Origin of the sequence: Agrobacterium tumefaciens (genome assembly GCF_017726655.1) — a bacterium.
Taxonomy (GTDB): Bacteria; Pseudomonadota; Alphaproteobacteria; order Rhizobiales; family Rhizobiaceae; genus Agrobacterium; species Agrobacterium tumefaciens_B.
In genome coordinates this window covers 896,580-1,123,089 of sequence record NZ_CP072308.1, presented here as the reverse complement: position 1 = coordinate 1,123,089, position 226,510 = coordinate 896,580, and the positions used below count along the sequence as shown (strand labels likewise).

At 59.6% G+C, this 226,510-nt stretch carries 216 protein-coding genes, 2 tRNA genes, 2 pseudogenes and 1 other annotated feature (1 of these 221 running past the window's edge); of the genes and pseudogenes, 113 read left to right on the top strand and 107 right to left on the bottom strand.

Features of this window, described 5'->3' with window-relative positions:
- Nucleotides 1-74: 74 nt before the first annotated feature.
- Entirely contained in the window at nt 75-932 is an 858-nt protein-coding gene (locus AT6N2_RS05605; protein WP_209089155.1) for a MipA/OmpV family protein, read from the bottom strand.
- 218 nt (nt 933-1,150) lie between these two features.
- On the opposite strand from AT6N2_RS05605, the gene AT6N2_RS05600 reads away from it, so the two are divergent.
- On the top strand, nt 1,151-4,120 hold the full coding sequence (locus tag AT6N2_RS05600; RefSeq protein ID WP_209089152.1) for a bifunctional [glutamine synthetase] adenylyltransferase/[glutamine synthetase]-adenylyl-L-tyrosine phosphorylase: 2,970 nt from the start codon (nt 1,151-1,153) through the stop codon (nt 4,118-4,120).
- Nucleotides 4,121-4,309: 189 nt separating this feature from the next.
- On the opposite strand, the gene AT6N2_RS05595 is transcribed toward AT6N2_RS05600, so the two are convergent.
- The 3 genes from AT6N2_RS05595 to pepN all read right to left on the bottom strand — a co-directional run bounded on the left by AT6N2_RS05595 (nt 4,310) and on the right by pepN (nt 9,984).
- Nucleotides 4,310-6,646: a PAS domain-containing sensor histidine kinase gene (locus AT6N2_RS05595; RefSeq protein WP_209089149.1), complete on the bottom strand. Its 2,337-nt coding sequence runs from the start codon at nt 6,644-6,646 to the stop codon at nt 4,310-4,312.
- A gap of 236 nt (nt 6,647-6,882) precedes the next feature.
- Entirely contained in the window at nt 6,883-7,203 is a 321-nt protein-coding gene (locus AT6N2_RS05590; RefSeq protein ID WP_063950980.1) for a carboxymuconolactone decarboxylase family protein, read from the bottom strand.
- A 132-nt stretch (nt 7,204-7,335) separates the two neighbouring features.
- Entirely contained in the window at nt 7,336-9,984 is a 2,649-nt protein-coding gene (pepN, locus tag AT6N2_RS05585; RefSeq protein WP_209089146.1) for an aminopeptidase N, read from the bottom strand.
- Between the two features lie 440 nt (nt 9,985-10,424).
- Between pepN and AT6N2_RS05580 the strand changes: the two genes are divergently transcribed.
- Nucleotides 10,425-11,360, top strand: coding sequence for a DMT family transporter (locus AT6N2_RS05580; RefSeq protein ID WP_063950982.1), 936 nt, complete (start codon nt 10,425-10,427; stop codon nt 11,358-11,360).
- A 375-nt stretch (nt 11,361-11,735) separates the two neighbouring features.
- Here the strand turns inward: AT6N2_RS05580 and AT6N2_RS05575 are convergent, their stop codons facing one another.
- The 3 genes from AT6N2_RS05575 to AT6N2_RS05565 form a co-directional block, all read right to left on the bottom strand.
- Nucleotides 11,736-11,927, bottom strand: a complete 192-nt coding sequence (locus tag AT6N2_RS05575) for a hypothetical protein (RefSeq protein ID WP_063950983.1) — start codon at nt 11,925-11,927, stop codon at nt 11,736-11,738.
- A 152-nt stretch (nt 11,928-12,079) separates the two neighbouring features.
- On the bottom strand, nt 12,080-12,979 hold the full coding sequence (locus AT6N2_RS05570; protein WP_209089144.1) for a uracil-DNA glycosylase: 900 nt from the start codon (nt 12,977-12,979) through the stop codon (nt 12,080-12,082).
- Between the two features lie 43 nt (nt 12,980-13,022).
- Entirely contained in the window at nt 13,023-14,321 is a 1,299-nt protein-coding gene (locus tag AT6N2_RS05565) for an Hsp70 family protein (protein WP_209089141.1), read from the bottom strand.
- Nucleotides 14,322-14,734: 413 nt separating this feature from the next.
- Here AT6N2_RS05565 and AT6N2_RS05560 point away from each other — a divergent pair, with 413 nt between their 5' ends.
- Nucleotides 14,735-15,712 carry a GGDEF domain-containing protein gene (locus AT6N2_RS05560; protein WP_209089138.1) on the top strand — a complete coding sequence of 326 codons (978 nt, stop codon included), beginning with the start codon at nt 14,735-14,737 and terminating at the stop codon, nt 15,710-15,712.
- Nucleotides 15,713-15,726: 14 nt separating this feature from the next.
- Here AT6N2_RS05560 and AT6N2_RS05555 read toward each other — a convergent pair whose 3' ends face one another.
- Both AT6N2_RS05555 and AT6N2_RS05550 read right to left on the bottom strand, forming a co-directional pair.
- Nucleotides 15,727-16,521, bottom strand: a complete 795-nt coding sequence (locus AT6N2_RS05555) for an SDR family oxidoreductase (RefSeq protein WP_209089135.1) — start codon at nt 16,519-16,521, stop codon at nt 15,727-15,729.
- 198 nt (nt 16,522-16,719) lie between these two features.
- Nucleotides 16,720-17,607, bottom strand: a complete 888-nt coding sequence (locus AT6N2_RS05550) for a DMT family transporter (RefSeq protein ID WP_209089133.1) — start codon at nt 17,605-17,607, stop codon at nt 16,720-16,722.
- 85 nt (nt 17,608-17,692) lie between these two features.
- On the opposite strand from AT6N2_RS05550, the gene AT6N2_RS05545 reads away from it, so the two are divergent.
- Nucleotides 17,693-18,262, top strand: coding sequence for a TetR/AcrR family transcriptional regulator (locus AT6N2_RS05545; RefSeq protein ID WP_233282479.1), 570 nt, complete (start codon nt 17,693-17,695; stop codon nt 18,260-18,262).
- 75 nt (nt 18,263-18,337) lie between these two features.
- On the opposite strand, the gene AT6N2_RS05540 is transcribed toward AT6N2_RS05545, so the two are convergent.
- Nucleotides 18,338-18,946: a histidine phosphatase family protein gene (locus AT6N2_RS05540; protein ID WP_233282478.1), complete on the bottom strand. Its 609-nt coding sequence runs from the start codon at nt 18,944-18,946 to the stop codon at nt 18,338-18,340.
- Nucleotides 18,947-19,342: 396 nt separating this feature from the next.
- Here AT6N2_RS05540 and AT6N2_RS05535 point away from each other — a divergent pair, with 396 nt between their 5' ends.
- Nucleotides 19,343-21,007, top strand: coding sequence for an electron transfer flavoprotein-ubiquinone oxidoreductase (locus AT6N2_RS05535; protein ID WP_209089125.1), 1,665 nt, complete (start codon nt 19,343-19,345; stop codon nt 21,005-21,007).
- 485 nt (nt 21,008-21,492) lie between these two features.
- The gene (locus AT6N2_RS05530) at nt 21,493-22,233 is read left to right on the top strand and encodes a pentapeptide repeat-containing protein (RefSeq protein WP_209089122.1); all 741 of its coding nucleotides are present in this window, start codon (nt 21,493-21,495) and stop codon (nt 22,231-22,233) included.
- A 178-nt stretch (nt 22,234-22,411) separates the two neighbouring features.
- On the opposite strand, the gene AT6N2_RS05525 is transcribed toward AT6N2_RS05530, so the two are convergent.
- Nucleotides 22,412-23,428 carry a zinc-binding alcohol dehydrogenase family protein gene (locus AT6N2_RS05525; RefSeq protein ID WP_209089119.1) on the bottom strand — a complete coding sequence of 339 codons (1,017 nt, stop codon included), beginning with the start codon at nt 23,426-23,428 and terminating at the stop codon, nt 22,412-22,414.
- A gap of 104 nt (nt 23,429-23,532) precedes the next feature.
- Here AT6N2_RS05525 and AT6N2_RS05520 point away from each other — a divergent pair, with 104 nt between their 5' ends.
- On the top strand, nt 23,533-23,922 hold the full coding sequence (locus AT6N2_RS05520; protein WP_004440851.1) for a winged helix-turn-helix transcriptional regulator: 390 nt from the start codon (nt 23,533-23,535) through the stop codon (nt 23,920-23,922).
- Nucleotides 23,923-24,044: 122 nt separating this feature from the next.
- Nucleotides 24,045-24,881, top strand: a complete 837-nt coding sequence (locus AT6N2_RS05515; RefSeq protein ID WP_209089117.1) for an undecaprenyl-diphosphate phosphatase — start codon at nt 24,045-24,047, stop codon at nt 24,879-24,881.
- 227 nt (nt 24,882-25,108) lie between these two features.
- Here the strand turns inward: AT6N2_RS05515 and mgtE are convergent, their stop codons facing one another.
- Together mgtE and AT6N2_RS05505 are read right to left on the bottom strand one after the other, a co-directional pair.
- Nucleotides 25,109-26,482, bottom strand: coding sequence for a magnesium transporter (gene mgtE, locus AT6N2_RS05510; RefSeq protein WP_209089114.1), 1,374 nt, complete (start codon nt 26,480-26,482; stop codon nt 25,109-25,111).
- 286 nt (nt 26,483-26,768) lie between these two features.
- Nucleotides 26,769-28,013: an MFS transporter gene (locus tag AT6N2_RS05505; protein ID WP_209089112.1), complete on the bottom strand. Its 1,245-nt coding sequence runs from the start codon at nt 28,011-28,013 to the stop codon at nt 26,769-26,771.
- Nucleotides 28,014-28,246: 233 nt separating this feature from the next.
- On the opposite strand from AT6N2_RS05505, the gene AT6N2_RS05500 reads away from it, so the two are divergent.
- The 3 genes from AT6N2_RS05500 to AT6N2_RS05490 all read left to right on the top strand — a co-directional run bounded on the left by AT6N2_RS05500 (nt 28,247) and on the right by AT6N2_RS05490 (nt 31,252).
- Nucleotides 28,247-29,155, top strand: coding sequence for a diacylglycerol/lipid kinase family protein (locus AT6N2_RS05500; protein WP_144575135.1), 909 nt, complete (start codon nt 28,247-28,249; stop codon nt 29,153-29,155).
- A gap of 191 nt (nt 29,156-29,346) precedes the next feature.
- The gene (locus tag AT6N2_RS05495) at nt 29,347-30,720 is read left to right on the top strand and encodes an aspartate aminotransferase family protein (protein ID WP_209089109.1); all 1,374 of its coding nucleotides are present in this window, start codon (nt 29,347-29,349) and stop codon (nt 30,718-30,720) included.
- 61 nt (nt 30,721-30,781) lie between these two features.
- Nucleotides 30,782-31,252: an OsmC family protein gene (locus AT6N2_RS05490; protein WP_209089107.1), complete on the top strand. Its 471-nt coding sequence runs from the start codon at nt 30,782-30,784 to the stop codon at nt 31,250-31,252.
- A 3-nt stretch (nt 31,253-31,255) separates the two neighbouring features.
- Here AT6N2_RS05490 and vapC (AT6N2_RS05485) read toward each other — a convergent pair whose 3' ends face one another.
- The 7 genes from vapC (AT6N2_RS05485) to AT6N2_RS05455 form a co-directional block, all read right to left on the bottom strand.
- Entirely contained in the window at nt 31,256-31,645 is a 390-nt protein-coding gene (gene vapC / locus AT6N2_RS05485) for a type II toxin-antitoxin system VapC family toxin (RefSeq protein ID WP_209089104.1), read from the bottom strand.
- Complete coding sequence (locus AT6N2_RS05480; protein WP_209089101.1) at nt 31,642-31,872, bottom strand: type II toxin-antitoxin system VapB family antitoxin; 231 nt, start codon at nt 31,870-31,872, stop codon at nt 31,642-31,644. Before AT6N2_RS05480 ends, vapC (AT6N2_RS05485) begins: the two co-directional genes overlap by 4 nt.
- Before the next feature lie 65 nt (nt 31,873-31,937).
- On the bottom strand, nt 31,938-33,443 hold the full coding sequence (gene amn / locus AT6N2_RS05475) for an AMP nucleosidase (protein WP_209089099.1): 1,506 nt from the start codon (nt 33,441-33,443) through the stop codon (nt 31,938-31,940).
- Between the two features lie 100 nt (nt 33,444-33,543).
- Nucleotides 33,544-33,717, bottom strand: coding sequence for a hypothetical protein (locus tag AT6N2_RS05470; protein WP_172801649.1), 174 nt, complete (start codon nt 33,715-33,717; stop codon nt 33,544-33,546).
- Between the two features lie 10 nt (nt 33,718-33,727).
- Nucleotides 33,728-33,910, bottom strand: a complete 183-nt coding sequence (locus AT6N2_RS05465; protein WP_209089096.1) for a hypothetical protein — start codon at nt 33,908-33,910, stop codon at nt 33,728-33,730.
- Nucleotides 33,911-34,063: 153 nt separating this feature from the next.
- Nucleotides 34,064-34,654 carry an AAA family ATPase gene (locus tag AT6N2_RS05460; RefSeq protein WP_209089093.1) on the bottom strand — a complete coding sequence of 197 codons (591 nt, stop codon included), beginning with the start codon at nt 34,652-34,654 and terminating at the stop codon, nt 34,064-34,066.
- 155 nt (nt 34,655-34,809) lie between these two features.
- Nucleotides 34,810-35,148 (bottom strand): DUF2147 domain-containing protein, encoded by a 339-nt coding sequence (locus AT6N2_RS05455; RefSeq protein WP_209089089.1) that lies wholly within the window; start codon nt 35,146-35,148, stop codon nt 34,810-34,812.
- Nucleotides 35,149-35,628: 480 nt separating this feature from the next.
- Between AT6N2_RS05455 and AT6N2_RS05450 the strand changes: the two genes are divergently transcribed.
- The gene (locus tag AT6N2_RS05450) at nt 35,629-35,892 is read left to right on the top strand and encodes a sel1 repeat family protein (RefSeq protein WP_063951004.1); all 264 of its coding nucleotides are present in this window, start codon (nt 35,629-35,631) and stop codon (nt 35,890-35,892) included.
- Between the two features lie 437 nt (nt 35,893-36,329).
- Here AT6N2_RS05450 and AT6N2_RS05445 read toward each other — a convergent pair whose 3' ends face one another.
- Entirely contained in the window at nt 36,330-37,442 is a 1,113-nt protein-coding gene (locus AT6N2_RS05445) for a pyridoxal phosphate-dependent aminotransferase (RefSeq protein WP_209089086.1), read from the bottom strand.
- A gap of 155 nt (nt 37,443-37,597) precedes the next feature.
- Nucleotides 37,598-37,945, bottom strand: coding sequence for a hypothetical protein (locus AT6N2_RS05440; RefSeq protein ID WP_063951007.1), 348 nt, complete (start codon nt 37,943-37,945; stop codon nt 37,598-37,600).
- A 318-nt stretch (nt 37,946-38,263) separates the two neighbouring features.
- On the opposite strand from AT6N2_RS05440, the gene AT6N2_RS05435 reads away from it, so the two are divergent.
- Together AT6N2_RS05435 and AT6N2_RS05430 are read left to right on the top strand one after the other, a co-directional pair.
- Nucleotides 38,264-39,481, top strand: coding sequence for an NAD(P)/FAD-dependent oxidoreductase (locus tag AT6N2_RS05435; RefSeq protein ID WP_209089083.1), 1,218 nt, complete (start codon nt 38,264-38,266; stop codon nt 39,479-39,481).
- Between the two features lie 7 nt (nt 39,482-39,488).
- Complete coding sequence (locus AT6N2_RS05430; protein ID WP_209089080.1) at nt 39,489-40,289, top strand: aldolase/citrate lyase family protein; 801 nt, start codon at nt 39,489-39,491, stop codon at nt 40,287-40,289.
- A gap of 1 nt (nt 40,290) precedes the next feature.
- Here the strand turns inward: AT6N2_RS05430 and AT6N2_RS05425 are convergent, their stop codons facing one another.
- Both AT6N2_RS05425 and AT6N2_RS05420 read right to left on the bottom strand, forming a co-directional pair.
- Nucleotides 40,291-40,467: a hypothetical protein gene (locus AT6N2_RS05425; protein WP_172801650.1), complete on the bottom strand. Its 177-nt coding sequence runs from the start codon at nt 40,465-40,467 to the stop codon at nt 40,291-40,293.
- A 90-nt stretch (nt 40,468-40,557) separates the two neighbouring features.
- Nucleotides 40,558-40,896: a hypothetical protein gene (locus tag AT6N2_RS05420; RefSeq protein WP_144575109.1), complete on the bottom strand. Its 339-nt coding sequence runs from the start codon at nt 40,894-40,896 to the stop codon at nt 40,558-40,560.
- 163 nt (nt 40,897-41,059) lie between these two features.
- On the opposite strand from AT6N2_RS05420, the gene AT6N2_RS05415 reads away from it, so the two are divergent.
- The 4 genes from AT6N2_RS05415 to AT6N2_RS05405 all read left to right on the top strand — a co-directional run bounded on the left by AT6N2_RS05415 (nt 41,060) and on the right by AT6N2_RS05405 (nt 44,544).
- A tRNA-Ser gene (locus AT6N2_RS05415) sits at nt 41,060-41,150 on the top strand.
- Nucleotides 41,151-41,249: 99 nt separating this feature from the next.
- Entirely contained in the window at nt 41,250-41,372 is a 123-nt protein-coding gene (locus AT6N2_RS24320; RefSeq protein ID WP_256366750.1) for a hypothetical protein, read from the top strand.
- Nucleotides 41,373-41,909: 537 nt separating this feature from the next.
- Entirely contained in the window at nt 41,910-43,001 is a 1,092-nt protein-coding gene (locus AT6N2_RS05410; RefSeq protein WP_063951011.1) for a porin, read from the top strand.
- Between the two features lie 490 nt (nt 43,002-43,491).
- Nucleotides 43,492-44,544: a porin gene (locus AT6N2_RS05405; protein ID WP_063951012.1), complete on the top strand. Its 1,053-nt coding sequence runs from the start codon at nt 43,492-43,494 to the stop codon at nt 44,542-44,544.
- A gap of 258 nt (nt 44,545-44,802) precedes the next feature.
- On the opposite strand, the gene AT6N2_RS05400 is transcribed toward AT6N2_RS05405, so the two are convergent.
- Nucleotides 44,803-46,875, bottom strand: a complete 2,073-nt coding sequence (locus AT6N2_RS05400) for a lytic transglycosylase domain-containing protein (protein WP_209089078.1) — start codon at nt 46,873-46,875, stop codon at nt 44,803-44,805.
- A 361-nt stretch (nt 46,876-47,236) separates the two neighbouring features.
- On the opposite strand from AT6N2_RS05400, the gene dapA reads away from it, so the two are divergent.
- Together dapA and smpB are read left to right on the top strand one after the other, a co-directional pair.
- On the top strand, nt 47,237-48,121 hold the full coding sequence (gene dapA, locus AT6N2_RS05395; protein ID WP_144575099.1) for a 4-hydroxy-tetrahydrodipicolinate synthase: 885 nt from the start codon (nt 47,237-47,239) through the stop codon (nt 48,119-48,121).
- 246 nt (nt 48,122-48,367) lie between these two features.
- Nucleotides 48,368-48,826 carry an SsrA-binding protein SmpB gene (smpB, locus tag AT6N2_RS05390; RefSeq protein ID WP_209089075.1) on the top strand — a complete coding sequence of 153 codons (459 nt, stop codon included), beginning with the start codon at nt 48,368-48,370 and terminating at the stop codon, nt 48,824-48,826.
- Nucleotides 48,827-49,010: 184 nt separating this feature from the next.
- Here smpB and AT6N2_RS05385 read toward each other — a convergent pair whose 3' ends face one another.
- Both AT6N2_RS05385 and AT6N2_RS05380 read right to left on the bottom strand, forming a co-directional pair.
- On the bottom strand, nt 49,011-50,510 hold the full coding sequence (locus tag AT6N2_RS05385) for a methyl-accepting chemotaxis protein (RefSeq protein WP_209089072.1): 1,500 nt from the start codon (nt 50,508-50,510) through the stop codon (nt 49,011-49,013).
- Between the two features lie 216 nt (nt 50,511-50,726).
- Complete coding sequence (locus AT6N2_RS05380; protein WP_063951016.1) at nt 50,727-51,296, bottom strand: NYN domain-containing protein; 570 nt, start codon at nt 51,294-51,296, stop codon at nt 50,727-50,729.
- 393 nt (nt 51,297-51,689) lie between these two features.
- On the opposite strand from AT6N2_RS05380, the gene rpoZ reads away from it, so the two are divergent.
- From rpoZ to recO, 11 genes are all read left to right on the top strand, one after another.
- Nucleotides 51,690-52,079: a DNA-directed RNA polymerase subunit omega gene (rpoZ, locus tag AT6N2_RS05375; RefSeq protein WP_063951017.1), complete on the top strand. Its 390-nt coding sequence runs from the start codon at nt 51,690-51,692 to the stop codon at nt 52,077-52,079.
- A gap of 132 nt (nt 52,080-52,211) precedes the next feature.
- Complete coding sequence (locus AT6N2_RS05370) at nt 52,212-54,446, top strand: RelA/SpoT family protein (RefSeq protein WP_063951018.1); 2,235 nt, start codon at nt 52,212-52,214, stop codon at nt 54,444-54,446.
- A gap of 197 nt (nt 54,447-54,643) precedes the next feature.
- Entirely contained in the window at nt 54,644-54,790 is a 147-nt protein-coding gene (locus AT6N2_RS05365; RefSeq protein WP_162180472.1) for a DUF3563 domain-containing protein, read from the top strand.
- Nucleotides 54,791-55,231: 441 nt separating this feature from the next.
- Nucleotides 55,232-55,810, top strand: coding sequence for a DUF2062 domain-containing protein (locus AT6N2_RS05360; protein ID WP_063951020.1), 579 nt, complete (start codon nt 55,232-55,234; stop codon nt 55,808-55,810).
- Complete coding sequence (gene acpS / locus AT6N2_RS05355; protein WP_144575087.1) at nt 55,807-56,211, top strand: holo-ACP synthase; 405 nt, start codon at nt 55,807-55,809, stop codon at nt 56,209-56,211. The genes AT6N2_RS05360 and acpS overlap by 4 nt, the downstream gene beginning before the upstream one ends.
- 206 nt (nt 56,212-56,417) lie before the next feature.
- Nucleotides 56,418-57,164 carry a signal peptidase I gene (lepB, locus tag AT6N2_RS05350; protein ID WP_006311536.1) on the top strand — a complete coding sequence of 249 codons (747 nt, stop codon included), beginning with the start codon at nt 56,418-56,420 and terminating at the stop codon, nt 57,162-57,164.
- On the top strand, nt 57,161-57,874 hold the full coding sequence (rnc, locus tag AT6N2_RS05345) for a ribonuclease III (RefSeq protein ID WP_209089070.1): 714 nt from the start codon (nt 57,161-57,163) through the stop codon (nt 57,872-57,874). The genes lepB and rnc overlap by 4 nt, the downstream gene beginning before the upstream one ends.
- An 82-nt stretch (nt 57,875-57,956) precedes the next feature.
- Nucleotides 57,957-58,907 (top strand): GTPase Era, encoded by a 951-nt coding sequence (era, locus tag AT6N2_RS05340; protein ID WP_209089067.1) that lies wholly within the window; start codon nt 57,957-57,959, stop codon nt 58,905-58,907.
- A gap of 147 nt (nt 58,908-59,054) precedes the next feature.
- Entirely contained in the window at nt 59,055-59,807 is a 753-nt protein-coding gene (locus AT6N2_RS05335; protein WP_209089066.1) for a Crp/Fnr family transcriptional regulator, read from the top strand.
- A gap of 135 nt (nt 59,808-59,942) precedes the next feature.
- On the top strand, nt 59,943-60,320 hold the full coding sequence (locus AT6N2_RS05330) for a response regulator (protein WP_209089063.1): 378 nt from the start codon (nt 59,943-59,945) through the stop codon (nt 60,318-60,320).
- A gap of 67 nt (nt 60,321-60,387) precedes the next feature.
- Nucleotides 60,388-61,182 (top strand): DNA repair protein RecO, encoded by a 795-nt coding sequence (gene recO, locus AT6N2_RS05325; RefSeq protein WP_209089060.1) that lies wholly within the window; start codon nt 60,388-60,390, stop codon nt 61,180-61,182.
- Nucleotides 61,183-61,281: 99 nt separating this feature from the next.
- On the opposite strand, the gene AT6N2_RS05320 is transcribed toward recO, so the two are convergent.
- Nucleotides 61,282-62,496 carry an MFS transporter gene (locus tag AT6N2_RS05320; RefSeq protein ID WP_209089057.1) on the bottom strand — a complete coding sequence of 405 codons (1,215 nt, stop codon included), beginning with the start codon at nt 62,494-62,496 and terminating at the stop codon, nt 61,282-61,284.
- Nucleotides 62,497-62,661: 165 nt separating this feature from the next.
- On the opposite strand from AT6N2_RS05320, the gene AT6N2_RS05315 reads away from it, so the two are divergent.
- Nucleotides 62,662-63,396, top strand: coding sequence for a class I SAM-dependent methyltransferase (locus AT6N2_RS05315; protein ID WP_209089055.1), 735 nt, complete (start codon nt 62,662-62,664; stop codon nt 63,394-63,396).
- Between the two features lie 19 nt (nt 63,397-63,415).
- Here the strand turns inward: AT6N2_RS05315 and AT6N2_RS05310 are convergent, their stop codons facing one another.
- From AT6N2_RS05310 to AT6N2_RS05295, 4 genes are all read right to left on the bottom strand, one after another.
- Nucleotides 63,416-64,258, bottom strand: coding sequence for an MOSC domain-containing protein (locus AT6N2_RS05310; RefSeq protein ID WP_209089052.1), 843 nt, complete (start codon nt 64,256-64,258; stop codon nt 63,416-63,418).
- A gap of 11 nt (nt 64,259-64,269) precedes the next feature.
- The gene (locus AT6N2_RS05305) at nt 64,270-64,914 is read right to left on the bottom strand and encodes an HD domain-containing protein (RefSeq protein ID WP_209089049.1); all 645 of its coding nucleotides are present in this window, start codon (nt 64,912-64,914) and stop codon (nt 64,270-64,272) included.
- Nucleotides 64,911-67,706, bottom strand: a complete 2,796-nt coding sequence (locus tag AT6N2_RS05300; protein WP_209089046.1) for a DUF2339 domain-containing protein — start codon at nt 67,704-67,706, stop codon at nt 64,911-64,913. Before AT6N2_RS05300 ends, AT6N2_RS05305 begins: the two co-directional genes overlap by 4 nt.
- A 247-nt stretch (nt 67,707-67,953) precedes the next feature.
- A complete protein-coding gene (locus AT6N2_RS05295) occupies nt 67,954-69,513 on the bottom strand; it encodes a VOC family protein (RefSeq protein WP_209089043.1) in 1,560 nt (519 codons plus the stop codon).
- A gap of 290 nt (nt 69,514-69,803) precedes the next feature.
- Here AT6N2_RS05295 and AT6N2_RS05290 point away from each other — a divergent pair, with 290 nt between their 5' ends.
- The 3 genes from AT6N2_RS05290 (at nt 69,804) to AT6N2_RS05280 (ending at nt 72,659) form a co-directional block, all read left to right on the top strand.
- A complete protein-coding gene (locus AT6N2_RS05290) occupies nt 69,804-70,847 on the top strand; it encodes an ABC transporter substrate-binding protein (RefSeq protein ID WP_209089041.1) in 1,044 nt (347 codons plus the stop codon).
- 208 nt (nt 70,848-71,055) lie between these two features.
- Entirely contained in the window at nt 71,056-71,844 is a 789-nt protein-coding gene (locus AT6N2_RS05285; RefSeq protein WP_186376651.1) for an ABC transporter ATP-binding protein, read from the top strand.
- The gene (locus AT6N2_RS05280; protein WP_209089038.1) at nt 71,841-72,659 is read left to right on the top strand and encodes an ABC transporter permease; all 819 of its coding nucleotides are present in this window, start codon (nt 71,841-71,843) and stop codon (nt 72,657-72,659) included. The genes AT6N2_RS05285 and AT6N2_RS05280 overlap by 4 nt, the downstream gene beginning before the upstream one ends.
- A gap of 183 nt (nt 72,660-72,842) precedes the next feature.
- On the opposite strand, the gene AT6N2_RS05275 is transcribed toward AT6N2_RS05280, so the two are convergent.
- The 9 genes from AT6N2_RS05275 to AT6N2_RS05235 form a co-directional block, all read right to left on the bottom strand.
- A complete protein-coding gene (locus AT6N2_RS05275) occupies nt 72,843-73,517 on the bottom strand; it encodes a ZinT family metal-binding protein (protein ID WP_209089035.1) in 675 nt (224 codons plus the stop codon).
- A 191-nt stretch (nt 73,518-73,708) separates the two neighbouring features.
- On the bottom strand, nt 73,709-74,530 hold the full coding sequence (locus AT6N2_RS05270) for a mechanosensitive ion channel family protein (protein WP_144575059.1): 822 nt from the start codon (nt 74,528-74,530) through the stop codon (nt 73,709-73,711).
- Nucleotides 74,531-74,644: 114 nt separating this feature from the next.
- Nucleotides 74,645-75,160 carry a tyrosine phosphatase family protein gene (locus AT6N2_RS05265; protein ID WP_209089032.1) on the bottom strand — a complete coding sequence of 172 codons (516 nt, stop codon included), beginning with the start codon at nt 75,158-75,160 and terminating at the stop codon, nt 74,645-74,647.
- Entirely contained in the window at nt 75,157-75,780 is a 624-nt protein-coding gene (locus AT6N2_RS05260) for an HD family hydrolase (RefSeq protein ID WP_063951038.1), read from the bottom strand. Before AT6N2_RS05260 ends, AT6N2_RS05265 begins: the two co-directional genes overlap by 4 nt.
- A gap of 2 nt (nt 75,781-75,782) precedes the next feature.
- Nucleotides 75,783-76,631: a YgfZ/GcvT domain-containing protein gene (locus AT6N2_RS05255; protein WP_209089030.1), complete on the bottom strand. Its 849-nt coding sequence runs from the start codon at nt 76,629-76,631 to the stop codon at nt 75,783-75,785.
- A gap of 134 nt (nt 76,632-76,765) precedes the next feature.
- The gene (locus AT6N2_RS05250; protein WP_209089027.1) at nt 76,766-77,536 is read right to left on the bottom strand and encodes a hypothetical protein; all 771 of its coding nucleotides are present in this window, start codon (nt 77,534-77,536) and stop codon (nt 76,766-76,768) included.
- Between the two features lie 14 nt (nt 77,537-77,550).
- Complete coding sequence (locus AT6N2_RS05245) at nt 77,551-77,808, bottom strand: hypothetical protein (protein ID WP_006314521.1); 258 nt, start codon at nt 77,806-77,808, stop codon at nt 77,551-77,553.
- A gap of 105 nt (nt 77,809-77,913) precedes the next feature.
- Entirely contained in the window at nt 77,914-78,348 is a 435-nt protein-coding gene (locus AT6N2_RS05240) for a TIGR02301 family protein (RefSeq protein ID WP_209089024.1), read from the bottom strand.
- Nucleotides 78,349-78,445: 97 nt separating this feature from the next.
- Nucleotides 78,446-78,862 carry an NUDIX hydrolase gene (locus AT6N2_RS05235; RefSeq protein ID WP_209089022.1) on the bottom strand — a complete coding sequence of 139 codons (417 nt, stop codon included), beginning with the start codon at nt 78,860-78,862 and terminating at the stop codon, nt 78,446-78,448.
- 117 nt (nt 78,863-78,979) lie between these two features.
- Here AT6N2_RS05235 and AT6N2_RS05230 point away from each other — a divergent pair, with 117 nt between their 5' ends.
- Together AT6N2_RS05230 and AT6N2_RS05225 are read left to right on the top strand one after the other, a co-directional pair.
- Nucleotides 78,980-79,303 carry a YnfA family protein gene (locus AT6N2_RS05230; RefSeq protein WP_209089019.1) on the top strand — a complete coding sequence of 108 codons (324 nt, stop codon included), beginning with the start codon at nt 78,980-78,982 and terminating at the stop codon, nt 79,301-79,303.
- A 10-nt stretch (nt 79,304-79,313) separates the two neighbouring features.
- The gene (locus AT6N2_RS05225; protein WP_209089015.1) at nt 79,314-80,075 is read left to right on the top strand and encodes an SOS response-associated peptidase; all 762 of its coding nucleotides are present in this window, start codon (nt 79,314-79,316) and stop codon (nt 80,073-80,075) included.
- A gap of 208 nt (nt 80,076-80,283) precedes the next feature.
- On the opposite strand, the gene AT6N2_RS05220 is transcribed toward AT6N2_RS05225, so the two are convergent.
- From AT6N2_RS05220 to AT6N2_RS05200, 6 genes are all read right to left on the bottom strand, one after another.
- Complete coding sequence (locus AT6N2_RS05220) at nt 80,284-81,576, bottom strand: GGDEF domain-containing response regulator (RefSeq protein ID WP_209089013.1); 1,293 nt, start codon at nt 81,574-81,576, stop codon at nt 80,284-80,286.
- 373 nt (nt 81,577-81,949) lie between these two features.
- Nucleotides 81,950-82,081 (bottom strand): hypothetical protein, encoded by a 132-nt coding sequence (locus AT6N2_RS24315; RefSeq protein WP_256366749.1) that lies wholly within the window; start codon nt 82,079-82,081, stop codon nt 81,950-81,952.
- A 170-nt stretch (nt 82,082-82,251) separates the two neighbouring features.
- Nucleotides 82,252-83,121, bottom strand: coding sequence for a CDP-diacylglycerol--serine O-phosphatidyltransferase (pssA, locus tag AT6N2_RS05215; protein ID WP_063951120.1), 870 nt, complete (start codon nt 83,119-83,121; stop codon nt 82,252-82,254).
- A 23-nt stretch (nt 83,122-83,144) separates the two neighbouring features.
- Nucleotides 83,145-83,843, bottom strand: coding sequence for a phosphatidylserine decarboxylase (locus tag AT6N2_RS05210; protein WP_209089010.1), 699 nt, complete (start codon nt 83,841-83,843; stop codon nt 83,145-83,147).
- Between the two features lie 162 nt (nt 83,844-84,005).
- Nucleotides 84,006-85,892 carry an ABCB family ABC transporter ATP-binding protein/permease gene (locus AT6N2_RS05205; RefSeq protein WP_209089007.1) on the bottom strand — a complete coding sequence of 629 codons (1,887 nt, stop codon included), beginning with the start codon at nt 85,890-85,892 and terminating at the stop codon, nt 84,006-84,008.
- 109 nt (nt 85,893-86,001) lie between these two features.
- Nucleotides 86,002-88,047 (bottom strand): LysM peptidoglycan-binding domain-containing protein, encoded by a 2,046-nt coding sequence (locus AT6N2_RS05200; protein ID WP_209089004.1) that lies wholly within the window; start codon nt 88,045-88,047, stop codon nt 86,002-86,004.
- Between the two features lie 156 nt (nt 88,048-88,203).
- Between AT6N2_RS05200 and AT6N2_RS05195 the strand changes: the two genes are divergently transcribed.
- Nucleotides 88,204-88,824, top strand: a complete 621-nt coding sequence (locus AT6N2_RS05195) for a TIGR00730 family Rossman fold protein (RefSeq protein WP_063951048.1) — start codon at nt 88,204-88,206, stop codon at nt 88,822-88,824.
- 187 nt (nt 88,825-89,011) lie between these two features.
- Nucleotides 89,012-90,772: a peptidoglycan D,D-transpeptidase FtsI family protein gene (locus tag AT6N2_RS05190; protein WP_209089001.1), complete on the top strand. Its 1,761-nt coding sequence runs from the start codon at nt 89,012-89,014 to the stop codon at nt 90,770-90,772.
- Between the two features lie 41 nt (nt 90,773-90,813).
- Here AT6N2_RS05190 and rarD read toward each other — a convergent pair whose 3' ends face one another.
- From rarD to alr, 13 genes are all read right to left on the bottom strand, one after another.
- The gene (gene rarD, locus AT6N2_RS05185) at nt 90,814-91,722 is read right to left on the bottom strand and encodes an EamA family transporter RarD (RefSeq protein WP_209088999.1); all 909 of its coding nucleotides are present in this window, start codon (nt 91,720-91,722) and stop codon (nt 90,814-90,816) included.
- Nucleotides 91,723-91,894: 172 nt separating this feature from the next.
- Complete coding sequence (pip, locus tag AT6N2_RS05180; protein ID WP_209088996.1) at nt 91,895-92,893, bottom strand: prolyl aminopeptidase; 999 nt, start codon at nt 92,891-92,893, stop codon at nt 91,895-91,897.
- A 3-nt stretch (nt 92,894-92,896) separates the two neighbouring features.
- Nucleotides 92,897-93,355: a GFA family protein gene (locus tag AT6N2_RS05175; protein ID WP_209088993.1), complete on the bottom strand. Its 459-nt coding sequence runs from the start codon at nt 93,353-93,355 to the stop codon at nt 92,897-92,899.
- Nucleotides 93,352-93,828: a GFA family protein gene (locus tag AT6N2_RS05170; RefSeq protein ID WP_144575020.1), complete on the bottom strand. Its 477-nt coding sequence runs from the start codon at nt 93,826-93,828 to the stop codon at nt 93,352-93,354. Before AT6N2_RS05170 ends, AT6N2_RS05175 begins: the two co-directional genes overlap by 4 nt.
- Nucleotides 93,825-94,193: an endonuclease domain-containing protein gene (locus AT6N2_RS05165; RefSeq protein WP_209088990.1), complete on the bottom strand. Its 369-nt coding sequence runs from the start codon at nt 94,191-94,193 to the stop codon at nt 93,825-93,827. Before AT6N2_RS05165 ends, AT6N2_RS05170 begins: the two co-directional genes overlap by 4 nt.
- 259 nt (nt 94,194-94,452) lie before the next feature.
- Nucleotides 94,453-95,838: a cysteine--tRNA ligase gene (gene cysS, locus AT6N2_RS05160; RefSeq protein ID WP_209088987.1), complete on the bottom strand. Its 1,386-nt coding sequence runs from the start codon at nt 95,836-95,838 to the stop codon at nt 94,453-94,455.
- Between the two features lie 211 nt (nt 95,839-96,049).
- A complete protein-coding gene (locus tag AT6N2_RS05155) occupies nt 96,050-96,790 on the bottom strand; it encodes an SDR family NAD(P)-dependent oxidoreductase (RefSeq protein WP_209088985.1) in 741 nt (246 codons plus the stop codon).
- A 146-nt stretch (nt 96,791-96,936) separates the two neighbouring features.
- Nucleotides 96,937-98,445 (bottom strand): amidophosphoribosyltransferase, encoded by a 1,509-nt coding sequence (purF, locus tag AT6N2_RS05150; protein WP_209088982.1) that lies wholly within the window; start codon nt 98,443-98,445, stop codon nt 96,937-96,939.
- A 138-nt stretch (nt 98,446-98,583) separates the two neighbouring features.
- Nucleotides 98,584-99,171, bottom strand: a complete 588-nt coding sequence (locus tag AT6N2_RS05145) for a CvpA family protein (protein WP_063951056.1) — start codon at nt 99,169-99,171, stop codon at nt 98,584-98,586.
- Nucleotides 99,172-99,260: 89 nt separating this feature from the next.
- Complete coding sequence (radA, locus tag AT6N2_RS05140) at nt 99,261-100,667, bottom strand: DNA repair protein RadA (RefSeq protein ID WP_063951057.1); 1,407 nt, start codon at nt 100,665-100,667, stop codon at nt 99,261-99,263.
- A 6-nt stretch (nt 100,668-100,673) separates the two neighbouring features.
- A complete protein-coding gene (locus AT6N2_RS05135; RefSeq protein ID WP_233282476.1) occupies nt 100,674-100,982 on the bottom strand; it encodes a type II toxin-antitoxin system RelE/ParE family toxin in 309 nt (102 codons plus the stop codon).
- A complete protein-coding gene (locus tag AT6N2_RS05130) occupies nt 100,921-101,232 on the bottom strand; it encodes a type II toxin-antitoxin system ParD family antitoxin (protein ID WP_209088975.1) in 312 nt (103 codons plus the stop codon). The genes AT6N2_RS05135 and AT6N2_RS05130 overlap by 62 nt, the downstream gene beginning before the upstream one ends.
- A 65-nt stretch (nt 101,233-101,297) precedes the next feature.
- The gene (gene alr / locus AT6N2_RS05125; protein WP_209088972.1) at nt 101,298-102,473 is read right to left on the bottom strand and encodes an alanine racemase; all 1,176 of its coding nucleotides are present in this window, start codon (nt 102,471-102,473) and stop codon (nt 101,298-101,300) included.
- 158 nt (nt 102,474-102,631) lie between these two features.
- Between alr and AT6N2_RS05120 the strand changes: the two genes are divergently transcribed.
- From AT6N2_RS05120 to AT6N2_RS05105, 4 genes are all read left to right on the top strand, one after another.
- Nucleotides 102,632-103,489, top strand: coding sequence for an AraC family transcriptional regulator (locus AT6N2_RS05120; RefSeq protein ID WP_209088969.1), 858 nt, complete (start codon nt 102,632-102,634; stop codon nt 103,487-103,489).
- A 95-nt stretch (nt 103,490-103,584) separates the two neighbouring features.
- The gene (locus tag AT6N2_RS05115; protein WP_209088966.1) at nt 103,585-104,289 is read left to right on the top strand and encodes an AzlC family ABC transporter permease; all 705 of its coding nucleotides are present in this window, start codon (nt 103,585-103,587) and stop codon (nt 104,287-104,289) included.
- A complete protein-coding gene (locus AT6N2_RS05110; RefSeq protein ID WP_209088963.1) occupies nt 104,286-104,588 on the top strand; it encodes an AzlD family protein in 303 nt (100 codons plus the stop codon). Before AT6N2_RS05115 ends, AT6N2_RS05110 begins: the two co-directional genes overlap by 4 nt.
- Before the next feature lie 303 nt (nt 104,589-104,891).
- Nucleotides 104,892-106,466 carry an ABC transporter ATP-binding protein gene (locus AT6N2_RS05105; RefSeq protein WP_233282475.1) on the top strand — a complete coding sequence of 525 codons (1,575 nt, stop codon included), beginning with the start codon at nt 104,892-104,894 and terminating at the stop codon, nt 106,464-106,466.
- Between the two features lie 177 nt (nt 106,467-106,643).
- Here AT6N2_RS05105 and AT6N2_RS05100 read toward each other — a convergent pair whose 3' ends face one another.
- On the bottom strand, nt 106,644-108,140 hold the full coding sequence (locus tag AT6N2_RS05100; RefSeq protein WP_063951065.1) for a replicative DNA helicase: 1,497 nt from the start codon (nt 108,138-108,140) through the stop codon (nt 106,644-106,646).
- A 311-nt stretch (nt 108,141-108,451) separates the two neighbouring features.
- On the opposite strand from AT6N2_RS05100, the gene AT6N2_RS05095 reads away from it, so the two are divergent.
- From AT6N2_RS05095 to AT6N2_RS05085, 3 genes are read left to right on the top strand one after another with little or no spacing between them, the layout of a single operon-like run.
- Nucleotides 108,452-108,907 (top strand): MarR family winged helix-turn-helix transcriptional regulator, encoded by a 456-nt coding sequence (locus AT6N2_RS05095; protein ID WP_063951066.1) that lies wholly within the window; start codon nt 108,452-108,454, stop codon nt 108,905-108,907.
- On the top strand, nt 108,904-110,637 hold the full coding sequence (locus AT6N2_RS05090; RefSeq protein WP_209088959.1) for an MFS transporter: 1,734 nt from the start codon (nt 108,904-108,906) through the stop codon (nt 110,635-110,637). Before AT6N2_RS05095 ends, AT6N2_RS05090 begins: the two co-directional genes overlap by 4 nt.
- Nucleotides 110,638-110,655: 18 nt before the next feature.
- Complete coding sequence (locus AT6N2_RS05085) at nt 110,656-111,723, top strand: HlyD family secretion protein (RefSeq protein ID WP_063951068.1); 1,068 nt, start codon at nt 110,656-110,658, stop codon at nt 111,721-111,723.
- 101 nt (nt 111,724-111,824) lie between these two features.
- Here the strand turns inward: AT6N2_RS05085 and rplI are convergent, their stop codons facing one another.
- The 5 genes from rplI to AT6N2_RS05060 all read right to left on the bottom strand — a co-directional run bounded on the left by rplI (nt 111,825) and on the right by AT6N2_RS05060 (nt 115,561).
- The gene (gene rplI / locus AT6N2_RS05080) at nt 111,825-112,400 is read right to left on the bottom strand and encodes a 50S ribosomal protein L9 (RefSeq protein WP_063951069.1); all 576 of its coding nucleotides are present in this window, start codon (nt 112,398-112,400) and stop codon (nt 111,825-111,827) included.
- A gap of 14 nt (nt 112,401-112,414) precedes the next feature.
- Nucleotides 112,415-113,389, bottom strand: coding sequence for a DUF2232 domain-containing protein (locus AT6N2_RS05075; RefSeq protein WP_209088956.1), 975 nt, complete (start codon nt 113,387-113,389; stop codon nt 112,415-112,417).
- A gap of 146 nt (nt 113,390-113,535) precedes the next feature.
- On the bottom strand, nt 113,536-113,784 hold the full coding sequence (gene rpsR, locus AT6N2_RS05070; RefSeq protein ID WP_003502063.1) for a 30S ribosomal protein S18: 249 nt from the start codon (nt 113,782-113,784) through the stop codon (nt 113,536-113,538).
- Nucleotides 113,785-113,797: 13 nt separating this feature from the next.
- Entirely contained in the window at nt 113,798-114,229 is a 432-nt protein-coding gene (gene rpsF / locus AT6N2_RS05065) for a 30S ribosomal protein S6 (RefSeq protein WP_004441041.1), read from the bottom strand.
- Nucleotides 114,230-114,517: 288 nt separating this feature from the next.
- Nucleotides 114,518-115,561, bottom strand: coding sequence for an aldo/keto reductase (locus tag AT6N2_RS05060; RefSeq protein WP_209088953.1), 1,044 nt, complete (start codon nt 115,559-115,561; stop codon nt 114,518-114,520).
- Between the two features lie 224 nt (nt 115,562-115,785).
- Between AT6N2_RS05060 and fabD the strand changes: the two genes are divergently transcribed.
- The 9 genes from fabD (at nt 115,786) to vapC (AT6N2_RS05015) (ending at nt 123,546) form a co-directional block, all read left to right on the top strand.
- Nucleotides 115,786-116,730, top strand: coding sequence for an ACP S-malonyltransferase (gene fabD / locus AT6N2_RS05055; protein WP_144574983.1), 945 nt, complete (start codon nt 115,786-115,788; stop codon nt 116,728-116,730).
- 84 nt (nt 116,731-116,814) lie between these two features.
- Nucleotides 116,815-117,552, top strand: coding sequence for a 3-oxoacyl-[acyl-carrier-protein] reductase (gene fabG, locus AT6N2_RS05050; protein ID WP_063951072.1), 738 nt, complete (start codon nt 116,815-116,817; stop codon nt 117,550-117,552).
- Nucleotides 117,553-117,899: 347 nt separating this feature from the next.
- Nucleotides 117,900-118,136, top strand: coding sequence for an acyl carrier protein (locus AT6N2_RS05045; protein WP_003502080.1), 237 nt, complete (start codon nt 117,900-117,902; stop codon nt 118,134-118,136).
- 223 nt (nt 118,137-118,359) lie between these two features.
- Nucleotides 118,360-119,622 (top strand): beta-ketoacyl-ACP synthase II, encoded by a 1,263-nt coding sequence (gene fabF / locus AT6N2_RS05040; protein ID WP_144574980.1) that lies wholly within the window; start codon nt 118,360-118,362, stop codon nt 119,620-119,622.
- 323 nt (nt 119,623-119,945) lie between these two features.
- Complete coding sequence (mltG, locus tag AT6N2_RS05035) at nt 119,946-121,166, top strand: endolytic transglycosylase MltG (RefSeq protein ID WP_063951074.1); 1,221 nt, start codon at nt 119,946-119,948, stop codon at nt 121,164-121,166.
- A gap of 67 nt (nt 121,167-121,233) precedes the next feature.
- Complete coding sequence (locus AT6N2_RS05030) at nt 121,234-122,121, top strand: YicC/YloC family endoribonuclease (RefSeq protein WP_063951075.1); 888 nt, start codon at nt 121,234-121,236, stop codon at nt 122,119-122,121.
- A gap of 4 nt (nt 122,122-122,125) precedes the next feature.
- The gene (gene gmk, locus AT6N2_RS05025; protein ID WP_063951076.1) at nt 122,126-122,788 is read left to right on the top strand and encodes a guanylate kinase; all 663 of its coding nucleotides are present in this window, start codon (nt 122,126-122,128) and stop codon (nt 122,786-122,788) included.
- Between the two features lie 126 nt (nt 122,789-122,914).
- A complete protein-coding gene (gene vapB, locus AT6N2_RS05020; protein ID WP_209088950.1) occupies nt 122,915-123,148 on the top strand; it encodes a type II toxin-antitoxin system VapB family antitoxin in 234 nt (77 codons plus the stop codon).
- Nucleotides 123,148-123,546, top strand: a complete 399-nt coding sequence (gene vapC, locus AT6N2_RS05015; protein ID WP_209088947.1) for a type II toxin-antitoxin system tRNA(fMet)-specific endonuclease VapC — start codon at nt 123,148-123,150, stop codon at nt 123,544-123,546. The genes vapB and vapC (AT6N2_RS05015) overlap by 1 nt, the downstream gene beginning before the upstream one ends.
- 14 nt (nt 123,547-123,560) lie before the next feature.
- Here the strand turns inward: vapC (AT6N2_RS05015) and rsmA are convergent, their stop codons facing one another.
- From rsmA to AT6N2_RS04985, 6 genes are all read right to left on the bottom strand, one after another.
- On the bottom strand, nt 123,561-124,391 hold the full coding sequence (gene rsmA, locus AT6N2_RS05010; protein ID WP_209088944.1) for a 16S rRNA (adenine(1518)-N(6)/adenine(1519)-N(6))-dimethyltransferase RsmA: 831 nt from the start codon (nt 124,389-124,391) through the stop codon (nt 123,561-123,563).
- Nucleotides 124,391-125,413: a 4-hydroxythreonine-4-phosphate dehydrogenase PdxA gene (gene pdxA, locus AT6N2_RS05005; RefSeq protein WP_209088941.1), complete on the bottom strand. Its 1,023-nt coding sequence runs from the start codon at nt 125,411-125,413 to the stop codon at nt 124,391-124,393. Before pdxA ends, rsmA begins: the two co-directional genes overlap by 1 nt.
- Before the next feature lie 26 nt (nt 125,414-125,439).
- Nucleotides 125,440-126,387: a SurA N-terminal domain-containing protein gene (locus AT6N2_RS05000; RefSeq protein ID WP_063951080.1), complete on the bottom strand. Its 948-nt coding sequence runs from the start codon at nt 126,385-126,387 to the stop codon at nt 125,440-125,442.
- Between the two features lie 292 nt (nt 126,388-126,679).
- The gene (locus tag AT6N2_RS04995) at nt 126,680-129,061 is read right to left on the bottom strand and encodes an LPS-assembly protein LptD (protein ID WP_063951081.1); all 2,382 of its coding nucleotides are present in this window, start codon (nt 129,059-129,061) and stop codon (nt 126,680-126,682) included.
- Nucleotides 129,061-130,149 (bottom strand): LPS export ABC transporter permease LptG, encoded by a 1,089-nt coding sequence (gene lptG / locus AT6N2_RS04990; RefSeq protein ID WP_063951082.1) that lies wholly within the window; start codon nt 130,147-130,149, stop codon nt 129,061-129,063. Before lptG ends, AT6N2_RS04995 begins: the two co-directional genes overlap by 1 nt.
- Nucleotides 130,146-131,315, bottom strand: coding sequence for an LptF/LptG family permease (locus AT6N2_RS04985; protein ID WP_063951083.1), 1,170 nt, complete (start codon nt 131,313-131,315; stop codon nt 130,146-130,148). Before AT6N2_RS04985 ends, lptG begins: the two co-directional genes overlap by 4 nt.
- Nucleotides 131,316-131,613: 298 nt before the next feature.
- Between AT6N2_RS04985 and AT6N2_RS04980 the strand changes: the two genes are divergently transcribed.
- The 3 genes from AT6N2_RS04980 (at nt 131,614) to AT6N2_RS04970 (ending at nt 134,807) form a co-directional block, all read left to right on the top strand.
- A complete protein-coding gene (locus AT6N2_RS04980; protein ID WP_063951124.1) occupies nt 131,614-133,107 on the top strand; it encodes a leucyl aminopeptidase in 1,494 nt (497 codons plus the stop codon).
- A gap of 25 nt (nt 133,108-133,132) precedes the next feature.
- Nucleotides 133,133-133,582, top strand: coding sequence for a DNA polymerase III subunit chi (locus AT6N2_RS04975; protein ID WP_063951084.1), 450 nt, complete (start codon nt 133,133-133,135; stop codon nt 133,580-133,582).
- Nucleotides 133,583-133,778: 196 nt separating this feature from the next.
- Complete coding sequence (locus AT6N2_RS04970; protein WP_063951125.1) at nt 133,779-134,807, top strand: sensor domain-containing diguanylate cyclase; 1,029 nt, start codon at nt 133,779-133,781, stop codon at nt 134,805-134,807.
- A gap of 31 nt (nt 134,808-134,838) precedes the next feature.
- On the opposite strand, the gene AT6N2_RS04965 is transcribed toward AT6N2_RS04970, so the two are convergent.
- Nucleotides 134,839-135,765, bottom strand: coding sequence for a Gfo/Idh/MocA family protein (locus AT6N2_RS04965; protein WP_209088938.1), 927 nt, complete (start codon nt 135,763-135,765; stop codon nt 134,839-134,841).
- Between the two features lie 298 nt (nt 135,766-136,063).
- Here AT6N2_RS04965 and AT6N2_RS04960 point away from each other — a divergent pair, with 298 nt between their 5' ends.
- From AT6N2_RS04960 to AT6N2_RS04950, 3 genes are read left to right on the top strand one after another with little or no spacing between them, the layout of a single operon-like run.
- Nucleotides 136,064-137,329: a GGDEF domain-containing protein gene (locus tag AT6N2_RS04960; RefSeq protein ID WP_233282474.1), complete on the top strand. Its 1,266-nt coding sequence runs from the start codon at nt 136,064-136,066 to the stop codon at nt 137,327-137,329.
- Between the two features lie 52 nt (nt 137,330-137,381).
- Nucleotides 137,382-139,322 carry an EAL domain-containing protein gene (locus AT6N2_RS04955; protein ID WP_209088935.1) on the top strand — a complete coding sequence of 647 codons (1,941 nt, stop codon included), beginning with the start codon at nt 137,382-137,384 and terminating at the stop codon, nt 139,320-139,322.
- A 14-nt stretch (nt 139,323-139,336) separates the two neighbouring features.
- A complete protein-coding gene (locus AT6N2_RS04950) occupies nt 139,337-139,591 on the top strand; it encodes a heme-binding protein (RefSeq protein WP_063951086.1) in 255 nt (84 codons plus the stop codon).
- A 271-nt stretch (nt 139,592-139,862) separates the two neighbouring features.
- Here AT6N2_RS04950 and AT6N2_RS04945 read toward each other — a convergent pair whose 3' ends face one another.
- Both AT6N2_RS04945 and AT6N2_RS04940 read right to left on the bottom strand, forming a co-directional pair.
- Nucleotides 139,863-141,746: an ABC-F family ATP-binding cassette domain-containing protein gene (locus AT6N2_RS04945; protein WP_209088932.1), complete on the bottom strand. Its 1,884-nt coding sequence runs from the start codon at nt 141,744-141,746 to the stop codon at nt 139,863-139,865.
- 69 nt (nt 141,747-141,815) lie between these two features.
- Nucleotides 141,816-142,859, bottom strand: coding sequence for a GGDEF domain-containing protein (locus AT6N2_RS04940; protein WP_209088929.1), 1,044 nt, complete (start codon nt 142,857-142,859; stop codon nt 141,816-141,818).
- A 258-nt stretch (nt 142,860-143,117) separates the two neighbouring features.
- Between AT6N2_RS04940 and AT6N2_RS04935 the strand changes: the two genes are divergently transcribed.
- Nucleotides 143,118-143,813, top strand: coding sequence for a glutathione S-transferase family protein (locus AT6N2_RS04935; RefSeq protein WP_063951088.1), 696 nt, complete (start codon nt 143,118-143,120; stop codon nt 143,811-143,813).
- A gap of 103 nt (nt 143,814-143,916) precedes the next feature.
- A complete protein-coding gene (gene ndk / locus AT6N2_RS04930) occupies nt 143,917-144,339 on the top strand; it encodes a nucleoside-diphosphate kinase (RefSeq protein ID WP_003496769.1) in 423 nt (140 codons plus the stop codon).
- Between the two features lie 121 nt (nt 144,340-144,460).
- On the opposite strand, the gene AT6N2_RS04925 is transcribed toward ndk, so the two are convergent.
- Both AT6N2_RS04925 and AT6N2_RS04920 read right to left on the bottom strand, forming a co-directional pair.
- Nucleotides 144,461-144,970: a hypothetical protein gene (locus tag AT6N2_RS04925; RefSeq protein ID WP_063951089.1), complete on the bottom strand. Its 510-nt coding sequence runs from the start codon at nt 144,968-144,970 to the stop codon at nt 144,461-144,463.
- Nucleotides 144,967-145,515, bottom strand: a complete 549-nt coding sequence (locus AT6N2_RS04920; RefSeq protein WP_063951128.1) for a CGNR zinc finger domain-containing protein — start codon at nt 145,513-145,515, stop codon at nt 144,967-144,969. The genes AT6N2_RS04925 and AT6N2_RS04920 overlap by 4 nt, the downstream gene beginning before the upstream one ends.
- Before the next feature lie 62 nt (nt 145,516-145,577).
- Here AT6N2_RS04920 and AT6N2_RS04915 point away from each other — a divergent pair.
- Nucleotides 145,578-146,473 (top strand): annotated as a pseudogene (locus tag AT6N2_RS04915) (branched-chain amino acid ABC transporter permease).
- Between the two features lie 9 nt (nt 146,474-146,482).
- Here AT6N2_RS04915 and AT6N2_RS04910 read toward each other — a convergent pair.
- The 5 genes from AT6N2_RS04910 to AT6N2_RS04890 form a co-directional block, all read right to left on the bottom strand.
- On the bottom strand, nt 146,483-146,938 hold the full coding sequence (locus AT6N2_RS04910) for a molybdenum cofactor biosynthesis protein MoaE (protein WP_063951385.1): 456 nt from the start codon (nt 146,936-146,938) through the stop codon (nt 146,483-146,485).
- A gap of 4 nt (nt 146,939-146,942) precedes the next feature.
- A complete protein-coding gene (gene moaD, locus AT6N2_RS04905) occupies nt 146,943-147,197 on the bottom strand; it encodes a molybdopterin converting factor subunit 1 (RefSeq protein WP_063951384.1) in 255 nt (84 codons plus the stop codon).
- The gene (gene pgsA / locus AT6N2_RS04900; protein ID WP_063951399.1) at nt 147,197-147,784 is read right to left on the bottom strand and encodes a CDP-diacylglycerol--glycerol-3-phosphate 3-phosphatidyltransferase; all 588 of its coding nucleotides are present in this window, start codon (nt 147,782-147,784) and stop codon (nt 147,197-147,199) included. The genes moaD and pgsA overlap by 1 nt, the downstream gene beginning before the upstream one ends.
- A gap of 104 nt (nt 147,785-147,888) precedes the next feature.
- The gene (gene uvrC / locus AT6N2_RS04895) at nt 147,889-149,934 is read right to left on the bottom strand and encodes an excinuclease ABC subunit UvrC (protein ID WP_209088926.1); all 2,046 of its coding nucleotides are present in this window, start codon (nt 149,932-149,934) and stop codon (nt 147,889-147,891) included.
- Nucleotides 149,931-150,719 carry an SDR family oxidoreductase gene (locus tag AT6N2_RS04890; RefSeq protein WP_209088923.1) on the bottom strand — a complete coding sequence of 263 codons (789 nt, stop codon included), beginning with the start codon at nt 150,717-150,719 and terminating at the stop codon, nt 149,931-149,933. The genes uvrC and AT6N2_RS04890 overlap by 4 nt, the downstream gene beginning before the upstream one ends.
- A 348-nt stretch (nt 150,720-151,067) precedes the next feature.
- Here AT6N2_RS04890 and AT6N2_RS04885 point away from each other — a divergent pair, with 348 nt between their 5' ends.
- Nucleotides 151,068-151,724 carry an outer membrane protein gene (locus tag AT6N2_RS04885; protein ID WP_063951381.1) on the top strand — a complete coding sequence of 219 codons (657 nt, stop codon included), beginning with the start codon at nt 151,068-151,070 and terminating at the stop codon, nt 151,722-151,724.
- Nucleotides 151,725-151,844: 120 nt separating this feature from the next.
- Here the strand turns inward: AT6N2_RS04885 and AT6N2_RS04880 are convergent, their stop codons facing one another.
- Together AT6N2_RS04880 and AT6N2_RS04875 are read right to left on the bottom strand one after the other, a co-directional pair.
- The gene (locus tag AT6N2_RS04880) at nt 151,845-152,441 is read right to left on the bottom strand and encodes a glutathione S-transferase (RefSeq protein WP_209088921.1); all 597 of its coding nucleotides are present in this window, start codon (nt 152,439-152,441) and stop codon (nt 151,845-151,847) included.
- A gap of 29 nt (nt 152,442-152,470) precedes the next feature.
- Complete coding sequence (locus AT6N2_RS04875) at nt 152,471-153,229, bottom strand: ribonuclease T2 family protein (protein ID WP_209088920.1); 759 nt, start codon at nt 153,227-153,229, stop codon at nt 152,471-152,473.
- A gap of 198 nt (nt 153,230-153,427) precedes the next feature.
- Between AT6N2_RS04875 and AT6N2_RS04870 the strand changes: the two genes are divergently transcribed.
- Nucleotides 153,428-154,375: a lysylphosphatidylglycerol synthase domain-containing protein gene (locus AT6N2_RS04870; protein WP_063951379.1), complete on the top strand. Its 948-nt coding sequence runs from the start codon at nt 153,428-153,430 to the stop codon at nt 154,373-154,375.
- A gap of 4 nt (nt 154,376-154,379) precedes the next feature.
- On the opposite strand, the gene AT6N2_RS04865 is transcribed toward AT6N2_RS04870, so the two are convergent.
- A complete protein-coding gene (locus AT6N2_RS04865) occupies nt 154,380-155,243 on the bottom strand; it encodes a 23S rRNA (adenine(2030)-N(6))-methyltransferase RlmJ (protein WP_063951378.1) in 864 nt (287 codons plus the stop codon).
- A 41-nt stretch (nt 155,244-155,284) separates the two neighbouring features.
- On the opposite strand from AT6N2_RS04865, the gene AT6N2_RS04860 reads away from it, so the two are divergent.
- From AT6N2_RS04860 to AT6N2_RS04850, 3 genes are read left to right on the top strand one after another with little or no spacing between them, the layout of a single operon-like run.
- A complete protein-coding gene (locus AT6N2_RS04860) occupies nt 155,285-157,489 on the top strand; it encodes a molybdopterin-containing oxidoreductase family protein (RefSeq protein ID WP_209088917.1) in 2,205 nt (734 codons plus the stop codon).
- A 13-nt stretch (nt 157,490-157,502) separates the two neighbouring features.
- Nucleotides 157,503-158,099, top strand: coding sequence for an NUDIX domain-containing protein (locus AT6N2_RS04855; protein WP_209088914.1), 597 nt, complete (start codon nt 157,503-157,505; stop codon nt 158,097-158,099).
- A 26-nt stretch (nt 158,100-158,125) separates the two neighbouring features.
- Complete coding sequence (locus tag AT6N2_RS04850) at nt 158,126-158,746, top strand: NUDIX domain-containing protein (protein WP_144574921.1); 621 nt, start codon at nt 158,126-158,128, stop codon at nt 158,744-158,746.
- Here the strand turns inward: AT6N2_RS04850 and AT6N2_RS24105 are convergent.
- From AT6N2_RS24105 to purM, 4 genes are all read right to left on the bottom strand, one after another.
- Complete coding sequence (locus tag AT6N2_RS24105) at nt 158,743-158,883, bottom strand: hypothetical protein (protein ID WP_233282473.1); 141 nt, start codon at nt 158,881-158,883, stop codon at nt 158,743-158,745. The two genes, AT6N2_RS04850 and AT6N2_RS24105, sit on opposite strands and share 4 nt — an antisense overlap.
- 33 nt (nt 158,884-158,916) lie before the next feature.
- Nucleotides 158,917-159,852: an omptin family outer membrane protease gene (locus AT6N2_RS04840; protein ID WP_144574920.1), complete on the bottom strand. Its 936-nt coding sequence runs from the start codon at nt 159,850-159,852 to the stop codon at nt 158,917-158,919.
- Between the two features lie 121 nt (nt 159,853-159,973).
- Nucleotides 159,974-160,648, bottom strand: coding sequence for a phosphoribosylglycinamide formyltransferase (purN, locus tag AT6N2_RS04835; protein WP_209088911.1), 675 nt, complete (start codon nt 160,646-160,648; stop codon nt 159,974-159,976).
- On the bottom strand, nt 160,645-161,718 hold the full coding sequence (gene purM / locus AT6N2_RS04830; protein WP_063951372.1) for a phosphoribosylformylglycinamidine cyclo-ligase: 1,074 nt from the start codon (nt 161,716-161,718) through the stop codon (nt 160,645-160,647). Before purM ends, purN begins: the two co-directional genes overlap by 4 nt.
- 284 nt (nt 161,719-162,002) lie before the next feature.
- On the opposite strand from purM, the gene AT6N2_RS04825 reads away from it, so the two are divergent.
- The 5 genes from AT6N2_RS04825 to AT6N2_RS04805 all read left to right on the top strand — a co-directional run bounded on the left by AT6N2_RS04825 (nt 162,003) and on the right by AT6N2_RS04805 (nt 168,299).
- On the top strand, nt 162,003-163,160 hold the full coding sequence (locus AT6N2_RS04825) for an AI-2E family transporter (RefSeq protein WP_063951371.1): 1,158 nt from the start codon (nt 162,003-162,005) through the stop codon (nt 163,158-163,160).
- A gap of 2 nt (nt 163,161-163,162) precedes the next feature.
- Nucleotides 163,163-163,888: a DnaA regulatory inactivator HdaA gene (hdaA, locus tag AT6N2_RS04820; RefSeq protein WP_209088908.1), complete on the top strand. Its 726-nt coding sequence runs from the start codon at nt 163,163-163,165 to the stop codon at nt 163,886-163,888.
- A gap of 101 nt (nt 163,889-163,989) precedes the next feature.
- Entirely contained in the window at nt 163,990-166,185 is a 2,196-nt protein-coding gene (locus AT6N2_RS04815; RefSeq protein WP_063951369.1) for an RNA degradosome polyphosphate kinase, read from the top strand.
- A complete protein-coding gene (ppx, locus tag AT6N2_RS04810) occupies nt 166,182-167,705 on the top strand; it encodes an exopolyphosphatase (RefSeq protein ID WP_209088905.1) in 1,524 nt (507 codons plus the stop codon). Before AT6N2_RS04815 ends, ppx begins: the two co-directional genes overlap by 4 nt.
- Before the next feature lie 69 nt (nt 167,706-167,774).
- Nucleotides 167,775-168,299 carry a hypothetical protein gene (locus AT6N2_RS04805; protein WP_209088902.1) on the top strand — a complete coding sequence of 175 codons (525 nt, stop codon included), beginning with the start codon at nt 167,775-167,777 and terminating at the stop codon, nt 168,297-168,299.
- 43 nt (nt 168,300-168,342) lie between these two features.
- Here the strand turns inward: AT6N2_RS04805 and AT6N2_RS04800 are convergent, their stop codons facing one another.
- The 4 genes from AT6N2_RS04800 to AT6N2_RS04785 form a co-directional block, all read right to left on the bottom strand.
- Entirely contained in the window at nt 168,343-169,701 is a 1,359-nt protein-coding gene (locus AT6N2_RS04800; RefSeq protein WP_209088899.1) for an esterase-like activity of phytase family protein, read from the bottom strand.
- Between the two features lie 95 nt (nt 169,702-169,796).
- A complete protein-coding gene (locus AT6N2_RS04795; RefSeq protein WP_209088896.1) occupies nt 169,797-170,825 on the bottom strand; it encodes an adenylate/guanylate cyclase domain-containing protein in 1,029 nt (342 codons plus the stop codon).
- 292 nt (nt 170,826-171,117) lie between these two features.
- Nucleotides 171,118-172,278 carry a ribonuclease D gene (gene rnd, locus AT6N2_RS04790; protein WP_209088893.1) on the bottom strand — a complete coding sequence of 387 codons (1,161 nt, stop codon included), beginning with the start codon at nt 172,276-172,278 and terminating at the stop codon, nt 171,118-171,120.
- A gap of 82 nt (nt 172,279-172,360) precedes the next feature.
- Entirely contained in the window at nt 172,361-173,632 is a 1,272-nt protein-coding gene (locus AT6N2_RS04785) for an MFS transporter (protein WP_209088890.1), read from the bottom strand.
- A gap of 191 nt (nt 173,633-173,823) precedes the next feature.
- Between AT6N2_RS04785 and aspS the strand changes: the two genes are divergently transcribed.
- The 3 genes from aspS to AT6N2_RS04770 all read left to right on the top strand — a co-directional run bounded on the left by aspS (nt 173,824) and on the right by AT6N2_RS04770 (nt 177,803).
- Nucleotides 173,824-175,611, top strand: a complete 1,788-nt coding sequence (aspS, locus tag AT6N2_RS04780) for an aspartate--tRNA ligase (RefSeq protein WP_209088887.1) — start codon at nt 173,824-173,826, stop codon at nt 175,609-175,611.
- Between the two features lie 2 nt (nt 175,612-175,613).
- Nucleotides 175,614-176,090: an FUSC family protein gene (locus AT6N2_RS04775; RefSeq protein ID WP_063951363.1), complete on the top strand. Its 477-nt coding sequence runs from the start codon at nt 175,614-175,616 to the stop codon at nt 176,088-176,090.
- A 101-nt stretch (nt 176,091-176,191) separates the two neighbouring features.
- Nucleotides 176,192-176,247: a sequence feature (sul1 is cis-regulatory element that is thought to sense ions involved in sulfur or methionine metabolism; They are found in Alphaproteobacteria), on the top strand.
- A 74-nt stretch (nt 176,248-176,321) separates the two neighbouring features.
- A complete protein-coding gene (locus AT6N2_RS04770) occupies nt 176,322-177,803 on the top strand; it encodes a SulP family inorganic anion transporter (RefSeq protein WP_209088885.1) in 1,482 nt (493 codons plus the stop codon).
- Between the two features lie 44 nt (nt 177,804-177,847).
- On the opposite strand, the gene AT6N2_RS04765 is transcribed toward AT6N2_RS04770, so the two are convergent.
- Nucleotides 177,848-179,038: a hypothetical protein gene (locus tag AT6N2_RS04765; RefSeq protein WP_063951362.1), complete on the bottom strand. Its 1,191-nt coding sequence runs from the start codon at nt 179,036-179,038 to the stop codon at nt 177,848-177,850.
- A gap of 229 nt (nt 179,039-179,267) precedes the next feature.
- Between AT6N2_RS04765 and parC the strand changes: the two genes are divergently transcribed.
- A complete protein-coding gene (gene parC, locus AT6N2_RS04760; RefSeq protein WP_063951361.1) occupies nt 179,268-181,520 on the top strand; it encodes a DNA topoisomerase IV subunit A in 2,253 nt (750 codons plus the stop codon).
- Nucleotides 181,521-181,595: 75 nt separating this feature from the next.
- On the opposite strand, the gene AT6N2_RS04755 is transcribed toward parC, so the two are convergent.
- The 4 genes from AT6N2_RS04755 to hemB all read right to left on the bottom strand — a co-directional run bounded on the left by AT6N2_RS04755 (nt 181,596) and on the right by hemB (nt 184,404).
- Nucleotides 181,596-181,838: an AbrB/MazE/SpoVT family DNA-binding domain-containing protein gene (locus tag AT6N2_RS04755; RefSeq protein WP_209088882.1), complete on the bottom strand. Its 243-nt coding sequence runs from the start codon at nt 181,836-181,838 to the stop codon at nt 181,596-181,598.
- A gap of 59 nt (nt 181,839-181,897) precedes the next feature.
- Entirely contained in the window at nt 181,898-182,656 is a 759-nt protein-coding gene (locus AT6N2_RS04750) for an arginyltransferase (RefSeq protein WP_209088880.1), read from the bottom strand.
- Nucleotides 182,657-182,833: 177 nt separating this feature from the next.
- The gene (locus AT6N2_RS04745; protein WP_063951357.1) at nt 182,834-183,292 is read right to left on the bottom strand and encodes an RDD family protein; all 459 of its coding nucleotides are present in this window, start codon (nt 183,290-183,292) and stop codon (nt 182,834-182,836) included.
- A gap of 98 nt (nt 183,293-183,390) precedes the next feature.
- Nucleotides 183,391-184,404, bottom strand: a complete 1,014-nt coding sequence (gene hemB / locus AT6N2_RS04740; RefSeq protein WP_209088877.1) for a porphobilinogen synthase — start codon at nt 184,402-184,404, stop codon at nt 183,391-183,393.
- Nucleotides 184,405-184,578: 174 nt separating this feature from the next.
- Here hemB and AT6N2_RS04735 point away from each other — a divergent pair, with 174 nt between their 5' ends.
- The 13 genes from AT6N2_RS04735 to AT6N2_RS04675 all read left to right on the top strand — a co-directional run bounded on the left by AT6N2_RS04735 (nt 184,579) and on the right by AT6N2_RS04675 (nt 197,515).
- Nucleotides 184,579-185,016, top strand: coding sequence for a DUF6163 family protein (locus AT6N2_RS04735; RefSeq protein ID WP_063951355.1), 438 nt, complete (start codon nt 184,579-184,581; stop codon nt 185,014-185,016).
- Nucleotides 185,017-185,250: 234 nt separating this feature from the next.
- A complete protein-coding gene (gene ldtR / locus AT6N2_RS04730; protein ID WP_026363448.1) occupies nt 185,251-185,760 on the top strand; it encodes a transcriptional regulator LdtR in 510 nt (169 codons plus the stop codon).
- Between the two features lie 376 nt (nt 185,761-186,136).
- A complete protein-coding gene (locus AT6N2_RS04725) occupies nt 186,137-187,468 on the top strand; it encodes a L,D-transpeptidase family protein (RefSeq protein ID WP_063951299.1) in 1,332 nt (443 codons plus the stop codon).
- A 390-nt stretch (nt 187,469-187,858) separates the two neighbouring features.
- Entirely contained in the window at nt 187,859-189,148 is a 1,290-nt protein-coding gene (glyA, locus tag AT6N2_RS04720) for a serine hydroxymethyltransferase (protein WP_063951298.1), read from the top strand.
- A gap of 12 nt (nt 189,149-189,160) precedes the next feature.
- Entirely contained in the window at nt 189,161-189,640 is a 480-nt protein-coding gene (gene nrdR / locus AT6N2_RS04715; protein WP_063951297.1) for a transcriptional regulator NrdR, read from the top strand.
- Between the two features lie 2 nt (nt 189,641-189,642).
- Nucleotides 189,643-190,887, top strand: coding sequence for a bifunctional diaminohydroxyphosphoribosylaminopyrimidine deaminase/5-amino-6-(5-phosphoribosylamino)uracil reductase RibD (gene ribD, locus AT6N2_RS04710; RefSeq protein ID WP_209088874.1), 1,245 nt, complete (start codon nt 189,643-189,645; stop codon nt 190,885-190,887).
- A complete protein-coding gene (locus AT6N2_RS04705; protein WP_209088872.1) occupies nt 190,887-191,522 on the top strand; it encodes a riboflavin synthase in 636 nt (211 codons plus the stop codon). Before ribD ends, AT6N2_RS04705 begins: the two co-directional genes overlap by 1 nt.
- A gap of 1 nt (nt 191,523) precedes the next feature.
- Nucleotides 191,524-192,114, top strand: a complete 591-nt coding sequence (locus tag AT6N2_RS04700) for an NAD(P)H-dependent oxidoreductase (RefSeq protein ID WP_209088869.1) — start codon at nt 191,524-191,526, stop codon at nt 192,112-192,114.
- Between the two features lie 53 nt (nt 192,115-192,167).
- Nucleotides 192,168-192,800 (top strand): LysE family translocator, encoded by a 633-nt coding sequence (locus AT6N2_RS04695; RefSeq protein ID WP_209088866.1) that lies wholly within the window; start codon nt 192,168-192,170, stop codon nt 192,798-192,800.
- A 163-nt stretch (nt 192,801-192,963) separates the two neighbouring features.
- Entirely contained in the window at nt 192,964-193,410 is a 447-nt protein-coding gene (ribH, locus tag AT6N2_RS04690) for a 6,7-dimethyl-8-ribityllumazine synthase (RefSeq protein ID WP_063951394.1), read from the top strand.
- Between the two features lie 4 nt (nt 193,411-193,414).
- Nucleotides 193,415-193,912 (top strand): transcription antitermination factor NusB, encoded by a 498-nt coding sequence (nusB, locus tag AT6N2_RS04685; protein ID WP_013635887.1) that lies wholly within the window; start codon nt 193,415-193,417, stop codon nt 193,910-193,912.
- Between the two features lie 21 nt (nt 193,913-193,933).
- A complete protein-coding gene (locus AT6N2_RS04680; protein WP_209088863.1) occupies nt 193,934-195,157 on the top strand; it encodes an MFS transporter in 1,224 nt (407 codons plus the stop codon).
- 219 nt (nt 195,158-195,376) lie between these two features.
- Entirely contained in the window at nt 195,377-197,515 is a 2,139-nt protein-coding gene (locus tag AT6N2_RS04675) for a sodium-translocating pyrophosphatase (protein WP_209088861.1), read from the top strand.
- A gap of 74 nt (nt 197,516-197,589) precedes the next feature.
- Here the strand turns inward: AT6N2_RS04675 and AT6N2_RS04670 are convergent, their stop codons facing one another.
- Nucleotides 197,590-198,120: an outer membrane protein assembly factor BamE gene (locus AT6N2_RS04670; protein ID WP_063951289.1), complete on the bottom strand. Its 531-nt coding sequence runs from the start codon at nt 198,118-198,120 to the stop codon at nt 197,590-197,592.
- 271 nt (nt 198,121-198,391) lie between these two features.
- Here AT6N2_RS04670 and AT6N2_RS04665 point away from each other — a divergent pair, with 271 nt between their 5' ends.
- The 8 genes from AT6N2_RS04665 (at nt 198,392) to AT6N2_RS04630 (ending at nt 204,134) form a co-directional block, all read left to right on the top strand.
- Nucleotides 198,392-198,931 (top strand): ubiquinol-cytochrome C chaperone family protein, encoded by a 540-nt coding sequence (locus AT6N2_RS04665; protein ID WP_209088858.1) that lies wholly within the window; start codon nt 198,392-198,394, stop codon nt 198,929-198,931.
- Between the two features lie 8 nt (nt 198,932-198,939).
- Nucleotides 198,940-199,503 (top strand): YceD family protein, encoded by a 564-nt coding sequence (locus AT6N2_RS04660; RefSeq protein WP_209088855.1) that lies wholly within the window; start codon nt 198,940-198,942, stop codon nt 199,501-199,503.
- 101 nt (nt 199,504-199,604) lie between these two features.
- Nucleotides 199,605-200,666 (top strand): phosphate acyltransferase PlsX, encoded by a 1,062-nt coding sequence (gene plsX / locus AT6N2_RS04655; RefSeq protein WP_144574863.1) that lies wholly within the window; start codon nt 199,605-199,607, stop codon nt 200,664-200,666.
- A gap of 4 nt (nt 200,667-200,670) precedes the next feature.
- Complete coding sequence (locus AT6N2_RS04650) at nt 200,671-201,642, top strand: beta-ketoacyl-ACP synthase III (RefSeq protein WP_063951286.1); 972 nt, start codon at nt 200,671-200,673, stop codon at nt 201,640-201,642.
- 240 nt (nt 201,643-201,882) lie between these two features.
- Nucleotides 201,883-202,221 carry an integration host factor subunit alpha gene (locus AT6N2_RS04645; protein ID WP_063951285.1) on the top strand — a complete coding sequence of 113 codons (339 nt, stop codon included), beginning with the start codon at nt 201,883-201,885 and terminating at the stop codon, nt 202,219-202,221.
- Between the two features lie 265 nt (nt 202,222-202,486).
- On the top strand, nt 202,487-203,020 hold the full coding sequence (locus tag AT6N2_RS04640; protein WP_003502237.1) for a MerR family transcriptional regulator: 534 nt from the start codon (nt 202,487-202,489) through the stop codon (nt 203,018-203,020).
- A gap of 163 nt (nt 203,021-203,183) precedes the next feature.
- A complete protein-coding gene (locus AT6N2_RS04635) occupies nt 203,184-203,915 on the top strand; it encodes a nuclease (RefSeq protein WP_209088852.1) in 732 nt (243 codons plus the stop codon).
- 133 nt (nt 203,916-204,048) lie between these two features.
- Nucleotides 204,049-204,134 (top strand) — tRNA-Leu (locus AT6N2_RS04630).
- A gap of 71 nt (nt 204,135-204,205) precedes the next feature.
- Here the strand turns inward: AT6N2_RS04630 and AT6N2_RS04625 are convergent.
- Nucleotides 204,206-204,736 carry a DUF4142 domain-containing protein gene (locus AT6N2_RS04625; protein WP_209088849.1) on the bottom strand — a complete coding sequence of 177 codons (531 nt, stop codon included), beginning with the start codon at nt 204,734-204,736 and terminating at the stop codon, nt 204,206-204,208.
- Between the two features lie 254 nt (nt 204,737-204,990).
- Here AT6N2_RS04625 and AT6N2_RS04620 point away from each other — a divergent pair, with 254 nt between their 5' ends.
- The 8 genes and pseudogenes from AT6N2_RS04620 (at nt 204,991) to AT6N2_RS04585 (ending at nt 214,211) form a co-directional block, all read left to right on the top strand.
- Nucleotides 204,991-207,495, top strand: a complete 2,505-nt coding sequence (locus tag AT6N2_RS04620) for a heavy metal translocating P-type ATPase (protein WP_209088847.1) — start codon at nt 204,991-204,993, stop codon at nt 207,493-207,495.
- 11 nt (nt 207,496-207,506) lie between these two features.
- Nucleotides 207,507-207,806, top strand: a pseudogene (locus AT6N2_RS04615) (2Fe-2S iron-sulfur cluster-binding protein); the annotation flags it as partial.
- 47 nt (nt 207,807-207,853) lie between these two features.
- Complete coding sequence (gene cueR, locus AT6N2_RS04610; protein ID WP_063951280.1) at nt 207,854-208,342, top strand: Cu(I)-responsive transcriptional regulator; 489 nt, start codon at nt 207,854-207,856, stop codon at nt 208,340-208,342.
- A gap of 73 nt (nt 208,343-208,415) precedes the next feature.
- Nucleotides 208,416-209,360 (top strand): ABC transporter permease, encoded by a 945-nt coding sequence (locus AT6N2_RS04605; RefSeq protein ID WP_063951279.1) that lies wholly within the window; start codon nt 208,416-208,418, stop codon nt 209,358-209,360.
- Nucleotides 209,350-210,255, top strand: a complete 906-nt coding sequence (locus tag AT6N2_RS04600; RefSeq protein ID WP_209088844.1) for an ABC transporter permease — start codon at nt 209,350-209,352, stop codon at nt 210,253-210,255. Before AT6N2_RS04605 ends, AT6N2_RS04600 begins: the two co-directional genes overlap by 11 nt.
- A gap of 139 nt (nt 210,256-210,394) precedes the next feature.
- Nucleotides 210,395-211,477 (top strand): ABC transporter ATP-binding protein, encoded by a 1,083-nt coding sequence (locus AT6N2_RS04595; protein ID WP_209088841.1) that lies wholly within the window; start codon nt 210,395-210,397, stop codon nt 211,475-211,477.
- 14 nt (nt 211,478-211,491) lie between these two features.
- The gene (locus AT6N2_RS04590) at nt 211,492-212,502 is read left to right on the top strand and encodes an ABC transporter ATP-binding protein (protein WP_209088838.1); all 1,011 of its coding nucleotides are present in this window, start codon (nt 211,492-211,494) and stop codon (nt 212,500-212,502) included.
- Nucleotides 212,503-212,717: 215 nt separating this feature from the next.
- Entirely contained in the window at nt 212,718-214,211 is a 1,494-nt protein-coding gene (locus tag AT6N2_RS04585; protein ID WP_209088835.1) for an ABC transporter substrate-binding protein, read from the top strand.
- A 436-nt stretch (nt 214,212-214,647) separates the two neighbouring features.
- On the opposite strand, the gene AT6N2_RS04580 is transcribed toward AT6N2_RS04585, so the two are convergent.
- Entirely contained in the window at nt 214,648-214,902 is a 255-nt protein-coding gene (locus tag AT6N2_RS04580; RefSeq protein ID WP_063951274.1) for a heavy-metal-associated domain-containing protein, read from the bottom strand.
- Nucleotides 214,903-215,008: 106 nt separating this feature from the next.
- Nucleotides 215,009-216,466 (bottom strand): TrkH family potassium uptake protein, encoded by a 1,458-nt coding sequence (locus AT6N2_RS04575; protein WP_186376645.1) that lies wholly within the window; start codon nt 216,464-216,466, stop codon nt 215,009-215,011.
- Between the two features lie 80 nt (nt 216,467-216,546).
- On the opposite strand from AT6N2_RS04575, the gene ilvA reads away from it, so the two are divergent.
- The 3 genes from ilvA (at nt 216,547) to AT6N2_RS04560 (ending at nt 219,587) form a co-directional block, all read left to right on the top strand.
- Nucleotides 216,547-217,821, top strand: coding sequence for a threonine ammonia-lyase (ilvA, locus tag AT6N2_RS04570; RefSeq protein ID WP_209088832.1), 1,275 nt, complete (start codon nt 216,547-216,549; stop codon nt 217,819-217,821).
- Nucleotides 217,822-217,895: 74 nt separating this feature from the next.
- The gene (locus AT6N2_RS04565) at nt 217,896-218,201 is read left to right on the top strand and encodes an HlyU family transcriptional regulator (RefSeq protein WP_063951272.1); all 306 of its coding nucleotides are present in this window, start codon (nt 217,896-217,898) and stop codon (nt 218,199-218,201) included.
- 120 nt (nt 218,202-218,321) lie between these two features.
- Nucleotides 218,322-219,587 (top strand): GGDEF domain-containing protein, encoded by a 1,266-nt coding sequence (locus AT6N2_RS04560; RefSeq protein WP_144574837.1) that lies wholly within the window; start codon nt 218,322-218,324, stop codon nt 219,585-219,587.
- A 27-nt stretch (nt 219,588-219,614) separates the two neighbouring features.
- Here AT6N2_RS04560 and AT6N2_RS04555 read toward each other — a convergent pair whose 3' ends face one another.
- On the bottom strand, nt 219,615-220,232 hold the full coding sequence (locus AT6N2_RS04555) for an FMN-dependent NADH-azoreductase (RefSeq protein WP_063951270.1): 618 nt from the start codon (nt 220,230-220,232) through the stop codon (nt 219,615-219,617).
- A gap of 150 nt (nt 220,233-220,382) precedes the next feature.
- On the opposite strand from AT6N2_RS04555, the gene AT6N2_RS04550 reads away from it, so the two are divergent.
- A complete protein-coding gene (locus AT6N2_RS04550; RefSeq protein WP_209088829.1) occupies nt 220,383-221,351 on the top strand; it encodes a LysR family transcriptional regulator in 969 nt (322 codons plus the stop codon).
- Between the two features lie 134 nt (nt 221,352-221,485).
- Here AT6N2_RS04550 and AT6N2_RS04545 read toward each other — a convergent pair whose 3' ends face one another.
- The 3 genes from AT6N2_RS04545 to AT6N2_RS04535 form a co-directional block, all read right to left on the bottom strand.
- On the bottom strand, nt 221,486-223,474 hold the full coding sequence (locus AT6N2_RS04545; protein ID WP_209088826.1) for a bifunctional 2',3'-cyclic-nucleotide 2'-phosphodiesterase/3'-nucleotidase: 1,989 nt from the start codon (nt 223,472-223,474) through the stop codon (nt 221,486-221,488).
- 215 nt (nt 223,475-223,689) lie between these two features.
- A complete protein-coding gene (locus AT6N2_RS04540) occupies nt 223,690-224,025 on the bottom strand; it encodes a PilZ domain-containing protein (protein WP_063951267.1) in 336 nt (111 codons plus the stop codon).
- A gap of 99 nt (nt 224,026-224,124) precedes the next feature.
- Nucleotides 224,125-224,592, bottom strand: a complete 468-nt coding sequence (locus tag AT6N2_RS04535) for a DUF1203 domain-containing protein (protein ID WP_209088823.1) — start codon at nt 224,590-224,592, stop codon at nt 224,125-224,127.
- Nucleotides 224,593-224,755: 163 nt separating this feature from the next.
- On the opposite strand from AT6N2_RS04535, the gene AT6N2_RS04530 reads away from it, so the two are divergent.
- Together AT6N2_RS04530 and AT6N2_RS04525 are read left to right on the top strand one after the other, a co-directional pair.
- On the top strand, nt 224,756-225,634 hold the full coding sequence (locus AT6N2_RS04530; RefSeq protein WP_209088820.1) for a DUF4344 domain-containing metallopeptidase: 879 nt from the start codon (nt 224,756-224,758) through the stop codon (nt 225,632-225,634).
- Between the two features lie 51 nt (nt 225,635-225,685).
- Nucleotides 225,686-226,330 carry a dihydrofolate reductase family protein gene (locus tag AT6N2_RS04525; RefSeq protein ID WP_209088817.1) on the top strand — a complete coding sequence of 215 codons (645 nt, stop codon included), beginning with the start codon at nt 225,686-225,688 and terminating at the stop codon, nt 226,328-226,330.
- Nucleotides 226,331-226,391: 61 nt separating this feature from the next.
- Here the strand turns inward: AT6N2_RS04525 and sseA are convergent, their stop codons facing one another.
- A protein-coding gene (sseA, locus tag AT6N2_RS04520) for a 3-mercaptopyruvate sulfurtransferase (protein ID WP_209088814.1) crosses the window boundary here: on the bottom strand, nt 226,392-226,510 show its end. 1,303 nt of this gene lie beyond the right edge of the window; the window shows 119 of its 1,422 coding nt (coding positions 1,304-1,422); the start codon falls outside the window, past its right edge; the stop codon is at nt 226,392-226,394.

Sequence of the window (226,510 nt, the reverse complement as noted above, 5' to 3'; positions counted from 1 at the left end):
GGTGCGCGGGGGCAGAACATGTGCCTGAAGCTCTGAAAACCCGCCCCCGCTCATGCGTGGCCTGATTTCCCCGCTCAGAAAGTATAGGACATGCCGATCATGGCAAATGGCTGGATATCCTTCTTCGACAGCGGACTGTCCTTGGCGTCGCCAATCAGGAAACCAACGCCACCCATTCCCGTGATCGCCCAATTTTCCGTCAGCAAATAGGAAACGGAAGCGCTGGCATCGATGCGCTTAAATCCCGCCTTGGCGTCATAGCGCCGCAGGCCGGAGCGGGCGGATTGTGCCGAGGTCACGCCAAAATAGGATTTCATGTGTTTGTCGTCGGCCCAGGTGGCGGAGAGGTCGGCACTGAGGATGAACTGGTCGACCTTGTGCGACACGCTTGCGCCGATGGTCGCGGTCAGGCCTTCGCTGCCGCCAATGGTCTTGTCGACCTTGGTATAGATTTCGAAGGGCTCGACGTCATAGGCGATGATGCCCCCGATCACGCCGCCGGCCTTGACGTCGCCGAGACCACGCAGGTTCTTCCGGTCGTCCTTTTCCTTTCGGCCCGCTTCCCAGCCACCTTTGATCCCAAGCCTGAAACCGCTCTGGTTGAGGAGGTTGACTGTCACGCCGCTGAAATTGATGTTTAGGAAATCTCCGTAATCGACGAAAACCATCGGCACGGCCCCCATTTCCAGCTTGTCGGAACCCTCGTATTTCGGCGCATAGGCCGCACCGACCCCGAGCGTGATTTTCCATTCGCTGGAATTGCTGTAGCGGGCATCGTCGAAACCCGTGCCCGGATCCGCAACGCGGTCCGACTTGCCGATATCGGCAGCGAAAGCAGGCGCGTTGACCGCCTCGGCTATCGGCAGCGCGGCAAGGCAAAGCGCCGCAGTCAGCAGGTTCTTCTGTAATTTCATCTTAAAAATCTTCGTCATGATCCAATCCGTTCGGCACCACACCTCGGAAACCTGGGAACCGGGTTTCGTTGAGGATGACGCTACGCGGGCACAATTGCGGAGACATTACGTGGTGCCGGGCCTGATAAAACATCGCCGTCGGCGGTTTTCTGATCGCAAAGCGTCCGGCATTTGTTACAACGCCAGAGAGGCGCGTCGGCTTGCTTTGCTGGTCGGGCGGAAGAGGGAGAGAGACAGTGACGAAACGGGAAACCGTCGAAAGACGGCTGAGCGAGGTTCTGCCGGGCGCGATCCGCCCCTATACGCAGACGGAACTGAAATCCGTTCTTTCGACGCTGAAGGATATCGGCAAGGCAGAGCCGGCGGTCGCCGCGCTGATGGCCGAAGAAGGCCCGTTGAAGGACTTCATTGCCAATGCCTTTACTCTTTCTCCCTACTTGCGCGACATGGCAGCGGCGGATGAAGGCCTGCTGTCGCTGGCAATGTCGAAACCGCTTGAGCCGCTGCTGACCGATCTGGTTCGTGAGGCGCGCGACTGCTGGAAGCCGCGGGAAGACGGTGGCACACCGAGCGAAGCCGAGGTGATGTCGCGGTTACGGATCGCCAAGAGGCGCCTGTCTTTTATCGCCGCCCTTGCCGATCTCGCCCGCATCTTCACCGCCCGCGATACGACACGCTGGCTGAGCGACATGGCGGATGCCTCGCTCTCGGCGACCATCGACCACCTGCTGCTGTCGGCTCATGAGAGCGGCAAGCTCAAGCTGAAAAATGTCGCAGCGCCCAGCGAGGGTTCCGGCCTGATCGTGCTCGGCATGGGCAAGCTCGGCGCGCGCGAACTCAACTATTCCTCCGATATTGATGCCGTCGTGTTCTTTGAGCCTTCGGCCGGCATCATGGACGATCCCTATGATGCCACGGAGATTTTCGGCCGCATGATGCGCCGGCTCGTGCGCATCATGCAGGAACGCACGGCCGATGGTTACGTCTTCCGCACCGATCTGCGGCTGCGGCCAGACCCCGGCTCGACGCCGCTCGCCATTCCCGTGGAAGCGGCGCTGCTTTATTACGAGGGCAGGGGCCAGAACTGGGAACGGGCAGCCTATATCAAGGCACGGCCGGTGGCAGGCGATATCAAGGCGGGCGAAAACTTCCTGCGCGAGTTAACGCCCTTCATCTTCCGCAAATATCTCGATTATGCGGCAATTGCCGATATCCACTCCATCAAGCGCCAGATCCACGCCCATAAGGGCCATGGCGCGATTGCGGTGAAGGGCCATAATGTCAAACTCGGGCGCGGCGGCATCCGTGAGATCGAGTTTTTCGCCCAGACCCAGCAGCTGATCGCCGGCGGGCGCATGCCGCCGCTACGCGTACGCGCGACCGAAGAGGCGCTGGCGGCACTGACCGAGGCAAAATGGATTGACGCCGAAACCCGCGACAGCCTGACGGAAGCCTATTGGTTCCTGCGCGAGGTGGAACACCGCATCCAGATGGTGCGCGACGAGCAGACCCATGTGCTGCCGGACACGGAAGCCGAATTGAAGCGCATCGCCTTCATGCTGGGTTTCGAGGACACAAAGGCTTTCTCGGACAAGCTGGAAGAGGTGCTGCGGCTGGTGGAGCGGCGCTATTCGGCGCTGTTCGAGCAGGAGGTGAAGCTGTCTGGCGAGGCCGGCAATCTCGTTTTCACCGGCCAGAAGGACGATCCAGACACGCTGAAGACGCTCTCCACGCTTGGCTTTCAGCGGCCGGAGGATATCTCCCGTGTCATCCGCACCTGGCACAATGGGCGTTACCGGGCGACGCAATCGGTCGAGGCGCGCGAGCGGCTGACGGAACTGACGCCTGACCTGCTGCGCGCCTTCGGCGAAAGCAAGCGGGCCGACGAGGCGCTGCTGCGCTTCGATAACTTCCTCTCAGGCCTGCCGGCGGGCATTCAGCTCTTCTCGTTGCTCGGCAACAATCCCGCACTCCTGTCGCTGCTGGTGACGATCATGTCGTCGGCCCCGCGTCTGGCCGAAATCATCGCCGCCCGCCCGCATGTCTTCGACGGCATGCTCGACCCGGCTTTGATGAGCGACGTGCCGACACGCGATTATCTCGCCCACCGCATGGGCAATTTCCTCTCCAACGCCCGTCATTACGAGGATATTCTCGACCGGCTGCGCATTTTCGCCGCCGAACAGCGGTTCCTCATCGGTGTCAGGCTGCTGACGGGCGCGATCCGCGGCGAGGTCGCCGCCCGCGCCTTCACCCACCTTGCCGATCTGGTGATCGAGGCGGCGCTGAATGCGGTGCTTTCGGAGATGGAGGCGGCGCACGGCACCTATCCCGGCGGGCGCGTTGCCGTCATGGGCATGGGCAAGCTCGGCTCCTTCGAGCTGACGGCCGGTTCGGACGTCGATCTCATCCTGCTCTATGATTATGACGACACCGCTCATGAATCCACCGGCGCAAAGCCGCTGGATGTGGTGCGTTATTTCACCCGCGTCACCCAGCGGCTGATTGCCGCCCTGTCAGCGCCGACGGCGGAAGGCGTGCTCTATGAGGTGGACATGCGGCTTCGACCCTCCGGCAACAAGGGGCCGGTGGCGACCCGCATTTCCGCCTTCGAGAAATACCAGCGTGAGGAGGCCTGGACCTGGGAGCATATGGCGCTGTCGCGCGCCCGCCTCGTCTGCGGCGAAGACACACTGATGGAGGATGCACGCCGCATCATTGCCTCCATCCTTTCGCAGAAGCGCGATCTGGCGAAGGTTTCCGCCGATGTGCTGGAGATGCGCAACCTCATCGAGCAGGAGAAACCGCCGGAGAACATCTGGGACTTTAAACTCATCAATGGCGGGTTGATCGACCTCGAATTCGTCGCCCAATATCTGACGCTTGTGGGCCCGGTGAAGGGCCTTGCCGCGCACGAACCCGGCCGCAACACGGCCGAGGCGCTTCAGATGCTGGCCGCGCCCGTCATGGAACCGCAGGCCTTCGATGACTGCATGGCGGCGATTTCGCTCTACACCGAAATTTCGCAGATCGTGCGGCTGTGTATCGATGGTGCCTTCAACCCGAAGGATGCACCGGCTGGATTGATCGATCTTGTGTGCCGGGCGGGGGATTGCCCTGACATTGCGACGCTTGAGGGCGAGGTGAAGCGGCTGTCGAAGGCGGTGCGGAAGGCGTTTGTGGCGGCGGTGAAGAATGGCGGGTAGGGTTGGTGGGTGCTACACCCCCTCTGCCCTGCCGGGCATCTCGCCCACAAGGGGGAGATCGACCAGCGGCAATCGCTCGATAATCTCAAACGTTGTGAATTTCTCGGGGAGCATCCTTCTAGCTGATCTCCCCACCTGTGGGGGAGATGCCCGGCAGGGCAGAGGGGGGTAAACCACACCCACCAAGCTTCAATGCACCGTCCCGCACCGCCCCGCCGAATGCGGAATAATGATCGTCACCACCGTACCCCGCCCCTCACACGAGCGTATCTTCATCGTCCCGCCATGCAGCTTCACCAGCGAACGGGAAATCGCAAGACCAAGCCCCGAGCCTCCCTGGCTCTTGGCATATTGGCTCTGCACCTGTTCAAAGGGCTGGCCGATCTTTTCCAGCGCCTGTGTGGGAATGCCGATGCCGGTATCGGCGATGGTGAGGATCATTGCGGCCTCATGCACGTGGGTGCGCAGCGCAATGCTGCCGCCATTGCCCGTAAATTTCACGGCGTTGGAAAGCAGGTTGAGCATGATCTGCTTCATGGCGCGGCGGTCGCCCTGCATGGTGAGGCCAGCGCAGACCTTCTGCTGCACGGTGATGTTCTTCTGTTCGGCCTGGATGGCCGTCAGCCGCAGGGTTTCCTCGATCAGCGGCGCGAGATCGATTGTCTCGCGGTTGATGCGCATGTGGCCCGCCTCGATCTTCGACATGTCGAGAATATCGTTGATGACATTGAGCAGATGCTTGCCGCTGTCATGGATATCGCGCGCATATTCAGAATATTTCGGTGAGCCGACAGGGCCGAACATCTCGTTCAGCAGGATTTCGGAGAAACCGAGGATGGCGTTGAGCGGCGTGCGCAACTCGTGGCTCATATTGGCCAGGAATTCCGATTTCGCCCGGTTTGCTGCCTGGGCGCGCTCTTTTTCGGCAAGGTAATTGGCGTTGGCGTCGGAAAGCTCGGTTTTCTGGCGCTCCAATTTGTGCTGCGAGGCCGAGAGATCGCCAATGGTAGCCATCAGCCGGCGCTCGGAATCGCGCAGTCGTTCCTGATGGCGCTTGAGAAGCGTGATATCGGTGCCGACAGAGACGAGGCCACCGTCGCGGGTGCGGCGTTCGTTGATCTGCAGCCAGCGATTATCGGCGAGCTGCACTTCCGTTGTGCGGGACAGGCCGGACTGGTCCGCATCGGCAACGCGGCGTTCGACGACAGGGCGGGCGGCGGCGGCATGGACCGTGCTTTTTTCGGTCCCGGCCACAAGCACGCTGTCCGGCAGGCCATAGGCCTTCTGGTAGTGGGTGTTGCACATCACGAGGCGATCGTTCTTGTCCCACAGCACGAAGGCTTCCGAGGTGGATTCGATCGCGTCTGCGAGGCGCTGGTCGGCCTCTGCATAACGCTGGGCAAGACGGTGCTGCTCGGTGACGTCCATGGCGATGCCGATGACACGCGGACCGTTATTCGTGCGGATGACCTGCGCACGGGCCCGCAGCCAGACATAATGCCCCTTGGAATGGCGCATGCGGAAAATCTGGTCGATCTGGCGCAGGTTGCCGCAGCCGACGGCGCGGGCAAGTTCATAGAGATTACCGTCTTCGGAATGCATCATGCGGGCTGCGTCTGAAAAGGAGAGCGGCGCTGCCTTTGGCGGCATACCCAGAATTTCATAAAGCGAACCGGACCAGAACATGCGGCGGCTGGAAAGATCGAAATCCCACAGGCCGCAGCGGCCGCGCGACAGCGCCGTTTCCACCCGCAAGTTGGATTCCGCAAAGATATCGTCCGCGTCGCGGGCGCGCTTCACCTGCATGTAATAGGCATAAAGCACGACAAGCAGGATGGAGGAGATGCCGGCAAACAGCGTCACGTTCATGGCGATTTCGCTGCGCCAGAAGGAGCGGATCGGCTGCAGCGAACGCGCCGCGATCACCATCGCGCCGTCATCGCCAAACGGGATCATCGTCGCATAATGCTGCTGGCCATCGATATTGGTCTCGATGGTGCCGGGCGCACCGGGAAAACGCTGTACGATGGCGATCTCCGGCAGGAGGGCAGGCAGCGAGGTGCCGACATACAGCATCGCTTCCTCGCCCGCACCGGCGAAGATGCGGCCGTTGCTGCCCGAAAGCAGCACCATCGTGCCATCAGCGAGGCTGCCGGACGGAAGGGCAGCGACAAGGCTTGCTTCGGCACCGGCGCGATCCTGTGCGGCAAAGACCGCGCCCTTGTTGAGAAGCGCGGCCTTGGCGGTGAGTGCCGTCAGCGCCGTGGAGTGGCGAGCGGCCTCTTCCATACGGCCGTATTCTGCCGCAATGCCGAGCATGCGCGAGGCCGCAACGACCACGAGGAAGGCGAGGATGAGAATAGGAATGAGACGCTTCAACAGGGTCTCGACCTGCGGCGCCGGACGGTCGGCGCCATTCATCAAACCCATGAGGTCGCTGGAAAGCCTTTCGCCCCAGGCCGCAAGATCAGAAAATTTGGCATACGGCCGCTCATCGCCCGCAGTCGCCCGCCGCACGTTCGTCATTGTCCCGCCTTTAGATATCCCCACTGATTCGAAGCGCCGCCGCTCGAATATGCCTAATGAATCAAATGCGATTCGCCCTGTCCAGAGGCAAAAGTTAAAAGAATTTTAACCCCTTGAACCGACTCCGTATTTTTTCGGGACAATTGGATACCGTTTCTCGCAAGCCGGGTTTCGCGAAGAAAATCAGTGGGCCGGCACCCTGCTATCTGCTGTTGAGGGACAGGATTTGGGCACCGTCAGATCCCATCGAAGGCATCGAGGGCAGGGCCGAGTGCTGCGATGACGCCGTTTCCCGCGGCGGGAAGGCCGGTCAATATGGCGCTGACAATGTCGTCGCGCGTCGCACCGTGGGCCTTGGCCTCCATCACATGAAAACCAATGCCGCTTTCCAGTCGGAGCGCTGCCAGAATGCCAATGTAGATCAGGCTTTGCGTTTTCTCGTCCAGCGTCGATGCAGCGCCCAGAGCCTGCACTGCCTGAAACCAAGCCGCCTTGTGGGCTGGCGCATCTGTCATGAAGCGCTGAAACGAAGCGCTGGTTCTGGACATGTCGGTCATCTTTTCCTCTTCGTTCAAAGGGCCGGCTGCAGCCCCACTGCCTCTGATGATGTCGCTGAACGCAGGACGCCGCCTTGATGGAAATCAAGACGGCGTCATGGAGAAGGTCGCAATAGTGGCTGTCCGCGGCAATCAGCCTTGCAGGATACGCCCGACGATGTCGCTTACATCGGTCGAGAGGCCTTTTGCCGCAGCGATGCTCGAAAGTGCGGCTTTCGCATGCTCTGCACGGCCGGGTTCCAGCGAGCGCCAGGAGCGCATGGAGGTGAGGATGCGGGCGGCGAGCTGCGGGTTGCGCTTGTCGATCGCGATGATCTGCTCGGCGAGGAACCGATAGGCTGCGCCATCGGCACGGTGGAAGCCGGTCGGGTTCGAGAAGGCGAGCGTGCCCACCAGCGAACGTACCCGGTTCGGATTGGTCGCAATGAAATGTTTCGACTTCATCAGCGTCTTGATCCGTTCCAGCGCGCCTTCCCCGGGAATGGCCGCCTGCAGCGAGAACCATTTGTCGAGCACCAGCGCATTGTCGGCAAAACGTTTCTCGAAAGCGGCAAGAGCTTCCTGCGTTTCGGCGCTGTCGGGGAAGCGCTGCGTCAGGACACTCAGCGCATAGGCGAGATCGGTCATGTTGCCGGCGCTTGCATAGGCCTTGGCGGCCCGCTCCGGCGTTGCCTCGGCGAAGGCGAGGAAGCTCAAGGCGCCGTTGCGCAGCGACCGGCGGCCCGCGCTCTCGGCGTCTGGGCTGTAGGCTGCATTATCGGCATCACCCTCAGCAAGTCGACGAAGCGTTTCAAGTCCGGCGGTCGCGATCGCTTTTATCGTTTCGTTGCGCGCCTTGTGGATCGCGTCTGGATCGGTGTTGCCACCAAGTTCGCGGGCAATATCGGTTTCACTTGGCAAGGCAAGCGCCTGTGCCCGGAAGGCGGGTTCCAGCGTGTCGTCGCCGATGATTTCGATGAGCGTCGCCGAGAGAGCGGAATCCGCGCGGACCTCTTCGCCTTTTTGCACGGCCTTCGTGGCAGCCGTGAGCGCCGGCAGGGCAAGGTCGGTCAGCGCCTGGAAACGAGCGAACATGTCCGTCTCATGCCGGGCGATCTGCACCAGATCAGCCGCATTCTGCTCGAAATGCAGATTGACCGGCGCGGAGAAGCTGCGGTTGATCGACAGCACCGGGCGCGAGGAAATACCGGAGAAGGAGAAGGTCTGGTTGCGCTCGGTCAGGTGCAGCACGCCATCTCGATACTCACCGCCTTCCACGGCCTGCGGTTCGGCGATCTGGCCATTATCGAGGATCAGCGCCAGAGACAGCGGAATGTGGCGCGGCTGTTTCACCGGCTGGCCGGGTGTCGGCGCGGTGGTTTGCTCGAGCGTGAGTTTGAACGTCGATTTGCCAGCGTCATAAGCCGAGGAAACCGAGACAAGCGGCGTTCCGGCTTGCGTGTACCACAGCGAAAACTGCGACAGATCGCGGCCGCTGGCGTCAGAAAAGCTCCTGACGAAATCCTCGACCGTGGCCGCTTCACCGTCATGACGCTCGAAATAGAGGTCCATGCCCTTCTTGAAGTCGTCAGCGCCGAGGATCGTGGCGATCATGCGGGTGACTTCGGCACCTTTTTCATACACGGTCGTCGTGTAGAAGTTGTTGATTTCGCGGTATGTATCCGGGCGTGGCGGGTGCGCCAGCGGGCCGGAATCCTCCGGGAACTGCTCGGATTTCAGGTGGCGCACATCGGCGATGCGTTTGACCGGACGCGAGCGCATGTCGGCGGAAAACTCCTGGTCGCGATAGACCGTCAGGCCCTCCTTCAGGCACAGCTGGAACCAGTCGCGGCAGGTGATGCGGTTGCCCGTCCAGTTGTGGAAATATTCATGCGCGATGATACGCTCGATATTGGCGTAATCCGCGTCGGAGGCGGTTTCCGGGTCGGCCAGAACGAATTTGTCGTTGAAGACGTTGAGACCCTTGTTCTCCATCGCGCCCATGTTGAAATCCGACACGGCGACGATCATGAAGATATCGAGGTCATATTCGCGGCCGAAGCGCTCTTCGTCCCATTTCATCGAACGCTTCAGCGCGTCCATGGCATAGGCCGCGCGCGGCTCCTTGCCATGCTCGACGTAAATCTTCAGCGCCACATCGCGGCCGGACATGGTGGTGAATGTGTCTTCGACCACGCCGAGATCGCCGGCGACGAGTGCGAAAAGATAGCTGGGCTTCGGATGCGGATCGAACCAGGCCGCGAAGTGACGGCCTTCATCGTAATTGCCGCCGCCGAGGAAATTGCCGTTCGAAAGCAGCAGAGGGTTGCCTTCCTTCGCCGCGATGATCGTCACAGTGTAGGGCGCAAGCACATCGGGACGGTCGGGGAAATAGGTGATACGGCGGAAACCTTCCGCCTCGCACTGCGTGCAATAAACGCCATTGGTGCGGTAAAGCCCCATCAGCTGCGTATTGACCTGCGGATTGATGTAATTGGTGACGCAAATCTCGAAGGGGGATTCGGCCGGGAGGTCGCGGATGGTCAGGCTGTCGGGCGTGGCGTCATATTGATCGGCGGGAAGCTCCACCTGATCGAGCAGCAGGCCGGAAAGCGTCAACTCGTCGCCATCGAGAACCAGGGGCGCCTGCCGGTCAGCGCCTTCGCGGCGGTGGAAAATCAGACGGGCTTCGACCTTCGTGTTCTTGGGGTCGAGTTCGAAGGTGAGATCCACCCGCTCCAGAACGAAATCGGTGGGGCGGTAATCTGCCAGGTGAACGATCTGGCCCGTGTCTGTTCGCATGACTATCCCTGAATAACTTGGCGTGGTCTTCCCGGCATCATGTCGTCATAAAGCCCGGATGTAAAATCGGTAGAGTATTCGTCACGTTCATGTGCGCGTCGGAGGACATTCTGTCCCGCCCTGGAAGGCTTTGCCGGCCATGCAGACGATCCTCCCGCCGCCGGACCATGGGACCATCGCAGCAAATGTTGAACGATTGCTGAAATTGTATTTTATTTTCTTCAAATTTTAGCGCCCGTGACTTTTGGTCTGTGGCCATCCCGTCAGCCGGGCAAACGAAGCCTCCCCAGATCAACCGAATTCATGGGTAAATAACATTTTTTGCTGTAAAGCCTCGGAAGAATGCTCTAGCCTTGGCGCATCCACTTCTCCTGCGTCGTCCTTTCCCGCATGAAAATTCCCCGATGGCGTGTCTGTGCAGCCGATATGAGTAACTGCCAATGAACGCCGAACCGATGAATCCCTTTCGTGGGATTAGCATGAAGCTGATTTCGGTCGGCTTCTTTCTCGTCATGCAGACCTGTATCAAGGCCGCAGGCGATGTGCCGGCCGGCCAGATCACCTTCTTCCGCTCCGCCTTCGCCATTCTGCCCATCGTCGTTTATCTCGCATGGCTGCACGCGCTGGCAAGCGCGCTGCACACCAACAATCTTCTCGGCCATTTCAAGCGCGGTTTTCTCGGCATTCTTTCCATGGTCTGCGGCTTTTACGGGCTGACCATGTTGCCGCTGCCGGAATTCATCGCCATTGGTTATGCCTCGCCGCTGCTCGCGGTCGTTTTTGCCGCCTTCATCCTGCGCGAAAAAGTGCGCGTTTATCGCTGGAGCGCGGTCTTCGTTGGCATGATGGGCGTGCTGGTCATTCTGTGGCCGAAGATGACGCTTTTGAAGGAAGGCGGTTTTGCCGCGGGCGAGGGGCTGGGCGCCATCGCCGTGCTATGCGGTGCGGCGCTGGGCGGACTGGCGATGATCCAGGTGCGACAGTTGGTGGAAACGGAGAAAACGCCGACCATCGTGCTCTATTTCTCGCTGACTGCCACCCTGCTGTCACTGCTGAGCGTGCCCCTTGGCTGGAGCGCGCTGACGATGACACAGGCCGTGCTGTTGATCACCAGCGGCATCTGCGGCGGCGTTGCGCAAATCTTCCTGACGGAAAGTTACCGCCACGCGGAAGTCTCCGTCATCGCGCCCTTCGAATATAGCTCCATCGTCTTCGGGATCGCCGTCTCCTACATCCTGTTCGGCGACATCCCCACGGCGACCATGCTGATCGGCACCGCGATCGTGATCCTCGCTGGCATCTTCATCATTTTCCGCGAGCATCAACTGGGCTTGGCAAGACGCGCGGCCCGCAAGGCCTCGACGCCGCAGGGGTGAGGAGCGCTATTGTCGGTGTTTCAGTGCAACCGCTTCCGTCATCCCGGCCTTGAGCCGGGATCCAGCCGACGCGCGTCCGCGCGGCGACAAGAGTTCTTTCAGCCCAAGGACTTGGGCTGGCTGGATGCCGGATCAGGTCCGGCATGACGGATTGGATGACGCGTGGTCGAAGACAAGATCGAGAGTGCCGTTTTTCGTCTCAACCGGCGTTAACGGAGCAAGGACGGCTGGGCGCGCACTACAGCCTTGTGACTCGGTTCAAGACTTCGTCGCAGCCTTTCGAAAAAACCACAAAAGCAAAAGGCGCCTTCCCGAAGAAAGACGCCAGCGCGCAATCATATCTATCGACCGAGCCTAAGCTGGCCTGAGTGCTTCTCAGCGCTCGCGGAAATCCGCAAAGACGGCCGAGGGACGCGTCACGCGGACCTGCTGCATGGCAGCGCGTGCGGTCATCTGTTCGTTTGCGGCAGCGCCGAAACGGTGGTAGCCCTGACTGGAGCGGGCGCCGAGGCCTGCCAGACGGAGCGTTTCAAAGCCGGAATGTACCGGACGGAAGCGAGTGGTCATTGCCTTGGTTCCTTTAACCGAATTCCTCCCAAGACATGGTTGGTATATCGCAGCGCAGCATGGATTCGGCAAGCTGGCCAAATGCGCCGCTGTTATGCGTAATCCGCATGGCTTTCTTCATAAATCATTTACATTGAACAGTAATGAGGCAGTCAGCCTCTGGCCACTTTCGCTTGAAAGGCCAATAAATCCTGCCATGCCAATGACTTGCTGGCTGGCGCGTTCAGCAGTTCCTGCGGATGCAGGCTGGCGAGCGCCGGCAGAATCAGGTGGCCGGCTGCGACATCACGCCACTGTCCGCGCATGGTATGGATGGTGCCGGTGCCGCCGAAGAAGAAACGTGCGGTGAAGTTGCCGAGAAGCAACAGGTGTTTCGGCTCCGCAAGCGCAATCTGACGCTCGATGAAGGGGCGGCAGATATCCATTTCGGCCTGGGTCGGCGGTCGGTTGCCAGGCGGCCGCCAGGGAACGACGTTGCCGAGCATGATGCTGCTGCGCTCGAGACCGATGGCCGCGAGCATGCGATCCAGCAGCAGGCCGGCCTTGCCGGCGAAAGGCAGGCCCTCGCGGTCGTCATCGGCGTCAGGCATCGGGCCGAGCACCATGATACCGGAGGCGGGATCGCCTTGACTGAAAGTCGTATTGCGCGCGCTGTTCTTGAGATTGCAGCCGCTGAAACCCTCGAGCGCGGTTTTTAGCTCCCCAAGTGATCGAGCGCTTTCCGCCGCAAAACGTGCGGCCGCCACGGCCTGCTCGTCCGGCATGGCGACATTCTGCTGAATGGCGGGGGCTGCCGGTGCGCCGCGCGCAGGAGCGCTCCGGCCTGGCGCCTGGCGGTTAGGCGCATCAGCACGGCGATCGGCCGGGCTTTCCACTTGCCGGGCCGATGCGGCCGTATCCTGCCCCGGCATCGACCGGGCAGGGCGGGCGGCGGCAAATTCGGCGAAACGGTCGACCGGGGTCTCTTCCAGCAACCAGTCGACGCCTGCATCCGCATGGAAATGCAGAAGGGCGGCAAGTTCGGCCGGGGAGAGGTCTTGGGCGGCGATCATGGGCGGAAACTACCGCATGTTCCCCGCCCGGGGAACCCGCAAATCACGCTGTCCAGCGCTGAATATCGCCGCTTTCGCCGATCATGGCGAGACCATGGGCAATCGAAAGCAACTCGCCGCCGCTTTCGATGCGGTCGGCATCGAAACGACGGGTGAAGAGGTCCCGCACCGCCGGCACGAAAGAGGTGCCGCCAGTCAGGAAAACCTTGTCGATCGCATCAGGCGCAACCTGCGTCTTTTTCAGAACCTCGTCGAGCGCTTCTTCGATCTTGCCGAGATCCTCGGCGATCCAGCTGTTGAAATCGCTGCGTTTCACCGTTTTGCGTCCGGCCTTTCCGAGTGGTGCAAAGTTGAATTCCGCTTCTTCCGCTGACGACAGCGCCATCTTGGTGGCGGAAATAGCCTGATAGAGCGGGTAGCCCTCGTCATGTTCGACGAGATCGATGAACATTTCCAGCTTTTCCGGCTCCAGCGCCGAGCGCACCAGCGATTTCAGGTCGGTGAACTCCTTCGAGGTCTTGAAGATCGACAGCTGGTTCCAGCGGCCGAAATTCACGTAATAGCCGGAGGGCACGTCCAGCACCTTGTCGAAGCTCTTGAACTTGCTGCCCTTGCCGATCTCAGGCGAGACCAGATTGTCGATCATGCGGAAGTCGAAATGATCGCCCGCCACACCGACGCCGGAATGGCCGATGGGGGTGGCGGAAAGCTTGCCGGCATGGGTTTCGAAACGGATCAGCGAATAGTCCGTCGTGCCGCCGCCAAAATCCGCCACCAGCACGTTGGCGTCTTTCTTCAGGCTTTGGGCGAAATAATAGGCGGCCGCCACCGGCTCGTAGACATAGTGGATTTCCGGGAAGCCGGCGCGGGTGAGCGCTTCGTTGTAACGGGCAAGAGCGAGCGTCTCGTCGGGATTGCTGCCGGCGAACCGCACCGGGCGGCCGGCGATGACGGTCGACACATTTTCGGGCCATTCGGCCCCGGCATAGGTCTTCAACTTGCGCAGGAAAACCTCCATCAGATCTTCGAAGCTCTGGCGCTTGGCGAAAATCAGCGTTCCCTGAAACAGCGGCGAGGCCGCGAATGTCTTGATCGACTGCAGGAAACGACAGTCGCCGGCGTTGTCGATGAACTGGCGGATGGCGGCATGGCCCGCCTCCACATGCAGGGCGGCCGCACCGAGGCCGGCATCCTTCATGAAGGACAGCGCGGTGCGCATGCTGTCATCCGTGCCCGCGCTGCTGGTGAAGCGCATGGAGTGGCTTGCGCCGCCGTGGTCGGAAAGAGCCATGACCGTGTTGGTCGTGCCGAAATCGAGGCCGAGAGCCCGCTTTTGCGTCATCGCCATATCCTTGTGTCGATAGAAGAACCCGCCCGGCCCTTGGGCGGCCCGGCGTGAAAATAAGGGATGCTCTTGGCATCCCGATGTCAGAGGAGGGCGGTTGATTGCACAGGGCGAACGGAATGACAAGCGTCGCCGGACTTTTTTCGATCTACACCGCCTCTGTGCGCGGCGGCCGCAAAGTTACGGCAACCCAAGGGTCATATGGTAAATGGGTTCACAACTCTATTGTGAAAGTGCAAAGTAGTTGCTTGCTATTGCATTAGGGAAGTTCTGTTATAGCGAGTTCTGTAAAAAGAACAGACAGCGGGATGAAGCCGCTCTCTATTGGATAGAATATTAATTTACCTTTGGCATGTCCCGCCGGGCATGCTGTCTTTGATTGTCAGTTGTTCGTAGTTTTTGGAAGTTTGATGCCCCACAGGATCGGTCAAAACACCGCGGAGGACGAAGCGGCGGACCATGCCCCTGCCGTTCAGGGCGACATGGGGGTTTTCTTCCGGCAGTTCATGGCCCTCATGGAGGCCTCCCAGCAGGGTTATGCGCTGTTTGACGGCAGTGATGCGTTGCGGTTCGCCAACAGCGCGTTTCGCGTTGCGCTCGGTATCGGGCCGCAGGATTTTCCCAGTTGGGTTGAGCTTATGCGCGCCGGGTTTCGAAACGCGACCGGCACAACCATCGAAACATCGGATTTCGAGCTCTGGCTGCGCTCCGCCAAGACGCGGCGCGGCAAGTTGCCGTTTCGCACCATCGAGACCAGTCTCAAGGATGGGCGCTGGACCTTGACGACCGAAACCACGCTGCCGGGCGGCTGGATGCTGTGCGTGGTCACCGATGTGTCCGAACTCGGCGTCGAGTTGCGCGACCTGCGTCAGGAGCGGGACCGGGCCCTGAAATCCGCCTTGAGTGATGAGCTGACCGGCCTCGGCAACCGCCGTTACGCCATGGACACTCTCAACCACCTGCTTGGCCCAAACAAGGCCCAGGCGCTTGCCGTCATCATCATGGACATCGATCACTTCAAGAGTGTCAACGACCGCTTCGGCCATGCCTACGGCGACATGGTGCTGCAAGATTTCGCGGCCCGGCTGTCTTCCACCGTCGGCCGGGACGACCTTCTCGGGAGAATCGGTGGCGAAGAGTTTTTGCTGGTACTCAGCGGCTCACGCATGCACAGCGCCGAAACACTGATGCGCCAGCTTCAACTGTCTCTGGCCGATGCCGCGCCGCTGCGCGACATGCCCGATTTTCGCTATAGCTGTTCAGCCGGCATTGCCTATGCCAATCCCGGTGAGCGCGCCAGCGACGTTTTGCGACACGCCGATACGGCACTTTATGAAGCGAAGAACACCGGGCGGAACCGCTACGTGATCTACGGAGCGGCCCGGTGACCGGCCATTGCGGCTCAGCCCCAGTTCGATTTCGCCGCGCCGCCATCCACCCGCAGCATCGTGCCGGTAATGTAGCTCGCGGGAACAGAGCAAAGGAAAGCGCCGGCAGCAGCGAATTCGTCCACCGTGCCCAGACGGCCGGCCGGAATGCTCTTGACGGATGCTTCGCGAATGTCCTCCACGGTCTTGCCCAAGCGCTTGGCGTTGGCGCCATCCAGCTCATCAATGCGGTCGGTGTGGATGCGGCCGGGCAGCAGGAGGTTGGAGGTGATGCCGAAGCCCGCCACTTCGGAGGACAGCGTCTTGCTCCAGCCGACGAGCGCGCCGCGCAGCGTGTTGGAAAGGGCCAGATTCGGGATCGGCTCGAACACGCCTGAGGAGGCGACGGTGAGGATGCGGCCGAACCCCTGTTCCTTCATCTGCGGCAGCAGCGCGTTGGTGAGCGTGATGACGCGCAGCACCATCGACTGGAAGAAGGTATCGAGCTTGTCCGCCGTCATCTCCTGGGCAAGGCCCGGTGTCGGTCCGCCGGTATTATTGACGAGAATATCGATGCCGCCGAGCTTGTCCTTAACGGCTTGCACCATGGCCTCGACAAAATTGTCATCGCCAAGGTCGCCCCACACCCAGTCGGCTTTGCCCTTGCCGAGCGCATTGATCGCCTTGCAATTCGCCGCCAGTTTCTCGCCGCTTCTGCCAACCAGAAGAACGTTGACGCCTTCTTTCGCTAACGCGGTGGCAATGCCAAGCCCAAGGCCGCGAGAGGAAGCGAGAACGAGGGCCCGTTTGCCGGAAATGCCGAGATCCATGGATTTTGTCCTGTCTTGAGAGTGCTGTATCCGCTGGTTATAGAGCATTTCGGCGAAATGTGGACCATCGTCGCCACCTTACTCAGCTTCGCCGTTTCGCTTTCCATGGCATGGTTCGTCAGGCGGCAGAACCGCCGGCTGACGATCGTGTTCACCACGGATGAGGAGTGGGCGGTTCGAGTGTCCTCACCCGTCAGGCTAAGCGGGAGGGAATTTCAAAGGAGCTGTGGCGGTTCTACGACCTTCTGCCAAATACCAAAAGACAGACATGATCACGATGCCGCCGCCCGTCAGAACCAGCGGCGATATGGCTTCGTTGTAAAAGAGCCAGACCCAAACCGGTCCGAGGATGACGTCCAGCATGGAAATTAATCCGGCTTCGCCGGCGTTTATGCGCCGGGACCCTTGCAGCAGAAGTATATAGCCGAGGGCCGTGGTGAAAACGCCGTAAAGCGCACACGCAACGACCTGCGTCGGAGCGGGAAGCTCGAACCGCATCAGCGGCAGCGCGACGCAAAGGCAGATCAGCGCGGCGAGAGCGGTCATCAGAGCGGTATCCATGTCGGGGAAGCGCTTCGCGATGACGATTTGGGTGGCGCATCCTGTGGTCATTACGAAGGCAGCAAAGATGCCTAGCATATCCTGCTGAGATACCGCCGCGCCGACCGAAATCAATACGCCGACGAAAGCGGCGCAGCCGGCAATGGCGAAACGGTAGCTTACCCGATCCCGCAAGGACATAAATGCGATGACGGCCACAATAAAAGGAAGCGTGGCATAGATCGTCATCACGTTGGCGACGGTCGTCCAGCGCAACGACGCGACATAGGTGATCGCAGCGATCGCAGACACCATGCATCCGGCAAGGCCGGGCAAGCCGAATGACGTCAGCGACCGCTGTCTGGTAAGTCTATTCCTGAGCAGAAGAAACGCCCCGAGAGCCAAAAAGGTGAAAGCTGAGCGCCACGCCACCATCGACCACACATCCATATCGGCCATGCGCACGAAAAGCCCTGCTGTGCTCCATAAAACTGCGGAGGCTGCAACAAGATATATGCCACTGGAACGCTCATGTGATAGACTCATGTCGGCACCACCCCGAGGAGGTAAGTATGTATAATCAGTATTGTAGACGATCGGTCTAGTGATGGGTGTTCAATCTGCGACACGCATGCGTCTCATTTCGGAGGGAATGCGCCAGCTGCTTGCTCATGGTTATGAGGGCGTCGGGATCGGCCCGATCCTGAAGGAAGTGGATGTGCCAAAAGGGTCCTTCTACTACTTCTTTGCAAGCAAGGACGACTTCGTGGTGGCGGTCATCGAGGCCTACGAGCGAAAATACGCGCAGATCAGGGAAAGCCTTTTTGCGGATGCCTCGTTGCGCGCCTTGCAGCGACTAGCGGTATATTTCGAGACGCTGGAACTCGAGCTAAAACAGGACGGACCTTATGCAGGCTGCCTTTACGGCGTGATTGCCCAGACGGCTGCCGGCCGCAGCGCTCTGGTCCGGGACGCGCTCGCTATTTCATTCAGGCGGTGGGAGACGAGCATCCGCGAACTGCTTACGCATGCTCAATATGAAGGCGATATTGCCGACGATGAGGATGTTTCGGACCTCTGCGCTTGTATCATCGAGGCCTACGAAGGCGCGCTCATCCGTGTGAAGGCCACGGGCGATACAGCCGCTTTCACCCGGTTCCGCACTAAGGGCTTACAAAGGCTGATGGCAAACATGCATTAGAGTGGCGGCATCTTGTCTTGAAATAGATGACCGGCCCGCTCTAGCTGAATTCGTGGCAAACTGCACGGCGCTGTCTCACATCTCGTTCGGCACGGCGTCCTGGCATATGCCGTCGATGAAGCGAATGGCGCCATCGCCGAGACGATAAATTCCGTCTTGCGGAACGGGGAGCTCCAGCATTTCCCGTTGCGACAGCCCCGCATAGACCCCGCGGATGAGTCGGCCGAACAAACCGTGCGATATGGCTATCGTGGGCCGGTCGATATCGGCAAGCCATGTTCTTGCGCGCCGGCAGGCGTCATCGAAACTCTCGCCGTCAGGCGATCTAAAATACCAATCGAAAGCATCCGAGCCCTCGAGATGGCCGGGATATTCTGCGTCTATTTCGAATTTTGTCATCCCGTCCCAGCAGCCGGTGGTCACCTCCATCAGCCGTGAGTCCTCGATGCCATGGAGCGGCAGCAACCGCTGAACCCTGCTTGCCGTTTCGCGCGTTCTGCCTAGCGGACTTAGCCGCAGCTCGAACAAGCGAGTGCCGCTGGAAAGCTCGTCACGAAGAATGCAAGCCACCCGGTCAGCCTGTTCAATCCCATGCCGCGTCAGGGGCGAGTCTTTTTGACCCTGGAATCGACCCAGTGTATTCCAGACGGTCTCGCCATGCCGCAACAGGTAAATAGTCGACACGCGATTCCCCTTTGCGTTGCCACCCGGCGGTGGACAGTCACATGTTTGTTTGCACGGCGCAATCGGCATATCAAGGAGGTGAGCGGCTCCGTTGGCAATTGCGGTGGTTGAATGCTCGCCGAATTTCCCAACCCTTGACGATGCAGCGTCTCGTTAATATGCTGGAATGACGTGAACGTAAAAGTAAAATTTATTCGTCAGGTTGTCTGACAATATGGTGGCGCGTGTCCTGATTCGCCGTTATAGACGCTCGACAAAGGCATTTTGCTTTGCGAAGACAGGTGCTGGCTGGTGCAGCGTCGCAGATGGGCTTTCAGTCTGGCGCAGGCGGTGCGATGCGGCAACGGAAAAGACGATAACAACAGCCGGATGGGACCGGCGATCTGAGAGGACACGATGACGGACGCGATGGAACTGCCCGAACGCGAAGCGATGGAATTCGACGTAGTGATCGTCGGTGCGGGTCCGGCCGGTCTTGCCGCGGCCATCCGGCTGAAGCAGGTGGAGCCGGAGCTTTCGGTCGTCGTGCTGGAAAAGGGCGCGGAAGTCGGCGCGCACATCCTTTCCGGCGCCGTGGTCGATCCCATCGGCATCGACAGGCTGCTGCCAGGCTGGCGCGAAGAGGAGGGGCACCCCTTCAAGACCGAGGTCAAGGACGACCAGTTCCTGTTTCTCGGACCCGCAGGCTCCATCCGCCTGCCGAACTTCATGATGCCGCCGCTTATGAACAATCACGGCAATTACATCGTCTCGCTCGGCCTCGTCTGTCGATGGCTGGCGGAAAAGGCGGAAGGACTCGGCGTCGAGATCTATCCGGGCTTTGCCGCCACTGAAGTGCTTTATAATGACGAAGGTGCCGTCATCGGCGTCGCCACCGGCGACATGGGCATCGAGAAGAATGGCGAGCCGGGCCCGAACTTCACCCGCGGCATGGAACTGCACGGCAAATATGTGTTGATCGGCGAGGGCGTGCGGGGATCGCTTGCCAAGCAGCTGATCTCCAAATTCGATTTGTCCAGGGACCGCGAGCCGCAAAAGTTCGGCATCGGCATCAAGGAACTCTGGCAGGTCAAGCCGGAGAAACACAAACAGGGCCTCGTGCAGCACTCCTTCGGCTGGCCGCTCGGCTTCAAGACCGGTGGCGGCTCGTTCCTCTATCATCTGGAAGATAACCTCGTCGCCGTCGGCTTCGTGGTGCATCTCAATTACAAGAACCCCTATCTTTATCCTTTCGAGGAATTCCAGCGCTTCAAGACGCATCCGGCGATCCGCGATACGTTCGAGGGCGGCAAGCGCATCTCCTATGGCGCGCGCGCCATCACCGAGGGCGGCTATCAGTCGGTGCCCAAGCTCACCTTCCCGGGTGGCGCGCTGATCGGCTGTTCCGCCGGTTTCGTCAACGTTCCGCGCATCAAGGGCAGCCATAATGCGGTTCTGTCGGGCATGCTGGCGGCGGAAAAGATCGCCGCAGCGATTTCCGCCGGCCGCGCCCACGACGAGGTTGCCGAGATCGAGGCCGAATGGCGCGACGGCGATATCGGCAAGGACCTGAAGCGGGTGAGGAACGTCAAGCCGCTCTGGTCGAAGTTCGGCACGGCCATTGGCGTGGCGCTCGGCGGTCTCGATATGTGGACGAACCAGCTTCTCGGCTTCTCCTTCTTCGGCACGCTGAAGCACGGCAAGACGGATGCCCAGAGCCTTGAGCCCGCCTCCAAGCACAAGCCGATCGCCTATCCGAAGCCGGATGGCGTTCTGACCTTCGACCGCCTGTCCTCCGTCTTCCTCTCCTCCACCAACCATGAGGAAGACCAGCCGGTGCATCTTCAGGTGAAGGACATGGAGTTGCAGAAGCGTTCCGAACACGACGTTTTTGCCGGCCCCTCGACGCGCTACTGTCCCGCCGGCGTCTATGAGTGGGTGGAGAAGGATGGCGAGGAAGTTTACGTCATCAACGCCCAGAACTGCGTGCACTGCAAGACCTGCGATATCAAGGATCCCAACCAGAACATCAACTGGGTGCCGCCGCAGGGCGGCGAGGGGCCGGTTTACGCCAATATGTGATGGTGTGAACGAGCGAAAAATCGCGCAACGACTGTTTCGGCGATGTCGTTGCGAGGGTGCAGTCGTCATCGAACCGGGCTGTCGCGTCGGCGCTGGACGCTTATCTGACTTAGGTCGTTTCCGTCATGCCGGCCTTGAGCCGGTATCCAGCCGAAGCGCGTCTGCGCGGCGAGATTTGTCTTTTCAGCCCAAGGACTTGGGCTGGCTGGATGCCGGCTCGAGGCCGGCATGACGGAGGTGGTGGAGCGCGCCACGACTATCGAGACATCGATGTCACCCGTGACGCAGCAGCAGCCTCCGCAGCCCGTATCCCCGTCAGTATTTGTGGATTGCTCTTCGATTTCTTACATATAGGATGTTGGGGTGTTGTAGCATCGCCTTGCCCGCGGGTTGCGGGTGGTGAATGCAGGAACGCCTGGAATCTGCGTTTGGTCCTTGGGCAGGCTCGGAAGTGTCTGCGCCGCCCGACGACGGGGAGTGAGAGAATGTCTGGCTTTCAAAGGCTGAAGATCGTGCGAAAGACAGGTTTGGTTGGCAGCGTGGCGGTGCTTGCGCTGGTTGCCATCACCTTCAGTGGCAGCCCGCTGGCGGCGGCAAGCTGCCGCTCCGATGCGATGGCGGGCATAGACTGGCGTGAGTGCAACAAGCGCCTGCTGATGCTGGGCGGCAGCAATCTCGACTCCGCGATGCTCTACGGCACGGACTTTACCTATACCGATCTGCGCGGTTCATCGCTTAAAGGCACCAATCTGGAAAAGGCCAAGCTGATCCGCACATCCCTTGCCGAAGCGAACCTTCAGGGCGCCAATCTGACCAAGGTTGAAGCCTATCGCAGCGACTTTTCCGCCGCCGATGCCACCAACGCCAAATTCATCAACGCCGAGATGCAGCGTACCAAGTTCGAGAATACCAAGCTCGATGGCACGGATTTCACCAAGGCCGAACTTGGCCGCGCGGATTTCGAAGGGGCCTCACTGAACGGCTCGAAATTTTCCCTGACCAACCTCTCGCGTGCCCGTTTCGAGGGTGCGAAAGTGGGCGGGCCGGTCGATTTTACCAACGCATTCCTGCTGCTGACCCGGATCGAAGGCGTCGATCTCTCCACGGCAACGGGTCTCGAACAAAAGCAGATTGATATCGCCTGCGGTGACGCGAAGACAAAATTGCCGAGCGGGCTGACTGCGCCTGCCTCCTGGCCCTGCGCGGAAGACCCTGACGACGATTGACGCAGTCCGTCTTATCGATTGCAGTTGAACTGCGCCGGCGGTACGGATGTGATGCCCTTAGCCCGGCCGGGAGGGCATGACCTGGCAAGGGAATCGGCTGGGGCTTTAAAAGAAGCAGAAGGGTTTCTCCCGCCCTCCCAGCACCGAGCCGATCCGCCCTGATAGGTGCACGGAAAGCCTAAAAGCCCGACAAAACGATCTTGCCCTTGGCCTTGTTGCTTTCGATCAGCGCATGCGCCCTGATCAGATTTTCCGCATTGATGGTTCCGAAAACCTCGGTCAGCGTCGTCTTGATCTTGCCGGCATCGACCAGTTCGGCAACGTGGTTGAGCAGCTTGTGCTGTTCGATCATGTCGGGCGTTTCAAATACAGCGCGGGCGAACATCATTTCCCAGTGGATCGAGATGCATTTGCGCTTGAAGGCCATCACGTCGAAGCCGCCGGCCGGATCGTCGATCAGGGCAAAGCGGCCCTGCGGCGCAATGGTGGCCACGCTGTCGGCCGCGTGGATGTCGCTATGCGTCGTGGAGAAAACGAAGCCCGGCGCGCCGAGGCCCAGCGCCTCCACCTGCGGCGCTATCGGTTTGCTGTGGTCGACGACGTGATGCGCGCCTAGCTCCTTGACCCACGTGATCGTTTCCGGCCGCGATGCCGTGGCGATGACAGTGAGATCCGTCAGGGCACGCAGAAGCTGGATGGCGATAGAACCGACGCCGCCAGCACCGCCGATGACAAGAACGGCATTGGCAGCACCCGGAACCGGCTCCTTCACCCGCAGCCGGTCGAACAGCGTCTCGTAAGCGGTGATCGCTGTCAGCGGCAGGGCGGCGGCCTCCTCGAAATTGAGTGATTTCGGCTTTGTGCCGACGATGCGCTCATCGACCAGATGGAATTCGCTGTTGGAGCCGGGACGGTTGATGACACCGGCGTAAAACACTTCGTCACCCGGTTTGAACAGCGAGACCTTGTCGCCAACGGCCTTCACCACGCCGGCCGCATCGAAGCCAAGCACGCGGGTGGCGCCGTTTTCCGGCGACTGGTTGCGACGGACCTTGGTATCGACGGGGTTCACCGAAACCGCTTTCACTTCAACCAGAATATCGTGCCCTTTCGCGTCCGGCTGGGGCAGCTCGATGTCGATCAGAGCATCGCTGGCGGTGATAGGCTGGCTCGTCTTGTAACCGATGGCGCGCATGAACAGTCTCCTTTGCTTGTTTGCGTGCCTCTTACTTGATACATATGAACATCGATCGCAAGAATGCACATTTTGTGATGATACACACAAAAAGGATACTGTAGATGTCGCGACCGCGCGCCAAACTGACGGGCAATTTTCCCGGCTGCCCGGTGGAATCGGCCTTGAGTTTTCTCGATGGCAAATGGAAAGGCGTGATCCTCTATCACCTCATCAATGAGGGCACCCTGCGTTTCAACGAGCTGCGCCGCCATATTCCGAGCGTCACCCAGCGCATGCTGACCAAGCAGCTGCGCGAGCTGGAAGAGGCCGGCCTGATTTCCCGCACCGTTTTCCCCGTCGTGCCGCCGCGCGTGGATTACGCGCTCACACCGCTGGGCGAGACGATGCGGCCGGTGATTTCGGCCCTGAAAAGCTGGGGCGATGCGCACGTCGTCTGTAAAAACGGCGCGAAATACACCCAGCTTCCGCAGGTGGCGGAGAAGGCGGCCTGAAAGAAATCACGGGTAAAAGCAAGTGCCGTGGACGTCATTTTTCATGGTGCGATGCAACACGGATTTGCCCCGATTGATGCATAATGCTGCGATCTCGATTCGCAGCAGGGACATCAAAGCACATGAGCATGGGTTGGATGGAGGCCGGATTTCTCGGTCTTTTGCAAGGACTTACGGAATTTCTTCCGATTTCTTCAAGCGCGCATCTGAGGATCGCCGGGGAGTTCTTGCCCTCCGGCGCAGATCCCGGAGCCGCCTTCACCGCCATTACCCAGATCGGCACGGAAATGGCCGTGCTGGTTTATTTCTGGTCAGACATCATGCGGATCGCCGCCGCCTGGCTGCGGCAGAACCTGCGCCTCGGTCCTTATGACAAGGCTGATGCCCGGCTAGGCTGGCTGATCATCGTCGGTTCTGTACCGATCGTGTTTCTGGGGCTGTTCTTCAAGGATGCGATCGAACATTCGCTGCGCAACCTTTATATCACCGCGGTGATGCTGATCGTCTTCGGTATCGTCCTTGGCGTGGCCGACAGGATCGGGGAGAAGCGTTATAAATTGAACCAGCTGATCTGGCGCGATGGCATCCTCTTCGGATTCGCGCAGGCCATGGCACTTATCCCGGGCGTCTCGCGTTCCGGCGGCACCATCAGCGCCGGCCTGCTTCTGGGCTACACCCGCGAGGCGGCAGCCCGATATTCCTTCCTGCTTGCCGTTCCCGCCGTCTTCGGCTCCGGCTTCTACCAGCTATTCAAGAGCATCGGCGAGGACAATCCGGTCGGCTGGGGCCAGACCGGGCTTGCGACCCTCATCGCCTTCATCGTCGGTTACGCCGTGATCGTCGTGTTCCTCAAGCTGGTCTCGACCAAGAGCTACATGCCCTTCGTCTGGTACCGCGTGGTCATCGGCTTGATTTTGCTTGGGCTCTTGGGAACGGGTGTGATTAGCGCAGGTGGCTAAAGGGCTTTGCCGATTGAACGGATACTTTAGGGCCGGGTGTACCATCCGCGCTCCGTCGCCCCGGACTTGGTCCGGGGTCCAGCGCGATCAAGTCTTTGATCGCAAGAGTTCCTTCATGACGAATACGCGCCATGGCTGAATGCCGGATCAAGTCCGGCATGACGGTTGAGAGGTTATGACCTGCCTTGAAAATCCGAAGGCCCGCTCTCGCAAGCGGGCCTTTGTCGTTAGAGCAACGTACCGCTGAGGATAACCAGCGCCACCGAGAAGTAGATGACCAGCCCGCTGACATCCACCAGCGTGGCGACGAACGGGGCCGAGGCGCTGGCCGGATCGAGCCGCAGCCGCTGCAGCACGAAAGGCAGCATGGAACCGGCGAGCGAACCGAAGGTGACGATGCCCACAAGCGCCGCAAAGACAGTGGCGCCGACGAGCAGCCAGTGTTCGCCGTAATCGTAGAAACCGGCCTGCTGCCAGATCGTCAGTCGCAGGAAGCCGATGGCGCCGAGGATGCAACCGAGCGTGAGGCCGGTCGGTATTTCCCGCAGCAGCACCCGCCACCAGTCGGAAAGCTTCAGTTCACCGAGCGCCAGCGCCCGGATGATGAGCGAGGTGGCCTGCGAACCGGAGTTGCCGCCCGACGACATGATGAGCGGAATGAACAGCGTCAGCACCACGGCCTTTTCCAGCTCGCCCTCGAAATGCTGCATGGCGCTCGCCGTCAGCATTTCCCCGAGGAACAGGGCCGCAAGCCAGCCGGCGCGCTTGCGGATCATGTCCGGAAAGCCGATCGTCATATAGGGCTTGCCGAGCGCTTCCATACCGCCAAACTTGTGAGCATCTTCCGTGGTATCGGCGATCATGGTGTCGATCACGTCGTCAACGGTGACGATGCCGAGGATATGCGAGTGGTCGTCAACGACGGGGAGCGCCAGAAGGTCGTGCTTGCGGATAAGCCGGGCCACATCCTCCTGCGACATCAGGGGGCTTGCATAGGCAATGCCTTCCTTCGATGCGACGGAGAGGATGGAAGCGCCGGGCTCGCCGGTCAGCAGGCGGCGCAGCGTCACGACCGTGGAAAGCGTTCCGTCTTCAGCCAGCACATAGATGGCATAGACCGTTTCACGCGACCGCTCGACGACGCGGATGTGCGAAAGGGTCTGTTCCACCGTCCAGCTGTCGGGAACGCTGACGAATTCCGTGGTCATGATCGAGCCTGCCGTGCGCGGCGGGTAGCCCATCAGGTGCTGGATGGAGAGCGCGGTCGTGCGATCCAGCCGGGCAAAAAGCTTGGCGCGGGGCTCGTCTTCCATGTCCGCCATCACGTCGGCGACGCGGTCGTCGGACATCAGGTTTACGAAACGGGCAGCCTGTTCAAGGGGGATGCCGGCAATGATGGCGGCTGCGTCATGCAGCTCCGGCCGGTCGAGAATGGCGACGGCCTTTGCCTGCGGCATGGCAAGCAGTGCTGCTACGGCTGCATCGGTATCAAGCGTGTTGAGGTGCTCGACACGTTCTGCAATGGTGGTGGAACCGGCATTTCCGCTGCGGAGAAGACGTGCGGCCTTGCTGGCTCTCTGGGAGAGAGTGTGGAAGTTCATGATTGCTCACCTTTCCGTCGATTCGCCGATTACGGCGAACGCGGTGGTGAGCCGACAGGGGTCGGATCAGTTCCCGTTCGCCGCTTTCGGCAAAGGCAATCGACTACTACTGTCGCTAGACATCCAATGATGCTCCGTTAAAATCCGCACGGTTCCGGCTTGCGGTCTGTGCGTAACGCCGTGTTGCGCCTGAAACGAAAAAGAGTCAAGCGAGCCGATTGTGAAATTTCCGTAAGGTTTCGAGCGGGCGTCGGAAAGGGGATTTCGACCGGTGAAGAACCGGCCTTCAGCCGGCTTTCGCGCGTCGTTCGACGGTGACCGAAACAAGGAAAACGCCAAGCCCGAGAAGGGAGAGGACCGCACCGACATAACCGGTCGAGGCGTAACCGAAACCCATGGCGATGACGAGGCCGCCGAGCCAGGCGCCGAGCGCATTGGCAATGTTGAAGGCGGAATGGTTGGAAGCGGCAGCCAGTGTCTGCGCATCCTGCGCAACATCCATCAGTCGCGTCTGCACGGCCGGGCAGGCGGCAAAACCACAGCCGATCAGGAAGACGCAGAGGCAGAGCATGAATGGATTATCCGCCGTCATGCCGAACACGGTCATGACGAGCACGTTGAAGGCCAGCATGCCGCCGATCGTGCCATTGAGCGAGATATCGGCCAGCCGCGAGCCGACCACATTGCCGACATTCATGCCGATGCCGAACAGCGCCAGCACCATGGAGACGGTGGACACCGGCATCATCGCGACGTCGGTGGTGGTCTTGGCGATATAGCTGAAGACCGAGAACATGCCGCCGAACCCGACGGCAGCGATGGCGAGTGTCAGCCACACCTGAACGCGACGGAAAGCGCCGAGTTCGCGCCAGACGCTTGCGCCTTCCTCCACTTTGTCGCGCGGCTGGAACAGCCAGAGAAGGGCGACTGTCAGCAGCCCGATGCCGCCGACCAGCATGAAGGCTGCGCGCCAGGACAGGAGCTGGCCAAAGAAGGTTGCAAGCGGGGTGCCCAGCAGCGTGGCAATGGTCAGCCCAAGCATGACGCGGCCAACGGCACGGGCGCGTTTGTGGATCGGCGCCATGGAGGCTGCCACCAGCGCCGCAACGCCGAAATAAGCGCCGTGTGGCAGGCCGGTGATGAAGCGCAGTACGGTGAAGCTCAGGAAATCCGGTGCGACGGCGCTGAGAATATTGCCCGCCGCAAACAGCCCCATCAGACCCAGCAGCAATGCCCGACGCGTCATGCGGGCGGCCAGAACCGCAATGATGGGCGCGCCGATGACGACGCCCAGCGCATAGGCGGTGATAACGTAACCCGCCTGCGGCACCGTCACGCCATAGGTGGTGGCGACGTCAGGAAGTAAGCCCATGATGGCGAATTCGCCGGTGCCGATGCCGAAACCGCCGGCGGCAAGTGCCAGTTCGATGAGCGCGATGGCGAGAGGCGAAAGCGCGACAGCCGGCTCGGTCGGGTAAACGGCTTCGGTTTCCGCGCCAGGGCGGGCTTCGGACATTGTCGACTGGCTCATGCTGACCTGAGATGGGAGGACCCAACAGAAAAAAGGGCAAGACCGCATGGGAACGGTCTGCCCTGACTGGAGATGTGCGGTCATGAAAATGACCTTAAGTGACCCCTAACATGAAATGATGCGTTGCGGTAGAGCGATTCTCGGCAAAAGAACATCTTCACGCGATGGTGTTTGGAACCCTATATGATGAGAGACATTTACGCGCGGCTGCATTCCTCAATCGGATTGGAAACATGAAGCTCATTGCAATTTTCAATCGTGACGGCGGCACCTTTCGAACCACTGACATGGATGCCTATTGCAACGACGCGCGCGAGGTCTTCACCCGCGCCGGCCACGAGATCGATTGCCGGCTGGTTTCCGGAAAGGATATCGTCGAGGAGATGGAGCGCGCTGCCGAGGAGCCGGGCATAGAGGGCATCATTGCCGGCGGTGGCGACGGCACGATTTCCGCCGCCGCGGCCATCGCCTGGAAAAACGGCATCGCGCTGGGCATCGTGCCCGCCGGCACCATGAACCTCTTCGCCCGCTCGCTGAAGCTGCCGCTCGACATTCGCCAGGTGCTGGACACGCTGGCGCATGGCGAAATTGCCAATGTCGACATCGCCAGCGCCAATGGCCGGCTCTTCGTCCACCAGTTTTCAGCGGGCCTGCACTCACGCATGGTGCGGTATCGCAACAACCTCGCCTTCGCCTCCCGTCTCGGCAAGATCAAGGCAAGCATCCGTGCGGCCGTCAACGTCATCCTCAATCCACCCGTCTTTGAGGTGCAATATACGGTGAACGGCGAAACGCAGCATCGCAAGGTCTCGGCTATTTCGGTTTCCAACAACGAGTTCGGTCAGAATTCGCTCTTGGTGGCGGATAATGTCTCTGGCGGTCACCTCGGTTTCTATCTCACCGACCCGCTTCGCCCCTCCGGCGTTGCAAAACTCGCCTTCGATATCCTGCGCGGCAAGCTCAAGGATAACGCAGCGGTGACCGCCATGACCGTGACGGACGTGGAGCTTCATTTCCCTAAAAAACGCCACGACGTGCGTTGCGTGATCGATGGCGAATTATTGCCGATGGAACGGGATGTGGCGCTGGAGGTCCATGCGGGTGAGCTGAAGGTGCTGGTGGGACGGGCGTTTTTCGCATAACGCAACCGCCTGTGAATTGGGCGATCACCGCATGTTTCTTCGCCCCGCCGGGGAGAAGAAGTTCGCCGCAACGTCCAGCCAGGCAACTTGCCCCCTAAAAACCTCCGGCCTTGCCAAATCGGAGCCGCCCGGCCATGTTCGGCGGGCGTGACGGCGCAAGCGCCGTTGCCTTTATGGGAGTGCGATCTGTCATGAATGAAATCTCCACGTCTCTCTCCAACCTCGCCGCCATCGATGCCGCCCATCATCTTCATCCCTTCTCCGACATGGGCAAGCTGAATGCGGCCGGCACACGCATCATCGAGCGGGCCGAAGGGGTCTTCATCTATGACAGCACCGGCAAGAAATATCTCGACGCTTTTGCCGGCCTGTGGTGTGTGAATATCGGTTACGGACGCCGCGAAATCGCCGATGTCGTGCAGCGGCAGATGAACGAGCTGCCCTATTACAACGCCTTTTTCGGCACCACCACGCAGCCCGCGACCCTTCTGGCCCAAAAAATCGCCTCTCGCGCCGGGCCGGGCATGAACCATGTGTTCTTTACCAACTCCGGTTCGGAAGCCACCGACACCTGGTTCCGCATGGCGCGGGTCTACTGGAAGGCGCTTGGCCATCCCGCGAAAACGAAGGTTATCGCAAGACGCAACGGCTATCACGGCTCGACGGTGGCGGGCGCGTCTCTCGGCGGCATGACATGGATGCATGAGCAGGGCAACCTGCCGATCGAAGGCATTGCCCATATCGGCCAGCCCTACTGGTATGCCGAGGGTGGGGATCTCTCCCCGGCCGAATTCGGCCTGAAGGTCGCGCGCGAACTGAACGCAAAAATCGATGAGCTGGGCGAGGAGAATGTTGCGGCTTTTGTGGCTGAGCCCATTCAGGGTGCCGGCGGTGTGATCGTGCCGCCGGAGACCTACTGGCCTGAAATCGCCCGCATCTGCAAGGCACGCAACATCCTCCTCGTCTCCGACGAGGTGATATGCGGCTTCGGGCGTCTCGGCTCATGGTTCGGTTATCAGCATTTTGGCGTCGAGCCGGATCTCGCTCCGGTCGCCAAGGGCCTGTCATCAGGTTATCTGCCGATCGGGGGCGTGATCGTGTCGGACCGGGTAGCGCAGGTGATGTTATCAGAGGTCGGTGACTTCAACCACGGCTTCACCTATTCCGGCCATCCCGTCTGCGCCGCCGCGGCGCTCGAAAATCTCCGCATCATCGAGGCTGAGGGACTGGTGGAGCGGGTGCGTGACGATATCGGCCCCTATTTCTCGCAGGGCTGGAAAAGCCTTGAAGACCACGAAGTGGTGGGCGAGGCTGTCAACGTCGGCCTGATGGGCGGCTTGCAGCTAACGACCAACAAGACGACGCGCACGCGTTTCGCCAAGCCGGACGATATTGGAACCGCCGTGCGCAATCATTGTCTGGCAAACGGCCTCGTCATGCGCGCGACCGGTGACCGCATGCTGGCCTCGCCAGCGCTGACGATCAGCCGTTCAGAAGTCGATCAAATCATCGAGACGCTGCGCAAGGCGCTCGACCATCTGCGCGATACGCGAGAGCATTTCTAGGAAAAATGGGCAACGGTTTTCCGTTAAAGAATGCGAAAAACGAATCCAAGGGAGGACTAAAATGGCAGGACAGGAACATCATTACACCGTCCAGTTGAAGTGGACCGGCAATCGTGGCAAGGGCACGTCCGGCTACCGCGATTATGAACGCGACTACACCATTTCCGCGTCGGGAAAAGCCGATATTGCGGGCTCCTCCGACCCGGCCTTCCGCGGGGATGCCGCCCGCTGGAACCCCGAAGACCTGCTCGTCGCCTCGCTCTCGGCCTGCCACAAGCTCTGGTACCTGCATTTCTGCTCTGTCAACGGCATCATCGTTGAAGACTATGTCGACAATGCCGAAGGCACGCTGATCATGGAAAAGGATGGCGCCGGGCAGTTCAGCGAAGTGGTGCTGAAACCGGTCATCACCATTTCGAAGGGCGATCCCGCCCGGGCGGATGAGTTGCACCATGATGCGCATGACAAATGCTTCATCGCGCGCTCTGTGAATTTCCCGGTGCGGGTGGAGGGCAGGGTGAAGGTGGTTTGAGGCTCAGGCCAGCTGCAGACCGAGATGATCGGCCATCGGCTGAAAGTCTCGGTCGTTTTGCAGCAATTTATGTCCGTGCTCGATACAATAGGTGCCGATGATGAGGTCAGCCGTTTTACGCACGGTTTTCCCAAGGCCGCGAAGTTTTCGGTAATTGGCCGCAGCTTTAACGGCAAGTTCGGGTGTCAGCATCGGCACGAATCCGAAGCGCTTCAGCCGACTATGTATAGCCGCCGCCAGCTTGTCATTCCGCTCTCCCTGCAAGATTTCGAGAAGAATAATGTCGCCGATGATTACGTCGGTAAGATCGCCCATATCGTCGAGCGTTGCGACTTGAGGCGTGGATTTATTCTGAAACCAGTCGATCCAGACCGATGTATCGACAACGATCATTCTGCGACATCTTGCGATTTGATATCTTCTGCGCTCCAGCCATTGCGCACGTCTTCCAGATCGCCACTCCAGCCGATGCCTCTCAGTTCCTGCAACGCTTTACGCCGCCCGAGATTTTCCACAAGATCGCGCAGAGCCTTCTCAACCGTCGCCTTTTTCGTCGAAAGACCTGTGATTTCCATCGCCTCGGCGATCAAGGCGTCATCAAGTTCGATGTTGGTACGCATGTTGAAACCTTTGGTGTATCGTTTTTCGAAACAATACACCAAAGGCGCTGCGTTCGATACAGATTTTACTGGAACGCCGTTTCGTAAAAGCTTCTGAGCTTCCGCGAATGCAGCGTTTCCGTCGGCATGGCGGCGAGCTTTTGCACGGCGCGGATGCCGATCTGGAGATGCTGGGCGACCTGCGTGCGGTAAAATTCCGTCGCCATGCCGGGCAGCTTCAATTCGCCATGCAGCGGCTTGTCGGAGACGCAGAGCAGGGTGCCGTAGGGCACGCGGAAGCGGAAGCCGTTGGCGGCGATCGTGGCGGATTCCATATCGAGCGCAATGGCGCGCGACTGCGACAGGCGCTTGACCGGGCCTGCCTGATCGCGAAGCTCCCAGTTGCGGTTGTCGATGGTGGCGACGGTGCCGGTGCGCATGATGCGCTTCAGCTCGAAACCCTCGTAACCCGTCACTTCCGCGACGGCGCCTTCCAGCGCCAGCTGCACTTCGGCGAGAGCCGGGATGGGCACCCAGACCGGCAGGTCGTCGTCCAGTACGTGATCCTCGCGCACATAGGCATGCGCCAGTACATAATCGCCCAACCGCTGGCTGTTGCGAAGGCCGGCGCAATGACCGACCATCAGCCAGGCATGCGGACGCAGCACGGCGATGTGGTCGGTGATCGTCTTGGCGTTGGAGGGGCCGACCCCGATATTGACGAGCGTAATGCCGGCATGGCCCTTTTTCTTTAGGTGATAGGCGGGCATCTGCGGCAGGCGGGCGAGCACCGCACCCGTCTCCGGCTTGTCGGAACCTGCATGGGTAATGATGTTGCCCGGCTCCACAAAGGCGGTGTAACCCTCGCCACCGTTCTTCATCATCTGCCGGGCCCAGGCGGCGAATTCGTCGATATAGAACTGGTAGTTGGTGAACAGCACGAAGTTCTGGAAATGGCTGGCGCTGGTGGCCGTATAATGGCTGAGGCGGGCGAGTGAATAATCGATGCGCTGCGCGGTGAAGGGCGCGAGCGGCGCGGGTTCGCCCGGCACCTGATCATACTCGCCATTGGCAATGAGATCGTCGGTATTGTTGAGGTCGGGCGTATCGAAGAGATCGCGCAGCGGCACATCCGACAACGACGATGCCGCCGCCGCCTCGACATAGGCGCCTTCGCCAAACGCGAAATGCAACGGAATGGGCGTGGCCGATTCCGACACCGTGACCGGAACGCCGTGGTTCTTGATCAAAAGCCCCAGCTGCTCCTTGAGATAGTGGCGGAACAGTTCCGGTCGGGTGACGGTCGTCGTGTAGACGCCCGGCGCTGTCACGTGACCGTAGGACAGGCGAGAATCGACATGCCCAAATGTCGCGGTTTCGATGCTGACTTGTGGATAGCAGGCGCGATATCGGCCGGTGATCGGCGCACCCTTGGCAAGCGCCGTGAATGAATCGATCAGAAACTTCGTATTGCGCTCATAAAGCGCTGCCAAAGCAGCGACGGCCTCTTTCGGGTCCGTGAATGTCTGCGGCGCGAAAGGCTCGGGGCTGATGAAGGTGAGGGGCGGAATCGTGGGTTTTTCTATTGTCATGGCCCATTATAGGAGGCCATTTTCGACAGGCAAGCGACAGAAATACGAAGAAACCGAAAAGAAACGGAATATGCTGGCGGTGCAGGCGCCGGCGGAAAATTCAGCCGAGCGCGCCGCGCTGCAGGCTCATCAGCAGAACGAAACCGGCGCCTTTTGAAGCGGGACGGGGATCGGCCTTGTAAGCGGCAAGTCCAGCCACGGGACCCAGAAAGAGCGAGGCCACCAGCGCCAGTCTCAGCGCGGAAAAAAGGCCGTTGGAAAAGTTCTTTGTCATTGGCCGTTCCTCACAGGACGACGGGGCAATTTGCCCCCTGAACCGGGTTGTGCTGGCAAGCAATGGCGGCACCGGCATTGACCCGCTGGAAACTGCGGTTCGGATTGACGACGAGCGAGGCGAAGGACATGGCGAAGATCGCCATGAGAAACGCAAAGATTGCCAGTCGGCTGATAAGCTTTGTCATGTCCATTCCCCTTCATTCGAGTTCATGGACAAAGTTTTGCCATATCGGGACTGAACGAACCCTGAGGCCGCGGTTCATATGGGGTTCAGGGATGTTAACGGCCGATGGCTGGACAAATTGGTGCCATAATCGAGCGCTGAGCGCGGGAAGCTGCGTCTCTCAGCCCGGAAAAACCAGCGCGGCAAGATGAGCCACGAGGGTCTCGATGCCCTGAGGTTTGCTGACATCGAAAACCGGTACATGATGGTCCAGCGCCGAGGAAAGCATTTCGGTGTTTTCCCTGAGCGATCGCTCCATGAACGCTTTCATGATCTGCCGGTCTCTGGGAGCGGCCTCATCGTATCGCGCCTCAGCACGCATCCGCTGAAGGAGAAAGTCATTGCCGGCATGAAGGAAAACGCCGGTAACCGGGGCCCCGAGCAGGGGCGCGATGAACTCAGGGCGAAGTGCCGCACCTTCGAGGATCGTCGGTGTGCCCGCGTCTAACCTGCTGTCGATCAACGTGCGAATCCTCGGCCAGATGTTCTGGTGATGAACCTTGAGAAACCAGTGGATCGAGTCTGCCGATAGCTGACGGTAAAACTCGTCAACCGCGCTCGGAATGCCGGGCCACGGTCTCCCCGGATGGCGCGCCAGGCTGTCCGTGGAGATTGCCTCCCAACCCAGCCTCTCGCTCAATTGTCCGGCGAGCGTGCTTTTCCCGACATGGGAAGTGCCGGCGATCAGAATGGTCGAAAGTGCAGGGGGCATGCGTCGCTCTCATTGGTGGGGGGCGCCACTATGAAAGAGCACATATATGGCTTCGATGCGGCCGAATGCGGGGGCCTGGGGATCGTTCACCGCATGTCGCCGGCGGGTGACGCGGTCCGCGGCGGGAGGACATGAGCCCGCCCGCCGCCGTGTTATTACAGCCGCGTCCAAGTCTGCGATTTGCAAAGAACCTTCAGCACGCAGCCCTTCATGCTCAGCGAGCTGCCGGAAACGGTGGCGGAGCCGCTATAAGTCTTGTCGTTGGCGGGATCGGTGATTTCACCCGAATAGCTGTTCCCCTTGCCGGAAAGCTTGCCGATCTGCTTGCCGGCATGTTTGCCGGTCTTCACCGTCACGCAAAAGGCGCTGCCGCATGGCCCTATCGCCGCCGTCTCACCGCTGGCCGTTTTCCAGTTTCCTTCGATGGCTTCTGCAGCCGAGGCAAGATTGCTTCCCATCAGCAGGGTAGCGGCAATGATCATCACACGCTTCATAAAGACTCCTCCCGTCACGTCGCGCTGTTCCTTGCCCGCCTCATCCTCCGCGGGCTGGGCGGATAGTATTTGACGTTCACGTAAAAGGAAACAGGAATCTGTCGCTTCGTCCCGGCGTTCGCAGCGGTTTTCGGCAAATGGAAGAGGGCAATTGGATTTCGTTGTTTTGATCGTGGTGAAGAAAAGGTTTAAATCCAATCGTAAATCTTTCGTAAAAATCGCCTCAAAGTCCTTAATTTCCGCAGCCTGTGATATTTAACAAAACCCCAATTTTACCAATCGTTTGCAGTTTGTTTGCGGCCCATTAATCATGCCTTTTAAGCGGCCGTTGAAGGGCTGGTGGCATAGTGAACTCATCAAAAGCGCAGGGAAAACCTGCCGGCCGCAACGACCGGAAAACCGCAAAAGACGGAAGGTCGAAACGGCAGCCTCAACAAGAAGGCATTTGGCGAAACAGGCGAGAAGACAGGGACTAAAACAATGGCACGCTTTGACATCAGCGATATCGAAATGGCTGCCGGTGGCGAAACCCGCGCCGACACTCTTTGCAATCTTGGCCTGGTCTATGCGACCGGCCGAGGCTGCAAGGTCGATCTGGTCGCAGCACATAAGTGGCTCAACATCGCCGCGATCCGCGGATCGGAAAGAGCCGCTTCCCTGCGTGCGGACCTTGCCCGCAACATGACGAAAGCGGAACTGGCCGAAGCGCTGCGCGCCGCCCGCGACTGGATGACGATGCACTGACTTATCCCTGACACGATTTTCAGATTTCCGGCCGGGTTCCCTCCAGTCCCTGCGGCCGGTGCAAACGAAAGTAAACCCGAAGGGGAACGCGGCGAGGGCTTTGAAAAGAGGCTTTTGCGCTGACACATCAAACCGCGACCGGCAGGAACAAGGCCGGCGCGGTTTTCTTATGTCCGGCTGTGTCCGATGCCGAAAAATGATTCGCGGGCAGGGATTTGCGGGAGGATGTTGAATCGCATTCGCATCCCCCTGTGATGAGGATAAAACCGCTACGGCAGGCATGACGGGTGCGGTTTTCGAATCGCTTCCTTTTTCCCTCATGCCGGACCTGATCCGGCCTCCAGCCACGCCGCGTCTGCGGCGTAAAAGGGTCTTTCGCGATCAAGGATTTGATCGCGATGGATTCCGGATCAAGGCCGGAATGACGGCACTCAATATCACCCCAGCGCCTTCAGAACCTTCGGTAGCGCCTGTTCGAACAGGTCGAGCTTGTCGTCCGGGCCGACGCTGACGCGGATGCAGCGGTTGAGCGGGGCGACGCCCGGCATGCGGATGAAGACGCCGTGGTCCATCAGTCCGTCCACGATGGCGCGGGCAAAGGTGCCGTCGCGGTGGCAATCGATCGTGACGAAATTGGTGGCCGATGGAAGCGGGGAGAGGCCATTATGACGAGCGATCGCGGAAATGCGCTCACGAGCCGCGGCGATTCTGCCAACCACCTCGTGCAGATAGGCCTGATCCTTCAAGGCGGCGAGTGCCCCGGCGACCGAGATGCGGGCCATGCCGAAGTGATTGCGGATCTTGTCGAAGGCTTCCACATTGCCGAGCGTACCGATAGCGTAACCGACGCGCGCGCCGGCAAGACCGTAGGCTTTCGAGAAAGTCCGCATGCGCAAAATGTTCGGCTGGCCGATCAGCGCATCGATGGCGGGCACCGCGCTCGCGGGCGCCGTCTCGCAATAGGCCTCATCCAGAATGAGAAGGCAGGTTTCCGGCAGCGCTCGCGCAAAAGCAATCACGTCGCTCGCATCCCACCAGCTGCCCATCGGGTTGTCGGGATTGGCGAAATAGACGAGCGGGGCATCTTCCTTGTGAACCAGATCGAGAAGCCCGTCGAGGTTCTCGTGATTATCCACGTAGGGCGTGGTGACGAGCTTTCCGCCAAAGCCGTTCACGTGATAATTGAAAGTCGGATAGCCCCCAAGTGAGGTTACAACAGGCGTGCCCGGACCGACGATCAAACGGGCGATTTCCCCAAGCAAGCCATCGACCCCGCCGCCAATGGCAATGTTGCCGCGGGCAACGCCGTGGTGAATGGCAAGCGCTTCCTTCAACTCAAAATTTTCAGGATCGCTGTACATCCAGGTGTCGGCTGCGGCATCCCGCATGGCCAACAGCACGGAAGGGGCAGGACCAAAGCCGCTTTCATTGGCGCCGATCCGCGCCTCCACCTTCAACCCCCGGTTCCGCTCGATGGCCTCGGGACCAACGAAAGGAACGGTAGAGGGAAGCGAGGTGGCAAGTGGCGTGAGGCGAGAAAAGGCTGACATTGGCTTCAGAGTTCCGGTACCTGTGTTAAAACCCGGCTCACAATAGGTGCAAAAAAACCGGACGCAAGGCGCGGCCGGTTCTTGAATGGCTGTTTTGGAACAGTTTTTCCCTCCCTGACCGGTGTGAGAAAAATCATTGGAGGCGCATCAGGCGCTCACACGCTGGTCTCGAAGCTGAGCCGGCGGACATGGTGCAGGAACTCGGCATCGATCAGCATGTTGAAGCCGATCGTGACCTTTTCCTCCTCACGCCGGATCAATGTGCAGCCGATCTCGTCGCGGATACCGAGGATTTCCAGATAAAAGTTGGTCGGCATCTCCAGATGCGGGCTGACTTCGATTTCCGCGCCGTAGAGGGAAATGGTCCGCACCAGGCAGCGAAGCGTTTCGCTGGCGCTGAGGTGATGCCCGATGAAGGTAATCTTGCCGGGACGGTCAATCTGAAATTTCTCGTACATCTCGTCCTGAGGGACGTTCTGACTGATATCCATATGCAAAGCCATGACAACCTCCCGGATTGCCTCTCTCGTGACAATTTTAACGCCGCTTCCTTGCCAGGGCATGAAGAAAAAAGGCGCAATTCTCTTCAGTCTGTCCCGAACTCGACCAGCCTCATATAGCAAGCCAACCTGGAGATATTAAAAATGCGCCGGGGCCCATCCGGTTGCAGGAGGTGTTGATAATGCGCCACGCTTGCACCGGGCTGATCTCGGTCGTGCGCGGTTGACTGTAGCCGTACTTGGCGTTACGCCTCATCCTGCAATATGGCTTCGCGACGGCTCCTTGAAGCGGGTGGTTCGTGATTGTTCGAGGAGTGGACTGTGACGGGAAGGCTGGTAATCGTCGGGGCGGGGCAGGCCGCTTTCGCGCTGGCGTCGAAGCTTCGGGCGCTGAAGGATGAGCGACCGATCACCATCATCGGCTCCGAGGACGCCTATCCCTATCAGCGGCCGCCGCTTTCCAAAAAATACCTTCTGGGCGAGATGAGCTTTGACCGGCTGATGTTCCGGCCGGAAGGATGGTATTCCGAAAATAACGTCGAAATCCGGCTGTCCACCTGGGTGGAAGAGATCGACCGCGCCAGCAGGACAGTGCGCATGCAGGATGGCAGCACGCTCTCCTACGACAGGTTGGTGCTGGCAACCGGCGCATCGCCCCGTCTCTTGCCTGCCAGCATTGGTGGTGATCTGGAAGGCGTCTTGACCGTCCGCGACAAGCGCGATGCCGACCGGCTGATGGAAGAGATGAAGCCGGGCCGCCGGCTGCTGGTGATCGGCGGCGGTTATATCGGTCTCGAAGCGGCCGCCGTCGCCCGCAAACTCGGCCTAGAGGTAACGCTGATCGAGATGGCTGACCGTATTCTCCAGCGCGTCGCGGCGAAGGATACCGCCGATATCATGCGTGGGATTCATCAAGCGCAGGGCGTATCGATCCGCGAAAAGACCGGCCTCGTGCGCCTTGTCGGCATGGATGGCCGCGTGGCAGCTGCCGAGCTTTCAGACGGTTCGGTGCTTGATGTGGATTTCGTCATCGTCGGCATCGGTGTGACGCCGAACGATCGCCTTGCCCGCGAATCGGGCCTGGATGTCGGCAATGGCATTGTCGTGGACGATTACACCCGCACCTCCGATAGCGCCATCCACGCGGTCGGCGATTGCGCTCTGCTGCCCTGGCGTGGCCAGAACGTGCGTCTCGAATCGGTGCAGAATGCCGTCGACCAGGCCGAGGCCGCCGCCGCTGTTCTGGCCGGCACTGATGCGGCCTATGATCCCAAGCCTTGGTTCTGGTCCGATCAATATGACACGAAGCTGCAAATTGCCGGCTTCAATCTCGGTTACGACGAAACGGTGCTGAGGCAGGGTGCCCGCGAGGGCAGCTGGTCCGTCTGGTACTTCCGCGATGGCCGGTTCGTCGCTGTCGATGCCGTCAACGACGCCAAGGCCTATGTTGCCGGCAAAAAGCTTCTCGATACCGGTGCGGAGCCGGATCGTGCCATCCTGGCGGATCCGTCCGCCGATCTGAAATTGCTGCTCTCCTGAGGAAATCATGCCCGCTGCCGAAAACCGTTTCAAAACCGCGATCCATGCGGGCAAGCCGCAAATCGGCCTCTGGCTCGACATGGGCGAGGCTATTACGGCGGAAATCGCTGGAACCGCGGGGTTCGACTGGCTGGTGATCGATGGTGAACATGGACCGAATGACCTGCGCAGCATCATCGAGCAGTTGCGGGCGCTTGCGACGTCTGCTGCCGAGCCTGTCGTGCGGGTGCCTGTAGGCGAAAGCTGGATGATCAAACAGTTGCTGGATGCCGGCGCCCGCACGCTGCTCGTGCCGATGGTCGATTCGGCGGAGCAGGCGAGGGGGCTTGTCAGCGCCATGCATTACCCGCCGCGGGGCATTCGCGGCATGGGTGCTGCTGTCGCCCGCGCCTCGGCGTTCAACACCATCACCGATTACGCCGACACCGCTTCAGACAGCGTGTGCCTGCTGGTGCAGGCCGAAACGCGGGCTGCGATCGACGATCTCGATCATATTCTGGCTGTAGAGGGTGTGGACGGCGTCTTCATCGGTCCGGCTGATCTGGCGGCCGATATGGGCTATCTTGGCCGCTTTGACGAGCCGGAAGTGCAGAAGGTTATCGAGGCGGCGATCACCAAGATCGTCAAGGCAGGCAAGGCCGCCGGCATCCTCACCTTCAATGAGGCCTATAATCGCCGTTACCTCGAGCTTGGCGCGTCCTTCGTGGCGGTCGGCGCCGATGTGACGGCGTTTTCAAACACTCTTCGGGCTCTATCGGCCCGCTACAAGGGCGGAGCGACGCCCGCACCCTCCCGATCCGGTTACTGATCTAGTCGTCGTTGCTGGCGTTCAGCTTTTCCGGCGGGATGCCCTGCTCGCCGGAAGCGAGGTAACCACCATTGATCAGAGCGGCGCGAATGATGCGCTGGATTGCCTCGTCCCTGTCGATGCCGTGATCCCTGGCATAATCAGACAAGGCCGATTCAATATCGTTGCTGAAATGCATGTCTGCCCCCTAGTTCTCAATCGTTTCTGTCTGAAATGACAAAGGCAAGGCGGGTGGGCCGCCTTGCCTTGTCTTTTATCTTATCAACAATCAGCGCCAGCGATAAAGGCTGCTGGACGTATTCTGCTGCGTGCTTGTGCCGACGGCATAACCGATGGCAAAACCGAGTGCGCCGACGATCGTCAGCAGCGAGGTCGCCGTGCCGGGGTTTTCCTTGACGGCTTCCACGACGTTCTGGCCTTGGGCTTTCACGTTGGATGCGGCCTTGCGAACGCGACCGCGGGCTTCATCCAGAAATTCCGACGCGTCTTCGCTCACGCCTTCGGCGCGGGCGGAAACGGATTTGGAGAGTGAAGCGATCTGCGAGCGAAGCTCGGCAATCTGGTTTTCGATCGTGTCTTCGACAACATTCAGTTTGGTCTGAGCCATTTGAACACCTCTTTTGTTACCGTGGCGAAAACGTATCGGCCTTAAAGAAGTTCCCGAATTGTGCGCAAAGTTTCGCACACGTCGCGGCCGGCTCAAAGGTTTTTCGGGTTCTTGGCGAAAAAGCCTTGCAATCATTTTTTTTACGCAATAATCAGGCCGCACCGGAGAGGTGGCCGAGTGGTCGAAGGCGCTCCCCTGCTAAGGGAGTATACGTCAAAAGCGTATCGTGGGTTCGAATCCCATCCTCTCCGCCATCCTGCATCGCGACCGTTCCGTTTTATCCCATTATATACTGCCGCGAACTTTAGACCGCGAGCTTTGTTTGGCTGCCTTCCAGCGGAAGGAATTACGCCATGCGCATCGTCTTATCCCTGCTCGCCGCCGCCATCCTCATAGCTGTCATTGCCTATACCATGACCGGTAATGGCACAGTCGAGCAGCAGCCCTCGCCGCACGCGATCGATCAGGGCGGATAACCCCGTTCATGCCTCTCCGGTGCGGGCGCGCGATTCGGACCGAAAGGCTTTTCAAGGCAGACCTGCGGGAATCGCTGCTCAAAATAATCATACGAATCATCGCGCTGAGATTCGTGCCGCGCTTGAGCGCCCGACGCGGGCCCATCAGATCGCGCCCCTCCTGAGGAGAAAAACGGTACAGGATCCTTGCCTAACCCCGACGCCGCCGGGTGTCTGCTGTTGCCCCGGATATCCGTCAACTTGCCGTTAACCTCGCTAACTAACGGATTCTCAAGCAATTTCTTAACGTATCGTAAACGTAATGACCGCCCTGGTGGCCGTTGTGTGTTGTTTCCGCAACAAGCCGAAATGAAGCATATACGTAAATGCGCTTTATCGGATGTTGGCGATTGCAAGCGGCGAAACGTTTTGTATTTTCACCACCAGAAGCGAGGCGGTGGATCGTTTGGCTTCTAAGAACACGGGAATGGGGCAGGGAATGCTGTCCTTCGGCGAAAGTACCCAGACCCATTTAAAAACTTTGACTGGAGGTCAACCATGAACATCAAGAGCCTTCTCATCGGCTCCGCTGCGGCTCTCGCAGCAGTTTCCGGCGCTCACGCTGCCGACGCTATCGTCGCTGCTGAGCCTGAGCCCCTGGAATACGTTCGCGTTTGCGACGCTTTCGGCACCGGCTTCTTCTACATCCCCGGCACCGAAACCTGCCTGAAGTTCCAGGGCTACGTTCGTTTCCAGACCGACTTCGGCCGTGACAAGAAGGGCACTTCCGACTGGAACACCTTCACGCGCGCTCAGTTCGAAGTTGACACCCGCACCGACACCGAGCTCGGCGCTCTGCGTGGCTTCATCGGCTTCCGTGGCAATGCTGACAACGGCACCGCTGCTGGTTCCAGCGTTTTCGTTGACCAGGCTTTCATCGAACTCGGCGGCCTGAAGGTCGGTAAGTTCTACAACTGGTGGGACGATGGTCTCTCTGGCGAAACCGACGTTCTCGCGAACAACACCCTGTTCAACTCCATTCGTTACACCTACGACGCCGGTTCGTTCTGGGTTGGCGTTTCGGTTGACGAACTCGAAGGCTCCAACGCTGGTATCTTCCGCGTAGACGAATTCGGTTTTGCTACCCAGGAGCCTGACAACAACGTTGGCGTTTCTGCTGGTATCGGTGCAAAGCTCGGCGGCGCTTCGCTGCAGTTCATCGGTGGTTATGACACCGACCAGGAAGAAGGCGCTCTGCGTCTGATCGCAACTGCCGACCTCGGCCCGGGCACGCTCGGCCTGGCTGGTGTTTGGGCTTCCGGCGGCAACGCTTACTACAACCAGTCTGAATGGGCTGTTGCAGCTGAGTACGCCATCAAGGCTACCGATCGTCTGACGATCACCCCCGGCGCTCAGTGGTTCGGCAACGTTGCTGACGGCGTAAACGCTTCCGGTCTCGGCACTGCAATCTCCGGCGGCACGATCCGTCGCGGCGACGACTTCTCGAACCGCGATGCATGGCAGGCTGGTCTGACGGTTGACTACAAGATCACCGAAGGCCTCTCCGCTAAGATCGCTGCTAACTACTTTGACGAAGACGAGCGTGACGACTCCTGGAACGGTTTCGTTCGCCTGCAGCGTTCGTTCTAATCTGATCTGACTTTGTCAGTGACGGAAACCCCGGCAGAAATGCCGGGGTTTTTTGTTGTCGAGAATAGTGGTTGCAGAGGGATCGTCGTTCCGATGGACGAAGCGGCGATTCGTCTGTTGCCGTAGAGCGCTACCGAATCACCGCACACCTGCCTTCAAGAGGCGTTCTCGCGGCGCACAATGTGGCGAGCTGGACAAGCGGGTGAAAATCCGAACGACGTTGGTCGGTGGAGCCGCGACCGCAGCCTGCGCGCTAAGTTATTGAAGGAAAATGATAATTAACGATCTATTAAGAATTGCGGTCGTTCGTTAGATTTGTAGCTATTTCGCAACAATGCAAAACTAAGGACACCTTAGTGTCTTCCTTTCGTCACGATTGAGATTGCCGATTCAGCGGGTTTTCGCTCTAATCAGCTCCATAAGCGGCACACACTAATTTGTGTCTCCCACCCGCTGCTTAGCTCATTAAGCGTTTGACTGGAGGTCAATCATGAACATCAAGAGCCTTCTCATCGGCTCCGCTGCAGCTCTCGCAGCAGTATCTGGCGCTCACGCTGCCGACGCGATCGTCGCTGCTGAGCCTGAGCCCCTGGAATACGTTCGCGTTTGCGACGCTTTCGGCACCGGCTTCTTCTACATCCCCGGCACCGAAACCTGCCTGAAGTTCGGGGGTTACATCCGTTTCCAAACCGACTTCGGCCGTGATGCCAAGGGTACGTCTGACTGGAACTCCTTCACGCGCGCTCAGTTTGAAGTTGACACCCGCACCGACACCGAGCTCGGCGCTCTGCGTGGCTTCATCGGCTTCCGTGGCAACGCTGACAACGGCTCTGCTTCTGGTTCCAGCGTTTTCGTTGACCAGGCTTTCATCGAACTCGGCGGCCTGAAGGTCGGTAACATGTACACCTGGTGGGATGACGATCTCTCCGGCGAAACGGACGTCCTGTCTTCGAACACGACCCGCGGTAACGCTATCCGTTACACCTACGACGCTGGTTCCTTCTATGCAGGCCTGAGCGTTGAAGAGCTTGACTCCACCCGCGACGTGACCTCGAACATCGGCGTTGTCAAGGGCGGCGTTTATGAAGGTCCGAACAATGTTGGCGTCAGCGGCATCATCGGTGCCAAGTTCGGCGCGGTTACTGCCAACCTGCTCGGCTCCTACGATACGGACCAGGAAAATGGCGCGATCCGTGCAATCGTCACGGCTGAAATCGGTCCTGGCACCTTCGGTCTCGCAGGCGTTTGGGCATCCGGCGCGAACTTCTACTACGAAGAGTCTGAATGGGCAGTTGCTGCCGAGTACGCCATCAAGGCTACCGATCGTCTGACGATCACTCCCGGCGCTCAGTATCTCGGCACGATCGATATCGCTCCCGATGGTGATTTCACCGGCAACAACGACGCATGGCGCGCTGGTCTGACGGTTGACTACAAGATCACCGACGGCTTCGCTGCCAAGGTTGCTGCGAACTACCAGGACGTCGACGGTCCGACCGGCGACAGCTGGACCGGTTTCGTTCGCCTTCAGCGTTCGTTCTAATCTGATCTGACTTTGTCAGTGATGGAAACCCCGGCAGAAATGCCGGGGTTTTTCGTTTGATGCCCTCGGCGATGAGAAGCGCTTTGCACGCAAAAGCCCAAAGCTGCGTCGAGCCGATGCTTGACCGTCTCCGGGGATGAGCGTTAGGCGACTGAAGAGCGCTTTCCGATAGAAGTGCGTCGTGTTTATTGTGGCTTGAGACCGTGTCAACACAGGGAGATTCAGCGGGTCTGCTGATCCGTCTAAATGGGACGTGCTTTATCCCGCCCGCCCATGGCGCAGGTCATCGACGATGTCGGATTGCTGGCCAAGCCTTGTCTTATAGACCTGGTAATTCTCCATCACACGCTGCACATAGTTGCGCGTTTCGGGGAAGGGGATGCGCTCGATCCAGTCGACCACGTCGTCGATCGGCTTGCCGCGCGGGTCGCCGTAGCGGGCGATCCATTCCGGCACGCGCTTCGGACCTGCATTATAGGCGATGAAGGTGAGGATGTAGGATCCGCCGAAGCTGTCGATCTGTTCGCCGAGATAATGCGCGCCGAGCGTGGCGTTGTAGCCGGCATCGCTCGTCAACATGGCGGGGGTGTAGGGCAAGCCGTGGCGGCCTGCCACGCCCTTGGCGGTGCCGGGCAGCAGTTGCAGCAGGCCGCGCGCATTTGCGGGGGAGACGGCAGCAGGGTTGAAGGCGCTTTCCTGGCGCGCAATGGCATAGGCAAGCGCCTTGCCGGAGGCGGCAATATTGGCGCTGGCGGGAATGACGCCAAGCGGATAGGCAAGGGCGGCCGCATCGATGCCGCGGCTGAAGGCGGTCTTGCCGATTTGCAGCGAAACCTGATGATTGCCGTTACCTTCCGCCCGCGCTGCCAGAATGGCAAGTTCGCCGGGGCTGTCGAGCTGCTCGGCAAGCGAGCGATACAGGCTGTCGGCCCGCCAAGCGTAGCCGGCGGCCTCAAGGCGGTCGATGGCGCGCACGGCTTCGCGGCCGGCAAAGCGTTCCCGGTCGCCGTTGCTTGGGCTTGGATAGGTGACGTTGAGCGTCTTCGTGCCTATCCGCGCCGCAGCCAGCTGGCCATAAAATGTGCCGGGATGAGCCGCCGCTTTGGTGAAGAAGTCCTTCGCATTGCCCGGTCCACCGGCTTCCGCCGTGCGTCCGAGCCAATAGTAGGCGCGTGATGCCGAGAGCGGCCGGTTCGAGGTCTGCAGCAGCGCATTGAAGTGGCGCGAGGCCGCCGCCGGATCGCGCAACGCTCTGAGCGCATACCAACCGGCATGGAACTCCGCATCGGCAATATCGACGGGGGAGGTGGCGGAATGGTTGGCGACAATGCGGTACGCTTCAGCAAAATCACCGAGATCGGCGACGCCACGCGCAATGATACGTCGCTCGTTCCACCATTCACCGGGATTGACGAGTTTTGCCGTGTCCTTCGGTGCCTGGCGCAAAAGCACGGCAGCTTCAGGGTATTTCTGCTGGTTGCGCAGGTTCTCGATGCGCGCGAAGAGATAGGTAGGGTCATTGCGCCAGGAGGTGTCGACTTTGCCCAGCAAGACCGTGGCATTCGCGGATCGCTGCAGGACGGCGGCCCAGGCGTTGTAGAGCGACTGCGCCTTGCCGAGGTCGCCGAAACGCTTCGCCTGGCTGATCCGGCTGCGATACATCAGATAGTCCATGCGCGCCTTGTGGTCGGCGGGCGTCAGATAGGTGGGAAACGTGGCAAGCACACGGTCTTCCATGTCCTTGTCCATGCCCTCGGTCACCCAAAGCTGGCGGATGAGGGCCTGAGATTCGGAGATTTTGCCAGTCGCAGCAAGCGCCTTGGCAAGCGCCACGCTCCCCTCGGCAGTTTCCGGCCGGCTGTTGCCGAAGGCCGCAAGCACCTGAGAGGCGGGCGGGTCTTCACGGTAGAGCGCTTTTTCGGAATTGGCGCGCAGGGTCGCCGCACCGGGCCAGCCAATAAGGTCTCGCTGGGCCGTGGCAATCTCGGCGGAGGATACATCCCGCTGGCCAGAAACGGCAATTGCCCAGGTCAGGATATGGCGATCAAGACTGCCCGTCGGCATGGCGTTCCGGAGCGCAATCGCGCGCGCAGCATCCCGGCTGGAAAGCGCGTCGAGCCCGGCCTTCAACTGGCTGGTGTCATCCGGGCGGTTCAGCCGGGGTATCGCGCCGGTGACCTCGGGGGAGGCGGGCATGAAGGCCGGCACGGTCGGCGCATTCGGCTTGACATAGGGAAGCGGGGCCGTACCTTCCGGCAGCGGTCCGGCCAGTGCGTTCCACACGGTTGCGGCAAGCCCCGCCGCCATCAATCCCCAGACTGTCTTCTTCATGCCGCTCTTCATCGTGTGACGGATCTGTCGACTTTCCTGTGATACTGCCTCATTGCAGCGGAATTGCCGGATACGGCTGATGTCCCGCATGGGAATCTTGGGATTTCAGGCTTAATGAAATCTTAATTTCCGCCTTGCAATTCAATCAACTTTTATTCACCGGCCCGCGAGCGGCGTCCCTTTTTAGCCGCAGCTATTTCCATGCGCCGGTCGGGGTCGTAAGCCTGTCACACTTCCGACATTTTAGGGCAAAATACGCTGCCTTAGCGCTTGTCGGCGTCAAGGGCTGGCTCTAATGTGAGCCGGTTTTAACCATCGAATGCGGCCGAAGCATGAACCGGCTCGGCGCCAGGAGCTTTGCATGTTCAAGGGATCAATTCCCGCCCTCATTACCCCGTTCACGGACAATGGCGCTGTGGACGAACAGGCATTCGCCGCCCATGTGGAATGGCAGATCGCCGAAGGCAGCAACGGACTTGTGCCTGTTGGCACAACGGGGGAATCTCCAACCCTCTCCCATGACGAGCACAAACGTGTCGTTGAGCTGTGCATTGAGGTAGCGGCGAAACGGGTTCCGGTTATTGCGGGCGCTGGCTCCAACAATACGGATGAGGCAATCGAGCTTGCCCTGCATGCGCAGGAAGCTGGCGCGGATGCGCTGCTGGTGGTGACGCCCTATTACAACAAGCCGACCCAGAAGGGCCTGTTTGCACATTTCTCGGCCGTCGCCGAAGCGGTGAAGCTGCCGATCGTGATTTACAACATCCCGCCGCGTTCCGTGGTCGATATGTCGCCGGAAACGATGGGCGCGCTGGTCAAGGCGCATAAGAACATCGTCGGCGTGAAGGACGCGACCGGCAAGCTCGACCGCGTCTCCGAGCAGCGCATTTCCTGCGGCAAGGAATTCATCCAGCTTTCTGGCGAGGATGGCACTGCGCTCGGATTTAACGCCCACGGCGGCGTCGGTTGCATTTCGGTCACGGCCAATGTCGCGCCGCGTCTGTGTTCGGAATTCCAGGCGGCGATGCTGGCAGGGGACTATGCCAAGGCGCTTGATTACCAGGATCGCCTGATGCCCCTGCACAAGGCCATCTTCATGGAACCGGGCGTCTGCGGCACGAAATACGCGCTTTCGAAGACCCGCGGCGGCAATCGCCGGGTGCGTTCGCCTCTGATGAGCACGCTGGAACCGGTGACGGAAGCGGCGATCGACGCGGCGCTGAAGCATGCCGGCCTGATGAACTGAGCCGGGTCTGAAAAGCCTGAGGGTGCGCCATGGTCCGCTTCGCAGCAGAAGCCGTCCGGCGCGCCTTTTCTTTTTGCGGCAGGGATATTAGATAGTGCATGTCTCCGAAACGTGGCCACCGGTTTTGGGACAAAGATAGGCTCGAAAACAACAACGACATCTCGAGAACCGCGCCCGGCATTCCGCCCCGGGCGCAATAAGAAAAACAAGGGATTAAAACATCATGGCCCCAGAGGCAGCCAGCGCGTGGTGAACAAGATCGTTGCGGAAAACCGCAAGGCCCGGTTCAACTACGAAATCGTCGACACCTATGAGGCAGGACTGGTGCTGACCGGCACCGAGGTCAAGTCGCTGCGCGAAGGCAAGGCGAATATTGCCGAATCCTATGCCTCGGACGAGGGCGATGAAATCTGGCTCATCAATTCCCATCTGCCGGAATATCTGCAGGCCAACCGCTTCAACCATGAGCCGCGCCGCCGCCGGAAATTGCTGCTGAACAAGCGCGAGATCAACCGCCTGCGCGCCGGCATCAATCGCGAAGGCATGACGCTGGTGCCCTTGAAGATCTACTTCAACGACAAGGGCCGCGCAAAGCTGGAACTGGCGCTCGCCAAGGGCAAGAAGTTGCACGACAAGCGCGAGACCGAGAAGGAACGCGACTGGAACCGGCAGAAATCGCGGTTGCTGAAGGGTGGGGCGGCCTAAGTCTCGGCCAGTTTGGCAAGGCGTGCCGCCTCTCGCAGCATGCTCCTGCGTCACGCCGGACTTGATCCGGCGTCCAGTTACAGCGCGTCAGCGCTGTGAGAAGAGCCCCTTCAGCCCAAGGACTTGGGCTGGATGGATCCCGGCTCAGGCCGGGATGACCGGGTGAATCCAGTCTTGCACTCGCTCAAGCGGCCCGATAGGCCCGCTCCACATGTGCGCGCGTTGCCGAAACGCTGAACCGGCTGACGAGCGCCGCCAGATTGGCGCTGACATCGCTGAGATTATGCGTCGCCGCATTAGTCTCTTCCACCATGGCGGCATTTTTCTGGGTCAGATTGTCCATGCTGTTGATGGCGGCGTTGATTTCCTGGATGCCGACGGACTGTTCCTGCGCCGCTTTTGTCAGCGACACGATATGTTCCTGAATATGGTCAACCTTGTTGCCGATCGTGTTGAGCGACTCGCCTGTCTTGTTGACGAGCGACACGCCCTGCATCACATCGTCGGAGGATTTGGCGATGAGGGTCTTGATTTCCTTGGCGGCGGTGGCTGAGCGTTGCGCGAGTTCGCGCACCTCCTGTGCAACCACGGCAAATCCCTTGCCGGCCTCACCTGCGCGGGCCGCTTCCACGCCTGCGTTCAACGCCAGAAGGTTGGTCTGGAACGAGATTTCGTCGATCACCGAAATGATCTGGGTAATCTTCTGCGAGGATTCCTCGATCGCGCCCATGGCCTTGACGGCATCGGTTACCACATCTCGCGAGCGTGCAGCCTCAATGGCCGAGCTTTCGACGATGGCCCTTGCTTCTTCGGAGCGCTGCGCGGAAAGCTTGGAGATGGTGGTGATCTGCTCAACGGCTGCGGCGGTTTCCTCCAATGCGGCCGCCTGCTGCTCCGTGCGCCGCGCCATGTCGTCGGTGGCAGAGGTCAACTCGCGGGTATTGCCGGAAATCTTGTTGGCCTCGTCGACGATCTGCGAAAACGCCTCGGAGAGATTGCCGGCTGCCGCGTTGAAATTGGCGATCAGCCCTTCAAATTGCGGGGCTGTATTTTCGCTGATATTCGCGGTGAGATCGCCATTGGCCAGCTTGTCGAGGGCGTTGTTCAGCAGTGCCAGAACATGCTCCTGCTCCTTCTTCATCTGCGCCTGCTCAGCCTCGACCTTCTGGCGTTCGGCCGCCAGCACGTCAAGGTAAACGGAGATGGAGTAATCCATGTCGAGCAATGCGGCCTTGATGGTGGCGGACAGGGCATCCTTGACCTTTCGGGCCTTCTTCTCCACGAAAAAGCCTTTGAGCTCGGAGTCGATCACTGCCTTGACGATGCCGTCGAGCATCAGCGCATAACCGCCGATATACCAGCGCGGCTCCAGTCCCAGTCTCGCATGGGTGCGACCAATGGCGGTAACGGCATTGGTGTAATCGTCGTTGAAGGTGCCGGATGCAATTCTTTCCCAGTGCTTCAGCTGCATGCCCTTGGCGTGCTGTACATGCGCGTCGCTGGAAAAGAACTTCGCCGTGTCAGGGACGGAACGAGCTTTCACATAAAAGCGATCGAGAGAGGCATCAAGCGAGCCGGTGATGACGGCCTTCATGTCGGAGAGGTTTTGCCGCTCGACATGGCCAAGCCCCAGGAAATTCAGTCTTTCATCAAGTTGTCTGTCAACTTTTGCTTGGCCTGTCATGTCTCGTCATCCTGCTGTGGCACCCCAAATCATGTGTTTGGTGCCTTTGCGTGATTTAGACACGTCTAAAATTAACCAAGATATAATTTCAACTGTCGGTAATTGATCTTTGTTAATTCTAAAGGGACTTTTTTACCTTGCCGGTCGCGGCTCAAACAAAAACGCGCCCGTTTCTCAACGGACGCGTTTTTATGAAAAGCAGCTTTCAAGCCGGCGTCAGACCGTTTCCGGGCCTTCGGCGTGACGGACCGGGCGCTCGGCCGGGTCGCGGCCGATTTCTGCCTTCAGCGTCATCAGATCGATAAAGTGGTCAGCCTGGCGACGCAGATCGTCGGCTATCATGGCTGGCTGCGTGGCCATGGTCGAAACCACGGATACCTTTCGGCCCTTGCGCTGCAGCGCGTCCACCAGCGTGGTGAAATCGCCGTCGCCCGAGAACAGCACCAGATGGTCGACGGTTTCGGACTGTTCCATCGCATCGACTGCCAATTCGATGTCCATGTTGCCCTTGATCTTGCGGCGACCCAGCGCGTCGGTGAATTCCTTCGCCGGCTTCGTCACAACCTTGTAACCATTATAGTCTAGCCAGTCGATCAGCGGGCGGATCGAGGAATACTCCTGATCCTCGATCAAGGCAGTGTAATAATAGGCGCGCAGAAGATATCCACGCTTTTGAAACGCCTTCAGAAGCTTGCGGTAGTCGATATCGAATCCCAGGCTTTTCGATGCAGCATAAAGATTGGCTCCATCTATAAAGAGCGCAATTTTTTCCCGTGGATCGAACATTCCATTCAATTCCTTTTTTTGGAAAGGCCATTATCTGGCTTTTATATCCGGTCGGTAACGCCAAAAAACATGTCGCATCAACGCGCTTTGCGTGCCGCCGTTGCGTTTTAAGTAAGCTACCTTCCCCCTTATTCCAAGACAATTCTTCTGGACATTCTGTCCAACAGGCGCCAAACATGGGGGATAAGGTGCCAGCAGACGCCAAATACAGGAAAAACTTGAATTCCGCGGCCAATGGCTGTATCGGAGGCTGGAAAGCGTCGTCACAAAAAACCATCGGTGTTTTTTGAACAGGCACGAGGCGCAGATTCAATAGGTTAGGGCATAGCCGGTGCATCGCTCCATCTGCACGGCGCTCTGATCCACGACATTACGACCCATAAAGGACAGGCAATGGCCCGCGTCACAGTTGAAGATTGCATTGATAAAGTAGACAACCGTTTCGAACTGGTGCTTCTGGCCAGCCACCGTGCACGCCAGATTTCGCAGGGCTCCTCGATCACGATCGACCGCGACAACGACAAGAACCCCGTCGTCGCCCTGCGCGAAATCGCTGACGAGACTTTGTCTCCTGACGATCTGAAGGAAGATCTCATCCACTCGCTGCAGAAGCATGTGGAAGTGGACGAGCCCGAGCCCGATCCGGTCACGCTTGCAGCCGCATCTGCCGACAGCGAAGACGACGACCAGCCGGAAACCGTTACGTTCGACCAGATGTCGGAAGAAGAACTGCTGGCCGGTATCGAAGGCCTTGTGCCGCCGGAAAAAAATGACGATTATTGATCCGGTTTTATGATGCCTTTGGCAGGCGGTGGTTACCGTCTGTCAATAGTTGCCGTCATAATCTGATCCCTATTGATGCAGCATTGTGCGCCGACCCCTAGGTTGGCGCGCTTTCTTTTTGTGGAATATTGCATGATGCGGCAATACGAACTCGTTGAACGGGTTCAAAAATATAAACCGGATGCGAATGAGGCCCTGCTGAACAAGGCCTATGTTTACGCGATGCAGAAACATGGTCAGCAAAAGCGGGCCAATGGCGACCCCTACATCTCGCATCCGCTGGAAGTTGCCGCGATCCTCACTGAGATGCACCTTGACGAGTCCACGATTGCAGTTGCCCTGCTGCACGACACGATCGAGGATACGACCGCCACCCGCGCCGAAATCGACGAGCTTTTCGGTGAGGATATTGGGAGGCTGGTCGAAGGCCTGACCAAGCTCAAGAAGCTCGATCTCGTCACCCGCAAGGCCAAGCAGGCAGAGAACCTGCGCAAGCTGCTGCTTGCCATTTCCGATGACGTTCGTGTTCTCCTGGTCAAGCTGGCCGACCGCCTGCACAATATGCGCACCATGGAATACATGCCGGCGGACAAGCGCAGCCGCATTTCCGAAGAGACGATGGAAATCTATGCGCCGCTCGCCGGCCGCATGGGCATGCAGGACATGCGCGACGAGCTTGAGGACCTGTCCTTTCGCTATCTGAACCCGGAAGCCTACGGGACGGTGACGAAACGGCTGCAGGAACTGGAAACGCGCAACGAAGGCCTGATTAAGAAAATCGAGGACGAGCTGCGCGAACTTCTTGTAGCCAATGGCCTGATCGGTGCTGGCGTCAAGGGCCGGCAGAAGAAGCCGTACTCGGTGTTTCGAAAGATGCAGTCGAAGTCGCTTTCCTTCGAGCAACTGTCCGATGTTTACGGGTTCCGCATCCTCGTTGACGATATACCGTCGTGTTACCGGGCGCTGGGCGTCGTTCATACCCGCTGGCGCGTGGTGCCCGGCCGGTTCAAGGACTACATCTCGACACCGAAGCAGAACGACTATCGCTCTATCCACACCACGATCGTTGGTCCCTCGCGTCAGCGTATCGAGCTGCAGATCCGCACCAAGCGCATGCATGAGATTGCCGAATTCGGCATCGCCGCCCATGCGCTTTACAAGGATGGCGAGAGCGGAGAGGGCGATCTTCTCTCCAAGGAATCGAACGCCTATTCCTGGCTGCGCCACACCATCGAATCGCTCGCAGAGGGCGATAGCCCGGAAGAATTCCTGGAGCACACCAAGCTCGAACTTTTCCAGGATCAGGTCTTCTGCTTTACGCCCAAGGGCAAGCTGATCGCGCTGCCGCGCGGCGCGACCCCGATCGATTTCGCCTATGCGGTTCACACCAATATCGGCGACACCACTGTCGGCGCCAAGATCAACGGCCGGATCATGCCGCTTGTCACGCGGCTCAACAACGGTGACGAAGTCGAAATCATCCGCTCGGGCGTGCAGGTGCCGCCCGCGGCTTGGGAAGAGGTGGTGGTGACGGGCAAGGCGCGTTCGGCCATCCGCCGCGCCACCCGCATGGCGATCCGCAAGCAGTACTCCGGCCTCGGCTATCGTATTCTGGAGCGCACCTTCGAGCGTGCCGGCAAGACCTTCTCGCGCGACGCCCTGAAGCCGGTGCTGCATCGTCTGGCGCAGAAGGATGTCGAAGACGCCATCGCAGCCGTCGGCCGCGGCGAAGTCTCCTCGCTCGATGTGCTGCGTGCGGTCTTCCCGGATTATCAGGATGAGCGCGTGACCGTGAAGATGACCGGCGACGACGGCTGGTTCAACATGCGCAGCGCCTCCGGCATGGTCTTCAAGATTCCCGGCAAGTCGCGCTCGGTGCTGGAAGATGACGGTGCGGCTGAAATGCTGGATGGACCCGATCCTTTGCCGATCCGCGGCCTCTCCGGCAATCTCGACGTGCACTTCAGTGCTGCCGGCGCCGTTCCGGGGGACCGCATCGTGGGTATCATGGAAAAAGGCAAGGGCATCACCATCTATCCGATCCAGGCGCCGGCGCTGCAACGCTTCGATGACGAGCCGGAACGTTGGATCGATGTGCGCTGGGACCTTGATGAGGCGAACAAGTCGCGCTTCATGGCGCGGGTGATGATCAATGCGCTCAACGAACCAGGCACGCTCGCCTCGGTCGCGCAGTCGATCGCGACGCTCGACGTCAACATCCGCGGCCTCAACATGGTCCGCATCGGTACTGACTTCTCCGAGCTGGCGCTGGATGTGGAGGTCTGGGATCTCCGGCAGCTGAACCAGCTTCTGTCGCAGTTGAAAGATCTAGACTGCGTGTCAACAGTGACGCGTGCCTTCGATTGAGGCATTTTTGATCCTTCGCAAGAGGCAAAGGGCCGTTGCTATGCGTTAAATGCATGGCAGCGGCCTTTTCCTGTCTCTGGTGGTTAACGCGGGTTTCAACTATCTTCTCCTCAGAAATTGAAGAGACGGAAACGCGGCGAGCCGGTGGATTTACACCGATGAGAAACGCCAGTTCCAAACCGAAAGGACCGAAAATCATGTTTACTCCGCTTCGCAAGATCGCCCGCGCCGTTCGCGGCAAGACCACGCAGGAACGCGAATTCGAATATCTCAGCGCCTCGGTATCGAATGTCGACCTCGAGTTCCGCCAGCGCGAAATCGACCGCGGCCTGTTCCGCCGGTAATGCACTCAGCGCATGGCAGCTACTTGCCATGCGTATGAGACTAGGAGGGGCATGGCCGTTGGCACGCTCGCCCCTGTAATCCTGCAAAACTGTGTGAATGCGCGCTACAGGCGGTTGTCCCAAACTGGTTGACCAATACGCCGCAAAAAATCCCGGTTCAGTTCCCCGTCGCAATAGACGACATCAAATGGGGACTGATATCGAAGGCTCGATATTCACGGTATTCGTGACATTCCGCGTCCCGTCATGCCAGACTTGATCCGGCATCCAGCCAGCCCAAGTCCTTGGGCTGGAAAGAGTCTTCTCGCCGCGCAGACGCACGTCGGCTGGATACCGGCTCAAGGCCGGAATGACGGACGCGGAGAATATACCTGCAAAAGAAATCCCTGCGTCGTCTACGATGCTCTTGGCGCGGCCGGGGCGATGAAATAGACTGCCCTCATGCCGTTTCGCCGCCGTGAACCCGTTGGTTTTTCAGAGAAGATTCGCGACCTGTTCTGGCCGCGAACGGGCTTTTCCCGTTCCCTGCGCTATATGAAGCTGCGCCTGCTGAGGCTTTCCGCTTCACCGCATTCGATTGCCGCCGGCGTCGCCATCGGCATTGCCGTTGCCTGGACACCGTTTCTCGGCGTACACATCATCATCGCCATGGCGCTCGGCTTCCTCCTGCGCGTCAACCTCGTGGCCGCCGCGCTCGGCACGACGTTCGCCAATCCACTGACATTTCCGTTCATCTGGGCATCCACCTGGGAGCTCGGTCATGTCATTCTCGGGCGAAAGTCGGCAGAGAGCGCCGGGCATGTAGATTTTGTCGCGCTGTTCAGCCACCTCGAATTCCGGCAGATCTGGACGCCGGTGCTGGAACCCATGACAGTCGGCGCGATACTTCCCGCCGCCATCAGCGCCGTTGTGGCTTACGTCGCCGTCCATGGCCTCGTCAGCGGTTTCCAGCGGCGCAAAGTGGAAAACCTCGCGCTGCGCGCCGCCAATAAAAACGCTTCCCTGGAGATGTTGAAATGATCATTGGATTAGGCAGCGACCTGATCGACATCCGCCGCGTCGAAAAATCGATCGAGCGCTTTGGCGAGCGTTTCACCCATCGCTGTTTCACTGATATCGAGCGTGCAAAATCCGATGGCCGGAAGAACCGCGCGGCCTCCTACGCCAAGCGTTTTGCCGCCAAGGAAGCCTGCTCCAAGGCGCTCGGGACCGGGCTTGCCAACGGCGTCTTCTGGAGGGACATGGGCGTTGTCAACCTGCCGGGCGGCAAGCCGACGATGATCCTGACCAACGGGGCAGGGGAAAGGCTGGCGGCGATGCTGCCTGCCGGCCACCGCGCCAGCATCCATCTGACCATCACGGACGACTTTCCTTACGCTCAGGCTTTCGTGATTATCGAGGCGCTTCCCGTGAACGACTGAGGCGCTCCCCCGCCATAATGGCGCTCTATTTGCGGGCGTGTGACAGAAGCGCTTCCCTTCGGGCTGGAAAGGTTCTAGAGAAGTCGCAGAAATATGAAAGCGTTGGCGGCCGCGTGACACAGCATCACCCGCCCAAGGCGCGATAAGCAACGGCCCGGGAGCTTCTGAGATCGAAGGAGCCGGGAAACAATCAGGCAGGTCTATAAGTGTCGGAAAAAGCTGAAAAGAAGCAGAACGCCCTCTGGGAGAACGTCAAGGTCATCATTCAGGCGCTGCTGCTGGCCATGGTCATCCGCACCGTGCTTTTTCAGCCCTTCACGATCCCCTCGGGTTCGATGATGCCGACGCTGCTGGTGGGGGACTATCTGTTCGTCAACAAGTTCTCCTACGGCTATTCGAAATATTCGCTGCCATTTTCGCCCAATCTTTTCTCCGGCCGCATCCTCGAATTCAGCAAGCCGAAGCGCGGCGATGTCGTGGTCTTCCGCCTGCCACCCAATCCTGAAGTGGACTACATCAAGCGCCTGGTCGGCTTACCCGGTGACCGCGTGCAGGTGACGAACGGCGTGCTGTTCATCAATGGCCAGCCGGTGCCGAAGCAGCCCGATGGCACCTTCACGTCCGATTACCGCGCCGATCCCGGCACCAACGTCCCTGTGTTCCGCGAAACGCTCGACAACGGCGTCACCTACGACACGCTTGACCAGTCTCCCGATTCCCGCGGTGACAACACCCGCGAATTCGTGGTCCCTGAAGGCCATTATTTCATGATGGGCGACAACCGCGACAATTCGCTCGACAGCCGTTTCGACGTCGGTTTCGTACCGGAAGAAAACCTGATCGGCCGCGCCAGTGTCATCTTCTTCTCGCTGGGCAACGACACGCCATTCAGCCGCATTTGGGAATGGCCGGCCAACATGCGTTGGGACCGCCTGTTCAAGGTTGTGGGATGAGCAAGACCAAGCCGCTTTCCACGGACGAGATTTCCCGTCTGGAAGCGTTGATCGGATATGAATTTAAGGAAAAGGCCCGGCTGGACCGGGCCCTGACCCATGCCAGTGCCCGCTCTGCCTCTGCCGGGAATTATGAGCGGCTGGAGTTTCTGGGCGATCGCGTTCTCGGTCTCTGTGTTGCCGAACTGCTGTTCTCTCTTTTCCGCAACGCCACCGAGGGCGAATTGTCGGTGCGGCTGAACCAGCTGGTCAGTGCCGAATCCTGCGCGTCGATCGCGGACGAGATGGGCCTTCATAATTTCATCCGCACCGGATCCGATGTCAAAAAACTCACCGGCAAGGCAATGCTCAACGTCCGTGCCGATGTCGTGGAAAGCCTGATTGCGACCATCTATCTGGATGGCGGGCTGGATGCGTCGCGCAAGTTTATCCTGAAATACTGGCAGGGCCGCGCCACAAGCGCGGATGCCGGGCGGCGTGATGCCAAGACCGAACTGCAGGAATGGGCGCACGCAAAGTTTGCGGTCACACCCTCCTACCGGGTTGACGATCGCTCCGGACCGGATCACGATCCCCGCTTTACGGTGACTGTTGAAATTCCCGGCGTGAAGCCGGAAACTGGCGTCGAGCGCTCCAAGCGCGCGGCCGAGCAGGTGGCGGCAACCAGATTGCTGGAACGCGAAGGCGTCTGGCAGAAAAGCCTCACCTGAAACTGGGCGGGCCGGCGACGGCAGCTGACTATCAAGCGCATGGCGAGCCCTCTGGCCGCATGTTGAATACCTCTGACCTTGAATGGATACCATGACCGATCACGAAAACCACGCCCCGACGGGCGAAGACAATGCCCTTCCGACCCGCTCCGGCTTCGTTGCCCTCATTGGTCCAACCAATGCCGGCAAGTCGACGCTGGTCAACCGGCTGGTGGGCGCCAAGGTCTCGATCGTTAGCCACAAGGTGCAGACGACGCGTGCGGTCATGCGCGGCATCGCCATTCACGACAACGCCCAGATCGTGTTCATGGACACCCCCGGTATCTTCAAACCGCGCCGCCGGCTGGACCGCGCCATGGTCACCTCCGCCTGGGGCGGCGCGAAGGATGCCGATCTCATCCTGCTGCTGATCGACAGCGAACGCGGGCTGAAGGGCGATGCGGAGACCATTCTCGAAGGTCTGAAGGATGTCCCGCAGAAAAAAATCCTCTGTCTCAACAAGATCGACCAGGTGAAGCGCGAAGATCTCCTCAAGCTTGCTGCCGCGGCCAACGAGACGGTTGCCTTCGACCGCACCTTCATGATCTCGGCGACCAACGGTTCGGGCTGTGAAGACCTGATGAACTATCTCGCCACCAAGTTGCCGGAAGGGCCATGGTATTATCCGGAAGATCAGATTTCCGACCTGCCGATGCGCCAGCTCGCCGCCGAAATCACCCGCGAGAAGCTCTTTCTGCGCCTGCATCAGGAACTGCCCTACGCTTCGCATGTCGAGACGGAGAAGTGGGAAGAGCGCAAGGACGGCTCGGTGCGCATCGAGCAGGTGATCTATGTCGAGCGCGACAGCCAGAAGAAGATCGCGCTTGGCAAGAACGGCGATGCGATCAAGGCCATCTCCACCGCCTCGCGCAAGGAGCTGTCTGAAATTCTCGAGCAGCCGGTTCACCTCTTCCTGTTCGTGAAAGTGCGCGAGAACTGGGGCGATGATCCCGAGCGTTTCCGCGAGATGGGCCTGGAATTCCCGCGCGGCTGATCCGCGTTGCTGCCTCGTTTCGGTCATTGGTGCCGAAGCGGGGCGGAAAGCTATGAGAATATCTTCATTCCCTGGTGGGAACTGAATATCCCTGGAACGGGTTGTTCCAAAAACAATTGGGCGCAACCTTTTTCATGATGGATATTCATGTCGCCAAAGAGACCGAACGGCATTTCGACCACGCCCTGTCAGCAATGTCCGCTGCGCGACTTGCCGCATTTCCGGGATTTCTCCCCGCCGGAGCTGGATTTCGTCTCCCGTTTCAAGACCGGGGAGCTCGCCGTGGAAAGCGGCTCCGTCATCCTGATGGAAGGCTCCCACAGCGCCCATCTTTATACGGTCCTTGAAGGCTGGGCCTTCCGTTACAAGACCCTGGAAGACGGGCGCAGGCAGATCCTCAATTACGTCATGCCGGGTGATCTCGTCGGTCTGCAGGGAACGGTGATGGGCGAGATGGAGCATTCCGTCGAAGCGCTGTCGCCGGTCACGCTCTGCGTCTTCGAGCGTTCGCGGCTCAACAATCTCTTCACCGATCACCCGACACTTGCCTTTGACCTCACATGGATTGCGGCGAGCGAAGAACGCATGCTCGACAACCACCTGCTGAGCATCGGGCGTCGCACCGCCATTGAGCGCGCCGCCTATCTCATCGCCTTCCTGTATCGAAAGGCAAAGGCCGCAAACCTGCTTCCGGGTCAGACCCCCATTCCCGTCACGCAGCAGCATGTCGCCGATACGCTCGGCCTTTCGATCGTGCACACCAACAAGACGCTGAGAAAGCTGGTTGATCGCGATCTCATCCGCTGGACGGACAAAGGCTGCTTGGTGCTGGACGATGCGGGTTTGAGCCACGTTGCCGGCTGGGAAAACGACGAAAAGCGGCCACGCCCGTTCATCTGATTGTTGTACGACATGTCTTTTTTAAATGACGGTCAGGTCGCAATTTGCGACTGCTGAGGCGATATCTCACGGGAGAATCATTGTTGGAGACCGCGGCGCACGGCTAGGCGGTCTCGTCATTAGGATGAAGAAACTATGGTGCCACAACGGGTTATCATCGTTGAGGATGAATATCTGGTGGCGCTCGATGTTGAAGCGGTTCTCCAGTCCATGGGCGTGGAAACCGTCGTCATCGCGACCACGCTTGCTCAGGCCAAACAGGCAGTCGAAGACAATGGCGCCGATTGCGTGTTGCTCGACGTCAGCCTTTCAGACGGCAAGAGCTATGATTTCGCCCGCAGGCTTGGCAGTCAGGGCATTCCCTTCGGTTTTGTCAGCGGTTACGGCGACACGACCGGTTTTCCGGATGATCTCGTTGAGGCCCCCTTGCTCGGCAAGCCGTTTGGGGAAAACGACGTGATCGATTTTGTCCTTGACCTCGTCGGTGCGCGCGAGAGGGCCGTAAAAGAATAACGTTTCGACGCCAGATCGGGTATGATTGGCTTGAATCAAACCCTTGATCGAAATTCGGACGCGTTTCATGCAGTGGCAGGAAGAGGCAATCATTCTCGGCGTCAAGCGCCATGGCGAGACGAGTGTCATCGCCGAGGTGATGACACCCTCGCGCGGCCGCCATCTGGGCCTCGTCCGCTCCGGCCGCTCCCGTAGCATGCAGCCGGTGCTCCAGGCCGGCAACAGGGTTGATGTGCTCTGGCGCGCCCGCCTTCACGACCATCTGGGTGAATTCCGCATCGAGCCGCTGCAATTGCGCGCAGCACAGCTGATGGAGACGGCAACCGCTGTGTATGGCGTGCAGGCCATGGGGGCGCTCCTGCGGCTTCTGCCCGAGCGCGATCCTCATCCGCATCTTTATCAGGCGCTCGATATCATCCTCGACAATCTGCACGACCCCGTCGATGCCGGCGAACTCTTCGTGCGTTTCGAACTGGCGGTATTGAACGAACTGGGTTTCGGACTTGATCTGACGGAATGTGCGGCAACGGGCCTGCGCACCGACCTCATCTATGTATCGCCGAAAACCGGCCGGGCCGTTTGCCGCACGGCGGGTGCTCCCTATGCGGAGCGGATGTTGTCGCTTCCGGCTTTCCTGAGCGAAGGCCAGTCAAAGGCTGCCGATCCTCAAAGCCTGGCAGCGGCTTTCCGATTGACGGCGCATTTCCTCAATCGCCATGTCTACGATCCGCGTGGTCTCAACGAAAACGCCGCCCGCGACGGTTTCGTGCAGGCGGCGTTGAAGGCCCTGGAGGGCCGGGCGACGCCAGGTAACGGCGCTGAGGGCAGGGGTATTGAGAGCGCGCTCGATAAGGCTCTCTGACGAGAGCATTTCCAGCGATCCCGTGGTCATCGGAATTCTATCTCTTTGTCTGACGCCCTCCCGATGCAAAACCGTTGACACAGTTTTGCTTGAGGTGCTTCAAGCGATTGCTGGCCGGGGGGCCGGGCGCTCCTGGATGGGCCAGTGAACGATGGCGGCAAACACACCCATGCCAACGCCCAGCCACCAGACGATATCGTAGCTTCCGAACCGGTCGTAAAGAAAGCCGCCCAGCCAGACGCCGAGGAATGAGCCGAGTTGATGGGTCAGGAAAACGACGCCGCCCAGCATACCGAGATGACGGGTGCCGAACATGATTGCGACCAGCGCATTCGTCGGCGGCACGGTGGAAAGCCAAAGAATACCCATGATGGATGCGAACAGAATGACCGAAAGCGGCGATTGCGGCAGCAACAGGAACGCCGTGACCACGACGGAGCGCGCAATATAGATATAGGCCAGCAGATAGGGTTTCGAATATCGCTGGGCGATGACGCCAGCGGCGAGCGAGCCGATGATGTTGAAGAAACCGATCAGCGCCATCGCGATGACGGCATAGCGCGGTTCGATACCGATATCGCCGAGATAGGCTGGGAAATGGGCGGTGATGAAAGCCACCTGGAAACCGCAGACGAAGAAACCTGTGGTAAGCAGCAGATAGCTCTTATGGCCCAGGGCCTCCTTCAGCGCTTCGCCCGCCGTCTGTTGGAACTGCGCCTGCGACTGGCTGCCCGAGGAGGAATTGCCGCGCATGAAAAAGGCGAGCAACGGCACGAGCATCATCATGGCTGCGAGCCAGACGAGACTGTCCGACCAGCCATAGGTGGAAATCAGCCCCTGGCTGATGGGCGCGAACAGAAACATGCCGGCGGATCCGGCTGCCGTGCCGATACCAAAGGCGAAGGAACGTTGCTGCGGCGTGACGTGACGCGCAAACGCGGAAAGAATGACGCTGAAAGAGCCAGCGGCAATGCCGAGCCCGACCAGCACGCCGCCGCCGAAATGCAGCCAGAAGGGTGAGGTGCCGAAGGACATGCAGATGAGGCCCGCCGCATAAAGCACGCCGGAAAGCACGAGCACGCGACCGGTGCCGTATTTGTCGGCGATCGCGCCGAAAAAGGGCTGGCCAAGGCCCCAGAAGAGGTTCTGCAGCGCCATGGCGAGACCGAAGGTGGAGCGATCCCAACCTGTATCGGCAAGCATCGGGAGTTGGAAGAAACCCATGGCCGAACGCGGTCCGAAGGTCATGACGGCGATCAGCGATCCGGCAGTGATAATGAGCCAGGGCATGGTCTGGCGTGTGGCTGGCGACATGAATATTCCCCCAATCGCAGCGCCTCACCTCAAGAAGGTGCATGGCTTGCCGCGGATTCCCTTATGATGGGCCGAATATTATCCTCTGTCAGCCTGCCTCACTAGCAACTTTTCTTGACGGCCATTATTCAGGATATTGATGGGCACGCGGCAGGAGAGGTGACGATGAAGCAGAATATCTATGACGATCCCGTGTTTTTCGAGCGCTACAGCGCCATGCCGCGTTCCGTCGAAGGCCTGCGTCAGGCGGGCGAATGGCACGAACTTCGCGCCATGCTGCCTGAGCTGAAAGGCAAATCCATCCTCGATCTCGGTTGCGGTTTCGGCTGGCATTGCCGCTTTGCCGCAGAGCAGGGCGCCCGACACGTCGTGGGCGTCGATCTCTCCGAAAACATGCTGCGCCGCGCCGCCGAGATCAATGGCGGCCCCGGTATCGAATACCGCCGCACCGCGATTGAAGACATCGATTTTCCGCGAGACAGTTTCGATGTCGTGTTGAGCTCGCTCGCCCTCCATTACGTTCGCGATCTCGACCTTGTATTCGCGAAGGTGTTTGCGGTTCTGAAATCCGGCGGGAGTTTCATATTTTCCATCGAACATCCCGTCTTTACGGCGCTGGAAAAGCAAGACTGGTTCTATGACGACAATGGCGAAATCCTGCACTGGCCGCTCGACCACTATCAGGACGTAGGCGTGCGCCACTCCAACTGGATGGCAGATGGCGTCGTCAAATATCATCGCACGGTGTCAGGGATATTGAACGAGCTTTTGGCCGCCGGTTTCGCTTTGAAGCGGCTGGCTGAACCAAAACCTGATCCGGCGCTGATCGCGCAGCGAGAGGAACTGAAGCACGAAGACCGTCGTCCGATCTTTTTGGTCGCCAGCGCGCAGAAGCCTTAGGGCCTCGGCGCGTTTCCGCCTAACGCCGCTTGAGCGCCCAACCTTCGGGGCGCTCTTCGATGACCCTGGCGCCATCGCCAACAGATAGCCGACCTTCGCCGCGTGGCGTCACGTTCCAGCCGAAGAGGGGGCCGGGCACCCGCCGGTCGGCGGACATGCGGATGCGGCCCATAGCCTTCATGGGCGAGGGCACATCGCGGGAGCCGGTCATCTGGTCCTGCGTGGTCATGATGCAGCGGGCGCAGGGTTTGACGAGATCGAAACGAATGCCGCCGATCTCGATGGCCGCCCAGCGATCCTCAGCCCATGCTTCCTCCGTCTCCAGCACGATATTGGGCCGGAACCGCTCCATGCCGACTGCGTCTTCGCCATTGGCGCGCATATTGTCGTTCAGCGCGGCAAGCGAGGCGGTGGTGGTCACGAGGATCTGGTAACCATCCGCAAAGGTGACGGGCGTTTCATTGCCCGTCCATTCCAGGCTCGCTATGCGTTTCGAAGTATCATCGAAGAACGCCAGCTTCACCTCGCGCCCAAGCCAGGCTGAGAGCATGTCATTGGTCTCGTCATCGGCAATATTGGCGCTGACGATCGATTTCCACACCGCCACATCCATGCGCTGGCCGGACGGCCTTGCGACGATCTCGCCGTGCTGGTCACGCTCAAGGACCATACCGTCGTCCTCATGCCGCGCCACAACCGTGGCGATGGCGGGCAATTCACGCTGGGTAATGAAATGGCCCGATGGGTCCACAAGCATGGCCCGACGGTCGCCTGGCAGGCCCTCGGCCGACACGGTGCTGTCCGAGAGGGAAATGGCGCGCGCGCTTTTCAGCGGATAGATGTTGAGTTCGGTCACACGCATCTCGGGTCTCCTCAAATCTCGTCTAGAAACAGGTCCAGCACCTGCTTCAGCCGCTCGTGACGGGCCTTGGCCATTTCGCGGCCGGTCTCTGTGCGAAAACCATCCACCAGCTTGAATAGCTTGGTCTCGAAGTGGTCGATGGCAAAGGCGCGGTCGTCAAGCGGCCGTTCCTTCGCCAGCGGATCAACTGGATCGTACAGCGCCGATCCCATGCGCCCGGCAATGTAAAAGCAGCGCGCGGCACCGATCATGCCAATGGCATCCAGCCGGTCGGCATCCTGAAGGATTTTTGCCTCCAGTGTCTGCGGCTCGATATTGGCGGAAAAGCTGTGGGTGATGATGGCGTGCGCGGCGGCGTCGATATCTTTCTGCTGCCAGCCGAGGCCGGCCAGAATGCCTGCCGCTTTTTCGGCCGCCAGCCGCGATGCCTGCGCCCGCAACGGCGAGTTCTTCTCCACCGCCACGCAATCATGCAGCAGCACGCTTGCCGCCAGCACGGTGCCGTCCCCGCCTTCACCGGCATGAATGCGCATGGCGTTGCGGAAGACGCGGTGAATATGGGCAAGATCATGCGAGCCGTCGCCCGCATCGGCGGCATGCGGTATCAGGTCCTGCGCGAGCGCCGCATGGGGCGCGAAAGCCTCCGCCGCGATCATGCCTGCGGCTTCCGGGTGAGGATTTTCTGGTAGAACAGACCGATGCCGATGAGCACCGCGCCGAGCCCGATGAAGGAGAGCGCCCGCAGCACACCTTCGAGGTTGCTCATATCGATCAGGAACGCCTTCGCGACCGAGATCAGCACGAAGGCAGCCGATGCCAGGCGCAGGCTGCGCGCATTAAAGCGTGAGCCGAGCACCAGCAGCAGCACCCCGATCAGCAGCCAAACCACCGAATAGCTGTAGGTCTCGCCCTGCATAAAACCCTTCCAGTCGGCAATGTTCTCGCCCTGCCAGAAGCGGCGAACCGAAAGCGTTGCCCAGGCGAAGCCGAGCGCTGCGCCAGCCACCGCCAGCATGCTGACATAGGGCGGCGGACGTTTTCCGCGCGCATAATAGGCAAGGCCGCCATAGGCGAGCGCCGGCAGAAGGTAACCGATCAACAGCAGGTTGAGGAACGGGATGCGGCCGGTATTCTCGCCGGTGAAATAGGGGTTGAGCGTGAAGAAGTGCATGGTCAGCACATTGATGACGGCAATCACGCCGGCAATCATCGAGCCGTAACGGAAGACCGGGCTGGGGCTTTTCAGATCCAGCGTCATCAGCACGCCCGAGAAGCCGATGGTCAGCAGCGTGTAGATCGACTGTTCGCCGAGCGTCGGCACGCTGTTATCGAGCGTGCCGCCATTCATGGCGTGGCGGATAAGGATGGCGACGGCCAGAAGTCCCATGACGCTCGCAATTGCCTGCAGGAAATTCTTGGCACGAACGCCCGGCCAGTCGCGCAGCAGCCATGCCGAGGCGACGGCGAGCAGGGCGGGAATACCGTAACCCGGCAGCAATGCGTTGAAGACCGGCGTGGTGCCGAGGTTCTGCGGCCCGACGATGGTTGGTTCCCAGGCAATGCGGCCGAGAACGGCAACACTTGCGACAGCCATGACCCAGGGCAGCACATCCCAGTTGCGGTAACGTGTCGCGAGCACATAAACGAAACCGATGACGGAGAGCATCACGGTCGTCGCAAGCCCCTCCGTCAACGTGTGCAGGCAAAGCGTAAAGGCGGCGAAGGAGCCGAGCACGAGGATGTTCAGCGGCTTGCGATAGGCCTCGTTGTTCTGCCGGTGCAGCCACTCGGCGCCCGCAAGCAACACCAGTCCAAGGCCGAGGCCATAGGCGGCGTGCAGCCAGTCACGGCCGAGATTGCCATATTCGACGAAGCTCGTCGTGGCGAGCCAGACGGGGAAAAGGGCTGCGATACCGGCCCACAGCTGGGCGAAGTCCGAATCTTCTGCGCCCTTGCGCTTCAGGAAAGAGAAGGCGCACAGGACCAGGACGGCGCCGAGGCCGAGTGCCATGGCGATGTTGGCCGTGTAGGCCACCGACACGGGCGGAAGCGAGATCGCCGTGCCGTTGACGAGACCGATAAAATCAAGGCCCTGTCGCGACATCAGCGATACTGCCGTCTGCGCGCCGAGTGCGGCGACGAGTGCAGGCCAGACCGCATAGTGGCGGGCCGCCCCTAGGGCGGCAAGGGCTGCAATGAGGGCGGAAACGACGAAGGCCGGATGGGTGTCGAGGCTTCCCCCGGCAAAGATGAAACTGACAGCCGGCAGGATCACGGCCATGGATATTGTGAGATTGAGGGCGAGCGACGGGCGCAGCAAAAGCCTGATGATACGAACCGCACGCCGTTCGGGAACTGCCGTTTCGGATGTTTGCACGGGCGGGGTGTCGAGCAACCTTCCGGGCCAGAGGAAGATCGTCCCGGCCAGCATGGCCAACAGGGCAAGCGTCGGTGGTTCGGCATTTATCGTGCTGGAAAAGCCGATATAGCCGAGCGCCCAGAGGCCAAGGCCGGCATTGGCAAGCGAGGGAACCACGGTCCAGCGCTGCCGGCGTGCGGCCGCGGCGGTTGCCAGCCATGAGATCGTCAGGAACACGAACAGCGCCCAGATATTGGGTGTTTCGCTGGAGACCAGCGCAGGCGTCAGCATTGAGCCGAGAAGGCCGAGGCCTGCCAATGCCTGCCCATGTAGCAGCGAAAGGCCGATGGTGGCGAACGCGACGAGCCCGAGCAGGATGAAGGCCGTTCCCGACCCGATGTAGCCATAAATGCCATAGGCCGCGTAAACCACGCCGAACAGCGTCAAGGCTCCCGCTGCGGTAAGAACGCCGGGAATCATGGCGTTGGAATAGGTGGTGGCAATGCCCGGCATCGCCTTGCGGCGGATCGCCTCACCGGCAAGGCCGAGGAAGAGGCCGAAGATGGCGGCAAGACTCAGCCGCACGGCGGGGCTGAGCAGCCCTGCCTCGATGGAATATTTCACAAGGAAGATACCGCCGAGCGCCAGCGCCAGCCCGCCGGCCCAGACCGCCCAGCGTGCACCGAGCAGGCTTTCGAAGCTTTCCTTCGCCGCAGGGGTTGAGGCATCTTCCGCAACCGGCAGGGAAACGGTATTGGCGATTGGCTCAGCCTGAGCATCATCGCGCGCCACCTCCTGATCCGCCGCAGCCGCGCTGGCGTCTGAGCGCTCGAAAGTGTCTTCGTCCCGGATGGCTGTCGCTTCCGGCGGCATTTCGCCTTCCGACTGCGCCGTTGGCGCGGCGTTTTCGGTGATTTCCGCGGTCTTCGCCTGCGCCACATCAGGGGCCGCCACGCCCGCAGCCATCATCCTCTTGAGGCTGTGAACCTCGCGCTCCAGTGACTTGATGCGGCTTGAATTGCGGATACTCGCGACCAGCGTGTAGACGAAGGCCGCGATGAGGGCGAGGATAAACAGCGGGATTTCCAAACGGACTCTCCAATTACGAAGCTGTTTTTAAAGCCGTTTTGGGAAATTTATGCAAGGCCCGGTTGATTGCGGCACAAGCGAGCCGCTTGTTTCTTCTCCCCACCGGGGAGAAGATCTCCCGAAGGGGCAGATGAGGGGGTAAGCTCTCGGTCCATCGCTGACCTCACCCCCTCCCGCTGCCGCGACCTTCTCCCCCGCGGGGAGAAGAACGCAAGGCACAGCCGCTCGGTCCTATGCGCCGCTCAAATCAGGAAGCATCCACCAGCCAGCGCCGCGCCACTTCGATATCGGTGAGCCCGAGTTCGTGCCCGTCCTCGAGCGTCTTCACCTCAACCGTTGCGCCACTTGCCGCAAGCCTGCCCTGCAGCACGTTCGCCCCGTCGCGGTATTTGTCGCGTTCTCCCGCTACAAGCAGGAAGCTGCGACCGGAAAGATCGCTCTGTGGCCATGTTTCGAGAACCGGCATCGGGCGGAAGAGCAGGGCGTCGCCGGCAAATTCGGGATAAAGCGCCGCAAAGGCCGCGTAAAAATTGGCGCCGTTGGAGTGGCCGATAAAGCGCAGTTTGGAGCGGTCGAGTCCGTAGGATTGGATAGCACCCTCGACGAAGGCCGCAAAGGCCTCCGCTTCCGATACGATGTCTTTCTGGTCGAAGCTGAAATCCGGGAAGCGTCGGAACCAGCGGGCGATGTCTTCCTCCGTGCTGCGGCCGCGGACGCCTAGAAGTGTCGCCCCCGGTGCCGCGCGGTGCGCAAGCGGCATCAGGCTTGTTTCGCTGCCGCCCGAGCCGTGGAGCAGGATGATCGTGCTGCCGTCGGCCTCGTCGGGTGTGTAGAACCGATGGACAAAGGGCAGGTCGCGATAGATGACACGCTCTTCGCCCGGCATTGCGAATTGCGGCAGGGCAACGCGCACATCCGCCTCGTCTTTCATGAAGAGCGGCGGGATGAACAGCTTTTCACCCAGCGTTTCCAGCGGTTCATCCACCGTCATGCCGGGGCCGTCCGTCGCCATCTCAATGAGCGCGCCACCGGGCTCACGGACATAAAGCGAGTGAAAATACTTCCGGTCATGGGCATTGGTGGTGCTGGAATTCAGCGATTTCAGGCCGGTAAGAACCGTATTGAGGTCATCCATGTCTTTCGCGCGGAAAGCAATGTGATCGACCGTGCCGGTGCCCGGTGCGCTGGACCAGAAGCCGGTCGCATCCCGCACATCGATGATGTCGCCGCTGTCGGAGACGAGCCGCCGGATTGCGCCTGCCTGACCCTGCTGCCGGTAGCCGAAGTGTTTCTCGAGGAAGGCGACGGTCTCCTCGGGTACTTCGCTAAGCACTGTCGCACCATAAATGCGACGAATGGCGTCCTCGGCGGCGATCTCTTTCGTCACATGCGGCGTTGCGTCGGCGAAGGCATGGGTGCCGACCAGCTTGACGATAATCCCGTCCGGGTCTTTCAGCCGGATGACGGGCGCGCCAAACTCGTCCGCAGGACCTTCCGTGCGAATGCCGAATTTCAGCGCCCGGGTCAGCCAGAACCCGATTGCAGCCGGATCGATCGCCACGGAAATTTCCAGTGTCTGGCCATAACCGACACGTCCCTGGCCGCCATCTTCCCAGACGAGGAATGTCAGGAGGGAGCCCGGCGAGGCAATCTCGTCGCCATAAAGCAGATGAAGCTGCATGGCATCTTCAAAGCCTGCCGTGCGCTTGGCGAGCCGAAGACCGAGGAAGCCTGCGTAAAAGTCCACATTTGCCTGCACTTTGCGGGTAATCATGGTGATGTGGTGTATGCCCAGTGCCGAAGTCATATTGCGGTCCCGCCGTTTCGCCTGCTGTTTCTGGCCCTATTTGTCGCAACCTGCCCCTGATCCGCAACCCCGGCAAATGAGAACGCTGTGTTCGCGGTGTGAACGATGTTGTTCTTCCTTCGTTGCATGCGCGATGGGCAGGGTGCTGCGTTTTTAGGTCTGGCCTGCCTGTTTATGCATATAAAATAAGCAGAATAAATTGTGTCTATTTTATATGCAATTTTGTCTTGCCTTGCCCGTTGGAATTGGGTCTTATGCAACCAACTCAACAAAACCATCAGGGGGAACAAATGAGTTTAACGCGCAGGTTGCTGACCAAGGCGTTGGCCATGACCGCGATCGGTGTCACCGCCGGTCTTGCGTTGCCGGTTGCCAAGGCGCGCGCGGAAACACCGGTCAAATTCACGCTCGACTGGAAATTCGAGGGCCCGGCCGCCGGTTTTCTGCTCGCGCTCGACAAGGGCTACTTCAAGGCCGAAGGCCTCGATGTCACCATCGACAGCGGCAATGGCTCGGTAGAGGCCATTCCGCGTGTTGCGACCGGCGCTTATCAGATGGGTTTTGGGGATATCAACTCGGTGATCAAGTTCCTCGATGAGGACCCGAGCCAAAAGGTCAAGGCCGTTTATATGGTCTATGAGCGGCCCACTTTCGCCGTTGTCGGCCGCAAGTCGCTCGGCGTCACCGGTGATCCGAAATCGCTGGAAGGCAAGAAGCTCGGCGCGCCGCCGCCCGATGGCGCCTTTGCGCAATGGCCGGCTTTTAAGCAGGTCGCCGGTCTCGATGACAGCAAGATCAAGATCGAATCGATTGGGTTTCCCGTGCGTGAGCCGATGCTCGCCAAAGGCGACGTCGATGCCGTCTTTGGTTTCGCCTTTTCCGTTATCCTCAATCTCAAGAAGCAGGGCATCGGTGACGATGATATCTCGACCATACTGATGGCCGAGCACGGCTTGAATCTTTATGGCAATGCGGTGCTAATAAACACTGATTTCGCTGAGAAAAACCCTGAGGCCGTCAAGGGGTTCCTGAAGGCGCTGGCCAAAGGTTTCGCCGATTCCGTCAAGACCCCGGAAGAGGGCGTGGCGGCGGTGTTGAAGCGCAACGAAACGCTCGACAGCGCCATCGAACTCGAACGCCTGAACATGGCCAACAGCATGAACATCAAGACGCCCTACGTTGTGGAAAATGGCATGGGTGGTGTCGATCCGGCGCGCCTTGCCGCCTCGCTGGAGACGCTGAAGGTCTCGATGGGCCTGAAGGGCAACGTCAAGGCGGAACAGGTGTTTGACGCGACCTATCTGCCGGCCAAGGAAGCACGCATGCTGCCCTGATGGGTAAAATGAGCGGGTGCCGCAGGTTTCGTCTCCCCGCCGGGGAGAAGTCCGCGGCAGGGGATGAGGGGGCAAGTTCTCCGTATATCTCTGCGTTTGCCCCCTCATCCGACCCTTCGGGCCACCTTCTCCCCGGCGGGGAGAAGAAACAAACGGCGACGCTTCGGGCGGCCATGGCCCATCATCTAAACTGAAAACGGGAACAGCAATGTCACATCTCGTGGAAATAGACGGCGTTGACATGCGCTATGGCGGGTCGGGCGGAACGCTTGCCGTCTCCGGCTTGAACCTGAAGGTCGCCAAGGGGGAATTTGCCGCCGTGGTTGGCCCGTCCGGGTGCGGCAAGTCGACCCTGATGAAACTAGTAACGGGGCTGCATATTCCGCAGAAGGGCAATGTCGTCGTCGCCGGGCGGCAAGTCACGGAGCCGGTGTCGATCGTCGGCATGGCGTTCCAGAACCCGACCATGCTGCCCTGGCGCACGACGCTTGAGAATATCCTGCTGCCGCTGGAGATCGTGGAAAAACATCGCCATCGCCTGCGCGCCCATAAAGCGGACTATGTCGCGAAGGCCGAGCGCCTGCTCGAAATCGTCGGCCTGAAAGGCTTCGGATCAAAATATCCTTGGCAGCTTTCCGGCGGTATGCAACAGCGCGCCAACCTCTGCCGTGCGCTGATCCACGAACCTGAACTGCTGATGCTGGATGAACCTTTCGGGGCGCTCGATGCCTTCACCCGTGAAGAGCTGTGGTGCGTGATCCGCGATCTGCACGCCGCGCAGCGGGTCACGATCATCCTGGTGACCCATGATCTTCGAGAGGCGACCTTCCTGGCGGACAAGATTTTCGTGATGAGCGCAAGACCCGGTCGCGTGCTTGCCGAACACCGCGTGCCGTTTGCCCGGCCGCGCCAGCTCGATATCATGTACGACAAGGGTTTTAACGACATGGTGCAGGAACTGCATGGTGAAATCGCGCAGGCGAGGGTGGCGGCATGAGCGTGATCGTGGAAAGCCCCGTCGCGGCCGAGCCGCCAAAGCCGCTGATCGCCCGGGTCAACTGGGTGAAGGCGGCGCCCTGGCTTTATACGCTGGCGCTTTTCGTCGTATGGGAACTGCTCGTGCATGCGCTGAAGATGCCGCCCACCATTCTGCCCTCGCCGGTAAGGGTGGGGCAGGCGATCGTGCAATATTGGTCGCCGATCTGGAAGAACTCGCTTCAGACGCTCTATACGACCACGCTGGGCTTTGCCATTGCGGTTGCCGCCGGTCTTGCCATCGGCCTGTTCATCGGCTGGTCAAAAACCATCTATGCCGGGCTTTATCCGCTGATGATCGGCTTCAATGCCATCCCCAAGGTGGCACTGGTTCCCATCCTCGTCATCTGGTTCGGCATCGGCACCGTGCCAGCGGTTCTGACCGCTTTCCTGATCTCCTTCTTCCCGATCGTCGTCAACGTCGCGACCGGCCTTGCCACCATCGAACCCGAAACGGAAGACGTGCTGCGCGCGCTTGGCGCAAAGAAGATGGACATCATGCTGAAGGTCGGCATTCCCCGGTCGATGCCTTACTTTTTCGGCTCGCTGAAAATCGCGATTACGCTTGCCTTCGTTGGGTCGGTCGTATCGGAAACCGTCGCTTCGAATTACGGCCTCGGCAACATGATGAGTTCGGCGCAAAGCCAGTTCAACGTGCCGCTCGTCTTCGCCGGCCTGCTTATGCTCGCGGTCGAAGGCATCGCCATGTATGCGGTCATGGCCTGGCTGGAGAAGCACATGACCGGCTGGGCCCATCGCTCGACCATGGGGCAGTGAGCCCTTCTTTTCTCCGCCCGGGAGCAGAGGCCCCGAAGGACTAGATGGGGTTAAAGCCCGCGACAGGGCGAGAGCTCGCACCCCTCAACCCGCTGCCGCGACCTTCTCCCCGTCGGGGAGAAGGCGACAAGCCATAACCGTTTGCGCCATCCACCGCGCTGCGGAAACGGAATTTCGCGACGCTTAATGCGCCGCCATTTCTTTGACGATATCCGCACCATCCATCATGAACGGGTAGTAAGTTGGCCAATTGGTGACTTCGTCCAGAAGCGCCTTGCGGTCGTTGCCCCAATAGAGATGGTAATGGCCAGCCTTCGTCGGTTCGATCGTGTGGTCGCTAAACTGAATAAACTGTGGTGCGGCCTCATCGCCGGCGGTTTTCGTGAAAATATAACGAACACCGCGATTACCCTTCTTGTAGGTCAAGATCTCCTGGCCATCGCTGACATACGTGCCCTTGGTCGGTTTTCCTTCCTTATAGAAAGTAACGCTATCGGGCGTGATGACGATGCGGTTCACATCGGTCTTGTAGCCGATTTCGTAATAGGCGCGGTATTCTGCGGCGGTTTTGTCGCCGTGAGCAGCCTTTTCGGCCATGACGCCGTCCAGCGAGCCGTTGAGCAGATAAGGATAAACCGACTGCCAGTCACCTTCCCAGTCCGTCAGTGGACGGGGCTTGACCTGTGCATCCTCGAAATAGCCCTGGTAAATCTTTTTTTCCGCTTCTGTCATCTGGTGCCCGTGGTCGTGTCCATGGTTGTGGGCTGCGGATTTGTCGCCACCGGCGGCCATCGTGGTTGCTGCCATCAACATGGAAGCCAGTGCGGCGGCGCTGACGCGGGTGAGTGTTTTCTGCATTGTTTGCGGCCCTCTCTATCGGTCATGCAAGTTACGTAATAACATTACATATCGGTCTATAAAGGCGGCGCGAAAGGGATGCAAGCCCGAGTTGGTGATGACGGGCGTGAAAAAGCGCGGTGGCCATTTTCGGCTACCGCGCTTTTTGATGTCGAAGGTGCTGTGTCAACCCGACCTTTACAGGAGGTGCTTTAGGCGGGCTGGGCGCTCACCTCGGCCTTGCGTTCGTCAAATGCCAGCTTCATCGCCTTCGTCACATCGCGCGTCGTTGCGAAGTAGCTGTCACTGCGAACCCAGTAGCGCAATTTCACAGTGGCGCTGTCGGCGCTTACCGAATCAACGAAGGTGACGGGGGCAGGGTCCAGCAGGACGCGGCTTTCCGACCGCACGACATTCATCAGCATATCCTGTGCTTCCGCCAGATCCTGATCGTTCTTGACCGTCAGGCTCAGTTCGTGTCGGCGCGAGGGGAAGCGGCTGTAATTGGTGATCGGCACGTTCCAGAGCGTGGAGTTCGGCGCGAGGCGATAGAGCCCGTCGCTTGTCTTGAGCTCTGTCGCAAACAGTCCGATTTCAATGATTGTGCCCGTTACGGTGCTGGTCTCGATATATTCGCCCACCCGAAAGGGGCGTAGCACGAGCAGCATGATGCCAGCCGCGATGTTTTGCAGCGTGCCCTGAAGCGCCAGACCGATCGCCAGACCGGCAGCACCAAGAGCGGCGAGGATGGACGCCGTCTGCACGCCAAATTGGCCGAGCACCATGACGATGACCAGAATGAGCACGACGTAACGAATGGCACCCGCAAAAAAGCCGGCAAGCGTGGCATCGAAACCGCGAATGCGCGACAGACCCTGAAACGCCCAGCGCTGAAGGAAGGTGGCGGCCAGCCAACCGATGATCAAAAGCAGCAACGCGCCGATGACCGAGAAGGAATATTGCACCGCCAGTGCGCTCGCCTGTCGAACGGCCGCCTGCGACGCGACGAAAATATCCGTTGCCTGTTGTTCCATAAATTATCCCGTTATTTTCCGCTGTTCATGTTTGGTAACGACTGGCTGGCGGGTGGGTTCCGCCATAAATGTCTGGATCCCGCCGAAGCGTGGCCTCTTGATTGCCAGAAAACTCTAGCGGAGCGGCAGCACGAAGGGCACGTTACCATCGGCATCCGCCCCACGGCCGATTTTCTTGATGGCCGCAACCAGCCGACCTTCTCGCTGAAGCAGCCGGTCGCCGATGGCGATGATGCGGGCGTTCGGCGTCGCATAAGGCGAGACGGCGCGCAAACGTAGCGCAAGGTCCGTGTCGTCCTGATCGGGGTAAAGACTGAGGGCGGCGACAACGGCAGCGGCGGGCGAGCGCGAAACGCCCATCCAGCAATGAATAAGCAGCGGTGCCGACTGGTCCCATTGACGGGCAAAATCGATCAGTTGCAGGACATGAGCGTCATCAGGCGCGATCAGATCAGCAGTACCCTTGAAGGCGATGTCGTTCATGGCAAGTGTCAGGTGCCGTTCTGCCGCAATGACGGCCGGCCGGTGAAAGCTTTGCTCCTTGGCAATCAGCGTCACCATTTCGCGCGCTCTATGCCTGACCGCCATTTCGGCAATACGTCCGAGTGGGGATACGATTATGGCTGTCATTTGGAACCGTTTGTCTTTGCCGATCGCAGCGCCTCGATCGCTTCGAACCGTTCGACGAACAGCCTTTGCGCTTCGGTCGAGGGAAGTGGCGTGATGTCGAACATATCGCGGGTGATGCCGCGCGGCAGGCCGAAGAATTTTTGCGCCTCGGCGACGGAAAAACCGGCAAGCTCGGTCGCCTCGAAGAAAGCTGCGACTGTATCGGCCTTCTTGATGCGGTCCTTCAGTTCGCGCGGAGCATGCGGCGGCAGGCCGAAACGCAGATGCACCGCCGCTTCCAGCCGTTTTTCCACAGTCTTGTATCCGCCGCCGACCACGGATTTGAACGGCGAGATCATATCTCCGATGACGTATTCCGGCGCGTCATGGAGGAGGGCCATCTGCATCTCATCGGGTGTCGCGCCGATGCACATCTTGCAGAAAATCGTCTCGACGATAAGGCAATGCTGGGCGACGGAAAAAGCATGGTCACCACGCGTCTGGCCGTTCCAGCGGGCAACGCGCGCCAGGCCATGGGCGATATCGGTGATTTCGACATCGAGCGGCGAGGGATCGAGCAGATCGAGCCGGCGACCGGACAGCATCCGCTGCCAGGCGCGTGGGCTTTTGATGGGCGGCACGCTCAGTCCTCCGCCCGCGCCGCCGGATCGACCGCTGGAAAGGAGAGGCCGCTCCACGCCGGCAGCGCCACGTTGACCGGCGTTGTCTCTGCCAGAAGCGGGGTTCCGGATGCTTGCGCATCGGCCACGCGGTCAATCCGCACGATGGCCAGCGCCTTGTTGCCACAGACGGTCCCAAGCGCGCCGACCGGCTTTCCGTCCGCGATAATTTCCGTTCCTGTGGCGGGAAGCGCGTCGGCGGCGGAAACGGTGACGACGCGGCGTCGTGCCGTGCCCCGGTGCTTCATGCGGGAGACGACCTCCTGGCCGACAAAGCAGCCCTTCTTGAAGGAAACGCCGTCGTTTACATCCATCAGCACATCATGAGGGAAAGCATCCTGCAGGCTGTAGTCAGCACCGGATTCGGCGATGCCATGGTCAACGCGCAATGCATCGTAAGCCGCAACGTCGCCGGATACCGATGCACCCGGTACGCGGTGAAGATTGATACCCGCCTTGGCAAAACGACCATCCGCGACACCGGCCTCCGCGGTGGGCTCACCCCAGAAAACGCTCACGCCTTCGGTTGTCTCAGCCTTCAGATCGACCGCTGCGCGCAACTTGTACATGGTGAGGCGGCGCAGCAATGCGTCCTGCTGGGCAGATTCCGTTTCGAGCAGAAAATCGGGTCCGTCGCGCCAGATCAGGAAATCGAACAGGATCTTGCCCTGCGGTGTCAGAAGCGCTGCTGCACGGGCCTCGCCTTTTGGCAGCGATTCGACATCGGCCGTGATGAGGTTATTCAAAAATTCCTCGGAGCCAGTGCCGGAAACCCGGATCAGGCGGCGGTCGGCAAGAAAGGCGGAAGGCATGGCGTCACCCTGGTTCGTCGAGACAATGCGTCCTTTGCAAGAGCACATGTGCCCAAGAGCACAGATGCCGATGCCGGACGCTCATTCCGCACAGTTAGGATTTTTGGCCGATAACGGCAAGCACTGCGATGCGATCAATCACCCGCGGTGAAAAACTTCCACTTGCCGTCAGGCGAAATGCCGATGCGATAGAAGCTGTAATTGCCATATTCCTGCATGTCAGCGAGATCGCCAGCCGTGATGATGCGCAGAAGCTCGACTTTCTCAGGCGCCGTCAGCGTATTCAGCGCTTTCCCGGCAAAATAAGGGAAAACATAGGCTTCGTCGGGCGTACCCGCATCCACATGCGCATAACCGGTCGACAACAGGTCGATGATGATCGCCAGCACCTCCAGGCCATCGGGATCGCCGGAATAGCTCTTCAACGCCGCAATCGGGTCTTCAGCGTCATTGCCGTCGATGCGGAATTCCTTCTGACCGGCGGCGATAAAGGGCCTAAGCTTTTCGATGTCGCCCGAAGACGCCGCATCGATAATCTGCTGGCGCAGCTTGCGAACCGCCTCGGGCGCCTTGGAAATGTCGTGCTCGATCACAACGGACATTTCAGGGCCGTTATCGGCGGGCTTGGAGGTTTGCGGGTTTGTTTGCCCGGCGGAACGGTCGACCAACGGGTCGGGCAGGGGAATGCCGTCCGAATCGCCCTCAACTTCGTCAGGCTCGGCAGGCTGTGCCTGCTGCGGCTGTTCACCACCCTGCTTTTGAGGTTCGCTTTCGTTCTTCTGCGCCGGTTTCAGCTCCGAGAGGGCGTAGGCACTGCGCGGCAGGCCAAGTGGCCCGGCGGTCAGGGCAAGCACGATGGACAGCAGGGCGGAAGAGCGCAACAGGCTCCTGCTCAGGCAAGACATGATAGACCCCGGCTTTACTGTATGATCCGCTGCGGCGAAAATTCGCCCTGGAGCATGCGCTGGCGCAGCGATTCCAGCATTGCCTCAGCGCCCGCCTCACCGTGAATCCGGATGGTTTCACGCATGGCCAGAGCAATCGCGGCATCGGCGATAATCTCCGGCTCGATGCCGTCAGCCATGCCGTCGGCCCATGCCTCGTTCTGGTGTTCCAGAGCGACCTGCATCTTTTCATGCACGATCATATCGTCGATTTCGTTACGGCTTGTCTGCATTTTTCATCCTCGACAGGGCGGGCAAGTCCTTACCACCCTGTTAACAACACTAGCAGCCTTTTATCAAAACGGCACGGGCTGCGGCGAAAAGAGGTTAATAAACCTTTAATTTCCGAACCTGGACGCGATTTCCTGCGCGAGTGTTGCCCCTTCGTTACGGTAGCTCTCTTCTGCCATGATGGCGGCGCGGGTGCAACTGGTGTGGATGGCCGCAAAAGAGCGATATCCACGGTTGAATGCGGCCGTCATACGTTGGCGTCGTTCGGGTTCGCTGGCGGTGTCCGCAGCCAGCAGGTCGCTCATCGACTTGCGCCAGTCCTCCGGTCCTGAGGAAGGGCACAGGGTTCGCAAATATTGCACCGCCCCCAATATTTCAGACAGCCGTGCCAGCTTGTCGTCATAGGGTGCGGGCTTGGGCGGCGCTGCCTCCACCGCGGGTGGCGGAGAAACGGCCTTGGAGGGCTGCGCCTGCGCAACCTTTCCTTGCCCGATAACAAGAATGGTCAAGAAAAGGGACAGGAAAATGGTTGGCCGCATCAAAATTCTATTCTGCCCCACACATACTCGTGAACTGTTGGCTCGCGACCATCCGGCGTGCCGATACGCCTAGATAATCGCGATTCTGGTTGGCTGGCAATCACGCAAGCAGCCGCTCCGCACATTCGACAACGCTTTCCGGCGCCGGCAGGAGGCGGATTTCGGCGAGCGTATACCATCCGGCATCAGCCGCGTCATCGCCGACCGTGACCAGCGGATCGGCATCCGTTTCCACGGTAAAGACGGACAGAAAAAAATGGCTCGTCAGCCTGCCTTCACCATCACGCGATGGAAGGTCATAAGTCGCGAAAAGCTGCGGCCGGCGCGCCACGATGCCGGTCTCCTCGTGCAGTTCGCGCAGGGCCGTCTCGGCCGGGGTTTCCCCCTCTTCGGCCCGCCCACCCGGAAAGGCGAACATGTCTTTCGAGGGCGGGTTGATGCGCCGCACCAGAAGCAGCCGGTCTCCATTCCTGACGATGGCGGAGGAGGCGGCGCGGGGCTTGATACGAAAGGTCATGAATGGTTTCGCTTGTTTCGGCCGTTTCCGGCCTGTCTATAGTGGTATCATGGCTCAAAAATCGATTCAGGTATTCGCGCCAATCGTTATAGTCTTGTGCATGCAAAAGACGGTGGAATGAAGGTCTATCTTATCTACGTTCTGGCGGCTCTTGCCGAAATCGCCGGCTGCTTTTCCTTCTGGGCATGGCTGAAACTCGGCAAAACCGGTTGGATAGTGTTGCCCGGCATGGTGGCGCTGGCCGCTTTCGCGTGGCTTCTGACGCTGGTGCCGACCGAGGCGGCCGGCAGGGCCTATGCCGCCTATGGCGGGATCTACATTGCTGCCTCGCTGTTCTGGCTGTGGGGCGTGGAAGGGCATGCGCCGGACAGGTGGGATATTGCCGGCGGGGCTGTCTGCCTTGCTGGCACCGCCATCATCCTGTTTGGACCAAGAGGCTGAGGACAAAACCATGTGCGGACGTTTTGTACTGGAAGCAACGCCTGAGGAGATCGCCGACTTTCTCGATCTCGTCAGCGTCGAAGAATTTCCCGCCCGTTACAACATCGCGCCGACGCAGCCTATCCTGATCGTCATGGAGGGCGAGCGGCAGGAGCGCGGCAGCAACCTGCCCAACCGCCGCGCCGTGCTGGTGCGCTGGGGTTTTTTGCCGGGCTGGGTCAAGGACCCCAAGGATTTTCCGCTGCTGATCAACGCCCGTTCGGAAACGGCGATCGGCAAGGCGTCTTTTCGTGCCGCCATGCGCCATCGCCGCGTGCTCGTGCCGGCCACAGGCTTTTACGAATGGCGACGCCCGCCGAAGGAGGAGGGCGGCAAACCGCAGCCCTATTTTATTCGCCCGAAGAAAGGCGGCATCGTCGCCTTCGCCGGCCTCATGGAAACCTGGTCCTCCGCCGATGGTTCGGAGGTCGATACAGGCGCCATCCTAACCACCGCCGCCAATGCGACGATCGGCCGTATTCACGATCGTATGCCCGTGGTCATAGCGCCCGAGGATTTCAGCCGCTGGCTGGACTGCAAGACCCAGGAGCCACGTGACGTCGCGGACCTGATGCGGCCGGTGCAGGAGGATTTTTTCGAGATGATTCCCGTGTCGGACAAGGTCAACAAGGTCGCGAATATCGGGGCGGACCTCCTGCTGCCGGTGCCGGAAAGCGTGCCGCTGCCAAAGATCAAGCCGGCAAAGGACGAGGGCCAGATGTCGCTGTTTTGAGGTGTCTCGCGAGGCCGATGACGAGGGCTGAGCGAGCCGCCTCTTTCTTCTCCCACCGGGGAGAAGATGGCCCGAAGGGTCAGATGAGGGGTCTACGGTAGAGATATGCGGAGAGCTTGCCCCCTGATCCCGCTGCCGAGGACTTCTCCCCGGCGGGGAGAAGAAACAAGTGGCACTTGCTCGGTCCCATAGAAGACTTCAGAGACAATCAGCCGTTCCGCCCGATCTTCTGCAGTCCCTCGGTGATCATCATGTCGGAATAGACGCGGTTGCGGCCATTTGCCTTGGCGAGGTAGAGCAACTGGTCGGCGGCGTTGAGCTGGTTGTCGAAGGGTTCGCCCTTTTCGATCTCCACCACGCCGAGGGAGATGGTCAGCGCCAGGCTGCTGCCGCTCAGTTGCCGGCCGTTCTTTTCCACCTGTTCCCGCAGCTCCTCGCAGAACTGATAGGCGGCATGCGCATCCAGCCCGCGCAGGAATACGGCAAATTCCTCGCCGCCAAGCCGGGCGGGGATGTGCTGTTGCTCGTCGCACATGGTATGCAGAAGTTCGGCCAGCTTTTTCAGCGCCCTGTCGCCGGCATCGTGTCCCAGCGTGTCGTTGATCTTCTTGAAGTGGTCGATATCGAGAATGGCGACGGCGCCACATTCGTGAGTTTCATTGATGACCTCCATCAGCGCCCGCGTCCGTTCAAAGAAGGAGCGACGGTTTGGCAGGCCGGTGAGGTGGTCGCGTTCTGCCAGCTCGCGCAGCCGCTTCAACTGCTTCAAGGTCTCGATATTGTTATCGATGCGACATTGCAGTTCTTCGGGCACGAAGGGGCGGTAGACGAAATCAGATGCGCCCGCCTTGAGGAAGCTCGCCGAAAGCAGCCGGTCCGTGGAGGAAGAGATACCGATCACCCGCAAATCCTCGGACGAGCGGCTGTCGCAGATGCGGCGCGTCAGTTCGTAGCCGTCCATGTCGGGCATATGATAATCGGTGATGACGAGCTGGATCGTCGGATCCTGCGACAGTATTTCCAGCGCCTGCTTGCCCGAATGGGCCTCGCTGACCCTGAAATTCTGCCGCTCGAGAATTTCGACGAGACCGGAGCGTGCCGCACGCACATCATCGACGACAAGAACCGAAAAGAGCTTGTTGTTCAAAATACGCTGGACGGTTCGCACGACAGCATCGACGGTGCGATGACCGTCCTTGACAATATAATCGATGATTTTCTTTTCGGCGTAGCGCTTGCGCGCCTCGTCGTCCACGGTGGCGGTGAAAACGATCGCCGGCACCCTGCGCTCGGATAGAAGGGCCAGAATTTCCCCCTTGGGCGCGTCGGGCAGATTGAGACCCGTCAGAGCCAGCGTGAAATCATGGGCCTGCATCAGCGCATCGGCCGCCGCCATGCTGTCGCAATGGAAAATCGCGGCTTCCGTTTCCTCCGAAAGCCGCGTCTTCAGCAGCATGGAAAGAGCAACGGAATCTTCAATCAGAAGGATTTTGTCCTGCATGGCCGTCCCCAAGCCCCCCTGGCCTGTCCCCCGGCTTTCCCATCGCCGAATTTCCCTCATCCGCGTCTCCGCAAATTCGGGGCTCGACTTATGTTTATTTGGGAAAATTCGGAATGGAAAAGTTTTTGTATCCCTAATCTACACGCCTATGCGCGTATAGCCTTCTTGTCGAAGGCGGGTTTTGTACTGCATTTTCCTTGCGTCTTCGTTACAAAATCTGGCCAATTCTATGAATGGCGTTTATCTTCACTACTTTGGAGCGCGAAAAATAAAACGGCGCCCTAAAGGCGCCGCGTCACTGCTGATTATGCGTCAGGATTTATTCTCCGCTGAAAAATCCCGATGCCTGCCGGCTTCAAAAAAGCAGGTTTTTTCAGGCGGTTTTAGCGGCAGGCTTGCGCTTCAGCATCAGGGCGGCGGCCGCAACGGCCTTCAGCCCGAGCGGGCGGTAGTGGCTTTTGAGGTCCGGCTTCACCTGCGGCTGTGCCTTCGTCTCGTTCGTCATGTCTCTCTCCACGGTTCACGCCAAACGCCTCTGCGATGCGTGTGAGCCATTTCTTTCGCGGCTAATCTTGACGGATTCGAGGCGAAGAAAAACGAAGCCGGCTTTCCCGGCTGCGACATTTTGCGTCACACCCTCCGCCGGCTTGGCGGGAGAGAAATCAACCTTCGGTTTTAAATGCTGCGGTCGAGGCCGTTACCACCGTTGGAATCATCATGGCCGTCTTCCTCGATCGTCAGAGTACCGTAGCGGCGGTGCCAGAGGCGGGCACTGATGGGAATGAAGACCAGGTAGGCAGCAACCGTCAGCACCAGAACTTCCCATGTGAAGCTCATGAGCATCGCGACATAGAGAACGACGACGAGGATCATCGGCAGCACCAGGTCGCGACGGATGCGGCTGGTGCCGGATTTGCCAGACCAGACCGGAAGTCGGCTGATGAGAAGGTAGCCGATCAGCACCGTATAGGCGGCGGCGACGTAAGCGAAAGGCTTGTCCGGCTCGACGCCGAGAAAGCCAAGATAGACCGGGAGAAGCACCAGCATTGCGCCCATAGGCGCCGGCACGCCGACAAAGAACTCGTTTTGCCAGGGGGCTTTCACCGGGCGCTCGATCATGACGTTGAAACGTGCCAGACGCAGGCCGGCGGCAATGACATAGATGAGCGCGGCGATCCAGCCGATGGAACGCGCCTGATCAAGCAGATAAGCGTAGACGACGAGGGCAGGGGCGACGCCGAAATTCACGATATCGGCAAGCGAATCCATCTGCTCGCCGAATTTGGATGTCGCCTTCATCATGCGGGCGACACGGCCGTCGACGCCATCGAGGAAAGCCGCGAGCAGCACCATGCCGACGGCGAGTTCGAAACGCCCCTCGAAAGCAAGGCGCACACCGCTCAGGCCCGCACAGATCGCCAGAACGGTGATGAGATTGGGGACCAGAAGACGAAAGGGAATTTCGCGCAGTCGCGGGCCACGGCCGCTGTCGCTGCGGCCATCGGCTTTTCCGTTCTGCTGCGTCTCCGAAATCGACGTTTCCATGCGCATGCCCTTCCTGTTTACCCTCAGCCGCGGCGGCTGAGGACCGGACCCTTGGCCGAGCCGAATTCGGCAAGCACGGTTTCACCGGCAATTGCCGTCTGGCCGACCGATACGCGCGGCTCGAAACCAGCGGGAAGGAAGATGTCGAGGCGCGAACCGAAGCGGATAAGGCCGAAACGCTCTCCGGCATCAACTGGTTCATTCGGCTTCACCCAGCACACGATACGGCGGGCGACCATGCCGGCAATCTGCACCACGCCGACCTTGCCATGCGAGGTCTCGATGACCAGACCGTTGCGCTCATTGTCCTCGGACGCCTTGTCGACTTCAGCGTTGAGGAAAAGGCCAGGACGGTAAGCAATATTGACGATGCGACCGCGCACAGGCGAACGGTTCACATGGCAGTTGAACACGTTCATGAACACCGAGATGCGCACCAGCGGTTCCTTGCCGAGTTCCAGTTCAAGCGGCGGAACAACGCTCTGCACGGCAGATACCCGGCCATCGGCAGGGCTGATGATGAGATCGTCATCCTGCGGCGTCACGCGCTCGGGGTCACGGAAGAAGTACGCGCACCAGGCCGTCAGCACGAGGCCGACCCAGAAAAGCGGTTCGGCGATCCAGCCGAGCACCAGCGAAGCGACGAAGAAGGCCGCCACGAAGACATAACCTTCCTTGTGGATCGGTACGATGGTGTTGCGAATGGTGTCGAACAGATTCATGAGATTCCTTGCTCCGGTTTTCCTCTGTCGCCTTTATATGTGATCGTGATACGACACGATCCACACGGCATTGCGACAAATTTGCCTAGCTGGTTACAGCCAAAAGGGCCGCCCGGCAATGGGCCGGGGGCCATGAGCCCCGGTTACCAGGGGTTATGCGCCTCAATGCGCGGGCTCGCCACGATCGATGACGCCGAGATCGTCGGTTTCCCGCACATGGCGCAGCATCTCCTCCGCCCGGATTGCCTCGCGCTGGCGGCTCCACATCGAGGCATAGAGACCGTTCTGCGCCATCAGTGAGGCGTGGGTGCCCCGTTCGGCGATCAGACCGTCCTTCAGCACGATGATTTCGTCTGCGTGGATGACCGTGGAAAGGCGGTGGGCGATGACGAGCGTCGTCCGGTTCTTCGAGACGATGTCGAGGGCGCTCTGGATTTCCTGCTCGGTATGCGTATCGAGGGCCGACGTCGCCTCATCGAGAATGAGGATGGGCGGCGCTTTGAGGATCGTTCGTGCAATTGCCACCCGCTGCTTTTCGCCGCCGGATAGCTTCAGGCCGCGTTCGCCGACCATCGTCGCGTAACCCTCCGGCAGCTTGCCGATGAAGGCGCTGATCTGCGCCGCATCCGCTGCCGCTTTCAGATCTTCGTCGGTGGCGGAGGGGCGGCCATAGCGGATATTGTAGGCCAGCGTGTCGTTGAACAGCACCGTGTCCTGCGGCACCATGCCGATAACCGAGCGAAGGCTCTTTTGCGTCACGTCGCGAATGTCCTGCCCGTCGACGGTAATGGAGCCTTCCTGAATGTCGTAGAACCGATAGAGCAGCCGCGAGATCGTGGATTTTCCCGCACCCGAAGGGCCGACGATCGCCACCGTCTTGCCCGCTGGCACGTCGAAAGAGATGCCCTTCAGGATCGGACGCTCCGGGTCATAGGCGAAATGCACGTCACGGAAGGAGATGGCGCCCGGGCCAGCCGCAAGCGGTTTTGCATCCGGACTGTCGGTCACTTCCGCTTCCACCTCCAGGAGATCGAACATCTGCTCGATATCGGTCAGCCCCTGGCGGATTTCGCGGTAGACGAAGCCGATGAAATTGAGCGGCACCGAAAGCTGCAGAAGCAACGCATTGACGAAGACGAAATCGCCGATGGTCTGTTCGCCCCGCTGGACGGCCAGCGCCGACATGACCATCATGATCGTGGAGCCGATGCCGAAGATCACGCCCTGGCCGAAGTTCAGCCAGCCGAGCGACGTCCAGATGGAGATCGCTGATTTTTCGTATCGCTCCATGGCGACATCGAAACGTCGCGCCTCCATCTCCTCATTGCCGAAATATTTGACCGTTTCGAAATTCAGAAGCGAGTCGATCGCCTTGGTATTGGCGTCGGTATCGCTGTCGTTCATGGCGCGGCGGATGCCGATACGCCAGTTGCTGGCCCGCACGGTGAACCAGATATAGGCCCACACCGTAACGACGGTGACGAGCACATAGGAGAAGCCGTAGGAGGCCCAGAAAATGATGGCCGTCAGCAGGAATTCGATGAAGGTTGGCGCGGTGTTGAGGATGGTGAAACGGACGATGGTCTCGATGCCCTTGGTGCCACGCTCGATAATCCGCGACAGCCCGCCGGTCTTGCGTTCCAGATGGAAACGCAGTGAAAGCCGGTGCATGTGAACGAACGTTCTGTAGGCGAGTTGACGCACGGCATGCTGGCCGACGCTGGCAAAAAGCGAATCGCGCAGCTGGTTCAGGCCAATCTGGATCAGCCGCGTCAGATTATAGGCAATGACGAGCGCCACAGCGCCGAGCAGGAAGGCCGGAACCAGTCCCGCCATATCGAGCTTGCCATTCAGTGCATCGGTCGCCCATTTGAAAAAATAGGGAACGGCGATCAGCACCAGCTTGGCAACGACCAGAAATATCGTTGCCCAGATGACCCGCATCTTCAGGTCCCACCGACCCTCGGGCCACATATAGGGCCAAAGATTGATAAGGGTCTGGGTCGGATTGCTGGAATCCGCTGAAATCGTTTTTTTGGTCTTGGCCATCATTCTCTCCGGTCACTGCCGGAAGCCGACAGCAGGACGGCGGCTTTGCTCAAGCCGCCGCGCGTGTCACAGATAGGGTCGTTGCGGGCTTACTGCAACGCGTCAACGGTCAGGAGCCGCTCTTCAGCCGCTTGCGGTGGAGTTCTTCCGCATTCGGCAGCGCTTTTTTCGGCACGCCGAAAATCTGGCCGGGCTCGATCAGGTCAGGGTTTTTGATCTGGTCCTCGTTAGCGAGGTAGATCGTCGTGTAACGCACGCCCTGTCCGTAAACGCGACGGGAAATCTGCCACAACGTGTCGCCCCGGCGGATGATGACACTGTTCTGGCTTTCGGCGAGGGGTGCCTGTTCGAAGGTCTGCGGGCCGGCAGGTGCCTGCGGAGCAGGAGCAGCGGGCGCGGTAATGTGCAGTTCGGCAAGGCGGCTTGCGAGCGCGGCGATGCCCTTGCCGATGGCTGCGACATCGTTCGGCCATGCCTCGACCGTCGCTTGCACCTGACGCGCCTTGGCCGCGATATCGCCAACGAAGGCCGTGAAGGCAGGCTCGGTTGCAGCGGCCGTGCGGAACTCGGAGAGCGATTTCAGCGCGATCACGACTGCCGAGCGGCCTGCGATCGCCTGATCAAGCGCGGGCGTCGCCTGATCCCGGTATAGATTGGAGAGAATGCCAAAAGCCTTGGCAACATCGTCGCGCAGCTTTTCGAAAGCGGCGCGGTCGCTCGCCGTGCTCTGGTTTTCCGATGGTGCCGCTGATGTCGTGGCCGCTGGCGAGGCGGAGGGAGCCTGCATCGCAACGGTTGCCTGATCGGTCTGCGGCCGCTCGAAGGGAACGCGCACACGCACCTTGGCGGTGCCATCCGCATTCAGCTCTTCGACGGTGACGATATGGCTGCCGACAGCCAGCTCCACATTGCCTTCGATGACGAAATGCCCCGACGCTTCTGTCGCGGTCTTGCCGATTTCCGTCTCATCGACGAGCGCGCGAACCGTCGAACCGGCGGGCGCGGAGCCGGCCACGAAAATCTTCGATCCTTCGAATTCGACGGCGGTGACCTGGACGCTCGAGGTCAGCGGCGCAGCAGCAGAAGGTGCACTGCCCGCGACCGGGGCGGTGGCGGCATTTGCGCTGTTCCCGGTCGTCGCTGCCGGCTGCTGTGCGGCCGTCGCCTGTGGCTGGAGTGCCGCCGGGGCCGCATCCGGCATGGCCAGCACCCGGCTTGCCTCGCCGGGTTTTGAAACCATGGCCAGCAGTTCGCCGGATTTGTTCTGCGGCACGGAGACTGTCGCCACTTCTTCGGACTGCGTGGCCTTGCCGTTTGCGTCCGTGGAGCGGAGCACCAGCTCGTGGTCGCCGGGCGGCAGGGGATTGTCGAAGACGGCAGCGAAATCGCCGCTTCCATCGATCTTCGTCTCGGCGATGACCTTGCCGTTGCTCAAAATCTCGAGTTTACCGCCGGGCTGTGCCTTGCCTGCAATCACAGCCGAGCCATCAGGCTCCACACGCAAGACGTCGAACGTCGGCGCGCCGGTGGTCGCCTGCGCGGCGCTGCCGCCAGCCGGGGTCTGCGCCGGAGCCTGTGTTTGCGTCGGTGCTGAAGGAGCAACCGGCTGAACGGGCCTTGGCGCACCATCGTCTGTGCCCGCGAACACACCGGCCAGGCGGCGCACCTGTGCCGCCGCCGCTGCTGCACTGTCGGGCAGGCCGCGCAGGAACGCCGTTGTGCGTTCGGCCGCAGCGCGGGCGGTGGTAATGAGCCGCGATGTCGTTTCATCCAGCGACTCGGGGATGTCGATATTCGTGAGTTCCTTCAGAGAGGCCTCGACCTTCTTGCGGGCAGCTGCGAAATCAGCATCGGAAGGAACCTTGTTGTCGGCGAAAAGGCCCGAGAGATCCTTGATGGACTGCGTAGCGGAGGCGGCGCGACGACCGACCTTGTCGGCGATGTTGGCCGTTTCCTCTGCTGCGTCGGAGAGGATGTCGCCCGCTTTGTCAGCGCCCATTTCAACGCTGTTCTTTACGGCGTTGCCGGCCTCGTTGATGGCGTCACCGATCGGTTTGCCGTCGTTCGAAATCCGCGGCAGGACGAAAAAGATCATGAGCAGGGAGGCAATTCCCAGCACGATCAGCGCCAGCAAACCGGCTTTGTTATTTTTCATCCTGTGCGCTCCGGGTATTCCAAGCTTTGAACATGAGTTGAGATTGCTAGCGTCTTACCTTGCGACAGACAAGCGGCGTGTGGCCAAAAGGCCATATTTGCAAGGGATTTCCCAAATTTTCTTGACGTGCCGCAGCGCGCATAGTTCCTTCCCTGCATGACGGACAAAAATACAACGATTCGATCCATCTGCGTTTATTGCGGCTCCCAGCCCGGACGTGATCCCGCCCATATGGAAGCAGGCCGCGCGCTTGGGAAAGCCATCGCCGAAAACGGCATTCGCCTCGTCTATGGCGGCGGTACCAAGGGGATCATGGGCGCGGTTGCCAGCGGCGTCCTTTCCAATGGCGGCGAAGTGACCGGCATCATACCGGAATTTCTGGTCGACATGGAGGCAACACGCCATTCTCTCGGACAATTGAACGAGCTTGTCATCACCAAGGACATGCATGAGCGCAAACATATGATGTTCGAGCGCTCGGATGCTTTCGTAACCCTGCCGGGCGGCGTCGGCACGCTGGAAGAGATCGTGGAGATCATGACCTGGGCACAGCTCGGCCGTCACGCCAAGCCAATGGTCTTTGCCAATATCAACGGTTTCTGGAACCCGATGCTGGAACTCGTGCAGCATATGCGCGACCAGGGCTTCATCCATCGCGCGCACCTTCTCAACCCGCTCATCGTCGATGAGGTGAAGGACATCGTGCCCGCCATCATCGACAGGGCGCTGGCGCAGCAGAACCCCGATGGCGATCCTTCGGTGATTTCCCGCCTCTAGAGCGAGCAATCGTTAACGGCCATTTGGGCGGAACGTTACAACTTTAAATGTATATTAATATAGATTTAACGGCGGCCTTTTGCCGCCGGTCGTTTTCGTGGCCCAGCGACTGATCCTGTGTCACCGTCTCCGAGGCGTTGGTTTTCGCGGAATTTTGCTCCGCCGCCTCGGGTGGGTGTCATCGGCAATGATTGCTTTTGTAATGCGGCTGAAGAGCCGGACGCATTTCATTATCAAGAGAAACCCGCTGCGGGGTAGGGAGGTCGTGTTCGGTTCGGTCGCCCGCCGCCGGGCGGAGGCTAAGACGCGGCTTGCGCTCGTGATCGCTGTCTTCGTTGCGATTTACGCCGTCGCCGCGGCGCGCCTCGTTCAATATGGGCTGGCCGAACCCGTTTCCACCGCGTGGATCAATACCGGCGTCAACGCCATCGCCTCGCGGCCAGACATCGTCGATCGCAATGGCACGCTGCTTGCGACCGATCTCAACATGGTGTCGCTCTACGCCGATCCGCGCCGGATCGTCGATCCGGACGAGGTGGTGGAGAAGCTGGCAACCGTCATCCCCAATCTCGACTGGCGTGAAACGCACCGCCGTTTGCGCACGGACACCGGGTTCCAGTGGCTACGGCGGCAGCTGACGCCGCGGCAACAGGCCGATATCCTGAACCTCGGTTTACCCGGTATCGGATTTCGGCCGGAAAAGCGGCGCTTTTATCCCGGTGGGCCGACAGCGTCCCATATTGTCGGCCACGTCAATGTCGATAATCAGGGGCTTGCCGGTATGGAACGTTACCTCGACCAGCAGGGGCTCGCCGATCTGCGCGCCGTGGGTCTCGCCAGTGGCGCGCCGCTGGAGCCGGTCCGGCTTTCCATCGATCTGAGGGTCCAGAACATTGTCCGCGACGTGGTCGCGAAGGCGAAAACCGCTTATCAGGCCGAAGCTGCGGGGTCGGTGATCCTGGATGTGGAAACGGGCGAAGTGCTGGCCATGGCCTCGGTGCCTGACTACGATCCGAACGAACCGTCCCGCACCCTCGCCGATGGCAGCATTGACAGGGAGTATGAGAAAGGCTGGTTCAACCGGATGAGCAACGCCACCTTCGAGATGGGCTCGACCTTCAAGAGCTTCACGCTGGCCATGGGTCTGGATGCCGGGGCGATTACGCTCGGTTCGGTGGTGGATGCCTCACGGCCGATCCGTATGGGCGGTTTCACCATCAAGGATTTCAAGGGCCGGAACCGGCCGCTTTCCATACCTGAAGTGTTTCAATATTCGTCGAATATCGGCACGGCGGCGGTGGCGGACAGGGTCGGTGTCGAGGGCCATCAGCAGTTCCTGACGAAGCTCGGGCTGCTGACCAGAATGGACACGGAAATGCCAGGCGTTGCTACGCCCACGCAGCCGAGAAACTGGAAGAAGATCAATTCCGTCACCATCTCCTTCGGCCATGGCGTTGCCACCACCCCGTTGCAGACGGCGGTGGCCGCTGCCGCGCTGATCAATGGCGGAAACCTGATCGCGCCGACCTTCCTGCCGCGTTCGAAAGAGGCGGCGTCATCGCTCGCGCGCAGCGTCATCAACGGCAAGACGAGCGCCGACATGCGTTACCTGTTCAATTGGAACGGCATCAAGGGTTCCGGCCGCGGCGCGCAGGTGGACGGGTTTCATGTCGGCGGCAAGACCGGGACGGCAGACAAGGTGATCAATGGCCGTTACGCCAAGGACATCAACTTCAACGCCTTCGTGGCCGGTTTTCCCATGCACAAGCCGAAATATGTCGTGCTGACCATGATCGATGCGCCGAGGACTGGGGTGAACGGTGGACGCACGGCGGCATCGACAGCCGCCCCGATGACGCGTGAGATCATCGCTCAGACAGCCGGCCTGCTTGGTGTCAAACCCCACTTTGGAGAAGTGGGCGCGCAGCAGCTGCTGGTGGATTACTGAATTAGTCCCCCCGTTATGACGGGGGAAGAGGTCTGAACAGCTTACTTCTTGAGCCGCATCAGGCTTGAGGCGGTGTAGATCGCAAGCGCTGCCCAGATCATCGCAAAGGCGGCCATGCGCACCGTATCAAAGGGTTCCTTGAAGATGAAAATTGCGATGAGGAAGATCATCGTCGGCGCGATATATTGCATGATGCCGATGGTCGATAGCCGCAGCAATTTTGCGCCGTTGCCATAGAGGATAAGCGGGACAGCGGTGATCACGCCGCTCGCCGCCAGAAGCCATGTATCGGCGGAATTGCCGCCCATAAAATGGGCTTGTCCGCTAAAGGCAAGCCAGATCATGACCAGCACGGCCGGGATGGACAGCAGCATGACTTCCAGCAGGAAGCCCTGCGTGGCGCCGATCGGCAAGGTCTTGCGAAAGAAGGCGTAAAAGCCCCATGAGACGGTGAGCGCGATGGAGACCCAGGGCAGGCTGCCCGCATGCCAGGTGAGGATGGCCACGGCTACGGAGACGAGGCCGATGGCGGCGATCTGCGCCGGATAGAGCTTCTCCTTCAGCAGCACTGCGCCGAGGAAGATACTGAACAGCGGATTGATGAAATACCCAAGTGCGGCATCGAGCGCCCGTCCTGCGCCGATTGCCCAGATATAAATGCCCCAGTTCACGCTGATGAGGGCGGCCGTCAGGCTCGCCATGGCCAGCATTTTCGGGTTTCTCAGCGCACTCCTGATCTCCGATGTACGCCCGATTGCGATAAGCACCGCTGCGGCGATCGGCACCGACCAGACGACACGATGAACGATCACCTCGATCGGCGAGATATGCGCAACCGCCTTCATATAGATGGGCAGGAAGCCCCATAGGAGATAGGCTGAAAGCGCGAAAGCAAAACCGCGCGCGCTATCGCCGCCCTCTTGGGCCGGGAGCGTTTTGTCGAGTGCCATGGGAGTACCACCACTTGTTGGGATGCTCCGTTATATCGGATCAAATTGGCGTGAGCCAATTCATTTCCGTGAAGCATTCATGAGAATAACTGCACGAATAAAGGGCGCCTTGCCACGGAAATGAGCTGGATAATGGCTGAGGTCGTGATTCCCGCAGCAGATCCCGCGTGAATCATTCTCTAACCTTTTCGCGCCAAGGCGCTGAAAGGACTGCCTGTTTTCCGGCGAACCGGTCATTGGCGCGGATCAGCTGGTCAAGAATGCCCGGCTCGGTCATGGCGTGTCCGGCGGCTTCGATGATATGGAAGTCCGCTTTCGGCCATGCCTTGGCGAGCTGCCAGGCATATTTCAGCGGGCAGGGCATGTCGTAACGCCCATGCACGATGACGCCGGGAATATCCCTGAGCTTGCCGGCATTGCGCAGCAATTGTTCGTCCTCCAGCCAGCCGCCATTGACGAAGAAGTGGTTCTCGATTCGCGCGAAAGCAATCGCATATTTGTCCTCACCGAAATCCGCGACGCGGTCTGGATCGGTGACAAGCGCAATGGTCGCACCCTCCCACTGGCTCCAGGCCTTGGCGCATTCGAGCTTCTTTGCCTCGTCGGTGCCGGTAAGATAACGGTTATAGGCCTGCATCATCTGGCCGCGTTCGGACTCTGGGATAGGCGCGATGAATTTTTCCCATTGATCCGGGTACATCTCGGAAACGCCGAACTGGTAGTACCAGTCGAGTTCCGACCGGGTGACGGTGTAGATGCCGCGCAGAACGAGTTCGCTGACGCGGTCGGGATGGGTTTCCGCATAGGCAAGAGCCAGCGTCGAACCCCAGGAGCCGCCGAACACCAGCCATTTCTCGAACCCGCAGAGTTCACGCAGCCGTTCAATATCGGCAACCAGATGCCATGTGGTGTTGGCTTCAAGTTCCGCATGCGGCGTGGAGCGGCCGCAACCGCGCTGGTCGAACAGGATAACATCGTAAAGATCTGGATCGAACACCCGGCGATGCGTCGGGTTCACGCCGCCGCCGGGGCCGCCATGCAGAAAAACCGCTGGTTTCGCACCTCGCGTCCCCACTCTTTCCCAATAGATGGTATGGCCGTCTCCGACATCGAGCATGCCGGTTTCGAAAGGTTCGATCTGGGGATAGAGGCCGCGCAGTTCTTCAGTCATGTTTTATCGTTCCTCAGGCGGCCATTCGGCCGTGTCATGATCCGGGTGTTGGTAGGAGGTGATTTCGGCCTCGTCAACGCCCTGTTCGACTGCCGGTTTGGAGAAGAGCTGCTCGATCCACGGCATCCGCTTGTGGATGTTGACCTGCACCTGCGGCTCGATTTTTTCGGGATGATCGAAAGCGCCGATGGCGATCTCGACACCGCCAGGATAGTGATAGGTCAGAGGTGTGCCACACTTGTTGCAGAAACCGCGATGGATTTTCTGCGACGAGCGAAAAAGGGACGGCTGGCCGCGTGTCCATGTCAGATGTGCCTGATCGGCAGTCACAAGTGCGCCAAAGAAATTTCCGAAATGTTTCTGGCACATGCGGCAATGGCAGATGGAGGGCCTGCTGAGCTTGCCCGCATGGAACCGCACGGCGCCGCACTGGCAGCCCCCGGCAAAACCCGTTTCGCTCATTGTCTGTTCTCCGGTGGCCAGTTTTCGGTGTCGTGGTCGGGGTGCTGATAGGAGACGAGGTTGGCAAGGTAGTCGACTGAGGTCAGGTCGTCTTCTGTCGGAACGGCGGGCAGGGTGTGGATGTCATCCACGAAGGCGACCTTCCGCTCCACGCCCCACTGGATGGTGGGCGGAAATGCCGACGGATCGTCAAAGGCACCGGCCGCAATCGCCATGCCATCCGGCGCTTCATAGGTGAGGGGCGTTCCGCATTCGGAGCAAAATCCGCGCTTGATGACGCTCGAAGACTGAAACCGCTTCGGCTCTCCCCGCGTCCACTCGAATTCCACCTCGCGAACGGAAACCAGCGGCGCATAATAGGCTCCGAACGCCTTCTGGCACATGCGGCAATGGCAGACGGAGCTGTCTTTGAGATCGCCCACGGCACGAAATCGAACCGCGCCGCACTGGCATCCACCCGTATATGTCGTCATACTCGGTCCTCCCTGATTGTCCTGATAATGTGCAGACAGACATTATCTAAGTCGGTGAGGACTTCGTGGTTCCAGAAGCGGAAGATGTTCCAGCCGTCTTTTTCAAGCCGCGCAGTTCTTTCCTGATCGTAGCGTAGTGCTGCATCAGATGTACGTTGAGAACCGTCCACTTCGACGACGAGGCGATGATCCGAACAGGCGAAATCGACGATAAAACCGGCAATCGGCATTTGCCTGCGGAAACTCAAGCCTTCAAGGCGATGGACTCGAATAGCATTCCAGAGCTTTAGCTCGGCATCCGTCATTACTTTACGCATTTGCTTCGCATATTTGCGATGCACCGGGTCTACGTCTGCATGCGGCATGATTTGGCTCGCCGTTTAGCTGCTTTGCCTCAGATTGGTTGAGGTAATTCAAAACCGCAAGCGGATTGTGGTGACCGTCTGGCCCCCCTCTGCCCTGCCGGGCATCTCCCCCACAGGTGGGGAGATCGGCAAGAAGCACGTTCCTTGACTCATCCGCAACGTTAAATTTGGGCGTGCGATAACCGCGATTGATCTCCCCACCTGTGGGGGAGATGCCCGGCAGGGCAGAGGGGGGTAAACCCCAGCCACCAATGCAAGCCTAGCGCTTCAACTCCCACGTCGTCGTCCGCTCACCGGTTTCCTTATCCTTGCCGTCCTTCAGCTGAACACCCTTTTCCGCAAGCTCATCGCGAACGCGATCAGCCTCCGCAAAGTTCTTCGCTTTCAGCATTTCCAGACGCAATTCCACCAGAGCATTGACCGCCGATACAATGGCCTCATCCATTTCCGCCTTCTTCGGGAGGACGCCGAGCAGAGCGGCGCTGGCCGCGAAGGCGGGCAGTCTGGATGCATCGGTGTTGGCGGCGTGAGCGAGAGCATGGAGCGCCTGAACAGCGGCGACCGTGTTGAGATCGTCTGCGAGTGCCTCCAGCACGGTTTCATCCGGCGCGGCATTGGAGGCTTCTACCACCGGCCATTTGGCGAGCAGGCGTTCGGCCTCTTCCAGACGCTTCACCGAGAAATCGATCGGCTCGCGATAATGGGTCATCAGCATCGCAAGGCGCAGAACCTCGCCCGGCCATTGTCGTCCGCCAAATTTGTCCGTGTGGAGCAATTCATAGATTGTCACGAAGTTGCCTTCGGACTTCGACATCTTGCGGCCTTCCACCTGCACAAAGCCGTTATGCATCCAAACATTGGCCATGACATGCGTGCCGTGCGCGCAGCGGGACTGGGCGATTTCGTTCTCGTGATGCGGAAAGATGAGGTCGAGCCCGCCGCCGTGAATGTCGAAAACTTCACCGAGGTAGCGGCCGGACATGGCCGAGCATTCGATGTGCCAGCCCGGGCGGCCGCGGCCCCAGGGGCTTTCCCAGCCGGGTTCGTTGTCGGAGGAAAGCTTCCACAGCACGAAATCGCCGGGGTTCTTCTTGTGGGCGTCCACCGCCACGCGCGCGCCCGCCTGCTGCTCGTCCAGCGGACGCTTCGAAAGCTGCCCGTAATCCGCCATGGAGCGAGTGTCGAACAGGACCTCGCCACCGGCCGCATAGGCATGGCCGCGTGCGATCAGCTTCTCGATGATATCGATCATCTGTGCGATATTGTCGGTCGCGCGCGGCTCGACACTTGGTTGAAGGCAGCCCAGCGCCGCGACGTCCTGATGGAACTGGTCGGCCGTCTTTTCCGTCACGGCGTGGATGGCATCGTTGAGCGGCAGATGCGGATAGTCCCGCAGCGCCCGCGCATTGATCTTGTCATCGACGTCGGTGATGTTGCGGGCGTAGGTAACGTGGTTTTCGCCGTAGGCATGCCGCAGCAGCCGGAAGAGAACATCGAACACGATGACGGGGCGCGCATTGCCGATATGGGCGAAGTCATAAACGGTCGGCCCGCAGACATACATGCGCACATTTTCAGGATCGATGGGCGCAAATTCCGCCTTTTCGCGGGTCAGCGTGTTGTGAAGTTTCAGGCGCAAGGACATGCGGCGATTCCCTAAAGGCAGTCAGTTGTGCGGACCGGGCCGTTTGTCTGTAAGACCTTGCGGGAGACGAAAACGAGCCGGCCGGTGGCGAACCAGCAAAATTATTTCAGCAGCAGGTGCAGATCGTCGTTTTCATGACTTGCGTTATGGCGCGGCGGTCATGCGCGGTCAAGCGTTTCTCTCGTCACTTTGGCTGATCCGCTGACCGGCATCACTCCGGCAGACGGTAATCCACGAACCGGTTTTCCCGGACCAGGAAGAGCTTGCCAGTCTCTTTGAGATCGGGCGAAGCAAGCGGCAGGATGGCCGCTGCCACCTCGGAAGGATGCGGCACGGTGGCGGGATCTTCGCCGGGCATGGCCTGGGCGCGCATCGCCGTGCGCGTCGCGCCCGGATTGATGCTGTTGACGCGCAACGCACTCTTTTCCGTTTCCGCGGCCCAGGTGCGGGCGAGCGCTTCAACGGCGGCCTTCGACGTGGAATAGACACCCCAGAAGGGACGACAGCTATGGGCCACTCCTGAAGACAGGATCAATGCCCTGCCGGCATCCGATTTCATCAGCAGCGGCTCGACCGAGCGGATCAGCCGCCAGGTGGCCGTGACGTTGATGTTCATCACTCTTTCGAAGACCTTCGCCTCGATATGACCAACCGGCGAGATGACGCCGAGGACACCGGCATTGGCAACGAGGATATCCAGCTTGCCCCAGCGCTCGTAGATATTCGCGCCCAGCGCGTCGATGGCTTTCATGTCGGAGAGATCGAAGGGAACCAGCGTCGCGGTGCCGCCGGCAGCCTTGATGGCGTCGTCCAGCTCCTCAAGGCCGCCCACCGTGCGGGCGCAGGCGATGACATGGGCGCCGGCCTTGGCCAGCTCCAGCGCCGTGAAATAGCCGATGCCGCGTGACGCGCCGGTGACAAGAGCGATGCGCCCCTTGAGATCGATAGTCATGGTCTCCCCCGAAATGATTGCGCCTTCTTCTACGAAGCCGCAGCCGCCCGCTGCAAGCAATTAAATTGTCGCAGCTGGCCTGCCAAATGAAAGGCAAGAAAAAAGCGGCCGCCGGAGACCGGTGGCCGCTTCTTGTATCGCGCTTATCAGCCGTTGCTGGCCAGCATGGAAATCTTGCTGCCCATCGCCTCGCCGTTCTTGTCCAGGAGGCGGGTCGGATAATCGCCGGTGAAATAGTGGTCGGTGAACTGCGGTCGCGCCGGATTGCGGTTCTCACCGCCAACGGCGCGGTAAAGTCCGTCGATCGAGAGGAACGCCAGCGAATCGGCGCCGATATATTTCGCCATCGCCTCGACGTCGGCATACTGGTTGGCGAGCAGCTTGTCGGCATCAGGCGTGTCGATGCCGTAAAAATCGGGGTGGAAGATCATCGGGCTGGCGACGCGGATATGAACTTCCTTCGCGCCAGCCTCGCGGATCATCTGGACGATCTTGACCGAGGTCGTGCCACGGACGATAGAATCATCCACTAGCACCACGCGCTTGCCTTCGATCATCGCCCGGTTGGCAGAATGCTTGAGCTTGACGCCGAAAGCACGGATCTGCTGGGTGGGCTCGATGAAGGTGCGGCCGACATAATGGTTGCGAATGATGCCGTATTCGAAGGGAATACCGCTTTCCTGCGCAAAACCAAGCGCTGCCGGCGTGCCGCCATCGGGAACCGGGACAACGACGTCGGCTTCGAGCGGGGCTTCCTTGGCAAGGTTTATGCCCATGTTCTTGCGCGTCGTGTAGACGTTGCGTCCGCCAACGACGGAATCGGGGCGGGCGAAATAGACATATTCGAACAGGCAGAGACGCTCCGGCTGCGGCTTCGACGGCTTGCGCGCATCGATGGTGATCGAACCGTCAGGCTGGATCTCGCAGATGATGACTTCGCCGTTTTCAACGTCGCGGACGAATTTCGCGCCGATAATATCGAGAGCGCAGGTCTCCGAGCAGAAGATCGGCTTGCCGTCCAGCTCGCCCATGACCAGCGGGCGGATACCGATCGGGTCACGCGCGGCAATGAGCTTGGTGCGGGTCATCGCCAGCATCGAATAACCGCCTTCCATCTGGCGGATGGCGTCAATGAAACGATCGGCGGTGGATGAGTGGCGGGAGCGCGCGATGAGGTGCAGCACGACTTCGGTATCGGACGTCGACTGACAGATCGCGCCGGTGGCGATGATCTGGCGGCGAAGCGTCAGGCCGTTGGTGAAGTTGCCGTTATGGGCAATGGAAATGCCGCCTTCTTCCAGCTCGGCAAACAGCGGCTGCACGTTGCGCATCGCCACTTCGCCGGTCGTGGAATAACGCGTGTGGCCAATCGCGATGGAGCCGGGCAGACGGGCAAGGGTTGCGGGATCGGTATAATGATCGCCGACGAGGCCCATATGGCGTTCCTGGTGGAAACGCTTGCCGTCGAACGAGACGATGCCGGCTGCTTCCTGGCCACGATGCTGCAGCGCATGCAGGCCAAGCGCGGTCAGCGCCGAAGCATCGGCATGGCCGAGAATGCCGAAAACGCCGCATTCTTCATGCAGCGTATCGCCGTCGATCTCTTCCTTGAAAGTGGCCTCAGGAAACTTGGAATGCGAAAGCGGCTCAATCATGCGGCTTGCCCTTGCTCTCTACCGAGAAAAAAGAAAGACCTCGCCGGCGAGTATCTCTCCCGGTCAGTCCGTCTGTGTCGTGCTTGATATTTAGCACAAATAGCGCGCCTTGCATGCATTGCAAGACGCGACACTGTGTCAATTATTCGTTGCCGGTTGATTTGTTGCCGGCACATCTTCCGCAGGCGTCTGCGCTGTCGTCGGCTCCGGCGGCTTGCCAAGGATTCGCGAGCGGATCTGCGGTTCGATATCGTCAGGCAGAACCGCTTCCAGCTTGCCCACCAGCCCGTCGAGGAAAGGCTTGGACTTGGCCTGGGTCACCCATTCCGGCTGCGTCTTCACATCCACCAGCCAGTTCCAGAAAGCGACCGCGACGACCAGCAGCAAAATCCCGCGTGCTGCGCCGAACAGGAAACCGAGCGTACGGTCCAGTGCGCCGATGCGGCTGTCGATGATGAAATCCGCAATACGCGAGGTAATGAAGGAAATGACGATCAGCGAGACGAGGAAGACCACACCGGCGGAGCCGGCAATGGCGATCTTGTCGTCATCGGTATAGTTGCGCGCATAAGGCAGCAGGACCGGATAAAGATAATAGGCAGCGGCGACCGAGCCGCCCCAGCTCGCAATCGACAGGATTTCGCGTGAAAAACCGCGCACCATCGCAAGAAGGGCGGAGAAAAGAACAACGGCGATGACGATGCCGTCGAAAATTGTAATGGGCATATACCAACTCCGGAGGTGCGACGCCTTGTCAGACGCTGCCTTGCCAATTTTGCGATCCTCTTACACCACTGTTTCCCTTGGCGAAAGGATCAATATTCGTCGTCCTCAACCTGTTTGAACCGGTTGCCGGAGCCGGCGATGCGGGCCACGAGGTCCGGAAGGCTTTCAATTTCCGTCCAGCGCCCTTTGCCGCCTTTCGGCAATTCAGCCGAAGCAGAAGGCAGAAGTGCGGCGGAGAAGCCGAGTTTTTCCGCTTCTTTCAAACGCTGGCCGGTATGCGAGACCGGGCGCACCGCACCCGACAGGCTGATTTCGCCGAAATAGACGCAATCGGCGGGCAGGGCAAGACCGGCAAGCGAGGAAACCAGCGCAGACGCAATCGCCATATCGGCGGCCGGTTCGGAAATACGGTAGCCACCCGCGACGTTGAGATAGACATCGTGCTGGCCAAGCTTCACCCCGCAATGCGCCTCCAGTACGGCAAGAATCATCGCGAGGCGGGAACTGTCCCAGCCGACGACCGCGCGGCGCGGCGTGCCGAGCGATGTCGCCGCGACAAGTGCCTGAACCTCGACCAGTATGGGGCGGGTGCCTTCGATGCCGGCAAAAACCGCAGCGCCTGGTGATTTTTCGTTGCGTTCCCCTAGAAACAGTTCCGATGGATTGGACACTTCCCTGAGGCCGCGATCCGACATTTCGAAGACGCCGATCTCATCGGTCGGTCCGAAGCGGTTTTTGACGGTGCGAAGGATACGGTAATGGTGGCCGCGATCTCCCTCGAAATAGAGCACGGCATCGACCATATGCTCCACCACGCGCGGCCCGGCGATCTGCCCTTCCTTGGTAACATGGCCGACAAGCACCATGGTCGCACCCGTCTGCTTGGCGAAGCGGATCATCGCCTGCACGCCGGTGCGCACCTGCGTCACCGTGCCGGGAGCGGAATCGGCCGTATCGCTCCACAGGGTCTGGATTGAATCGATGATGACGAGATCGGGCCGCTTGCCCTCGGAGATCGTGGCCAGAATGTCCTCGACATTCGTTTCCGCCGCCAGCAGCACATCGGTGTCAGCAGCGCCGAGACGTTGCGCCCGCAAGCGCACCTGCGCCACCGCCTCTTCGCCCGAGACATAGATGATGCGATGGCCGCGCCGCGAAAGGGCGGCCGCCGCCTGCATGAGGAGCGTCGATTTGCCGATGCCCGGGTCGCCGCCGATCAGGACGGCTGAGCCACGCACGAAACCGCCGCCGGTCGCCCGGTCGAGTTCGCTGATGCCGGTCGGGATGCGCGGCGCCTCCTCGATTTCACCTGAAAGTGAGGTGAGCGTGACAGGCCGGCCCTTCTTGGGCGCCTTGCCCGGCCCGGAGCCGATGCCGCCCATCGGGTCCTCTTCGACGATGGTATTCCATTCGCCGCAGCCTTCGCATTTTCCCGCCCAGCGGTTATGCACCGTACCACAGTTCTGGCACACGAATTGAGTCTTGGCTTTGGCCATGTTTTGTCAGTTTTCTTCTTGTTTGAAATCGTCGGCGGAAATGTTTTGATGGCCGTGCAGCACGCGCAGCACACACATCTTCTTGTCGTCGACGATGAAATAGATGCATCGATCACGATAGGGGAAAGCCCGCAAATTCGGCGCGAAGCTCCGAGGCACACCTGTTATCCCGTATCGCGCCAGCGAGATCATTTTGACGTTGATGTCTTCCAGAAAGCGCCTAGCAGCAACGGGATTGAATCGCGCGATATAATTATGATCGGCGAGAAGATCGTCCAGTGCCCGTGCGGTGACCACCAGACGCCTTCGCTTCATTCTGTTCCCCCGCGAGCTTTATGATATGTGCGGTTAAATCATCCGCCGTGGAAAATTCCATCACCCGGCCGGCTTCCACATCGTCCAGCCCTTCCTGGATCAGCCGCTGAAGCTCTACGAGCTTACCTTCATTACTGCCGAGCAGGCGCAAACCGGCGGATACCACCGCGTCCGCATCCTTGAAGATACCAGCCGCCACCTGCTCTTCGATGAACTTCTCGTCCTGCTCGCTCAAATGGATGTCGGGCATTTCGATCTCCTTTTGTTCTCTTTTAGCACAGGTCGCGTCGGCTTTCCAAGCGCTAAAGGCGGCTCTCAGTCGTCGGCCATCAGATATTGCCGCTCATACCGAAGGCCGAGCCCTGTCAGCATCTCGTAGCCGATCGTTCCCGCCGCGCGAGCGACCTCGTCTACGGGCACGTTTGGACCGAAAAGCTCGATGTAATCGCCGGCGCGAATGGCATTGCGGGGCACATCGGTGACGTCGAAAATGGTGAGATCCATGGTCACGCGGCCGGCCACCGGCACCCTGTGGCCGTTGACCACGCCGTAAGCGCCGCCATGGCCCATGTCGCGTAGCGGGATGCCCGAACCGGACAGCGAGCGCTGATAACCATCCGCATAACCGACGGAAGCAATGGCAAGCCTGCTTGCGCGTTTCAGCAGGAAAGTCCCGCCATAACTGACGGTCTGGCCTTCGCCCGCCTCACGAATCTGGATGATGCGTGCCTCGGCCTTGGCGACGGCACGCATGGGATTGGCGACGTCGTTCACCGCTTCGCCGCCATAAAGTGCGATGCCGGGGCGGGTGAGGTCAAAATGATAATCGGGACCGAGAAAGATACCAGCGGAAGCCGAAAGGCTTGATTCAATACCTTCGAAAGCGGCGCTAACCTTTCGGAATGATTCAAGCTGTGCCCTGTTCATCGGCGCCGATGGCGTATCGCCGCAGGCGAGGTGGGACAGCACGAGAACCGGATCGAAGCTTGCCGGACGTGTCACGTCGTCGGCAAGGAAAAGTGCGTCCTCAAGCGGCAGGCCGAGCCGGTTGAAACCGGTGTCCACATGCAGCGCGCAGGGGTGATCGCCACGCTCGGCGACCGTTGCCATCCAGAAGGAGAGCTGCTCCTCGGAGGCGAGGACCGGCACCAGATCATTGTCGAAGACCTGCCGTTCCTGCCCCTGCCAGACGCCCGACAGCACGAAGATGCGTGCCTCCGGCGCATAGGAGCGCAGGGTCGCGCCCTCGGCGACCGTCGCCACGAAGAAATCGCGCGCGCCCGCATGATAAAGGGTCGCACCGCAATCCTCGATGCCAAGGCCGTAAGCATCGGCCTTGACGACAGCCGCGGTCCGCGCCCTGCCGGAGCGCCTTTTCATGTCCCGCCAATTATCGGCGAGAGCACCGAGATCGACGGTGAGCCGCAGTGGCGCGTGCTCGAAGGCGTCTGTTTCGTGTTCGGGGAAGCTGTCTTCGAAGTCGTCTGTCATGCCATGCGTCCGGTTGATCTTGAACGGGTCGGGACCCTACAGCATCGGCGGACAAACCGTTACCGATTTTTGCAAGGCGCCAGGCTTTGACCCAAGCTGTGATAAGGTCGATCACTTTTGTTCAAGACGGTCAGCGCGGAATGTTCTAAAATTTTCTCATGCATCATGTTTCGCAGGAACAGGCCCTTGATTTCATGCCCGTCGCCACGACAGAGACCACCCGGTTCTGGCGTGACCGACGTTTTGGCGGCATGGAATGCCTGAGCGCTACGTTTCTAACACATGAATATTCGCCGCACGCGCACGACACGTTTTCGATCGGCGCGATCGAAAGCGGCTCGCAGATTTCCACGATTCAGGGAACCACCGAACAGACGGGGCCGGGAAACCTCTACCTCATCAACCCGGATGAGATTCACGACGGTGCCCCGGGTGGGGGCGGTTATCGCTACCGGATGATCTACCCGGATATAGAACTCTTGCGCGACATCATCGAGGATGTGACCGGGAGGACCTTTCACGGTACGCCCTCCTTCCCGAAATTTCTTCCCTATGACCCGCATATGGCAGCGGCCTTTCAGATGGCGCATCGTCGACTGGAAGCCATAACCGGGGCGCTGGAGGCGGACGAGGGCATGTTCTCCGTCCTTGCCGCCGTTTTCGGCAGGCATGGCAGCGCCATTATCCTGCCGGTCAAGACGCGCGAGAAAACGGCAGTTTACGCCGCGCGCGACTATCTTTCCGACAATTACGAAACCGATATCGGCCTGGAGGAACTTGCTGCCATTGCGGGCCTTAGTCGCGCTCATCTCATCCGCGCCTTTCGCAAGGAGTTCCATATCACCCCGCACGCTTTTCTGACGGATGTCCGCATCCGACGTGCGCGCCGGCTTCTACGCGCAGGCGAGATGCCAGCGGAGGTGGCAGCAATGTGTGGTTTTGCCGATCAGGCGCACTTCACCCGCCATTTCAAGGCTCGCACCGGCGTCACGCCGGGGCAGTTCAGGATGGGATGATATTTTTTCGGGACCCTTCCTCTTGCGACATCACTTTTGTTCAAGACCGAACACCAGCCTCGGCGTTATCCCCTTCGCCTGAAAGGGAGAATGCCATGTCGAAACCGCAAAAACGCGCCGAATTTATCGAAGGGTTGAGGGCCGCCGCACCATTGCTGGTCGCCATGGTGCCGATCGGCGTGGTTTTTGGCGCCGCCGCCATCGGCAAGGGCCTGTCGCCTCTTGAGGCGTCCCTGATGTCGCTGCTTGTCTTTGCCGGCGGCTCACAGTTCGTCGCCATGGATCTGTGGACACATCCGGCAAGCTGGAGTGGGCTCGGATTCGCAGCATTGCTGGTCAATCTTCGCCACGTGCTGATGAGTGCTTCGGTTGCGGGCAAGCTGGATGACTTCAAAGGCTGGAGAAAATACGCGGCCATGCTGGTGCTGACGGATGAATCCTGGGCTCTTGCAGAATTCCGCGTTATCACTGGCAAACTGAGCGCTGCCTTTTTTGCCGGCGCCGCCTTGTCCATCTATCTCGTGTGGAACCTCGCGACAGTGACGGGTGCGTTGCTCGGCTCCGTTGTCGGCGACATGTCGGCTACAGGCCTGGACTTTGCTTTTCCAGCAGTCTTCATCGTGTTGCTGATGGGCTTCTGGAAGGGCAGGGAGACCGGCCTTGTTCTGCTGGCCAGCGCCTCAGCCGCCTATCTCACCCATGCGTTGCTGCCCGGCGCCTGGTATATCGCGGCTGGTGCCGTCGCCGGGCTCGCCGTGGCCGCCTTTGCCCATGGGCAAGAGATGGAACAGCCCGCATGACGCTCGATCCAAACACGTTCTTCACCATCCTTGCAATGACGGCGGCAACCGTCGCGACACGCCTCGGCGGTCTGCTGCTGGTTAACCATTTCAACCTGACACCGCGCCTGAAAATGGCGCTTGGCGTAGTGCCCCCAGCGGTCCTGATGGCCGTCGTTACGCCCACCGCATTCGCCAGCGGTCCTGCCGAAACCATGGCCTGCGCCATCACCGCTGTCGCCGCTCTACGCCTAAGCCTGCTGCCGGCAGCAGGATTGGGCATCCTCTCGGTGGCGCTGCTGCGCGGAATCGGTTTGTGAGGGAAATGGCGAAAGATGTTGAAAAGATTTGGGGTCCTCAATCGCAAAGACTTCGCGACGACCGCAAGATCTATTATGCCTGAAATACAATCTACAAATCGACCGCCTCAAAGCCCTTGAGGTGTCGATTTTGTATCGCTATGCACCTGCTTGATAGCTTTCAGTCGGCTCAGGCAGGGGAGAGTGACAGTGGGCAAGCAGCATATTGTGATTGGTCCGCTCTCCAGCATTTATGCTGAGGACCTTAGAACCTCGTGGCCATCGATATGTTTGCTGCTTGTTTCGATTCTCATCGGCGCGTCATTGAGTGCAGCTGCGCCCTATCTCTTTTCACGCCTCATCGATGATCTGCCTGACGATCCGAAGCAATGGATGCTGGGCTTTGCGCTTTACGCCATTTTGACAGCGCTGGCTTCGGGCCTCGAGCGCTCGACACAATATCTCACTGTCATCCACGCGGAACGTCTTGAGCTTGTTGCTTCAACCAGCTTCTTTGATCGCATCGTCCACAAACACCCGTCTTTTTTCAACGATCATAATCCGGTGGAGATACAATCCGCACAGGCGCGCGGCGCTTCGTCAGCCTCCACGCTCATGCAGATCGGTTTGATTTCTTTCATTCCCGGCATGGCGACATTTTTGCTGAGTATCCTACTCATGGGGGCCGTGCTGAGCGCCGATCTGGTGCTGATCGTCGTCGCCTATGGGGTCATTTTCGTTGCCCTGACACTCGCATCCAATCGCCTGACAACGCCTTATCTCGAGCAAGCCATGGACGCCGGACAGGATAATGCCGGCTTTGTCGGCAACGCCATTTCCATGATCGAGCCTTTGCGACACACCGGCAGCAACGTCTGGATGAAACGTCGTTTTGCCGAGAGCGCCGGGCTGATCTACCGGAACTGGCGGCTTTATTCGCTCCGTCGGATCGGGTTCGTCTTGACTATTTCCCTGGCGCTGGGAATCCAGATTATCATCGGTTTCTATCTTCTGCTGCCGCGATACCAGGCGGGCGCGCTGTCGATCGGCGACATCGTTCTTTTCAACACTCTGTTGTTGCAGCTCAACGTACCATTCGAACTCATCGGACATTCGATCTCCGAGACCGCCCGGGCGCTCGCTCAATTTGGGCCTTATGCGCAGATGTGGCACGCGCCCGACGAAGAGGTGTCGTCCGGGTCAAGCGCGCCTAGGGGTACGATGCGCACACTCAGGCTTGAAGGGGTCGGTTTTCGTTACGCCAACGGTCGTGGTGTTGATGGCGTCTCTTTTACCGCCGCACCCGGTCGCTTGACCTTCATCACCGGTGAAACCGGATCGGGCAAATCGACCCTGTTCAAACTGCTGCAGAAGACGATGGCACCGCAGCAAGGCCGCATCACCGTCGACGACGCAGATCTTTCCACCATTTCTCGCGAAGACTGGTTCGCCGCCGCCGGCATCGTGCCTCAGGAGGTTCAGTTACTCAACGATACGCTGCGCAGTAATATTATTCTGGGTCGGGTGCCGGACGAAGAGAGATTGCGCCGCGCGGCCCAGCGCGCTGCCATTCTCACCCGCATCGAAGAAATGCCGGATGGATTCGACACCATCGTTGGTGAGAGAGGCTTGAAACTATCGGGCGGCGAACGCCAGCGTGTGGCGATTGCGCGCGCGCTTTATGCGGAGCCGACGATCCTGCTTCTCGATGAGGCCAGTTCCGCGCTTGACGAGGAGACCGAACGCGAGATCATGAATCAGCTGCGCGTCGTCGACAGCGACGTGACGATAATTGCCATTACGCATCGCCAAAGCAGTATCCGCGAGGCGGATCAGGTGATCGTGTTGCCGGCCGGCCGCGATCCATCTACACCCGAGCCCCGCGCCGCAGGCGTTTGAAAAGATTCCAAGCCGCTGCGGCGCGGTTGCCTGGCGGTAAATGCTTGGCGCACATCCGGATTGCAAGGGCGCGTCGCACACCCTCAATCTGTCTGTTTTATCGAATGCCGCCCGCAAGTCGCCTGGCGACTTCAGTACAAAGACTTACGGCCGGGTCAACCTGAGCCCCATCCCCGTTCAATGCTCTTCATACTGGCTGAAGCTCGGATCGGCGAGGTCGGTGAAGCGGGTGAACTCGGACTGGAAGGCGAGTTTCACCGTGCCGGTCGGTCCGTGGCGCTGCTTGGCGATGATGACGTCGGCTGTGCCTTTGACCTTGTCGAACAGGGCTTCCCATTCGGCATATTTCGGGTCGGAGACATCGCGCGGCTCCATGTTCTTGACGTAATATTCCTCGCGGAACACAAAGAGCACCACGTCGGCGTCTTGCTCGATCGAGCCCGATTCACGCAGGTCGGAGAGCTGCGGGCGCTTGTCTTCGCGGCTTTCCACCGCACGGGAGAGCTGTGAGAGCGCGATGATCGGAACGTTGAGTTCTTTGCCCAGCGCCTTCAGGCCGGTGGTGATCTGGGTGATTTCCTGCACGCGGTTTTCACCGCTCTTGCCGGAGCCGGTCATCAGCTGAACGTAGTCGACCACGAGAACATCGAGGCCGCGCTGGCGCTTCAGGCGGCGGGCACGGGCGGAAAGCTGGGCAATCGAGATACCACCGGTCTGGTCGATGTAAAGCGGCACCTTCTGCATCATCTGGGAGCAGGCGACGAGCTTTTCGAAATCAGCCTCGGTAATGTCACCGCGGCGGATTTTCGAGGATGACACTTCCGTCTGCTCGGAAATGATACGGGTCGCCAGCTGTTCGGACGACATTTCGAGCGAGTAGAAGCCGACAACGCCGCCATTCTTGGCCTTGTACGAGCCGTCGGGCTGCACTTCCTGCTCGTAAGATGCAGCAATGTTATAGGCGATGTTGGTCGCGAGCGAGGTCTTGCCCATACCGGGACGACCCGCAAGAACGATAAGGTCGGAACGCTGCAACCCGCCCATCCGGGCATCGAGCGAGTGGATGCCGGTGGAGATGCCGGAGAGATTGCCGTCGCGTTCAAAGGCGGCACCCGCCATATCGATCGCCAGGGCAACGGCGTCGTTGAAGGACTGGAAGCCGCCGTCGTAACGGCCGGTTTCCGCCAGCTCGAACAGGCGGCGCTCCGTGTCTTCGATCTGCGCCTGCGGTGGCATGTCGAGCGGCGCGTCATAGGCGATGTTGACGACGTCTTCGCCGATCTGGATCAACGCACGGCGCAGCGCGAGATCGTAGATAGCCCGGCCGTAATCTTCCGCGTTGATGATGGAAACGGCTTCCGCTGCAAGACGGGCGAGGTACTGCGCCACCGTCAGGTCGCCGATCTTATCGTCGGCGGGAAGGAAAGTCTTGATGGTTACCGGATTGGCGGTCTTGCCCATGCGGATGATGTCGCCGGCCACCTCGAAGATCTTGCGATGCAGCGGCTCATAGAGGTGCACGGGCTTCAGGAAGTCCGACACGCGGTAATAGGCGTCGTTGTTGACGAGGATGGCGCCCAGCAGCGCCTGCTCCGCTTCAATGTTGTTGGGCGCTTCGCGGTAATGCGGTTCCGCCGGTTGCGCGGGGGTGATCTTTCTCACAGCGTCGTTCATGGTTTGCGCGATCTCCCTTTGCCTTTTCTTACACCTCAGGCTTTGGCTTCCTGGGGCACGGCAGTCAATGATATTGTTGCAACACTCTATGGCAGGCTGACGTCTGCCCCATGGCGCTCGATCACATCTTCACTTGTCCCCAGCAATCCACAGGGGGAGGGGACAGGGGGCGGGAAAAATTCCCGGCAACGTGATTCGCTGCCATGAGTTTACCGCATGGCAGACCCGGCATGAAAGAAACTTGAAATTCATCAGGCATACGAATAAATAGGCAGAAAATAAGTAGTGTGCTAATTATAAGGCTTGCTGAAATGTCCCGCGAGACCGACAAGGAACAGCTTCTGGATGAAGTCTCCGCTTTCACCCGCAAACTGCGTGCGTTCTTCGACGCGCGGGTGGCGGAGAGCGGGCTGACGCTGGCACGGGCGCGCGCGCTCTTTGCGCTCTCGCGGCGCGGACCGCTGACACAGACGGAATTGGCCGAAGAAATGGAAATCGAAACACCGACGCTGGTGCGGGTGCTTGATGGAATGGAGAAGCAGAATCTGATCGAGCGTCGCTCGGACGAAAATGACCGCCGGGCAAAACGCATTCATATGACGGCCGAAGGTGAGAAGACCTCCGAGACTGTACAGGCGATGGCGAAATCGCTGCGTTCGGAAATCGCTGCCGACATTTCATCGCAGGATCTGGCGATGGCACTGGATGTCATGCGCCGCCTGTCGGCAAACCTGCACCAGCTTGCAACGGGGAGGGCGCAGCCATGAGCACCATCGTGTCCCAGAATGATGATGATGCGAGGCTCGAAAAAGCGCCCGATCCCGTGATCACGCAGGCTGACCCTGCCGCTGCGCGGCAGGACGACGTTGCGGCTGCGCAGGCCCCACAGCCCGCCCCGGCAGCGCCTGTCCAGCCGGAGCGGCCGCTGTGGCTGCGTCTCTGCTTCATCTTCGCCGGCCTGTGCTTTTTCATCACGCAGGGCCTCGGCATGAACCTCGTCATGGCCAATATCTATCAGCTGCAGGGAGAGTTTTCCGCTACAGTTGCAGAGGTTGCCTGGCTCTCCGCCGCCTATATGGCGCCCTATGCGACCTTTTCCATCGCGCTGTTCAAGGTCAGGGCGCAATATGGCCTGCGGCCCTTTGCGGAACTGTCGATCGTCGCCTTTGTGATCGCCAACTGCCTCAACCTTTTCGTCACGGATTTGCATTCGGCAATCGTCATCCGCTTCATCAGCGGCATGGCCGCGGCACCGATTTCCTCGCTCGGCTTCCTTTATATTCTGGAGGCTTTTCCGCCCGCCCGGAAATTCTCGCTCGGTTTCAGCATCGCGCTGACGGGCACGCTGTTGTCGGCGCCGATTGCGCGCATGGTGTCGCCATCGCTTCTGGCCATCGACGGCTGGAATGCCCTTTATTCGATGGAAGTTGGTTTTGCGCTGATATCGCTTGCGATGATCTATGTCCTCAAGGTCACCCCGCCGCCCCGCGCGAAGGTTATCGAGCGCATGGATATTCTGAGCTACCTGCTGTTCGCCGGCGGTCTCGGTTGCCTCGCGGTCATGCTGACGCTCGGCCGGTTTTATTGGTGGTTCGAAACCTGGTGGCTTGGCGCATTGCTTGCGACCTCGATTGCGCTTTTGACGCTGATGGCTTTCATCGAACTCCCGCGCAAGAACCCGCTGCTCGACCTGCGCTGGATATTCTCCAGAACCAATCTGCATGCCATTGCAGTTCTGCTGGTTTACAGGGGAATATCGTCGGAACAGTCGTCAACAGCTGTCAGCTTTTACCAGCAGCTCGGCCTTCTCAATGACCAGACGATCACGCTCTACGCGCTGGTGCTGCTGGCCACTGTCCTGGGCGGTGCGGCCTGCGCCTGGCTGATGTTGACGAAATATGTCGATACCGCGCACGTCATCGCGCTGACGTTGATCGCGGCAGGCTCCTTCATGGACAGCCAGTCGAGCAATCTGACCCGCCCGGAGCAGATGTATCTCAGCCAGATGATGATTGCGTTCGGCGCTGCCATGTTCCTGCCGCCCGTCATGGCCAAGGGCTTTGGTGCGGCCCTCGCCAGGGGCGCACCCTATCTGGTGAACTTCATCACCATCTTTCTGTTCACGCAAATCACCGGCTCGATGCTGATGACGGGTCTGCTTGGCAGCTTCGTGACGCTGCGGGAGAAATTCCACTCCAACGTCCTGGTAGAGAATATTCTTCTGACCAACCCACTCGTTGCCCAGCGTGTCTCGCAGCTGTCTGGGGCTTACAGCCATGTGATCACCGATCCCGCCCTGCTGAGGGCGGAAGGTCTGGCGCTGCTTGGTCAACAGGTCAGCAGGGAAGCCTATGTGCTTGCCTACAACGATACATTCCTGCTGATATCGGTTGTCTCAGCGCTGGCGCTTGCCTTCCTTTTAATCCATCTTGCCTGGCGACGCATCTGGCCTCTTCTTTCTGGAAATGCCGATGCCGCACCAGCGGCCCAGTCTTGAACATCCAAGAGTGACATCATGCTGAAGAAGTTTTTTACCCCCGTTTCCATCCTTGTGTTGCTCGGCGGCATCGCCGGCGTGGCGCTTGTGCTCTATGCCTGGCGGCTGCCGCCGTTCCTCTCCACCGTCGAAATGACCGACAACGCCTTCGTGCGTGGTTATGTCACCACCATGAGCCCGCAGGTCAGCGGTTATGTCGTGGATGTGCCGGTCAAGGATTATCAGGAAGTCAAGCAGGGCGCGTTGCTCGCCAAGATCGATGACCGCATCTACCGCCAGAAGCAGGCGCAGGCGGAAGCAACGCTCGATACGCACAAGGCGGCGCTCGATAATTCCCGTCAGCAGGAAAATGCCGCCAACGCCAATATCCGCTCCAGTGAAGCGGCCGTCGACAGTGCCGAGGCGTCGCTGAAACAGGCGCAGCTTGCTTCCGACCGGCAGGACAACTTGATCAAGAGCGGTGTCGGAACCTCCAGCCTCCAGGAAGAGGCTCATGCCGCGCTGGAAAAGGCGAGGGCCTCGCTATCGCAGGCAAAGGCGGCGCTGGAAGTGTCCCGGCAGGACCTGCAGACGATCATCGTCAACCGTAGCTCGCTGCAGGCCGCTGTCGCGAACGCCGAAGCCGCGGTCGAACTCGCGCGCATCGATCTTGCCAATACCGAAATCCACGCGCCCGTGGACGGCAGGCTGGGCGAAGTCGGGGTCCGCACCGGCCAATATGTCACCGCCGGGACGCAGCTCGTGGCCGTCGTGCCGCATGATGTCTGGGTCATCGCCAATTTCAAGGAAACCCAGCTCGCCGGCATGCAGGTCGGCCAGCCGGTGACGATCTCCGTCGATGCGCTGCATCGCCGCAAGTTGACCGGCCACGTCGAGCGCTTCTCCCCCGCGACGGGTTCGGAATTCGCCGTCATCAAGCCTGACAATGCGACCGGCAACTTCGTCAAGATCGCCCAGCGCCTCGGTGTCCGCATCGCCATAGACGCGGATCAGCCGCTGGCCGCGGAGCTTTCGCCGGGCATGTCCGTGGTGGTGCATGTGGACAAGGCCAAGGCACCTGATGGGGCGGAGACGGCGGCGAGGTAATCTCGCTCCGGAGTGCCTCTCCGCATACTCTCCACGACCCAACAAACAAAAAACCCCGGATGTCGCCATCCGGGGTTTTCTTTTGACCGTTAGGCCAGATCTTACTCGTCGTCGCCGTCGTTGTCGGCTTCCGGGTCGAAGAAGTCTTCCGGACGCAGCGCGTCTTCGTCAACGCCGTAGATGGCGTCAGCGGAGGTGAGGCTTTCGCCCTTGGCCTGACGCTCAGCTTCTTCAGCCGAACGGGCAACGTTCAGCTCGACCTGCAGTTCGACTTCGGCGTGCAGGTGAAGGGTAACGTTGTGCAGACCGATGGTCTTGATCGGCGTGTTCAGCTCGACCTGGTTGCGGCCGATGTTGAAGCCTTCGGCAGCCAGGATTTCAACGACGTCGCGGGCAGCAACGGAACCGTACAGCTGACCGGTTTCGCCAGCCGAACGGACAACTATGAAGGACTTGCCTTCGAGGGCTTCGGCAACCTTCTGGGCTTCCGACTTGCGCTCAAGGTTACGAGCTTCGAGCGTTGCGCGCTCGGTTTCGAAACGGGTCTTGTTGGCAGCGTTGGCGCGCAGCGCCTTGCCCTGCGGCAGCAGGAAGTTACGGGCATAGCCGTCGCGAACCTTGACGGTTTCGCCCATCTGGCCGAGCTTGTTGATGCGTTCGAGAAGAATAACGTCCATCTTCTTGATCCTTTCTAGTTGTTGGTTTCGTTCGTAGTGTCTGTTTTCCGTGCCGGCGTCAGGGAGATCGTGCTGCGCACGTCGCTGAGGCCGAACACGAGAATGATGAACAGCGGAAAGACAAAGACCGCCGAGAGATAAGCGAGGATGAGAACTGGCAGGCGCCAGTCCTTTCCGCGCGCTTTTTTATGCAGCGAGGCGTAACCCGCCATCAGGAAGCCCGCGCCGAAGGTGCCGCAGACGACTGCGCCGACCATGGCCGCGACACCGCCGAAAAACATTGCAAGAATGCCTGCGAGGAAAATGAAGATCGCGTTGCGATGCATGCGCAATGCGGCCGGAATATCCTCGCGCGGGCGCAGACCCTTGCCGAAGGCGCCGACCAACCGGGTCGCGAAATAATAGGCCGCAAACAGAAGGATAACCCAGAGACCACCCTGAACGATCGGCAGCGTCAGGACAAACATGGACTTCGCCCGCGCCAGCCCCTCGACATCGGGTTCAAACAGCGGTTCGCTGTTCTGAACCGAGGTCATAATCACGTCTATCAGACGCGCGACGAGATCAGGCCCGTAGCCGATCATCCACCCGAGAATGACGACGGCGACCGAAATCAGAATGCACAGGTGCAGCACGATGCCGGACAGGGGATACCAGGCAAGCAGGTCATCCGGTCCGCCAAGTTCGGAGGCCGGGCGCGCCAGATTGGCCAGATGCGAAAGCCAACCCGCCGGGATCAGCGTAAAGATCGCGATCGTCAGGGCAAAAAGCGGCGACATCACCAGCGCGCCGATAATGGCGGCGGTGACGATGGCAACGATAGCTGCGCGATTGCCCCAGCCCATGCCTGCGACGAGGATCGGCATGGCGGAACCGGCATAAAGCAGGAAGGAAAAAGACGACTGTGCGGTGGCGCCAAGCGTCAGAAACGCGGCGCATATGCCGGCGAGAACGCCTGCTATCAGCACTGTCTGGTTGAACTTTTGCACTTCGCTGTCCTGCTGAAACTTAAGCAGTTAGAGGATCGCTCCTGAGAGCCTCATCCCCAACATGGGTTTTATGGTATCGATCCGCGCCCAACGCGGAAGGATCTGGAAAAGCGAGGCCGCGCCGAGCGCAGCCTCGCTTCAATTCATTACGCTACGACGTAGGGCAGAAGGCCGAGGAAACGGGCGCGCTTGATCGCCTGGGCGAGTTCGCGCTGCTTCTTCTGGGAAACGGCCGTGATGCGGGAAGGAACGATCTTGCCGCGCTCAGAAATGTAGCGCTGCAGGAGACGTACGTCCTTGTAATCGATCTTCGGAGCGTTTGCGCCGGAAAAGGGGCACGTCTTGCGACGGCGGTGGAACGGGCGGCGTGCCTGGGAAGAGGATGCGTCAGCCATTGGTCAATTCTCCTTATGCACGGTCTTCGCGCGGACGGCGCGGACGGTCTTCGCGGGGACCGCGATCTTCACGCGGGCCACGGTCCGGACGGTCGCCATCGCGGCGCGGACGGTCGTCACGATCGCGCTTCTGCATCATCGCGGACGGGCCTTCTTCGTGGGCTTCGACGGCGATGGTCATGTAGCGAAGAACGTCTTCGTTGATGCGCATCTGGCGCTCGACTTCGTGGATGGCGGCCGCCGGAGCGTCGATGTCCATGAGAGCGTAGTGAGCCTTGCGGTTCTTCTTGATGCGGTAGGTGAGGGACTTCAGACCCCAGTTCTCGATGCGTCCGACTTTGCCGCCGAACGATTCGATAACGCCCTTGTACTGCTCGACAAGTGCGTCGACCTGCTGGGCAGAAATATCCTGCCGGGCAAGGAAGATGTGTTCGTAAAGAGCCATTTAAGCTTTGCCTTTCTTGCGTTTCGTCCTTCACCCGGCAACGGCGCTAAGCCTCAACGACTGCTCCTGAAAAGGCGTAAGCCTTAAAGCAAGAAAAGCGTTGTTCGAGACGGTCGAGAGCGGAGACACGGGAGGCCGGAAAAACCTTATGGTTCCTGCTGTTCCGTCACCGGAACCAGCCCTCCGTTCAGCCACCAGCCAATTGGACCGAGTGTTGTGAACAGCGCGCTTATACGGATTTTTGCCCGGAATGCAAGGGCGGAGGCGAATAAGCGCGCCGTTTCATCGTCAGATCGGCATCGGATACTGCCGGTGGATCGCTGCGATGGCCTTTAGCACCTCATCCGAAAGCGTCACATCCGCAGCCGCAATATCGGTCTTCAGCTGCTCCATGGTGGTGGCGCCGATGATGACGGAGGCCATGAAGGGGCGCGTCAGGCAGAAGGCGATGGCGAGTTTTGCCGGATCGATGCCATGCTGGGCGGCAAGCTCCAGATAGGCCTTGACCGGGGCTTCCTGATGCGGCTGTAGGCGGCCGCCGAGGTCCTGGTTGATGGTGCCGCGTGAGCCGGCGGGGCGGGCGCCATTCTGGTATTTGCCGGTCAGCAGCCCTGCCGCCAGCGGCGAATAGGCGAGCAGCCCGACATTTTCGTGGTGGGCGACTTCAGCCATGTCGAGATCGAAGCTGCGATAGAGCAGGTTATACTCGTTCTGGATGGTGGCGACGCGCGGCAGGCCCCTGGCGTCTGCGATGTCGATATATTTCTGCGTCCCCCACGCGCTTTCGTTGGAAAGGCCGATGGCGCGGATTTTACCGGCCTTTACCAGTTCGCCGAGCGTTTCGAGTTTCTCGGTGACTTCGGCGATCGTGCGCTTGGTATCCTGACCGGACGCGTCAAAGCTCCATGCGCCACGGAAATGATAGGTGCCGCGATTCGGCCAGTGGATTTGGTAGAGGTCGATATAGTCGGTCTTCAGGCGCTGGAGGCTGGTGTCGACAGCCTCGCGGATCGCGGCGGCATCGATATCGCGACCGCCACGAATGTAATCGCGTCCTGAGCCGGCAACCTTGGTGGCGAGCACGACCTGATCGCGCTTGCCGCTCTTTTCAAACCATGTCCCGATATACTCTTCGGTCCGACCCTGCGTTTCGGCGGAAACGGGCGTGGTGGGGTATAGCTCTGCCGTATCGAAGAAGTTGACGCCGTTTTCGATGGCGTAATCCATCTGCGCATGCGCTTCGGCTTCGGTGTTCTGCGTGCCCCACGTCATGGTGCCGAGGCAGATTTCAGACACGGAAATACCCGTGCGGCCCAATAGTCTCTGTTTCATGGAAATGTCCCGGTGCTTGGCCAGATAGTTTGGAAGGTGGGGTGAAAGTAATGGGGATTTGCCGCAGTGCAAGAAAAAATATGATGAAAAGAAAGGGGAAAACAGCACGACAAAACCCCTGACACCAGGCCGGCAGACAGCCTCAAGCCTTGACTTCGCTGGCGGGAATGTGAATGGAAGTCGACAAGAATAGAGGCAAGGCCAGACAAGAAGGACGACATCCCATGGGTATTGCATTCACATTTCCCGGTCAGGGCAGCCAGGCTGTTGGCATGGGCAAGGAGCTTGCGGATAGCTATCCGGAAGCACGCGCCGTGTTTCAGGAAGTCGACGACGCGCTCGACCAGAAGCTTTCCGACATCATGTGGAACGGCCCGGAAGAGACCCTGACGCTGACGGCCAACGCCCAGCCGGCGCTCATGGCCGTCTCCATGGCGGTCATGCGCGTTCTTGAGGCGCGCGGATTAAAACTGTCCGATACGGTCTCCTATGTCGCGGGCCACTCCCTCGGCGAATATTCGGCGCTCTGCGCCGCCGGCACCTTCTCGGTTGCCGATACCGCCCGTCTGCTTCGCATCCGCGGCAATGCCATGCAGGCCGCCGTTCCGGTGGGTGAGGGCGCAATGGCTGCGATTATCGGGCTTGAGCACGATGCCGTTTCCGCCATTTGCGACGAGGCCGGCATTCTCGGCGTGTGCCAGATCGCCAACGACAATGGCGGCGGCCAGCTGGTTATTTCCGGCAGCAAGGCCGCCGTCGAAAAGGCAGCGGCAATCGCATCCGAGAAGGGCGCCAAACGCGCCATCATGCTGCCGGTTTCCGCGCCCTTCCATTCCGCGCTGATGGCGCCGGCGGCAGACGCGATGCGCGAGGCGCTGGCGAAAGTTGAAAAGCACGATCCTGTCGTGCCTGTCATCGCCAATGTGCGCGCCGCTCCCGTTTCCGATGCCAACGAGATCGCCGGCCTCCTGGTTGAGCAGGTAACGGGCCAGGTGCGCTGGCGCGAGACGGTGGAATGGTTCGCTGCCAACAACGTCACACAGCTTTATGAGATCGGTTCCGGCAAGGTGCTGACGGGCCTTGCCCGCCGCATCGACAAGACGGTGACTGGCGTCGCCGTCAACGGTGCTGCCGATATCGACCAGCTTCTCGCCACGCTTATCAGCTGAGGCGGAACTCCTCCGCGGCAATACTTCTCGGGGCGCAACAACGCTCACCAATTTCAGTCCGAAGCTCTAAAGAAGGAATAGGACATGTTAGATCTGACAGGCCGCAAGGCTCTCGTAACCGGCGCGACCGGCGGCATCGGCGAAGAAATCGCCCGCCTTTTGCACAAACAGGGCGCAACCGTCGGCCTGCACGGCACGCGCGTTGAAAAGCTCGAGGCGCTGGCGGCTGAACTTGGCGATCGCGTCAAGATTTTCCCGGCCAACCTTGCCGATCGCGCTGAAGTCAAGGCGCTCGGCGAAAAGGCCGAAGCCGAGCTGGAAGGCGTCGACATCCTCGTCAACAATGCCGGCATCACCAAGGATGGCCTTTTCGTGCGTATGAGCGACGAGGACTGGGACAATGTCATCGAAGTGAACCTGACGGCGATGTTCCGCCTGACGCGCGAACTGACGCATCCGATGATGCGCCGCCGTTTCGGTCGCATCATCAACATCACTTCCATCGTCGGTGTTACCGGCAATCCCGGCCAGGCGAACTATTGCGCCTCCAAGGCCGGCATGATCGGTTTTTCCAAGTCGCTGGCGCAAGAAATCGCCACCCGCAACGTCACCGTCAACTGCGTGGCGCCGGGCTTCATCGAAAGCGCGATGACCGGCAAGCTGAACGACAAGCAGAAAGACGCGATCATGGGCGCCATTCCCATGAAGCGCATGGGCACCGGCGCCGAAGTTGCATCGGCCGTCCTTTACCTTGCTTCCAACGAGGCGGGCTACATGACCGGCCAGACACTGCACGTCAACGGCGGCATGGCGATGATCTGACGCCCTTGCGGCCGTCATAAATGGATTGCGGCGCTCTTTAAGCACCTTCTATGGTGGCTTGCGCCGCAAGGCCCCGCTGCTGGTTTTCGGGGAAATTGCCTGTCATACGCTGTGCTTAGCGCGTTTTCAGGCTTTTCGACCGATTGAAACCATGTTAAGCGGGCCAAGACTGTGAACAGTCGTCCCGGAGAGACAGGAAGCCGTTGCGGTTTTGCGTGACGATGTCTAGCTTGGACCGGGTTGAACGGGTTTGCCAGCGGTGCCGGATTTGAACGGCGCACGAGGGCTTCTAACAGGGCAGGGTGCCGAGAGGCATTCCCTTCAAAATAAAGGTCGAGGAAACCGACATGAGCGATATCGCAGAACGCGTAAAGAAAATTGTAATTGATCATCTTGGCGTTGACGCCGACAAGGTTGTTGAAGGCGCCAGCTTCATTGACGATCTGGGCGCTGATTCGCTCGACACCGTTGAACTGGTCATGGCTTTCGAAGAAGAATTCGGCGTTGAGATCCCCGACGACGCAGCTGACTCGATCCTGACTGTCGGCGACGCCGTCAAGTTCATCGAAAAGGCCCAGGCCTGATCGACCTTCATCGGGAAGGTGAACTATCTTCCCGTCTTGGCCCGGCATGTCCGGGCCAATGCTTTATGTGCGGGCGAAACACGCCGTTGCGGCGTTGATTTCAGACGCGTGAACCGGCGGGCTTTGATGCCTGCGTTTTCTACGGTTGTTCCGGGGTCTGCGGCCATGGCCTGGCCGGATCGCTGCGACGACCGATGATTTGGATAAGGGCGGAGCATTGGCGATGAGGCGTGTCGTTATCACCGGTACCGGCATGGTATCTCCTCTTGGATGTGGGACGGAAGTGACCTGGGAGCGGCTTCTTGCCGGCCAGAATGGCGCCCGTCTCGTGACTGAATTCGAAGTTGAAGACCTTCCTGCAAAGATTGCCTGCCGCATTCCGGTGGGCGATGGTTCCAACGGCACCTTCAATGCCGACGACTGGATGGAGCCGAAGGAACAGCGCAAGATCGATCCCTTCATCCTCTACGGCATGGCTGCCGCCGACATGGCGCTTGCCGATGCAGACTGGCATCCTGAAACCGACGAGGACCAGATAGCGACCGGCGTTCTGATCGGCTCCGGCATCGGTGGTCTGGAAGGCATTGTCGAGGCGGGCTATACGCTTCGCGACAAGGGCCCGCGCCGCATTTCACCCTTTTTCATTCCCGGCCGTCTGATCAATCTTGTATCCGGCCAGGTTTCCATCCGTCACAAGCTGCGCGGACCGAACCACGCTGTCGTGACCGCCTGCTCGACCGGCGCACATGCCATTGGCGACGCAGCCCGGCTGATCGCGCTTGGCGATGCCGACGTCATGGTCGCCGGCGGCGCCGAATCGCCGGTTTGCCGTATCGCGCTTGCCGGTTTTGCCGCCTGCAAGGCACTTTCCACCCAGCATAACGACAATCCGGAAAAGGCCTCGCGCCCCTATGACCGCGACCGCGATGGTTTCGTCATGGGTGAGGGTGCTGGCATCGTCGTTCTGGAGGAGCTGGAGCACGCCAAGGCGCGCGGCGCTAAGATTTATGCGGAAGTGGTTGGTTACGGCCTTTCCGGTGACGCCTATCACATCACGGCGCCATCCGAAGACGGCGAAGGCGCCTATCGCTGCATGTCGATGGCGCTGAAGCGGGCGGGCCTGACGCCTGATGATATCGACTACATCAACGCCCACGGCACCTCGACCATGGCTGATACGATCGAGCTTGGTGCGGTCGAGCGCCTTGTCGGCGAATCGGCATCGAAGATCTCCATGTCGTCCACCAAGTCGGCCACCGGCCATCTGCTCGGCGCCGCCGGTGCAATCGAGGCGATCTTCGCAACGCTTGCAATTCGCGACAACGTCGTTCCGCCGACGCTCAACCTCGACAATCCCGATGTTGAGACCAAGATCGACCTGGTGCCGCACAAGGCGCGCAAGCGACAGGTCAACGTGGCGCTCTCGAACTCCTTCGGCTTTGGCGGCACCAACGCCTCCCTCGTGCTGCGCCGTTACGAAGCCTGATTATCGCGGCGGCTGCGCCGCCGCTTTCGCGCCCTCCCACCGGGTGCTGACAGGACCGTTCCTTCCGTTGGAGGAACCTTTTGCGGCCTGCAAAAGCCGTTCCGGTTTTCGGGCCGATATTGTAGTCGTTTACAGGAGGCGGATGGCGGTTATCTCCAACCGCATGCTGCCTCCTCAACAGGCTTTGTCCGAAACGATGGTCGCGAAGCCGAGCGATTGGCTTCACGATTTCTACATGTGGTGCAGGAAGACATTCCGAACCTGTTTTTGCCGCATTACCTGCGCAAAAAGCGCTGACAACGCCGAACTGAAAAGGACCGACGGTGAGCGACACGAACCAGAACAGCCAGGGACCATACGGACAGAACGGTTCGGCCGAAGGCAATCGCGGCCCGATCATCCCGAAATCCCCGACGGAAGCCTTGCGGCCGGAAAAAGTGCCCGCACCGCCCAAGCGCTCGCGCAAGGCCCACGGCCAGCTTGTGATCTTCCTGAACTTCCTGATGACGCTTGCCGTCGCCGTCTGTGTGCTGGCTGTCGTGGCCTTCTATTACATGATCAATGCGTTTCAGGAGCCTGGTCCGCTCGAGACCAACACCCATTTTACCGTGCGCAATGGTGCGGGCCTCATCGAGATCGCCAACAATCTGGAGCGTAACGACATCATCTCCAACGCGCGCGTTTTCCGTCTGATGGCCGGCAGCTATCTGCAGAAGGACCAGACGCTGAAAACCGGCGAATACGAGATCAAGGCCGGCGCATCGATGAAGGATATTCTCCTCCTTCTCGAATCCGGCAAATCGATCCTTTATTCCGTGTCGCTGCCCGAGGGATTGACGGTCAAGCAGATGTTTGCCCGCCTTGCCGCGGACGAGGTTCTGGATGGTGAACTTCCTGCCACCTTGCCGCCGGAAGGCAGCCTGCGCCCGGATACCTACCGCTTCACCCGCGGCACCAAGCGCGAGGAAATCATCAATCAGATGAGTGCTGCGCAGGACAAGCTGATCGACATGATCTGGGAACGGCGCGATCCCGATCTGCCGATCAAGACCGTTGAGGAATTTGTGACGCTTGCCTCGATCGTCGAAAAGGAAACCGGCAAGGATGACGAGCGCGCCCATGTCGCGTCCGTCTTCTACAACCGGCTGAAGAAGGGCATGCGCCTGCAATCGGATCCGACCATCATCTACGGCCTGTTCGGTGGTGACGGCAAGCCGGCCGACCGCCCGATCTATCAGTCGGATTTGCAGAAGCAGACGCCGTTCAACACCTATGTCATCAAGGGCCTGCCGCCGTCTCCGATCGCCAATCCGGGCCGGGCAGCGCTTGAGGCGGTCGCCAATCCATGGCGCACCGACGATCTCTATTTCGTTGCCGATGGCACGGGCGGTCACGTGTTTGCCAAGACGCTTGAAGAGCACAACGCCAATGTGCGCCGCTGGCGCAAGATCGAGGCTGAGAAAGCCGCGTCCGGCGCCAGTCCCGATGTTGTCGTGGATGGCCAGCCAGGCGGCGCCGAAGCGGAGAAACCCGCAAACAACTGATAATCATCACCCGGGCCTTGTCACCAACAGGGCCCGGTTTCGTATGGCATGACGGGGGTTAGCAGATATGACATTGCAATCGATGACCGGCTTTGCACGTAGCGAGGGGACGTCTGGCCGTCACCGCTGGGCGTGGGAATTGCGCTCGGTGAATGGCAAGGGACTGGATGTGCGCCTGCGCCTGCCGACCGGTCTTGAAGCATTGGAAACAGCCTTGCGTGAAATCGCAAGCGAGCATCTTTCGCGCGGCAATATTCAGGCAGGGCTGACGCTCGCGATTGCCGAGAACCGGCTGGAGGCCGTGATCAACCGGGACGCGCTCGCCGCCGTTCTGGCGCTCAAGCAGGAGCTTGGCGGTGTCGTTGACGACAAGCCGATGAGTTTCGATACGTTGCTGACGATAAGAGGCCTGGTCGATTTCCGCGAGGCGGAAGACGATGCGGACGCGCAGGCAGCGCGCAATGTGGATGTAGTCAACGGCTTTGCCCTGGCCGTCGAAAAGCTGAAGGAGATGCGGGAGCGGGAAGGCGCTTCGCTGTTCTCAATCCTTTCCGGCCATATCGACCGCATCGAGCAGCTTGCGGACATCATCGAACACGATCCTTCCCGTCAGCCCGAGCAGATCGCAGCACGACTTGCACAGCAGATCGCGCTGATCGGCGACGGCATGCATGGCCTCGACCGTGACCGCCTCCATGCCGAGGCAGCGCTGATCGCCACGAAGGCCGACCTGCGCGAAGAGATCGACCGGCTGCGCTCCCACGTGCAGGCTTCCCGCGAGCTGCTGGAGATCGGCGGCCCCGTCGGCCGCAAGCTCGATTTTCTTGCACAGGAATTTAACCGTGAGTCGAATACAATCTGTTCCAAATCGAACGCCAGTGCGGTAACCGCAGCAGGCATAGAACTGAAAGTGGTTATCGACCAGTTCCGCGAGCAGGTCCAAAATCTGGAGTAAACCCATGGCCCCGGCGAATATTTCTCCCGTTACGATTGCCCGCAGGGGGCTGATGCTGGTGATCTCTTCGCCATCGGGCGCGGGCAAATCCACGATTGCGCGCAACCTGCTCGAAAAGGACAAAAACATCAGCCTTTCCGTCAGTGTCACGACGCGCGCGCGCCGGCAGAGTGAAATCGAAGGCATTCACTACCATTTCATCTCCAAGCGCGATTTCGAGCGCATGCGCGACAATGAGGAGTTGCTGGAGTGGGCCGAGGTTCACGGCAATTTTTACGGCACGCCGCGCGAGCCGGTGGAAGATGCAATGGCCGCCGGCCGCGACATGCTGTTCGATATCGACTGGCAGGGCGCCGAGCAGTTGCAGGACAAGATGAAGGCAGACGTCGTCTCGATCTTCATCCTGCCACCGACCATGACCGAACTTCAGTCCCGCCTGCACCGCCGCGCCGAAGACACAGAAGACGTCATCAAGACCCGGCTTCTCAATTCCCGCGCGGAAATCGAGCATTGGCGAGACTATGACTACGTCATCCTCAACGACGATCTGCAGGCGGCTTTCGAGGCCGTCGAAGCCATCGTGAAAGCCGAACGCGTCCGCCGCGACCGCCGCCACGGCATGTTCGATTTCGTACGGTCATTGCTTGAGGAAGAGCCGAAGCTCTGAGAGAAGAATGGAGGTTAGACTCTTGGGTTTATCGTCCTCGTGAAGACGATAATCATGACCGAAATCCTTGAACGATAGACAAAATGGGGCTACGTATATCCCATTGGGATATACGAGGGTCGAGGCATGGCCACGTCTACTATATTTACAAGTAATCGCAGTCAGGCCGTCAGGCTGCCGAAGAACGTCGCTTTTCCAGACGACGTTCATAAGGTGGAAATCCTGAAAGTCGGCCTGACACGTATCATCGTACCCTATGGCAAGCGTTGGGACGACCTTTTTCTGACTGGTCCGCGTGTCACCGAGGATTTTCTGCCCAGTCGTGAAGAGCCGCCGTCGGAAGAGCGAGAAGCCTTCTGATGCTCCGATATATGTTGGACACGAACATCTGTATCTATGTGATGAAGACATACCCGCCTGATCTCCGGGACAAATTCAACAGTTTGGCGGACGAGTTATGTATTTCGAGCATCACGCTTGGCGAACTTTATTATGGTGCGGAGAAGTCGGCCCGGCGGCATGATAATCTGAACGCTGTCGAGAACTTTTGTGCTCGGCTTGAGGTCCTGCCTTTTGCCGAAAAAGCTGCCTCGCATTACGGTCAGATCAGGGCAGAGCTTGCCAGAGCGGGCACCCCCTGTGGCGCTCACGATATGCAGATTGGCGGTCATGCCCGTAGCGAAGGCTTGATTGTTGTGACCAACAACATGCGCGAGTTCGTGCGCATGCCCGGTTTACGGGTTGAAAACTGGGTCTAGTTCGAAGACCTGAATTACAGCGCGTTCGCCAGCGTCACGAATTCCTCCACCGACAGCGTTTCCGCCCGGCGTGTGGGATCAATGCCGGCCTTCTCCAGCAGCGCCTCGCCACCGAGGCTCTTGACGCTCTGGCGCAGCATCTTGCGGCGCTGGCCGAAGGCTGCCTCTGTCACTCTTTCAAGCTTGGCGACGTCGCAGGGCAGGGGCTTTTCTTTCGGTAACAGATGCACAACGGTCGACGTGACCTTGGGTGGGGGACTGAAGGCCTGTGGCGGGACGTCGAAGGCCATTTCGGCGACGGTGCGCCAGCCGGCGAGGACGCCAAGGCGGCCATAGTGATTGTCGCCTTCTTCAGCGACGATGCGCTGGCCGACTTCCTTCTGGAACATCAACGTCATGGATAGCCAGAAGGGTGGCCAATGCTTCGGCAGCAACCAGTTGACCAGCAACTGCGTGCCGACATTATAGGGCAGGTTTGCGATGATGCGCACTGGCTCGCCCGTGGGGACAAGGCTCTCGAAATCTGTCTTCAGTGCATCACCCTCGATGACCTCGAGACGCCCGGGATAATGGGCTTCGATTTCGGCGAGGGCAGGCAGACAGCGGCTATCGCGCTCGATGGCAATCACCTTCTTTGCACCGAGTGAGAGAATGGCGCGCGTCAGACCGCCAGGGCCGGGACCGACCTCGATGACTGTCACACCGTCGAGTGGACCGGCTGTGCGGGCGATCTTCTGGGTGAGGTTGAGATCGAACAGGAAGTTCTGACCGAGTGACTTCTTCGCGTCGAGGCCATGGCGCTGAATGACATCGCGCAGCGGCGGCAGTCCGTCGATGGCCGCCATTATGCGCCGACCCGGCTGCGCGAAGCAATTTCACCGGCCATCTTCAGTGCCGCGACAAGGCTCGCCTCGCTCGCAATCCCCTGTCCGGCAATGCCGAAGGCAGTACCATGGTCCGGCGAGGTGCGAATGAACGGCAGGCCGAGCGTGACATTGACCGAATCGTCAAAGCCGAGCGCCTTGGCGGGGATGAGCGCCTGATCGTGATACATGCAGACCGCCACGTCATAACGCTTGCGGGCGGCGTCGTGGAACATGGTGTCGGCGGGCAGGGGGCCGAAGGCGTCGATGCCGTCCTTTCGCAGCCTGATGGTCGCGGGGTGGACGATATCGCGGTCCTCGGTGCCGAGGGCGCCATCTTCGCCCGCATGTGGATTAAGACCGGCGACGGCCAGACGTGGCGCGGCGATCCCGAATTTTTCCCGAAGGTCGGTGTCGATAATGCGGCAGGTGGTTACGATCAGTTCCTCCGTCAGCGCTGTCGCCACATCCTTGAGTGGGATATGGATTGTGACAGGCACGACGCGAACCTTGGGCCCCGCGATCATCATGACCGGCATCACCGCTTTCCCCGTCTGGCGCAGGGCCAGATCGGCCAGAAACTCCGTATGGCCGGGAAATCCGAAGCCTGCCTCGTAAAGCACGGATTTTGCAATCGGATTGGTGACGACGGCGGCTGTCCTGCCTTCAATCGTCAGCGAGACGGCGGTTTCGATGGCCTTGATCGTCGCATGGGCTGCACCGACATGCGGCTGCCCTGCCTGTACCTCGAAGCCCACCGGAAGGGGAAGAACGGGGAAGGCGCGCTCAAACACCTCGATGGCATTGTCCGCCTCACAGGTCTCGATATTGATCTCGACGCCGATGAGCGCCGCGCGGCTTGCCACCACATCGGGATCACCGATGAAGACGAAGGGGGGCACGCCGTTCTGCTGCCGTCTTGCCCAGGCGGTAATGGCGATATCGGGACCGATACCGGCTGGATCGCCCTGTGTCAGGGCAAGCGGCAGGGATGCATGTGTCACGGAAAGACCCGGCTTTCGTATCAATATCAGGTATTGACGATCTGCGCCTTCTTGCGCAGCTCATCCATATATTTCTTTTCGTTCGGGTTTTCGCCGTCCTTGGCCTTCATCAGGTCTTCGGCCTTGAAGACCATTTCAGCCGCATAATCGTCGGAGACCTGACGCTGCTTGCAGATGGCGAGGTATTCGACGCCTTTTTCGGTCACGCGCGTGCCGGTGGTGCCGCCTTCCTTGGCCTTCTCGACCAGGGCCTTCCATTCTTCCGGAAGTTCCGGAGCAAGGATGCGGCCCAGGTCCTTGATGGCGACATCGCGCATCGTTGCGGCAAAGCTTATCGCCTGGTCACAACCGGGATAGCGCTTACGCGATGCTTCAGCTTCGGCCTTACGTTTGCCGGTAATGGCGTTGCGTTTGGCTTCCGGGATGACAAAGATAACCTGCTGCAGGAAGTATTCCGTCGTGACGGGCTTTTCGCCGCGCTCCTTCAGGCGGGTCACGAGATCCTGGTTCGACATCTTGCCGCGTGCTCCATATCGGGCATTCACGAGGCGCGGCCAGCTCATCTGAACGGCGATGAAAGACTTGAAGTGGTCGGCGCCCACACCGGCCTTCGCCAGGATCTGGGTCAGCTGGTCCGGCTTCATCTTGTTGTTGGCGGCAAATCGCGCGAAGGCGGCATCGACATCCTGCGTGCTGACAGACATTTTGACGCGGGCGATTTCTTCGCGCTTCAGCGCTTCGTCAACGAGTTGATCGCGCGCTTTTTCGTTGAGATTGCCGGACTGGCGCTGCAACTTCAGGAAGGCGACGCGCCTTGCAATGTCATCATTGGTGATGGGGGTCTTGTTGACGACGATCTTGACGGTGCTGTCGGCGAAGGCCTGGCCGGCAGAGGGCACAATGGCCATGGGAACGGCGAAAATCGCAAAGGCAAACGCAGCGCCACGCAAAGCCGACTTTCCGAAATTCATCATCTGTTTCTCCCTTGTGTCGGAGAGGGTCCTTGCCCTCTTCCGCCAGTCTGTTCCGTCCGAAGCGGGAGCCGCAGCATCCCGGCATTTCAGAGTTGCACCTGTGCACCCGCACCGCGAATTCGCGACGTATATATCACCGCGATCCGCACCACGGCAATGTCTTGGTTCGTTGAAAGAAAAACCTTGAAGGTTTCAAGTTTGGCGGACAATGGCCTGTTGTTGCGGCGAAACCGTGACTTTACTGGTAAAATGAAAACGACGGGTCACGATACTGCCTGACCCGCCGTCAATTTCAGTAATTGTTCGGCTTCCAGCCAATATCCATCTCATTCCAGTCCTCGTTCGCCGAGCCGACACTGATGTCGCCCAGCGTGCGGAAGGCCAGACGGGCATTGATCGACCAGTCATTGGCGGCCTGTCGGCTGGAATTGATGTTGCCTTCGTCTGAATAGCTGACGGTCAGGATCGTGCACTCATCCTGATAGGCAATGCCGATCCGGCGCTCAGCGGCAAATTTGCCGTTGATGTCATAGTTGATGGCGCCGAACAGAGACCAGTTGTCGTCCATCCGCAGGGAGCCGGATGCCTGAATGATATCGCGGTCTTCGTTATAGCCGTATTTTGGCTGTGCCTTGACCTGCGTATAGCTCAGCCTGCCGTTGATACGGCGATCCGAATAGCTGATGCCCGTTTCCGACCGGTTGATTTCGAAGTTGTCCTTGTCGAGCCGCAGGCTTGAGGACAGCGACAGCCCGATCGGTGCGTCGAAAGCGGCCATGGCGACGTAATCCGAACGATCGGATTCGAGGCCGGAGTCGGCGCCGACGTTCAACAGATCGTAGGAAGCGAAGGAATTTTCGCCCGCCAGATGGAAGGATTGGCCGGCAATGGCGCGAACACCGTAACCATTGTTGAATGTGCCGTTGTAACGGAAGCCGAGATTGGCGCGCGTGCCGCCTTCGATCCGGTCGAAGCCGGAGAACTTGTCGCGTTCAAACAGGTTGGTAGCGTCAAACACGAAGGCCTGCGAATCTTCGTTCGGAAGACGGCCGGCATATTGTTCGTTCGGGCGCACGAAAATCTGCGCGATCGGCTCGATCACGTGGCTGCTGTTGAGCGCCGTGAACAGCCAGGGATAACGCACTTCGAGACCGCCGGTGACCATGCCGCGCAACGCCGCATCATCATGGATCGTGCCTTCATAGGCGTAGGAGGTGCCACCAGAGGTAAAGCTTGCCGCCGTCATGTCAGTCCACAGCGCATCGCCGCGCGCCGCGAAGATCGGCGTGATCTGCAGGCCGCTATCCATGGTGATGGTGCGCTTCCACTCTGCTTCAGTGGTCCAGCGCGTGTAGGAACCTTCCAGGCCGTTGAAGCGCGGGTAGCCGCCCATCGCGTAGGAATCCTGCGTCGACCGGCTGATGCTCGTGAAGTTGGTCGTCAGCGACAGTTCGCCGCCATAGACCGGATCCGGCAGGAAGTAACGATAATCGACGGCCGGGTGAACGATCGCCTGCTTGCGCTCCTTCAACTCGGAATTATCGGTGTCCTGAACGTTGAAATAGTAACCGCGTGCGTCGAAACTGTTACGCTCGCTGGTTCCACTCAGATAAATCTGGTTGGTCTGGACGTCGTTCTTGTAGCCCTTCAGGCTGTATGTCCGCGAGAAGTTGTTATCGGACTGGACCATCGCGTCCCAGCCGAAGGCCCAGCGCGGATTGATGCTGAAGTCGGCCTTGCTCGCAACCATGCCACGCTGATCGTTCAGCGCGTCGCTGGTGCCGGCGATGAAGGTTTCCGAAGACTGCTGGCTGATGCCGGCAATCGTCAGCGTGTGCATGCCGGTCTCGAAGCGCTGGCGCAGCTCGGCCTGCAGCAGCAGTCCCTGCTTGGTATAGTAGGTCGGCGTGATCGTCACGTCGGAGGTGTCGGAGAGAACCTGGAAATAGGGCACGCCGAAACCGAAGCCGAGCTTGTTCGTCATGCTCATCTGCGGAAACAGGAAACCGGACTTCCGCTTCACCGTGTTGTCCGGAACGGTCAGGAACGGCACATAGGCAATCGAATGGCCGAAGAGCTGCAGGCGGGCCTTTTCCAGCCGCACCGTGTGGGTCTTGCCATCCTGAATGACGCGCTCGGCCTTCACCTGCCACAGCGGCGCCTTTTCGGGGCGCTGCGCGCAGGGCAGACAGGCGGTGTAGACGCCATTGTTCAGTACCATGACATCGCCTTCGAGACGCTCGGCGCTCTCACCGGCAATGCGGGTGTTGTCCGTGGTCTCGACGCGCAACGCATTGACGAAGCCCTGACCGAAGTCGTCGGTCACGTCCATCTCGTCGGCATAGATCTTGTTGCCGCCCGGCTCGACCAGCTCGATGTTGCCATGGGCAATCACGCGGCCTGTCTGCTGGTTATACTCGACCTGCTGGGCAACCATACGGTAGCCCGAATATTTCATCTGCACGACGCCCTTCGCGATGACGCGCTGGGAATCACGATTATAGGTCAGTTCATTTGCTGTGAGCAGGAGTTTCGAATCGTCTTGGCTTGCCGACGCGAGCAATCCATCCTGGCCGAAAGCGACCGGGCTGGATGCCAAATACGCGCACACAGCGGCACCTGTCAGAAGGGCCGTCCAAAGCCGCCTGATATTCCCGCGGTCAATTACCGCCACTAGCCGTCCTCCTGATGAAGCAGAATAGTTGCCCCCAATGCCAACGCCACGACGACTGGAACCCAGACCGCGACGGTGGGAGGGACAACGCCACCACTCCCGAATGCCCTTACGAGCACGGTTACTACATAAAGCACGAAGCCGGAAACGATTCCACCCAGAATCACGGAGCGCGACTGGGCGAAGCGGCTGAACTTTAATGAAACGGTCGCGGCGATCAAGGTCATCGCAACCAGAAGCAGGGGCGTCGATAGCAGGAAATGATACTGCGTCTCAAGCGCCTTTGAAGATAGTCCAAAGGACTTTGCGACTTCGATCTTGTGAGAAAGATCAAAGAAAGCAACGGTTTCCGTCTGCGTCATGCGCTCCTGGACGAATTCCTGTCTCAGATTGGTACTGATCTGCATGCTGTCTTGCCGAACTGGCACATGTCCCGCGCGGGTTTCCGAAACCCCGTTAAGAAGCCAGTAACCATCTTCTAATTTAGCGGACTTCGCATCCTTCCGTGAGACGATGTTGCCGTCCTTGTCGAGGTCGATAAGAACCACGTCGAGAAGCAGCGTTCCGTTGTCCTCGAAGCTCTTGGCGCCGATGATCGTATCCTTGCCGCCGCTCGACTGACGCATCCAGGGAATGATCTGCTGTTGTCGCCCGCCGCCCTGCTCGTTGCGCAGCCCGGCTTCCATTGCCAGCGACTTGTTCTGGCCCCAGGCGGCGATCGGGTTAAGAACGAGCACCGAGAGAATGCCGATGAATATGGCGCCAAGCACGAAGGGCAGGATGAATTGCCAGGCGGAAATGCCAGCGGCGCGCGTCACCACCAGTTCGTAACGCCGGTTGAGCGAGATGAGCGTCGTCATGCCGACGAAAAGCGCAATGAAGGGTATCGTCTGCTGCAGGATCAATGGCAGCCGAAGCGCAGTCAGGCCGAGGGCGGCGGGAACGGAATAGCCGGGCAGGCCGGACATGCGACGTGCGGTCTCGCTAAAATCGGCAAGGTAGATGATTGAGGACACGCCAATCACGAACCAGATGGCGGTCACGAGATATCGTTTCAGGAAATACCTGGCGAGCGTATTGAAGATCATGCGTTGCCGCTCCCCGAATTGCGCGCCAGACGGCTGGAGAAGAGGCGGCGCAGACGACCCGTCACGTCGGTTACCACCTTCGGCATTTTCGGTTTGCGGCCGGTGATCAGCACGAAGGCAGCCGCAGCACCGCTAAGGCCGGGGACGGCGTAAACCAATGGAATAAACGCCACGCTCTGCTTCACCTGATTGGTAACGTAGAACCCGAGCCAGCGCAGTACGAAGGCCGTCACCAGGGCCGCGACCATCGGATGCATGCGCGCCTCGCGGTGTGAGCGGGCATCGGCGGCAATGACGAGGGAAATCAGCGCGAAGGAAAAGGCGAACATCCAGTCCGACAGGCGTTTGTGCAATTCGCTTCGGAAGGTTTCCGGCGACCGCTTGTAGCTGGCATTATTCTCGTCTGGCGACAGCAGGAAGCCGAGGCTGGCATCGCCAGGGGACAGTGAGGGCTCCGAATCCTGCTTTTCCGACATGGTGGACAGATCGAACGCATAGGACAGGAACTTGACGATCGATACCTTGCCGTCGGGCGTCTTTTGCTGCACTTCGCCGTCGCGCATTGTCAGCGACGTGCCGCTTTCATCGATCATGCCTTCCTTGGCATAATAGATGAGATCGAAATTCGGATCACGGCGGTCAGCGACGAACAGGCCCTTGAGAATACGACCCTGGCGCTGCGCAATCTGCACGTAGAGACCGTCCTGAATGGTGCGGAAGGTCTTCTCCTCGATCACCGAGGAAAGGAGGTCGGCATAAGCGGCTGCGACCATCTGGCGGGCCGAATTGCGGGCAGGCGGCTCGATGAAATTGGTGATGGTGAAGGACAGCGCGCTCAGTACGGCGGCGAGAATGAGAACGGGGCGATACATCACCGAGCGCGGCGCACCGGCCGCATCGATGATCGCCAGCTCGGAATCATTATTCATCGTCGTGAAGATCTGGGTAATGCCGATGACCAGCGCAAAAGGAAGCACCACGGGAATGAGCGTGGGCAGGATCATCGTCGCGAGCGCCATGAAGGAGCCCATCGACTGACCCGTATCGGTCACGAGATTGATTCTCTGGAGAACCTGGATGGTCCAGATGATGGCCAGCACCGGCAACAGCGCGACCAGAAACATCTGCGTTGTCCGCCGCAGGATATAGTTCTCGAGAAGCTTCATTCGGCCCTGTTCGACATTGTTTTTTCGCGCGATCGCTCGCCGAGTTTCCGCTTATCTAATCGCATCGTTTGCAATTGGCTATTCCGTCAGGCTCACAAATATGTCTTGCGCGATTATTTTTCCCTCGCCTGTGTCTTTTTGTGGAACAAGCTGTCGGTTTCATGACGTGAATTCCCATTCCACAAAAATGCCTTTCCTTTAACGACTGTGGGGCTTTAAAGAATGCAAGGGTTGCGCCCCCGGCCGAAAAGGCCATGATCGGCGCACCATGAAAATTGACCAGGAAGAGCAGAAAACCATGTCCGCCAAATTCGATATTTCTTTCGCCAACGCCGCCTCACTGGAAAATGCATTGGCCATCGCGTTGCAGGCCTCGGGTGAGGGGCAGGCCGTTGCCGGTGCTTCGGAGGCTGACCCGGGCAGCGTGATCGAAAGGGCAGCGAAGATTGCCGGTTTTTCCGCAAAGGCCATGACGACGCTCGATATTATCGCGCCGCAGGGCTCGAGCGCCGACCGTTTGCTTGTCATCGGTCTTGGCAAACCGGCAAAGCTTGCTGCGCACGACTGGCTGCGCGCTGGCGGGACTGCGGCTGCCCATTTCAAGAAGGCGGAGAAGGTCGTCATCTATCTGGATGCGCCGGGCGTCGAGGTTGGCGGACAGGCGGCTGGCGATTTTGCGCTTGGCCTGATGCTGCGCGCCTATAGCTTCGATGCCTACAAGACCAAGAAGAAGTCGGACGACGAGAAGGCGCCGAAAAAGGTCGACGTCATCATCGTCACCGCCGCTCATAAGGAGGCCGAGAAGGCCTTCGCCGCGTCGGAAGCTGTCGCCGGAGGCGTTATTCTCGCGCGCGATCTCGTCAATCTGCCGCCGAACGTTCTCGGACCTGTCGAATTTGCGGAGAAGGCTGAAGAGCTGCGCAAGCTTGGAGTCGAGGTTGAAGTCCTCGGGGAAAAGGAACTGAAAAAGCTTGGCATGAACGCGCTTCTTGGCGTGGCGCAGGGGTCTGCCCGTCCGCCGCGGCTGGCAGTGATGCAGTGGAACGGCGGCTCAAAGAAGGATGAGCCCATCGCCTTCGTTGGCAAGGGCGTCGTTTTCGACACCGGTGGGATTTCGCTGAAGCCCGGCCTCAATATGGAAGATATGAAGGGCGACATGGGAGGTGCTGCGGCCGTCACCGGACTGATGCACACGCTGGCTGCCCGCAAGGCCAAGGCAAACGTGATCGGCGTTATCGGCCTGGTCGAGAACATGCCCGACGGCAACGCCCAGCGCCCCGGCGATATCGTCGCCTCCATGTCCGGCCAGACCATCGAGATCATCAATACGGATGCGGAGGGTCGGCTGGTTCTGGCAGACGCGCTCTGGTACACCAAGGAGCGTTTCAACCCGAAATTCATGATCAATCTCGCGACGCTCACGGGCGCCATCACCGTGGCGCTCGGCAACCTGCAGGCCGGCCTGTTCTCCAATGATGACGAATTGGCCAGCCGGCTTGCGCAGGCAGGCGAGGTAACGGCGGAAAAACTGTGGCGCATGCCGCTCCACAAGGATTACGACAAGATCATCGATTCCAAATTCGCCGACATGAAGAACAGCTCGGGCCGCCTGGCGGGCTCCGTCACGGCCGCGCAGTTCCTCAAGCGCTTCGTGGGCGACACGCCATGGGCGCATCTCGACATCGCCGGCACGGCCATGGGCTCACCGCTGACCGAAATCAACCAGTCATGGGGCTCGGGTTACGGTGTGCGTCTTTTGAACGAACTCGTTCGCGCCCATTACGAAGATTGAAACGAGCGGAGCGGCACGCCGGCGCATGACGGAAATCCTGTTCTATCACCTGACGGAATCGAAGCTGGAGGACGCGCTGCCGCCTTTGCTTGAGAAATCGCTGGAGCGCGGCTGGAAGGTCGCGGTCCAGACGGTGGATGAGGACCGGCGGGATTTTCTAGACACGCATCTGTGGACCTTTCGGGACGACAGCTTCCTGCCGCACGCCACCGATACGGCCCCCGGACCGGAGAGCCAGCCGATTCTCCTGATGGCATCAGACGAAAACGCCAATGCAGCGGGCGTCCGCTTTCTCGTCGATGGTGCGGAGCCGCCTGCGGTGGAGGCCTATGAGCGCGTCGTCTTCATGTTTGACGGCTACGACGCCTACCAGCTGGAAATGGCGCGAAATCACTGGAAGAGGCTGAAAGCGGAGGGACACGCATTGACCTACTGGCAGCAGTCGCCGGAAGGTCGCTGGCAGAAAAAAGCGTGATGGAATGGCAGGTTGCGGAATTGTAGTTATTGGTTTTATACGCAAATAGACCGGCAACAATTCGCACGTGGCGCCGACCGGCGGTTTTTGCATTATGCCCCGCTGGGAAACCCGCAAGCAGACGGTCATTTCGGATGCGGATCTGTTGATTCTGCTCAAGGCAGGTTCGGCGGATAAACAGCAGAGGACACGAAGTATGGGACAGGCAATTTCACGGCCAGACGGCGAAATGGAGCGTCTGGTTGCTGTGCGGTCGATCATGCCTTTCAAGAATGCCGAAATGCCGGAATTGAAGGTGCTGTCGCAACTGGGGCAGGGGATCTTCGGGGTGTCCCGGGCGGCGATCCATATTGTTGACGAGGACTGGCTTCATATTGCCGAACAGGCGGGAATGGAGCTGTCGGAATGCCCGCGCGACCTGTCGATCTGCACCCGCGTCGTCAGCAGGAAAGATGTGGTGGTTATCGCTGACCTGACGAAGCATCCGGATTTTCGTTTCATGCCCTATGTGAAGGGCGGCCCTGAACTGCGTTCCTATGCCGGTGCGCCGATCGAGCTGGAGCCGGGTCTTGTGGTCGGCTCCTTTTGCCTGGTCGATACCGAGACGCGGGAATTTTCGCAGGCGGAAATCGATAGTCTGAGAGGCTTTGCCCTGCTGGCCGCTGCGCTTCTGCGGCTCCAGAAAGCCAATTTCACGATGAGCCTCGCTGAACGGGAGCTGCGTGACGCGGCGATGACCGATCCGCTGACGGGATTTTATAATCGCAAGGCTCTGGATGCGGTTGTCGACAGCCAGCTGGGCCTCGCCCTGCTTGCAAACCAGGCCTTCGGCGTCCTCTATCTTGATCTCGATGGGTTCAAGACCATCAACGACACGCTGGGCCATCCGGCGGGCGATCGTGTGCTGACGGAGGCCGCGGCGCGCATCCGTGACGTGATCCGCGACGAAGATATCGTGGTGCGAATGGGCGGTGATGAATTCGCGATTTTCATACCCCCACCGAGCAGCGCCGCGATGTTGAATGGAGTGGCGGAGCGGCTGCTGGCCGCTTTCCGCAATCCTTTCGATATTGACGGGCAAGAGGTCAGCGCGCGTCTCAGCATCGGCGGTGCACTGGCCCCGCAGGCAGGCACGGACCGCGCCACGCTTCTGCGCAGTGTCGACGAAGCGCTGTATCAGGCCAAAAAATCCGGGCGCGACCGCTTCGTCAGCCGCGCCCTGTGATGCCTGGCATTTCGAGAGACGTTTTCTTTTCTCAGTCGTAGAAAGAATCTACGAATTTGTGACGGCCGAGCAGGAAAGCGTCGGCCACATGGGTCAGCGGCGCAAGATCGACGTCGGAGCGGCCAGCCTTGATGATTTCCGAGAAGCGCTCGTAAAGGGCGGGATATTCCCTCTCCGGCTGCGACAGCTTTTCTTCCCCGTCGATCGAGAGCTTCGCGCCGCCTTCAGACAACACCATCTGCCCGGCTGCGGTCTCCGCGACGATATCCCAGCTCTGCTTGCCGGTCTGGCGCCAGTCGAACTCGGCATGGACGGGTGTTTTCAGGACGTCGGAGAAGTGCAGGTCAGCTGCGATCGGGGCGTCGCGGTTCTCCGGGAATTCCAGCGTTGCCTTGGTGAGGAACAGCGCATGCGGCAGGATGTGCGTGATGATGGAAAGCGCATTGATGCCGGGGTCGAACACGCCGAGACCGCCTGCTTGCCAGATCCATTCCTGGTTCGGGTGCCAGTGGCGAACATCTTCTTTCCAGATGACGTGAACGCTATTGATCTTCGTAGACCCCAGAAACGCTTTTGCGGCCTCGACCGCCGGCGCATAGCGCGAGTGCCAGCTGGCAAATAGCGACAGGCCTTTGGTATCGGCAAGCCGAACGAGGTCCTGTACTTCCGATAAAGTGGCGCCCGGCGGCTTTTCGAGGAAGACGTGCTTGCCGGCATTCAGAGCGGCATGAGCGGCCTCATAGCGATATTGCGGCGGCATGCACAGGGACACGGCTTCGATATCAGGCACAGCCTCGAGCATCGCTTCGATCGTGCCGAAGGAAGCAACCCCCTCGACTGTGCCGTGGCGGCTTGCGGTGCAAATCAATTCGAAATCGGGATTGCCGGAAATGGCCGGAAGGTGCTGGTCGCGAACGATTTTGCCGACGCCGACGATGGCAAGCTTTGTGGCTGACATGGAATGAACCTGTTGCAATGCTGTCTGGGATAAAGTGTGACTTTTTACCGATTTCTAGCAGAAACGATTAAAGGAGCAAGGCGGTCGTCTCACCAGCGCAATCTTTTTCAGTCCGTAACCTGATAACAAATCTGGTGTGTTGGATTACTGTACGAATTCGGTATTGGAAAAATAAAGTAGAAAATAAAAATATTGAAGTTATAAGTTGAATTCTTAAGTCGGATTCCAAGCTAGAACCCAGTAAATATTAGAAGTTGCGACGTTATTTTAGAATATAATAGAATATCGTGGAGGGCAGGTGATTTCCGGTTTGTTTAGAGATGACCGTTCGCCGGGCTTTGCTCAGAAAGTCAACGAAAGCAGCCATCAGTTCAATACATGGGGGCTGATTTTCGGTGCCGTTCTCTATGATCTGTACATTTTCGTCGACATGACACTCGTGCCCGAGATCATCTGGCTTGATTTGATCGTCCGTCTGGTGGTCATCACGCCGGTGTTGTTCCTTTATTTCCCCATTCGGCATTATGCGCTTCAGGCGCGACCGGATGCGGTGGTGCATGAGGTTCTTCATGCCATCGGCTGCATGGTCGTTGTCGGATCCATCATGTTCATCTACGCCAACGCCCGGACCTCGTCGGCGAGCGAATATTACATGGGCATCGTCACCGTCGTCCTCTACATGAACACGATACACCGGCAGCCCTTTCCAGTGGCTTTGCTTGGCACCGTTGGCTGCATGACGGTTTTCATCATTGGCATGGACTATGTCACGGTCACGAGTGAAGTGGCCAAGGTTCCGGCAATCATGTGCTCCATCGGTATCAGCGCCGTCTCGCTGTTTGCGGCCTATCGCATCGAGAAGGTGGAGCGAAGGGATTATCTGGCGTCCCTGCGTGAAAAGACATTGCTGCAGCAGATTCAAACCGCAAACCACGAACTTCAGCGGATCTCCAATACCGACCAGCTGACCGGCATCCGCAACCGGCGCAGCTTCGACGAGGCCGTGCGTGAAATCTCGGGCAGCGACAGGCCGCGCGCACTCATCCTTCTCGATGTCGATTATTTCAAGAATTACAACGATTCGGAGGGGCACGTGGCAGGAGACGACTGTTTGCGCAGGGTCGCCGGAAGGCTGCGCGGCACGCTGCGCAAAGACGACGGCGACAGACGTTTCATCGCCCGCTACGGCGGTGAGGAATTCGTGGTTCTTCTCGACGATTGCGTCGTCGCAGCTGCAATCAGGATCGCCGAAAGACTGAGACTGGCCGTCATTGATGAGGCCATTCCCCATCCGAACCGCCCCGACGGCCGCAATGTCGTCACCGTCAGCCTCGGTGTTGCGGTCTCCGAAAGCAGCACGGAACTCATCGACGAGACGCTCAGGCGGGCAGATATGGCGCTCTACGAGGCAAAACGTCGAGGCCGGGACCGCCTGGTTCTCGACCCCGGGCGGAAAGCCGCGATGGCCGGGCCGCCGGAACTGGGCTGCATGAAGCCCCGTGACACGTCATCGAATGGCAGAGATGTGGGGACGGAATTTGACGTTGGGCGGAGCGGCATTTGACAAGGTCTCGCGATGGAACGCGGTGGCGGGGACAATCAAGGAGGAAGTGCAGATGATGGAAACGATTGTTGCTCAGGCCGCGGCGTCCGTTGCGGAATTGCCGTTTCTCCTGCTTCAGGCGGCAGCCGTCGTTGGCATGATTTCGATGCTGATCCTGCTGCGACGAAACATCGCTCTCGAAGACCCGCGTTATAAAATTTATTACGGCATTGTTTTTGGCGTTGCCGGTTTTCTGCTGACCCTCCTGGTCTCCGAATTCATCAAGTTGCCCTCAAAACCGTACATCCGCTCGGACCTGCTGTTCCTCGCCGGCGTTTTGGGCTCCTGGCAGGGCGGGTTGATCACACTGGTACTGGTTGCGGCCGGCCGTCTCATCATCGGCGGCCCGGTTCTGTTTTTCTCCGCCCTGCAGGATATGGCTGTCGTTTCGACTTGCGGAATTCTGATGTACGGCTGGATGCGCCGCCGCCGCCTGACGGATCTGAAAGCAGGCGATGTCGTCACGGTTTTTGCGGCGCGATTCGTCTGCGTCCTGTTTGCGATCTACCTTTCTTATCTCCTCGGGCTTGTGGATCAGGCGCTGTTCTTCAGTGCGGTCGGCCGTCGCACGCTTGGGGCCGTGGCGGTCGGCCTGCCGATGATTGCATGCCTCTTCATCCTGCTGCGGAGCGAGGCGGGGGCGCGGGAAGAGCAGAAAAAGCGGGAGGCGGCGGCGCGAACCGATCCTCTGACAGGCCTGCCCAACCGGCGCGCCCTGAAAGACCATATTGAAACCATCATGCTGCAGGCGCCGGCGGTTCCGCATGCTCTCATCCTGATCGAAATCGTCAACATCGCCGATGTCGCCGCCTACGAAGGGGAGGATTGGGGCGATCACTTCTGGCCGCGGCTGGCGCAGGAAATCTGCGGCGGCAACGATGGTCTGCTTTCCAGTGCCGATATGCCCGCCTGTTTCATGTTCGGGGATACGACGCTCGCGATCGTCATGCAGGGCGTTTCGCTGGAGAAATCGGAAAACGCGCGGCTGATAATGCGCCTGCACGACGGGCTGAGTGCGTATTCCCGTGCAGCGGCGGCGGGTCCGGTTCCGCATCTCAAGATCGGGGGGGCCAATCTCGATGTGCTTTCCCAGCGCAACGTCGCCTCCTTCCTCCGCCACTTGAGCCTTGCTCTGGCAGGCAGCGATCATCCCATTCAGATATTTCCTTTTTCGCTGGCTGAAAAAGCGACGCGGGACGAGGATGTGCGGCGGATGTTGGTCGACTGGATCGAAACCGGAAGGCCACCGATTCTCTACCAGCCGAAATTTGAAATGTGTAATCGCCGCATGATTGGCGCGGAAGCGCTGTTACGCGCCACCGACGGTCGAGGGCAGGCGCTTTCGCCCTATTACGTTCTGGAGATCGCGCAGCGGCACAGGCTGCTTGCGGATTTTGAGTGGGCGACGGTCGAAGCCGTGGTTCGAGACCTCTGCAATCTGCGCGGGCTCGACGAGGATTTTCACCTGTCGGTGAACATTTCCGCTTCATCCTTTGCCTCGGATCGTTTCGCGGATCGTGTCGTGACGCTGTTGAACCGCATGGCGGTGCCGACGCACCGCCTGTCGATCGAAGTGACGGAGATGAGCAAGATACCGACCAACGACGTCGTGCAGCGCAATTTCGACGCGCTGGTGTCCGCGGGGGTACGGCTGGCACTGGATGATTTCGGCACGGGTTATGCGGCGCTCACGCTCCTTGCACGGTTTCCCTTCGAAGAGGTCAAGATCGACCACTGGATGACCTCGCGCATGGACCAGGCGCGGTTCAGGGAGGCGATTGCGCTCGCCTTCGAAAGTGCCGAACGCTATGGCGCGAAGCTGGTGACCGAAGGCATCGAAACGGAGGAGCAGAGCAAGCTCTTGATGCAGATGGGCATTCGCTTCGGTCAGGGCTATCTTTATTCTCACGCCGTTCCGTTTGACCGGTTGAAGCCGCTCAGCCAAGTCGCCTAGCACCGTGCTCCGAAATGGCCGTGTTCGTTGTCTACAAGCCGGCCAATGAGGGCCTGCTGACCATGGATGGCCGGCTCGTCGTCCAGACTGGCGGTCTACCTGTCAAGATCGGCGCGGTCCTCGTTGGCGGCATCGGCGTCGGCGGGGGCGCCATCGGGCGCCATCGACACCAAAGCGCCCGCGAGGGTCTGAACGCCAACGGCGCGAAGTCAGCAACGTCGATGGCGCGGCGGCTTCCAGCAAGGCCGCTGGCCGCACGAGCGATCTGAAACCTTTGTGGTGGGGATCGGCCATCGGTGGCGGGAGAAGTCTTACGGCGACCGGGAGCGCGAAAGCCTGCCGCCCTTTCTTCCGGCCCTGAGCCGGAATTCAGGCGGTGCTCGCCTGCGTGGCGAAAAAATTCCTCCAGCCAAAGGATTTATGCTGTCTCGGTGCCGGACTAAGCCAGACATGACGGACGTAGAAATCTGCGTACGACTTCACCGTCGGAGTGCTGCAACCGGGCCAAGTGCGGTCCGGCTCGAAGCTCGGACCCCAGCGTCAGCCCGCCATGGCTTCCTCATATTCGCTGGAAAGCAGCAGCCATTGCTCCTCCGCATCGGAAAGCTTGGCAGCGGCTTCCCCGCGTTCCTTCACTTTCTGCGCGGCCTTCGCAGGCGCCTTTTCGTAAAGGGCAGGGTCCGCCAACTCCTTGTCGAGCGACTGAATCAGTTTCTCAAGCTTTGCCGTCAGGGATTCGATTTCGTTGATCTTTTTCTTCAGCGGGGCAAGCTGGGCGCGCTTTTCGGCACTGGCCTTGCGTTGATCTGCCTTCGATGCCTGATCGGCAGCAGCCTCTGTCTTGTCTTCCTTCTTCCTGCGGGAGGAAACCACGAGATCGCGATATTCCTCCATGTCGCCTTCGAAAGTCTTGACCGTACCATCGGCCACCAGCCACAGCCGGTCCACCGTCGCCTCGATCAGGTGGCGGTCGTGCGAGATGAGGATGACGGCGCCGCTATAGTCATTCAGTGCCTCGATCAGCGCGCGGCGGCTGTCGATGTCGAGGTGGTTGGTCGGCTCGTCAAGGATCAGCAGGTTCGGCGCATGGAAGGCCGCAAGCCCCATCAGCAGGCGAGCTTTTTCGCCACCGGACAAGTCCTTTGCCGCCGTCGCCATTTTTTCCGTCGCAAGGCCCATCTGGGCGACACGGGCGCGCACCTGCGCTTCCGGTGCCAGCGGCATCAGCTTGCGCACATGCTCCACCGGCGTTTCATCTGGCACGAGATCGTCCAGCTGATGCTGCGCGAAGAAACCGATCTTCAGGCCGGGCGCAACGCGAAGGTCGCCCGCCTGCGGGGCGAGCCGGCCGGAAATGAATTTTGCGAAGGTGGATTTACCATTGCCGTTGGAGCCAAGCAGCGCGATGCGGTCGTCATTATCAATCCTGAGATTGAGCTGCTTCAGAATGGACTTGCCGGGCTCGTAACCGACAGCGCCGCCATTGATGGCGACGATGGGAGAGGCGGGCTGCTTTTCCGGCTCCGGAAAGGTGATCGGCTGAACATGATCTTCGATCACGGCGGCCACCGTGCCCATGCGCTCCAGTGCCTTGATGCGGCTCTGCGCCTGCCGGGCCTTGGTGGCCTTGGCGCGAAATCGGTCGATGAAGCTTTGCAGGTGTTTACGCGCGGCGTCGTTTTTCGCCTTCGCTTTCATCTGCAATTCGTCGGCCTCAGCCTTCTGCCGCTCGAACTGGTCGTAGCCGCCGCGATAGAAGGTCAGCTTCTTCTGGTCCAGATGCATGATCGAATTGACCGCGTTGTTGAGGAGATCGCGGTCATGGCTGATGATGATGACGGTGTGCGGATAGCGCCTGATGTAATCTTCCAGCCAGAGCGTGCCTTCGAGGTCGAGATAGTTGGTCGGTTCGTCAAGCAGCAAAAGGTCGGGTTCGGCAAACAGCACCGAGGCGAGCGCCACGCGCATCCGCCAGCCGCCGGAAAAGGAGGAAGCCGGGCGAAGCTGCGCCTCATGGTCGAAACCGAGGCCGGCAAGGATACTGGAGGCGCGCGCTTCTGCTGAATGGGCATCGATGTCGACAAGCCGCATCTGAATTTCCGCGATACGGTGCGGATCGGTCGCGGTTTCCGCTTCGGCCAGCAATCTGCTGCGTTCCTTGTCGGCAGAAAGCACGATGGAAATCAGCGATTCCTCCGTTCCCGGTGCTTCCTGCGCCACCTGGCCGATACGCGCCTGTTTGGGGATCGTCACCGAACCGCTTTCCGCCGAAAAGTCGCCGGTAATCACCCGGAACAGAGTGGATTTGCCGGCCCCGTTGCGGCCGACAAGGCCCGCCTTCACACCGGCGGGAAGCGTCACGCTGGCGTGGTCCAGAAGCAGACGCCCGGCAATGCGAGCGGAAAGATCGGTAATCGTAATCATGGCGCCGTTTTGGCCGAACTGGCCGGCCAAGGCAAGAGCGCCCGCGCCACATCGCGCGAGATTACGCCATCAATCGCCGAGTTGTTCGAGATAGCTGCGGCGGCTGTGCTGCGCGACGTCGCGGGAGTAGCCGACGACGCAATTTCGTGTGCTGCTGCGCGCCGAAAGCAGCGCCAGTTCCGCATGGCCGTAAAATTCGGCCGGCGTCGTCGTGCCGTCCACGGCGGCCACGCCGATCGAAACCGTCAGATGCTCGCCATCCCCGCCGCTCGTGACGAAGCGTAAGTCCTCCACGCTCTGCCGCAGTCGCTCCGCAATGGCCTCGGCCGTGTTCTGCGGGACGCCGGCAAACAGAAAGGCGAACTCGTCACCGCCGATGCGGGCAACGAAATCGTCCTTCTTGATGGTCTTGCGGAACAGCGCGGCGAGGCGTCTCAGTGCCTTGTTGCCGGCGGCCGGGCCATATTTGCCGTTGATTTCACGGAAGTGATCGATATCCAGCAGCACCAGTGAGGTGGCGGAGGCAGCCTTGTCTTCCGCAAACAGGCCGCGAAGCTTTTCAAGAAAAGCGGCCCGGTTCGGCAGCGCTGTCAGCGCATCGCGCAGGGAGGCCGTCTGCAACTCGGCCCGATGCCTTTCGACGTCGCGGATTTTCACGAGGCCCATGGCGATGAAATGCCGAAGGCTTGTCTGCTCCTCGTGAATATCGCCGAGCAATTCCGCGACACGTTCCGGCACCGGCTGCTTGCCGCCCTGGTCACTGATGCCATGCATGAATGTCTCCGTTCGCTTCAGGCTCGCATCCAGTCGCGCGGAGATTTGTGTCAGCGTATCGAGCGCCTCGCTCGCCATCTGTTCGGCCTCGATCCTTGAAAAGCCAGGCAGATTGTGCCGCTGGCCAATCAGGTCGATTTCATGCTGTTGCGGTGCATTTCCGAGCGCAAGAACGTCCCGGCCCATCGAAGGGTTGTGTCCCGACAAGATCTCATAGATCAGCTCGTAGTTACGCGGCAAAGGCGCGATGTTCATCTTGGTGATGAACTGCGTGATCTTTGTAACGACAAGTGCGCTTCTTGTCTGCTCGCGTTTCTTATCGCCCGCCGATGACGTCACTGACTGCCTCAATACCACTTGATTATTATAAATGGCCGGTAATAACCGATTGTTGAATGGCACGAAGCCTACAAGCGACGGTTTAAAATTGACTGAATCCGAGAAGAACTTTCGATCTCGCGTCATGCATTTTTCACGCTTCGGCGCGGAAGCTTGAGCAAAACGTGTCTTGATCAATCGTATGACAAATCCTGATTTGATTTCGCGCTGCCGCGGTCCTTAATATCGGCGCATCCAGATTCATGAAAAGGGTTGCCCATGACCACGTCCAGAACGCTTTATTCCCTGTGCGGAAGCGATGCATCGCGCCCGTTCTCGCCCCACTGCTGGAAAACGGTGCTGTCGCTGGCGCACAAGGGGCTGGATTTCGAAGAGCGTCCTTTGCCCTTCACTGTCATTCCGACTGTCGAGGACGGGTTTTCCAAAACGGTGCCGATCCTTCGGGACGGTGATCAGCTGGTGAGCGACAGTTTCGAGATCGCCCTCTACCTCGATGAAGCCTATCCGGAACGGCCCTCGCTATTTGACGGAGAAGGCGGCAAGGCGATGGCCCGGTTCGTCGAAAGCTGGTCGCAGACGGTGCTGCACCCAGCCATCACCCGTATTGCGGTCCTCGATATCCACAATATGCTGGATGAGCCTGACCGTCATTATTTCCGGGATAGCCGCACCAAGGCGCTCGGCCGTCCGCTCGAAGATGTGGTGGCAAACCGCGAGGCGGAAATTGCCGCCTTTCCCGGTTTGCTGGCGCCGATCCGGCGGATGCTGAGCTTCCAGCCCTTCATCGGCGGCACGTCGCCGCTCTTTGCCGATTACATCGTCTTCGGGGCGCTGCAATGGGCGAGGATCACCACCGGCGCCGATCTGTTCGCCGAGAATGACCCTGTGAGGGACTGGTTCGAAGGCTGTCTCGACCTCTATGATGCGAGGGGTCGCAGTGTGACAGCGGCGTGAAATGTCTGGCGTCATCGCCGCAATCTCGTTGATCCCCCTTGTTTTCGGGCCTTTGGGCGGGTAAAGACCGCCCACTTTCTCTGAAGGAAAAGGAAACGGACACATGGCGATTGAACGCACATTTTCGATGATCAAGCCGGACGCAACCAAGCGTAACCTGACGGGCGCGATCACCAAGGTATTTGAAGACAACGGCCTGCGCGTCGTCGCCTCCAAGCGCGTCTGGATGAGCAAGCGCGAAGCCGAAGGCTTCTACGCCGTTCACAAGGAACGCCCCTTCTTCGGCGAACTCGTTGAAGGCATGACCTCCGGCCCGACCATCGTTCAGGTTCTGGAAGGCGAAAACGCCATCCTCAAGAACCGCGAAATCATGGGCGCCACCAACCCGGCCCAGGCCGCGGAAGGCACCATCCGCAAGACCTTCGCGCTCTCCATCGGCGAAAACTCCGTCCACGGCTCCGACGCGCCGGAAACCGCCGCACAGGAAATCGCCTACTGGTTCGCCGAAACCGAAATCGTCGGCTGATTCAAAATCTCAACAGCTTGAATCGCCCTCTCAGGCGATTGGGTGAAGCTGCTGAAAAGACTCAAGGAAACGGGGCCGAAAGGCTCCGTTTTTTTGAGAGGCGGGAAGGTCACGCCGCTCTCTACGACGCCGGGCACCCCTGAACCGGTCGCATATCCGTCGAACCGTCAGCCTTGAACACCTCCGGATTGGGCGTATAGAGCGGGCCAACCACCAGCGGCTTCGCCGGTAGAACCGACTGGTCCGTATCGGAGCGGATGGTGGTCTGGATCGTCTGGAGAATGTCACCTTCCGGTGCTTTGATGCGGATGGAGACCTTGTAGGGCCGATCCTGCTTCACACATTCGACCGGCGGGCTCTGAACGGTGATCCTGTCGTCTGTCGGAAAAATCTTATCGTTTATGATGAGGTCCGGACCGCCACGCGGGTTCTCGAAAGCCGCTTCAACCGTGCTGCCATCGCGGATGGGGGCGATGCGCTGCAGCGTTACCAGATAGGTGGCGACAGCCACGCGGTAGTTGAAGACGAACATGCGCCCGGAAAGCTTCGCCACCTCGCGAGGTTCGTCGCGTTGGCAACCCGTAAGGGATAGCAAGGCGACGATCGCCAGCAGGGGCAGGGCAATTTTCATGGCTGCGCCTCTTTCCTGCGATGATAATGCCGGCTGGCCTTCTGCCGGTTGCCGCACACCGCCATGTCACACCAGATCCGACTTCTGTTCCTGCTGCGGTCCAGAAACAGCCAGCCGCAATTGGCGCAGATGCGGAGCCTCTCCCTGACATCGCCGGAAAGCAGCGACAGGGAGGAATGGACGGTAGCGTTGGCAAGACTCTCCTGGGTCGGGAATACTCTCAGTGCCAAGGCGCCGGCGGAGAGAAACCGGGCCAGCTTACCGTCATCGGCCACGCCGGCGACAGACGACCGGAAATGATCGTCGATCGCTTCGCGCAACTCCAGAAAAAGCGGTCGCTCGGTCGCCCCTGGTGAGACGAGGGCGGGAAACCTGTCACGCTCCCCGCCAAGCCGCGTTGCCGCTTCGGCAAAGGCAGCGATCTGCTCCGGCTCAGCAAAGCGGTCTAGCCTCCTTGCCGGGTCGGCACGCAGGATGACGGTGTTGGCGACATCGAGCGCCAGTGCTCCCCCTGCAAAACGATGTTCCGTCCAACTGAATGTCATGACCATATTATAACTACCAAAACAGATTTTAACAGTTATAATCGCCTTTGGGGAGGACTGGCTTGGCTTATTTCCTGCAACAATTGCTGAATGCCGTGCCGATCGCATCCTTGTATGCGGTTCTGGCCTTCGGTTACGCCATTGCCTTCTCCGTCACGAAACGCGCCGACGTCACCTACGGCGCTATCTTTGCCTTCGCCGGGCAGACTTGCCTCTGTTTGCCGACTTCGGCTGGAACCGGTTGTGGCTGGTTCTGCCGGCAACCTTGGCGCTGGGGGCGGGGGCAGGTCTTTCGGGGGGCTTGTGGGCGGCGGGCTTCATTGGCCGGGCGGTCATGCGACCGCTGGCGAAGGCCTCTCCCAACACGGTAACTGTCGCCTCCGTCGGCGTGCTGATCGCGCTCACGGAAAGTGCTAGACTTGCCGCCGATACAAAACAGTTGTGGCTGCCGCCTTTTTTGTCGCAGCCCGTGCGTTTTTGGAGCGAGGGCGGCTTTGCCGTCACCCTGACACCGATTCAGATGCTGAATACGGCGGTCTTCTGCCTGCTCATTCTCGCAGGCTCGCTTTACCTCAACCGCTCCGCCTTTGGCAGACGATGGAGGGCGATATCGGACGATAGCTTTGCCGCATCGCTTCTCGGGGTGAATGCCGGCAGGGTTTTTCTGCTGTCCTACTGCGCGGCGGGCCTCGTTGCGGCCACAGCCGGTGTGCTCGCGACCTTTTATTACGGCACCATGGATTTCGGAGCGGGCCTCGTCTTCGGTCTTAAAGTCGTGCTGATTTCGGCAGCGGGCGGATATGCGAGCCCGCTCATCTGCGGCCTGGGGGCAGCCGCAGTCGGCTTTGCCGAGACATTCTGGGTCGGTTACGGGCCTGTCGCCTGGCGGGATGCGGCGGTTCTGGCCATGCTGGTCGGTTGGCTGATCGTCATGCGCAGCAGGGTCGAAGCGCCCTGAGGCTGGCCGTTATCGCCACCTGTCCTTGGCCGTATCGTCTGCAACCTTCGCGGCAACCCAGTCGCCCGCCATACCATCCTTGTGATGTTCCTTTTTCCAGAACGGGGCGGATGTTTTCAGATAGTCCATCACGAAATTCGCGCCATCGAAGGCGGCCTGTCGATGCGATGAGGCGGCAATGACGAGAACGATGTTTTCACCCGTTGCGATCTTGCCGTGGCGATGGATGGCGGTGAGGCCGAGAAGATCGAAACGCTCCATGGCAAGCGTTGCGATGCGGGTGATTTCCGCTTCCGCCATGCCCGGGTAATGTTCGAGTTCCAGCGCCGCGAGCGTGCCGCCATCGTCGCGGCAGAGCCCGGTGAAGGCGACGACCGCGCCGATGCTTCTGTCACGCTCGGTTATCAGGCGGGTTTCTGCCGCAGCGTCGAAATCATCTGTCTGGACGCGGACTGTCGGCTGCATTCCCTCATCCCCCTGTCATGGGCGGAAAAATGCCGATCTCGCGCGCGCCGACGATGCTTTCGTCGTGCTCGACATGTTCCTGATTGACCGCAACGCGGATCACGTTCGGAAACTCGAAGGCGGTCTCATAATTTTCGCCGCGCGACGCAAGCCAGGCGATCAGCTCTCCAGCGGTGGTGACGGAAGAGGGAATGTCCAGCTCCTCTTCATCGGTGCCAATCTTCTCGCGAACCCAGGCGAAATAAACGATCCGTGTCATTAGTCTTCGTCCACGATGTGTTTCAGGCCGGCCTTGAAGTAATCATAGCCGGTATACATGGTAAGGGCCGCGGCGAGCCAGAGCAGCGTGATGCCCATTTCCGTAGTATAAGGCAGCACCTTGTCGCCGGCGGGGCCTGCGAGCAGAAAGGCGATGGCGACCATCTGAATAGTCGTCTTCCACTTGGCGATACGGGTGACGGGGACGCTGACCTTCAGCGCCGCCAGATATTCGCGCAGGCCAGAGACGAGAATTTCACGGCAAAGAATGGTAATCGCAGCCCACAACGACCAGCCGGCAATCGTGCCATCCGCCGCCATCAGAAGCAGCACGGAAGCGACCAGCAGCTTGTCGGCGATCGGGTCCAGCATGCGGCCGATATTCGACGTCTGGTTCCAGATACGCGCCAGATAGCCATCGAGAAAATCGGTAAGCGAGGCGATGATGAACAGCCACAGCGCCGTCCAGCGGGCAAAATCCGAGCTCTCCAGTTTTCCTTCGACATAAAAGCAAAGGACGATGACCGGAACGGCGAGAATCCGGCCGTAGGTCAGGAGGTTGGGAATGCTGTATGCGCGCGAAGCCATGGGGAAACCTGTCAGTCTGAGATCAGCTGCCTTGATGCCGCCGCTAGGGCATAGCGTCAACACGTGTTTATGTTTTTTTAGCAGGTCTGCCCCGCCGTTCTGCGTCAATCGCTGCCGCTCTCGTGGAAGTGATTGTAGATTTGCCGCGCCACCGTCTCGGAAATGCCGGTGACAGCCATCAGGTCGTTAAGGCCGGCGCGGGATACCGCTTTTGCCGTGCCAAAATGCTGCAGCAGGGAGCGCTTCCGTCCCGGACCGATTCCCGAAATCTCATCCAGCGGGTTGCGCACCATTTCCTTCTTGCGCCGCGCCCGGTGCGAGCCGATGGCGAAGCGATGCGCCTCGTCACGCATACGCTGGATGAAATAAAGCACGGGGTCACGCGGTGGCAGCGAGAAATCGGCGCGCCCATCCGCAAAGAACCGCTCTCGGCCCGCCTCTCGGTCCACGCCCTTTGCGACGCCGATTGCAGTCACGCAGTCACGAATGCCGAGTTCGTCGAGAATGGCGCGCACCGCGGTCATCTGGCCTTGACCACCGTCGATGAGGATCACGTCCGGCCAGGCCGGGAAGGGCATGTCGGCTGCTTCCTCTGGCGTCGGTACGCGTTCGCGATCAGGCTTGCCTTCTTCTTTCAGCAGGCGAGAGAAGCGACGGGTCATCACCTCGCGCATCATGCCGAAGTCGTCGCCCGGCGTGATGTCGGTCGATTTGATGTTGAACTTGCGGTACTGGTTCTTCACGAAACCTTCCGGCCCCGCCACCACCATGCCGCCCACGGCATTGGTGCCCATAATGTGGGAGTTATCGTAAATCTCGATGCGGCGCGGCACATAGGGAAGGTTGAACGTCTCCGCCATGCCTTTCAGCAGCCGCGCCTGAGACGAGGTTTCCGCCAGCTTGCGGCCATGCGCCTCGCGGGCATTGGCCAGAACATGGTCGGTAATGTCCTTTTTCTCGCCGCGCTGGGGCACATTGATCGTCACCTTGTGCCCGGCCTTTTCGCCGAGGGCAGCCGCCAGGAGTTCCTGTTCTTCGACCGCCTCCGACAGCAGGATCTGCTTCGGCACCGGTTTGTCATCGTAGAACTGCGCCAGAAACGCGTTGAGGATTTCCGAGCCGGGCAGGGAGGGATCGGCCTTCGGAAAATAGGCGCGGTTGCCCCAGTTCTGGCCGGTGCGGAAAAAGAACACCTGAATGCAGGAGATACCGCCTTCGTGATGAATGGCGAAGACATCCGCTTCTTCGATACCAGCGGGATTGATGCCCTGATGGCTCTGGACATGCGAAAGGGCAGCCAGGCGGTCGCGATAGATGGCGGCGCGCTCGAAATCGAGGTCTTCGGAGGCCTCATTCATCTGCCGCGCAATCGCGGTCTTGACGCTCTGACTCTTGCCGGACAGGAAATCCTTGGCTTCCTTCACGAGTTCTGCGTAGCCCTCGTCGCTGATCTCATGCGTGCAGGGCCCGGAACAGCGCTTGATCTGGTAGAGAAGACAGGGGCGCGTGCGGGTCTCGAACACGCTATCCGTACAGGTTCGGATCAGGAAGGCGCGCTGCAGCGAATTGATCGTGCGGCCGACAGCACCGGCCGATGCGAAGGGGCCGAAATAGTCGCCCTTGCGCGCGCGCGCGCCGCGATGCTTGAAGATGGCCGGCGCGCGATTATCCGCGGTGATGAGGATATAGGGAAAGGATTTGTCGTCACGCAAAAGCACGTTAAAGCGCGGCCGCAAGCGCTTGATCAGATTCGCTTCCAAGAGAAGCGCTTCGGTTTCCGTGCGGGTGGTGACGAATTCCATGTGCGTGGTGAGACGCACCATCTGGGCGATGCGGTTGGAGTGCACGCGGCCCTGCGCATAATTGCCGACGCGCTTCTTCAGCGAACGGGCCTTGCCGACGTAAAGAACGTCGCCCGCATCGTTGAACATGCGATAGACGCCCGGCGAATTCGGCAGATGTTTGACGAACTCGGCGATGAGGTCCATGCCCTTCAGGCCGGACTCGTTCTTCCAGCCCGCATTCCAGTCCATGCCCACGACGTCGCGCGAAGCATCCGTCGCGTCAGTCGCGAGAAGGCCTGCATCGTCATCGTCGTCGTCGGTGTCATCGAAGAGAATACCGCCATCAGGCAGCTTCTTTCCGTTCATTCATTTATCTCCGCCACGTCAGGGGTTTCCCAGCCAAGGTGCTGGCCGCCGTCGAGCGCGATCATTTGTCCGGTGACCGACGGCGTGTCGTAAAGAAAGCGAATCGTCCGGCCGAACTCATCCGGCGCAGGACCACGCTTTAATATAAGGCCGTCGATCTGCGCCTGAAAGTCCTCGGGCGCCTGTCTTTCGTTTTTGAAGGTCGGTCCGGGGCCGATGGCGTTGACCCGCACCCGCGGCGCGAAGCTCTGCGCCATGGTCTGCGTCGCGGTCCAGAGAGCCGATTTCGAAAGCGTATAGGAATAGAATCGCGGGTTGAGCGCAAGCACGCGCTGGTCGATGATATTGACGATCAGCCCGGATTTGTCAGAGGGCAGCTGTTCGACAAAGGCGGCGGCGATGAGGGAAGGGGCCCGCACATGCACCGCAAAATGTGCATCGAAAATTTCGGGTTCGGGTGTTTCCGCCGAATCCTTCAGAAAAACCGAGGCATTGTTGACGACGACTCCAATCGGCCCGAGCGCTGAAGCGGCTTTTTCGACAAGCGCCATTGTTGACGCAGATTGTGTCAGGTCTGCCTGAACGGCTGCGGCCCTGCCACCTTTCTGCCTTATTTCGTTAGCGAATTCCTCCGCTTGTGCCATGGACCGGTTGGCATGCACTGCAATCGCGAAGCCATGTGCGGCAAGATCGCTTGCGATTGCACGGCCGAGCCGGCGGGCGGCTCCTGTTATCAAGACTGTCTTTTGTATATTCTCTCTCACGGCCAACCTGCATTTGCTCATATAACCCCTATGTGCGGGATATAGAGCCAAATCGCAAGCTGTTGCGCAGCCTCAAAAGAATTGGGTGATTTTCTATTTGAAATCTAATTTTGGTTTAATTTGAATATAACCAAGTTTAAAGGCGATATATTGTTGATTAGGCTTCTGTTAGGGTTAATAAAACCCTTGTGACATTTAGGCAACGTCTAATTCTAGTCACGTCTCTGCCCCAAACAATTCACATTTTGGCTCTTTGATCTCCGCATTCTCCCATCAAATTCTGTCTCCAGAGGGGCGATTAACCCGACGAATTATGCCGCGTCTGAAAACAATGTTTTGAGTGCAGAGCGGCCCTGAAAGGAGAATAACATGCGCATTTTCGTAGCAACCCTTATGGCCTCGACCATTGCAGCCGCCGGCTTTTCGGCTGCTCACGCCGCTGACGCCGTAAATGAAGTGCCGCAGGCACCGGTTTCCTACGACCAGCCTGCACCGGTCAAGGACTGGTCCGGCGCCTACCTCGGTGGTACCGTCAACTATGACTGGGGCCGTTTCAGCTCCAGCGACAACGGTCGCGATGCCAAGGGCTTCGGCGGCGGTCTGTACGGCGGTTACAACATGCAGAACGGCCAGATCGTTTACGGTGGTGAAGCAGACATCAATCTCGGCGACGAAAAGGGCTCTGCCGGTACGGTTGCTGGCCGCGCCGTCGAAGGCAAGCAGGGCGTCAACGGCTCGGTACGTGCCCGCGTCGGTTACGACATGAACCCGTTCCTGCTCTACGGCACGGCTGGTCTCGCAGTCTCCGACAACAAGGTGCGTGACGCGACCTCGAAGGACAGCGCCACCGCTCTCGGTTATACCGTTGGTGCGGGTGTAGAAGCCATGGTGACCGACAACATCACCGCTCGTCTGGAATATCGTTACAGCGACTACCAGAAGAAGGACTACAGCCTCGACTCCGGCGCGTTCTCGCGTGGTTACGACGATCATTCCGTCAAGGCCGGTATCGGCGTCAAGTTCTGATCCATTTCGGATCGATGAAAGAAAAGCCGGGGTCATGCCCCGGCTTTTTTGTGTCTGTGACTTGCCTCGGTGATCTGCATGGTACGCCCGGCCAAAAACCGGGCGTCCGGCGCGCTCCGATCAGGCAGCGGCCTTCATTTCCGCATAGGCGTCAAAGCGCTTGCCGAAGATTTCCGGCCATGCCGCCAGCGCATCGCGTCCCTCGGCCCACTCGCCGGCAAAACGCAGGTCGAGATAACCTATCATCGCTGCGAGGGCGAAATGGCCGCCATGCAGTTTCTTGCCGGTTTTCGGCAGGTTGGCGTTCAGATGATCCAGCCCACGGACGACCTTGCTCCACTGCTTGTCGATCCACGGCTGGTGGATTTTGTCTTCCGGCCGAAAACGGCGCTCATAGACGATGGCGAGCAGGCAATCCATGATGCCGTCGCACAGCGCCTCCAAAATCTCGGCTTCGGTGCGCTTCTCGTTCTTCTTGGGGTAAAGCTTGCCGCCGGAAAGACGGTCGAGATAATGCATGATCGCGACACTGTCATAGACCGAACCTCCATTGTCCAGCAGCAGAACCGGGATTTTGCCGAGCGGATTATTGTCCATCAGCGTGGCCGGCTCGGCATTGGTGTCGACGCGGACCGAAGTGATGTCGATGTCGAGATGGCGGGCGGCCATGCGCACTTTGGCGGAGTAGGGGGAGGCTGGCGAATAAAGCAGTTCCATGGTCGGGTCCTGTGGTTGATATGTGCTCATCAGCGGATGGGGATGATTTCGGTGGTGTTGGCGCGGCATCCCTTGCGGTCAAGCTCCGGGCAATCGCGGAATGTCAAATCCTTGTTGAGGCAGATGCGCACCTCCTCCAGCCGCCCGCCGCCGCAGCTGATAGAGATGCCGCGCTTCGACAGGCCGGGATTGGCGTCCGTGAAGGCGGTTTCGATCGCATCGGCGGAGAGCGTGGCGGCCTCGGCACCGGAGGCGATTCTTTGCGGTAACCGGACGGCGTCGAAGGCCGCTCGCGTTGCCGAGAAATAATCTCGCTGCGACAGGCCCGAGCAGGAGCCATGCTTGCGCCATTGATGGCCGATCAGACCCATGGACGGCATGATATCGAACAGGGTGCGGCCGAGCGCGTCCGGAACCCGGTCCGGTTCGCTGCTTCGGCAGAATTCGGGGTAGCCGTCATCGTTCTGCGGCCAGAGCCCGTGCACGACGAATCCATAACGTCTGTCGCCACCGCACTGCTGCCGATTGCCCGCTCCTTCTGGACTGGCGCAGAATGCAGGAGACCAAGACAACGACAGCACATAAAAATCAAAACCCGTTCCCTGCGGAGCTGGCTTCCTGTCCGGATTTTGCTGGTTTCTATTCTGTTGCGGACCACCTGCGGGCGGCGGATGAGCCGTCGTTTGCCGGTCGGTCGCGGGTCCCTTTGAGGCGGGTTTTTCCTGCGCGAGCCATAGCGCTGCAAGCGACAGAAGACCCAGGGCGATGAAACCCGCGTAACGTTTCATTCCGTGCATGTTCCCCGGAAAATGGACCAGCTTCCATCGCCCTTGGGCGACGCTCCGGTGTTACATAAATTTGTGAACGAGGCAAACGGGCAAAAAGGTTGAAAGCTTCGCCGCATAACGAATAGAGTCGAGCGAATCTTCCGCTGAAGACGGAGGAGGGGATAAGGCCAGGCTGGAGGAAATAGGCGGCATGACCGCATGAAATTCAAAAAATACATCTGGCCCATTGTTGGTTTCGCGACGATCGGTTTTTCCGCCTGGTTGCTTTTCCACGAGCTGCGTGGCCTGTCGCTGGATGATCTCTGGGACAGCCTGAAAGCCATTCGCATCCGGGATTGGTTTTGCTCGGGCCTTGCAACCCTGCTGGCCTATGCAGCACTTGCCGGTTACGACCGGATCGCGCTGCAGCATCTCGGCCGCAAGGTGAACTGGTTGTTCATTACGCTCACCTCCTTCACCACCTACGCGCTGTCCCACAATGTCGGCGCGTCGGTCTTTTCAGGCGCTGTGGTGCGGTACCGCGCTTATACGTCCAAGGGGCTGAGTGTCGCGGAAGTGGGCGTCCTTGTCGGCCTCTGCTCCTTCACCTTCCTCATCGGCACGATCATGCTGATAGGCCTTGTGCTCCTGTATGAGCCCGACATCACCGAACGCTTCACCGGCATTCTTCCCGTCGAAGCCTCCACGACAACCGGTGTGCTGCTGCTTCTCATCGTCGGCCTTTATGTCCTCGGAAGCCTGCTTCGGCTGAAGCCGCTGAAAATCGGCTCCTTCGTGCTGCCATACCCCGCGCCGACGCTTGTTGCGCAGCAACTGGTCATCGGCCCCATTGAGCTGATCGGCGCGGCGGGCATCATCTATTTCGCCCTGCCGGAGGCAGGAAATCCCGGTTATATGGTCATTCTCGGCATATTTCTGGTGTCGTTCTCGGCGGCGCTCATCTCGCACGCGCCGGGCGGCCTGGGGGTGCTGGAACTGGTCTTCGTCACCGGTCTGCCGGATATGAATCCGGCGGATGTCATCGCCGCACTTCTGGTCTTCCGGCTGTTCTACCTCATCATTCCCTTCATCATGGCCCTGTTCGTGATCCTGTTCTTCGAACGGTCACAGCTTGCGCAGGCGCAGAGGCGGGAAGGGCTGAGATAGATTCTCAATCCTCTGCCGGCTTTTCCTCGCCGCGTAGCCAGAACGCGCGCTGCGAGGCGAACCTGTCCTGCGCCAGCGCCGTCTTCAGGTAGGGCAGCAGCACATGCAGCTCTTCCTTCAGCGTATAGGGCGGGTTGACGATGATGAGGCCGGAGCCGCTCAGGCCGTCCAGCCTGTCGCTTCTGACGGAGAGTTCCGCGCACAGCATCTTCGGAATCTCGAAGGATTGCAGCCGCTCGTGGAAATCCTTGATCGGCGCGCCTTTCTTCAGCGGATACCACAGGCAATAGGTGCCGGTGGAAAAGCGGCGATAGGCCCTGTTCAAACCATCTGCCAGCCGCTGATATTCGTTCTCCAACTCAAACGGCGGATCAACGAGAACGAGGCCGCGCTTTTCCTTGGGCGGCAGATGCGCGCCGAGCGACAGCCAGCCATCCAGTTCGGTGACGCGCACCTGATAATCGCCCTCGAACAGCCGTGCCAGGGCGCGGCTGTCATCCGGGTGCAGTTCCATGGCCGAAAGCCGGTCCTGCGGGCGAAACAGCATGCGTGCGAGTTTCGGCGAGCCGGGATAGAATTTTACGCCGCCTTCGGGATTGAGTTCCTTCACCGCGGCAAGATATGGCTCCAGCAATTCGGCGATGGGCGCGGGCAGATCACCCTCCATCAGCTTGCCGATGCCGGTCTGCCATTCGCCCGTCTTCTGCGCCTCTTCTGAGGTGAGGTCATAGAGGCCAATGCCAGCATGGGTATCCAGCACCCGAAACGCTTTGTCCTTGTTCTGGAGATAACGCACGAGGCGAGCGAGAACGGCATGTTTGAGGACATCCGCGAAATTGCCGGCGTGATAGATGTGGCGGTAGTTCATGGATATGTCTCGCTTGCCGTTTCCCCGGGCGAATGGCCAGGATGAATATTCTTGATGGACGTCACTTCGGCCTTTTTGCCGCATCCTTGATGCAATATACAAAAGACATGAACGTTGCGACCCCGATTTCCGCTGAAAAAGCCGCCCTCAAGACCGAAGTCCGCATCGGACACACGGTCTGCCCGCATGACTGTCCGAGCGCCTGCGCGCTGGAGGTCGATATCAATGCCGATGGCCGCATCGGCCGTGTACGTGGCGCCAATGCCAACACCTACACCGCCGGCGTCATCTGCGCCAAGGTGGCGCGGTATTCTGAGCGCATCTACCATCCCGGCCGTTTGCTAACGCCGAAGCGCCGCAAGGGCGCAAAGGGCGCCGGCGACTGGCAGGAAATTTCCTGGGAAGCGGCGCTGGACGAGGTGGCCGACGCTTTCGTCAAGGCAGAAGCCCGGCACGGTGCGGAGGCCATCTGGCCCTATTTTTACGCCGGCACGATGGGGCAGGTGCAGCGCGATTCCATCGAGCGCCTGCGCCACGCCAAGAAATATTCCGGGTTTTTCGGCTCGATCTGCACCAACATGGCCTGGACCGGTTATGTGATGGGCACCGGCGCCCTGCGCGGCCCCGATCCGCGCGAGATCGCCAAGGCCGATGTCGTCGTTATCTGGGGCACCAATGCCGTAGCGACCCAGGTCAATGTCATGACCCATGCGGTCAAGGCCCGCAAGGAACGCGGCGCGAAGATCGTCGTAATCGATATCTACGACAATCCAACCATGAAACAGGCGGATATGCGCCTCGTCGTCCGCCCCGGCACGGATGCCGCACTGGCCTGCGCCGTCATGCACATCGCCTTCCGCGACGGTTATGCCGACCGCGATTACATGGCGCGCTTCGCCGACGACCCGGCGGGGCTTGAAGCACATCTGAAGTCGAAGACGCCGCAATGGGCATCCGAGATCACCGGTCTTTCCGTTGATGAGATCGAGGCTTTCGCGCGGCTTGTCGGCACGACGAAGAAGACCTTCTTCCGGCTTGGATATGGTTTCGCACGTCAACGCAACGGGGCGGTCGCCATGCACGCGGCGCTTTCGATCGCCACTGTCCTGGGCTCCTGGCAATATGAGGGCGGCGGCGCATTCCACAACAATGGTGATATCTTCCGGCTCAACAAGGCGGAGCTGATGGGAACAGCCTATGCCGACCCTGAGGTGCGCCAGCTCGACCAGTCGCAGATCGGCCGCGTGCTGACGGGGGACGCCGATGCGCTGCGCCACGGCGGCCCGGTAACGGCGCTTCTCATCCAGAATACCAATCCCGTCAATGTCGCGCCCGAACAGCGGCTGGTGAAGCAGGGTTTCCTGCGCGATGATCTTTTCGTCGCGGTGCATGAGCAGTTCATGACGGAAACGGCCGAGCTTGCCGATATCGTGATGCCGGCCACCATGTTCCTCGAACATGACGACCTCTACCGCGCCGGCGGCCAGAACCACATTCTGCTGGGGCCCAAGCTGGTGGAGCCGCCAGAAACGGTGCGAACAAATCTCTTCGTCATCGAGGAGCTGGCCAAGCGTCTTGGTGTCGATCATATGCCCGGTTTCGGCCTCTCCGCCCGCGAGCATGTCGACCGAATGCTTAAAGCCAGCGGCTGGGGCGACTTCGACACGCTGGCCGAAGAGAAATGGATCGATGCGCAGCCGCCCTTCGAGGTGGCGCATTATCTCGAGGGTTTCGGTTACAGCGATGGCAAATTCCGTTTCAGTCCGGATTGGGCAACCGGGCCTTCTCCCAACAAGCCACCGAAGAACATCGGCGTGATGGGGCCGGTGTCGGCGTTTCCGAAATTTCCGGATCAGGTCGACGTCATCGAGGTTGCGGATGCGGACCATCCCTTCCGGCTGGCGACATCGCCGGCGCGCAATTTCCTGAATTCCACCTTCGCGGAAACCAAAACCTCCGTGCAGAAGGAAGGCCGACCGGAATTGATGATTTGTCCTGAAGATGCGGCCATCAACTGCATTTCTGATGGCGATATTGTCAGCATCGGCAACGGGCGCGGAGAGGTCCGGCTTCATGCGAAAATCGTGGAGGGTGCAAGACCGGGTGTGCTGATCGCCGAAGGGCTGTGGCCGAACAGGGCGCATCTGGACGGCGAGGGCATCAATGTGCTGACCGGTGCCGACGCCGTCGCCCCCTATGGCGGCGCGGCTTTTCACGACAACAAGGTGTGGCTGCGCAAGAGCTGACGGAAGATTTTGAATGACGAAGTTCGATAAGGTTAAAATTGAAATTCTGAAAGACGAAACGCTTTCAAAGAACTGGTATCACCTGCGCAACATCACCTATAATTACACCAATTCGCGTGGTGAAACGAAAGTCATCAGGCGCGAAGCCTATGACCGTGGCAACGGTGCGACGATTCTGCTTTTTGATCCTAGACGCCAGACGGTTGTCCTGGTGCGGCAGTTTCGGATGCCGGCCCATGTGAACGGTCATGACGGCTGGCTCCTTGAGGCGCCGGCTGGCCTGCTGGACGGCGATAACCCGGCCGAGGCCATCCGCCGCGAGGTGACAGAGGAAACGGGCTATGTCGTGAGGGACGTGCGGTTCCTGTTCAAGTCGTTCATGTCTCCCGGCTCCGTGACCGAGATCATTCATTTCTTCGCCGCGATTGTCGAATCCTCGGATCGTGTCGAAGAGGGTGGCGGTGCGGCCCATGAGGACGAGGATATCGAGGTCGTGGAAATTCCGCTGGACGACGCCATGAAGATGGTCGAGACAGGCGAAATCTGCGACGGCAAGACGATCATGCTGCTGCAATGGGCGGCGTTGAACCGTGCCTCCCTGACAGCCTGAGATTTCATCATCTTTCGGAGACTCCCATGAACGTGTCGCTTTTAAAGTCGCCCGCTGCCGAGACTGACCGAATCCGGCTGGTGGAAAAGGAAACCGTCTGGAAAGGCTTCGTGCATCTGCAGAAGCTCGTTTTCGACCAGCGCATGCCTGACGGCAAGACAATCCGTATCATGAGGGAGGTCCATGATCACGGCATCGCCGCCGCCATTCTCCTTTATGACCAGAAACGCGACAGCGTGGTCATGGTGCGCCAGTTTCGCCCCGCCGCCTTCGTCAACGGCGACCCGAACTTCATGATCGAAGTTCCGGCAGGGCTTCTCGATGGCGACGATGCCGCCGATGCAATCCGCCGCGAGGCAATGGAAGAATCCGGTTACGCCGTCGAAAAGGTTGAATACCTCTTCGACATGTATGCCAGCCCCGGCACGCTGACGGAAAAGGTCAGCCTCTTCGTCGCCCGCATCGATCTCGACATGCAAGCCGGCAGCGGCGGCGGGCTGGAGGATGAAGGCGAGGATATCGAGGTTCTGACCTACGGTCTCGACGAAGCCTTCGGAATGATCGCTTCAGGGGAGATCACGGATTCCAAGACGATCATTCTGCTGCAATGGGCGATGTTGAACCGTCCGGCTTTGAGCAAGCTTTAGACGAAGACCATGTTCTCCAGCTTCGCTGCCGCCGCGAGCGTCTTGTCAAGAGTTGCGAGAGGCGCGTTATGCGTGATCGCAAGCGGGGTGCGGAAGTAAACTTGGTCAAGACGTTGGCCAAGCAGGAAGAAACTCATACTGACTTCATGCAGCTCTCTCTCTCTCTCTTGTCAGAACCGTCCCTTCACGCCAGCGCTGACAAAAAGCGACTGCATGTCGCCGCCGCCCGCATTGTCGTAAACCGTACTGCTGCCGCCTCCGAAGGATGTCGCGGTTTTGTCACCCCGACCGAAGCTCGTATATTCGTAAGCGCCGTCCAGATAGATGGAGGCATTTTCTGTCAGGTCATAGGCGATACCTGCCTTTGCTCCGAACATGCCGCCAATATCGAATTTATCGGCGAAGCGGATGGACCGCATCCAATGGTCGTCGGTTGCCTTGGCATACACCATCGCGCCGCCTTCCACTCCGGCGTTTAGCGACCAGTTGCCAAATTTGCGTCCGCCGGTCAGGTTGCCGTAAAATACCGGGATTTGCTGCCGGTAGGTAATCGCCTTTTCACCGTTGCCAAAATCCCCGACGTAATTTCGAAAGCCGCGCCAGCTATAAATGTAACTACCGCCGTAGGACGACCATTGTACGTCAGTGTAACGAAAACCTATGCCCGCGCTGAGATGTTGCAGCGGGTCTTCCAGGAGAGTGCGGTTGAGTTCGATACTGCCGGTCAGGTAATGATCAAGCCGCGTGTCACCATGCTGCGAACGGTCGCTCCACCCTTCCTTGGATGTGTCTCTGTAATAGGGATAAAGCCAGTCATAGTCGGTCATGTAGCCGTCACCGGAAAAGCCGATGCGCCCTTCGGTCTTGACCCGCCAATCGGGCGCAAGCTCCAGACCGAGCGATCCGCGCAGGGCCATGGCATTCGTTGTTTTCCAATCGAGTTGACTGTTTTTATGACTGCCGTTGTAAAAGGTTTCCGTTGCCTTGATGTTGAGAACGCCTGCATCCAGTGACGCAGTAACATTGCCCGGTTCCGCCAGTGCTGGAGCAACTATGCTGACGGCCAAAGCGACCGAGAGCGGCAGTGAAAATCTTGAAAATGGCATAATCGCTCCTGAATGACCGGAGGGCCTGAAATGGAGGCCGTTGACGCCATTAAAGATGATTATGGTAAATGATCAGTTTATACTGAAAAAATTCGAAGTTTTATATTTAGAAAAACCGAAATTACGAAAAGGATATCAGGCGGTTATTTGCGGCTTTGATGCCGTTACCCGAATAAATAGTCTTGGCGCCATCCATCCGCACCTTGCCCTCGGCAAGCAACTTCAAAGTCAGCGGATAAAGCTGGTGCTCCACGGTCAGGATGCGGGCGGCGAGCGTTTCGGCCGTGTCATCGGAAAGCACCGGCACCGCGCCTTGCGCGATGGTTGGGCCTTCATCCATGCCTTCGGTGACGAAATGCACCGTGCAGCCGGAAATCTTCATGCCGCTGTCGATGGCGCGCTGATGGGTGTGGAGGCCGGGAAAAAGCGGCAGCAGGGAAGGGTGGATATTGATGATGCGGCCCTCATAGGGGGCAATGAAATCCCCTGAGATCAGCCGCATGTAACCCGCGAGACAGATGATATCAGGCGCAATCTCACCAAGAGCGGCCAGAATCGCGCCTTCATGTTCGGCCTTGCTGCCATAGGTTTTGCGTTCGAAGACCAGCGTCGGGATACCCAGATCCCGCGCCTTCTCAAGGCCGCCCGCAGACGCCTTGTCCGAGATCACGCAGGCGATTTCAGCCGGAAAATCCTTCGCCTGACAGGCCTTGGCCAGCGACACCATGTTGGAGCCGCTGCCGGAAATGAAAACGACGACACGTTTACGGCCGGACGACAAGGCGGCGCTCATCATAGGCCAAGAGTGCCCTTGTAGATCGTGCCATGCGCGCCTTCTTCGCGGGCGACCATGCGGCCGAGCGGGAAGACGGTCTCGCCTTCGGCGGTGAGCGCGTTTGTAACCTTTTCCGCATTTTCAGCAGAAACCACGACGATCATGCCGACGCCGCAGTTGAAGGTGCGCAGCATTTCATTGGCTTCGACACCGCCGGTTTTCGCAAGCCAGGAGAAGACGGCCGGAACCTTGATTGCGCCAAGATCGATCTCGGCAGCGAGATGCTTCGGCAGAACGCGCGGAATATTCTCCGGGAAACCGCCGCCGGTAATATGCGCCAGCGCCTTCAGCGCGCCGGTCTCGCGGATCGCCTTCAAAAGCGGCTTTACATAGATGCGGGTCGGTGTGAGCAGGGCTTCGCCCAGCTTCTTGCCATCGGCGAAGGGGGCGGGGGCGTCCCAGTCGAGCCCGGAGATCGATACGATCTTGCGCACCAGCGAGAAGCCGTTGGAGTGGACGCCGGAAGAGGAGAGGCCGAGAATGACATCGCCCTCGGAAATATCGCCGGCTGGCAGCAGCTGACCACGTTCGGCCGCACCCACGGCAAACCCGGCAAGATCGTAATCGCCATCCGAATACATGCCCGGCATCTCAGCGGTTTCACCGCCGATCAGCGCACAACCGGATTCGCGGCAGCCCGCGGCAATCCCGGAAACGATGGCGGCGCCCTGATCGGGGTCGAGCTTGCCGGTCGCGAAATAATCGAGGAAGAACAGCGGCTCGGCACCCTGCACCACGAGATCGTTGACGCACATGGCGACGAGATCGATGCCGACGGTATCGTGATAGTTGGCGTCGATGGCGATCTTCAGCTTGGTGCCCACGCCGTCATTCGCGGCCACCAGAACCGGGTCGGTGAAGCCTGCGGCTTTCAGGTCGAACAGGCCGCCGAAGCCGCCGATTTCGCCGTCTGCACCGGGACGTCGCGTGGAGCGCACCGCCGGTTTGATCTTTTCGACCATCAGGTTGCCGGCGTCGATATCCACACCCGCATCACTATAGGTAAGACCGTTCTTGCCCGACTGGCTCATGGCTCTCGTCTCCGCTGGTTCCTTTGGCGTCGCCATTCGCACGGGACGGGGCCTGATGCAAGGGTTTGAGTGCCAAAAGCTCCTGATTTTAACGGCTTTAGCGTTCGAATACCCCGGCGTTCAACAGCATTTGTCGCGGTGAGGCAAAGACGGGACCAGACATGCGGCATCGACAGCCCCTGCGGCGCGGTCCACACCTTTGCCGCCGCAGTCTTGACCATATGCCCACGCCCATCCTATCTCCATGATGCTGGATGACGATGCGGCGACAGAAGGATGAATGAATGCAACCCCATGTGAGCGGTACCAATCTTCGCCGACAGGTGTTTTTCTGGATCGGCGTGCTTGTCGTCTTTATCCTTTTTCTCATGGTCTTCAGCTCCATCCTTCTGCCTTTTGTGGCGGGCATGGCGCTTGCTTATTTTCTTGATCCGGTTGCCGACTGGCTGGAGCGGCGCGGCCTCAGCAGATTGATGGCGACCGTTGTTATCCTCGTCTCCTTCGTGCTTTTGTTTGCCCTGTCGCTCATCATCATCATTCCGCTGATTGCCGCCCAGGCGTCGGAATTCATCACGCGCATTCCGCAATATATTTCTTCGCTCCAGCAACTGATCGCCGGTGCCGACACCAATCTTCTGCCGGATTGGGTGAGCAGCCAGATCGACGCGGTAAAGGAGAATTTCTCAAAGCTGCTGACCGAAGGCGCGGGCTTCATCGGCACGCTTCTGACCCAGATCTGGAATTCCGGCAAATCGCTTGTCGATGTGGTGTCCCTGCTGGTCGTGACACCCGTTGTCGCCTTTTATCTGCTGCTCGACTGGGACCGCATGATCGACAAGGTCGACAGCTGGATCCCGCGTGATTATGTGCACACCGTACGCCAGATCGCCCGCGACATGGACAAGACCATTGCCGGCTTCGTGCGGGGGCAGGGGTCGCTCTGCCTGATCCTTGGCGTCTATTACGCGGTTGGCCTGTCGCTGGTGGGCCTGAATTTTGGCCTGCTGATCGGCCTTTTCTCCGGCCTCATCAGCTTCATTCCCTATATCGGCTCCATGGTCGGCCTCATTCTGGCCGTTGGCGTCGCGCTGGTGCAGTTCTGGCCGGATTATATCTACGTCATCCTGACACTCGCCGTGTTCTTTTCCGGCCAGTTCATCGAGGGCAACATCCTTCAGCCGAAGCTGGTCGGCAGCAGCGTGGGCCTGCATCCGGTCTGGCTCATGTTTGCCCTCTTCGCCTTTGGTGCGCTCTTCGGTTTTGTCGGGCTTCTGGTCGCCGTGCCGGCCGCGGCAGCAGTTGGTGTGCTTGTTCGCTTCGCTCTGTCGCGGTATCTTGAGAGCGACCTTTACCACGGGCACGCCGCCAATCTTCCATGGGACGCAAATCCGGCGCTGGAAGAGGCGGAGAAACCCTCCGGCAAAGCTGACTCTCAGAGCTGACGATGACTGACCCGATCAAAACCGACAACGCCCGGTCGAAGGCCGAGCAGCTGCCGCTCGCATTCTCGCACCAATCCGCTTCCGGCCGGGATGATCTCCTGGTCTCGGCTTCGCTGGAGGCTGCCGTCAGCCTTGTCGATGAATGGCCCAACTGGCCGTCACCGGTGGTGGTGCTGGCCGGGCCCCCGGGCTCGGGAAAATCGCATCTCGCCAATATCTGGAAAAACATCAGCGAGGCCCGCGACATCCATCCGACAGCCGGAGGCGATGCGGCGCGTACGGCCGAAACCGGGCCGGTTCTATTCGAGGATGCCGACCGGCGCGGTTTTGACGACACCGAACTGTTTCATGTCATCAACAGCGTGCGCCAGAACGGAACGACGCTTCTGATGACCAGCCGGCAATGGCCCTCCGCGTGGCCGGTGACGCTGCCGGACCTTCGCTCGCGCCTGAAGGCCGTCACGATTGTGGAGACCGGAGAGCCGGACGAGGGGCTTCTGGCGCAGGTGCTGGTAAAACTCTTCGCCGACCGGCAGCTTTACATGGATGACAAACTCATAGGCTACATCGTCAACAGAATGGAGCGTTCGCTCGACACGGCGCAGACGATCGTTGACAGAATAGACCGGCTCGCCCTGGCGCGCGCAACGAGAATTACCCGGCCGCTGGTGGCGGAAGTTCTCAACGCGATGGACAATGCGGCCCCCGGCGAGTTCGACGTCGATTGACTGTCACAGTTCCGTCGTCAAACTGTTATACGGGCAAGAAGGACGATCGCGCGATGCAGCAGGATCACGGGACGGAAATTGGTCAGGGGACGGAACACGGAATGGACGCTATCGCGCAGGAAGACTTCAACAGGGTTCAGCCGACTGAAGGCGAAAGCCTCTGGGACAGCCCGGCGCGTTTCATCAACCGCGAGTTTTCCTGGCTCCAGTTCAACCGCCGCGTCCTCGAAGAAACGCTGAACACCGATCATCCTCTTCTGGAGCGGCTGCGTTTCCTGTCCATCTCTGCGGCCAATCTCGATGAGTTCTTCATGGTCCGCGTCGCCGGTCTTGAAGGCCAGGTGCGCCAGAAAATCACCGTCAAGACGCCGGACGGCAAGACCCCTGCCGAGCAGCTGGAAGACATCCTGAAGGAAATCGACAATCTGCAGATGGAGCAGCAGGCATCGCTTGCCGTTCTGCAGCAATATCTCGCCAAGGAAGAAATCTTCATCGTGCGGCCTGCCGCTTTGTCGGATGCCGACCGCACGTGGCTGGAAACGGAGTTCGAAGACCGGATCTTTCCGGTCCTGACGCCGCTGTCCATCGACCCCGCGCATCCGTTCCCCTTTATCCCCAATCTCGGCTTCTCTATGGGGCTGCAGCTCGATAGCGTAAACGGCCGCGAGCCTATGACGGCGCTTCTGCGCCTGCCGCCTGCGCTGGATCGCTTCGTGCGGCTGCCGGACGACAAGAACGCCATCCGCTACATCACGCTTGAAGATGTGGTCGGCCTGTTCATCCATCGGCTTTATCCGGGTTATACCGTTCGTGGCTTCGGCACCTTCCGCATCATCAGAGACAGCGATATCGAAGTGGAGGAAGAGGCCGAAGATCTGGTCCGCTTTTTCGAAAGCGCGCTGAAGCGGCGTCGCCGCGGCTCGGTGATTCGCATCGAAACCGATAGCGAGATGCCGCAGTCGCTGCGCCAGTTCGTGGTGCATGAGCTTGGCGTGCCGGACAATCGCGTCGCGGTTCTGCCTGGGCTTCTGGCGCTCAACACCATCTCGGAAATCGTGCGCGCTCCCCGCGACGACCTGAAATTTGAGCCCTACAATGCCCGTTTTCCTGAGCGCGTGCGCGAACATGCGGGCGATTGCCTTGCCGCCATCCGCGAAAAGGACATGGTGGTTCACCATCCGTATGAAAGCTTCGACGTGGTGGTGCAGTTCCTCCTGCAGGCGGCGCGCGACCCCGAAGTGCTCGCCATCAAGCAGACGCTTTACCGCACCTCCAATGACAGCCCGATCGTTCGTGCGCTGATTGATGCGGCGGAAGCTGGCAAGTCGGTGACGGCGCTGGTCGAACTCAAGGCGCGTTTCGACGAGGAAGCAAATATCCGTTGGGCGCGCGATCTGGAGCGTGCCGGTGTGCAGGTCGTGTTCGGCTTCATCGAACTCAAGACACACGCCAAGATGTCGATGGTGGTGCGTCGCGAAGACGGCAAGCTCAGAACCTATTGCCACCTCGGCACGGGCAACTACCACCCGATCACGGCCAAGATTTACACCGACCTTTCCTTCTTCACCTGCAATCCGAAGATCGCCCACGACATGGCGAATATCTTCAATTTCATCACCGGCTATGGTGAGCCGGAAGAGGGAATGAAGCTGGCGGTTTCGCCCTACACCCTGCGCCCCCGCATCCTCAAGCATATCCATGAAGAGATCGCGCATGCCAAGAATGGCGCGCCGGCGGCGATCTGGATGAAGATGAATTCGCTGGTCGACCCCGAAATCATCGACGCGCTTTACCTTGCAAGCGCTGCCGGCGTTGAGATCGATCTCGTTGTGCGCGGCATCTGCTGCCTGCGCCCGCAGGTGCCGGGACTGTCGGATAATATCCGCGTCAAATCCATTGTCGGCCGCTTCCTGGAGCACAGCCGCATCTTCTGCTTCGGCAACGGTTTCGGCCTGCCGTCTGACAAGGCGCTGGTCTATATCGGCTCGGCCGACATGATGCCGCGCAACCTGGATCGGCGCGTGGAAACGCTGGTTCCGCTGACCAATCCCACGGTGCATGAGCAGGTTCTTTCACAGATTATGCTGGGCAATCTCATTGACAACCAGCAAAGCTACGAGATACTTGCGGACGGAACGTCGAGGCGCATCGAGGTGCGTAAAGGCGAAGAACCGTTCAACGCGCAGCACTATTTCATGACCAATCCCAGCCTTTCCGGACGTGGTGAAGCCCTGAAATCCAGTGCGCCCAAATTGATTGCCGGGTTGATTTCGTCCCGCAAGAAACAGGCTGAATGACTCGATCAGAAGCACAGGGGCGGCTGACCGGCCTTGCCCCCGTTTCCGTCATAGATATTGGTTCGAACTCCGTTCGTCTCGTCGTATATGAAGGTCTGTCCCGCGCGCCAGCGGTGCTGTTCAACGAAAAGGTCCTATGCGGCCTCGGCAAGGGGCTGGCGCTGACGGGGCGCATGCATGAGGAAGGCGTCGAGCGCGCGCTGAAGGCGTTGAAACGCTTCCATGCGCTTTCCGAGCAGGCTCAGGCGCAGCAGCTTTATGTGCTGGCGACTGCCGCCGCGCGTGAGGCGGAGAATGGTCCTGATTTCATCCGTGAGGCTGAAGCCATCCTCGGTTGCGAGATCGAGGTCCTGTCGGGTGAGAAGGAAGCGCTTTATTCGGCCTACGGCGTAATCAGCGGTTTTCATGATCCCGATGGCATCGCCGGCGACCTCGGCGGTGGCTCGCTGGAACTCATCGACATCAAGGGCAAGAGCTGCGGCGAGGGCATCACCCTGCCGCTCGGTGGCCTGCGGCTGTCGGAACAGTCTGACGGGTCGCTCGAAAAAGCGGCTGCGATTGCCCGCAAGCATGTGAAGAATTTCACCAAGCTTCTGGCAGCAGGCGAGGGGCGCACCTTTTACGCCGTCGGCGGCACCTGGCGGAACATGGCCAAGCTGCACATGGAAATTTCCGGTTACCCGCTGCATATGATGCAGGGTTACGAGTTGCCGCTGGAAGAGATGCTGAATTTCCTCGAGGAGGTCATCGTCTCCCGCGACAGCAAGGATCCCGCATGGCAGGCGGTGTCCAAGAACCGTCGCTCGCTTCTGCCATTCGGCGCCATCGCCATGCGCGAAGTCCTAAGGGCGATGAAACCGGCGAAAATCGCTTTTTCTGCACAGGGCGTGCGCGAGGGCTATCTTTATTCGCTGCTCTCCGAAACCGATCAAAATGCGGACCCGCTTCTGGTCGCTGCCGATGAGCTTGCCATTCTGCGCGCCCGTTCGCCCGAACATGCGCGCGAACTGGCGGACTGGAGCGGACGAACCTTCCCGGTCTTCGGGGTCGAGGAGACAGAAGAAGAAAGCCGCTACCGTCAGGCAGCCTGCCTGCTCGCCGATATCAGCTGGCGCGCGCATCCGGACTATCGCGGATTGCAGGCGCTCAATATCATCGCCCATTCATCATTCGTGGCGATCACCCATCCTGGCCGCGCCTACATAGCGCTCGCCAATTATTACCGCTTTGAAGGCCTCAACGACAATGGCGTGACGGAACCGCTGGCCGTGATGGCCGGCGAACGTCTTCAGGAACTTGGCAAGTTGCTGGGCGGCCTGCTGCGAGTGGTTTATCTTTTCTCCGCATCGATGCCGGGTGTCGTCGATCACCTGAAATTCCGCAAGTCCGACAATCCCGATCTCGATCTGGAATTTGTGGTTCCGCATGATTATTGCGATTTCGCCGGCGAGCGGCTGGACGGGCGTTTACAGCAACTGGCGAAGCTGACGGGGAAGCGGATGGCCTTCGTATTCGAGTAAGAGATGGTCGACACAATACAGCCGTAAATTTATCCGTACTCATCTCAATTTTTGAGGTGATGTATATTTATGAAAATTATCAGGTGGACCGTGCCGATCGTCATCGGCGTGATTGCTCTCTCGGCGTTTTCGGGAACGCGCATGAATAGCATGTCCGAGCGTTACCAGCGCGGTGATTTTCCGCTGGCCGACATTTCCACATTTGAAACGAATGACATGAAGATAACACTCGAACGCTATAACAGTCACCCACTATTGGCAGAATACAAGCGGTTCGTGACGGTGGAGCGCCACGGTGGCGAGTCGCTTAGAACCGAAATCGGCTCCGACCCAGGCGGCGGCGAACGGGTGGACGTGTGCGAAACGTCGGATGGCAACATCCTGTTTGAAGATCGATTCATGTCGCATATTTTGTCAGGTGCAGGTGAGGTATGCGAAATCAGCTCTGCATCGGCTTTTCGCATAAACCCGGACGGTTCGCTTGATCAACTGATCAAACCGGACGCCACGCCTCTCTGTGTCCGAACGCTCGGCCGATTCGATTTCGGTAAAGACGGAGCATATGGCTTTCAAAGAAATGAAGGGCGCATCTAGAGTCGCGGCGGCTGAAAAAGATCCGCCGCCACGACTGTCTTTGTTACTTCGCGTCAAGTAAATCCTTGACCTCAAGCAGAACGAATTCATTGTCGTCAGCCTTGTCCAGGGCGCGGCCGGCCGAGAAGGGCAGGTTGTTGTCATTGCCGACGAGGATATGCGTGGCATCGACGCGGTCGACATTCTCGATGGTGACGAAAGGCATGTCGTAATAACCATTGCCGCCGCCCTGACGCTTCTTGTTGTCGGGATCGGAGATTTTCAAGAGATCGATGTAGCCGATCTTGCGCGCGGCCTTGCCGACATTGGCGTCATTAAATTCGATCTTGTAGATGCGCTTCACCTTGGAGGGCACGGCAAAGCAGTTCGCTTCCGGCTTCTTGGGGTCGGCGCAGGCCTTGTCGGCGGTGCCGGCGCCGTTGTCGCGTTCGATCACGAGTGCGGTGCTGTCATCAAGCATGTTGAAGTCGCCGATGGCTTCGCCACCCTGCGCCAGCGGATAAAGCCAGGTGCGGCCGGTCCATTCCTTCCTGGCGGTGTCGAGTTCGATGATGCGCAGGGCGGTTGCGCCGTCCTCGGTCTTCTCCACCTGGCCGTCGGCCATGTAAAGCGGGCCTTCGAGAAGGCCGTAGAGCTTGGAGCCATCCTTGGAGAGCGCCATGCCTTCATAACCGCCAGAGCGTTTCAGGTTGAAGGCCGGCATTTTCTGCGTGGGGTTGCCGGGCAGAGCAAGCGTCGGATGATCCGGAGACTTCACCTCGATGTCGCCTGCCTTGGTGGAGATCACGTCGGTCAGCTTGCCGTCACGGGTGAATTTCAGGATGTAGGGGCCGAATTCCTCGCCAACCCAGAAACCATCGGCAACCGGCTGAATCGATTCGACGTCGAAATCGGCGCCCGTCAGGTAACGCTTGCTCGAGCCTTCGAGGACGATGGGGAAGGGCGCCTTCATATCAGGGTCGGAGAGGAACACGGTTTCAAGCGCGTTGACCTTGCCGGCGTCCCAGTCGAACTTCAGATGGTGAAGCATCAGCATGCCGTCGCTGGAGTTAAGCTTGGAACCGAAACCGTTGTCGGAAAGGCTCCAGAAGCTGCCGTCGGGCATCGCCTTGATGCCGGAGAAACCCTGCATCGGCTGGCCGTTGAACGGCATGGAAAGGCCGGTCAGGCGCACGCCATCCTTGCCCGGCACGGTGCCAAGACCTTCCGCGCGCTTGCGGTCGGCGGTGGTGAACTTGGCAGAGGTCTTGAGATGGTCGGGTGCGTCAGCAGGCGCTGGAATGACGGTGTCTGCCGGCAGGATGGCGTGGGAGACCAGCTTTGCCGGAAATTCCTGTTCGGCGGCATGGGATGCGCAAGCGAATGCCAAGATGGCGCAGGACGCAAAAAGAACGTGCTTCATGATGAGACCCCTCTCAATACCTGTTGAAGACAGGCTTGAGGCGATAGGGGTGTCGCATGACAGGCAGGTGATTGGCGTTTGAAGCTTTGATGAAATTATGCGGTGGGAGCCTGATATTGACTGAGCGTGCAGACGCCGAGCGTCTGGCCGCGGCCCTTCACCGCATGTTCGCCGAGATATTCGCTGCGCACGCCCTTGGGAAGGACCAGCTGGTGGGCGAGATCGGCGGAAATCAGCACCGGATGGCCGAGCATCTTGCTCAGCGATTCGAGCCTTGAGGTCGTGTTCACCGTGTCGCCGAAATAGGTGATCTTGTGGTGGTCGACGCCGATTTCCGCCGTGATGACAGGACCGCCATGGATCGCAAAACGCAGGCGCGGCACTTCCCCGAAGCGGGACAGCCAGATGTCGCGTTTCTCCTCGATGGTTGCCAGAATATCGAACACGCAGCGCACACAGGCCGCGCGCCTTATCGCCATGTGATAGGGCCAGGTGATGATGGCGGCATCGCCAATGTAATCATCGATAACCCCGCCATGCCTCCTCACCGGCGCGGCATAGCTTGCGAAGATTTCGCCCAGGAATTCCTGCGCTTTCAGGTCCCCGTGGGTCTCTGCGAAGGAGGTAGAGCCGACGAGATCGATGAAGATGAAGACGCGGTCTTCGCTGACCGGGCGGCGATAGCGCCCGAGAATGAGATCGATGAAGATATCGCGGCCCAGAAGCTCGCGCACGCGCATGATGAAGACGATGATGCCGCAGACGATGAGCGTGAAGACCAGCGTCTGTACTTCGGCATGCACCGCGCGTTTCCAGGTGCCGGGAAAGATGCCGCTGAGCCAAAGGATGGTGCCGCCAAGTCCAAAGCCGCAAAAGACGAGAATGGCGTAGATGAGAAGCCCGACGGCGATATAGGCGGGCGTGGGTAACGCGCTGACCTGCCGCGACAGGCCGGGCATGATGTAGCCGCGTTCAAAAGCGAGAATCGGGGCGCAGGCGAAGAGTGCATAGGTCGCGCCGATCAAGGCGCCGCCGCCATACTCCAGAAATGCGTAGGCCACGCCGCTGCCCGCCACGGCAACGAACAGCACCACGTAATCCAGAATTGGCAGCAATTTTCTCATGGCGATTCCGATCTCGGAAAGGAAGGCTTGCACCCTCTCGGGCACAGCTTCTGTTCAGGCCATATGCGACATTAGTGTGGAAAATGCGCCGCAAAAAGTGATTAATCGGTAAGGTTGCACGCAGGATTGGTGGCGCTGTTGCGCCCTTGCCGCAACGGCATCGAACCCCGCGCATGAGAGGCCTCATCGACGGCTCAATGTCTGCACCAGGCGCGGTTCGGCAAGACGGCTACCGAAGCAATGCGCCGGAGAAAACAGCGCGATGGAGGGCAGGTGGGTCAGGGACGGGCGATTAGGTCCCGTTCGCCGCCACTTCCACTGCCTCGACCTTCTTGCCAGCAAAACGCAGCGCGACTTCGCCATTGATGAGCTTGAGCGCCACATCGCCGAACAGCTCACGCCGCCAACCGGAAAGCGCCGCAACCGTCGCCTTTTCGCCTTCGGAAGCGATCTTGTCCAGATCGTCGCTATTGGCAATGACCTTTGCAGCGACGCCGTGCTTGTCTGCCGTCAGTTTCAGCAGGACTTTGAGCAACTCCACGGCAGCGCCGGTGCCTTCCGGTGCATGGCTGTGACGCGGCGCCTTGGGCATCTCTTCCTTCGGAAGTGCCAGCGCCGCATTCACTGTCTCGATGATGGCCGTGCCGGAGGCGGAGCGTTCCCAGCCCTTGGGGATGGTGCGAAGCCGCGACAGCGCCTCGGCATCCTTCGGCTGCTGCTGCGCAATTTCGAAGATCGCATCGTCCTTCAGCACGCGCGAACGCGGTACGTTGCGGGAGCGCGCCTCCCGCTCGCGCCAGGCGGCGACAAATTTGAGAATGGCGAGTTCCGTCGGCTTGCGAAGGCGCGATTTCAGCCGCAGCCATGCATCGTCAGGGTGCATGTCATAGGTGTCGCGCGATTCCAGAATGTCCATCTCTTCGGTCAGCCACAGCGAGCGGCCTTCACGCTCCAGCTGCGCCTTCAGCGCCAGATAGACGTCGCGCAGGTGAGTGACGTCTGCGAGCGCATAATCCAGCTGCTTTTCGGTCAGCGGACGGCGGCTCCAGTCGGTAAAGCGCGAGGATTTGTCGATCTGCACATTTTTGATCTTCTGCACCAGCTGGTCGTAGGAGATCGAATCGCCGAAACCGCAGACCATGGCGGCGACCTGCGTATCGAAGATCGGATGCGGAATGAGGCCGCCAAGATGGTAGATGATCTCGATATCCTGCCGTGCGGCATGGAAAACCTTCACGACATTTGGATTGGCCATCAGTTCGAACATCGGGGTCAGATCGATGCCCTTGGCCAGCGGATCGACCAGCACCTCGAGCGTCGGGCTCGCCATCTGCACGAGGCACAGCTCCGGCCAGAAGGTGGTTTCCCGCAAAAATTCGGTGTCGATGGTAATGAATTCCGATTTCGCCAGTTCCGTGCAGGCTTCGGCGAGGGCGGCAGTCGTTTCAATCATTGCAAATGGCCACTCGTGAAAATTATCCGTCTTACTTTCCCTTTGCCGGGCGCATGTCAATACAAAGCCAGCTTTTCAAGGCTCATGGATCGTTTTTCTCGGGCGGATCAGGCTCCAATCCATTTTTTTTGGGTGGCGCGGGTGCTGCGAGCTTCTGGAAATAGGCCGAGGTGCGCAACAGCGAACTGAACCGCCAGTTCCTTTCCTCTACGGGAACGCCTTCACGCACCTGTAGCCGGTATATGGTATAGACGATGAAAACGATCTGGATCGCCGCGGTATAGCCGAACAGCGCCTTCGGCCCGAAATGATCGATCAGGACGGAGGCGAGAAGCGGCCCGACGGTCGCCCCGACCGACCAGAAGAACAGCAGCCCGGCCGACATCATCGCGTGTTCGCCTTCCCTGGCGTGGTCGTTGCCATGCGCCGAACTCAGGGAATAAAGCGGCAGCGCAAACGCGCCGAAGATGAAGACGCCGATGATATTGCTCCATTCGTCCGTGCCGGCGAAGAAGGCGAGAAACAGCCCGACGATGACAGAGGCCGCCGTGGTGGCGAGAATGATGATGCGTCGGTCGTAGCGGTCGGAATAAACGCCGAGCGGATATTGCAGCACGACTCCGCCGATAATGCCCGCACTCATGAAGGTGGCGATGGCCGTGACCGAAAAGCCGATCTGCTCGGCATAGATCGGCCCGATATTGCGGAAGGCCGCCATGCTGAGACCGACCGCCACGCAACCGACGACGGCAAGCGGAGAAATGCGCCACACGGCAAAAAGGTCGAAGGGAATCTGCTTCGGCGGGGCAGGGTTGGACTTGTCGGCAAGCGAGATCGGCACCAGCGACAGCACGAGTGCTATCGCGATTAGCGAAAAAACAACCGGCCCCTCGACACCCATCACGGCTATGACATATTGCGCCAGCGTCACGGAGCCGAGATCGACGAAACGATAGATGGAAAGCGTGCGCGCGCGATTGGAATTCGTCACCTGCGCATTGATCCAGCTTTCGATGGCCGCAAAAAGACAGGCGACGGCGATGCCGATGACGAAACGCATCAACATCCAGAACAGCGGATGCAGGATGAGCGGCATGGCGATCGAAGCGGCCGAGGCGACCGCCGCCATGGTCGCGAAGGTTCTGATATGGCCGATCTTGCGCAGAAGTCGCGTCACAGAAATGCAGCCGAGTGCGAATCCGATGCTGTAGGCGGCGCTGATGACGCCGATGGTGCTGGCGGAAAAACCTTCGGAGATGCCGCGCAGGGCAATATAGGTTCCCTGCAGGCCGTTGCCGCCGATCAGAATGCCGGCGGTGATGAGAAGCGGGATGAGAGGTCTGATCTGGCTCATTGCGGGCCGACTCGGTTTGGCGGGCTGAATAAGCACTATCTAAAGCCAAGGCGGGGGAAAGGACAGGCTGAAGGCGACATTGTTGCGCTTTGCCTTGACAAATCGGGCTGGCCATGCGCTTTTCCGGCAAATTTCGACAGTGCCGCCCATCTGGCCTCCAACGGGCCCACGACACGTTCCAGGATAAAAAAATGCATCGTTACCGCAGCCACACCTGTGCCGCTCTCCGCAAGTCCGACGTCGGCGAAACCGTTCGCCTTTCCGGTTGGGTTCACCGCGTGCGAGATCATGGCGGCGTCCTCTTCATCGACCTTCGCGACCATTACGGCATCACCCAGGTGGTTGCCGATCCTGACAGCCCGGCGTTCAAGGTTGCGGAAACCGTGCGCGGCGAATGGGTCATCCGCATCGACGGCCTCGTCAAGGCGCGTTCGGAAGACACCGTCAACAAGGGCATGGCGACCGGCGAGATCGAACTTTACGCCCAGGAGATCGAGGTTCTCGGCTTCGCCAAGGAATTGCCGCTGCCGGTCTTCGGCGAGCCTGACTATCCTGAAGACGTCCGCCTGAAGTACCGCTTCCTCGACCTGCGCCGCGAAACGCTGCACAAGAACATCGTCAAGCGCACGCAGATCATCTCCGCCATGCGCACCGGCATGGCCGATGCCGGCTTTGCCGAATATACGACGCCAATCCTCACGGCCTCCTCGCCGGAAGGCGCGCGCGACTTCCTCGTGCCGTCGCGTATTCATGAAGGCAAGTTCTTCGCGCTGCCGCAGGCGCCGCAGCAGTACAAGCAGCTTCTGATGGTGGCGGGTTTCGACCGCTACTTCCAGATCGCGCCGTGCTTCCGCGACGAAGACCCGCGCGCCGACCGCCTGCCGGGCGAATTCTACCAGCTCGATGTCGAAATGAGCTTCGTGACCCAGGAAGATGTCTGGACCACGATGGAGCCGATGATGACGGCCGTCTTCGAAAAGTTTGCCGAAGGTAAACCTGTAACCAAAGAGTGGCCGCGCATCCCCTACGACGAGGCGATCCGCAAATACGGCTCCGACAAGCCGGACCTGCGCAATCCGATCGTCATGCAGGCCGTGACCGAGCACTTCGACGGCTCGGGCTTCAAGGTCTTCGCGAATATGATCGCCTCCAACCCCAAGGTTCAGGTCTGGGCAATCCCGGCCAAGACCGGCGGTTCGCGCGCTTTCTGCGACCGCATGAACGCCTGGGCCCAGTCTCAGGGCCAGCCCGGCCTTGGTTACATCTTCTGGAAGGAAGAGGACGGCAAGGTCGGCGGTTCAGGCCCTCTCGCCAAGAACATTGGCGAGGAACGCACCGAGGCGCTGCGCCAGCAGCTCGGCCTCGAGGCTGGCGACGCCTGCTTCTTCGTTGCCGGTGATCCCGCCAAGTTCTACAAGTTTGCTGGGGAAGCACGCACCCGCGCTGCCGACGAGCTGAACCTGATCGACCGCGACCGTTTCGAAATGTGCTGGATCGTCGACTTCCCCTTCTTCGAATACAACGAAGAAGAAAAGAAGATCGATTTCGCCCACAACCCCTTCTCCATGCCGCAGGGTGGTCTGGAAGCGCTGGAAGGGCAGGATCCGCTCTCCATCAAGGCGTTCCAATACGACGCGGTCTGTAACGGCTTCGAAATCGCCTCCGGCTCGATCCGTAACCAGTCGCCGGAGTTGATGGTCAAGGCTTTCGAGAAGGTTGGCCTGTCGCAGACCGACGTTGAAGAGCGCTTCGGCGGTCTCTACCGTGCCTTCCAGTACGGCGCGCCTCCGCATGGCGGCTGCGCGTTCGGTATCGACCGTGTGGTCATGCTGCTGGTCGGTGCGAAGAACCTGCGCGAAATCACGCTGTTCCCGATGAACCAGCAGGCGCAGGACCTCTTGATGAACGCGCCATCGCCGGCAACGCCGACGCAGCTTCGTGAGCTGGCGCTGCGCGTCGTTCCGTCCAAGAAGGACTGATCGTGTTGAAGACGCTGCTCGACCGTGTTCGCGCAGCCTTCACCCGTGCATTGGCGGCCGCACTTGCGGCCGCTTTTGCGTTCTGGATTGCGCGAGAATGGCTTGGCCACAGCCAGCCGGTCTTCGCCGCGATCAGCGCGCTGATCTGTCTCTCTCCCGGCATCCCAAGCCACGTCCGTCAGGGACTAGGGCTGATGGTTGGCGTCACCATCGGTATCCTCGTGGGGGAGGTGGCACTTCTCGTCCCGCACGATTTCGCTGAAATCCGGCTCGCCTCGGCGACCTTCATCGCCATGATCCTCGCCACCACCTTCGGTCTGCCGGCAGTCGTGCCGATCCAGGCGGGGGCCTCGGCCATGCTGGTCCTCCTCATGGGGCCGCAGGTTGCCGGCTTTGTCCGTTTTGTCGATGTGATCGTGGGTGTCGCGACCGGTGTAGCCGTAGCGCTCGTCTTCTTTCGCGAGCGGCTGAAGCTCTAGCGGTCTTGCGCACAGCGGCATGAGGCATACGATTGCAGACATCGAAAGCGGGAGTGCAACTTGCGGCCCGCTTTTTTGCTGTTTATAGGTGAATTACTCACCACGGACCCGGTGAAATCCCGGGTGGCTCTTCTGGCCGCCGATCCGCCAGACAACGCAAAGCACCGACATTTCATTTCAATCTACCGGACATGGCTCCGGCCGGTGCGTCATTATTTGCGAAAAAATCAGATGAACAGATTTCAGACTTACAGACGTGAGTGGTTTTCCAATATTCGCGGCGATCTCCTTTCCGGCATCGTCGTGGCACTCGCCCTCATTCCCGAAGCCATCGGCTTTTCCGTCATCGCCGGGGTCGATCCGAAGGTGGGGTTGTTCGCCTCCTTTGCGATCGCCTGCGTTTCCGCCTTCACCGGCGGCAGACCGGGCATGATCTCGGCGGCAACCGCCGCCACGGCCGTCCTGATGGTTACGCTCGTCAAGGAACACGGGCTGCAATATCTCTTCGCCGCCACCATCCTCATGGGCGTGCTGCAAATTCTGGCGGGCCTTGTAAAACTCGGCCGGGTGATGCGCTTCGTCTCGCGTTCGGTCATGACCGGCTTCGTCAATGCGCTGGCGATCCTGATCTTCATGGCGCAATTGCCGGAACTGATCGGCGTCCCGGTCGAAACCTATGTCATGATCGCTGCCGGTCTTGCGATCATCTATCTCTTCCCGCTGGTCACCAAAATCGTGCCTTCGCCGCTGGTCGCCATCATCGTTCTCACCTGTGTCGCCGTCTTCTCCGGCATGGATATCCGCACGGTCGGCGATCTCGGTGAATTGCCCTCCACGCTGCCGATATTCGCCCTGCCACAGGTACCACTGACCTTCGAGACGCTGCAGATCATCTTTCCCTATTCCGTGGCGCTCGCCGCCGTCGGTCTGCTGGAATCGCTGCTGACGGCGCAGATCGTCGACGACATGACGGATACGGGCAGCAACAAGAGCCGGGAATGCATCGGGCAGGGAACGAGCAATATCGCCTCCGCCCTCATCGGCGGCATGGGCGGCTGCGCCATGATCGGCCAGTCCGTCATCAATGTCAGTTCGGGCGGTCGTGGCCGCTTGTCTACCTTCGTCGCGGGCGCGTTCCTGCTGTTCCTCATACTGGTGCTGGATGATCTCGTGCGTATCATTCCCATGGCCGCGCTGGTGGCGGTGATGATCATGGTCTCCATCGGCACATTCTCGTGGCGCTCCATCCTCGATCTGCGCCGCAACCCGCCATCCTCCAGCATCGTCATGCTGGTCACGGTCGGCACGGTGCTTGCGACCCACGATCTCGCAAAGGGCGTGCTGGCCGGCGTCCTTCTCTCCGGCGTGTTTTTCGCGGGCAAGGTGTCGAAACTCTTCCATGTCCGGGCGGAGCTTTCGGCCGATGGCCGGGAGCGGATCTATCGCGTCGATGGTCAGATTTTCTTCGCCTCGACGGAAAGCTTCATTGCCGCTTTCGATTTCTCCGAAGAGGTTGAGGCGGTGACAATCGATGTCACGCAGGCGCATCTGTGGGACATTTCCGCGGTCGGCGCTCTGGACAAGGTGGTGCTGAAATTTCGCAAGGCCGGCAGGCGGGTCGAGGTGATCGGCGTCAACGAGGCAAGCGCCCACATGATCGACCGCTTCGCCCTGCACGATAAGCAGGATGGCGCCGCCGCGCCGCTGCACTGAGCGCAAAAGAAAAGCCCCGGTGCAATGACCGGGGCTTCCTTGTCTTATTCGTTTGCCGTCACCGTCACGCCGAGCATTTTCGGCAGGGTGTTCGGCGCGCCCATGGCAGCGCCCATGATCATGGGGAACGGCACCGGCTTTTCCGGCGCTGCCGTGATCGAGAAGTTCTTCGGATCGTCGATATAGGTGTTGATCGCCGCCGACACCATGTTCTGCAATTCCGGAACGTTGAGCGAGGCCATCATGATCGGCGCCATGCCCTTGATCGTCTGGGCGAGCTGGTCGCTGGTCATGCCCTGCTGGCTTGCCGCATAGTCAATCGCGCGCTTGGTGATGCTGGCATCTTCAAAGCTGATCTCGGCGTTGACGAAAGAGAGCTGCTGCATCAGGCCGAGCATGGCAAGGCTCGCGGCCTGGTCCGCCTGTTCCTTGTTCGGATTGGCAGCCTGCGCCTTCACCGTTTCCTGCATCGACTTGATGAAGGCGAGCGTATAGCCGGAGAAACCGAACGACATGTTGAGACGGCCAACATCATCGAGATCGATCGCGTATTCTTCGACATCAACAGTGCCGGAAGCCACTTCCCAGCTGCCGCTCATGGTCATGTCGCCGGAAAGCGCCTGCAGCTTCAGCTTCTCGATGGCATCCTTGGTGGCGGGATCGGTGACGTCGCTGAGGTCGGCCTTGAAGCCGGAGGCGTCGAGGTCGAAGCCGATCGAATTCTTGTCGTCGCTGACCGACATCGTTGCGCTGGTTTCCTCGAGCGAGAAGGCCTGCTTGCCGTCGACGGACACGGAAATCGGGCCGCTATGGGCTTCGTCGTAGAACATCAGCGCATCGACTGTGCCGGTGGTGGCATCAGCGGGGATGACGAGGCCGGACATGTAGATGTCGCTGGCCTTGATCTCGACCTTGTCCTGCTTGTAGTCGATGTTGTCGAAACGGGCGTTCTTGATCTTGTAGCCGCCGTTGTTTTCCTCGACGCCATCAAGCGTGATGTTGCCAACCGGGATTTTCTTGGCCGGGTCGGCAACGGCGCTGAGGGTCACGTCGTTCAGCGTTACCGTCGAGCCGTTGACGGCAACGGTACCGGCCGCGATCTGACCGCCCTGGGCAGCGTAAGCGGCATTGATCTTCTTCAGCACGTCGCCACCATCCAGCGCGAAGGCCGGCGCGGATAGGGCGAGAAGCGCGGCGCTCGCAAAAAGAACCTGCCGGGTGGATTTCAGTCTCATGATGTTTCTTCCCTCAACGTACGGCTGCAAGCCGTGCCTCAATGCTTATGGTGATACTTATATTCGCTGATATTCAAAGGTCTAGGGGATTTAGATCGATTCCCATGACGGCGGCATTGCGGCATTTGGAGCGCGGTTAACAAAAAACCGAATGGCAGCGGTGATTTCATCCACAGCCGCGACCCCTGTGTTTCTTGCCGGGAATCGCCATTTCCGCTAGTCAAGCACCATGGGAAAAAATCTTGTACCTCCGTCCGGCGGAGACGATAATATTCATCCGGTCGATTTGAAGGCAGCGCTGGAAGAGCGCTACCTCGCTTACGCCTTGTCCACGATCATGCATCGTGCGCTGCCGGATGTTCGCGACGGCCTGAAGCCGGTCCACCGCCGTATTGTGTATGCCATGAGCGAAATGGGCCTGAGGCCCAATTCCGCCTTCCGCAAATGCGCGAAGATCGTCGGTGAGGTGATGGGTAACTACCACCCCCACGGCGACCAGGCGATCTATGATGCGCTAGCGCGTCTGGCGCAGGATTTCTCTCTGCGTTATCCGCTGGTCGACGGGCAGGGCAACTTCGGTAACATCGACGGTGATAGTCCTGCCGCCATGCGTTACACCGAAAGCAAGATGACGGCGGTGGCCGAGCTTCTGCTCGAGGGTATCGGTGAGGATGCGGTCGATTTCCGCGACACCTACGACGAATCCAATTCCGAGCCGGTTGTTCTGCCCGGCGCGTTTCCGAACCTGCTGGCGAATGGCGCTTCCGGCATCGCTGTCGGCATGGCGACGTCGATCCCGCCGCACAACGCACACGAGCTATGTGACGCGGCGCTGTACCTCATCAAGCATCCCGATGCGCCGGTTGAAAAGCTGGTCGAGTTCATTCCCGGTCCCGACCTGCCGACCGGCGGCGTGATCGTCGAAAGCCGCGAGAACATTCTCGATGCCTACAAGACCGGCCGCGGTGGGTTCCGCGTGCGCGCCAAATGGGAAACGGAAGACCTGGGCCGCGGCGGTTATCAGATCGTCATCACCGAAATTCCGTTCCAGGTTCAGAAATCGCGGTTGATCGAGAAGATCGCCGAATTGCTGATCGCGCGCAAGCTGCCGCTGCTTGAAGATGTCAGAGACGAATCCGCCGAAGATGTGCGTATCGTGCTGGTTCCGAAGAGCCGCACCGTCGATGCGACGTTGTTGATGGAATCGCTCTTCCGTCTCTCCGACCTCGAAAGCCGCCTGCCGCTCAACATGAACGTGCTGTCGCTCGGCAAGGTGCCGAAGGTGATGGCGCTGAACGAGGTGCTGACCGAGTGGCTGGCGCATCGCAAGGACGTGCTGGTCCGCCGTTCCCGCCATCGCCTTGCCGCGATCGACCGCAGGCTGGAGATTCTAGGCGGTCTCCTCATCGCCTATCTCAACCTCGACGAGGTGATCCGCATCATCCGCGAGGAGGATGAGCCGAAACAGGTGATGATGGCGAAATGGTCGCTGACGGACCTGCAGGCTGAATCCATCCTCAATATGCGGCTGCGCAATCTGCGCAAGCTCGAGGAATTCGAAATCCGCAAGGAATTCGACGAACTGACGAATGAGAAGGCCGAGATCGAAGCGCTGATCGCTTCTGATGACAAGCAGTGGCAGACTATCGCCTGGGAAATCGGCGAGGTCAAAAAGAAATACGCGAAGGCGACCGAACTCGGTCGCCGCCGCACGCAATTTGCGGATGCGCCGGATGCCGATATCGAGGCCATACAGCAGGCGATGATCGAGAAGGAGCCGGTCACCATCGTCATTTCGCAGAAGGGCTGGATCCGGGCGCTGAAGGGACATATGTCCGACACCTCATCGCTCACCTTCAAGGAAGGAGACGGCCCGAAACTGGCTTTCCCGGCACAGACCACGGACAAGCTCTTGCTGCTGACGACTGGCGGCAAGGCCTATACGCTCGGCGCCGACAAGCTGCCGGGTGGTCGTGGTCATGGCGAGCCGATCCGCATCATGGTCGATATGGAAAACGATCAGGATATCCTGACCGCCTTCGTGCATGATCCCTCACGCAAGCTGCTGTTGGTCTCCACCGCCGGCAATGGGTTCATCGTCGCAGAAAGCGAAATGGTCGCGAATACCCGCAAGGGCAAGCAGATCATGAACGTATCCATGCCTGACGAAGCCAAGCTCGCGGTTCCCGTTAGCGGCGACCACGTCGCTGTGGTCGGAGAAAACCGCAAGCTCCTGGCATTCCCGCTGGCGCAGGTCCCGGAAATGTCGCGCGGCAAGGGCGTGCGCCTGCAGCGCTACAAGGACGGTGGCGTCGTGGATGTGAAATGTTTCGCGCTCGCCGACGGCCTCAGCTGGTCCGACACGGCCGGGCGTATTTTTACCAAGGTTGGCGAAGAACTGCGCGAATGGCTCGCCGACCGCGCAACAGCGGGCCGCACTGTGCCAAAGGGCTTTCCGCGGAGCGGGAAATTTGGCGGGTGAGGATTCAGATGCCGCTCCGGCTTAGCCTGGGGCGGTTCAAGCCTCTTGCTTATCGCGACAGGACCAATGGAGACGTCATGACTCGGCAAGCGCCTTTAGGGCAACATGATATTTGCGCATCGCATGCCGAGCAGATTCTAACTGACGATTGAAGTTGTCTGTCGCTTGTTCGCTTGCGCTGTGAGCTCGTAACTCAAGCAGATCACCATCACAATGCATGTTGAGCAAGTCGCCTGCCTGCCACCCCAGTCGTTCGATAATTTGCTTGGGGATGACAAGACCAGTATCTTCACCGATCGTGATTAAATTTATCTTCATGAAAATACTCCTTATCAAATGGAGTGCATCATAATATATCTGCTAAGTTTTGCGAACAATTACTTTTCTTCCGGCGTATAAACCTCCCACCCGCGCGGCGTCAGATGCTCCTGCGGGTGGTAGCGGGTCTTGTAGCCCATCTTTTCCGAGCCATCGACCCAATAGCCGAGATAGACGTGAGGCAGGCCGAGCGCGCGGGTGCGGGTGATATGATCGATGATCATGTAGGTCCCAAGCGAGCGCTTTTCGAGTTCCGGGTTGAAGAACGAATAGACCATCGACAGGCCGTCGCTCATCACGTCGCTGAGCGCCACGGCCAGCAACTCACCGCGTTTGCTGGAATCAATGCCAGAGCCGGGTTCGCGGACGCGATATTCGATGATGCGAGTGTTCACGTGCGTGTCTTCCACCATGATCGCGTAATCGAGGGCAGACATGTCGGACATGCCGCCGGACTGGTGGCGGTGGTCGAGGTAGCGGCGAAACAGGGCGAACTGTTCGGTGGAGGGTTCGGCCGCATGAACGGTGGCGACGACATCCTTGTTGGCGGCGAGAACGCGTCGCATCGATTTCGTCGGCTGGAACTGCTCGGTGAGGATGCGAACGGAGACGCAGGCGCGGCAGGTTTCACAGGCGGGTCGATAGGCGATGTTCTGCGAGCGCCTAAAACCGCCTTGGGTCAGCAAGTCGTTCATTTCAGCGGCGCGCGGGCCAACGAGATGGGTGAAGACCTTCCGCTCCATCTGGTTCGGCAGATAGGGGCATGTGGCCGGCGCCGTAAGATAGAATTGGGGAGAGGGCGTCGCCTGCGTGTTCATCGAACCGTGATCGCCTCCTGCGTCTGTTATAAAGCGCCCCCGTGACTTCACGGAGATGGCGGCGGCGCTTCAAGCGACATGCATAATGTCACAGAATGGCAAAATGACGGAAAACGTCAACTGCGGGATGAGCTATTCGGCACACGGAAAGCCGCGTTTGCGCGGCTTTCCGCTAAATTAGCGCGTTCTGACGATAACGGTGCCGAGCAGGAAGTCGTGAACAAGGCGTGAGCGCTCCGTAAACAGGCCCGCCAGCAGGATGAACGGCGTCAAAACCGAGTTGATGATCCAGAAGAGCACGATGTGCACCGTGGACATCAGAAAATCGATTCGCTGACCATCCATGCGCGCCATCGCAATTCCCACGGCGCGCATGCCGGGGGTGGCCTGCGAGGGGCCGCCAAGCGTCATGCCGAAATAAAGCACCGCGACAATGACGAACAGCGCCGGGTAGAGAAAGAAGCCAAGCCCCAGCGTGATGATGCCGAGAAAAAAGACGATCACGGCAGCCGGGATGCACAAGAGGAGAACGATCGCGTAATCGATCAGGAATGCGAAGACCCGCCGGCTCAGGACGCCGCTATAGGCGCGCCAGTCATCCGGTGCGGCATAGGTGGGGTTCTGGTCGAGGCTCATCGGTCGTTTTCTCCTGAGACGGCATGACAGCGCGGCATGAGTGCCGTGTCAGCAGACAATATGGGAAGAAAACGACCGAATACAATAAGCCTCGGCCTTCAGCCCTTCGCCAGTTTCCGTGCGGCTTCGATGGCGAAATAGGTAAGAATGCCATCACAGCCCGCACGCTTGAAACAGAGAAGCGTTTCCATCATCACCCGCTCGCCGTCGATCCAGCCATTCATGGCGGCGGCCTTGATCTGGGTATATTCGCCGGAGACCTGATAGGCGAAAGTGGGCAGGCCAAAATTTTCCTTCAGCCGCCAGCAGATATCGAGATAGGGCAGGCCGGGCTTGACCATCAGCATATCGGCGCCTTCCTCCACGTCGAGTGCCGCGTCGCGGATCGCCTCCATGCCATTGGCAGGGCTGATGTAATAGCTGCTCTTGTCACCCTTCAGCAGGCCGGCGGTGGAGATCGCCTCGCGATAGGGGCCGTAATAGCCCGACGAGAATTTCGTCGCATAGGCCATGATGCCGACATTCTGGTGCCCGGCCGCATCAAGACCGCGACGAATGGCGCCGATGCGGCCATCCATCATCTCCGATGGGGAGATAATGTCCGAACCGGCTTCCGCCTGAAGGATCGCCGCCCTGACGACCTGATCCACGGTCTCGTCGTTGACGATCTCGTCGCCGCGCAGGATGCCGTCATGGCCATGGCTGGTGAAGGGGTCGAGCGCGACATCGGTGATCATGCCGATATTGGGGACGGCTTTTTTGACCGCAAGCGTCGCCTGATTGATCAGATTGTTTGCTTCGAGCGCGTTGGAGCCGGTCTCGTCGCGCAGCTCCATCTCGATATTCGGGAAGGTGGCGATGGCGGGAATGCCAAGGTCGGCCGCTTCCTTCGCTGCTTCCACCAGCTTATCGACGCTCATGCGGTTGACGCCTGGCATGGCCGGGATCGGCTCAAGAATATTGTTGCCCGGCACGACGAACACCGGCCAGATGAGATCGTCAACGGTCAGGCGGTTTTCCTGCACCAGACGGCGCGTCCAATCCGCTTTGCGATTGCGCCGCATGCGGCGATGGCCGGTGATCTCGTCGACCAGATGCGTTTTGTCCTGCATGTGAGAATGTCCTTCGATCAGATTTCGAAAGCTGCATAGCATGAAGCGCCCGCCATGCGAATGCGACAATCTACCCTGCCTAAACTACCGCTCCGGCGCGGCGGCTTTGACAAGCGTGGCGGCGGGTTTCAATATGGACTGGTCGCACGCCCATCGAGACCGTATCTTCCGGCCATGGAACCTGATTCTCAACCTCTGCCGAAGCGCCCGCTTTCCGAAATCCTGTTTCTGGTCTTCATGAGACTGGTCGCCGTGTCCTGTTTCTGGTTCGGCCTGCAATATTGGGCGATGCTGACTGGCTATTCGCTGGGCGGCCATGGGCGCTTCGATATGTTGAATCTTCCATGGCGTGTGGCGGGCAGTGCGCTCGCGGTCATTTTCCCGGTTGCCGCCCTCGGTCTCTGGCTCGGCGCCTCCTGGGGCGCCGTCATGTGGGTCATGGGGGCAGGGACACAGATCGCCATGTATAAGGTGTGGCCGCATATCTTCGGCGCCAACACGCTGGTGCCTGTCATGCATGGTCTTGTGGCAACCATTTATATACTATTCCTGGTCGCTTTCTGGCTGGATCAGCGCCAGAATGAAGAGCGCGCAAGAATTGATTTACCATAAGAATAAAGCAATTCGGCTGGGTTTCAGGCGGATATTTGTCTGTAAGTCGTTGATTTATATAAGACGATATCTACCGGGTCCCGCTTCGCCACAAGTTGGGGCCCGCGGACAAAATGCCAGTAACCATTTGTTAATCGTAGCTTTTAAGTAGAATTTTATGCGCATTGATTAGGTTCTCACTCAAGGCGGGAGACAAACAAACACACCGCCAAACAAAACAGTGAGGCAGTCATGATCAATAGCAAAGTTAAGCCCCAGGCCGTTGTTGCCGATGCACATGAAGATACCATCCGCTCGCTCTACATGGAGTCGCTGCATCTGGTGGAACGCCTCCACCGCCGTCTCCTCGATGTCATCAAGGACGAGTTCGACCGTCAGGGCCGCGATGACGTCAACGCCGTCCAGGCTCTGCTGCTGTTCAACATCGGCAATTCGGAACTGACCGCCGGCGAGCTTCGTTCGCGTGGTTACTACCTCGGCTCGAACGTTTCCTATAACGTCAAGAAGCTGGTCGACCTCGGTCTCATCAACCACCAGCGTTCTCGCGTCGACCGCCGCTCGGTCCGCATCAGCCTGACCGAAAAGGGCCAGGAAATCGCCGAAACGGTCGCCCGCCTTTATGAACGCCACGTTGGCTCCATCGAAAAGGTCGGCGGCATCGGCACCGGCGAGTTCTCCGAAATGAACAAGCTGCTGCAGCGCCTCGATCGCTTCTGGAACGACTCGATCGCTTACCGTCTCTAATTCGCGACGGTCCACTCTTCAGGCCGGGGGCATTCGCATGCTCCCGGCTTACAGGATTCCGGGGGCTGACGTCGTCCGATCGGGGCTGTCAAGCAAGGGTTCGAATCTCTCTCATCGCCCTGTATTTCAGGCGAACACAGCTTCGTGAGAACGGCGCCGTGACACGAATCGGCCATATTGATATGGGAGGCGCAAAGGCATAGGAGCCGGCTGTTTCTCCTGTTGTTGCGGCAAGTGTGCGACTGTATTGCCAGACACCAGCGCCCTGATCATGGCGTATCGAGTATTACCGGCCGGCAGGCGCGTTATACGTGTTTGTTAATCATATTGGTTTAGGCATTGTTCAGAATGCCTGAGAGAGTGGCTGGTAGGTAGAATGACAAAAAAACCCGTTTCCGAATCCGTATCGCGCCGCACGCTGCTGCGTTCGGCCGTTTCCGTTGGTGTTGCTGCACTTGCTGCGCCGGCTCTTGCGCAGAACGCGCTGAACGATCTCATGGGCTCGTCGCGCCGTGGCAACTGGGATGACCAGTTCGATGCCAATACCTCGCGTTCGGCCGTGGGTGTCGTCTCCAACAATCCGGTTCTCGGCCGCGAAGCCCCTGTCTACATGCAGCAGGCGATCATGCAATATCAGCAGATCGTGCAGAATGGCGGTTGGCCGGAAGTGCCGGTATCCCAGCAGCGTCTGCAGATCGGCGTTTCCGATCCCTCCGTTCAGGCGCTGCGCCAGCGTCTGATGGTATCGGGCGACCTGCCGCGTGAGGCCGGCATTTCCAGTGCCTTCGACTCCTATGTCGATGGCGCGCTGAAGCGTTTCCAGGCCCGTCACGGCCTTCCGGCTGATGGCGTCAGCGGCGAATACACCACCAAGGCGCTCAATGTCTCCGCGCAGATCCGCCTGGCGCAGCTGCAGACCAACCTTGTGCGCATCCAGTCGATGTCCGGCGATCTCGGTCAGCGTCATCTGATGGTGAATATTCCGGCCGCCGCCATCGAAGCCGTTGAAAACGAACGCGTCGTGCTGCGCAATACTGCCGTTGTCGGCCGCGCCAGCCGTCCCACGCACGTTATCAATTCCAAGATCTACGAGGTCATCCTCAATCCTTACTGGACCGCGCCGCGCTCGATCGTCGAAAAGGACATCGTGCCGCTGATGCAGAAGGACCCGACCTATCTGGAGCGGAACAACATCCGCCTCATCGACGGCAAGGGACAGGAAGTCTCGCCGACCACGGTCGACTGGTTCGCACCGAAGGCGCCGAACCTGATGTTCCGCCAGGACCCCGGCAAGATCAACGCCATGTCCTCGACGAAGATCAACTTCCACAACCCGAACAACGAATACATGCACGACACGCCGCAGCAGGGCCTGTTCAACAAGCTGATGCGTTTCGAGTCCTCCGGTTGCGTTCGCGTGCAGAACGTGCGCGACCTGACGTCGTGGCTGCTGCGCGACACGCCCGGCTGGTCGCGCCAGGAAATGGAACGCGTCATCGCCTCGCGCGTCAACACGCCGATCAAGCTCGCACAGGAAGTGCCCGTCTACTTCGTCTATATCACCGCATGGTCGGCGAAGGACGGCGTGGTTCAGTTCCGCGACGATATCTACGGCAAGGACGGCAATGCCGAACTGGCGCTGAACACGACGGCGGGCATGGAACAGCCGGCTGGTGCCGTGGACGACGATCTGCTGCCGCGCAACTGATCGGGCTTTGCTGTTAGTTTCTTACCGCGAATGAAGGCCGCGCTTAGCCGGGTGCGGCGTAGCCCTCATACGCCGTCACCCGGACCTGATCTCGGGGACAGTGCGATCAAGTCCTTGATCGCGAGAGAGCCCTTTCACGGCGCAGACGCGTCGGGGCTGGATGCCGGATCCAGTCCGGCATGACGCGAGGAAAGCTTGTCGCCTTTCCTCACAAGTCTGATCCTCTCCGCTACGTGCAGCTTTTTCTGCTCTCGTCGCTACTTTAAAAAAAACAACTGCCACTTTTCGTCGCGACGTCGCAGTTTGACGGGCAAATCTCGCTGCTCGTATTGCTCTTGTCGGGGCAGGGCGCTAAGACCCCATCGCATTACTGTTTCAGGAGCCTTCATCATGTCGAACACAGATGCTTTCTTCTCCCGCCCGCTTGCCGAAGCCGATCCGGATATTTTCGGCGCGATCGAGAAGGAACTGGGTCGCCAGCGCCACGAGATCGAACTGATTGCCTCGGAAAACATCGTGTCCCGCGCCGTGCTTGAAGCGCAGGGTTCGATCATGACCAACAAATATGCCGAGGGTTATCCGGGCAAACGTTATTACGGCGGCTGCCAGTTCGTCGACATCGCTGAAGAGCTCGCGATCGAGCGCGCAAAGAAGCTGTTCGGCGTCAACTTCGCCAACGTTCAGCCAAACTCCGGTTCGCAGATGAACCAGGCCGTGTTTCTCGCGCTGCTCCAGCCGGGCGACACCTTTATGGGCCTCGACCTCAACTCGGGTGGTCACCTGACGCATGGTTCCCCGGTCAACATGTCCGGCAAGTGGTTCAACGTCGTGTCCTACGGCGTGCGCGAAGGCGACAACCTGCTCGACATGGACGAAGTGGAACGCAAGGCCAAGGAACATAAGCCGAAGCTCATTCTTGCTGGCGGCACCGCCTATTCCCGTGTCTGGGACTGGAAGCGCTTCCGCGAAATTGCTGATGAAGTTGGCGCTTACCTGATGGTCGATATGGCGCACATCGCCGGTCTCGTCGCCGGTGGCCAGCATCCCTCGCCGTTCCCGCATTGCCATGTTGCGACCACCACCACGCACAAGTCGCTGCGCGGCCCGCGCGGCGGCATGATCCTCACCAACGACGAGGATCTGGCGAAGAAGTTCAACTCCGCCGTCTTCCCTGGCCTCCAGGGCGGCCCGCTGATGCACGTCATCGCCGCCAAGGCTGTTGCCTTCGGTGAAGCGCTGAAGCCGGAGTTCAAGGACTATGCGGCACAGGTCGTCAAGAACGCCAAGGCGCTGGCTGAAACCCTGATCGAAGGCGGCCTCGATGTCGTCTCCGGCGGCACTGACAACCACCTGATGCTGGTTGACCTTCGCAAGAAGAACGCGACAGGCAAGCGTGCGGAAGCAGCCCTCGGCCGCGCTTACATCACCTGCAACAAGAACGGCATTCCTTTCGATCCGGAAAAGCCCTTCGTTACCTCGGGTGTCCGTCTCGGCACGCCGGCCGGCACGACGCGCGGTTTCAAGGAAGCGGAATTCCGCGAAATCGGCAAGCTGATCGTCGAGGTTCTCGATGGTCTGAAGGTTGCCAATTCGGATGAAGGCAATGCCTCCGTCGAGGCTGCGGTGCGTGAAAAGGTCGTCGGCCTGACGGACCGTTTCCCGATGTATCCCTACATGTAAGGACAGAAGACGATGCGCTGCCCATTCTGCGGTTCCGAAGACACACAGGTCAAGGACTCGCGTCCGGCGGAGGACAACACCTCCATCCGCCGGCGGCGCATCTGCCCGGATTGCGGCGGCCGCTTTACGACCTATGAGCGCGTGCAACTGCGCGAGCTGATGGTCATCAAGAAAAGCGGCCGCAAGCTTCCTTTCGACCGCGAAAAGCTGGTGCGTTCCTTCGAGATCGCGCTGCGCAAGCGACCGGTCGATCGTGACCGGATCGAGCGGGCCGTGTCGGGCATTGCCCGCCGGCTGGAAAGCTCCGGCGAGACGGAAATTCCCTCGGAAGAAATCGGCCTGCAGGTTCTGGAGGCGCTGAAGAGCCTCGATGACGTGGCCTTCGTGCGTTACGCCTCGGTCTATCGCGATTTCAGCCATGCCGAGGATTTCGAGAACGTGATTGCCGAAATCAACGCCAAGATCGCCCGTGATACGGATGGTGGAGTCTAGCCGTGACGAGCCGTGCCGATGACGAAAGGTTCATGGCCCGCGCCATCGAGGTTTCGCTTCGCCACCAGGGCCAGACGCTGACCAACCCCTCAGTCGGTTGTGTTCTCGTCAAGGATGGAAAAATCATCGCCGAAGCCGTGACCGCCATCGGCGGCCGGCCCCATGCCGAACGCCAGGCGCTGGAGCTGGCCGGCGAGGCGGCGCGGGGCGCAACCGCCTATGTCACGCTCGAACCCTGTTCCCACTGGGGCAAAACCCCGCCCTGCGCGAACGCGCTGGTAGAATATGGGGTTGCCCGTGTCGTGGTGGCGGTAGACGATCCGGATGAGCGCGTTTCCGGCCGCGGTTATCAGATATTGCGCGATGCCGGCATTGTCGTGGAAACCGGGCTGCTGCGCGATGAGGGCAAGAGGGCGCTTGCCGGCTACCTCACACGCCAGATGAAAAAACGCCCGCATGTGATTCTGAAGCTTGCGATTTCCGCCGATGGGATGATTGGCCGGGAAGGCGAGGGGCAGGTGGCGATCACCGGTCCCGAATCGCGCCATGCCGTGCATGAGCTTAGGGCGCGCTGCGACTGCATTCTCGTTGGTATCCGGACGGCGATTGCGGATGATCCGGAACTGACGGTGCGCATTGCCGGCATGGAGAGCCGCTCGCCGTTGCGGATCGTGCTGGATCGGCAGTTTGAGTTGCCGCTGACATCGAAGCTGGTGCGGAGTGCGCGGGAGGTCCCGGTGATCGTTGCGGCGTTACCCCCCTCTGCCCTGCCGGGCATCTCCCCCACAAGGGGGGAGATCGATGGAGCGCTGCTCCGCCCTGCATCGACGGCTGAAGAGGTTGCGCCCGAGACGCAATTTGAACGAGCGGACAGCCCCTTGCCGATCTCCCCCCTTGTGGGGGAGATGCCCGGCAGGGCAGAGGGGGGTAACCCCGACCGCCGCCGCCAGCTCCTGACCGACGCCGGTGTCCAGATTCTCGAAGCCCCAACGCTCGAACACCTCCTCCAAACCCTCGCCGAACGCGGCATGTCGGAACTTCTGGTCGAAGGCGGCGCCTTTGCCGCAAAATCATTCCTCGAAGCTGGATTGGTGGATCGTATCATGTTGTTCGAAAGCCCTGTCTTGATCGGCAAAGGCGGCATTGAAACGCCGCTCAGCCGTGCCGATATCACGGGCGACTATGCTCTGATCAGCGAAACCGCTTACGGGCCGGACCGCTGCTTCTGTTATGAAAGGCCGATTTGATGTTTACCGGAATTGTCACCGACGTTGGAACCGTGTCCGAGCTGGAAGCGCTGCCGGAGGGTGTTCGCCTGCGCGTGGCGACCAATTACGATCCGAAGACCATCGATATGGGCGCATCCATTTCCCACGGCGGCGTTTGCCTGACGGTAACGAAGCTGCCGGAAGACGGTAGCAACGAGCGCTGGTACGAGGTTGAGGCGTGGGAAGAAGCACTGCGCCTGACCACAATCGCGAGTTGGCAGAAGGGCACGCATGTCAATCTCGAGCGCGCGCTCAAGATCGGCGACGAACTCGGCGGCCACATCGTTTCCGGCCATGTAGACGGCAAGGCGGAAATCCTGTCGGTTGAGCCGGAAGGCGAGGCGGTGCGCATCCGCCTGCGTGCGCCCGAACATCTGGCGAAATTCGTGGCGCCCAAGGGCTCCATCGCACTCGATGGCACCTCGCTCACCGTCAACGCCGTCGATGGCACCGATTTCGACGTTCTCCTGATCCGCCACACGCTTACCGTCACCACCTGGGGTGAACGCCAGCCGGGCGATTTCGTCAATTTCGAAGTCGACACCATGGCGCGCTACGCGGCAAGGCTCGCAGAGTTTCCTTCGGCGTCAACCCGGCAGGAGCCAACTGCCTGAAATGCGGATTCTGGTGGTACTCGCTCATCCACTGGAGGAAAGCTTCGCCGCCGGCGTTGCGGAGACCATACGGCGCAAACTCCTCGCGAACGGGCATACGGTCGATTTCCTGGATCTTTACCGAGAGAATTTCGATCCACGGCTGACATCTACGGAGCGCGCCCGTTATTTTCAGCCGGACTACGATGTGTCGGAGGCCGAGCCCTTCGTCCGCCGTCTCCAGCAGGCGGACGGGCTTGTGCTGGTTTTCCCGCAGTGGTGGTTCAATTTTCCAGCGATCCTCAAAGGTTATGTCGATAGGGTTTTTGTTCCCGGCGTCGCCTTCGATAACGACCCGGCTGGTGGTCGCCTCCGTCCAAAGCTTAGACATATTCGCGTGTTGTGGGCCTTTACCTCGACTGGCTCTCCATGGTGGATCGTGCATTTATACATGGGTAACCCCGTGAGAAGGCTGCTCAAGCGGGGCATCGCTGCATTTTGCGCGAGAGGTCTCGATTTCAAGCTGGTTAATCTTTACGATATGGACCGTTCGAACGAGGAAAAACGACGGGCGCATCTGGCACGGGTCGAGATGCTGGTCGGTCGCTTGTGAGCAGGAAAGCCGTTTGCAGTCTACTTTCTGCCAAATGAGGTAGGGGAACCATCATGCCGTCCTATGAGCTGCTCACAGCCTTTTTCATCACCACTGCCCTGTTTGCCTATATTCCCGGCCCGGCCATGCTTTACGCGGCCGCGCAAACCATGGCGCGTGGCCGGTTTGCCGGGCTGATGGCGGTGCTCGGCATCCATGTTGGCTGCTATTTCCACATCTTCGCGGCTGCCGCCGGCCTTTCCGTGCTGTTTCAGGCGGTGCCGTGGCTTTACCTCGCGGTGAAGCTGTGCGGCGCGCTATATCTGGTCTGGCTCGGTTTCTCGATGGTGCGTAGCAAAATGGAAGGCGAGGCGGTCAATCTGACCGTTGAACCGAAATCGGCACGTCGGGCCTTCGTCGACAGCATCATCGTGGATGTGCTCAACCCGAAGACCGCGCTGTTTTTTCTTGCCTTCCTGCCGCAATTTGTCGATCCGGCGGCCGCTTTGCCCGTCTGGCTGCAGTTCCTGATCCTTGGCATCGCCGTCAATTTCATCTTCTCCTCCGCCGATCTCGTCGGCGTGCTTCTTGCAGGCGCGATGGTCGGGCGTCTGAAACGATCGAGCACCGCGCAGGCTCTGGCCCGCCGCGCCGCCGGAACGGTGCTGATGGGGCTCGGCGTCCATCTCGCCTTCCAGAAAACCTGATTCACGGGGAGCCGCGTCGGGAGCGCAAAACCGGGCCAAATGCCCGGCAGACGCGGCCTCTTGCGCCGCCGACACATGAAATTACTTGCCAAAAACAGCCAGCCGTGGTTTGACCGCCGCAAAAGCCGGTATGATCCGGCATCAAGCTTTTCAGGAAAATATCATGTCCAAACCCCATCTTCTTATCGTGGAAGCACGTTTTTATGACGATATGGCCGATGCCCTTCTCGAAGGCGCGAAGTTCGCGCTCGATGAAGCTGGCGCCACCTATGACGTCATCACCGTTCCCGGCGCACTCGAAATCCCGGCCGCCATCGCCATGGCGCTTGACGGCGCCGACAATGACGGCACGGAATATGACGGTTTTGTTGCGCTGGGCATGGTCATTCGTGGTGAGACCTATCACTTTGATATCGTCGCCAACGAATCCTCCCGCGCCCTGATGGATCTCGCCGTCAGCGAATCGTTGCCGATCGGCAACGGCATTCTTACCGTCGAGAACGATGAGCAGGCCTGGGCGCGCGTGCGCCGCACCGACAAGGACAAGGGCGGTTTCGCCGCCCGTGCGGCGCTGACCATGATCGAGCTGAAAAAGAAACTGGGTGGCTGAACGCATGTCGGATGTTGAAAACGGCGGTGAACCGCGCCAGCCTTCGGTAAAGCCCGCCAACCAGCGCGGCGCGGCCCGCCTTGCGGCCGTGCAGGCGCTGTACCAGATGGATGTCGGCGGAACCGGCGTGATGGAAGTGGTTGCCGAATATGAGGCACACCGACTCGGCCAGGAAGTCGATGGCGATACCTATCTTAAGGCAGATCCGTCGTGGTTCCGTTCGATCGTCTCGGGCGTCGTGCGCGACCAGACGAAGATCGACCCGCTGGTGCGCTCCGCCCTTCTGGAAGACTGGCCGCTGTCGCGTCTCGATGCCACCGTGCGCGCCATTCTACGTGCCGGCGCCTTTGAAATTCTTGAGCGCAAGGACGTACCGGTCGCCGTCATCGTGACCGAATATGTCGAAATCGCCCGTGCTTTCTTCGAGCACGACGAGCCGAAGCTGGTGAATGCGGTTCTGGACCGCATCGCCAAGCAGGTGCGCGGCGAGGCAAAACGCTAAAATACGTTAGATGAGGAAGACATGAGCGCCGTTTCCGTCCCCGGACTTGAAGTTCAACTGGGCGAGGCGAAGCGCAACGTCTTCCTTCTCACCATGGCGCAGGCGATCATGGGATCGGCCGCGCCGATGAGCTTTTCGGTCGGCGCGCTTGCCGGCTATCAACTGCTTGGCGCTGACAAGTCGCTGGCGACTGCGCCCTTGACAGGCTTCAACATCGGCGTCGCGCTCGGCGCGATCTGCGTGGCGGCCGCATCCCGCTTCCTCGGTCGCAAGGCGGGCTTCATGGTCGGTGCGCTGATGTGCTCCATCGGCGGCGGCATTGCCGCGGTCGCTCTCTTTCGCTCTGATTTCTGGCTGTTTGCGCTTGGCCTGCTGTTGATCGGCATTTCCGGCGGCTTTACCCAGAAAATCAGGTTTGCCGCCGCCGATGCTTCGCCCTCCTTCTACAAGCCGAAGGCGATCTCCTGGATCCTGGCAGGCGGCATCATCTCCGCCATTGTCGGGCCGCAGCTGGCCATCGTCGGCAAGGACCTTCTGGCTCCGGTCACCTTCGCCGGTGCTTTCATCGCCCTCGTGCCGCTTGGTCTGGTTGCGATCGCCATTCTGGCCTTTCTGAAATTACCCGACCCAAAAACCGCCGCGACACATGCCGAGGCGGCAAGGCCGCTGTCGGAAATCGTGCGCACCCAGCGTTTCATCACCGGCATGATCTGCGGCATCGGCTCTTACGCGCTGATGACCTTCATGATGACCGGCGCACCGCTCGCCATGGTCGTCGGCTGCGGTTTCCCGACCGAACTCGCCACGCTCGGCATCCAGTGGCATGTGCTTGCCATGTTCGGCCCAAGCTTCTTCACGGGCATGCTGATCTCCAGGTTCGGTGCGGAAAAGATCGTCGCTTCCGGCCTCCTTATTCTGATGGCCTGCGCCATCGTCGCCCATATGGGCATCGAATTGTGGAACTTCTGGGCGGCGCTCATCCTGCTTGGCCTTGGCTGGAACTTCGGCTTCATTGGCGCGACCGCCATCATTACGTCCAGCTATCGCCCGCAGGAGGCGGACAAGGTCCAAGGCTTCCACGATATCGTGCTGTTCGGCGCGGTGGCGCTGTCGTCCTTTTCATCGGGCAAGGTTTTCACGGCCTGGGGCTGGTCGGTGATGAACCTCGTTATCTGGCCGGTTGCCGGCCTTTGCCTCCTGCTCGTCCTCTCACTTATCCTCACCAAGCAGAAAAAAGCCGCCTGAGTCGCGCGCCGCGCGCTACCCCTTTCAAGTTTCAGGCAAATTTGTGGGCTTGACGCGACACCTTTCGCCAACGCAATCTCGGCACTGAGGACATTTTTCCTTGGGAGGGGAACAAATGCCCAATCGGGGGACTTCGGACACGCCGTCCATCCCCCTCTGCACAAGGTTTCGCCGCGCCGGGGAGGGAGTGAGACCCGGCCTTTTGGGAGGTAAGTGCGCATGACCGTAATACCGATAGTAATTTTATGCGGTGTCCTGTCCGTGGTTTACGCGGCATGGGCCACCAAGAGCGTTCTCGATGCCGATCAGGGCAACGAGCGCATGCGTGAAATAGCAGGTTATATCCGTGAAGGTGCGCAGGCTTATCTCACCCGTCAGTATCTCACCATCGCCATCGTCGGCCTGATCGTCGCCGTTCTGGCGTGGTATCTTCTCTCATCCATGGCCGCCATCGGCTTCATCATTGGCGCGGTTCTGTCCGGGGTTGCCGGTTTTGTCGGCATGCATGTGTCCGTGCGCGCCAATCTTCGCACCGCGCAGGCTGCATCCCACAGCCTTTCCGCCGGTCTCGATATCGCCTTCAAATCGGGCGCCATCACCGGCATGCTGGTGGCTGGCCTGGCGCTGCTGGGCGTCTCCATCTATTATTTCGTCCTGACGTCGGTGATGGGCCACGCGCCCGGCTCGCGAGAAGTGATCGATGCGCTGGTGTCGCTTGGCTTCGGCGCGTCGCTGATCTCCATCTTCGCCCGTCTCGGCGGCGGCATCTTTACCAAGGGCGCGGATGTCGGCGGTGATCTCGTCGGCAAGGTGGAAGCAGGCATTCCCGAGGACGACCCGCGCAACCCCGCAACCATTGCCGACAATGTCGGTGACAACGTCGGCGATTGCGCTGGCATGGCGGCCGATCTTTTCGAGACCTATGCCGTCTCCGTCGTTGCGACCATGGTTCTCGCAGCCATTTTCTTTGCCGGCACGCCGGTGCTTGAGAGCGCCATGGTCTATCCGCTGGCGATCTGCGGCGCCTGCATCCTGACGTCGATTGCCGGCACCTTCTTCGTCAAGCTCGGCACTAATAATTCCATCATGGGCGCGCTTTACAAGGGGCTCATCGCCACCGGCGTCTTCTCGGTCGTCGGTCTTGCGGTCGCCACCCATGCGACGATCGGCTGGGGCACGGTCGGGACTGTGGCCGGCATGGAAATAACAGGCACCAACCTCTTCTTCTGCGGGTTGGTGGGCCTTGTCGTGACGGCTCTGATCGTCGTCATTACCGAATATTACACCGGGACCAACAAGCGTCCGGTCAATTCCATCGCACAGGCCTCGGTTACCGGCCACGGCACCAACGTCATCCAGGGCCTTGCCGTCTCTCTGGAGTCGACAGCGCTGCCCGCCATCGTCATCGTCGGCGGCATCATCGGCACCTATCAGCTCGGTGGCCTCTTCGGCACGGGCATCGCGGTGACGGCCATGCTCGGCCTTGCCGGCATGATCGTCGCCCTCGACGCCTTCGGCCCCGTCACCGATAATGCGGGCGGTATCGCCGAGATGGCAGGCCTCGACCCCGACGTTCGCAAGGCGACCGATGCGCTGGATGCGGTCGGTAACACCACCAAGGCCGTGACCAAGGGTTATGCCATCGGCTCGGCCGGTCTCGGCGCGCTGGTTCTATTTGCCGCTTATGCCAACGACCTTTCCTTTTTCGCGGCCAATGGCGATACCTATCCCTACTTCAAGGATGTCGGCGAGATTTCCTTCAGCCTCGCCAATCCTTACGTGGTTGCCGGCCTGCTGTTCGGCGGTCTCATTCCCTATCTCTTTGGCGGCATTGCCATGACGGCTGTCGGCAAGGCCGCGGGTTCGATTGTCGAGGAAGTGCGCCGGCAGTTCCGCGAAAAGCCCGGTATCATGGCCGGCACGGAAAAGCCGGACTATGGCAAGGCCGTAGACTTGTTGACGCGTGCGGCAATCAAGGAAATGGTCATCCCTTCGCTGCTGCCGGTTCTGGCGCCCATCGTCGTCTATTTCGGCGTGCTCGCCATTTCCGGTTCCAAGGCATCGGCCTTCGCAGCATTGGGCGCGTCACTGCTTGGTGTCATCATCAACGGCCTGTTCGTGGCGATCTCCATGACCTCGGGCGGCGGCGCCTGGGACAATGCCAAGAAAAGCTTCGAAGATGGCTTCGTCGACAAGGATGGCGTGCGCCACGTTAAGGGATCGGACGCACACAAGGCGTCGGTAACGGGTGATACGGTCGGCGATCCCTACAAGGATACGGCTGGTCCGGCCGTCAATCCTGCAATCAAGATAACGAATATCGTAGCCTTGCTGCTGCTCGCCGTTCTCGCCCACTAAGGCTTGTTAATCCGCCAAATGAAAAGGCCCGGGGAGCGATCCCCGGGCCTTTGAATGTCTCACTCCCGCCACCGTCAGGGAGCGTTGCCGCTTTGGCCGAGAATGCTCTTGGCGATATTGGCGCCCGACGTGCCGCCCGAGAGCAGCTGCTGGAGGAAGGTGAGGTCCTTGCCGCCCGTCGGCGTGGTGCGCGAAATCGTGTCGAAGACCTTGCCGTCCTGCAGCGTGTAGTTGGCCTTGCGCTCGATCACGCCATCCTTGTTGAAATAGATCGCGAGAATGTTCTGCTCGACCAGCGACGGCTTCATGAAGGCGGCACGGCGCACGCGCTTCTGCGAGATGTAATAGAACACCTCGTTGCCGAACGTCGCGGTCGTGGAGGGCGTGCCCATGGTCAGCAGCACCTGCTCGCGGCTCGAACCCTCGGGGATCAGCTGGAGCGACTGCTCGTCCATGACGTAGCCGTTGTGGAAAACATCTGTCGTGCTGGTGCAGGCGGAAAGCAGACCGGATGCGAGCACGATTGCAATGGCGGTCTTGCTCAGAATTTTGCCGTGACTTGCGGATTTCTGCTTGCTCAACTGCTTTTCCCCGACTGCGATCATGAATGGCACCTTCCGGCATTGCGTGGTGCACAGTGTCTGTGCACATGATTGTGTCAATCCGGGGACGGAAAATCCCGATCACCCCCCAAATTCAATGCTTTCCCGGACGTTTGGAGCTCCTCCGGTTCTCTTCGACTGTTTCAGCCCAAAGACGAACGTGACCGCGACAGCATTGCAATTCGTGGATGCTTCGGTAAACCAGCTTTGACGATCATGCAACAAGTGCGATGGGCGGTTAGCGCATTCACCCGTCCCGTTCGGAAAAAAAACGATGATATTCGGGCTTTTCAGACAGAAAAACAACAATCGGGCCGTCGTTGACAGGCAATATGCCACGCTGACGGCGGCGGCCCGCACGCCTGGGTTTTATCTCGATCTGGGTGTGCCGGATACGGTCATGGGCCGTTTCGAGATGCTCTCGGCCGTCATGATTCTCTATTTCCGTCGCACCAAATCCTCTGGCGTCAGCGGCCAGGAAATCGCCCAGGAAATCGTCGACGCTTTTTTTCAGGACCTCGATCATTCGATCAGGGAACTTGGGATCGGTGACCAGGGCGTGCCGAAACGCATGAAGAAATTTGCCGGTATGTTTTATGGACGGCTGGAATCCTACGCTTCGGCGCTGGATGCCTCCGACCGCGCTGCTCTTGCCGCAGCGCTCCGGCGCAATATATATCCGCAGGCAGATGACAAGGCGCGGGACATGGAAGGGCTGGCGGGCTGGATGATGCAAGCATCCGATGCCATTGCCGCCCAGTCCGAAGAAACGATAGCAACCGGAAGCCTGACGCTGCCCCTGCCTGGACAATGAGGTTCACGATGAACGCGCGACACCCCGCAAATGACGACCTGCCGTTTTCCTACCCCGTCAAGGTAGGCCATATTTCCGCCAATCCGGTGAGGATTGGTCTGGAAGCCAGCGCCGATGAACTCAAGGCCCTGGCGAAATTCTGGGATGTGGTTTCCGTCGAATATCTGAAGGCAGAGCTGCAGGTATCCCGCTGGAAGAAGGATGGTGTGAAGGTAAAAGGCGAGGTGCACGGGGCGGTCACGCAGTCCTGCGTCGTGACGCTGGAGCCGGTTTCGAGCAAGATCGATGAGACCATCGAGCAGATTTTCGTGCCGGAAGGCTCGAAACTGGCCCGCATGGTCACCAACGAGGAAGGCGAAATCGTGCTCGATCCGGATGGCCCTGATATTCCCGATCAGTTCACAGGCGACAGCATCGATGTCGGCGCCGTCGTTGCCGAATTTGCCGCCCTTGCCATCGATCCCTATCCGCGCAAACCGGATGCGGCGTTTCCCGAAACGGCCGAAAAAGAACCTGAAGAAGAGAAGCGGCCATCGCCCTTTGCCGTGCTGAAAGACTGGAAAAAAGACTGAATGGCCCAGCCGGGCGGAAATAATTTTATTGTAACGAAGGCCGGAAAAGGTATTTTCGCGCAAAATCCGCTTGATTGGCGGCAGTTAAGGATAAGGGACGCGTGATCAGAATTGCAATTGACGTCATGGGTGGCGATTTCGGCCCAGATGTTGCCATCCCCGGCGCTGCCAAGGCGCTGGAGCGGCACAACGATGTAACTTTTCTGCTCTACGGGCAGAAGAGCAAATGCGAGCCCATTCTGGCACAATATCCCGCACTCCGGGAGAAATCGGTCTTCCATGATTGCGAAGTCTCGGTCAGCATGGATGAAAAGCCGAGCCAGGCTTTGCGCCGTGGCCGCTACGTCTCCAGCATGTGGCGCGCGATCGAGGCAGTCAAACTCAATGAAGCCGACGTGGCCGTTTCTGCCGGAAACACAGGTGCGCTGATGGCCATGGCGAAATTCTGTTTGCGCACCATGGCGCGGGTGGAGCGCCCGGCAATCGCCGGCATCTGGCCGACGCTGAAGGGCGAAAGCATCGTGCTCGACATTGGTGCAACGATAGGCGCCGATTCCCAGCAACTTCTCGATTTCGCCCTGATGGGCGGGGCCATGGCCCGCGCGCTGTTCGATATCGACCGTCCGACCGTGGGCCTGCTCAATGTCGGTGTTGAAGAGGTCAAGGGCCAGGAAGAGGTTCGCGAGGCAGGCCGGCTGATCCGCGAGGCCGATCTTGGCACCATCGACTATCGCGGCTTCGTTGAAGGTGACGACATCGGCAAGGGCACGGTGGATGTGGTGGTGACGGAAGGCTTTACCGGCAACATCGCGCTGAAAGCCGCCGAAGGGACCGCACGCCAGATCACCACGCTTCTGCGTGAGGCGATCTCCCGCAGCTTCTTTGCGAAGATCGGGTATATTCTGGCAAAAAGCGCCTTCGATGTGCTGAGAGAAAAAATGGACCCTCGCAAGGTCAATGGTGGCGTGTTTCTGGGCCTCAACGGCATCGTCATCAAGAGCCATGGCGGGACGGATGCCGTTGGTTTTGCCTCCGCCGTGGATGTCGGCTACGACATGGTTCATAACGGCCTCACGGCCAAGATTGAGAATGATCTGAAAATTTACCACGCAAGACGGCTTCCGCCCCCGGCGCCCGAAGCTCTCGTGGCTGACGAGGAATAAGGGAATGATCCGCTCTATAGTTCGTGGTTTCGGGGCAGCGCTTCCGAAGCGTGTCATGACCAACAGCGAAATCGAAGGTGTCGTGGAGACATCCGACGAATGGATCGTGCAGCGCACCGGCATCAAGCAGCGCTATATCGCTGGCGATGACGAAACCACGGCGTCGCTCGGCGAGGCAGCAGCGCGTGCGGCGCTCGACAATGCCGGACTCACGCCCGACGATATCGATCTCATCATTTTGGCTACCTCGACGCCGGACAATACGTTTCCGGCGACGGCTGTAAACATCCAGAACCGTCTTGGCATGACCCATGGCTTCGCCTTCGACATGCAGGCCGTCTGCTCAGGCTTTGTCTATGCGGTGTCGACCGCCGATCTCTATATCCGCGGCGGGATGGCCAAGCGCGTCCTGGTGATCGGTTCTGAAACCTTCTCGCGGATCCTCGACTGGAAGGACCGCACCACCTGCGTTCTCTTCGGCGACGGCGCCGGCGCGCTGGTTCTGGAAGCGGGCGAAGGCGAGGGCACCTCTGCCGATCGCGGTATTCTGACGGCGCAGCTGCGGTCAGACGGCTCGCACAAGGAAAAGCTCTATGTCGACGGCGGACCGTCCACGACCGGCACGGTCGGCCATCTGCGCATGGAGGGCCGGGAGGTCTTCAAGCATGCCGTTGGCATGATCACCGACGTCATCGAGCAGGCTTTCGAAGCGACGGGCACGACATCGGATGACCTCGACTGGCTGGTCCCCCACCAGGCCAACAAGCGCATCATCGACGGCTCCGCCAAGAAGCTCAACATCGACCCGGAAAAGGTCGTCATAACCGTCGATCAGCACGGCAATACCTCGGCTGCCTCCATTCCCCTGGCGCTTGCGGTTGCGGCGGGCGACGGACGCATCAAGAAGGGCGATCTCGTCATGCTGGAGGCTATGGGCGGTGGTTTCACCTGGGGCGCCGTCCTGCTGCGCTGGTAGGGCATTTCTCTGCGTTTGGGAGCGCGGTGGCGCGAATTCCGCCGTGTTTTTTGCCCCCGCGCCCCTCACGAAGCGCCAAAGCGGCCCCGCCCTGTTGCAAAACCGTATCGGTCACCTAAGCCCTTGCAGTGATTGCCGAAAGCCTCCAATGAATCTGGAACAATCCCTTGACCGGTCGCCACAAGGGAAATAATCTCGGCGGCTCCTAGAGAAAAATTCAGACACGGTTTGTGGGGAAAAATGGCCGGGAAGACAGTGACACGCGCAGATCTTGCAGAATCTGTGTTTCGTAAAGTCGGGCTGTCCCGCACCGAATCCGCCGAACTGGTCGAAACGATCATTGACGAAATATGCAACGCGATCACCCGTGGCGAGGTCGTAAAGCTATCGTCGTTCGCAACTTTCCAGATCCGGGAAAAGAACGAGCGTATCGGACGCAACCCGAAGACGGGTGAGGAAGTTCCGATTTCGCCGCGTCGGGTGATGACCTTCAAGGCATCGAACGTGCTGAAACAGCGTATTCTGAAAGCTCACACGGCCCGCAAGGCCAAGCAGAAGGGCCAGAAGACCGGGGCTTGAGCAGTCCCACAGTCCGCCAGGACCTCGTCTTCGGGCGACATTGCAACACAGTTTTACCATTCTTCCTGTGAACACACTTGAAATTCAACGGGCAAGCCGTTGAAATCTGGTCGACTCACATCATAATCAATTTTAGTGATTTGTATTTACCGCAACGGTGTCTGCGCGGGTCTTGGTAGACAGCAATGGTTCCCAGCGGTGACAGGCGTTCTCGTTCAGTGTCCGGCCAGGTGCATGGCGCTCCGGTTTGGATAGGAGTGGAAATTTGGACAAAAGCCCCGACGCGTTCCGGACGATCAGTGAAGTGGCGGACGAGCTGAACCTGCCGCAGCATGTGTTGCGGTTCTGGGAGACGCGCTTTCCGCAGATCAAGCCGATGAAACGGGGTGGGGGCCGCCGTTATTATCGTCCCGACGATATCGATCTGCTCAAGGGCATTCGCCACCTTCTTTATGACCATGGCTACACCATCAAGGGTGTACAAAAACTCCTGAAAGCCAACGGCAACCGTTTCGTGGCAGCCATTGCCTCCGGTGATCTCGCGACCATGGAAGCCATCATGGCTGCAAGCGGTGAGAAGGAAGTCGCCGAGCCACGCGTGATCGATACCGATGGTGACGAGGTTGTCGGTCGCCCGAAAGCCAAGCCGAGCGGCCGCTTTTTCGGCTTCGGCGGCGGCAATAGTGATGCTGAAATTTCGGTGGGCAAATCAAGCATCGGCAAGGACGATCAGGCCCTGTTGCAGGAAGCGCTGTTTGATCTCCTCGAATGCAAACGCCTGCTCGATCAGGTGCGTTAACGGTTTTTCCACAGCTGTTTTAATCGTTCCCGCACATCGTCCCTGAAAAAACAAAGAGTTAGGTATTTTCGCGGATAGAGCGAAATGCGAAGCACCGGCTGCTCGCCAACCTTTCGGAAACTCCTTTGGCCGATAATGCGGCTCCGTTGAAAGGAGTCCGATCGTGAGCAACCGAAAATCGACAGCGCGACGCCGCACGGCGAAGAAATCGAGCGGCGGCAGCGTTTGGCCCTGGGTGCTGATGCTGGGCGTGGTCGCCGGCGGCATCCAGGCCTATGAACATCGCGATAGCCTTATGCCGCAACGTCACTTCGCGAAGGCCACGTCGTCGTCATCCGCCAGCGCTCCGAAGGTCGCGACCGTGCCCAAGCGCGAGGCGGTCACGCCAGAGAAGGTCGCTTCTATCCGTCCTTCATCGCCCGCCTTACCCGGCAACGGTCCCGTGCCGCCGCGCGCCATCGCCATGCCATCCGTCTCGCAGCCCACCCAGGTTGCCGCTATCCAGCCTGAACCTCGCCCAGCAATCGAGAAAGTATCGCTTGGCGAAAAGGCGGGCACCTTCGCATTTTGCGGCCGCTCTGGCCTCAACAACTGCGTCGCGGACGGCAATACCTTCTGGATGAAGGGCGTGAAGATGCAGCTTGCCGGCATTGAGGTGCCGCAGATCGACCGTGCGCGCTGCATGGAAGAGCGTCAGCGCGGCTTCATCGCAAAGGTCAGGCTTCGCGACATGTTGAATGCCGGCGCTTTCGACGTCTCCTCTTCAGGTGATGCGGGCGGGCAGGCGGCAGAGCGTAAACGGCTCTCCCGTTCCGGCGTCTCCTTCGCCGATCAACTCGTTCGCGAAGGCCTCGCCCACCCGGCATCTGCAAAAAATCAGTCGTGGTGTGGCTGAGGCCCCGTTGACCGGGGCATGCCAGCCTGTGTAGATGAGGCACCATTCACTTGGGTTTAACGCCATATGGTTGCTGCCCGAGTGGAATATAGCCGCAGCGCCCCTGCATCTGAACGACAGGGGACGCCGCGATGCGGACGTGGCGAAATCGGTAGACGCAGCAGACTTAAAATCTGCCGACCATTGGTCTTGCGGGTTCAAGTCCCGCCGTCCGCACCAGCTCCATTCCTTGTCAATGGAGGGTGTTGGTGCCGGCCAGCGCTATGATGCGGCTGGCCGGGCGGTGATGGTCACTTCTTGTCGAGACCCTGAGCCATTTCAAGGTGGTGTTGCAGCGCCGGCAGGGTTTTTGCTGCCCAAGCCTTCAGCTCCGCATTGTCCCCGCCTTCAGCATAGCGCTTGAAAAGGTCGACCGCATCCTCATGAGCGTCGACCTGGTCGTCGATATATTCTTCGTTGAATTCGGCGCCATCGAGTTTGGCCAGATCGTCGATTTCTTCCTTGTGATCATCGGTGAGCGCAGTAGCGGGCGTCCCCTTCACCTTGCCTCCAGAAAGAAGAGCTTTCAGTTCCGAGCTGGTTTTTTCGTGTTCTGTAACCATCTGCTGGGCGAAGGCCTTGGTCGCCTCGTCGCCCATGGTCAGCGCGAGCTTGCTCGATTCGATTTCGAAGAGGTCACTGGCAGAGACCTGCATCACGAAGTCTTCGGTTTTTGGCGCAACGCCGAGCGCGGAATTAATGCCCGTCGTTTCCGTTGCGGATTGCGCCATGGCGGTGCTGGCGGCGAGCGCGAGCGCGAGTGTTAGAATGGTCTTCTTCATCAATCGGCCTCCTGATTGTTGGAGCCAATCCAACCGAGGTGCAGGTGGATTGTTCCTGAAGCGACCCAAAGAAACCGTACATCGAAGCTGTTTTTCCTTTGGATTACCATCATTTGTGTCGGTGAGGGGGGCGGGGAGATACCGCCAAACACGGCATTTGTGCGAAGGTGAAACTTATCGAAAAGAACCTATTGACCTTGCCACGATGGGAAGCCCTATCTTTTTTCCAGTACAGGAAGAAAGGGGTCATACGCATGTCACAAATGGAGATCCGTGCCAGTCACCAGATCGCGATCGACGGCATGACCTGCGCCTCCTGTGTCGGTCGCGTTGAAAAGGCGATTGCCAAGGTGCCCGGCGTTGTGAAGGCCTCGGTCAATCTGGCAACGGAACGGGCCGACATCGCCTTTTCCGGGCCGCCGGATGTGCCCGCCGTTATCGAGGCGGTGCGGCAGGCCGGTTACGGCGTCGATGAAAAAACGATCGAGCTCAATATTGAAGGCATGACCTGCGCCTCCTGCGTGGGGCGCGTCGAGAAGGCGTTGAAGGCCGTTTCCGGTGTCTCGAGCGCCAGCGTCAACCTGGCGACCGAGCGCGCAACCGTTCGCGTTGCCGGCAACGCCGCATCGCCTGCCCAGCTTGCTGACGCCATCAAGAAGGCCGGTTACAGCGCAAGCGAGATCGTTGCCGACAAGGCGCCCGGTGAGGAGCAGGACAAGCGCGAAGCGGAGCTCCGTCACCTCAACATCAGCCTTGCCCTGGCGGCGGTTCTCACGCTCCCGGTCTTCGTGCTGGAAATGGGCTCGCATCTGATACCCGCCATCCATGATGTCGTCATGGAAACGATCGGCATGCGGGAAAGCTGGTATCTGCAATTTGTCCTGACGACGCTGGTTCTCTTCGGGCCTGGCCTGCGCTTCTTCAAAAAAGGCATCCCAGCGCTTTTGCGGCTTGCGCCGGATATGAATTCGCTCGTCGTGCTCGGCACGGCGGCCGCCTGGGGATTTTCGGTTGTGGCCACCTTCCTGCCACGAATCCTGCCGAGCGGCACGGCCAATGTCTATTATGAAGCCGCAGCGGTCATCGTTACGCTGATCCTGCTCGGGCGCTTTCTGGAGGCGCGGGCCAAAGGCCGCACCAGCGAAGCAATTAAGCGGCTGGTCGGCCTGCAGGCCAAGTCAGCACGGGTGCTGCGCGATGGCGAAACCGTCGATGTGCCGCTGCAGGACGTGCGCGTGGACGATGTCATCGTCGTTCGCCCAGGCGAAAAGGTGCCGGTCGATGGGTTGGTCCTCAGCGGCTCTTCTTATGTCGATGAGTCGATGATCACGGGCGAGCCGGTCCCTGTCACCAAGACGGCGGGTTCGGAGGTTGTCGGGGGTACGGTCAACCGCAATGGTTCCCTGACATTCCGCGCCACCAAAGTGGGTGCCGATACGCTGATTGCCCAGATCATCCGCATGGTTGAGGAGGCTCAGGCCGACAAGCTGCCCATCCAGGCGCTGGTGGACAAGGTGACCAGCTGGTTCGTGCCGGCCGTCATGCTTGCCGCACTCGCCACCTTTGCCGTCTGGTTCATCTTCGGCCCCGATCCGGCTTTGACCTTCGCGCTCGTCAACGCGGTTGCAGTTCTCATCATCGCTTGCCCCTGCGCCATGGGTCTCGCCACGCCGACCTCCATCATGGTCGGTACCGGCCGCGCCGCCGAAATGGGCGTGCTGTTTCGCCGTGGCGATGCGCTTCAGACGCTGCGCGACGCCGATGTGATCGCGGTCGACAAGACAGGCACGCTGACGCTCGGCAAGCCGAAACTGGTGCATTTTGCGACGACGCAGGGGTTCAACACGGATGAAGTGCTGCGCCTTGTCGCCTCGCTGGAAAATCACTCCGAACATCCGATTGCGGAAGCGATCGTCGAGGCCGCGAAACATGGCGGGATGGTGCTCGCCAATGCTGAAGCCTTCGAGGCCACGCCAGGTTTCGGTGTCGCAGCGCAGGTGGATGGCCGCAAGGTGGAGGCCGGTGCGGACCGGTTCATGACGAAGCTCGGTTACGATGTCGGCAGTTTCGCAGATGATGCCGAACGCCTGGGCAGGGAAGGGCAATCGCCGCTTTATGCTGCCGTCGATGGCAGGCTGGCCGCAATTATCGCCGTTGCCGATCCGGTCAAGCAATCGACACCGGAAGCGATTGCAGCGCTGCATGCGCTGGGTCTCAAGGTCGTGATGATCACCGGGGATAACCGCCGCACCGCGGAAGCAATCGCCCGTCGCCTCGGCATTGACGAGGTGGTTGCGGAAGTGCTGCCCGATGGCAAGGTGGAGGCGGTCAAGAAGCTTTCTGCCGGTGGACGACGTGTCGCTTTTGTCGGCGACGGCATCAACGATGCGCCGGCGCTTGCCGCCGCCGATGTTGGTCTGGCCATCGGCACCGGCACGGATGTCGCGATCGAAAGCGCCGATGTGGTGCTGATGTCCGGCGACTTGCGCGGCGTGGCCAATGCGATTGCGCTCTCGAAGGCGACCATCCGCAATATCGGTCAGAACCTCTTCTGGGCCTTCGCTTATAACGCGGCTCTCGTTCCCGTCGCGGCTGGAATATTGTATCCTGTCAACGGCGTTCTGCTGTCGCCTGTCCTTGCCGCCGGAGCCATGGCGCTTTCCAGCGTCTTCGTGCTGACGAATGCCTTGCGCCTGAAAACGTTCCGGGCGCCGCTCACGGACACACCTGCGGGCCTGAAGCTCGCGGCGGCGGAATAGGGAGCAGGCAGATGGCTCTTCCCCATACCATTCACCTGCCGCAGATCGACCGCAGCATTACGGTGGCACAGGGCGAGACCGTGCTTCAGGCCGCCCTGGCGGCGGGCGTTGCTTATCCGCACAGCTGTCGCATGGGCCGCTGCGGCGCCTGCAAGTCGAGGCTGATTTCGGGCGAGGTCGATCTTCTCAAGCACACGCCTTTTTCGCTGACGGAGGAAGACAAGGCAAATGGCCTGACGCTTGCATGCCGGGCGATACCATCGAGTGACGTGGTGATCGGCTGGATCGACGGCGCCGACGCGCTCTCCGACAGTCATGCTGACATCGTTTTAACCTCGGAAAGATAGGAGCAGGATCGATGAATATTGGCACCGCCGCCGCCGCCTCCGGTGTTTCTGCGAAAATGATCAGGCACTATGAGACCATCGGCCTGATCAAATCCGCAAACCGCACGGATTCCGGATACAGAGTCTACACGACCAACGATCTGGAAACGCTGCGCTTCATCCGACGCGGCCGCGATCTCGGCTTTTCGATCGAAAAAATCAGGCAGCTCATGACTCTATGGCGCGATCCCGGCGGCGCTTCCTGCGATGTCAAACGCATCGTCATGGAGCATGTGGTCGATCTGGAGGCAAAGATGCACACGCTCCGGGAAATGGCCGATACGCTTCGAAACCTCGCCACCTATTGCCCTGATAACGGAGAACCGGAATGCCCGATCATTCAGGATCTGGCCCATTCCGACGACGTTGATTTTGCCCCGGTTGCCGTCGTGCCGAAAAGGTCCGGCATGCTCAAGGGGACCTCCGGTCCGATTATGGAGCTACAGCGCCTCGCGAAATAAGCGGCCGTTTTCCCGGTGAAAAGCCGGTTTGAAGTGCAGTGCAGACACCAATGACGGTGAAGGAGACCAAGCTATGTGGATACGGATATTACAGCGCTTTCTCATTCTGTGCCTGATGCTGGCGATCGTGTCCGTTATCGCGTTTCTCCTGCCCTATATGGCGGGCGGTGATCCGGCCCGCACCATCCTCTTTTCGCGCATGCGGGATACGGCGCTCGATCCGCACGCGGTGGAGGCGCTGCGGGTCAGCCTCGGTCTCGACCGGCCTCTCTACGTGCAATATTTCGCATGGTTGGGGAATGCATTGCGGGGCGATCTCGGATTTTCCTTCACCAGCAGCCAGCCGGTTGCCGCAGAGTTGATGCGATCGCTCTGGGTTTCTGTCACCCTGGCGTTGACGGCCCTTGCCATTGCGGTTGCGGTTGCGCTCCCGCTCGGCACGCTGGCCGCCATGCGCCCCGGCGGGCGGCTCGACAATTTCGCGACGCTGATGATCCAGACGTTCGTCGCGACGCCGGAATACTGGTTCGCGCCCATGTCGGCGCTGGTCTTTGCGCTCTATCTCGGCTGGTTGCCTTCAGCCGGATGGGACAGCTGGCGCTCGCTGGTGCTGCCGGCGCTGACGCTCACGCTCAGACCGCTCGCCTATTTCACACAGGTGACGCGTGCCGCCATGGCCGAGGTTCTGCGTGCCCCCTACATCACGGCGGCCCGCAGCCGTGGCCTTGGCATGCATGGCACCGTCATGCGTCACGGCATCCGCAATGGCTCGCTGCCGGTCGTCACCTTCTTTGCATTGTGGCTGGCGGGCCTGCTCGGCGGATCGGTGGTCGTGGAGGTAATCTTCGCCATTCCCGGTATGGGCCGGCTGCTCTACGACGCCGTGGTCAATCGCGACATTCCGATGTTGCAGGGCGGTTTCGTCTGCATCGTGGCGCTTTCCATTCTCATCAACACCCTCGCGGACAGTTTTTATGTCCTGATCAATCCAGCGATACGAGGTCACCATGACCACTAGTCATTTTCCAGCTGCGGCGTCCGCCGCCATGCCGTTGGCCCTGCCAAAACGCTCCTCCAGCCTGTCGCGTTTTACGGATTTCATTCGCCGGCGGCACTGGACCTTTTATGCGGGGGCGGCGATTTTCCTCGCCATCATCGTGCTGCTGATCATCGCGCCGTGGATTTCGCCCTACGATCCCGCAAAGCAGAACCTCCGCCTGCGGTTGAATGCGCCCAGCAGTCTTTACTGGCTCGGAACCGACCATCTCGGCCGCGATGTGCTCAGCCGGCTTTTGATCGGTGGCCGCTTTACGGTGACCATCGCCGCCATCACCGTCATTCTCTCCGTGGCCATCGGCACCTTTATCGGCATCATCAGTGGCCGCAGCCGCGGTATCGTCGACGAGGTGCTGATGCGCATAGTGGATTTGCTCATCGCGATCCCGGACGTCGTGATCGCGATTTTCCTCGTGGCCATTTTCGGACCGGGCTATGGTACCTTGATCGCCTCGCTGACGATCGTCGGCTGGACGCCTTTTGCGCGGCTGGCGCGGGGGCTGACGCTGTCGATCAATTCCCGCGAATATATCCGCGCGGCGGAGGTGCTTGGCTGCACACGGCGCTTCATCATCTTCCGGCACATCATTCCCAACACCATCTGGCCGATTGCGGCCGTGGCCTTTCTACGCTTCGGCCACAAGCTGATCACTGTAGGTGGTTTGTCATTCCTCGGGCTTGGCGTCCAGCCACCGGCCGCCGACTGGGCGCTGATGCTGGCAGATGCGCAGGCCTATGCCGAGCGGATGCCGGTTCTGGTCATCGCACCGGGTCTTGCCATCTTCCTTGCCGCACTTAGCGTGACCTGGATCGGCCACGGGCTCAATCTGGAAACGAAGAAATCTGACGGTCAATGAAACCCGCAAACCGGCGACGATTGATTTGATATTCGTCAAACATGAATGACGCAACAGAACCAAAAGGAGAGTATTATCGCCTGAAGCCGCATGAAATTACGCAAATGCCTCCGATTCAATAAAAATAAGGGGAACTCTTATGAATATCGAAGGACAAACGCTTGCCAACACGGCCATGTCTCCCGAGCGCGCACCGCTTCTGGAGATTGAAGACCTGCACGTTTCCGTGCCGACGCAGAATGGTCGCAAGTTTGTTATTTCGGGCCTGACGCTGACCGTCAATGCCGGCGAAGTCGTCGCGCTTGTCGGCGAATCCGGCTCGGGAAAGAGCATGACGGCACTGTCGCTGATGCGGCTTTTGCCGCAGGGCGCGGAAATCGATTCCGGCCGCATCTCCTTTGCCGGACGCGACATTCTCGCTCTTTCATCTTCTGAACTCGATGCGCTGCGCGGTGCCGATATCAGCATGCTGTTCCAGCAGCCGCAGGCGATGCTGGATCCCACCAGCCGCGTGAGGACGCAGGTGGCCGAGCCACTGTGGGTCCACCGCAAGATGAGCCGGAATGCTGCGCTCAACCGGGTCGTCGGCCTGCTGTCAGACGTCGGCATTCCCGATCCCTCGGCGCGAGCGCAGTGCTTCGCTCACGAGCTTTCCGGCGGCATGGCGCAGCGCGTGATGATTGCGGCCGCATTGTCGGGCAATCCGCAGCTTCTGATCGCCGATGAGCCGACGACGGCGCTTGATGTCACCGTCCAGGCACAAATCCTGCGTCTGCTCGATGACGAGCGGCGCAAGCGCCGGCTGGCAACGTTGCTGATCACCCATGATCTCTCCGTTGTCGCCGCTTTTGCAGATAGGATCGCGGTCATGTATGCCGGCCGCATCGTCGAGGAGGGGCCGACCCAGGCGATCCTCAAGGCGCCACAGCACCCTTACACCAAGGCGCTGATTAGCTGCTCACTGCTGACCACCGACAGCGAGGGGCAACTGCTGACCATCCCGGGTTCCAGCGCGCAGGCGCACGACATGTCCTGCGGTTGCCGGTTTCATCCGCGCTGTGCAATCGCCAACTCGACGGGCATGGGTGGGCGTTGCATGGCGACAGAGCCGGATTTGAATACTCTGCCGGAGGGGCGCAAGGCGCGGTGCTGGGCGGTGGGTCACGACCATGCGGGGCATGATCATTCCGGTCACGACCATCAGAACCACGCAATCTGCTGAGGAGGGCGACGACAATGCTATCGACAGCAATGACACAGACCGCCCCATCGGCGGAAACCATGCCCAAGCCCTTCGTGGTCGCGAAGAACCTTTGCAAATACTACCCGATATCCGGCCTCGGTCACCGGGTGGTGAAATCCGTCGACGATGTCTCCCTGACAATCGGAGAGGGGGAGGTTCTGGGCCTCGTGGGCGAATCCGGATGCGGCAAGAGCACCGTTGCCGGGCTGATCACGCGGCTGACCCACGCGACCAGGGGCGAGGTCAGCATCGGGCAGAACGATATGCTGCACATGAACGGAGAGGCGCTGCGGCGCATGCGCCGGGTCGTACAGCTGGTGTTCCAGGACCCTTATTCCGCGCTCGATCCGCGCATGCGCATCGGCCAGAGCATGGAAGCGCCGCTTGCCCAGCATGGCCTCGGCACGCGTGAGGAACGCACGAACCGGGTTTTCCGCATGCTGGAGGAGGTCGGGCTCGACGGCTCCTTTTACGATCGGTATCCGAGCCAATGTTCCGGCGGGCAGCTGCAGCGCGTCGTCATCGGCCGGGCGCTACTTCTCAATCCAAGCTTCCTTGTCTGCGACGAGCCGACATCGGCACTCGACGCCTCGATGCGGACGCAGATCCTGAACCTTCTGATGGACATGAAGCGTCGTCACGGCCTGACGGTTCTGATGATTTCGCACGATCTGCGTGTGGTGCGATATCTCTGCGATCGTATCGCAGTGATGTATCTCGGCCGCGTCGTTGAAATCGCCGACCGCGAGGAGCTTTTCCGAGCGCCGAAGCACCCCTATACCAAGGCGCTGATTGCGTCGTCCATGCTGGACGAGACGGGGCTTTATGCTCCGGAAATGCTTCTGGACGGCGATCTGCCGAGCCCTCTCAATCCTCCCGACGGCTGCAAATTCCACACCCGCTGTAAATACGCGACAGAGATATGCAGTCAGGCGGAGCCCGTTTTGGAAGGCGTTTCCGGCGAGCATTTCGCCCGCTGTCATCGCTGGCAGGAACTGGGTTGACGGAACGCGTAGGTGCAGTTCTCTGGCGATGTAAAAACAGATGAATTGTGCGTTTGCAGATTAATATCGGAATAAAATTCCGAGTATAAAACATAAAATAGAAGTTAATCTGATGGATATTCGCGATATATCCACAGGATATTTTGCTGTCATGTTATTTTTACTGAAGATGCACGCATTGTGAGCGTTATCACCAAAATAAAAGGGGATCTTCCATGATGAAGTACGCAATTTTGGCGACATGCGCCACTGTGGCCTCGTTCGGGGCACAGACGGCAATGGCCCAAACGATCACCTATGACGATTACACCGGCGTCAAGACCGGCTGGCAGATGGCGTCTGACGATGCCTATCTCGGTTCGCGTGCGGGTTGTTTCGAAAGTCTGGTTCGTGTCGGTTATGACACGACGCTGGAACCGGGCCTTGCGGAATCCTGGACGCAGACCTCGCCCAAAGTCTGGGAATTCAAACTTCGCAAGGGCGTGAAATTCCAGAATGGCGAGCCGCTCACTGCCGCCGCCGCTGTCAATGCGCTCACCAATCTCCTGAAGGCGCCCGTTCCGGCCCGGGCCTTTTCGCCGAAGCTCATTGCCGCGGTTGAGGCGGGTGGCGACGATATCGTAAAGATCACCACCATCGAGCCGTCTGTGCTGGTCCCGGCGCAGATGGCAAGCCCCGCAACCACTATCCTCGCACCAGCGGCTTACAAGGATGGCAAGGTCGATCCCATTGGAACCTGCACCGGGCCTTTCAAGATCACAAAGGTCGATGCAAACCAATATATGGAGCTGACCGCGAACCATGAGTACTGGAACGGCATGCCGAAGCTTTCAGGCGGCCGTGTGAACTTCATTCCGGATGCCGATACGCGCGCCACCCAGATAAGAAGCGGTGAGGTGCAGATTTCGCGCGTGATCCCACCCTGGGCGGTAAAGACCGTTGAAGCGGCGAAGGGTGTCAAGGTCGCACCGATCACGGTGCCCCGGATTACGGAGATGCTGCTCAATAATTCCAAGGCGCCGTTCAAGGATATCAAGGTCCGGCAGGCGATCCGGGCCGCCATCGACACCGCCGGTATTGCCGACAGCATCTATGAGGGTGCGGTAAAACCCGCGACGATGCCCTTCGCGCCGGGAGAGCCCTGGGCGCCCCAGGACGTCAAGCCTGCTTATGATCTGGAACAGGCAAAGGCTCTGTTGAAAGAGGCGGGAATTGCTCCCGGCAGCCTGAAACTGACGCTGTTGGCTTACACTGAAAGAACCGAACTCAAGGACGTTGCTGCCGTCATCCAGGCGCAGCTACAGGAAATCGGCATCAAGGTCGATGTTCGCGTTGCCGATTACACGGCGATAGAGCCCGATCTTCTGTCCGGCAATTTCGACATGGTGCTTCTGTCGCGCGGTTACGCTACCGATGTTGCCGAACCGATCGGCTTTCTCAATGCTGACTACACCTGCACAGGCGGTTACAATATCTCGCACTATTGCAGCGAGCAAACGGACAAGCTGATCAAATCAGCCTACGCGGTGGCCGAGCCGGAAAAGCGTTACGCCATTTATGCCGAGGCGGCGAAGAGGATCTATGACGAAGCGGTCACCGTCTATCTGATCCACGAGACAGCGTTCGACGCTTATTCGGACAAGGTCGAGAACTTCAAACCGCATCCGATCAACTTCTTCATCATGACCAAGGACCTGGCGACGAAGTAAGCCAATCCAACGGTTCTGACGAAACAGGGCCCGGCTCGCAAGAGCCGGGTTTCGGCTGTTATGGTGGCGTTCCCCCCCCGCAGCTAGGATGCCGGATCAGCTCCGCTGCTGCAGGGTGGAATTCCTGGGCAAGGGTCATAATGTCGATTTGAAATGACGAGTTACGCCAAACGCTCCGGCGTCATCCTCGGGCTTGTCCCGAGGATCTGCCACCGATTGATTTTATTCGACGTGATTAGATGCTCGGCACCGGGCCGAGGATGACGCTGAGAGGAATGAATTCTTCATCACCGACTTGGGGAGAGGCTTTTGCTGCGGGAGGTACGGGGGACGAAACTCGATGTCGTCCAATGGCCGTTTCGCACCGTACAGCGTCAGGCGGGGCAGGCAGTGCGATCCGGCGGCGGCAGTGGAGCGCCGCCGGTATCTTTTCTGTTCAGGCGCGCGCTTCTGGCGTGTATCCAGCCGCAGTAATGATTTCGGCAATGTGAGCAGCATCGGATGCACCGCCGACGACGACCGTGCGGCTTGCCGGATCGGCATGCACGGCGGCACCGGGAACGGTCTTTTCGATCGCACCCTTGATGACACCGGCGCAATGGCCACAGGTCATGTCTTCAACGTGAAAGGAAAGGCCTGCGTTGACAGGGGCGGCGGTGGTTTCGTGATGGTGCTGATGGCCATTGCACATAGGCGGTCTCCGTGGTTTGGAAGTCTAACACAACAGAGCCTGGACTATTCCAACGTGGGAAGGTCAAGCGCTTTATTCATGTCATCGCATCATGGGTGCGAACACCTTAACTGCGCCAGAAAATCGGCATCATCAGCACCAGAACCGTCAGGATTTCCAGACGTCCGAGCAGCATCAGCACGGACAGGAGATAAAGCGCGGGATCGCTGATGGTGGAGAAATTGCCTGCCGGACCGATGATGGGGCCGATACCGGGGCCGACATTGGCGAGCGAGGTCGCAACCGCCGAGGTGGCAGTCAGAAAGTCATAACCCATCAGGCTCATGGCAAGGCTGCCGGCGATCCACAGGGCGATAAAGCAGCTGACAAAAAGGAAGATCGTCCGGATCGTATCCGGATCGACCACCTGCTGGCCGTAACGCACGGAATAGACGGCGTTGGGATAGATCAGTTTTTTGAGGCCGGCCCGCACGACATTGAACATGATGAGGAAACGATAGGCCTTGATGCCGCCCGCGGTCGAACCGGAACAGCCGCCCATGAAGGTTGCGAAAAAGGCAACGACAACAACGAAGGGCCCCCAGAGCGTATAATCGTCGCTGGCAAAACCGCCCGTCGAAAGGATCGAGGTCATGTTGAAAAAGGAATGGCTCAGCGCATCATCCAGTGGCACGCCGTTCCTGAAATGGTGGTAGACACCGACGGCAATCGAGATCGCACAGAGATAACCGAGGAAAACGGCGATCTGCGGGTCGCGCAGCGTCTCCAGCCGACGGCGCACGGCGAGCAGGATCATGACCGAGAAGGGCAGGCTGCCGAAGATCAGGAAGATGGTGGCGATCCAAAGCAGCGCGGTATTGTTGAAATAGGCGAAAGAGGCATCATGGGTGGAAAAGCCGCCGGTCGCCACTGTCGACATGGCGTGGTTCAGCGCATCGAAATGCGACATGCCGGCAAAATCGAAGGCTACCGTGCAGGCGATGGTCATGACGATGTAGATCGCCACAAAAGCGCGGGTGAAGCTTGCCAGCCGCGCGAAAGGCCGATCGTTGCCCGTATCGGACGATTCCATGCGGAAGAAGGTCATGCCGCCGACACGCAGGAGCGGCAGGATGAAGAGGCCGAGCGCCACGATACCGATACCGCCGAGCCAGCAGAGCAGGGAACGCCAGAGAAGAATGCCCTGCGGCGCGTTATCGAGGCCGGATATGGCGGTAGATCCCGTCGTGGTGATGGCGGAGACGGATTCGAACAGCGCCTGGCCGGGGGACAGATCGAGCTGTGACAGGTAAAGCGGAACGGCGCCGACAATCGAAAATACCAGCCAGAGCACATTGACGAGCAGGAAGCCGAAACGCTTGTTGAAGGAGGCGATCGGCCCACGCGTCGCGAGCGCGCAGGCAAGTGCGAAGCCGCCGCACATGAAACCTGAAAGCGCAAACACCATCCAGTCGTCATTGCCGTAATAAAGATCGGTCAGCGCGGGCAGGAACATGGCCGTCGCAAGGTAAAGCCCGAAGATGGACGCGACATAAATGACGGAGCGCAGGAGATTGCTGTTCAAGAATTGAAACCCAGGGTTCGTGGCCGCGCTGAAATGAATCTTTGTCTCTGACGCCGTCCTATGGCATAGCGGGTGCCATTATGAATTTCAATGGATTGACTATCGTGGACAAGCAGCTTGTGGAAGCAGCGCGGCGGGAAGTGCGGGAAATATTCCCCGAAACCCCGCTGCAGTTGAATGAACATCTCAGCCGTCGGTATGGCGCGTCGATTTGGCTGAAGCGTGAGGATCTGTCCCCGGTTCGTTCCTACAAGATTAGAGGCGCGTTCAACTTTCTGCGCAAGGCCGTCGCAAAAGCCGGAAAAGACAAGATTTTCGTTTGCGCTTCGGCCGGCAACCATGCCCAGGGCTTTGCTTTCGCCTGCCGCCATTTCGGCGTTCACGGCGTTGTTTTCATGCCGGTGACCACACCGCAGCAAAAGATCGAAAAAACCCGCATCTTCGGCGGTGAATTCATCTCGATCCGTTTGGTGGGCGACATTTTCGACCAGTGTTATGCGGCTGCCCGCCAACACGTGCAGGATAATGACGGCTACATGGTGCCGCCCTTCGACCATGAGGACATCATCGAGGGACAGGCAACTGTCGCGGCCGAAATCATGGACCAGCTGCCGGAAGGCACGAAGCCTGACATCGTCGTCATGCCGGTCGGTGGCGGCGGTCTTTCGGCCGGCCTCACAGGTTTCCTGGCCGGGACCGTGGCGAAGGAAAACTTCGTGTTCTGTGAGCCCGAGGGCGCCCCGAGCCTGAAGAAGAGCCTGGAGCGCGGCGAGCCGGTGACGCTGAACAAGGTCGACAACTTTGTTGATGGCGCAGCCGTCGCCCGCATTGGTGACCTGAATTTCAAGGCGCTCAAGGATTTTCCGGCCGATCAGGTCCAGCTCATCCCGGAAAACGCCATCTGTGTGACGATCATCGAGATGCTGAACCTGGAAGGCGTGGTGCTGGAGCCTGCTGGCGCGCTTTCCATCGCCGCGCTGGAAAAGCTTGGCCGCGAGAGGCTGGAAGGCAAGACCGTGATTGCGGTGGTCTCCGGTGGCAATTTCGATTTCGAACGCCTGCCGGATGTGAAGGAACGCGCCATGCGTTACACCGGCGTCAAGAAATACTTCATTCTGCGCCTGCCGCAGCGCCCGGGCGCGCTCCGCGACTTCCTCAACCTGCTCGGTCCGGACGATGATATCGCCCGTTTCGAATATCTGAAGAAATCGGCACGCAACTTCGGCTCGATCCTGATCGGCATCGAAACCAACGCGCAGGAAAACTTCGCCGGGTTGCTGGAGCGCTTTGAAGCGGCTGGTCTCGGTTATGAAGACATCACCGAAAATGACATCCTGTCGAACCTGATCATCTGATCCGGACAGGATGACAGCAAGGGGCAGGCCAATGCCGCCCTTCGCATCTTAGACGAATTGAGGGAGTGAAAGCCATGGCATCGTTTTTTTCAAAAATCCTCTCGGCCTTCGGCTCCGGCCAGCCGTCCTCTGACGCGCCGCAGAAAGTAGCGCAGGCCGAGCCGCATGCCCATGGCGATTACCTGATCTATGCGACGCCGATCAAGGAAGGCGGCCAGTTTCGCTTGGCGGGCCGCATCGAGAAAAAGGCGGGTGATGAGGTGCTGGTGCACGAGTTCGTCCGCGCGGATGTCTTCACCAGCATGGATGACGCGGTGGAGTTCACGATTCGCAAGGCAAAGCTCATCATTGATCAGAACGGCGCTTCGCTCTTCCCCTGAGGGTGATGACCTTTTCTCGCTGCGGACATTAAGATTCCGTTGGTTGCTTCAGCCTATCCTAAAACAATGAAGCCGCGTGCCAAGGGCGCCATGCGGCGTTAACAGGTAAGGCATGAGCCGATGCATTGGGCAAATCTCGCCCTCTTTCTAACGGAAGCCGTCGTCTATTTCTCGGTCATGACGGCTTTCCTGCATTATCGGCATATCCTGGGCATCGGTGTCTTTCTCACCGCCCTAGGTGTCATGCATTTCATGGAAACCTATCTGGCGGCCGTCTTTTACGTACAGCTGCCTTTCGGCGTGGCATCTCCCGGCTCCTCCATCCTTTTTGCCGGCAAGCTGATGATGATCCTCATGCTTTACATGCGCGAGGATGCGGCGGTGGTGCGACAGCCGATCTACGGCCTGTTTCTCGGCAACATCCTGACGGTCATCATGGCCCAGCTCATCCGTTTTCACGAGACGGTGGCGATCGTGCCCGGACAGGCCGCCAGCACCGCCTTTCTGGATGAGATGGGCGTGCTGATGGTGTGGGGCACCAGCCTGCTCTATATTGATGCCATCGCCATCATCCTGTTTTACGAAAAGCTGGGCCGGTATCTGCAGCGCCATATCGTCCTGCGTTTCGGCATCTGTGGTGTCGTTATCCTCAGCCTCGATCAGGCGGGCTTTTATGGCGCATTGCGTTTGCTGTTCGACGCGCCGATCGACGTGTTCTATGATGGCTGGAAGGCAAAGATGGCGGCGGTCGCCGTCTATTCCCTGCTTTTTGCGGTCTACCTGTGGCTGACCTCCGCCAAGGGCCGTTTTTTGATACGCCGCAACATTGCGGATGTTTTCAACGATCTCACTTTCCGGGAGCGTTACGAAGAGCTGTTGTCCCGCTCCGGACGCGACGTTTTGACGGGCGTCTCAGACCGCGCCCGCATGGAGCTTGATGCGCCCTCCATCGTTCTCGACTGCACGGAGAAGCGCCGACCCGTCAGCGTGATGATTGTTGACATCGACCACTTCAAGACGGTCAACGACAGTTTTGGTCACCTTCAGGGCGACGACATGCTGCGAAACTTCGCGGCTGTGCTGAAGCAGCTGGTTCAGCCCCATGGCCACCTCTATCGTTTTGGCGGCGAAGAATTTGTCGCTCTGCTTCCAGCCATGACACATGAAACGGCCCTCGGCTTTGCCGAAGAGTTGCGCAACGCTGTCCTTGCGGGTCTGCGAAGGCCGGACGGTACGCTCCTGACCGTCAGTATCGGTGTGGCAACGGGCCTCGAAGATGGCCGGCTGTTTCTCGAACTTCTCTCCGAGGCAGATGCGCGTTTGTATGCGGCAAAAAATAACGGCCGGGACCAGGTCCACGGCCGTTACGGAATGTGGGTCGGCTGATATCTTTCGATATCAGCTCCAAATGCCTCAGGCGGCCTGGGCCAGTTCTTCAACCTTGGCTTCAGCGGCGGCAACAGCCTTTTCGACGGCTTCCGGACCGAATGCCAGGCCCTCGACATAGATGACTTCCACATCGGTCATGCCCATGAAGCCGAGAACGGTCTTCAGGTAGGGCACGGCGTGGTTCATCGATACGGCTGGGCCTTCCGAATAAACGCCGGCAGCGGCGAGCACGATGTACACCTTCTTGCCAGTGGCGAGACCGACCGGGCCGGTTTCGGTGTATTTGAAGGTCTGGCCGGCGCGGGCGACGTTGTCGATCCACGACTTCAGGCCGGAATAGATGTTGAAGTTGATGAGCCCGGTGCCGATGACGACGGTGTCGGCCGCCAGAAGCTCGGCAACCAGCTTGTCGGAATAGTCGGCGGCAACCGCTTCTTCAGCCGTGCGCTGGTCCGGTGCCTTGCGGATGGCCGCAGTCTTGACGGTGTCGAGATGCGGGATTGGATCAGCCGCCAGATCGCGGTGGACGAGCGTGTTCGAAGCCGACTTGGCTTTCAGCTTGCCCGCCAGTTCACCGGCGAACTTGTTGGAAACCGACTCGTCGCCACGTGGGCTGGAAGTGATGAGCAGAATGTTGGACATGGTCTTTTCCTTGCTTATGCGGTGAATTCACGGGCGCCTTGGGAGGGCGGGAGAGCACGATGCCCTGCCTTTGGGCCTTATATGAAAAATTACTGCCATCAAGAAAACTGTGATAATGTGGAAGCAATCTATCGATGAAATGGATGGGACATGGACGCGAACCCGACACTCGATCAATTGCAGGTATTTTTAACGGTTGCCGAGACCGGTAGTTTTTCTGCGGCTTCGCGGGCGCTTAATCGTGCCCAGTCGGTGGTCAGCTATACGATCGCCAATCTCGAGGCACAGCTGGAGGTCACCCTGTTCGAGCGCAACGGTGTGCGCCAGCCCAAGCTGACCGACGAAGGCCGCGCCATGCTGGAGGACGCAAGGCGCATCGTTGCCGGCCTGCAGGAAATGCGCGCCCGCGCCAAGGGGCTGAAACAGGGGCTGGAAGCGGAACTTTCCGTTGCCATCAGCACCATGGTGCCGGCGGAGGCCGTCGTTGCGGTGCTGCGCGATTTTCGCCAACAATTCCCAACTGTGACGCTCAGCCTCAACGTCGGCGAACTGGGCATGGTCATGGAGATGGTCTTATCCCGCAAGGCCGGTATCGGCATCGGTGGGGCGGTTTTGCGCCAGGATGATGAACTCGTGATGGAGAAGGTCGGCCACTCCTTCATGCTGCCGGTGGTTGCGGCCGATCACCCGCTGGCGCAGATCGAACGCCCGCTGGTGCTTGCCGACGTACGCGAGGAAGTTCAGCTCGTGGTCACCGATGCTTCAGGTCTGACCAAGGGGCGGGATTTCAATGTGCTGTCCTACAAGACATGGCGCGTCAGCGATATCGCCACCAAGTACCAGCTCATCAAGGGTGGCCTCGGCTGGGGCGGCCTGCCGGCCTCGCTCGTCCGCAATGACCTCACCAATGGAAGTCTGAAGGCGCTTGAACTTGAGGCCTATGAGCAGGGCGAATATCCACTCTTCACGTTGCGGCGGGTCGATTCGCCTGCCGGGCCCGCTGGCCAGTGGCTTTCCGAAGCGTTCCAGCAGCGCCTGTCGGCGTGCCCGAATCACAAGGATTTCAACGGGATGCTGGCGGCGAGCAAGCAGAGGACCCTGGCTGTCGCTGCGGAGTGATACTGGCTGTAACCACCACCGTTATATCTGGATCGAGAAGAAACAAGCGGCATGTCAGTTCTTTGCCCCAGCGTCCAATTCATGTCTGAAGAAACACTCTCCCGGCAATGTATCGCCGGGAGAGCCGTGTTTCTCTACAGAACCAGCCGGAACTTCGCGAAACCTTCCGCACCGTCGCCTGCATCCTCGATTTTTGCGCCTTTGATCTCCGCCGCATAGTGGCGGCCCTTGGGGCCAGTCTCGAAGATCGCTGTAGTATCGGCGACTGGGGCGAAGGACCAGTTGGCATCCGCAGACGGGTTGATGGTGCCCTGATCGATAATATACCGCACGATCACGTCGCGGTTGGTATCGGGTGCCACGAAGATGACCTTGTCGGCGGCGATGTCGGGGAACTTGCCGCCGCCACCGGCGCGGTAATTGTTGGTGGCTACCACGAATTTCTGTTCGGGATCGATCGGCTTGCCATTGAACTGCAAGTTCACGATGCGGTTGCTGTCGGGATTGACGGCCTTGCCGTCCTTGTCGAATTTCGCCGGTTTGGAAATGTCGATCTGGTAGGTAACACCGTCGATGACATCGAAATTGTAGGACGGGAAGTCGGCATTGAGGAGCGGCGCATCCTTGGCGCCGGCCTCCACCGTGTTGAACATGCCGGCAGACATTTCCAGCCAGTTCTTCACCTGCGCACCGTTGATCAGCACCGCCTGCACCGTGTTCGGATAGAGATAGAGATCGGCGACGTTCTTGATGGCGATGTCACCGGCGGGGACATCGGTGTAGTAATCCGCGCCGCCGCGACCGCCGGACTTGAACGGGGCTGCTGCGGAAAGCACGGGCAGATCCTTATATTGCCCTTCCTTCAGCATGTCCTTGATGTACCAGGTCTGGGCGTTGGAAACGATCTGCACGGACGGATCATCGGCCACCAGCGCGAAATAGGAATAGAGCGGTGCAGAGGTTTTACCGACGGGGCGACGCACATAGGCGAGCGCCGCTTCGTGATCGGCCTTGGCGGCGGCGAGAACCTCCGGCTTGTCGGTATAGTCAGCAACGATCTTGCGGCTGTCGTCGCGATGGTAGATCGGGCGTGCCTCAGAGGTGAAGTCGATGATCTTCCAGCTCTTGCCGTCCTTTTCGAGCAGCAGGTCGATGAGACCCATATGTGATCCCCAGAAGCCGGCCATGACGGCCGGCTTGCCCATCAGCGTGCCCTTCACGGCATCCGCGCCCTCAATGCCGTCCCAGGTCTTCGGACCGGGGAAAACGAGATGCTGGTGGCCGGTGAAGATGGCGTCGATGCCTTCGACGCCCGCGAGGTAAAGCGAGGCGTTTTCCATGCGCTCGGCCTGGCCTTTGCCATCGATGCCGGAATGGGAGAGGGCGATGATGATGTCGGCCCCTTCCTCCTTCATCACGGGCACCCAGGCTTTCGCCGCCTCGACGATGTCACGCGTCTGCGCCTTGCCCTCGAGGTTCTTGGAATCCCACATCATGATCTGCGGCGGCACGAAACCGATGATGCCGACCTTGACCGGGCTGGTCACGCCGCCGCCATCGCGGATCTGTTTTTCCAGAATGACGTAGGGCTTGAAGAACAGCTCGTCATTCTTGGGGTCGGACGCCAGCTGGCCCTTGGTGAGGTTGGCGCAGACGTAAGGGAAACCAGCACCCGCCAGCGTGTTCGACATGTAGTCGAGGCCATAGTTGAATTCGTGGTTGCCGAGCGTACCGCAATCATAGCCCAGTACGTTCATGGCGTTGATGACAGGGTGCTTGTCGCCAGCCTTCATGCCCCGCTCATAGGCGATATAGTCGCCGAGCGGGTTGCCCTGCAGGAAGTCGCCATTATCGACCAGCATCGAATTGCCGGCCTCGGCGCGGATCTTGTCGATGATCGAGGCGGTACGGGAAAGCCCCATCGTGTCGTTCGGCTTGTCGGCGTAATAATCATAGGGAAAGACGTGAACGTGGATATCAGTCGTTTCCATGATGCGCAGATGCGCCTGATTGGACGCTGCGCGCGCCGCAAAGGGGTGCAACATCACCAATGCCGAAGAGGCTGCAATGCCGCCGAGAAGCGAGCGCCGGGTAATGGGGTGGAGAGCGAGAAGCGACGACATGGGAACTCCTTGGGATGAAGCTTGCGCTGTCATGGAAAACGACAGGGTAGAAGCAATCGCCGAGGAGTCCATCACCAAAATGACAGGCTCGTGACAGACGGGGCTTTTTTCAACCGTTTGATAAATTTTTTATGGCCGACATGCGGCCTTGACGTCTCCGGGCCATGGAATGCGCGTTATCGTTGCCGCGCATTCCTCTGCGGACGCAGGGCAGATCAGCGCGCCAGCGTCGGTTTCACTTCTTCATGGAAGAAGCGGAAGTAGGAGGAAAGCTGCGCCAGCGTGTTGGTGGAAAGCTTGAGCTGAAGGCCAAGGCGGTTCATGTGCTGCCACTGGACGACCCCCTCGATGAAGCCGAGGTCGTCGCTCTGCACCTTGACCCGGCTTCCCTTTGCCGCGGCGAAAGGTCCGTCCAGTTCAAGCGCCATGCCGGTGGCGGAAAGATCAACCACACGGCCTCTTGTCGACTGGCTGAAGTAATGGACGGTGGCAAAAATTCTCGTCTTGCTGCGCGGTGCGCTGCGTGTCGCCATGTTGAGGTTGTTTGCCATGTTGACGCTCAAAATTTATTGTTTCTGATGGAGGCATCCTAGACTTGAAAAGTTTGAAACCGGTTTAGCCGTTAGGTTAAAACTTATCCAATGCTCGGTTTATGCTGTATCAATACGGCACTGATAGCAGTTGTTGCGGGCAGAACGCACATGCACATAGGCGATGTCTTCGCGCTCCAGAAGCTGTCCGGCGCGTGACCCGATTTCTTCGGTGGGGGTCACCGCGCCGGTGCCGTAGACGATGCGGTCGTCTGCCGAATATCCACGGACAATATAGTCAGGGCTGTCCAGCATCGTTGGCAATTCGTCACTTTCAGGATAACGCTCGCAGGCTCTTTCATGCAGAAATACAGGTCCCGTCTCGGCATAGGGCTGAGGTGAAGGGAAGGGGCGATAGGCGAGGAGCAGCATGGGCTCGCCCTCATCAATTTGGCCAAGGCAATGGCGGCAGGGAATGCCGCCGGGCGAAATGACCTTCTCCGGCGTGTGGCCATAGGCGTCCGCCGCCCCGGCCCGGAAGGCCTCTGCTTCTTTAGCCGGCATTGCAGTAAAGACGATAGTTGTCATGGCGGGGTCTCCTGAGGGGTGATCGGCGTTGCTTCTTTGCAGCTATGGTCCCGAAATGGAGCACTATCCACCCGATTCTTGACAGGTGATGCAACCAGCCCATTGCGTGACTCGTTAGCTTGGGGAATCAGTGGCGCTCCTCGTTCCCGGAAGGTCTGATTTTATGTTCCGTCGTTTTATGGCCGCTGTTCCGCTGGCTCTCATGTCATTGACGGTTCCGACGCAGGCCCAGATGGCGTCCGGGCTCGACGGCCTGTCGGATGATCAGCTACAGCAGGCAGTCAACTTCGTCATCGGCAACGCGATTTTCTCGCTTTACCATGAGGGATCGCGCATGCTGATCTCGGATTTCGGCACGGCGGAGACGGCAAGCGCCCAGGCGCCAGCCGATCAGCTGGCCGGCACGCTGATCCTTCAGGCCAATGAGGAATGGCTCGACACGGCGCTCGTCAACGCCACAGACAGCTGGTATCTCGCGCGTGAGGCGGAAACGCTGCCGGAGCACGAAGCTCCGGTGTTTTCCGCGCTGGTGCCGGACCGAAGCCGCGACCGTAACATGGCCTGCCTGATGGTCGGCCGCGACAAGGACGGGTACGGCGATCTGGCCACGATGATGGGGCTTCCCAATACCGAATTCGACAAATGTGTTGCTGCCTATCCGGGTGTAGCCTCGGCCTGGGAGAAATTCCTCGCGCCTCACCGCAGCCAGACACCATCGAAATTTTCCGTCAGCTACGTGCCGCCGCGCGACCCTGACCTCGAGCCTTATGCCATCATGGTCAAGGAATCGAAGGTTCTCGATCTCATCAGCCGCAGTTTCAGTGGTTATGGCCTGAAGGGCGATGTGAAGCTGACGGCGAAGTCCTGCGGCCGCCCCGATGTTTATTGGTCGGCGGAAAAGCGCGAAATCACCTATTGTTACGAGCTTGGCAAATTCCAGGCGGAGCTGATCGCCGATCATCTCATGAACACCGTCACGCAGGACAAGGGCGCCGCCGGTGGCCAAATCCCGACGGCGGTCAATCTGGAACGGGAAATCTGAGGCCGATCAGCGGGTGCTGGTGATCTGCCTCTTGAACGGGGGGAGAGTGCCATGCCGAAAGTTGTCGTCCGCAATTTCGCCGTCTCACTTGATGGCTATGGCGCAGGACCGGACCAGAGCCTGGAGAATCCGCTGGGTGCGAAAGGCGAAGAGCTGCACCAATGGGCCTTCAAGACCCGTACCTTTCATCGCATGTTCGGCAAGGAGGGTGGATCGACCGGCATCGACGAGGATTTTACCCAGAGGAGTTTCGCCAATATCGGAGCCTGGATTTTAGGCCGCAACATGTTCGGCCCTGTGCGTGGTGCCTGGCCGGATGAAAAGTGGAAAGGCTGGTGGGGCGAGGTACCGCCTTATCATGTTCCGGTCTTCGTATTGACGCATCAAGCGCGTCCGTCCTTCGAGATGAAGGGCGGTACGGTCTTTCATTTCGTGACGGAGGGCATCCGGGCAGTGCTCGACAAAGCGCTCACGGCTGCGAATGGGAAGGATGTCCGCATTGGCGGCGGTGTTTCCACCATCCGCCAGTACATGGCCGCAGGCCTCATCGATGAATTGCACCTGGCGCTGGCGCCGGTGTTCCTTGGTCGCGGCGAGTCACTGTTCGAAGGCATGGACTGGGCGTCGCTCGGTTACCGCTGTACCGGTACCGTGGCGGGTGAGGGCGCCACCCATCTGATTGTCGAAAAAGTGTAAGCTTAACGTCGCTCCCCATCCTTGACTGACGACGATGGGGAAGCGTGACGTTGAAACAAGCTCAATGACGCAGAGAGATTTCCAAAAGCTCGGTATCGGCAAGCGGCTCCACCCATGCCTCATAGGTGCCGACTGGGGAAAAACCCATCATCTGGTAAAGCTGCAGCGCGCGCGGGTGGT

Coding starts and splice junctions, on each gene's coding strand:
- AT6N2_RS05605 (WP_209089155.1), bottom strand. CDS start 932: ATGACGAAGATTTTTAAGATGAAATTACAGAAGAACCTGCTGACTGCG.
- AT6N2_RS05595 (WP_209089149.1), bottom strand. CDS start 6,646: ATGACGAACGTGCGGCGGGCGACTGCGGGCGATGAGCGGCCGTATGCC.
- AT6N2_RS05590 (WP_063950980.1), bottom strand. CDS start 7,203: ATGACCGACATGTCCAGAACCAGCGCTTCGTTTCAGCGCTTCATGACA.
- pepN (WP_209089146.1), bottom strand. CDS start 9,984: ATGCGAACAGACACGGGCCAGATCGTTCACCTGGCAGATTACCGCCCC.
- AT6N2_RS05580 (WP_063950982.1), top strand. CDS start 10,425: ATGAACGCCGAACCGATGAATCCCTTTCGTGGGATTAGCATGAAGCTG.
- AT6N2_RS05575 (WP_063950983.1), bottom strand. CDS start 11,927: ATGACCACTCGCTTCCGTCCGGTACATTCCGGCTTTGAAACGCTCCGT.
- AT6N2_RS05570 (WP_209089144.1), bottom strand. CDS start 12,979: ATGATCGCCGCCCAAGACCTCTCCCCGGCCGAACTTGCCGCCCTTCTG.
- AT6N2_RS05565 (WP_209089141.1), bottom strand. CDS start 14,321: ATGACGCAAAAGCGGGCTCTCGGCCTCGATTTCGGCACGACCAACACG.
- AT6N2_RS05560 (WP_209089138.1), top strand. CDS start 14,735: ATGCCCCACAGGATCGGTCAAAACACCGCGGAGGACGAAGCGGCGGAC.
- AT6N2_RS05555 (WP_209089135.1), bottom strand. CDS start 16,521: ATGGATCTCGGCATTTCCGGCAAACGGGCCCTCGTTCTCGCTTCCTCT.
- AT6N2_RS05550 (WP_209089133.1), bottom strand. CDS start 17,607: ATGAGTCTATCACATGAGCGTTCCAGTGGCATATATCTTGTTGCAGCC.
- AT6N2_RS05545 (WP_233282479.1), top strand. CDS start 17,693: ATGCGTCTCATTTCGGAGGGAATGCGCCAGCTGCTTGCTCATGGTTAT.
- AT6N2_RS05535 (WP_209089125.1), top strand. CDS start 19,343: ATGACGGACGCGATGGAACTGCCCGAACGCGAAGCGATGGAATTCGAC.
- AT6N2_RS05530 (WP_209089122.1), top strand. CDS start 21,493: ATGTCTGGCTTTCAAAGGCTGAAGATCGTGCGAAAGACAGGTTTGGTT.
- AT6N2_RS05525 (WP_209089119.1), bottom strand. CDS start 23,428: ATGCGCGCCATCGGTTACAAGACGAGCCAGCCTATCACCGCCAGCGAT.
- AT6N2_RS05520 (WP_004440851.1), top strand. CDS start 23,533: ATGTCGCGACCGCGCGCCAAACTGACGGGCAATTTTCCCGGCTGCCCG.
- AT6N2_RS05515 (WP_209089117.1), top strand. CDS start 24,045: ATGAGCATGGGTTGGATGGAGGCCGGATTTCTCGGTCTTTTGCAAGGA.
- mgtE (WP_209089114.1), bottom strand. CDS start 26,482: ATGAACTTCCACACTCTCTCCCAGAGAGCCAGCAAGGCCGCACGTCTT.
- AT6N2_RS05505 (WP_209089112.1), bottom strand. CDS start 28,013: ATGAGCCAGTCGACAATGTCCGAAGCCCGCCCTGGCGCGGAAACCGAA.
- AT6N2_RS05500 (WP_144575135.1), top strand. CDS start 28,247: ATGAAGCTCATTGCAATTTTCAATCGTGACGGCGGCACCTTTCGAACC.
- AT6N2_RS05495 (WP_209089109.1), top strand. CDS start 29,347: ATGAATGAAATCTCCACGTCTCTCTCCAACCTCGCCGCCATCGATGCC.
- AT6N2_RS05490 (WP_209089107.1), top strand. CDS start 30,782: ATGGCAGGACAGGAACATCATTACACCGTCCAGTTGAAGTGGACCGGC.
- vapC (WP_209089104.1), bottom strand. CDS start 31,645: ATGATCGTTGTCGATACATCGGTCTGGATCGACTGGTTTCAGAATAAA.
- AT6N2_RS05480 (WP_209089101.1), bottom strand. CDS start 31,872: ATGCGTACCAACATCGAACTTGATGACGCCTTGATCGCCGAGGCGATG.
- amn (WP_209089099.1), bottom strand. CDS start 33,443: ATGACAATAGAAAAACCCACGATTCCGCCCCTCACCTTCATCAGCCCC.
- AT6N2_RS05470 (WP_172801649.1), bottom strand. CDS start 33,717: ATGACAAAGAACTTTTCCAACGGCCTTTTTTCCGCGCTGAGACTGGCG.
- AT6N2_RS05465 (WP_209089096.1), bottom strand. CDS start 33,910: ATGGACATGACAAAGCTTATCAGCCGACTGGCAATCTTTGCGTTTCTC.
- AT6N2_RS05460 (WP_209089093.1), bottom strand. CDS start 34,654: ATGCCCCCTGCACTTTCGACCATTCTGATCGCCGGCACTTCCCATGTC.
- AT6N2_RS05455 (WP_209089089.1), bottom strand. CDS start 35,148: ATGAAGCGTGTGATGATCATTGCCGCTACCCTGCTGATGGGAAGCAAT.
- AT6N2_RS05450 (WP_063951004.1), top strand. CDS start 35,629: ATGGCACGCTTTGACATCAGCGATATCGAAATGGCTGCCGGTGGCGAA.
- AT6N2_RS05445 (WP_209089086.1), bottom strand. CDS start 37,442: ATGTCAGCCTTTTCTCGCCTCACGCCACTTGCCACCTCGCTTCCCTCT.
- AT6N2_RS05440 (WP_063951007.1), bottom strand. CDS start 37,945: ATGGCTTTGCATATGGATATCAGTCAGAACGTCCCTCAGGACGAGATG.
- AT6N2_RS05430 (WP_209089080.1), top strand. CDS start 39,489: ATGCCCGCTGCCGAAAACCGTTTCAAAACCGCGATCCATGCGGGCAAG.
- AT6N2_RS05425 (WP_172801650.1), bottom strand. CDS start 40,467: ATGCATTTCAGCAACGATATTGAATCGGCCTTGTCTGATTATGCCAGG.
- AT6N2_RS05420 (WP_144575109.1), bottom strand. CDS start 40,896: ATGGCTCAGACCAAACTGAATGTTGTCGAAGACACGATCGAAAACCAG.
- AT6N2_RS24320 (WP_256366750.1), top strand. CDS start 41,250: ATGCGCATCGTCTTATCCCTGCTCGCCGCCGCCATCCTCATAGCTGTC.
- AT6N2_RS05410 (WP_063951011.1), top strand. CDS start 41,910: ATGAACATCAAGAGCCTTCTCATCGGCTCCGCTGCGGCTCTCGCAGCA.
- AT6N2_RS05405 (WP_063951012.1), top strand. CDS start 43,492: ATGAACATCAAGAGCCTTCTCATCGGCTCCGCTGCAGCTCTCGCAGCA.
- AT6N2_RS05400 (WP_209089078.1), bottom strand. CDS start 46,875: ATGAAGAAGACAGTCTGGGGATTGATGGCGGCGGGGCTTGCCGCAACC.
- dapA (WP_144575099.1), top strand. CDS start 47,237: ATGTTCAAGGGATCAATTCCCGCCCTCATTACCCCGTTCACGGACAAT.
- AT6N2_RS05385 (WP_209089072.1), bottom strand. CDS start 50,510: ATGACAGGCCAAGCAAAAGTTGACAGACAACTTGATGAAAGACTGAAT.
- AT6N2_RS05380 (WP_063951016.1), bottom strand. CDS start 51,296: ATGTTCGATCCACGGGAAAAAATTGCGCTCTTTATAGATGGAGCCAAT.
- rpoZ (WP_063951017.1), top strand. CDS start 51,690: ATGGCCCGCGTCACAGTTGAAGATTGCATTGATAAAGTAGACAACCGT.
- AT6N2_RS05370 (WP_063951018.1), top strand. CDS start 52,212: ATGATGCGGCAATACGAACTCGTTGAACGGGTTCAAAAATATAAACCG.
- AT6N2_RS05365 (WP_162180472.1), top strand. CDS start 54,644: ATGTTTACTCCGCTTCGCAAGATCGCCCGCGCCGTTCGCGGCAAGACC.
- AT6N2_RS05360 (WP_063951020.1), top strand. CDS start 55,232: ATGCCGTTTCGCCGCCGTGAACCCGTTGGTTTTTCAGAGAAGATTCGC.
- acpS (WP_144575087.1), top strand. CDS start 55,807: ATGATCATTGGATTAGGCAGCGACCTGATCGACATCCGCCGCGTCGAA.
- rnc (WP_209089070.1), top strand. CDS start 57,161: ATGAGCAAGACCAAGCCGCTTTCCACGGACGAGATTTCCCGTCTGGAA.
- era (WP_209089067.1), top strand. CDS start 57,957: ATGGATACCATGACCGATCACGAAAACCACGCCCCGACGGGCGAAGAC.
- AT6N2_RS05335 (WP_209089066.1), top strand. CDS start 59,055: ATGTCGCCAAAGAGACCGAACGGCATTTCGACCACGCCCTGTCAGCAA.
- AT6N2_RS05330 (WP_209089063.1), top strand. CDS start 59,943: ATGGTGCCACAACGGGTTATCATCGTTGAGGATGAATATCTGGTGGCG.
- recO (WP_209089060.1), top strand. CDS start 60,388: ATGCAGTGGCAGGAAGAGGCAATCATTCTCGGCGTCAAGCGCCATGGC.
- AT6N2_RS05320 (WP_209089057.1), bottom strand. CDS start 62,496: ATGTCGCCAGCCACACGCCAGACCATGCCCTGGCTCATTATCACTGCC.
- AT6N2_RS05315 (WP_209089055.1), top strand. CDS start 62,662: ATGAAGCAGAATATCTATGACGATCCCGTGTTTTTCGAGCGCTACAGC.
- AT6N2_RS05310 (WP_209089052.1), bottom strand. CDS start 64,258: ATGCGTGTGACCGAACTCAACATCTATCCGCTGAAAAGCGCGCGCGCC.
- AT6N2_RS05305 (WP_209089049.1), bottom strand. CDS start 64,914: ATGATCGCGGCGGAGGCTTTCGCGCCCCATGCGGCGCTCGCGCAGGAC.
- AT6N2_RS05295 (WP_209089043.1), bottom strand. CDS start 69,513: ATGACTTCGGCACTGGGCATACACCACATCACCATGATTACCCGCAAA.
- AT6N2_RS05290 (WP_209089041.1), top strand. CDS start 69,804: ATGAGTTTAACGCGCAGGTTGCTGACCAAGGCGTTGGCCATGACCGCG.
- AT6N2_RS05285 (WP_186376651.1), top strand. CDS start 71,056: ATGTCACATCTCGTGGAAATAGACGGCGTTGACATGCGCTATGGCGGG.
- AT6N2_RS05280 (WP_209089038.1), top strand. CDS start 71,841: ATGAGCGTGATCGTGGAAAGCCCCGTCGCGGCCGAGCCGCCAAAGCCG.
- AT6N2_RS05275 (WP_209089035.1), bottom strand. CDS start 73,517: ATGCAGAAAACACTCACCCGCGTCAGCGCCGCCGCACTGGCTTCCATG.
- AT6N2_RS05270 (WP_144575059.1), bottom strand. CDS start 74,530: ATGGAACAACAGGCAACGGATATTTTCGTCGCGTCGCAGGCGGCCGTT.
- AT6N2_RS05265 (WP_209089032.1), bottom strand. CDS start 75,160: ATGACAGCCATAATCGTATCCCCACTCGGACGTATTGCCGAAATGGCG.
- AT6N2_RS05255 (WP_209089030.1), bottom strand. CDS start 76,631: ATGCCTTCCGCCTTTCTTGCCGACCGCCGCCTGATCCGGGTTTCCGGC.
- AT6N2_RS05250 (WP_209089027.1), bottom strand. CDS start 77,536: ATGTCTTGCCTGAGCAGGAGCCTGTTGCGCTCTTCCGCCCTGCTGTCC.
- AT6N2_RS05245 (WP_006314521.1), bottom strand. CDS start 77,808: ATGCAGACAAGCCGTAACGAAATCGACGATATGATCGTGCATGAAAAG.
- AT6N2_RS05235 (WP_209089022.1), bottom strand. CDS start 78,862: ATGACCTTTCGTATCAAGCCCCGCGCCGCCTCCTCCGCCATCGTCAGG.
- AT6N2_RS05230 (WP_209089019.1), top strand. CDS start 78,980: ATGAAGGTCTATCTTATCTACGTTCTGGCGGCTCTTGCCGAAATCGCC.
- AT6N2_RS05225 (WP_209089015.1), top strand. CDS start 79,314: ATGTGCGGACGTTTTGTACTGGAAGCAACGCCTGAGGAGATCGCCGAC.
- AT6N2_RS05220 (WP_209089013.1), bottom strand. CDS start 81,576: ATGCAGGACAAAATCCTTCTGATTGAAGATTCCGTTGCTCTTTCCATG.
- AT6N2_RS24315 (WP_256366749.1), bottom strand. CDS start 82,081: ATGACGAACGAGACGAAGGCACAGCCGCAGGTGAAGCCGGACCTCAAA.
- pssA (WP_063951120.1), bottom strand. CDS start 83,121: ATGGAAACGTCGATTTCGGAGACGCAGCAGAACGGAAAAGCCGATGGC.
- AT6N2_RS05210 (WP_209089010.1), bottom strand. CDS start 83,843: ATGAATCTGTTCGACACCATTCGCAACACCATCGTACCGATCCACAAG.
- AT6N2_RS05205 (WP_209089007.1), bottom strand. CDS start 85,892: ATGGCCAAGACCAAAAAAACGATTTCAGCGGATTCCAGCAATCCGACC.
- AT6N2_RS05200 (WP_209089004.1), bottom strand. CDS start 88,047: ATGAAAAATAACAAAGCCGGTTTGCTGGCGCTGATCGTGCTGGGAATT.
- AT6N2_RS05195 (WP_063951048.1), top strand. CDS start 88,204: ATGACGGACAAAAATACAACGATTCGATCCATCTGCGTTTATTGCGGC.
- AT6N2_RS05190 (WP_209089001.1), top strand. CDS start 89,012: ATGATTGCTTTTGTAATGCGGCTGAAGAGCCGGACGCATTTCATTATC.
- rarD (WP_209088999.1), bottom strand. CDS start 91,722: ATGGCACTCGACAAAACGCTCCCGGCCCAAGAGGGCGGCGATAGCGCG.
- pip (WP_209088996.1), bottom strand. CDS start 92,893: ATGACTGAAGAACTGCGCGGCCTCTATCCCCAGATCGAACCTTTCGAA.
- AT6N2_RS05175 (WP_209088993.1), bottom strand. CDS start 93,355: ATGAGCGAAACGGGTTTTGCCGGGGGCTGCCAGTGCGGCGCCGTGCGG.
- AT6N2_RS05170 (WP_144575020.1), bottom strand. CDS start 93,828: ATGACGACATATACGGGTGGATGCCAGTGCGGCGCGGTTCGATTTCGT.
- AT6N2_RS05165 (WP_209088990.1), bottom strand. CDS start 94,193: ATGCCGCATGCAGACGTAGACCCGGTGCATCGCAAATATGCGAAGCAA.
- cysS (WP_209088987.1), bottom strand. CDS start 95,838: ATGTCCTTGCGCCTGAAACTTCACAACACGCTGACCCGCGAAAAGGCG.
- AT6N2_RS05155 (WP_209088985.1), bottom strand. CDS start 96,790: ATGACTATCGATCTCAAGGGGCGCATCGCTCTTGTCACCGGCGCGTCA.
- purF (WP_209088982.1), bottom strand. CDS start 98,445: ATGATTGAGCCGCTTTCGCATTCCAAGTTTCCTGAGGCCACTTTCAAG.
- AT6N2_RS05145 (WP_063951056.1), bottom strand. CDS start 99,171: ATGCCCATTACAATTTTCGACGGCATCGTCATCGCCGTTGTTCTTTTC.
- radA (WP_063951057.1), bottom strand. CDS start 100,667: ATGGCCAAAGCCAAGACTCAATTCGTGTGCCAGAACTGTGGTACGGTG.
- AT6N2_RS05135 (WP_233282476.1), bottom strand. CDS start 100,982: ATGAAGCGAAGGCGTCTGGTGGTCACCGCACGGGCACTGGACGATCTT.
- AT6N2_RS05130 (WP_209088975.1), bottom strand. CDS start 101,232: ATGCCCGACATCCATTTGAGCGAGCAGGACGAGAAGTTCATCGAAGAG.
- alr (WP_209088972.1), bottom strand. CDS start 102,473: ATGACAGACGACTTCGAAGACAGCTTCCCCGAACACGAAACAGACGCC.
- AT6N2_RS05120 (WP_209088969.1), top strand. CDS start 102,632: ATGCATCATGTTTCGCAGGAACAGGCCCTTGATTTCATGCCCGTCGCC.
- AT6N2_RS05115 (WP_209088966.1), top strand. CDS start 103,585: ATGTCGAAACCGCAAAAACGCGCCGAATTTATCGAAGGGTTGAGGGCC.
- AT6N2_RS05110 (WP_209088963.1), top strand. CDS start 104,286: ATGACGCTCGATCCAAACACGTTCTTCACCATCCTTGCAATGACGGCG.
- AT6N2_RS05100 (WP_063951065.1), bottom strand. CDS start 108,140: ATGAACGACGCTGTGAGAAAGATCACCCCCGCGCAACCGGCGGAACCG.
- AT6N2_RS05095 (WP_063951066.1), top strand. CDS start 108,452: ATGTCCCGCGAGACCGACAAGGAACAGCTTCTGGATGAAGTCTCCGCT.
- AT6N2_RS05090 (WP_209088959.1), top strand. CDS start 108,904: ATGAGCACCATCGTGTCCCAGAATGATGATGATGCGAGGCTCGAAAAA.
- AT6N2_RS05085 (WP_063951068.1), top strand. CDS start 110,656: ATGCTGAAGAAGTTTTTTACCCCCGTTTCCATCCTTGTGTTGCTCGGC.
- rplI (WP_063951069.1), bottom strand. CDS start 112,400: ATGGACGTTATTCTTCTCGAACGCATCAACAAGCTCGGCCAGATGGGC.
- rpsR (WP_003502063.1), bottom strand. CDS start 113,784: ATGGCTGACGCATCCTCTTCCCAGGCACGCCGCCCGTTCCACCGCCGT.
- rpsF (WP_004441041.1), bottom strand. CDS start 114,229: ATGGCTCTTTACGAACACATCTTCCTTGCCCGGCAGGATATTTCTGCC.
- AT6N2_RS05060 (WP_209088953.1), bottom strand. CDS start 115,561: ATGAAACAGAGACTATTGGGCCGCACGGGTATTTCCGTGTCTGAAATC.
- fabD (WP_144574983.1), top strand. CDS start 115,786: ATGGGTATTGCATTCACATTTCCCGGTCAGGGCAGCCAGGCTGTTGGC.
- fabG (WP_063951072.1), top strand. CDS start 116,815: ATGTTAGATCTGACAGGCCGCAAGGCTCTCGTAACCGGCGCGACCGGC.
- AT6N2_RS05045 (WP_003502080.1), top strand. CDS start 117,900: ATGAGCGATATCGCAGAACGCGTAAAGAAAATTGTAATTGATCATCTT.
- fabF (WP_144574980.1), top strand. CDS start 118,360: ATGAGGCGTGTCGTTATCACCGGTACCGGCATGGTATCTCCTCTTGGA.
- AT6N2_RS05030 (WP_063951075.1), top strand. CDS start 121,234: ATGACATTGCAATCGATGACCGGCTTTGCACGTAGCGAGGGGACGTCT.
- gmk (WP_063951076.1), top strand. CDS start 122,126: ATGGCCCCGGCGAATATTTCTCCCGTTACGATTGCCCGCAGGGGGCTG.
- vapB (WP_209088950.1), top strand. CDS start 122,915: ATGGCCACGTCTACTATATTTACAAGTAATCGCAGTCAGGCCGTCAGG.
- vapC (WP_209088947.1), top strand. CDS start 123,148: ATGCTCCGATATATGTTGGACACGAACATCTGTATCTATGTGATGAAG.
- rsmA (WP_209088944.1), bottom strand. CDS start 124,391: ATGGCGGCCATCGACGGACTGCCGCCGCTGCGCGATGTCATTCAGCGC.
- AT6N2_RS05000 (WP_063951080.1), bottom strand. CDS start 126,387: ATGATGAATTTCGGAAAGTCGGCTTTGCGTGGCGCTGCGTTTGCCTTT.
- lptG (WP_063951082.1), bottom strand. CDS start 130,149: ATGATCTTCAATACGCTCGCCAGGTATTTCCTGAAACGATATCTCGTG.
- AT6N2_RS04985 (WP_063951083.1), bottom strand. CDS start 131,315: ATGAAGCTTCTCGAGAACTATATCCTGCGGCGGACAACGCAGATGTTT.
- AT6N2_RS04980 (WP_063951124.1), top strand. CDS start 131,614: ATGTCCGCCAAATTCGATATTTCTTTCGCCAACGCCGCCTCACTGGAA.
- AT6N2_RS04975 (WP_063951084.1), top strand. CDS start 133,133: ATGACGGAAATCCTGTTCTATCACCTGACGGAATCGAAGCTGGAGGAC.
- AT6N2_RS04970 (WP_063951125.1), top strand. CDS start 133,779: ATGGGACAGGCAATTTCACGGCCAGACGGCGAAATGGAGCGTCTGGTT.
- AT6N2_RS04965 (WP_209088938.1), bottom strand. CDS start 135,765: ATGTCAGCCACAAAGCTTGCCATCGTCGGCGTCGGCAAAATCGTTCGC.
- AT6N2_RS04955 (WP_209088935.1), top strand. CDS start 137,382: ATGATGGAAACGATTGTTGCTCAGGCCGCGGCGTCCGTTGCGGAATTG.
- AT6N2_RS04950 (WP_063951086.1), top strand. CDS start 139,337: ATGGCCGTGTTCGTTGTCTACAAGCCGGCCAATGAGGGCCTGCTGACC.
- AT6N2_RS04945 (WP_209088932.1), bottom strand. CDS start 141,746: ATGATTACGATTACCGATCTTTCCGCTCGCATTGCCGGGCGTCTGCTT.
- AT6N2_RS04935 (WP_063951088.1), top strand. CDS start 143,118: ATGACCACGTCCAGAACGCTTTATTCCCTGTGCGGAAGCGATGCATCG.
- ndk (WP_003496769.1), top strand. CDS start 143,917: ATGGCGATTGAACGCACATTTTCGATGATCAAGCCGGACGCAACCAAG.
- AT6N2_RS04925 (WP_063951089.1), bottom strand. CDS start 144,970: ATGAAAATTGCCCTGCCCCTGCTGGCGATCGTCGCCTTGCTATCCCTT.
- AT6N2_RS04920 (WP_063951128.1), bottom strand. CDS start 145,515: ATGACATTCAGTTGGACGGAACATCGTTTTGCAGGGGGAGCACTGGCG.
- AT6N2_RS04910 (WP_063951385.1), bottom strand. CDS start 146,938: ATGCAGCCGACAGTCCGCGTCCAGACAGATGATTTCGACGCTGCGGCA.
- moaD (WP_063951384.1), bottom strand. CDS start 147,197: ATGACACGGATCGTTTATTTCGCCTGGGTTCGCGAGAAGATTGGCACC.
- pgsA (WP_063951399.1), bottom strand. CDS start 147,784: ATGGCTTCGCGCGCATACAGCATTCCCAACCTCCTGACCTACGGCCGG.
- uvrC (WP_209088926.1), bottom strand. CDS start 149,934: ATGAACGGAAAGAAGCTGCCTGATGGCGGTATTCTCTTCGATGACACC.
- AT6N2_RS04890 (WP_209088923.1), bottom strand. CDS start 150,719: ATGAGCAAATGCAGGTTGGCCGTGAGAGAGAATATACAAAAGACAGTC.
- AT6N2_RS04885 (WP_063951381.1), top strand. CDS start 151,068: ATGCGCATTTTCGTAGCAACCCTTATGGCCTCGACCATTGCAGCCGCC.
- AT6N2_RS04880 (WP_209088921.1), bottom strand. CDS start 152,441: ATGGAACTGCTTTATTCGCCAGCCTCCCCCTACTCCGCCAAAGTGCGC.
- AT6N2_RS04875 (WP_209088920.1), bottom strand. CDS start 153,229: ATGAAACGTTACGCGGGTTTCATCGCCCTGGGTCTTCTGTCGCTTGCA.
- AT6N2_RS04870 (WP_063951379.1), top strand. CDS start 153,428: ATGAAATTCAAAAAATACATCTGGCCCATTGTTGGTTTCGCGACGATC.
- AT6N2_RS04865 (WP_063951378.1), bottom strand. CDS start 155,243: ATGAACTACCGCCACATCTATCACGCCGGCAATTTCGCGGATGTCCTC.
- AT6N2_RS04860 (WP_209088917.1), top strand. CDS start 155,285: ATGAATATTCTTGATGGACGTCACTTCGGCCTTTTTGCCGCATCCTTG.
- AT6N2_RS04855 (WP_209088914.1), top strand. CDS start 157,503: ATGACGAAGTTCGATAAGGTTAAAATTGAAATTCTGAAAGACGAAACG.
- AT6N2_RS04850 (WP_144574921.1), top strand. CDS start 158,126: ATGAACGTGTCGCTTTTAAAGTCGCCCGCTGCCGAGACTGACCGAATC.
- AT6N2_RS24105 (WP_233282473.1), bottom strand. CDS start 158,883: ATGAGTTTCTTCCTGCTTGGCCAACGTCTTGACCAAGTTTACTTCCGC.
- AT6N2_RS04840 (WP_144574920.1), bottom strand. CDS start 159,852: ATGCCATTTTCAAGATTTTCACTGCCGCTCTCGGTCGCTTTGGCCGTC.
- purN (WP_209088911.1), bottom strand. CDS start 160,648: ATGATGAGCGCCGCCTTGTCGTCCGGCCGTAAACGTGTCGTCGTTTTC.
- purM (WP_063951372.1), bottom strand. CDS start 161,718: ATGAGCCAGTCGGGCAAGAACGGTCTTACCTATAGTGATGCGGGTGTG.
- AT6N2_RS04825 (WP_063951371.1), top strand. CDS start 162,003: ATGCAACCCCATGTGAGCGGTACCAATCTTCGCCGACAGGTGTTTTTC.
- hdaA (WP_209088908.1), top strand. CDS start 163,163: ATGACTGACCCGATCAAAACCGACAACGCCCGGTCGAAGGCCGAGCAG.
- AT6N2_RS04815 (WP_063951369.1), top strand. CDS start 163,990: ATGGACGCTATCGCGCAGGAAGACTTCAACAGGGTTCAGCCGACTGAA.
- ppx (WP_209088905.1), top strand. CDS start 166,182: ATGACTCGATCAGAAGCACAGGGGCGGCTGACCGGCCTTGCCCCCGTT.
- AT6N2_RS04805 (WP_209088902.1), top strand. CDS start 167,775: ATGAAAATTATCAGGTGGACCGTGCCGATCGTCATCGGCGTGATTGCT.
- AT6N2_RS04800 (WP_209088899.1), bottom strand. CDS start 169,701: ATGAAGCACGTTCTTTTTGCGTCCTGCGCCATCTTGGCATTCGCTTGC.
- AT6N2_RS04795 (WP_209088896.1), bottom strand. CDS start 170,825: ATGAGAAAATTGCTGCCAATTCTGGATTACGTGGTGCTGTTCGTTGCC.
- rnd (WP_209088893.1), bottom strand. CDS start 172,278: ATGATTGAAACGACTGCCGCCCTCGCCGAAGCCTGCACGGAACTGGCG.
- AT6N2_RS04785 (WP_209088890.1), bottom strand. CDS start 173,632: ATGAGCCAGATCAGACCTCTCATCCCGCTTCTCATCACCGCCGGCATT.
- aspS (WP_209088887.1), top strand. CDS start 173,824: ATGCATCGTTACCGCAGCCACACCTGTGCCGCTCTCCGCAAGTCCGAC.
- AT6N2_RS04770 (WP_209088885.1), top strand. CDS start 176,322: ATGAACAGATTTCAGACTTACAGACGTGAGTGGTTTTCCAATATTCGC.
- AT6N2_RS04765 (WP_063951362.1), bottom strand. CDS start 179,038: ATGAGACTGAAATCCACCCGGCAGGTTCTTTTTGCGAGCGCCGCGCTT.
- parC (WP_063951361.1), top strand. CDS start 179,268: ATGGGAAAAAATCTTGTACCTCCGTCCGGCGGAGACGATAATATTCAT.
- AT6N2_RS04755 (WP_209088882.1), bottom strand. CDS start 181,838: ATGAAGATAAATTTAATCACGATCGGTGAAGATACTGGTCTTGTCATC.
- AT6N2_RS04750 (WP_209088880.1), bottom strand. CDS start 182,656: ATGAACACGCAGGCGACGCCCTCTCCCCAATTCTATCTTACGGCGCCG.
- AT6N2_RS04745 (WP_063951357.1), bottom strand. CDS start 183,292: ATGAGCCTCGACCAGAACCCCACCTATGCCGCACCGGATGACTGGCGC.
- hemB (WP_209088877.1), bottom strand. CDS start 184,404: ATGCAGGACAAAACGCATCTGGTCGACGAGATCACCGGCCATCGCCGC.
- AT6N2_RS04735 (WP_063951355.1), top strand. CDS start 184,579: ATGGAACCTGATTCTCAACCTCTGCCGAAGCGCCCGCTTTCCGAAATC.
- AT6N2_RS04725 (WP_063951299.1), top strand. CDS start 186,137: ATGACAAAAAAACCCGTTTCCGAATCCGTATCGCGCCGCACGCTGCTG.
- glyA (WP_063951298.1), top strand. CDS start 187,859: ATGTCGAACACAGATGCTTTCTTCTCCCGCCCGCTTGCCGAAGCCGAT.
- nrdR (WP_063951297.1), top strand. CDS start 189,161: ATGCGCTGCCCATTCTGCGGTTCCGAAGACACACAGGTCAAGGACTCG.
- AT6N2_RS04705 (WP_209088872.1), top strand. CDS start 190,887: ATGTTTACCGGAATTGTCACCGACGTTGGAACCGTGTCCGAGCTGGAA.
- AT6N2_RS04700 (WP_209088869.1), top strand. CDS start 191,524: ATGCGGATTCTGGTGGTACTCGCTCATCCACTGGAGGAAAGCTTCGCC.
- AT6N2_RS04695 (WP_209088866.1), top strand. CDS start 192,168: ATGCCGTCCTATGAGCTGCTCACAGCCTTTTTCATCACCACTGCCCTG.
- ribH (WP_063951394.1), top strand. CDS start 192,964: ATGTCCAAACCCCATCTTCTTATCGTGGAAGCACGTTTTTATGACGAT.
- nusB (WP_013635887.1), top strand. CDS start 193,415: ATGTCGGATGTTGAAAACGGCGGTGAACCGCGCCAGCCTTCGGTAAAG.
- AT6N2_RS04680 (WP_209088863.1), top strand. CDS start 193,934: ATGAGCGCCGTTTCCGTCCCCGGACTTGAAGTTCAACTGGGCGAGGCG.
- AT6N2_RS04675 (WP_209088861.1), top strand. CDS start 195,377: ATGACCGTAATACCGATAGTAATTTTATGCGGTGTCCTGTCCGTGGTT.
- AT6N2_RS04670 (WP_063951289.1), bottom strand. CDS start 198,120: ATGATCGCAGTCGGGGAAAAGCAGTTGAGCAAGCAGAAATCCGCAAGT.
- AT6N2_RS04665 (WP_209088858.1), top strand. CDS start 198,392: ATGATATTCGGGCTTTTCAGACAGAAAAACAACAATCGGGCCGTCGTT.
- AT6N2_RS04660 (WP_209088855.1), top strand. CDS start 198,940: ATGAACGCGCGACACCCCGCAAATGACGACCTGCCGTTTTCCTACCCC.
- AT6N2_RS04650 (WP_063951286.1), top strand. CDS start 200,671: ATGATCCGCTCTATAGTTCGTGGTTTCGGGGCAGCGCTTCCGAAGCGT.
- AT6N2_RS04645 (WP_063951285.1), top strand. CDS start 201,883: ATGGCCGGGAAGACAGTGACACGCGCAGATCTTGCAGAATCTGTGTTT.
- AT6N2_RS04625 (WP_209088849.1), bottom strand. CDS start 204,736: ATGAAGAAGACCATTCTAACACTCGCGCTCGCGCTCGCCGCCAGCACC.
- AT6N2_RS04620 (WP_209088847.1), top strand. CDS start 204,991: ATGTCACAAATGGAGATCCGTGCCAGTCACCAGATCGCGATCGACGGC.
- cueR (WP_063951280.1), top strand. CDS start 207,854: ATGAATATTGGCACCGCCGCCGCCGCCTCCGGTGTTTCTGCGAAAATG.
- AT6N2_RS04605 (WP_063951279.1), top strand. CDS start 208,416: ATGTGGATACGGATATTACAGCGCTTTCTCATTCTGTGCCTGATGCTG.
- AT6N2_RS04600 (WP_209088844.1), top strand. CDS start 209,350: ATGACCACTAGTCATTTTCCAGCTGCGGCGTCCGCCGCCATGCCGTTG.
- AT6N2_RS04595 (WP_209088841.1), top strand. CDS start 210,395: ATGAATATCGAAGGACAAACGCTTGCCAACACGGCCATGTCTCCCGAG.
- AT6N2_RS04590 (WP_209088838.1), top strand. CDS start 211,492: ATGCTATCGACAGCAATGACACAGACCGCCCCATCGGCGGAAACCATG.
- AT6N2_RS04585 (WP_209088835.1), top strand. CDS start 212,718: ATGATGAAGTACGCAATTTTGGCGACATGCGCCACTGTGGCCTCGTTC.
- AT6N2_RS04580 (WP_063951274.1), bottom strand. CDS start 214,902: ATGTGCAATGGCCATCAGCACCATCACGAAACCACCGCCGCCCCTGTC.
- ilvA (WP_209088832.1), top strand. CDS start 216,547: ATGAATTTCAATGGATTGACTATCGTGGACAAGCAGCTTGTGGAAGCA.
- AT6N2_RS04565 (WP_063951272.1), top strand. CDS start 217,896: ATGGCATCGTTTTTTTCAAAAATCCTCTCGGCCTTCGGCTCCGGCCAG.
- AT6N2_RS04560 (WP_144574837.1), top strand. CDS start 218,322: ATGCATTGGGCAAATCTCGCCCTCTTTCTAACGGAAGCCGTCGTCTAT.
- AT6N2_RS04555 (WP_063951270.1), bottom strand. CDS start 220,232: ATGTCCAACATTCTGCTCATCACTTCCAGCCCACGTGGCGACGAGTCG.
- AT6N2_RS04550 (WP_209088829.1), top strand. CDS start 220,383: ATGGACGCGAACCCGACACTCGATCAATTGCAGGTATTTTTAACGGTT.
- AT6N2_RS04545 (WP_209088826.1), bottom strand. CDS start 223,474: ATGTCGTCGCTTCTCGCTCTCCACCCCATTACCCGGCGCTCGCTTCTC.
- AT6N2_RS04540 (WP_063951267.1), bottom strand. CDS start 224,025: ATGGCAAACAACCTCAACATGGCGACACGCAGCGCACCGCGCAGCAAG.
- AT6N2_RS04535 (WP_209088823.1), bottom strand. CDS start 224,592: ATGACAACTATCGTCTTTACTGCAATGCCGGCTAAAGAAGCAGAGGCC.
- AT6N2_RS04530 (WP_209088820.1), top strand. CDS start 224,756: ATGTTCCGTCGTTTTATGGCCGCTGTTCCGCTGGCTCTCATGTCATTG.
- AT6N2_RS04525 (WP_209088817.1), top strand. CDS start 225,686: ATGCCGAAAGTTGTCGTCCGCAATTTCGCCGTCTCACTTGATGGCTAT.